The sequence below is a fragment of the Dickeya aquatica genome (assembly GCF_900095885.1).
Lineage (GTDB): Bacteria > Pseudomonadota > Gammaproteobacteria > Enterobacterales > Enterobacteriaceae > Dickeya > Dickeya aquatica.
In genome coordinates this window covers 1,556,882-1,787,567 of sequence record NZ_LT615367.1, presented here as the reverse complement: position 1 = coordinate 1,787,567, position 230,686 = coordinate 1,556,882, and the positions used below count along the sequence as shown (strand labels likewise).

Annotated in this window: 205 protein-coding genes, 7 pseudogenes and 1 riboswitch (2 of these 213 cut by a window edge); of the genes and pseudogenes, 97 read left to right on the top strand and 115 right to left on the bottom strand. The window is 55.7% G+C overall.

What is annotated here, in order from left to right; genetic code table 11:
• On the bottom strand, positions 1-472 hold the 5' portion of the coding sequence (locus DAQ1742_RS07945) for an SRPBCC family protein (protein ID WP_035345855.1). It extends 65 nt beyond the left edge of the window; 472 of the gene's 537 nt are visible here — the first part of the coding sequence; its start codon is at positions 470-472; its stop codon lies beyond the left edge, outside the window.
• Positions 473-670: 198 nt separating this feature from the next.
• On the opposite strand from DAQ1742_RS07945, the gene DAQ1742_RS07940 reads away from it, so the two are divergent.
• Entirely contained in the window at positions 671-1,621 is a 951-nt protein-coding gene (locus DAQ1742_RS07940) for a LysR family transcriptional regulator (RefSeq protein WP_067486677.1), read from the top strand.
• A 46-nt stretch (positions 1,622-1,667) separates the two neighbouring features.
• Here DAQ1742_RS07940 and efeB read toward each other — a convergent pair whose 3' ends face one another.
• The 4 genes from efeB to DAQ1742_RS07920 form a co-directional block, all read right to left on the bottom strand.
• On the bottom strand, positions 1,668-2,990 hold the full coding sequence (efeB, locus tag DAQ1742_RS07935) for an iron uptake transporter deferrochelatase/peroxidase subunit (RefSeq protein WP_067486674.1): 1,323 nt from the start codon (positions 2,988-2,990) through the stop codon (positions 1,668-1,670).
• Positions 2,991-3,002: 12 nt separating this feature from the next.
• Positions 3,003-4,124 carry an iron uptake system protein EfeO gene (efeO, locus tag DAQ1742_RS07930; RefSeq protein ID WP_035342611.1) on the bottom strand — a complete coding sequence of 374 codons (1,122 nt, stop codon included), beginning with the start codon at positions 4,122-4,124 and terminating at the stop codon, positions 3,003-3,005.
• 119 nt (positions 4,125-4,243) lie between these two features.
• A complete protein-coding gene (efeU, locus tag DAQ1742_RS07925; protein WP_035342612.1) occupies positions 4,244-5,089 on the bottom strand; it encodes an iron uptake transporter permease EfeU in 846 nt (281 codons plus the stop codon).
• Between the two features lie 231 nt (positions 5,090-5,320).
• On the bottom strand, positions 5,321-6,889 hold the full coding sequence (locus DAQ1742_RS07920; protein WP_035342614.1) for a sensor domain-containing diguanylate cyclase: 1,569 nt from the start codon (positions 6,887-6,889) through the stop codon (positions 5,321-5,323).
• 203 nt (positions 6,890-7,092) lie between these two features.
• Here DAQ1742_RS07920 and DAQ1742_RS07915 point away from each other — a divergent pair, with 203 nt between their 5' ends.
• The 4 genes from DAQ1742_RS07915 (at position 7,093) to DAQ1742_RS07900 (ending at position 10,561) form a co-directional block, all read left to right on the top strand.
• Positions 7,093-7,350: a hypothetical protein gene (locus DAQ1742_RS07915; RefSeq protein ID WP_035342616.1), complete on the top strand. Its 258-nt coding sequence runs from the start codon at positions 7,093-7,095 to the stop codon at positions 7,348-7,350.
• A gap of 336 nt (positions 7,351-7,686) precedes the next feature.
• Positions 7,687-8,679: an N-acetyltransferase DgcN gene (gene dgcN / locus DAQ1742_RS07910; RefSeq protein ID WP_180706279.1), complete on the top strand. Its 993-nt coding sequence runs from the start codon at positions 7,687-7,689 to the stop codon at positions 8,677-8,679.
• A gap of 11 nt (positions 8,680-8,690) precedes the next feature.
• Complete coding sequence (gene dgcA, locus DAQ1742_RS07905; protein ID WP_035342620.1) at positions 8,691-9,701, top strand: N-acetyl-D-Glu racemase DgcA; 1,011 nt, start codon at positions 8,691-8,693, stop codon at positions 9,699-9,701.
• Complete coding sequence (locus DAQ1742_RS07900) at positions 9,701-10,561, top strand: D-amino-acid transaminase (protein WP_035342622.1); 861 nt, start codon at positions 9,701-9,703, stop codon at positions 10,559-10,561. Before dgcA ends, DAQ1742_RS07900 begins: the two co-directional genes overlap by 1 nt.
• 53 nt (positions 10,562-10,614) lie before the next feature.
• On the opposite strand, the gene DAQ1742_RS07895 is transcribed toward DAQ1742_RS07900, so the two are convergent.
• The 7 genes and pseudogenes from DAQ1742_RS07895 to DAQ1742_RS07865 all read right to left on the bottom strand — a co-directional run bounded on the left by DAQ1742_RS07895 (position 10,615) and on the right by DAQ1742_RS07865 (position 18,953).
• Entirely contained in the window at positions 10,615-11,547 is a 933-nt protein-coding gene (locus DAQ1742_RS07895) for a DKNYY domain-containing protein (RefSeq protein ID WP_035342624.1), read from the bottom strand.
• A 587-nt stretch (positions 11,548-12,134) separates the two neighbouring features.
• Positions 12,135-13,295, bottom strand: coding sequence for a M20 aminoacylase family protein (locus DAQ1742_RS07890; RefSeq protein WP_035342626.1), 1,161 nt, complete (start codon positions 13,293-13,295; stop codon positions 12,135-12,137).
• A gap of 230 nt (positions 13,296-13,525) precedes the next feature.
• A pseudogene (locus DAQ1742_RS20940) lies at positions 13,526-15,234 on the bottom strand (dipeptide ABC transporter ATP-binding protein).
• Positions 15,201-15,500: an ATP-binding cassette domain-containing protein gene (locus tag DAQ1742_RS20695; RefSeq protein ID WP_269472545.1), complete on the bottom strand. Its 300-nt coding sequence runs from the start codon at positions 15,498-15,500 to the stop codon at positions 15,201-15,203. Before DAQ1742_RS20695 ends, DAQ1742_RS20940 begins: the two are co-directional and overlap by 34 nt.
• Complete coding sequence (locus DAQ1742_RS07875) at positions 15,493-16,338, bottom strand: ABC transporter permease (protein WP_035342632.1); 846 nt, start codon at positions 16,336-16,338, stop codon at positions 15,493-15,495. The genes DAQ1742_RS20695 and DAQ1742_RS07875 overlap by 8 nt, the downstream gene beginning before the upstream one ends.
• 5 nt (positions 16,339-16,343) lie before the next feature.
• On the bottom strand, positions 16,344-17,297 hold the full coding sequence (locus DAQ1742_RS07870) for an ABC transporter permease (protein ID WP_035342634.1): 954 nt from the start codon (positions 17,295-17,297) through the stop codon (positions 16,344-16,346).
• A 96-nt stretch (positions 17,298-17,393) separates the two neighbouring features.
• Positions 17,394-18,953, bottom strand: a complete 1,560-nt coding sequence (locus tag DAQ1742_RS07865) for an ABC transporter substrate-binding protein (RefSeq protein ID WP_035342636.1) — start codon at positions 18,951-18,953, stop codon at positions 17,394-17,396.
• Between DAQ1742_RS07865 and DAQ1742_RS07860 the strand changes: the two genes are divergently transcribed.
• Together DAQ1742_RS07860 and DAQ1742_RS07855 are read left to right on the top strand one after the other, a co-directional pair.
• Positions 18,952-19,200 carry a hypothetical protein gene (locus tag DAQ1742_RS07860; RefSeq protein WP_035342639.1) on the top strand — a complete coding sequence of 83 codons (249 nt, stop codon included), beginning with the start codon at positions 18,952-18,954 and terminating at the stop codon, positions 19,198-19,200. The genes DAQ1742_RS07865 and DAQ1742_RS07860 overlap by 2 nt on opposite strands.
• A gap of 152 nt (positions 19,201-19,352) precedes the next feature.
• On the top strand, positions 19,353-19,886 hold the full coding sequence (locus DAQ1742_RS07855; RefSeq protein ID WP_035342642.1) for a hypothetical protein: 534 nt from the start codon (positions 19,353-19,355) through the stop codon (positions 19,884-19,886).
• Positions 19,887-19,924: 38 nt separating this feature from the next.
• Here DAQ1742_RS07855 and DAQ1742_RS07850 read toward each other — a convergent pair whose 3' ends face one another.
• Both DAQ1742_RS07850 and DAQ1742_RS07845 read right to left on the bottom strand, forming a co-directional pair.
• Positions 19,925-20,266, bottom strand: a complete 342-nt coding sequence (locus DAQ1742_RS07850) for a GlpM family protein (RefSeq protein WP_035342644.1) — start codon at positions 20,264-20,266, stop codon at positions 19,925-19,927.
• Between the two features lie 94 nt (positions 20,267-20,360).
• Positions 20,361-21,539: an MFS transporter gene (locus tag DAQ1742_RS07845; RefSeq protein WP_035342646.1), complete on the bottom strand. Its 1,179-nt coding sequence runs from the start codon at positions 21,537-21,539 to the stop codon at positions 20,361-20,363.
• 94 nt (positions 21,540-21,633) lie between these two features.
• On the opposite strand from DAQ1742_RS07845, the gene DAQ1742_RS07840 reads away from it, so the two are divergent.
• Positions 21,634-22,131, top strand: a complete 498-nt coding sequence (locus tag DAQ1742_RS07840) for a MarR family winged helix-turn-helix transcriptional regulator (protein WP_035342649.1) — start codon at positions 21,634-21,636, stop codon at positions 22,129-22,131.
• A gap of 55 nt (positions 22,132-22,186) precedes the next feature.
• Here DAQ1742_RS07840 and ompX read toward each other — a convergent pair whose 3' ends face one another.
• Positions 22,187-22,699 (bottom strand): outer membrane protein OmpX, encoded by a 513-nt coding sequence (ompX, locus tag DAQ1742_RS07835; protein WP_035342652.1) that lies wholly within the window; start codon positions 22,697-22,699, stop codon positions 22,187-22,189.
• A gap of 371 nt (positions 22,700-23,070) precedes the next feature.
• Between ompX and rhtA the strand changes: the two genes are divergently transcribed.
• The 5 genes from rhtA (at position 23,071) to glnQ (ending at position 27,409) form a co-directional block, all read left to right on the top strand.
• Positions 23,071-23,949, top strand: a complete 879-nt coding sequence (rhtA, locus tag DAQ1742_RS07830) for a threonine/homoserine exporter RhtA (protein WP_035342655.1) — start codon at positions 23,071-23,073, stop codon at positions 23,947-23,949.
• A 252-nt stretch (positions 23,950-24,201) separates the two neighbouring features.
• Positions 24,202-24,705 carry a DNA starvation/stationary phase protection protein Dps gene (gene dps / locus DAQ1742_RS07825; RefSeq protein WP_035342658.1) on the top strand — a complete coding sequence of 168 codons (504 nt, stop codon included), beginning with the start codon at positions 24,202-24,204 and terminating at the stop codon, positions 24,703-24,705.
• Between the two features lie 493 nt (positions 24,706-25,198).
• On the top strand, positions 25,199-25,945 hold the full coding sequence (gene glnH, locus DAQ1742_RS07820) for a glutamine ABC transporter substrate-binding protein GlnH (protein ID WP_035342661.1): 747 nt from the start codon (positions 25,199-25,201) through the stop codon (positions 25,943-25,945).
• 85 nt (positions 25,946-26,030) lie between these two features.
• Positions 26,031-26,690, top strand: coding sequence for a glutamine ABC transporter permease GlnP (glnP, locus tag DAQ1742_RS07815; protein WP_067487239.1), 660 nt, complete (start codon positions 26,031-26,033; stop codon positions 26,688-26,690).
• Entirely contained in the window at positions 26,687-27,409 is a 723-nt protein-coding gene (gene glnQ, locus DAQ1742_RS07810) for a glutamine ABC transporter ATP-binding protein GlnQ (protein WP_035342664.1), read from the top strand. The genes glnP and glnQ overlap by 4 nt, the downstream gene beginning before the upstream one ends.
• Before the next feature lie 527 nt (positions 27,410-27,936).
• Here glnQ and DAQ1742_RS07805 read toward each other — a convergent pair.
• A complete protein-coding gene (locus DAQ1742_RS07805) occupies positions 27,937-28,710 on the bottom strand; it encodes an XRE family transcriptional regulator (RefSeq protein ID WP_050570961.1) in 774 nt (257 codons plus the stop codon).
• A gap of 137 nt (positions 28,711-28,847) precedes the next feature.
• Here DAQ1742_RS07805 and DAQ1742_RS07800 point away from each other — a divergent pair, with 137 nt between their 5' ends.
• From DAQ1742_RS07800 to DAQ1742_RS07570, 47 genes are all read left to right on the top strand, one after another.
• Complete coding sequence (locus DAQ1742_RS07800) at positions 28,848-29,114, top strand: helix-turn-helix domain-containing protein (RefSeq protein ID WP_026595082.1); 267 nt, start codon at positions 28,848-28,850, stop codon at positions 29,112-29,114.
• Positions 29,115-29,137: 23 nt separating this feature from the next.
• Entirely contained in the window at positions 29,138-31,171 is a 2,034-nt protein-coding gene (locus DAQ1742_RS07795) for a Mu transposase C-terminal domain-containing protein (protein ID WP_067487251.1), read from the top strand.
• Between the two features lie 15 nt (positions 31,172-31,186).
• The gene (locus tag DAQ1742_RS07790) at positions 31,187-32,080 is read left to right on the top strand and encodes an AAA family ATPase (RefSeq protein ID WP_024108007.1); all 894 of its coding nucleotides are present in this window, start codon (positions 31,187-31,189) and stop codon (positions 32,078-32,080) included.
• Between the two features lie 13 nt (positions 32,081-32,093).
• Positions 32,094-32,327, top strand: coding sequence for a hypothetical protein (locus DAQ1742_RS07785; RefSeq protein ID WP_038906858.1), 234 nt, complete (start codon positions 32,094-32,096; stop codon positions 32,325-32,327).
• A gap of 6 nt (positions 32,328-32,333) precedes the next feature.
• Positions 32,334-32,531: a hypothetical protein gene (locus DAQ1742_RS07780; protein WP_024110372.1), complete on the top strand. Its 198-nt coding sequence runs from the start codon at positions 32,334-32,336 to the stop codon at positions 32,529-32,531.
• Entirely contained in the window at positions 32,521-33,153 is a 633-nt protein-coding gene (locus DAQ1742_RS07775) for a DUF3164 family protein (RefSeq protein WP_038914134.1), read from the top strand. The genes DAQ1742_RS07780 and DAQ1742_RS07775 overlap by 11 nt, the downstream gene beginning before the upstream one ends.
• A 1-nt stretch (position 33,154) precedes the next feature.
• Positions 33,155-33,346: a hypothetical protein gene (locus tag DAQ1742_RS07770; RefSeq protein WP_038906860.1), complete on the top strand. Its 192-nt coding sequence runs from the start codon at positions 33,155-33,157 to the stop codon at positions 33,344-33,346.
• Positions 33,347-33,428: 82 nt separating this feature from the next.
• Positions 33,429-34,136 (top strand): DUF2786 domain-containing protein, encoded by a 708-nt coding sequence (locus DAQ1742_RS07765; RefSeq protein WP_067487254.1) that lies wholly within the window; start codon positions 33,429-33,431, stop codon positions 34,134-34,136.
• The gene (locus DAQ1742_RS07760; RefSeq protein ID WP_067487257.1) at positions 34,136-34,351 is read left to right on the top strand and encodes a hypothetical protein; all 216 of its coding nucleotides are present in this window, start codon (positions 34,136-34,138) and stop codon (positions 34,349-34,351) included. The genes DAQ1742_RS07765 and DAQ1742_RS07760 overlap by 1 nt, the downstream gene beginning before the upstream one ends.
• Positions 34,348-34,818: a hypothetical protein gene (locus DAQ1742_RS07755; RefSeq protein WP_067487260.1), complete on the top strand. Its 471-nt coding sequence runs from the start codon at positions 34,348-34,350 to the stop codon at positions 34,816-34,818. Before DAQ1742_RS07760 ends, DAQ1742_RS07755 begins: the two co-directional genes overlap by 4 nt.
• Before the next feature lie 201 nt (positions 34,819-35,019).
• Positions 35,020-35,205 (top strand): hypothetical protein, encoded by a 186-nt coding sequence (locus DAQ1742_RS07750; RefSeq protein WP_145916210.1) that lies wholly within the window; start codon positions 35,020-35,022, stop codon positions 35,203-35,205.
• Positions 35,192-35,623, top strand: coding sequence for a gp16 family protein (locus DAQ1742_RS07745; protein ID WP_232046611.1), 432 nt, complete (start codon positions 35,192-35,194; stop codon positions 35,621-35,623). Before DAQ1742_RS07750 ends, DAQ1742_RS07745 begins: the two co-directional genes overlap by 14 nt.
• Before the next feature lie 2 nt (positions 35,624-35,625).
• A complete protein-coding gene (locus DAQ1742_RS07740) occupies positions 35,626-36,060 on the top strand; it encodes a Mor transcription activator family protein (RefSeq protein ID WP_067487265.1) in 435 nt (144 codons plus the stop codon).
• 9 nt (positions 36,061-36,069) lie between these two features.
• Positions 36,070-36,597, top strand: a complete 528-nt coding sequence (locus DAQ1742_RS07735; RefSeq protein ID WP_180706278.1) for a hypothetical protein — start codon at positions 36,070-36,072, stop codon at positions 36,595-36,597.
• A gap of 98 nt (positions 36,598-36,695) precedes the next feature.
• The gene (locus DAQ1742_RS07730) at positions 36,696-37,325 is read left to right on the top strand and encodes a glycoside hydrolase family 19 protein (RefSeq protein ID WP_067486448.1); all 630 of its coding nucleotides are present in this window, start codon (positions 36,696-36,698) and stop codon (positions 37,323-37,325) included.
• A complete protein-coding gene (locus DAQ1742_RS07725; protein WP_067486416.1) occupies positions 37,322-37,576 on the top strand; it encodes a DUF2644 domain-containing protein in 255 nt (84 codons plus the stop codon). The genes DAQ1742_RS07730 and DAQ1742_RS07725 overlap by 4 nt, the downstream gene beginning before the upstream one ends.
• Entirely contained in the window at positions 37,573-38,202 is a 630-nt protein-coding gene (locus tag DAQ1742_RS07720) for a hypothetical protein (RefSeq protein ID WP_067486419.1), read from the top strand. Before DAQ1742_RS07725 ends, DAQ1742_RS07720 begins: the two co-directional genes overlap by 4 nt.
• On the top strand, positions 38,199-38,441 hold the full coding sequence (locus DAQ1742_RS07715; RefSeq protein ID WP_024107989.1) for a hypothetical protein: 243 nt from the start codon (positions 38,199-38,201) through the stop codon (positions 38,439-38,441). Before DAQ1742_RS07720 ends, DAQ1742_RS07715 begins: the two co-directional genes overlap by 4 nt.
• Positions 38,438-38,728 carry a hypothetical protein gene (locus DAQ1742_RS07710; RefSeq protein ID WP_024110358.1) on the top strand — a complete coding sequence of 97 codons (291 nt, stop codon included), beginning with the start codon at positions 38,438-38,440 and terminating at the stop codon, positions 38,726-38,728. The genes DAQ1742_RS07715 and DAQ1742_RS07710 overlap by 4 nt, the downstream gene beginning before the upstream one ends.
• Entirely contained in the window at positions 38,728-39,228 is a 501-nt protein-coding gene (locus tag DAQ1742_RS07705) for a DUF1804 family protein (RefSeq protein WP_067486422.1), read from the top strand. The genes DAQ1742_RS07710 and DAQ1742_RS07705 overlap by 1 nt, the downstream gene beginning before the upstream one ends.
• Complete coding sequence (locus DAQ1742_RS07700; RefSeq protein ID WP_067486425.1) at positions 39,221-39,424, top strand: hypothetical protein; 204 nt, start codon at positions 39,221-39,223, stop codon at positions 39,422-39,424. The genes DAQ1742_RS07705 and DAQ1742_RS07700 overlap by 8 nt, the downstream gene beginning before the upstream one ends.
• Complete coding sequence (locus tag DAQ1742_RS07695; RefSeq protein WP_067486428.1) at positions 39,425-39,610, top strand: hypothetical protein; 186 nt, start codon at positions 39,425-39,427, stop codon at positions 39,608-39,610.
• 241 nt (positions 39,611-39,851) lie between these two features.
• Positions 39,852-41,549, top strand: a complete 1,698-nt coding sequence (gene terL / locus DAQ1742_RS07690) for a phage terminase large subunit (protein ID WP_083960936.1) — start codon at positions 39,852-39,854, stop codon at positions 41,547-41,549.
• Positions 41,550-43,127, top strand: a complete 1,578-nt coding sequence (locus DAQ1742_RS07685; protein WP_067486431.1) for a DUF935 domain-containing protein — start codon at positions 41,550-41,552, stop codon at positions 43,125-43,127. It abuts the gene before it with no gap.
• Positions 43,114-44,445, top strand: a complete 1,332-nt coding sequence (locus DAQ1742_RS07680) for a phage head morphogenesis protein (protein ID WP_067486433.1) — start codon at positions 43,114-43,116, stop codon at positions 44,443-44,445. Before DAQ1742_RS07685 ends, DAQ1742_RS07680 begins: the two co-directional genes overlap by 14 nt.
• 125 nt (positions 44,446-44,570) lie before the next feature.
• Positions 44,571-45,122 (top strand): phage virion morphogenesis protein, encoded by a 552-nt coding sequence (locus tag DAQ1742_RS07675; protein ID WP_067486436.1) that lies wholly within the window; start codon positions 44,571-44,573, stop codon positions 45,120-45,122.
• Between the two features lie 206 nt (positions 45,123-45,328).
• Positions 45,329-46,468, top strand: a complete 1,140-nt coding sequence (locus tag DAQ1742_RS07670; RefSeq protein ID WP_035345445.1) for a phage protease — start codon at positions 45,329-45,331, stop codon at positions 46,466-46,468.
• Positions 46,461-46,856 (top strand): hypothetical protein, encoded by a 396-nt coding sequence (locus DAQ1742_RS07665; protein WP_035345447.1) that lies wholly within the window; start codon positions 46,461-46,463, stop codon positions 46,854-46,856. Before DAQ1742_RS07670 ends, DAQ1742_RS07665 begins: the two co-directional genes overlap by 8 nt.
• Positions 46,857-46,873: 17 nt before the next feature.
• Positions 46,874-47,782, top strand: a complete 909-nt coding sequence (locus DAQ1742_RS07660; RefSeq protein ID WP_035345450.1) for a Mu-like prophage major head subunit gpT family protein — start codon at positions 46,874-46,876, stop codon at positions 47,780-47,782.
• Complete coding sequence (locus DAQ1742_RS07655; protein WP_035345452.1) at positions 47,782-48,147, top strand: HI1506-related protein; 366 nt, start codon at positions 47,782-47,784, stop codon at positions 48,145-48,147. The genes DAQ1742_RS07660 and DAQ1742_RS07655 overlap by 1 nt, the downstream gene beginning before the upstream one ends.
• Entirely contained in the window at positions 48,147-48,575 is a 429-nt protein-coding gene (locus tag DAQ1742_RS07650) for a gp436 family protein (protein ID WP_035345455.1), read from the top strand. The genes DAQ1742_RS07655 and DAQ1742_RS07650 overlap by 1 nt, the downstream gene beginning before the upstream one ends.
• 5 nt (positions 48,576-48,580) lie before the next feature.
• Positions 48,581-49,240: a DUF1834 family protein gene (locus DAQ1742_RS07645; RefSeq protein WP_035346450.1), complete on the top strand. Its 660-nt coding sequence runs from the start codon at positions 48,581-48,583 to the stop codon at positions 49,238-49,240.
• Positions 49,221-49,433 (top strand): DUF2635 domain-containing protein, encoded by a 213-nt coding sequence (locus DAQ1742_RS07640; protein ID WP_083960943.1) that lies wholly within the window; start codon positions 49,221-49,223, stop codon positions 49,431-49,433. The genes DAQ1742_RS07645 and DAQ1742_RS07640 overlap by 20 nt, the downstream gene beginning before the upstream one ends.
• Positions 49,426-50,847 carry a phage tail sheath C-terminal domain-containing protein gene (locus tag DAQ1742_RS07635; protein ID WP_067486439.1) on the top strand — a complete coding sequence of 474 codons (1,422 nt, stop codon included), beginning with the start codon at positions 49,426-49,428 and terminating at the stop codon, positions 50,845-50,847. Before DAQ1742_RS07640 ends, DAQ1742_RS07635 begins: the two co-directional genes overlap by 8 nt.
• Positions 50,848-50,863: 16 nt before the next feature.
• Entirely contained in the window at positions 50,864-51,241 is a 378-nt protein-coding gene (locus DAQ1742_RS07630) for a hypothetical protein (RefSeq protein WP_035345461.1), read from the top strand.
• Between the two features lie 2 nt (positions 51,242-51,243).
• Positions 51,244-51,618, top strand: a complete 375-nt coding sequence (locus tag DAQ1742_RS07625; RefSeq protein ID WP_035345463.1) for a hypothetical protein — start codon at positions 51,244-51,246, stop codon at positions 51,616-51,618.
• 5 nt (positions 51,619-51,623) lie between these two features.
• The gene (locus DAQ1742_RS07620; protein ID WP_158513798.1) at positions 51,624-51,767 is read left to right on the top strand and encodes a hypothetical protein; all 144 of its coding nucleotides are present in this window, start codon (positions 51,624-51,626) and stop codon (positions 51,765-51,767) included.
• Positions 51,768-54,083: a phage tail tape measure protein gene (locus DAQ1742_RS07615; protein WP_067486442.1), complete on the top strand. Its 2,316-nt coding sequence runs from the start codon at positions 51,768-51,770 to the stop codon at positions 54,081-54,083.
• Complete coding sequence (locus DAQ1742_RS07610) at positions 54,083-55,447, top strand: DNA circularization protein (protein ID WP_035345470.1); 1,365 nt, start codon at positions 54,083-54,085, stop codon at positions 55,445-55,447. The genes DAQ1742_RS07615 and DAQ1742_RS07610 overlap by 1 nt, the downstream gene beginning before the upstream one ends.
• Positions 55,431-56,654, top strand: coding sequence for a phage baseplate assembly protein (locus DAQ1742_RS07605; RefSeq protein WP_035345473.1), 1,224 nt, complete (start codon positions 55,431-55,433; stop codon positions 56,652-56,654). The genes DAQ1742_RS07610 and DAQ1742_RS07605 overlap by 17 nt, the downstream gene beginning before the upstream one ends.
• On the top strand, positions 56,644-57,204 hold the full coding sequence (locus tag DAQ1742_RS07600; RefSeq protein WP_035345476.1) for a phage baseplate assembly protein V: 561 nt from the start codon (positions 56,644-56,646) through the stop codon (positions 57,202-57,204). The genes DAQ1742_RS07605 and DAQ1742_RS07600 overlap by 11 nt, the downstream gene beginning before the upstream one ends.
• Before the next feature lie 65 nt (positions 57,205-57,269).
• On the top strand, positions 57,270-57,617 hold the full coding sequence (locus tag DAQ1742_RS07595; RefSeq protein WP_035345479.1) for a phage GP46 family protein: 348 nt from the start codon (positions 57,270-57,272) through the stop codon (positions 57,615-57,617).
• Positions 57,618-58,679: a baseplate J/gp47 family protein gene (locus DAQ1742_RS07590; protein WP_035345482.1), complete on the top strand. Its 1,062-nt coding sequence runs from the start codon at positions 57,618-57,620 to the stop codon at positions 58,677-58,679.
• Positions 58,676-59,242, top strand: a complete 567-nt coding sequence (locus DAQ1742_RS07585) for a YmfQ family protein (protein WP_035345485.1) — start codon at positions 58,676-58,678, stop codon at positions 59,240-59,242. Before DAQ1742_RS07590 ends, DAQ1742_RS07585 begins: the two co-directional genes overlap by 4 nt.
• Positions 59,239-59,850, top strand: a complete 612-nt coding sequence (locus DAQ1742_RS20860; protein ID WP_408609437.1) for a phage tail protein — start codon at positions 59,239-59,241, stop codon at positions 59,848-59,850. The genes DAQ1742_RS07585 and DAQ1742_RS20860 overlap by 4 nt, the downstream gene beginning before the upstream one ends.
• A gap of 85 nt (positions 59,851-59,935) precedes the next feature.
• Complete coding sequence (locus DAQ1742_RS07575) at positions 59,936-60,541, top strand: tail fiber assembly protein (RefSeq protein ID WP_180706277.1); 606 nt, start codon at positions 59,936-59,938, stop codon at positions 60,539-60,541.
• Positions 60,542-60,645: 104 nt separating this feature from the next.
• Positions 60,646-61,347 carry a Mom family adenine methylcarbamoylation protein gene (locus DAQ1742_RS07570; protein WP_035346460.1) on the top strand — a complete coding sequence of 234 codons (702 nt, stop codon included), beginning with the start codon at positions 60,646-60,648 and terminating at the stop codon, positions 61,345-61,347.
• A 312-nt stretch (positions 61,348-61,659) separates the two neighbouring features.
• Here the strand turns inward: DAQ1742_RS07570 and DAQ1742_RS07565 are convergent.
• Positions 61,660-62,462, bottom strand: a pseudogene (locus DAQ1742_RS07565) (peptidylprolyl isomerase); the annotation flags it as partial.
• Positions 62,463-62,489: 27 nt separating this feature from the next.
• Between DAQ1742_RS07565 and DAQ1742_RS07560 the strand changes: the two are divergent.
• Positions 62,490-63,350 (top strand): fibronectin type III domain-containing protein, encoded by an 861-nt coding sequence (locus DAQ1742_RS07560; protein WP_232046609.1) that lies wholly within the window; start codon positions 62,490-62,492, stop codon positions 63,348-63,350.
• 61 nt (positions 63,351-63,411) lie between these two features.
• On the opposite strand, the pseudogene DAQ1742_RS07555 reads toward DAQ1742_RS07560, so the two are convergent.
• The 5 genes and pseudogenes from DAQ1742_RS07555 to dinG form a co-directional block, all read right to left on the bottom strand.
• Positions 63,412-64,410 (bottom strand): annotated as a pseudogene (locus DAQ1742_RS07555) (acid phosphatase).
• Positions 64,411-64,525: 115 nt separating this feature from the next.
• Complete coding sequence (locus tag DAQ1742_RS20855) at positions 64,526-64,666, bottom strand: hypothetical protein (RefSeq protein WP_232046607.1); 141 nt, start codon at positions 64,664-64,666, stop codon at positions 64,526-64,528.
• 230 nt (positions 64,667-64,896) lie between these two features.
• A pseudogene (locus DAQ1742_RS07550) lies at positions 64,897-66,771 on the bottom strand (M3 family metallopeptidase).
• 107 nt (positions 66,772-66,878) lie between these two features.
• A complete protein-coding gene (gene ybiB / locus DAQ1742_RS07540; protein WP_180706275.1) occupies positions 66,879-67,850 on the bottom strand; it encodes a DNA-binding protein YbiB in 972 nt (323 codons plus the stop codon).
• A 74-nt stretch (positions 67,851-67,924) separates the two neighbouring features.
• Positions 67,925-70,045: an ATP-dependent DNA helicase DinG gene (gene dinG, locus DAQ1742_RS07535; RefSeq protein WP_180706274.1), complete on the bottom strand. Its 2,121-nt coding sequence runs from the start codon at positions 70,043-70,045 to the stop codon at positions 67,925-67,927.
• 258 nt (positions 70,046-70,303) lie between these two features.
• On the opposite strand from dinG, the gene DAQ1742_RS20515 reads away from it, so the two are divergent.
• Positions 70,304-70,426: a hypothetical protein gene (locus DAQ1742_RS20515; protein WP_371327833.1), complete on the top strand. Its 123-nt coding sequence runs from the start codon at positions 70,304-70,306 to the stop codon at positions 70,424-70,426.
• Between the two features lie 84 nt (positions 70,427-70,510).
• Here the strand turns inward: DAQ1742_RS20515 and bglX are convergent, their stop codons facing one another.
• Positions 70,511-72,844 carry a beta-glucosidase BglX gene (bglX, locus tag DAQ1742_RS07530; protein WP_035342674.1) on the bottom strand — a complete coding sequence of 778 codons (2,334 nt, stop codon included), beginning with the start codon at positions 72,842-72,844 and terminating at the stop codon, positions 70,511-70,513.
• A 297-nt stretch (positions 72,845-73,141) separates the two neighbouring features.
• Entirely contained in the window at positions 73,142-74,479 is a 1,338-nt protein-coding gene (locus tag DAQ1742_RS07525) for an aspartate aminotransferase family protein (protein ID WP_035342676.1), read from the bottom strand.
• A 399-nt stretch (positions 74,480-74,878) separates the two neighbouring features.
• Here DAQ1742_RS07525 and DAQ1742_RS07520 point away from each other — a divergent pair, with 399 nt between their 5' ends.
• On the top strand, positions 74,879-75,655 hold the full coding sequence (locus tag DAQ1742_RS07520) for a DeoR/GlpR family DNA-binding transcription regulator (protein ID WP_035342678.1): 777 nt from the start codon (positions 74,879-74,881) through the stop codon (positions 75,653-75,655).
• Positions 75,656-75,725: 70 nt separating this feature from the next.
• Positions 75,726-76,412, top strand: a complete 687-nt coding sequence (locus DAQ1742_RS07515; RefSeq protein ID WP_035342680.1) for a glutathione S-transferase family protein — start codon at positions 75,726-75,728, stop codon at positions 76,410-76,412.
• Positions 76,413-76,463: 51 nt separating this feature from the next.
• On the opposite strand, the gene pbpG is transcribed toward DAQ1742_RS07515, so the two are convergent.
• From pbpG to DAQ1742_RS07490, 5 genes are all read right to left on the bottom strand, one after another.
• Positions 76,464-77,384 carry a D-alanyl-D-alanine endopeptidase gene (pbpG, locus tag DAQ1742_RS07510; RefSeq protein ID WP_035342682.1) on the bottom strand — a complete coding sequence of 307 codons (921 nt, stop codon included), beginning with the start codon at positions 77,382-77,384 and terminating at the stop codon, positions 76,464-76,466.
• A gap of 181 nt (positions 77,385-77,565) precedes the next feature.
• Positions 77,566-78,105: a class IV adenylate cyclase gene (cyaB, locus tag DAQ1742_RS07505; protein ID WP_035342684.1), complete on the bottom strand. Its 540-nt coding sequence runs from the start codon at positions 78,103-78,105 to the stop codon at positions 77,566-77,568.
• A gap of 633 nt (positions 78,106-78,738) precedes the next feature.
• A complete protein-coding gene (locus DAQ1742_RS07500; protein WP_035342686.1) occupies positions 78,739-79,161 on the bottom strand; it encodes a VOC family protein in 423 nt (140 codons plus the stop codon).
• A gap of 30 nt (positions 79,162-79,191) precedes the next feature.
• On the bottom strand, positions 79,192-80,124 hold the full coding sequence (dusC, locus tag DAQ1742_RS07495) for a tRNA dihydrouridine(16) synthase DusC (RefSeq protein ID WP_035342688.1): 933 nt from the start codon (positions 80,122-80,124) through the stop codon (positions 79,192-79,194).
• A 128-nt stretch (positions 80,125-80,252) separates the two neighbouring features.
• Entirely contained in the window at positions 80,253-81,833 is a 1,581-nt protein-coding gene (locus DAQ1742_RS07490; RefSeq protein ID WP_371327846.1) for an ABC transporter substrate-binding protein, read from the bottom strand.
• A 186-nt stretch (positions 81,834-82,019) separates the two neighbouring features.
• Here DAQ1742_RS07490 and pepT point away from each other — a divergent pair, with 186 nt between their 5' ends.
• Complete coding sequence (pepT, locus tag DAQ1742_RS07485; protein ID WP_180706273.1) at positions 82,020-83,273, top strand: peptidase T; 1,254 nt, start codon at positions 82,020-82,022, stop codon at positions 83,271-83,273.
• On the opposite strand, the gene DAQ1742_RS07480 is transcribed toward pepT, so the two are convergent.
• Complete coding sequence (locus DAQ1742_RS07480) at positions 83,265-84,155, bottom strand: helix-turn-helix domain-containing protein (RefSeq protein WP_035342692.1); 891 nt, start codon at positions 84,153-84,155, stop codon at positions 83,265-83,267. The genes pepT and DAQ1742_RS07480 overlap by 9 nt on opposite strands.
• Before the next feature lie 109 nt (positions 84,156-84,264).
• Here DAQ1742_RS07480 and DAQ1742_RS07475 point away from each other — a divergent pair, with 109 nt between their 5' ends.
• Positions 84,265-85,176 carry a DMT family transporter gene (locus tag DAQ1742_RS07475; RefSeq protein WP_035342694.1) on the top strand — a complete coding sequence of 304 codons (912 nt, stop codon included), beginning with the start codon at positions 84,265-84,267 and terminating at the stop codon, positions 85,174-85,176.
• Between the two features lie 89 nt (positions 85,177-85,265).
• Here the strand turns inward: DAQ1742_RS07475 and rhlE are convergent, their stop codons facing one another.
• Entirely contained in the window at positions 85,266-86,657 is a 1,392-nt protein-coding gene (gene rhlE / locus DAQ1742_RS07470) for an ATP-dependent RNA helicase RhlE (RefSeq protein WP_035342696.1), read from the bottom strand.
• Between the two features lie 351 nt (positions 86,658-87,008).
• Between rhlE and DAQ1742_RS07465 the strand changes: the two genes are divergently transcribed.
• Entirely contained in the window at positions 87,009-87,779 is a 771-nt protein-coding gene (locus DAQ1742_RS07465; protein ID WP_067487138.1) for an endonuclease/exonuclease/phosphatase family protein, read from the top strand.
• Positions 87,776-88,969 (top strand): cardiolipin synthase ClsB, encoded by a 1,194-nt coding sequence (clsB, locus tag DAQ1742_RS07460; protein ID WP_035342700.1) that lies wholly within the window; start codon positions 87,776-87,778, stop codon positions 88,967-88,969. The genes DAQ1742_RS07465 and clsB overlap by 4 nt, the downstream gene beginning before the upstream one ends.
• Positions 88,970-89,152: 183 nt before the next feature.
• On the opposite strand, the gene DAQ1742_RS07455 is transcribed toward clsB, so the two are convergent.
• The 11 genes from DAQ1742_RS07455 to DAQ1742_RS07405 all read right to left on the bottom strand — a co-directional run bounded on the left by DAQ1742_RS07455 (position 89,153) and on the right by DAQ1742_RS07405 (position 98,832).
• The gene (locus DAQ1742_RS07455) at positions 89,153-90,190 is read right to left on the bottom strand and encodes an ABC transporter ATP-binding protein (protein WP_035342701.1); all 1,038 of its coding nucleotides are present in this window, start codon (positions 90,188-90,190) and stop codon (positions 89,153-89,155) included.
• Positions 90,187-91,704, bottom strand: a complete 1,518-nt coding sequence (locus DAQ1742_RS07450) for an ABC transporter permease (protein WP_232046651.1) — start codon at positions 91,702-91,704, stop codon at positions 90,187-90,189. Before DAQ1742_RS07450 ends, DAQ1742_RS07455 begins: the two co-directional genes overlap by 4 nt.
• Before the next feature lie 109 nt (positions 91,705-91,813).
• Positions 91,814-92,830, bottom strand: a complete 1,017-nt coding sequence (locus tag DAQ1742_RS07445; protein WP_035342703.1) for an iron ABC transporter substrate-binding protein — start codon at positions 92,828-92,830, stop codon at positions 91,814-91,816.
• 261 nt (positions 92,831-93,091) lie between these two features.
• Positions 93,092-93,541 (bottom strand): molybdopterin synthase catalytic subunit MoaE, encoded by a 450-nt coding sequence (gene moaE / locus DAQ1742_RS07440; RefSeq protein WP_035342704.1) that lies wholly within the window; start codon positions 93,539-93,541, stop codon positions 93,092-93,094.
• Positions 93,542-93,544: 3 nt separating this feature from the next.
• Positions 93,545-93,790, bottom strand: coding sequence for a molybdopterin synthase sulfur carrier subunit (moaD, locus tag DAQ1742_RS07435; protein WP_035342705.1), 246 nt, complete (start codon positions 93,788-93,790; stop codon positions 93,545-93,547).
• A complete protein-coding gene (moaC, locus tag DAQ1742_RS07430) occupies positions 93,787-94,269 on the bottom strand; it encodes a cyclic pyranopterin monophosphate synthase MoaC (protein ID WP_035342706.1) in 483 nt (160 codons plus the stop codon). The genes moaD and moaC overlap by 4 nt, the downstream gene beginning before the upstream one ends.
• Positions 94,270-94,286: 17 nt before the next feature.
• A complete protein-coding gene (moaB, locus tag DAQ1742_RS07425; protein WP_035342707.1) occupies positions 94,287-94,805 on the bottom strand; it encodes a molybdenum cofactor biosynthesis protein B in 519 nt (172 codons plus the stop codon).
• 70 nt (positions 94,806-94,875) lie between these two features.
• Entirely contained in the window at positions 94,876-95,865 is a 990-nt protein-coding gene (gene moaA / locus DAQ1742_RS07420) for a GTP 3',8-cyclase MoaA (RefSeq protein ID WP_035342708.1), read from the bottom strand.
• A riboswitch (molybdenum cofactor riboswitch) is annotated at positions 95,853-95,997 on the bottom strand. It overlaps the preceding gene by 13 nt.
• 243 nt (positions 95,998-96,240) lie before the next feature.
• Positions 96,241-96,420: a DUF2474 domain-containing protein gene (locus DAQ1742_RS20690; protein WP_035346073.1), complete on the bottom strand. Its 180-nt coding sequence runs from the start codon at positions 96,418-96,420 to the stop codon at positions 96,241-96,243.
• 20 nt (positions 96,421-96,440) lie between these two features.
• Positions 96,441-97,448: a cytochrome d ubiquinol oxidase subunit II gene (cydB, locus tag DAQ1742_RS07410; protein ID WP_035342710.1), complete on the bottom strand. Its 1,008-nt coding sequence runs from the start codon at positions 97,446-97,448 to the stop codon at positions 96,441-96,443.
• A gap of 1 nt (position 97,449) precedes the next feature.
• On the bottom strand, positions 97,450-98,832 hold the full coding sequence (locus DAQ1742_RS07405) for a cytochrome ubiquinol oxidase subunit I (RefSeq protein WP_180706271.1): 1,383 nt from the start codon (positions 98,830-98,832) through the stop codon (positions 97,450-97,452).
• 564 nt (positions 98,833-99,396) lie between these two features.
• On the opposite strand from DAQ1742_RS07405, the gene yvcK reads away from it, so the two are divergent.
• Positions 99,397-100,308 carry a uridine diphosphate-N-acetylglucosamine-binding protein YvcK gene (yvcK, locus tag DAQ1742_RS07400; protein WP_035342714.1) on the top strand — a complete coding sequence of 304 codons (912 nt, stop codon included), beginning with the start codon at positions 99,397-99,399 and terminating at the stop codon, positions 100,306-100,308.
• A gap of 62 nt (positions 100,309-100,370) precedes the next feature.
• Here the strand turns inward: yvcK and DAQ1742_RS07395 are convergent, their stop codons facing one another.
• The 13 genes from DAQ1742_RS07395 to bioB all read right to left on the bottom strand — a co-directional run bounded on the left by DAQ1742_RS07395 (position 100,371) and on the right by bioB (position 121,376).
• Positions 100,371-101,798 (bottom strand): hypothetical protein, encoded by a 1,428-nt coding sequence (locus tag DAQ1742_RS07395; protein ID WP_035342716.1) that lies wholly within the window; start codon positions 101,796-101,798, stop codon positions 100,371-100,373.
• 2 nt (positions 101,799-101,800) lie between these two features.
• Positions 101,801-103,795: a prenyltransferase/squalene oxidase repeat-containing protein gene (locus DAQ1742_RS07390; protein ID WP_232046605.1), complete on the bottom strand. Its 1,995-nt coding sequence runs from the start codon at positions 103,793-103,795 to the stop codon at positions 101,801-101,803.
• A 3-nt stretch (positions 103,796-103,798) separates the two neighbouring features.
• A complete protein-coding gene (locus DAQ1742_RS07385; RefSeq protein ID WP_035342721.1) occupies positions 103,799-105,514 on the bottom strand; it encodes a hypothetical protein in 1,716 nt (571 codons plus the stop codon).
• A 9-nt stretch (positions 105,515-105,523) separates the two neighbouring features.
• On the bottom strand, positions 105,524-107,332 hold the full coding sequence (locus DAQ1742_RS07380) for a hypothetical protein (protein WP_035342723.1): 1,809 nt from the start codon (positions 107,330-107,332) through the stop codon (positions 105,524-105,526).
• 172 nt (positions 107,333-107,504) lie between these two features.
• Positions 107,505-109,652, bottom strand: a complete 2,148-nt coding sequence (locus DAQ1742_RS07375; protein ID WP_035342725.1) for a hypothetical protein — start codon at positions 109,650-109,652, stop codon at positions 107,505-107,507.
• Between the two features lie 39 nt (positions 109,653-109,691).
• Positions 109,692-111,143 (bottom strand): hypothetical protein, encoded by a 1,452-nt coding sequence (locus DAQ1742_RS07370; RefSeq protein ID WP_035342727.1) that lies wholly within the window; start codon positions 111,141-111,143, stop codon positions 109,692-109,694.
• A gap of 14 nt (positions 111,144-111,157) precedes the next feature.
• Positions 111,158-112,906 carry a hypothetical protein gene (locus tag DAQ1742_RS07365; RefSeq protein ID WP_035342729.1) on the bottom strand — a complete coding sequence of 583 codons (1,749 nt, stop codon included), beginning with the start codon at positions 112,904-112,906 and terminating at the stop codon, positions 111,158-111,160.
• 34 nt (positions 112,907-112,940) lie between these two features.
• Entirely contained in the window at positions 112,941-114,569 is a 1,629-nt protein-coding gene (locus DAQ1742_RS07360; protein ID WP_051124215.1) for a Hint domain-containing protein, read from the bottom strand.
• A gap of 432 nt (positions 114,570-115,001) precedes the next feature.
• Positions 115,002-117,014, bottom strand: coding sequence for an excinuclease ABC subunit UvrB (uvrB, locus tag DAQ1742_RS07355; RefSeq protein ID WP_035342733.1), 2,013 nt, complete (start codon positions 117,012-117,014; stop codon positions 115,002-115,004).
• A 670-nt stretch (positions 117,015-117,684) separates the two neighbouring features.
• Positions 117,685-118,365 carry a dethiobiotin synthase gene (gene bioD, locus DAQ1742_RS07350; RefSeq protein WP_035342735.1) on the bottom strand — a complete coding sequence of 227 codons (681 nt, stop codon included), beginning with the start codon at positions 118,363-118,365 and terminating at the stop codon, positions 117,685-117,687.
• Positions 118,358-119,197, bottom strand: coding sequence for a malonyl-ACP O-methyltransferase BioC (gene bioC / locus DAQ1742_RS07345; RefSeq protein WP_083961063.1), 840 nt, complete (start codon positions 119,195-119,197; stop codon positions 118,358-118,360). Before bioC ends, bioD begins: the two co-directional genes overlap by 8 nt.
• Positions 119,184-120,338 (bottom strand): 8-amino-7-oxononanoate synthase, encoded by a 1,155-nt coding sequence (gene bioF / locus DAQ1742_RS07340; protein ID WP_035342737.1) that lies wholly within the window; start codon positions 120,336-120,338, stop codon positions 119,184-119,186. The genes bioC and bioF overlap by 14 nt, the downstream gene beginning before the upstream one ends.
• Complete coding sequence (gene bioB / locus DAQ1742_RS07335) at positions 120,339-121,376, bottom strand: biotin synthase BioB (protein ID WP_035346085.1); 1,038 nt, start codon at positions 121,374-121,376, stop codon at positions 120,339-120,341.
• 89 nt (positions 121,377-121,465) lie between these two features.
• On the opposite strand from bioB, the gene bioA reads away from it, so the two are divergent.
• From bioA to DAQ1742_RS07280, 11 genes are all read left to right on the top strand, one after another.
• Positions 121,466-122,758: an adenosylmethionine--8-amino-7-oxononanoate transaminase gene (gene bioA / locus DAQ1742_RS07330; RefSeq protein WP_035346087.1), complete on the top strand. Its 1,293-nt coding sequence runs from the start codon at positions 121,466-121,468 to the stop codon at positions 122,756-122,758.
• Between the two features lie 251 nt (positions 122,759-123,009).
• Positions 123,010-124,977, top strand: a complete 1,968-nt coding sequence (locus DAQ1742_RS07325) for a glycoside hydrolase family 3 protein (protein ID WP_035342739.1) — start codon at positions 123,010-123,012, stop codon at positions 124,975-124,977.
• Positions 124,978-125,198: 221 nt separating this feature from the next.
• Entirely contained in the window at positions 125,199-125,612 is a 414-nt protein-coding gene (locus tag DAQ1742_RS07320; RefSeq protein ID WP_035342741.1) for a CidA/LrgA family protein, read from the top strand.
• Positions 125,609-126,307, top strand: a complete 699-nt coding sequence (locus DAQ1742_RS07315) for a CidB/LrgB family autolysis modulator (protein ID WP_180706270.1) — start codon at positions 125,609-125,611, stop codon at positions 126,305-126,307. Before DAQ1742_RS07320 ends, DAQ1742_RS07315 begins: the two co-directional genes overlap by 4 nt.
• Before the next feature lie 352 nt (positions 126,308-126,659).
• Positions 126,660-127,559 (top strand): cytidine deaminase, encoded by a 900-nt coding sequence (gene cdd / locus DAQ1742_RS07310; RefSeq protein ID WP_035342743.1) that lies wholly within the window; start codon positions 126,660-126,662, stop codon positions 127,557-127,559.
• Between the two features lie 317 nt (positions 127,560-127,876).
• Positions 127,877-129,574 carry an NAD-dependent malic enzyme gene (locus DAQ1742_RS07305; RefSeq protein ID WP_035342745.1) on the top strand — a complete coding sequence of 566 codons (1,698 nt, stop codon included), beginning with the start codon at positions 127,877-127,879 and terminating at the stop codon, positions 129,572-129,574.
• A 208-nt stretch (positions 129,575-129,782) separates the two neighbouring features.
• Positions 129,783-131,018: a molybdopterin molybdotransferase MoeA gene (gene moeA / locus DAQ1742_RS07300; RefSeq protein ID WP_035342749.1), complete on the top strand. Its 1,236-nt coding sequence runs from the start codon at positions 129,783-129,785 to the stop codon at positions 131,016-131,018.
• Positions 131,018-131,776 carry a molybdopterin-synthase adenylyltransferase MoeB gene (moeB, locus tag DAQ1742_RS07295; RefSeq protein WP_035342751.1) on the top strand — a complete coding sequence of 253 codons (759 nt, stop codon included), beginning with the start codon at positions 131,018-131,020 and terminating at the stop codon, positions 131,774-131,776. Before moeA ends, moeB begins: the two co-directional genes overlap by 1 nt.
• Before the next feature lie 82 nt (positions 131,777-131,858).
• Positions 131,859-132,251, top strand: coding sequence for an acyl-CoA thioesterase (locus tag DAQ1742_RS07290; protein ID WP_035342753.1), 393 nt, complete (start codon positions 131,859-131,861; stop codon positions 132,249-132,251).
• A 100-nt stretch (positions 132,252-132,351) separates the two neighbouring features.
• Positions 132,352-133,401, top strand: coding sequence for a glycosyltransferase family 2 protein (locus DAQ1742_RS07285; RefSeq protein WP_035342756.1), 1,050 nt, complete (start codon positions 132,352-132,354; stop codon positions 133,399-133,401).
• Positions 133,402-133,722: 321 nt separating this feature from the next.
• Complete coding sequence (locus DAQ1742_RS07280; RefSeq protein ID WP_035342758.1) at positions 133,723-134,277, top strand: flavodoxin family protein; 555 nt, start codon at positions 133,723-133,725, stop codon at positions 134,275-134,277.
• A 101-nt stretch (positions 134,278-134,378) separates the two neighbouring features.
• Here the strand turns inward: DAQ1742_RS07280 and DAQ1742_RS07275 are convergent, their stop codons facing one another.
• From DAQ1742_RS07275 to DAQ1742_RS07195, 17 genes are all read right to left on the bottom strand, one after another.
• Positions 134,379-136,490, bottom strand: a complete 2,112-nt coding sequence (locus DAQ1742_RS07275; RefSeq protein WP_180706269.1) for a discoidin domain-containing protein — start codon at positions 136,488-136,490, stop codon at positions 134,379-134,381.
• 81 nt (positions 136,491-136,571) lie between these two features.
• Positions 136,572-136,919, bottom strand: coding sequence for a hypothetical protein (locus tag DAQ1742_RS07270; protein ID WP_035345534.1), 348 nt, complete (start codon positions 136,917-136,919; stop codon positions 136,572-136,574).
• 279 nt (positions 136,920-137,198) lie between these two features.
• A complete protein-coding gene (locus DAQ1742_RS07265) occupies positions 137,199-139,373 on the bottom strand; it encodes a discoidin domain-containing protein (RefSeq protein ID WP_180706268.1) in 2,175 nt (724 codons plus the stop codon).
• 81 nt (positions 139,374-139,454) lie between these two features.
• Complete coding sequence (locus tag DAQ1742_RS07260; protein ID WP_035342764.1) at positions 139,455-139,802, bottom strand: hypothetical protein; 348 nt, start codon at positions 139,800-139,802, stop codon at positions 139,455-139,457.
• A 397-nt stretch (positions 139,803-140,199) separates the two neighbouring features.
• On the bottom strand, positions 140,200-141,582 hold the full coding sequence (pelA, locus tag DAQ1742_RS07255; protein ID WP_051124063.1) for a pectate lyase: 1,383 nt from the start codon (positions 141,580-141,582) through the stop codon (positions 140,200-140,202).
• 83 nt (positions 141,583-141,665) lie between these two features.
• A complete protein-coding gene (locus tag DAQ1742_RS07250) occupies positions 141,666-143,312 on the bottom strand; it encodes a family 43 glycosylhydrolase (RefSeq protein WP_083961156.1) in 1,647 nt (548 codons plus the stop codon).
• A gap of 201 nt (positions 143,313-143,513) precedes the next feature.
• Complete coding sequence (locus DAQ1742_RS07245) at positions 143,514-144,275, bottom strand: ABC transporter ATP-binding protein (protein WP_035342766.1); 762 nt, start codon at positions 144,273-144,275, stop codon at positions 143,514-143,516.
• Positions 144,265-145,086 carry an ATP-binding cassette domain-containing protein gene (locus tag DAQ1742_RS07240; RefSeq protein ID WP_035342768.1) on the bottom strand — a complete coding sequence of 274 codons (822 nt, stop codon included), beginning with the start codon at positions 145,084-145,086 and terminating at the stop codon, positions 144,265-144,267. Before DAQ1742_RS07240 ends, DAQ1742_RS07245 begins: the two co-directional genes overlap by 11 nt.
• Positions 145,064-146,008, bottom strand: a complete 945-nt coding sequence (gene opp1C, locus DAQ1742_RS07235) for a nickel/cobalt ABC transporter permease (RefSeq protein WP_067487143.1) — start codon at positions 146,006-146,008, stop codon at positions 145,064-145,066. Before opp1C ends, DAQ1742_RS07240 begins: the two co-directional genes overlap by 23 nt.
• On the bottom strand, positions 146,005-146,943 hold the full coding sequence (gene opp1B, locus DAQ1742_RS07230) for a nickel/cobalt ABC transporter permease (protein WP_035342770.1): 939 nt from the start codon (positions 146,941-146,943) through the stop codon (positions 146,005-146,007). Before opp1B ends, opp1C begins: the two co-directional genes overlap by 4 nt.
• Positions 146,944-147,012: 69 nt before the next feature.
• Positions 147,013-148,587 (bottom strand): nickel ABC transporter substrate-binding protein, encoded by a 1,575-nt coding sequence (nikA, locus tag DAQ1742_RS07225; RefSeq protein ID WP_035342772.1) that lies wholly within the window; start codon positions 148,585-148,587, stop codon positions 147,013-147,015.
• Between the two features lie 16 nt (positions 148,588-148,603).
• On the bottom strand, positions 148,604-149,383 hold the full coding sequence (locus tag DAQ1742_RS07220; protein WP_083961068.1) for a class I SAM-dependent methyltransferase: 780 nt from the start codon (positions 149,381-149,383) through the stop codon (positions 148,604-148,606).
• A 228-nt stretch (positions 149,384-149,611) separates the two neighbouring features.
• Positions 149,612-150,556: a helix-turn-helix domain-containing protein gene (locus DAQ1742_RS07215; RefSeq protein WP_051124064.1), complete on the bottom strand. Its 945-nt coding sequence runs from the start codon at positions 150,554-150,556 to the stop codon at positions 149,612-149,614.
• A gap of 69 nt (positions 150,557-150,625) precedes the next feature.
• A complete protein-coding gene (locus DAQ1742_RS07210; protein ID WP_035342774.1) occupies positions 150,626-152,170 on the bottom strand; it encodes a DHA2 family efflux MFS transporter permease subunit in 1,545 nt (514 codons plus the stop codon).
• A complete protein-coding gene (locus tag DAQ1742_RS07205; protein ID WP_035342776.1) occupies positions 152,163-153,338 on the bottom strand; it encodes an HlyD family efflux transporter periplasmic adaptor subunit in 1,176 nt (391 codons plus the stop codon). The genes DAQ1742_RS07210 and DAQ1742_RS07205 overlap by 8 nt, the downstream gene beginning before the upstream one ends.
• A gap of 32 nt (positions 153,339-153,370) precedes the next feature.
• Positions 153,371-153,862, bottom strand: coding sequence for a MarR family transcriptional regulator (locus tag DAQ1742_RS07200; protein ID WP_051124065.1), 492 nt, complete (start codon positions 153,860-153,862; stop codon positions 153,371-153,373).
• A 232-nt stretch (positions 153,863-154,094) separates the two neighbouring features.
• Positions 154,095-155,063, bottom strand: a complete 969-nt coding sequence (locus DAQ1742_RS07195) for a chemotaxis protein (protein WP_035342779.1) — start codon at positions 155,061-155,063, stop codon at positions 154,095-154,097.
• Between the two features lie 724 nt (positions 155,064-155,787).
• Here DAQ1742_RS07195 and DAQ1742_RS07190 point away from each other — a divergent pair.
• Complete coding sequence (locus tag DAQ1742_RS07190) at positions 155,788-156,585, top strand: DUF3472 domain-containing protein (RefSeq protein WP_035342781.1); 798 nt, start codon at positions 155,788-155,790, stop codon at positions 156,583-156,585.
• Between the two features lie 162 nt (positions 156,586-156,747).
• Here the strand turns inward: DAQ1742_RS07190 and DAQ1742_RS07185 are convergent, their stop codons facing one another.
• The 6 genes from DAQ1742_RS07185 to DAQ1742_RS07160 form a co-directional block, all read right to left on the bottom strand.
• A complete protein-coding gene (locus tag DAQ1742_RS07185; RefSeq protein ID WP_035342783.1) occupies positions 156,748-158,535 on the bottom strand; it encodes an ABC transporter ATP-binding protein in 1,788 nt (595 codons plus the stop codon).
• Positions 158,536-158,538: 3 nt separating this feature from the next.
• Positions 158,539-159,447 (bottom strand): ABC transporter permease, encoded by a 909-nt coding sequence (locus DAQ1742_RS07180; RefSeq protein ID WP_035342785.1) that lies wholly within the window; start codon positions 159,445-159,447, stop codon positions 158,539-158,541.
• Positions 159,431-160,417, bottom strand: a complete 987-nt coding sequence (locus DAQ1742_RS07175; RefSeq protein ID WP_180706267.1) for an ABC transporter permease — start codon at positions 160,415-160,417, stop codon at positions 159,431-159,433. Before DAQ1742_RS07175 ends, DAQ1742_RS07180 begins: the two co-directional genes overlap by 17 nt.
• A 15-nt stretch (positions 160,418-160,432) precedes the next feature.
• Positions 160,433-161,419, bottom strand: coding sequence for a nucleoside hydrolase (locus DAQ1742_RS07170; RefSeq protein ID WP_051124066.1), 987 nt, complete (start codon positions 161,417-161,419; stop codon positions 160,433-160,435).
• Positions 161,419-162,369 carry a nucleoside hydrolase gene (locus DAQ1742_RS07165; RefSeq protein WP_035346101.1) on the bottom strand — a complete coding sequence of 317 codons (951 nt, stop codon included), beginning with the start codon at positions 162,367-162,369 and terminating at the stop codon, positions 161,419-161,421. The genes DAQ1742_RS07170 and DAQ1742_RS07165 overlap by 1 nt, the downstream gene beginning before the upstream one ends.
• A gap of 337 nt (positions 162,370-162,706) precedes the next feature.
• Entirely contained in the window at positions 162,707-164,245 is a 1,539-nt protein-coding gene (locus tag DAQ1742_RS07160; RefSeq protein ID WP_035342788.1) for an ABC transporter substrate-binding protein, read from the bottom strand.
• 223 nt (positions 164,246-164,468) lie between these two features.
• On the opposite strand from DAQ1742_RS07160, the gene DAQ1742_RS07155 reads away from it, so the two are divergent.
• The gene (locus DAQ1742_RS07155; protein ID WP_035342790.1) at positions 164,469-165,368 is read left to right on the top strand and encodes a LysR family transcriptional regulator; all 900 of its coding nucleotides are present in this window, start codon (positions 164,469-164,471) and stop codon (positions 165,366-165,368) included.
• A 147-nt stretch (positions 165,369-165,515) separates the two neighbouring features.
• Complete coding sequence (locus DAQ1742_RS07150; RefSeq protein WP_051124067.1) at positions 165,516-166,292, top strand: CDP-diacylglycerol diphosphatase; 777 nt, start codon at positions 165,516-165,518, stop codon at positions 166,290-166,292.
• A gap of 62 nt (positions 166,293-166,354) precedes the next feature.
• On the opposite strand, the gene DAQ1742_RS07145 is transcribed toward DAQ1742_RS07150, so the two are convergent.
• A complete protein-coding gene (locus tag DAQ1742_RS07145) occupies positions 166,355-167,449 on the bottom strand; it encodes an ABC transporter substrate-binding protein (RefSeq protein WP_051124068.1) in 1,095 nt (364 codons plus the stop codon).
• Positions 167,450-167,687: 238 nt separating this feature from the next.
• Between DAQ1742_RS07145 and DAQ1742_RS07140 the strand changes: the two genes are divergently transcribed.
• From DAQ1742_RS07140 to DAQ1742_RS07130, 3 genes are read left to right on the top strand one after another with little or no spacing between them, the layout of a single operon-like run.
• A complete protein-coding gene (locus tag DAQ1742_RS07140; RefSeq protein ID WP_035346106.1) occupies positions 167,688-169,280 on the top strand; it encodes an ABC transporter permease in 1,593 nt (530 codons plus the stop codon).
• Positions 169,277-170,110: an ABC transporter ATP-binding protein gene (locus DAQ1742_RS07135; RefSeq protein ID WP_035342792.1), complete on the top strand. Its 834-nt coding sequence runs from the start codon at positions 169,277-169,279 to the stop codon at positions 170,108-170,110. The genes DAQ1742_RS07140 and DAQ1742_RS07135 overlap by 4 nt, the downstream gene beginning before the upstream one ends.
• A 12-nt stretch (positions 170,111-170,122) precedes the next feature.
• The gene (locus DAQ1742_RS07130) at positions 170,123-171,916 is read left to right on the top strand and encodes an aryl-sulfate sulfotransferase (protein ID WP_180706266.1); all 1,794 of its coding nucleotides are present in this window, start codon (positions 170,123-170,125) and stop codon (positions 171,914-171,916) included.
• Between the two features lie 237 nt (positions 171,917-172,153).
• Here DAQ1742_RS07130 and DAQ1742_RS07125 read toward each other — a convergent pair whose 3' ends face one another.
• The 6 genes and pseudogenes from DAQ1742_RS07125 to DAQ1742_RS07100 all read right to left on the bottom strand — a co-directional run bounded on the left by DAQ1742_RS07125 (position 172,154) and on the right by DAQ1742_RS07100 (position 177,306).
• Positions 172,154-172,603 carry a hypothetical protein gene (locus tag DAQ1742_RS07125; RefSeq protein ID WP_035342796.1) on the bottom strand — a complete coding sequence of 150 codons (450 nt, stop codon included), beginning with the start codon at positions 172,601-172,603 and terminating at the stop codon, positions 172,154-172,156.
• A gap of 464 nt (positions 172,604-173,067) precedes the next feature.
• On the bottom strand, positions 173,068-173,520 hold the full coding sequence (locus DAQ1742_RS07120) for a hypothetical protein (RefSeq protein ID WP_035342798.1): 453 nt from the start codon (positions 173,518-173,520) through the stop codon (positions 173,068-173,070).
• Positions 173,521-173,884: 364 nt separating this feature from the next.
• Positions 173,885-174,556, bottom strand: coding sequence for a methionine ABC transporter permease (locus DAQ1742_RS07115; RefSeq protein WP_035342800.1), 672 nt, complete (start codon positions 174,554-174,556; stop codon positions 173,885-173,887).
• A 101-nt stretch (positions 174,557-174,657) separates the two neighbouring features.
• Positions 174,658-175,422, bottom strand: a pseudogene (locus tag DAQ1742_RS07110) (methionine ABC transporter ATP-binding protein); the annotation flags it as partial.
• Positions 175,423-175,424: 2 nt separating this feature from the next.
• Positions 175,425-176,231, bottom strand: a complete 807-nt coding sequence (locus DAQ1742_RS07105; RefSeq protein WP_035342802.1) for a MetQ/NlpA family ABC transporter substrate-binding protein — start codon at positions 176,229-176,231, stop codon at positions 175,425-175,427.
• Between the two features lie 40 nt (positions 176,232-176,271).
• Positions 176,272-177,306 (bottom strand): isopenicillin N synthase family dioxygenase, encoded by a 1,035-nt coding sequence (locus DAQ1742_RS07100; protein WP_051124069.1) that lies wholly within the window; start codon positions 177,304-177,306, stop codon positions 176,272-176,274.
• Between the two features lie 417 nt (positions 177,307-177,723).
• Between DAQ1742_RS07100 and DAQ1742_RS07095 the strand changes: the two genes are divergently transcribed.
• Both DAQ1742_RS07095 and DAQ1742_RS07090 read left to right on the top strand, forming a co-directional pair.
• A complete protein-coding gene (locus DAQ1742_RS07095) occupies positions 177,724-178,509 on the top strand; it encodes a DUF2076 domain-containing protein (RefSeq protein ID WP_035342805.1) in 786 nt (261 codons plus the stop codon).
• A 241-nt stretch (positions 178,510-178,750) separates the two neighbouring features.
• Positions 178,751-179,710, top strand: coding sequence for a LysR family transcriptional regulator (locus tag DAQ1742_RS07090; RefSeq protein WP_035346110.1), 960 nt, complete (start codon positions 178,751-178,753; stop codon positions 179,708-179,710).
• Between the two features lie 19 nt (positions 179,711-179,729).
• Here DAQ1742_RS07090 and DAQ1742_RS07085 read toward each other — a convergent pair whose 3' ends face one another.
• From DAQ1742_RS07085 to DAQ1742_RS07070, 4 genes are all read right to left on the bottom strand, one after another.
• The gene (locus DAQ1742_RS07085; RefSeq protein ID WP_232046603.1) at positions 179,730-180,458 is read right to left on the bottom strand and encodes a DUF6250 domain-containing protein; all 729 of its coding nucleotides are present in this window, start codon (positions 180,456-180,458) and stop codon (positions 179,730-179,732) included.
• Positions 180,459-180,577: 119 nt separating this feature from the next.
• On the bottom strand, positions 180,578-183,346 hold the full coding sequence (locus tag DAQ1742_RS07080) for an exo-rhamnogalacturonan lyase family protein (protein WP_067487149.1): 2,769 nt from the start codon (positions 183,344-183,346) through the stop codon (positions 180,578-180,580).
• Between the two features lie 10 nt (positions 183,347-183,356).
• Positions 183,357-185,627 (bottom strand): TonB-dependent receptor, encoded by a 2,271-nt coding sequence (locus DAQ1742_RS07075; RefSeq protein WP_083961160.1) that lies wholly within the window; start codon positions 185,625-185,627, stop codon positions 183,357-183,359.
• Positions 185,628-185,835: 208 nt separating this feature from the next.
• On the bottom strand, positions 185,836-186,801 hold the full coding sequence (locus DAQ1742_RS07070; RefSeq protein WP_051124223.1) for an ABC transporter substrate-binding protein: 966 nt from the start codon (positions 186,799-186,801) through the stop codon (positions 185,836-185,838).
• 664 nt (positions 186,802-187,465) lie between these two features.
• Here DAQ1742_RS07070 and DAQ1742_RS07065 point away from each other — a divergent pair.
• The 5 genes from DAQ1742_RS07065 to DAQ1742_RS07045 all read left to right on the top strand — a co-directional run bounded on the left by DAQ1742_RS07065 (position 187,466) and on the right by DAQ1742_RS07045 (position 192,779).
• On the top strand, positions 187,466-188,320 hold the full coding sequence (locus DAQ1742_RS07065) for an energy transducer TonB (RefSeq protein ID WP_035342807.1): 855 nt from the start codon (positions 187,466-187,468) through the stop codon (positions 188,318-188,320).
• Positions 188,321-188,328: 8 nt separating this feature from the next.
• The gene (locus tag DAQ1742_RS07060; protein ID WP_035342809.1) at positions 188,329-189,045 is read left to right on the top strand and encodes a MotA/TolQ/ExbB proton channel family protein; all 717 of its coding nucleotides are present in this window, start codon (positions 188,329-188,331) and stop codon (positions 189,043-189,045) included.
• Positions 189,046-189,047: 2 nt separating this feature from the next.
• Positions 189,048-189,449, top strand: a complete 402-nt coding sequence (locus DAQ1742_RS07055) for an ExbD/TolR family protein (RefSeq protein WP_035342811.1) — start codon at positions 189,048-189,050, stop codon at positions 189,447-189,449.
• Between the two features lie 13 nt (positions 189,450-189,462).
• Complete coding sequence (locus DAQ1742_RS07050; RefSeq protein ID WP_035342813.1) at positions 189,463-191,025, top strand: ABC transporter permease; 1,563 nt, start codon at positions 189,463-189,465, stop codon at positions 191,023-191,025.
• Positions 191,026-191,366: 341 nt separating this feature from the next.
• Entirely contained in the window at positions 191,367-192,779 is a 1,413-nt protein-coding gene (locus tag DAQ1742_RS07045; protein WP_035342815.1) for a GGDEF domain-containing protein, read from the top strand.
• A 16-nt stretch (positions 192,780-192,795) separates the two neighbouring features.
• Here DAQ1742_RS07045 and DAQ1742_RS07040 read toward each other — a convergent pair whose 3' ends face one another.
• From DAQ1742_RS07040 to DAQ1742_RS06960, 17 genes and pseudogenes are all read right to left on the bottom strand, one after another.
• Complete coding sequence (locus DAQ1742_RS07040; RefSeq protein WP_180706265.1) at positions 192,796-193,644, bottom strand: GNAT family N-acetyltransferase; 849 nt, start codon at positions 193,642-193,644, stop codon at positions 192,796-192,798.
• Positions 193,645-193,652: 8 nt separating this feature from the next.
• A pseudogene (locus tag DAQ1742_RS07035) lies at positions 193,653-194,983 on the bottom strand (NAD(P)/FAD-dependent oxidoreductase).
• A 250-nt stretch (positions 194,984-195,233) separates the two neighbouring features.
• On the bottom strand, positions 195,234-196,514 hold the full coding sequence (locus tag DAQ1742_RS07030) for an MFS transporter (protein WP_035342821.1): 1,281 nt from the start codon (positions 196,512-196,514) through the stop codon (positions 195,234-195,236).
• A gap of 53 nt (positions 196,515-196,567) precedes the next feature.
• A complete protein-coding gene (locus DAQ1742_RS07025; RefSeq protein ID WP_035342823.1) occupies positions 196,568-198,697 on the bottom strand; it encodes an alpha-galactosidase in 2,130 nt (709 codons plus the stop codon).
• A gap of 138 nt (positions 198,698-198,835) precedes the next feature.
• Positions 198,836-199,858: a LacI family DNA-binding transcriptional regulator gene (locus DAQ1742_RS07020; RefSeq protein ID WP_035342825.1), complete on the bottom strand. Its 1,023-nt coding sequence runs from the start codon at positions 199,856-199,858 to the stop codon at positions 198,836-198,838.
• A gap of 444 nt (positions 199,859-200,302) precedes the next feature.
• Positions 200,303-200,944: a formate dehydrogenase-N subunit gamma gene (gene fdnI, locus DAQ1742_RS07015; RefSeq protein ID WP_035342827.1), complete on the bottom strand. Its 642-nt coding sequence runs from the start codon at positions 200,942-200,944 to the stop codon at positions 200,303-200,305.
• The gene (gene fdxH / locus DAQ1742_RS07010) at positions 200,937-201,845 is read right to left on the bottom strand and encodes a formate dehydrogenase subunit beta (protein ID WP_035342829.1); all 909 of its coding nucleotides are present in this window, start codon (positions 201,843-201,845) and stop codon (positions 200,937-200,939) included. Before fdxH ends, fdnI begins: the two co-directional genes overlap by 8 nt.
• 13 nt (positions 201,846-201,858) lie before the next feature.
• Positions 201,859-204,906, bottom strand: a complete 3,048-nt coding sequence (gene fdnG, locus DAQ1742_RS07005; protein WP_071604085.1) for a formate dehydrogenase-N subunit alpha — start codon at positions 204,904-204,906, stop codon at positions 201,859-201,861.
• Between the two features lie 345 nt (positions 204,907-205,251).
• A complete protein-coding gene (locus tag DAQ1742_RS07000) occupies positions 205,252-207,852 on the bottom strand; it encodes a bifunctional aconitate hydratase 2/2-methylisocitrate dehydratase (protein WP_180706264.1) in 2,601 nt (866 codons plus the stop codon).
• A gap of 119 nt (positions 207,853-207,971) precedes the next feature.
• Positions 207,972-208,850 (bottom strand): triphosphoribosyl-dephospho-CoA synthase CitG, encoded by an 879-nt coding sequence (gene citG / locus DAQ1742_RS06995; RefSeq protein ID WP_035346443.1) that lies wholly within the window; start codon positions 208,848-208,850, stop codon positions 207,972-207,974.
• Between the two features lie 100 nt (positions 208,851-208,950).
• Positions 208,951-210,471, bottom strand: coding sequence for a citrate lyase subunit alpha (gene citF, locus DAQ1742_RS06990; RefSeq protein ID WP_180706318.1), 1,521 nt, complete (start codon positions 210,469-210,471; stop codon positions 208,951-208,953).
• A 26-nt stretch (positions 210,472-210,497) separates the two neighbouring features.
• Positions 210,498-211,388 carry a citrate (pro-3S)-lyase subunit beta gene (citE, locus tag DAQ1742_RS06985; protein ID WP_035342603.1) on the bottom strand — a complete coding sequence of 297 codons (891 nt, stop codon included), beginning with the start codon at positions 211,386-211,388 and terminating at the stop codon, positions 210,498-210,500.
• Positions 211,388-211,678, bottom strand: coding sequence for a citrate lyase acyl carrier protein (citD, locus tag DAQ1742_RS06980; protein WP_035342605.1), 291 nt, complete (start codon positions 211,676-211,678; stop codon positions 211,388-211,390). Before citD ends, citE begins: the two co-directional genes overlap by 1 nt.
• Before the next feature lie 33 nt (positions 211,679-211,711).
• Positions 211,712-212,755: a [citrate (pro-3S)-lyase] ligase gene (gene citC, locus DAQ1742_RS06975; protein ID WP_035342607.1), complete on the bottom strand. Its 1,044-nt coding sequence runs from the start codon at positions 212,753-212,755 to the stop codon at positions 211,712-211,714.
• A 46-nt stretch (positions 212,756-212,801) separates the two neighbouring features.
• Positions 212,802-213,680 carry a fumarylacetoacetate hydrolase family protein gene (locus DAQ1742_RS06970; protein ID WP_067487151.1) on the bottom strand — a complete coding sequence of 293 codons (879 nt, stop codon included), beginning with the start codon at positions 213,678-213,680 and terminating at the stop codon, positions 212,802-212,804.
• Between the two features lie 196 nt (positions 213,681-213,876).
• On the bottom strand, positions 213,877-215,121 hold the full coding sequence (locus DAQ1742_RS06965) for an MFS transporter (RefSeq protein ID WP_180706263.1): 1,245 nt from the start codon (positions 215,119-215,121) through the stop codon (positions 213,877-213,879).
• A gap of 65 nt (positions 215,122-215,186) precedes the next feature.
• Complete coding sequence (locus DAQ1742_RS06960; RefSeq protein WP_071604086.1) at positions 215,187-216,278, bottom strand: 4-oxalomesaconate tautomerase; 1,092 nt, start codon at positions 216,276-216,278, stop codon at positions 215,187-215,189.
• Between the two features lie 160 nt (positions 216,279-216,438).
• Here DAQ1742_RS06960 and DAQ1742_RS06955 point away from each other — a divergent pair, with 160 nt between their 5' ends.
• The 4 genes and pseudogenes from DAQ1742_RS06955 to DAQ1742_RS06945 all read left to right on the top strand — a co-directional run bounded on the left by DAQ1742_RS06955 (position 216,439) and on the right by DAQ1742_RS06945 (position 220,783).
• Positions 216,439-217,365: a LysR family transcriptional regulator gene (locus DAQ1742_RS06955; protein WP_035342838.1), complete on the top strand. Its 927-nt coding sequence runs from the start codon at positions 216,439-216,441 to the stop codon at positions 217,363-217,365.
• A gap of 147 nt (positions 217,366-217,512) precedes the next feature.
• Positions 217,513-218,583 carry an MBL fold metallo-hydrolase gene (locus DAQ1742_RS06950; protein WP_035342840.1) on the top strand — a complete coding sequence of 357 codons (1,071 nt, stop codon included), beginning with the start codon at positions 217,513-217,515 and terminating at the stop codon, positions 218,581-218,583.
• Positions 218,584-219,019: 436 nt separating this feature from the next.
• Positions 219,020-219,097 (top strand): annotated as a pseudogene (locus DAQ1742_RS20505) (hypothetical protein); the annotation flags it as partial.
• Positions 219,098-219,667: 570 nt separating this feature from the next.
• On the top strand, positions 219,668-220,783 hold the full coding sequence (locus tag DAQ1742_RS06945; protein ID WP_067487153.1) for a class I SAM-dependent methyltransferase: 1,116 nt from the start codon (positions 219,668-219,670) through the stop codon (positions 220,781-220,783).
• A 142-nt stretch (positions 220,784-220,925) separates the two neighbouring features.
• On the opposite strand, the gene DAQ1742_RS06940 is transcribed toward DAQ1742_RS06945, so the two are convergent.
• The 9 genes from DAQ1742_RS06940 to DAQ1742_RS06900 all read right to left on the bottom strand — a co-directional run.
• Positions 220,926-221,963 (bottom strand): IS630 family transposase, encoded by a 1,038-nt coding sequence (locus tag DAQ1742_RS06940; RefSeq protein ID WP_180706262.1) that lies wholly within the window; start codon positions 221,961-221,963, stop codon positions 220,926-220,928.
• A 312-nt stretch (positions 221,964-222,275) separates the two neighbouring features.
• Positions 222,276-222,929 (bottom strand): RraA family protein, encoded by a 654-nt coding sequence (locus DAQ1742_RS06935; protein ID WP_232046601.1) that lies wholly within the window; start codon positions 222,927-222,929, stop codon positions 222,276-222,278.
• Positions 222,926-223,729, bottom strand: coding sequence for an ABC transporter ATP-binding protein (locus tag DAQ1742_RS06930; RefSeq protein WP_067487512.1), 804 nt, complete (start codon positions 223,727-223,729; stop codon positions 222,926-222,928). The genes DAQ1742_RS06935 and DAQ1742_RS06930 overlap by 4 nt, the downstream gene beginning before the upstream one ends.
• Positions 223,729-224,802 carry a FecCD family ABC transporter permease gene (locus tag DAQ1742_RS06925; RefSeq protein ID WP_051124071.1) on the bottom strand — a complete coding sequence of 358 codons (1,074 nt, stop codon included), beginning with the start codon at positions 224,800-224,802 and terminating at the stop codon, positions 223,729-223,731. The genes DAQ1742_RS06930 and DAQ1742_RS06925 overlap by 1 nt, the downstream gene beginning before the upstream one ends.
• Positions 224,789-225,718 (bottom strand): FecCD family ABC transporter permease, encoded by a 930-nt coding sequence (locus DAQ1742_RS06920; protein WP_371327847.1) that lies wholly within the window; start codon positions 225,716-225,718, stop codon positions 224,789-224,791. Before DAQ1742_RS06920 ends, DAQ1742_RS06925 begins: the two co-directional genes overlap by 14 nt.
• An 86-nt stretch (positions 225,719-225,804) precedes the next feature.
• The gene (locus DAQ1742_RS06915; RefSeq protein WP_035342845.1) at positions 225,805-226,725 is read right to left on the bottom strand and encodes an ABC transporter substrate-binding protein; all 921 of its coding nucleotides are present in this window, start codon (positions 226,723-226,725) and stop codon (positions 225,805-225,807) included.
• 176 nt (positions 226,726-226,901) lie between these two features.
• On the bottom strand, positions 226,902-228,812 hold the full coding sequence (locus DAQ1742_RS06910; RefSeq protein WP_051124073.1) for an IucA/IucC family protein: 1,911 nt from the start codon (positions 228,810-228,812) through the stop codon (positions 226,902-226,904).
• Positions 228,813-228,816: 4 nt separating this feature from the next.
• Positions 228,817-229,593 (bottom strand): HpcH/HpaI aldolase family protein, encoded by a 777-nt coding sequence (locus DAQ1742_RS06905; RefSeq protein WP_035342847.1) that lies wholly within the window; start codon positions 229,591-229,593, stop codon positions 228,817-228,819.
• A protein-coding gene (locus DAQ1742_RS06900) for an IucA/IucC family protein (protein ID WP_035342848.1) crosses the window boundary here: on the bottom strand, positions 229,587-230,686 show its 3' portion. It continues 775 nt past the right edge of the window; only the last 1,100 of its 1,875 coding nucleotides appear in the window; the start codon falls outside the window, past its right edge; its stop codon occupies positions 229,587-229,589. The genes DAQ1742_RS06905 and DAQ1742_RS06900 overlap by 7 nt, the downstream gene beginning before the upstream one ends.

Sequence of the window (230,686 nt, the reverse complement as noted above, 5' to 3'; positions counted from 1 at the left end):
GGCCGTTAATCATCGGGTTAGGCCGCGTACCGGCCAGCTCACGCGCGGGGGCACCGTGCTGGGTTTCCTGCGTGAGAAGACGCAGACGATGGCCGGGCAACGCCTCAATTAGCCACGCATGGTGCACATCCAGAAGGGTTTCAGCCTCGCCCTCCACCCAGCCATGCCAGGCTAAACGAGCAAGCTGGCCTGGCTGCGGTGGCACGAATTCAACCACCTCAGCTTCAACCACAAAACCAAATGTCGTGAAACAAAACCGCGTCCCTGCCGCCAGCCAGGGCGCGTTGCCGTGATGAAAATGGATGTCGCTGGCATTCGGGTAGTAATCCGGCCACAGTGCGGTATTGACCAGCGCCTGCCAGACCGGCTCAACCGACAACTGCGCCACAATCATTTCGTTAGAGGCAAAATTATCACACCAGCCCGGCAGATACCCTTGCGGCCAGATAATCGCACTGAGCGGCGCACTCACCGCTGCCGGTGTGCCAGCCTCATGATTTTTAAATGCATTGCTTTGTAAGGAATCGTTCAACATTTCAGGTTTCATTCGTTCGCTCATCTCAACGTATTGCCGTAACGGATAGGTCAGCAGCGCTGCTCTGTCAGCACTTGTGTCAGCATAAGCGACATGGTGAAATAGAAAAAATCGTGTTTATTGATTCTTCATATAATGAATATTGATATCAGAAATCTGGATCTCAATTTACTCAAGGCGCTTGATGCCCTGCTGGATGAACGCAGCGTGACTCGCGCAGCCCAGCGGCTCTCGCTGACACAGCCTGCGGTGAGCGCCATGCTGACACGTCTGCGTGACTGTTTTGATGACCCGCTGTTTACCCGCACCCAGCGCGGCATCGTCCCCACGCTGCGGGCACAGGAACTGGCCGCCCCGGTAAAACAGCTTCTGCATGATGCCCGGTCACTGCTGCAACCTCACCGCTTTGACCCGGCCACCGCCTCGCTGACGCTCACGCTGGCCGCGACGGATTACGCCCTGCGCGCCGTGATTGTCCCGCTCATTCGGCAGCTAAGGCAGCAGGCTCCCGGTATCCGGGTTGCGATTGTGCCGCCTGACCCACAGCGGATGCACGAGCAACTGGAGAGCGCAGAGGTGGATATGCTGCTGATGACACCGCACCTCACCATGCCTTTGTTGCACAGCCGCCATTTATTTCGCGAACGCTACGTGTGTGTGATGCGTGCAGACCATCCCGATGCCGGGAAACCGCTGTCTCTGGCACGTTTTTGTGCGCTGGATCATGTGCTGGTGTCTTATCAGGGCAACCCGTTTAGCGGCGTCACCGATGAGGCGCTGGCGCAACGGGGCTATCAGCGCAAGGTGACGTTATCCGTCAGCAGCTTTCTGGTGCTCGCCGACATGCTATATGACAGCGATATGATTGCCGTTGTCCCTGAACGCATGGCAATGACCGAAACGCAACTGGCGATTGTCGAGCCACCTGTCGCTATCCCCGGTTTTACCAAGACACTGTTCTGGCATGAGCGCCCCCATCGCTCGGCAGCCCATCGCTGGGTGCGGGAGGTGCTCTACTCGTTGTTTGATGCGCCGTCAGCGCGTGATGGCGCTGACGGCCGTGAGGACGGTGAAAACACCCGCTAAAAAGTCGCCTCATTAGCATGAGGCAACATAAAACGGGTTATCACCACTACGCGCTTAGCAAAGTGCGGGCCAGCCAGTCATCCGGTGTGTTGACACCCGGCAGCGCAAAGAAATACCCACCGCCAACCGGCTTGATGTACTCCTCCAGCGGCTCGCCGTTAAGCCGTTTTTGTACCGTCAGGAACCCTTTTTCCAGATCGGCCTGATAGCAGACAAACAGCAGCCCCATATCCAGTTGACCGGCGTTTGTTACCCCCAGCGAATAGCTGTAGCCGCGGCGCAACATCAGATTGGCACGGCTTTCCGGCGTGCGCGGGTTTGCCAGGCGGATATGGGCATCCAGCGGGATCACCTGGCCTTGCGGGTCTTGGCTATAATCCGGCTCATCATGCTCATTGACCATGCCCAGCGGCGCACCGCTGTGCTTGTCGCGGCCAAAAATCATTTGCTGCTCTTTAAGCGGCGTGCGATCCCAGAATTCGACGTGAAAACGGATGATGCGCGCGGCCTGATAGCTGCCGCCGTAGGCCCAGGCTGGTTCGCCGGACTGCGGCCCCACCCAGAGGATTTCATCCATCAGCGCGTTATCCGCACTATTCGGATTGGCGGTGCCATCTTTAAAGCCCAGCAAATTAATCGGCGTTTCTTTACCCTGACTGCGCGCGGCATGTGCCGAGATAAACCCTTCACGCTTCCAGCGCACACTGAGCAAATCCGGCGTCTGTTTAATGATATCGCGCAGCGCATGTAACACCGTTTCATGCGTGTTGGCGCAAATTTGCAGCAGCACATCACCGTGACACAGGCTGGCATCCAGCGAGTCATTGGGAAAGCGCGTCATACGCTCAAGTTTACGCGGCTTTTGTGCCTGTAGACCAAAGCGTTCATCAAACAGCGACGCGCCCACCGACACCGTGATAGTCAGGTTATCCGGGTAAATGTCGCGGCCCATGATGCCAGAATCCAGCGGTGGCAGGCGCGGGTCAACCGATTCCACCTGGCCACCCGTGCTCAAAAAAGCAATGCGCTGCGTCAGCAGTTGAAACAACCGCGCCAAATCGGCCTTGCTGCTTGCCAGCACATCAAACGCCACCAGCATCATGGCGGCCTGCTGCGGCGTGGTGATCCCAGCCTGATGCGGCCCGTAAAACGGTTGTTTTTGCCAGCGTTCATCCGGTGATAGGGCGGTCGGGGTATCCTGAGCGGCAGCCGGGCCCGCGCCCAGCGCCAGTGCGCCCCCCATCATGCCAAGGCCCTGTAACAGGCGACGGCGCGAAGGCGAGGCAAGATCGGCGTGTACCGGGCACGCCGAAGGGGCGGCGTTTGACGAAGCATGTGGCCCATCGTGCGGGCCGTGATAACGACTCATGGTTAGCCCGCCTTAGTCCAGCCCCAGCACACCGCGCAACTGCGCCAACTCTTCTGCCAGCACAGTGACCGGCCCTTTGAGCGCCGTGCGATCGGCGTCACTGAGCTTCTCATAAGAGGCAAAGCCCTCTGAGGTTTTATATTTCGCCAGCACCGTATCGACGGTTTTAAAGTTAGCGTCGATTTTTGCCAGCAACGCCGGGTTGGCTTTGGTCAACAGCGGACGCAGCAGGTTGACGATTTTCTGTGCGCCATCAACGTTGGCCTGAAAATCCCACAGATCGGTGCGGCTGTAGCGATCTTCCTCACCGCTGATTTTAGTGGCGGCCACTTCCTCAATCAGCCCGGCTGCACCACCGACCACTTTATTCGGCGGGAAGGTCAGGCTGGCAATGCGCGTTTGCAGCTCTTGCGTATCGGTATAAAGCTGGTCGGCATACTTCGCCATGTCTTTGACGCTGTTATCAGCAAACAGTGCCTTTTCCAGACGATGGAAGCCGGTGAATTTCGGGTCAGCGGCCTTTTGCTCGTAGTCGTCTTCGCGGGCATCAATGCTGCCGTCCAGATCGGAGAACAATTCGGCAATCGGCTCGATGCGCTCATAATGCTGGCGCGTCGGCGCATAGAGTTTCCGGGCTTCATCAAGCTTGCCCGCCTTGATGGCATCGGTGAAACGTTTGGTCTGCGCGACCAACCCGTCAACCTCTTTAGTGACATACACTTTGTATTCGGCAATCGGCCCGACCAGATCCAGCACATTGGTTTGTACCGGCGTGCTGCCAGCCGCTGCCGTGACCACCAGTTTGCCTTTCGGGTTACTCAGCAACCCGCAGGTCATGTCATATTCACCTGGCTCCAGCGTGGCGGTCATTTTCTGGGTGAAACCGGGGGCGATATTTTCACGCTCTTCTACGACCATCACCCCTTTGAGGATCTCCCACTCCAGGTTTTTCTGGCTGGCATTGGTCACCACAAACTGCGTTTTCCCGGCAGGCACCGTCACTTGCATCGGTTCGCACTGCTTGTCGTTGACCGTCACTTTCACCTGCGGGATATCCGCAGCCAGTACGCCAAACGCAGGCAGCGCCAGCAGTGCAACACTCAGGGCCGTGCGACGAAACAATGGTGTAGACATAGAGCTATCCTTTATTAATTGACTGATTAATAGCAGTAATTTGATTTATACCAGCATCATCGGTAGCTGGGTGACGAGGCGTGGCAGGCCAAATGCCTCATCATTATTGACAATGGTGACTAGCGCTGGCGCGGTTGCGGTGCCGTCGCACTAAGTTGTGCCGGGCGCGCAGGCAAAAAGAAGTACAGCAAAGCCGGGATCAGGTATAACCAGTAAACGGCAACTTCACTGACCGTCGGCGCTTCCTGATAGCCAAACATGCCCTCAAGCACCGTTCCCGCCACACTGTGGGTGGATAAAACCGCACTCAAATCAAACGCAACCTGTTGAAATTCGTTCCACAACCCAGCCTCGTGAAAAGCCCGAATGGCTCCGGCGGCAAGCCCGGCGGCGACAAACAAAATAAACAGGCTGCTCCATTTAAAGAAACGCGCCAGTTGCAGCTTCACGCCGCCCCAGTAGATCAGTGCACCCACCACCACTGCACAGGCCAGCCCCAGCAGCGCACCGATGGGCGCGGCAATGCCCACATCCTGCTCAAACGCCGCCAGCAGGAAAAACACCGACTCCAGCCCCTCGCGCGCCACGGCAAAAAACACCATCGCCACCAGCGCCCACCCCTGGCGCTTACCGGCATTGAGCGCGTTATCGACCGCACCTTCCAGATGCAGGCGCACCGAGCGCGACACTTTTCGCATCCAGAACACCATCCAGGTCAGAATGACGACAGCGACCAGCGCCACTACGCCTTCGAACAGTTCCTGCTGTTTTTGCGGAAATTCACCGGTGGTTTCATTGATAATCACCCCCAGACCCAGGCAGAGTGCCAGCGCCAGCCCGACGCCGGCCCACACGGCTCCCATCCACTGCTCACGCTGGGTACGCTTGAGGTAACTGGCTATCAGGCTGACTATCAGCGCCGCCTCCAGCCCCTCACGAAACATAATGAGTAATGGAACAAACATGGCTGCCAACTCCTGTGCTGACCGTAGTACTTTGCAACCCCGCAACATCCGGGTATGTCATCGCCATGCCGTAACACGAACATGACAAAGAATGATAATGGTTCGTATTAATAGATAAACGTCAGGTTTGGTAAAGCGATTTTTTCTAATTAAATATTTCCAGCGCACTGACGTGCAGCCCTGCAACCGGTCAGACTGCAAGGCAACACGATGATGAGTAAAGAGAAAGAGTCACAGGCGCACACAGTTATCACGCCCTTTTTTCTTCGCCAGATAGAGTGCCTGATCGGCCCCTTCTTTCAGCCGTTGCTGGCTACACGGGTTGGCGCTGGAATAGGTATAGACACCGGCACTCATGGTCACGACCTGATGGGCGAGCAACGATGCCTGATGCGCAATCGCACTCTCTCGCACCCGTTCGACCGCCTGAATGCCCAGCGCCTCGCCCTGCTCACCGGACAGGCCCGGCAGAATAATCGCAAACTCTTCCCCGCCATAGCGGGCGGCCAGGCCATCGGGGGGCAGCGGCAGACCGGCCAGTACCATACCGATTTGCACCAGGCAGCCATCACCTTGTACGTGCCCATAGGTGTCGTTGTAGCGTTTGAAAAAATCCACATCCAGCATGATGAGCGTCATCGGTGTGCCCGCTTGCCGGGCCTTATCCAGCGCCAGTTCCAGATAGCGATCAAAACGACGTCGGTTTGCCAGTCTGGTCAGCGGGTCAATCAATGCCAGTTTTTGCAACACCTTGTTTTTATCCGTCACTTCCTGATGCAGGCGGCTGATGTCATCATTACTTCTCACCGTTTGCCGAACCTGCCGCAACACAAAACTGCCGGGAAAACCAATCGCAAACAGCACCAGCACATTAAGCAACATGGCAGGGATATTGTTGGTAAGCCAGCGCTGTTGTATTGCGCTTTTATCAAGACTGGCCGCCACCACCAGCGGGTAACGTTGCAACTTAACATAAGCGAGAATGCGCACCCGTCCATCCAGCGTGGTACGCCAGATGCCGCTACCGCTGCCCCGCTCCAGCCGTGACGGTTCAAACAGCCCACCGCTTGAGAAATCATGATTAATATACTGCTCTAAATGGGGGTAGAGATAAATCGCGTGACCATTGGCGTTCATTAATGACAACACGCCGTTATAGTCCAGATTAAAATAGCTGTAGAAATTGCCAAAATAGTTATGATCGATAGACGCAAGAAAAACGCCTTTGAATTCACCATTCGGGCCATTTACCCGTTTAGCGACCGGAATCACTCGCTTATGGGTAATATTACTGACCGTCACTTTAGCAATATATAGTGAAGAGACATTATTCTGCTTTAAAAAAGAGAAATACTCCCGCCGGGAGGCATTATAAATATAAAGCGGCCCATTGGACGTCGAGGCAATCAGGTTTCCTTTATCATCAAATAAATATAACCCGACCAGTTGCGGCAACACCGCGCGATGGCTATCCAGCACATTTTTTACCCGCGCAGAATCCAGCATACCGGTTTGTGATAACTCTGTTAGCATGTCATCAATCGCCACTTCAATCGGCGCAAAGGTATCCTGTGCCTGACGTGACATGGCTACCGACAGGTTAATGGCATTTTTCTGCGCACCATCCATTGCGCTCTGATAAGAGCCCCAAAACGTCCAGATGCTGCTGACGACAAAGATCAGGCTGCATACTATCAAAAACACCATCATGGTCAGGCCGGGAGAGGCACGGGAGAACGCCGGAGGCAACAAGCGCAGAAAACGACACACACGGGTGAAAACGCGATAATGAATTGGCATGCATGCTCGCAATAACGTACTGATGATAAAACCACAACCAGACTGTCAGTACCCTGTCAGAGAGATAACCGTCTGCATACTTAAAAGCAAAAGCGTCCCGCAGATAACTGACACCCCATCGCTGCCCCACCTTTAACCGGTGGCCGGGTACGATGCCCTAACTATAAACCGCCACCATGCACGCCATCGTCTGTAGGGGAGATATGCCCGACAAATCTGTGACGGACTGCTCAAATCTTGTTTTTTCCGTTACAGCACGGCGACAACGTGGCGAAAAAAACGCACAGGACGCGCCCCATTTTGAGGCATCTGCGCCACTCTCCCTACCCGAAAATCTGGCTTTTCGCCCCCGTTTCCGCGAAAAAATTAACCCTGTCGAAAATATTACCCAGCATCTTCTTAACAAACCCTGCGATAATAACACCGGGCTGATTCTTTTCATTTTCTCAGCACCAAAATAATGCATTCATCGCACCAAAATAGTTAATTATTTTTTAAAAAATACGTTTTTTATAAAAACCCGCACAATAACCTCATTAAAAGAAAAAACAAAATTTAATACCAATTAAAAAGCAAAAATAAACAACAAAAAAGAATAAACAGCAATAAATTCAGCATTATAATCTAATTTATCATCACTATTGACAACATATCACTGATTGATAATATCAAGACAACAGCACCACAAATATCTAGCATGAGAAATAAAAAAGAAAAAAATAAAACCCAGAGACCTGGGATGCAGTTCAATTTCTCACATCATTATTTATTCAAAATTAATATTAATGGAGGCCGTCATGAATATTCAAAAACCTTATTTACTTTTTCTCGGTGATGCACATGACCAATTAGCGGCTAAAGTGGCAATCGGTATTCAGCAATGGCACCCGGAATATTGTGTCGGGCAATATCGAATGGCGGGATGCCAGGCTGATTGTGGCCTGCCGGATATGGATATTCAGGCGGCCGTGGCAGCCGGAGCCCGCACGCTGGTCATTGGAGTGGCAAACCGGGGGGGATTATTTTCTGAGGCCTGGATAGCCGTGCTGCGCCAGGCGCTGGAGTGCGGCATGGATTTGGCCGCCGGGCTGCATAACAAGCTGGCCGATGTGCCCGAAATCCGTGAGCTGGCCGCACGGCTGGAGCGCTCGCTGTTTGATGTGCGCCACCCGACCCAATCATTTCCGGTTGCCAGCGGGCGCAAGCGCAGCGGGAAACGCCTGCTGCCGGTCGGCACCGATTGTTCCTGCGGCAAGATGTATACCGCGCTGGCGATTGAAAAAGCCCTGCTGGAGCGTGGCGGTGATGCAACATTTCGCGCCACCGGGCAAACAGGTATTTTAATCTCAGGTGCGGGGGTCAGTATTGATGCGGTGGTGTCTGACTTTATCGCCGGGGCGGTCGAAACCCTCGCCCCGGATAACGACGCGCAGCACTGGGACGTCATAGAAGGTCAGGGATCGCTGTTTCACCCTTCTTTTGCGGGTGTCACCACCGGTATTATCCACGGCGCACAGCCTGATGCACTGGTGTTGTGCCATGAACCGACGCGCACCCATATGCGTGGCGTTGATTATCCGTTACCTGAGTTGCAAGCCTGTATTGACCTGAATCTGGCGATGGCGCGCCTGACCAATCCACTCGCCCGCTTTGTCGGTGTCTCGATTAACAGCGTACAGATGCCAGAGGAACAGGCGCTGGCCTATATGGCAGCACTGGAACAGCAGCTTGGGCTGCCGGTTGTAGACCCGTTCCGCCAGGGTGTCGGCCGCATTATCGATCAACTGTAACGGGCACCATCATGGCTGAACTGTTCGTTACCCATGAACGCTGGGCGCTAAAAGAAACCTTTACCGTTTCGCGCGGCAGCAAAACCCACGCCGATGTCATCAAAGTGACGGTGCGCGACGGGCGTTATGAAGGGCACGGAGAATGCGTGCCTTACGCCCGCTACGGTGAAAGCCTTGAGGGCGTTGAAGCGCAGCTACTGGCGCTCCAGCCGGCAGTACGCGAAGGGCTTGACCGGCAGGCGCTGCAACATAGCCTGCCAGCCGGTGCGGCACGTAACGCGCTGGACTGCGCCCTGTGGGATTTGGCGTGCCAGCAGTGCGGAAAACCGGTGTGGCAACTGGCTGGCCTGCCTCGCCCGACGCCGCTGGTCAGCGCATTCACCCTATCGCTGGATACCCCGGAGAAGATGGCACAGGCGGCACAACGCCACGCCCATCGTCCGTTGCTGAAACTGAAACTGGCCGATGCCAATGACATCGAGCGGGTGGCGGCCGTGCGCGAGTGTGCCCCTAATGCTGGTCTGATTGTCGATGCCAACGAAGGCTGGACGCCCGATTTATACCTGAAACTGGTGCCGGAACTGTTGCGCCTTGGCGTCAGCATGATTGAACAGCCGCTGCCCGCCAGCGACGATGCTGCACTGGCCGAATTGCCGCACCCGATTGCGCTGTGCGCCGATGAGTCCTGCCACGATTGCCAGTCGCTGCCCGGTCTTTCGCAGCGCTACGAGCGGGTCAACATCAAGCTGGATAAAACCGGCGGCCTGACCGAAGCACTGCGGCTGCGTCAGGCCGCACGGGCGCAGGGACTCGGCATCATGGTGGGCTGCATGGTCAGCACCTCGCTGTCGATGGCCCCGGCAACGCTGGTGGCACAAGGTGCCCAAATTGTCGATCTTGACGGCCCGTTATTACTCACCGATGACCGTATCGGCGGCCTTGTCTGGCGAGACAGCCAACTGTATTTACCTGAAGAGGGTGTATGGGGCCAGCCCCGCCCTTGCTTAACCGGAGTCGCGTAATGTCACGTATTGTTTATGTTAATGGTTGTTACCTGCCTGAAGAGCAGGCCACGGTTTCGGTGTTCGACCGCGGTTTTTTGTTTGCTGACGCGGTGTATGAGGTCACGGCGGTGGTCAATGGCCGACTGGCGGAATTTGATGGTCACATGGCGCGGCTGGCCCGCTCATGCGCCGAGCTGAATTTATCGCTGCCCGTCAGTACAGCGGAATTACGCGACATTCATCTGGCGCTGATTGAAAAAAACCGGCTTGAAGAAGGCGGCATTTATTTGCAGCTCAGCCGCGGCAGCACCGGCGACAGGGATTTTGCCTTCCCGCACAACGCCACACCGACGCTCACGCTTTTTACCCAGTCCCGCCCGATTATCCACCACCCGAATGCTGAAACCGGCATTCGGGTGATAACCTGCCCGGATTTACGCTGGCATCGACGCGATATCAAAACCGTCAGCCTGCTGATGGCCTGTATGGCCAAAGCGTGGGCGCATGAAAAAGGGGCGGATGATGCCTGGCTGGTGGAAAACGGACGGATCACCGAAGGCAGTTCCAGTAACTGCTACATCGTGGATACCAATGGCCATTTAATTACCCGCCCGCTGAGTCACGACATTTTGCACGGCATCACCCGCCGGGCGTTGCTGCAACTGGCAGCAGATAATCACCTGACGGTGGAAGAACGCCCCTTCACGCCACAGGAAGCCCGTTGCGCCAAAGAAGCATTTATCAGCTCGGCAACCACCTTTGTCTGGCCGGTGGTCGAGATTGATGGCACCCCGGTCGGAGACGGTAAACCAGGGCCGATAACGCGCCAGTTGCGTGAGATTTATCTCGCCATGATCCGCCAGCAAACCGCCGCCTGACCGGCGCGACGTCCGGTATCTCTTGGAATACCGGACGTCGTTGCCGTGTTGTATCAGCCTTTATGGCACTGCGGCTGGCCGCTGACTTTGACCGAATCACAGTGCCAGCGGGTTTTGCCATCGCTAATGGTGTAATCATTGCTATCCAGTTTACTGCTCAGATTGGACACACCAAGCCCCTCGAGCAGAACGGTGTCCACGCCCAAAAACCAGACGCGCTGTCCATCCGTTGCCAGCTTCTCACTATCCGCCACCGGTTTAATCGCCGCCGCCTTGACGCCATCCGGTAGCGCAGTACCGATTCTGCCAAACTTATAAAAGCGCACGTTATCCAGCGCAGTATCGAATGTCAGGCAGTGAAAACTGGCGGCATCGACATCCGGGCGCGCTTCTCCCTGATAATGAACCACCCCATCAATCGTTGCCCAGCCATAACATTCGCCAGCCACCGGGGCGTTCTTCTGGTAGGGCACGATGCTGATTTCGTTTGCCACGAAGTAATAATTTTTCTTATCGATGGCCTGATTGCTGGCAATAGCCTTGAAACTGGCCACATCGACGCCATCGAGTATTTCACCATCAGGCAACCAGATGTGATTTTTATCGCGAAAGAAAGGAAACGTCAGCGCCTCAAAGCTCGCCGCGTCTATCGTCTGTTTCATCGGCGCGCAGTCAACGTAAGAACCAACGTTAGTGAGTAAAAAGTGCTCACCGTACAGCTTGGCGCTTTCCGGCTTAAAGCCTTTGGGCAACGGCTGCTGATTGCAGTAATACTGCGACCCCGAAGCTGCCAGCGCCATCGCATCGCCTTTTTGTAATACCTTAAAATTATCTGCGCGAGCCCCTGCCAACACCTGTGGGTCGGCATTGACCGAGGCGCGAAACACCACGCGCCCTTGATCTACCTGATAAGGCGGTTTGACCTCTGCCTGAGAAGATAATGCCGCCATACCCAGCACCACCGCGAGATATCCGTTCCACTTCATCCTATTTGTCCTCGTTATTCCAGCCCCTTGTCGGGGGTTCTGTCTCTCTTTCTGCCACCACGATATCGCCCGTTGTTGACTATTTGTCCTCTCATCAGGCGGTAGGGTGGCTCCCTGATCAGGACGGCCTTATCTCGCCACGGCTATGCCGTGGTGGTCATCAGCTTTTGTACACCATCAGCCTTGATACACTATCAGCCTGCGGGCGATTCTCTGATGCCCGCCGCCCTGACACATCAGGCCCCTACGATACTGTGCCATGCGGCTGTCGTCATGTGTGACGACGCAATATTGCTTGATGGCTAACACATAATCCGCACGCCGCTGCGCTGAGCACGGCACTTGTTGGTGCACGGCCGCAAACCAGCGTCAGGCGAGGGAGAGGCAAACCGGCAAACACGAAAGATTGACGCCGTAAGGCGTAACAGGTGGGAACAACGGGTATCGCAATGATCGCGGGCGTGTCGTACCCGCTGACGGCAGCACGCGGTATCTTAGCACCGCAGTCAGCCACCATTGTTCAGACGGCGGCTGTCCGATGCGTGCACCGGCGTGATGGCTGGCACCGGCCAGCAGGCAGTTCGCCGTCAGGCCAGGGGGCTCAGGCGTTTTTCAACCAGTGCCACCCAAAAGCGGATGCCATAGGCTATCGCGGCATCATTGAAGTCATAATGGGCATTATGTAACGGATGAGACGGTTCATCGCCGTCAACGCCCAGCCAGAAGTACGCCCCGCGGCAGTGTTCCAGCAGGCAGGCAAAATCTTCCGATGCCATCGAAGGGTTCACGCCCCAGCGCACCTGATCAGGCCCTAACGTGGCGACAGCCGTATCCCGTACCCATTGCGCGGCCTGGGCATCATTTTGCGTCACCGGATACCCCGGATGATATTCAATCACGCCAGACACCCCTAACAGTTCAGGGATGCGTTCAACCTGCTGGGCTATCAACGCCCTGACCTGCTCACGCACATCTGCTTGCAGGCAACGTAACGTGCCGCGCAGTACCACTTTTTCAGGGATAGCATTGATGGCCTCACCTCCGGCTATCTGCGTGATGCTGATAACCGCCGATGACTGGGCAGACAAACGCCGCGAAGGAATGGTTTGTAATGACATAATCAGTTGCGCGGCAGCCACAATCGGGTCAGCGCCATTTTCCGGCATCGCCGCATGGCAGCTTTTGCCCGTCAGGGTGATGTCAAAGGCATCCAGCGAGGCCATCATCGCCCCGTCACTGACGGCCAGCGTACCAAGCGGCAACCCCGGCCAGTTATGCAGTGCGTAGATTTCATCCATGGGAAAGCGGCTAAACAGCCCCTCTTCCACCATGCGGCGCGCCCCGCCAAGGTTCTCCTCTGCGGGCTGAAACACAACGCGCAGCGTACCGCGAAAACGGCGGGTTTCACTCAAATAACGGGCTGCCGCCAGTAGCATGGCCGTATGACCATCATGACCACAGGCATGCATCACCCCGCTACGGCATGACTGATGGGGCAGTGCGTTGAGTTCCGTAATCGGCAACGCATCCATATCTGCCCGTAACCCGATAGTCGGCCCCGGCCCATTTTCCAGTGTGCCAACAACACCGGTTTCAGCCAGACCACACTGCACCTGAAAGCCAAAATCACGCAATAAGGAGGCCACCTTCCCGGCCGTTTGATGCTCGTGATAACCCAGCTCCGGGTTAGCGTGTAATTGACGCCGCCACGTCACAGCCTGCGCAAGCAGCGCTGGGGTAATCTCCATCGGTCTTCTCCCATCGGTTTACAACGCGGCGACGATGGCCGATATTCCACATATCCCTGCATCACCGCCACGAAAGCGTCATTTACTCTACCTCCCGCTCCCGATACAGGCAAAGATCCTCTGGCAGGCATTAAAGAAGGTTTTGGCATAAGCCAGCGCTTGACACCCCGGTTTCTGGTTAACCCGCGCAGGGCAGGACGGGCCGACGGCTTGTGCATTCATGAGCGCGGTTACCCGGCTGGCGATTCGGCTGACGTATGCCAGCATGCCACCCGGTGTCGGGCGGTTATTTCCTGTAATGGCGGCGCATCGGTACGGCATACCTCGCTCGCCTGGCTGCAACGGGCATAGAACGGGCAGCCGGTTCCGGTTATGGTCAGCGCCTCTGCATCTGCCACGGGTAGCGGTGCGGAGATCCCGCCGCCGGGTTCAGGTATCGGAATTGACGCCAGCAACATACGGGTATAGGGGTGAGCCGGATGCCGGTAGAGTTGCTCTGCGGGCGCTTCTTCAACCAGTTTCCCGCAATACATCACGCCGATTCGATTCGAGATATGGCGCACCATTGAGAGGTCGTGCGCAATAAACAGATAGGTTAATCCCAGTTCTTGTTGCAGATCCTGCAACAAATTGACCACTTGTGCCTGCACTGACACATCAAGGGCCGAGAGCGGCTCATCACACACCACAAATTTCGGCTCTACCGAGAGGGCACGGGCAATACTGATGCGTTGACGTTGCCCTCCGCTGAATTCATGCGGGAAGCGATGCAAATGCTCACTCCCCAGACCCACGCGATGCAACCATGCCAGGGTGCGCGTCCGCTGCTCCTCACGCGTATAACCGTGGATCTGCATAGGTTCGGCAATCAACTGTGCGACCGTCATTCCGGGATTGAGCGAAGCGTAGGGATCTTGAAAAATGGCCTGCATACGCTTTCGAAACGGCTTGAGCGCTTTTTCCGGCAGTGCACTGATACGCTCACCCTCAAAATAAATGTCCCCCCGGTGAGATCAAACAGCCGCAGCAGGCTGTGCCCAAGGGTTGATTTACCACACCCTGATTCGCCTACCAGTCCATAAGTTTCCCCCGGCCAGATGTCCATGCTGATGCCATCAAGCGCCCGCACCAGCGGTTGTTGCCCTCCCCGGCGCAATGCATAATATTTTTTCAGTGCGCGAATACGCACTAACGGCGATGAGTCAGTCTGCATAATCTGTTTCCCCGGCGTCCACCCGCCAGCATTGTACCCAGTGCTGATTGCCACACCGCTGACGGGGGGGGGCTGCTGTTCACAAATAGCGATGCGCTGCGAACAGCGTGCCGCAAACGGGCAACCGGCGGGCGGTTGCAACAATCCCGGCGGAGCACCTTCTATTGGCGACAAGCGCTGGCGCACGACATCATGACGCGGTAACGACGCCAGAAGCCCTTGAGTGTAGGGGTGTGCGGGTCGAGAGAAAATGTCTTCCACACACCCTTCTTCCATGACCAGACCGCCATACATCACCACGACGCGCGAACAAAGCTGCGCGACCACCCCAAGATCGTGCGTGATCAACATGATGGCGCTACCGGTTTGTTGTTGCAGTTGTTTAAGCAGTCGCAGAATTTGTGCCTGGATCGTGACATCTAATGCCGTGGTCGGTTCATCGGCAATCAACAGCGCCGGATGGCAGCACAGCGCAATCGCTATCATGACCCGCTGGCGCATACCGCCGCTAAATTCATGCGGGTACTGATTGTAACGCTGCGCTGCATTGACAATGCCCACGCGCTCTAACATGGCAATGGCGCGCGATCGGGCCGTTTTTTTATCCAGTTGCTGATGACGCCTCAGGATGTCACGCATCTGCTGCCCTACCGTCAATACCGGGTTAAGCGCGGTCATCGAATCCTGAAAAATCATGGCGATATCATTACCACGTAGCTGGCGCAGCGCCTTGGCAGAATAATGCGCCAGATCCTCACCGCGAAAACGGATTTGCCCCCGACGATGCGACCATGGTTTCCCAACAGTTGCATTACCGATTTGCAGGTCACACTTTTCCCGCAGCCGGATTCACCAACAATACCGACAATCTCTCCCGCATCAACGCTGAAGCTGACGCCGCGTACCGCCTTCACCTCGCCCTGCGGGGTGAAAAAAGACGTGTAGAGGTTGTCGATAACCAGCAACGGGTTGTGCTCGGGTGTTTCACTCATCACGCTGTCCACCAGGTTCAAATGCACGACGAAAAACATCACCCAACACGTTAAAACCGAGTACCGTCAGCAAGATGAGCATACCGGGAAACAGCGCAAGCCAGGTGGCATCACCAATATAAGCCTGGGCATTGTTGAGCATACTTCCCCAGGATGCATTCGGCTGTTGTACCCCAAGCCCAAGGAAACTGAGCGTTGACTCCATCAGAATGGCTGAGGCGATATTCAGCGTCGCGGCCACCATCACCGTGGGCAAGACCCCCGGAATGATGTGACGCAGGATAATGCGCCATGACGATGCGGCGCTGGCGCGCGCATACAGCACATACTCCCGCTCTTTTAGCGACAGCGTTTCCGCCCGCACCAGCCGCGACAGGCTCATCCAGTTCAACGCACTGATGATAAGAATGATGCTGGCAATGCCCGGTTTAAGATAGGCATTGAGTACCAGCAGTAAAAAGAACGCCGGGATAGACATCAGCATATCTACCGCCCGCATCAGTAGCGTATCCAGCCAGCCGCCGAGATAACCACTGATAGTGCCAACCAGCGTTCCCAGCAGGGTTGAAAACAGCATCGCCAGCCCCCCGACCATCAGCGAAATCTGCCCGCCGTAAAGCGCGCGGGTAAAATAATCCCGGCCATACTCATCCGTGCCAAACCAATGCTGGCTATCTGGCGGTAGCATCCTCGATTCTATCGCCATGGCATTGGGGTCCCACGGGCTGGCCCACGCCAGCACTGAGGCGAGACCAAAGATGACCAGTACCCCCAGCGCCAGTTGTGCAGGCCGATTGCGGCGTAACTGTTGCCGCACCTGTTGCCAGCGTCTTCCCATCACCGTTACCTCATCACCTTAATACGGGGATCCGCTACGCGATACAGCACATCCGCCAGCAAATTGCCTATCATCAGCATCAATGCCGACAGCATCACCATCGCCATGATAAGCGGGTAATCCAGCGACGTGATGGCCTGAATACCCAGCAGTCCCATGCCCGGCCAGGAGAACACGCTTTCGGTGACATACGCCCCGACAACCAGCTCGGAAAACGACAGCCCACACAGCGTTATCACCGGTAACATCACGTTCTTCAGCACATGCCGGAACAGGATGTGCGTATACGTTGCGCCATATGCCAGTTGCGTTTGTACGTAGTCAGCGCTGAGTTGAGTGAGGGTGTGAGAACGAACATACCGCATGTAGTGCGACAGGTTATAAAAAGTCAGCGCGATGCACGGCAACACACCATGTCGCACCACATCAAGCCAGGAGTCCGCCACCCCGACGCTACGCATTCCCATTCCCGGCAGCCAGTTGAGCCAGAGCGAAAACACGATGATCAGCAAGATGCCAAACCAGAAAATGGGCACGGAAATACCGAGGTATGCCACGATATTAATCAGATGATCCAGCCAGCGGTGACGAAACACCCCGGCCAGTAACCCCAACGGGATCGCTATCGACACCGCCAGCACCAACGACGCCCCCATCAGCCCAAGCGTTGCAGGCAACCGCTCGGCAATCAGGGTCAGCACCGGGCGGTGAGAAATCAGCGAATACCCCAGGTCGCCCTGCACCACATTTTTCAGCCACAACAGGTATTGAACCGCAAGGGGTTTATCCAGCCCGAGGCTATGGCGCACCCGCTCAATGTCTTCCTGGCTCATCCGCGGCGTAATATACGCCAGCACCGGATCACCCGGAGCCAGCTTGACCAGCAAAAACGACACCAGTGAAATAAAGAAGAGCATCGGCACCAGTTGCCCGAGCCGACGCACGACAAGGTTATTCATACACCTTCGTTATCCATGAACTTTGCAGCTTATCAATGCATTTTTCGCACAGATTCAGCGATTCAGGGCCACCCGTCGCCGGGCAGCCCTCGCGGGTTATTGCTGATAGATTTTTGATAAGTCCTGAAACAGATAGACCGGTTTTGGCTCTGCTTCCTGCGTACCACCAAAACGTTTGTCTACTGCCACCACCGCATTGGTATAAGCAATCGGATACCACACCATGTCACTGGCGACCGTCTGCTGGATAGCCTTATAAATGGCGGCGCGCCGGGCGGTATCCGTCTCGATTGCGCCACTGTCCCACAGCGCATCAAACGCCGGGTTCTTGTAATGTGCGTAGTTATAATCCTCACCACTCATGAAGAGCGATTTGTAACCGTCCGGCTCAGCCCCCATGATGTAGCCACCGAGACTCAACTCATACGCGGTATTGTTCTTGTCGCGCCCTTTTTGCGACATCGCGTTGGCATCCAATGGCAGCAACTCCACATTAATGCCGATATCTTTGAGTTTTTGCTGGATATACAGCCCCATACTTTCCTGAGTCTTGTTGGTATTAATATAGGCCAGACGCAGTTTCAGCCCTTGCGGCTGACCGGACGCCTTAAACAGGGCTTTCGCGTTATCAAGATGATAGGCGTAGGTGGCAACATCCGCAGTTTGATAAAGGGTATCGGGGGTCAGAATCGACGGAGCGGGTTTGGCGTAATCTTCCGAGGTAAACGCCGTCTTTACCAGTTCATCCTTATTGATGGCATAGGCGATAGCCTGACGCAGCGCCTTATTTTTCATGCTATCGACATTCTGGTTGAACACCATGTAAGCCAGACGGCCTTCAGGATAAATAATAAAGTTGAACCGTCCGGTGCTGTTGAGCGGCTTTACATCCTGTGGGTCAATCAGTTTGAGGTTAATTTCGCCATTTTGCATCGCCAGCCGCGCGGCATTGGCATCGCGGGCGAAACGATACGTCACCGCATCCAGCCTGGGCTTGCCGTTCCAGTAATCATCAAAGCGATTCAGGGCATAGTATTGCCCGGAGCGGTATTCACTGAATTTAAACGGCCCGGAGCCGACTGGCGCATCGTTTTTGGCGCTTTTTGATAAATCCGTTTCACTGGCAAACACATGCCGGGGGATCGGGTAAATCTGCACCAGCGAGCCCACAAAAGCGGCGCTGACTTGCGGCAGCGTGAAGGTGACCGTCAGGTCATCCACCTTACTGACCACGACCGGCCGGTTGTTATAGACAAACAGGCTGCGAAAAAAACTGTGCTGTTTTTCATCCAGCAGTGTGTTGAAGGTGAACACCACATCATCCGCGGTGATAGGTTGCCCATCCTGCCATTTCAGGCCGGGTTTGAGCACCAGGGTATATGTCAGGTTATCAGCCGAGGGGGTCAGGCTCTGTGCCAGCCCCCACTCCAGCTTGCCTTCGTTATAGCTATACAACGGCGAATACAGTGCCTGCATAATCGTTAACGTGGTTCTGTCGCTGGCATACAGCGGATTGACGACCAGCGGGTCGCCGCTGGTGATGCCGATGATAAGGTTGCCACCCTCTTTTACTGTCGCCTCTGGCGCGGCCTGAACGCCAAGACTCCATGACAGCATCATTGCTGCCACCCATGCTGACATGCCTGATTTATGCATGACGATTCACTTCCCCTGGAAAGATAAAAGTCCGAATATTGCACCGGGAAGCAAGCCGACCAAAGTACGTAAATTGCATAAAGATAGTGAAAAAAAAGCTACACTGCTCCTCCACACCATTTTGGCTCAACGAGAACTGACTATGCGCTTTGATGACTGGCTGTGGCGGAAAAAATTGATAGGATTGCTGGTCGTGGTGGTGGTCATTGAACTGATCCTGTTGCTGGTTCCGTGGGATCATGGCTAACGCGCCACGCCGGTGGTGAGTCATCACCAATAAATCGTTCTGCGTATGCCGCACCCGACGTAATATGGTAAGCATCAGACCCAGGCAGCGAATCGGCAAGCCGCCCGGACGACAGACGGATAACCACAATAACACTCTTTATGAGGTCTTTAATGAACAGACGACAGACTCCCTGCATAGCGTTTGGTCTGGCGCTATTATCGCTCACGGCCTCTGCCGCCGACGGCTACAAGAACCTGAAGTTTGGTGCACCCGCAGCCACCATTCGCCAGCAGGCGGACTGTGCCCTGCGAGGCCCGGAGGTGATTCTGGGTCAAACGGTCTACATCTGCCCGGATTTCCGCTTTGCCGATAAAAAAACGCAGGCTATTTTCAGTTTTAACAATGACAAGTTCACCCGGCTGGCCATCTCGCTGACCATGCCGGATGTTCCGGCGGTGGTGGAAGGGCTGAAAAATAAATACGGCATGACCGCCGCCTTATCCGCCAGCGATATTGACACGTTCATGAATAAACCCAATAGCCGCGTCATCGCAAAATTCGATAAAGACACCATCACCATGGTGTTTGACAACAGTATCGATAACCAAAAAAGTATCTATCTGGTCTACAACGCGGACAACCGCCTGATGACCGGCCCGGCCGCCACACCAACTGCCAAAGGCATCACTAAAGACGACCTGTAACCCACGCATACCCGGCGCAAGATGCTCTATCGCGCCGGTTATCCGGCATGATAAACGCGCCATATCTTAACCAGCACCGCCGCCGCCCCCGCCCAGCACACCACCGCCAGCAACAAGGCCGCCGACAGGCGCATGAATCCGGTAAAGTAATACAGTGATATCAGATAGATAAGATAGGGGATAACCGCCCATATACCAAACAGAATGGTTGCCCGCAATGCGTCAATACCCCGCTCACTGCCGACGATGTAATGCGCTATCAAGGCAAACGTGGGAAACAGCGGTATCAGCCCGGCAAGATAGTAATTTCGGGTTTTGGCTAAAATACCTATCAGTAACACCACCAGTGCACCCAGCAGCGCTTTTATCAGTAACGCCATGTGCTTTCTCCAAAATGGGTGACGCGCTGGCCTCACCGTTAGCAGGCGGGCAAGCCTGAATGAGCGCCTGCCGGTCTGTTTTCTGTTTGCCCCGCTACGCCGCCGGAACACCGCGCCTGGGCGGTGCAAAGCGCAGCGCCATCAGCATCAGCACCACCACGCCCGCCGCCATGACCAGCCAGGCCTCCGTCAAGCCGCGGGTATGCTGGCGGATAAAACCGGCCAGCAGCGGCATCAGGCTGGCGATAAGATAACCGCCGCCCTGAACAAACCCCATCATCGCGCCCGCATGCTGGGGGTTCTCGACCCGATCGAGTGCGATAATCAGCGAGAGCGGAAACAACGCACCAATACCCAGCCCCAGAGCAACCATCACCGGAACGACTAACGCTTGCGGTGCCAGTATCAACCCAGCCATGCCCAGCAGCAGCAACGCCAGCACTGGCAGCAGCAGATAGCGTCGGTCTGGAAAGTAATTGATAAGCCAGGAAACCAACAGCCCCGCAAAGACTTCGGTTAGCGTTAGCCCGCCCAGCAGCAACCCACTAAGGGACTCGCTCCAGCCAAGCCCGGTGTAATACGGCGGCAGCCACGCCAGCACCAACGTATAAGCGCCCGTGCCAATACCAAAAAACAGCATCAGTGGCCAGTGGCGCACCGGCGATGACACGCTGCCGGGATGAGCCGACACACTGGCAGCAGGGTCATGCAGCGAGAGGGTAATCAACCAGGCGATGGTCGCAAGCGTTGCCAGCAGGCTCCAGATGGCAAGTGCACCATCCCATTCCAGTTGGTCAGCCAGCGGAGAAATGCTGGCCGCCGCCAGCGCGGCACCGGCCATGATAGCGGTAGTATAAAGCCCCATCAGGCGGCTACTTTGCTGGCTAAAACGCCGACGGATAAACGATGGCATCAGCGCCTGGATCAGCGCAATGCCGACACCGGCAAGTGCGGCTGTTATCAGTAAACCTGCGGTATCGGTTAACCAGCCACGCAACAGGCAAGCCAGCGCAATGCCGACAATCCCGAGCCCGATCCCCCGGTGCTCACCCAGTCTGGACTGCAACCAGCCGCCATATAGCGCACAAATTCCCATCGCGAAAACCGGCAACGTCGTCAATAACCCGGCCTGGGTATCGCCCATGCCGGTTGCCGCCTGAATCCTTGTCAGCAGCGGCCCCACCCCCGCAAGAACGGGCCGAAGGTTCAGCCCCAGCAACAAAATCGTTAACACCACAAAAATCGGTGTTCCTGTACGTCTGGCGTATGACATAGCGCTCCTTATCTGCGTTAACGGCTTGTTCAACGGCACTGCCCGATTGTAGAATATCTTCACCAAAAGAATCTTAACGTCAAGATAAATATCCATGACCACTGACCGCGCGGATGAAGCCAATATGCAATGGCAGCGTGAACGACCGGATCTAGACCCATTCCCGATGCAGGTTATCGGGCGTCTGCTTGAGACGGCCATGCGCCTGGAGCGCGATCATCTCAACCCGCTGTTTGCCCGTTTTAGTTTGCGTCCGGGGGAGTTTGATGTGCTGGCCACGCTGTGCCGTAGCGGCAGCCCCTATGCCCTGACGCCAACACAGCTTTACGAAGCCTTGATGATTTCATCGGGCGGCATGACCAACCGCATCGACCGGCTGGAACAGGCACAACTGGTGATACGCCAGCCAAACCCGCAAGACAGGCGCGGCGCGCTGGTGGTGTTGACATCCGATGGGATGGCGCTGATGAACCGATTACTCAACGAGCATATCGACAATGAACGGCAGTTACTGTCAGCCCTGAATATCGACGAACAGCAGCAGCTTAATCAGTTGCTAAAAAAGTTACTGGCGGGCCTGACACCGACATAAAAAAATCCGCCCGAAGGCGGATTTTTTACACCGTCAAGACGTCAACAGACCGTCATTAGAAACGGTAGCCAACGCCAACGTTCCAGCTGCCAACGTCAACGCTGCGGATACGGCTCTGCTCGTAACCCACATCAAAGGCAACGTCATGAACCGGGTTGAACTGCAAGCCGGCACCATAAACAAAGCCTGCGTCGCTCACGCTGTGATTGGCAGAACCGTCGGTTTTATTGACAGTAAATTTGCCTGCGCTCACGCCCACCACGCCGTAGATGCTTGCCCAGTCATTGAAGCGGAAAGACGGGCCTGCGCTGAAACCGTAGTACTGGGTTTTGTTGTAAACGTTGTTAACGGTTTCGCTGTCTTGCAGGTAGGTAAAGGAACCGACCACGCCCAGCTGGTTATCAAACTCATAACGGTATTTCAGGTTGAAACCCGGCAGCTTGCTCTGCACGCCCTGAGCATCGCCCTGAGCATAACCAAGAGAAACGGTGCTATCGCCAGCAACCGCGCTACCTGCGCTGATAGCCAGAACACAGGCTAAAGCAGAAAGACACGCAATTTTTTTCATAATACGCCTCGAAGTATCTTACGAAGGAAAATTAAAGCGAGCCAAATATAACAAAAAATTAGGGCTGATGCTGTCAGGTTATTATTTTTCAATTACGCCAAACATGTAACAATACATTTCAAAATAGAGTTAACATATTGATATTTAAATGAACGTAAAGTTCAAAAAACAATGAAAAAAATAATAAAATAATCACGTCAGATACGGATTTTTCTTAAATTTTTGATTATTTTTCAGGCTGAATTTATATCAAAAAAAAGATTCCCAAATAGAGAGTAAATTAAAGTCAATAAGCGTAAACTAGCTGCCAATAATTTGTTCATTTATTGCCTGCTTTTTTTCAATCGCGGCGTGAAATTTAAGGCCATGTTATGACCTTGATTGCCTCATTAAAAAACACCGTATTACTGCCGGTATTATTGATTGTGATTGCCATGCTCTCTATCCAGTCTGGTGCAGCACTGGCGAAGACAGTGTTTCCCTTGACGGGCGCATCCGGCATGACAGCATTACGTTTAGCGATAGGTACACTGATTTTGCTGCTGGTGTTCAAACCCTGGCGACGCCGCGTGGGCTCCGCGCGCCTGCCGCTGCTGGTCTATGGCATCACCCTTGGCGGCATGAATTATCTGTTTTATCTCGCATTACGTACCGTACCCTTGGGGATCGTCGTGGCGCTGGAATTTACCGGCCCGCTGGCTGTTGCCCTGATCTCTTCACGGCGCGTGCCGGATTTTATCTGGGTGCTGCTGGCCGCCACCGGACTGTGGCTACTGTTACCACTCGGGCAACATGCGGACAACCTCGACCTGGCCGGTGTCGCGTTTGCTGTCGGAGCCGGAGCCTGTTGGGCCGGGTATATTCTGTTCGGTCAAAAAGCCGGAGCCAGCCACGGTGCCAGCACTGTCGCGCTCGGCTCGCTGATAGCCGCACTGGTGTACTGTCCGCTTGGTCTGATGTTTTCAGATATCCGGGTACTGCTGTCGTTCGATGTGTTGCCGATGGGCATTGCCGTCGCGCTGTTGTCTACAGCATTACCGTATTCGCTGGAAATGCTGGCGCTCACTCGCTTGCCCGCGCGTACCTTCAGTACCTTGATGAGTCTCGAACCCGCCATCGCGGCGCTATCCGGTATTGTTTTTCTACACGAGCAACTCTCCGCACTACAATGGCTGGCGCTGGCGTGCATCATCGCCGCTTCACTTGGCATCACGTTAACGGTGAAACAAAAACCGACGCCAGCCGGTTAACTCGCCATCCATCGCTATGCATGACACAGGCTTCAGGCTATCTCTGATATAGACCGAACTGAACAGCCAGCATGAAGGGCTGCGGTTATACTGAACGCAATTAAAAAACGCTACCGCTACCGCGATAGTCAGTCATTCATGAAGCAATACCCGTATATTTGTCATCATTTGCGCTGCCAGGTAATACCTTCACCGGAGAATCACGCGCTAAACAGACGAACACCGGGTCAATGCACTAGCGAGGATAAAAGTATGCGTACAGCAAAACTGGTAAAAGCAGCGTCCCCTGACCTTATTTTCACCCGTAACGATCTGGACGATAACGTGAAAACCTCAACCATCGCCCTGTTAAATCAACTGGTGGTGGATTTTACCGACCTGTCACTGGTAACAAAACAGGCGCACTGGAACTTACGTGGAGCCAATTTTATTGCCATCCATGAAATGCTTGATACGTTTCGCACGGCGCTTATCACCCATCTCGACACCTTTGCCGAGCGCGTGGTGCAGCTAGGCGGTGTCGCCAGCGCCACCATTCAGGTGGTGAATAGCCAAACCTCACTCAAGCCTTACCCGCTTGATATCCACCGCATCGCCGATCATCTGCAAGCCCTGGCTGACCGCTATGCGGTTGTGGCTAACCATGTGCGTAAAGCCATCGCTCAGGCTCAGGATGAAGACACCGCCGATATGCTCACCGCGGCATCACGCGATGTAGACCAATTCCTGTGGTTCCTCGAAGCCCATATCGAATAAACGGTCATTCACCACCGGCGGGTTCACCGCCGGTAATATCCTCACTGACCATGCCCGCCTTGATGTCTCGCCCACACAGCCCATTTTATCGCCATCACACACGGAAAGAGTATGCAGATTAATTGCATGAATACTCACGTTGCTCGCACAAACAGCACGAAACGTACAAAAAATTAGCGCTTGTCAGCAATATTGCCGCCGAAATGTAATCAACGGTTGTGTCCCCTGCACAATTCAGTTATTGATAGCAACGCGTTCCATAGGCATTTGTGATGGATGCACACGAATAATAACAGGTTTGCCGTCCTGTTCTGGCAACGACTCCCCCTGTTTCCCCCACCGCGCTGGCATGGCGGGCAACCATACGCTATGCCGGAAATCCGCCCTGTGACCACACACCGGGCAGACACAGCGTATCCGCTGATACGCAGGCAATAAAACGGTGGGCAACGCGCAGCGGCCCCTAACCACCAACAAGAGGAAGGACGTTTTGATGAAATCACTGTTTAAAGCTTCACTGGCCGCACTGGCGCTGGCCTTTAGCCTGTCGGGTCAGGCGGCGGAAAAATCGCTGATTGTGGCGACAGATACGGCTTTCGTGCCGTTTGAATTTAAACAAGGCGACAAGTACGTCGGGTTTGATATCGACCTGTGGGACGCTATCGCCAAAGAACTGAATCTGACGTATACGCTAAAACCGATGGATTTCAGCGGTATCATCCCGGCATTGCAGACTCGCAATATCGATCTGGCGCTGGCAGGGATCACCATCACTGAAGAGCGTAAGCGCGCAATCGATTTCTCTGACGGTTACTATAACAGCGGCCTGCTGGTGATGGTGCGGGCAGATAATCAGGACATCACCGGTGAGCAGAGCCTGGCGGGCAAAGTGGTGGCAGTGAAAAGCGGCACCGGCTCGGTAGACTACGCCAAAGCCAACATCAAAACCAAAGAACTGCGCCAGTTCCCGAATATCGACAACGCCTATCTGGAGCTGGGCACTGGCCGGGCGGATGCGGTACTGCACGATACGCCGAACATCCTGTACTTCATCAAAACAGCCGGTAACGGCAAGTTCAAAGCCGTCGGTGACTCCATCAAGGCTCAGCAGTACGGTGTTGCGTTCCCGAAAGGGAATGACGAGTTGCGTAACAAGGTGAATGGCGCACTGAAAACCCTGCGTGACAACGGCACCTACGCCACGATTTACAAAAAATGGTTTGGTAGCGAACCGAAATAATAGACTAGACCGTTATGATGGCGTCGCCGGGTAAGCCGGGCGACGCCACGTTATTTGTGGCGTTATTGTTTGCTGGAGAATGTTCATGCAGTTTGACTGGAGTGCCATCTGGCCGTCCGTTCCGCTATTGCTGGAAGGGGCAAAAATGACCCTGCTGATTTCAGTGCTGGGGTTGCTCGGTGGTTTGGTAATTGGTGTTTTAGCCGGGTTCGCGCGTGTTTACGGCGGTGGGCTGTCGAATCGGGTTGCGCTGGTATTCATTGAGATCATTCGCGGCACGCCCATCGTCGTGCAAGTGATGTTTATCTATTTTGCGCTACCGATGTTGCTGACCTCGGTACGCATCGATCCGTTTAGCGCCGCCGTGGTCACTATCATGATCAACTCCGGTGCCTATATTGCCGAGATAACGCGCGGCTCGGTGCTCTCCATCCACAAAGGCTTTACCGAGGCCGGGCTGGCGCTGGGGCTGTCGCGCCGCGCGACGCTGCGCCATGTGATTGCGCCATTGGCACTGCGCCGGATGCTGCCCCCCCTTGGCAACCAATGGATTATCAGCATCAAAGACACATCGCTGTTTATCGTCATTGGTGTGGCCGAGCTGACACGTCAGGGGCAGGAAATCATCGCCGGTAATTTCCGGGCGCTGGAAATCTGGAGTGCGGTAGCCGTTATCTATCTGGTGATAACGCTGGTACTGAGTGCCGTTTTACGCTGGCTGGAAAGAAGACTGAAGATTATATGATTGAATTTAAAAACGTATCTAAACACTACGGCCAAACGCAGGTACTGCACGATATCAACCTGCAAATTCAGCAAGGCGAAGTGGTGGTCATCATCGGGCCATCGGGTTCGGGTAAATCCACCTTGCTGCGTTGCATCAATAAACTCGAAGAGATTACCAGCGGCGAGCTGGTGGTGGATGGCCTGAAAGTCAATGATCCGAAGGTTGATGAGCGTCTGATTCGGCAGGAAGCGGGCATGGTGTTTCAGCAGTTTTACCTGTTCCCCCACCTGACCGCGCTGGAAAACGTGGCTTTCGGCCCGATTCGGGTGCGTGGGGCCAGCAAAGCCGATGCCGAAAAACTGGCGCGTGAGCTGTTGGGAAAAGTGGGGCTGGCAGAGCGCGCGCATCACTACCCGTCTGAGCTCTCCGGCGGGCAGCAGCAGCGTGTTGCCATTGCCCGTGCGCTGGCCGTCAAACCCAAACTGATGCTGTTTGACGAGCCCACCTCCGCGCTTGACCCGGAGTTACGCCACGAAGTGCTCACGGTCATGAAAGACCTGGCCGAAGAAGGCATGACGATGGTTATCGTGACGCACGAAGTCGGTTTTGCGCAGAAAGTGGCCTCACGGCTGATTTTTATTGATAAGGGCCGCATCGCCGAAGATGGCCACCCGGATGCCCTTATCAGCAACCCGCCGAGTGAACGCCTGCGCGAATTTTTGCAGCACGTCTCCTGATTCACCGGTTGCCGGCCACGCTGATTAGCCGTGGCCATCATCAACGTCTGCCTGCCAGGGCAGGCGTTTTTTTATCGGCCAGCCTGACCTCATGCCCACTGTACCTGCCAGTCATCTCGAATACCCGCAACAACGGGTTGGCATTTTTTATAACTTGCTATACGCTGCCGGAATAGTAGGTACGATTTTTTTAATCATCATTTAAATCAGTTAGTTATAAAAACCGCCAGGATATCACCCAATGAACACTCTCGTGACCAGAGTCTGTTTGGATAACAACGGCTCGTCCTGTTACAAAAACGCGCCCGGCCATCGCCCTTCCCGCCACCGTGTGGGGGAGTGATCATTTATGCATAGATTACTAGGAGAGTCTGGAATAGCGGGACGCCTTGAGTGGCGGGGCTTTGCGGGAAATCGTGGGCTTTTGCATAGCCCGGAGAAAAATGGAAAAAACTGGTTATTTCTGCGTTATATTTTGCACAGCTTTGATCGTCGAGTGATCCTGTTTAAGCATCCTTTAAACGCTTTTAAATCGTCCTGCCAAACCACACCACCTTACCGATGATGGCCAAATCATCTGGGAACTCTGCCATATTGATGGTAAACGGCGTAAACAGCGGGTCAGTGCTTGATACCGACAGGATGTTACCGGGCAGACGCTGAACCAGCTTAACCAGCAGGTGGCCATCCATGCGTAGCACGTAAATCCCTTCTTTCGGGTCTGTATCCCCACCATTGACTAGAATCACGTCGCCGTCGTTAAGCAGCCCGGATAGCGATGTACCATCTACACGAATCACGAACAGTTTGTGGTAATCGACGTTCAGATAATTTTCAATCCAGTAACGGCGAAACGCCATTGTGAAACTTGGCTCTTCCTCTTCATTCAATGCGCCGAATCCCGCCGCTGCCCTCACGTTATACCGTGGGATAAACACAAACTCATCTATGTCTACGAGGTTTCCCAGGGAATCCGTAACTTCCGTGTTGCTGACATGCTCTGTTGATTGCCCTGCAATAACATCGGTTTCACCTGTTGATAACCACTGCACGCTTACCCCTCCTGCTTTTGCTAGCGAGATCAGCACCGGCAATGTCGGGAACCCTCCATCCATGAGGCGGTTTAAACCAGATGGTGATATTCCTGCTGCTACAGCGAACGAATTGGCGCTTTTGAATTTCCTCAGTAGCTCCCTCAAACGCTCATGAAAACCTTCGCATCCGAGTTGATTTTTTTGACTCGGATGCTTTGCGTCATTCGCATTCAATCCATCCGAATTCGAGTTATCTTCATGTTTCATAAAATAAAACCCGCCTTACTGTATCTTTAGAGTTGGATGATTAACTTGGATGCTTAAAAATATATTCGCATCCGAGTTGATGATTTTCTTTTTTGCGTATAGTCTTTGTTCATGATTTGAGTAAATGAGCAAAGAAAATGGACAAAAAAAATAGCTTCCCAGTATCGCAAGACTGGCACCGCGCCGACATCGTTGCAGCTCTGCATAAACGAGGTTGGTCGCTGCGGTCGCTATCCAAGTATCACGGATACAAAACACCCACCGCTTTGAATAATGCCTTGGATCGTAAGTGGCCAAAGGGACAAAAGATCATCGCCGCTGCCATTGGCGTAGAGCCACAGGATATTTGGCCCAGCCGTTACGCGGACGATTGTAACCGCACTTTTGTTCATGTACACAGCTGATTCGAGTGAGTGGGAGCATTCTTATGAACCTAAAAACTCACTATAGCGCTGAGGAATTGGCTCAAATGCAGTTGCCTGGATTGCCCAACACATCTCGAAACATTCGCGAAAAAGCTAAACGCGAAGGGTGGGTGGTGCAAAAGCGCAAAGGAATGGGTGGCGGTGTCGAGTACGCTCTGGAATCACTGCCTACTGACGCGATGAATCAGATCCGCGAACGCTACTACAACACCCTGCTGCAACAGCAGCCGGTCAACGCCCCGGCAAAGGCATCAACCACCGCGTCAACCAGTCAGATGCTTGAGCTGGTGCGCCAGTGCCCTGCCATGCTTGAACAGAAAACCGCTGCACTGACGCAGAAACAGCGCGACATCGCCGACGCCAGAATGGTGCTGGTTGTTGAAGTGCTGCGCCTGCAAGACACGGGCCTGTCACGCATTAAGGCCATTCAGTTTATTTGTGACCGGTCACGTTCTTGTGACCTGCCGGAGCACTTGCAGCGCTATGTCACCACCGCAAACGCCCGTAAAGGTCAGCGTGTCGGCGTCAGCGTCCGGGCGCTGAATCAGTGGGTGATTGACTATCTGCGCGCCAAAGACGCATCCGAGCGACTTGTCTTGCTGGCTCCCGGTCATCTTAAGGCCAAGAAGCCGGAGCAATTAGCCTGGTTGCCGATGTTTATGGCGCACTACCGCAACCCGAACGGCCCCTCTGTTGCCGAGGCGTATCAGGATTTTTGCGCAGACTGGCACCGGCAGTATGCCGATCAGCCTGCGATGCGTGATGCCTGCCCGTCTATCTATGCGGTTCATCGCGCACTGAACAAGATGCCGAAAATCGTGCGCCAGCGCGGCCGGGTGACCGGGTCTGCCATGACTGCATTGCAAACCTACGTCAAACGCGACTGGTCTGTGATGCCCGTCAATGGCGTATGGATCGGGGATGGTCACAGCATGAAGATGAAAGTACAGCATCCTGACCACGGCAGACCTTTTACACCTGAATTAACCCTGGTAATCGATGGTCGGACGCGCTATGTGGTCGGCTGGAGTCTGGCATTAGCTGAAAATACGCTGGCCGTTGCCGACGCCCTGCGCCACGGCATCGAGCGCCACGGCGTACCGCTGCTGTACTACTCCGATAACGGGGCCGGTGAAACAGCCAAATTACTGGACGCAGACATTACAGGTATCCTGCCGCGCCTTGGGATTGAACACCCGACAGGTATTCCCGGCAACCCACAGGCGCGCGGAATTATCGAACGTCTTAACAAGGAAATTCCGGCCCGCATTGCCCGCAAGTTCGCAACCTACAACGGTAAAGCGGCAGACAAAGAAACTGTGCGCATTACCAGTCGGGGAGTCGATTCAGCCATCAACGCGCTGAATCAGGGCAAAGAACTGAATCCGGTACAAAAATCGGCCATCGCCAAATTGCCGAGCTGGAACCAGTTGATTGACGCCATTGAAGACGAAATCGACGCCTATAACACCCGGCACCGGCACAGCGAGCTACCGCGCCGCGCCGACGGCCAACACTACACCGCTGCCGAGTATCGCGCCCTGCTGCTGGAAACGGCAGAGATTGACCGGCTGTCCGAAGCTGAATTGCGCGAAATGTTCCGCCCGCAAGTCAGGCGCACCGCGCAGCGTGGGTGGCTGTCTGTCTTCAACAACCAATATTTCGCCGAGGAACTGATCCGGGTGGATGGTGAGGCGGTGCTGGTTGCATTCGATATTCACGACGCCAGCAGCGTCACCGTTCGTCAGTTGGACGGTACGTTCATCTGCACTGCCATCGTCAATGGCAACACACGCGCCGCGTTCCCGGTTGATTACATAGAGAAAGTTCGCAAAGACCGCCACGCCCGCCGCATGGCGCTGGTTAACAAGAAGGCCGATGAGATCAACGCTGAACTCAACCCGGCGTTGCCCGGCCAGTCCTTTGATTTGAGCGGTTTTATCCCTGCGGAACAACCCGAAGAAGAGCCGATTTTCTTCCTCCAGGCTGACCGCGATGCCTATTTCAGAAAAAAACACGCTGGCAACCACCAGTAACTAATGAGGTGAGTCATGAACTTATGTAATGAATTAGCTGACCTGATTGCCCGCAAAGGCTGGTCGCAAACCCAGGTTGCGCGGGCCATCGGTAAGTCACCGGCCGTCGTCAGCCAGTACCTGCAAAACAAATATACCGGTGACGTGAGCGGTATTGATGAACTGGTCGGCAATCTGATTGTGCGCGAGCGCGAAAAAGAGAAAGGTCAGCGCATTACGCCGCGTTATGTCGAGACAGTCACGTCTGCGCGTGGGATGGAAGTGATCCGCATGGCGCATCTGGATGGCGAAATTAATGTCGTATACGGCGATGCAGGCCTTGGCAAAACCATGATGCTGCGCGAATACGGGGCGCGCTACAGCGATGCAATTCTGATTGAAGCTGACCCCGGCTACACCGCCCGCGTGGTGCTTGAAGAACTTTGCACCCGGCTGGGGTTGAGCAAAAGCGGCAATATGCATGACCTGAGTGACGCCTGCATCGCCGCACTGCACGGCTCCGGCCGTCTGATTCTTGTCGATGAAGCAGAGAACCTGCCTTACCGGGCACTGGAAACCCTGCGCCGCATCCATGACAAAAGCGGTGTCGGCATTGTGCTCGCAGGAATGCCACGGCTGATCATCAACCTGAAAGGCAAACGTGGCGAGTATAAGCAGCTTTATTCCCGCGTCGGTCTGGCGCTGTTCCTGGGTGACGTGCTGCCCGAAGAAGACATCAGCACTATCGCCGTCAGTATGCTGCCGGATGCCGAAAGCCCGGACGTTGGCACCGCGTTGTATTCCGCGTGCCGGGGTAATGCGCGCCGGTTATTCAAGCTGGTGCGCGGCGTCAGCCGTCACAGCGCATTGAGCGGTAATGCCGTCAGTGCCAGCGCGGTGCGCAAATTTGCCGAAATGCTGATTAATTAACGAGGTATTTGCTATGTGCAATTTGCCAATTAATAACCCCGAGCTAATGAAACCCATCAATCGACTGCTGCGGGCCGGAATTAATGTCGTGGATTATCACGATAAATTCCGTCGCCCGATTATTGAAGTCGATCGCCCGTTCGCGGCGTGGGAACCGAAAGCAGTTGAAATCACGGAAACAAAAAACGGTGTACAGCGCATCGTGAAAATGACCATCTGGCGCGGCGCGCACATTATCTGGAGATAAACCGATATGGCTAAAGTGGTAATTAGCATCACCCAGGAAGTGAAAGGGTTTGCTGTTGAATGCAAGGTCGAGCCTGAAAAGGGCGACAGCAATATGGCTCAGGTCATCGCCGTTGCTGTTGGTGCCGGTCTTGCGGGTCACGTTAACGAGAAAGTCCGTAACGCAATTGAAAAAGTCAAAAAGGAGAAAAAGCATGTCCACTAAACAATTCACCGAAAAAACAGCTGCGCCCGGCTACTGGGTTGACGCTAAAGGGGTGTTGACGCCGGAACATCTGATTAAGCCGATCGACGTGGCTCGTGATGAACTGGTTGCGGAGCTTGTTGGCCGCGCGCTGGCAGTGAATGCTGCCCTGGCCGAATTTAAGATGACCGGGTTTGCGGATATCGCCGCGTTTGTGGCTCTTTCTGGCGGCGAGTACGGCGTTAATCTCGGCGGTAAGAAAGGCAACGTTACGCTGTACAGCTATGACGGGCGCTACAAGATTCAGCGCGCAATGCAAGACCGCATTGCGTTTGACGAACGCTTGCAGGCGGCTAAGGCGTTGATTGATGAGTGCCTTTCGGATTGGGTGGAAGGCGCACGCCCGGAGATCCACGCCATTATCAACCGCGCATTTCAGACCGAGAAAGAAGGTGAAGTTAATACCGGTGCAGTACTGGCCCTGCGGCGTTTAGAGATTTCGGATGAACGCTGGCAGCGGGCGATGGACGCTATTGGCGAGGCTGTGCAGGTCGTTGGTAGTCGTTCTTACATCCGCGTCTATGAACGAATTGGCGACTCTGACCAGTACCGGCCAATTCCACTTGATATTGCCGGGGTGTGATATGGGTGCAGATGAGTTCAATAAAAAATATGCCGTGGGGCATTCCTTTATGTATTGCCCCAACCCGATATTGCGCGGCGGGAAGATAGTAAAAACGGCTGATATTGCGCGTGATTTTAATTGCGGTGCGATTGTTGAAATTAATCTGGAGCCGTATTTCGTCAAAATCGATACGTTGAAATCAGCGCAGTAATTTAAACCGAAATTAAAACATCTTTAAAAATGGCGTAAACCCGCCGGGGCTGGCTTACGCCTAAATCTGGAGTTTGCTGATTATGAATAATGAAAAGTATCTCAATAAAATTAAAAAACTGCTGAATCTGGCAAAGCGCACCACCAATGCCAATGAAGCGGCTAATGCCATGAGCCAGGCGCAGGCACTAATGCGTCAGCATGGCCTCAACGAGACTGACGTCGAACTGTCGGCTGTGACCGAATTCAACAGCAAAACCGCGCCGTCACACGCGATACGTCCACCGATGTGGATGACCATGCTAACCGAGGTTGTCCGCCGTTCTTTTGGTGTATCCAGCTATTACCAGGATTGTGCCCTCAGCGGCAAGCTGCGCCGTACCGTCGTTTTTTATGGTCCGTCAGAACGTCCGCAGATCGCAGCTTATGCGTTTGATGTTCTGTCGCGGCAATTAACCGCCGCCCGCAATGAGTTCAACGCAAGCCAGCGCAAGAGCCTTAAGCGTGCCACTAAAATCACCCGCGCTGACAATTTCTGTGAGGGCTGGTGTCGGGGTGTTTACTGCGTCGTTAAGGACTTCGCGATGCCGCCAGCGGAAAAGGAACTGATTGATGCTTACACGGCGCGCCTGAAATCGAACGAAGGCATGGAGACAATCGAAAACCGCAAAGCGAAAAAGGCCAGAGGTGCTGATGATTCCATTATCGCTGGATTTGTTGCTGGCAAAGCGGCGCGCCTGAATCATGGTGTTGCCGGTGCCGAACCCGCGCGGATTGGGAGGGATAGCTAATGCCAATCGTCAGCAGTTGCCAATACTGGGACAACGGCGCATACCGCGTCTATTCGCTGAGTGATGGCTCTCGCATCAATGAGCGCCCGGCGCTGCCGGGTAAATCACGTTGGGAATATTTCGATGCACGCGGCTCCCGCATCTACAAGCCCACTATTCAGCGTGAAATGAAACGCGCCGTTGAGAAACATAAAAAACTCTGGAAGGTGTCATGATGAATAAAAATAACCTTTCACGCCCGCGCGCCAATCTGTTCCTGCTCGACGACTTTATTTGTCATAACCCGGATTTGGGCGATGAATGGCTGGGCCTGTTAGCCGATTGCCGCGATGAAATCACAGCGCTGCGTGCGCAGAGTGACAACGTCGATCAGCGGGCGCGCTGTGTTGTGGATACTCATTCGGTCGAATGCCGCCTGACGCGCTTTGAGTCATTCGGCAATACGGCTGGCATCGGCCTGACGCTCAGGCATAACAACGGAAGCACAATGCTTGAGCAACATGTCACGCTGTCAAAAGCCAGTGATGGCCGCTGGCAACCGACTATCGTGCTTGAGAATTTTCCAGGTGCTGAGACACCCGCCGGTGCGTTGTTCCAGTTGTCGGATTGGCTTTTACGCCTGGGGCTGGCATCGCAAATCACGCTTGACGTGGAATCGCGGCTGGAGGCGCTGACAGAATGAGAGATCTATTTATTGATGCGTTTTTGCTGGGTATGACCGTCGGGTTCGTCGCCGGTCTGTTGGTTGCGGACTGGATGTATCGCTATGACATCCAGTTGTTAATGACACTCTAACGATGATGGTCTGGATATGATTAGTAATGTCAGGTTGGAGATAATTGGTTTTGGGTCAGTGCCTGCCAGTGCTGACGAGTCGCGAGAAATGGCGCGTTATATATTAGAACTGCAAAAGCAAGAGCCGGTTGCCTGGATTGTCGGAGAGGCGACGCTGTATAACTCCGACACGGTAGAAGCATATGCCCGGCGCTCCGGTTTGCCCGTTACGCCGCTCTACACTACCCCGCCAGTGGTGACAAATAACGCTGGGGGTGCTGATGATGCCAGCTAAACCACAGACGAACCGGGCGCTTATCGGCGCAGTAAAGGCGGGTCAGGCATACTTAAAATGGGATGATGAAACATACCGCGCTGTACTGGCGCGGTTAACCGGTAAATCATCTGCTACGCAATGCAGTGCGCAGGAACTTGAGGCCGTTAAAGCGTACATGCACACGCAAGGCTACCCGCGCCGCGCAAAAAGTCACGGCCGCAAGCCCAGCGTGCCAGCAAGCAAAAAGGCCGTTCTCAGCAAGATTGAAGCGCTGCTAACCGACGCGGGTCGGCCGTGGGCTTATGCGGAGACTATGGCGCAGCACATGTTTAATGTACGATATGTTGACTGGCTGGATATCCGGCAATTAACGAAGCTCATGCAGGCGTTGATCATCGACGCCAAACGCCGTAAACCCAAACCCAACGGGGACTAATCATGGAACTGGAGCGCGTGGCCGGGCTGCTGCCCGATGTTGTCCTGCAAATTGCAGACTTGATTGGATTTCCGGCTACCGCTCGGCTGATTGAACGGTTCGGTGGAACGACATTCCCGATTGGTAAAGGCGTTCATGCGCTGGGTGCCGCCCGCGCTGAACTGTTGCGCGAAACAATTGGCGCTGAAAACGCGACGCTGTTGTCGAGGGCCTTCGGTGGCGATATTGTTTACCTGCCGCGCTGCGCCGCCGCCCTTCGCGAGCTGCGTAATCAGCGTTTTATGCACGATTTGAACAAAATGACAGAGAGCGGGACATCAATAACGATGGCGATGTCCCGGCTTTGCCCTGACTATGGATTTTCAGACCGTCTGGCGTGGGAACTGGTGCGCGAGAGCAAGAACCCGGTAACACATCAGCAGCAAAGTCTTTTTTGAGGAAATTATATGAAATTTAAAACAATAGCTTTGGTGATTGCATTATCTGCTACGTCATTCGGAGTGGCGGCGGTCGATGGGTATAAAGGTGTGAAGTTTGGGTCTGATTTAAAGACTGTTATTGCAGCGAAGTGGTGTAACCTGAAGAAATACGAAGAGAAAAAAATCAACGGCGTTGAATCTTACTACTGTCAGGATTTCAAATTTTCAGGCTCTAATTCATTGACTATGGTGCTATTTCTTAATGGAAAATTCGAGCGTTTAGCAATTACTCTGAATGATGGCATCAACCCTGTCGTTGCGGCCCTCGAAAGGAAATATGGTCAGCCATCATCGTCATCAACGCCAGATGAAGCAAAGGCAGCGCTGGCAAATGGAGGAACTATCTATATCAGATATGATAATGACACTATTTTTGTTGCTGGGCATCGAGATGCGTCGACGGGTAAAGATTTCAGTCAATTAATTTATACATCTCCGAACTTTGATCAGGCGATGGCAGCACAGCAGGCAAAAAACCTGGGAAATGATCTGTAGCCCATAAACCACTGAACCCCATCCAGTTATAAAAATCCTTCATCAATCAGACACTGACACCACTTTTTACACACAACAAAGCTGGTGTCATGTCTTTAATCACAGTAGAGCAGTTCCAGCGCGCCGCCGGTGTTAAGGCCGAGATTGCCGGGAAATGGCATCAGCACATCGTCGCCGCGCTACAGCACTTCGATATCACTACCCCGCGCCGCATTGCCGCATTCATCGCTCAGACGGGCCACGAATCCGGTGGTTTCACTCGCATTGTCGAGTCGTTCAACTATTCCATTGCCGGTCTTGCCATTTTTTCTCAGCTAACCGCCGGACAGCGTGAAGCGCTGGGCCGCCATGCCGATGAGCGCAGCCTGCCCGCAGAGCGTCAGCGAGCCATCGCTAATCTTGCCTACGGCAACCGCATGGGTAACAAAGCCCCGGATGACGGCTGGAAATTCCGCGGCCGTGGCCTTATCCAACTCACCGGCCTTGATAATTATCTGGCCTGTGGCCGCGCCCTCGGCATTGACCTGATCACCTCCCCGGAACTGCTGGAATCCCCGCAATACGCTGCGCTGTCTGCGGGTTGGTTCTGGTCTGAAAACAAGCTGAATTCGCTGGCTGATATCGGCGACATCGTGAAAATCACCCGCCGTATTAATGCAGGTATGGCCGGGCTGGCTGAGCGTCAGGCGCTGTATAAACAGGCGCTCCGCGCACTGGGGGCCGCATGAAACTCAGCGACCTTGTCACTAATCCGAAATCCGGCCGTCTTTCCACGTCCGACACCATCGTTTTCATCGCGTTCCTGGCGACGACCGGTGTGCTGCTGTTCTGCACGTACACAGGCAATCTCACCGAGTGGCTGTTTATGGCGTATCTCGCCGCCTGGGTAACGCAGTCGCAAGCCTCTAAATATCACGCCATCAAACGTGACCAGACCCAGACCACGCAAACCGGAACAGACAAAGGAGGCCAACAGTGAATACCGCCATTCTCCAGTTCTTGCGCGTTGCCTGGCTACCGCTGGTGTTTATCGTCGCTGCCGCCGGTGTTGCCTACAACGTCGGGGAGACGTCAGGACGCAACGCGGGCGTAGCATCGCAGCGCGATGAAAACCAGCAACTGACCCTAAAAAACGAGCAACTGGCGGCACAAGTGCTGGCCGCCGAACAGGAAAAACGTCAGGCCGCAGAGCTTCAGGTCGCTGCACTGCAACAGGCGCAGGCAGACGCGACGGCGCAGCGCGTCCGTGCGGATGAACTGGCAGTTGAGCTGCTGGACGTGAAAACGGAACTGACGAAAACGACGCAAAAACTGAAAGAGGGGATCGACCGTGCAGTTAAAAATGATTCTAACGCTTTTACCGGCATTGGCCCTGACAGCCTGCGGCTCTACCGCGCCAGTCTTGGCTACGCCGACGACACAGTCGGTATGTCCGACGCCCCCGGCCGAGCTGCTGTACATCCCACCGATGCCGCCCGCCCCGGACGCGGACTCTCCCCCGCAGGGCTTTTGAACCACGCGGCCGACTATGGGGCATGGTGCCTGACCTTGCGCGGGCAACTGGAAAAACTAAACGCCTATTACAAAGGGGGCAAGGACAAATGACCCCGGAATGGGTTTTGGGTGTAGCGATGACGCTGATATCAGCACTATTTGGGCTGGTCGTTCGCGGACTGAGCGATGCGCTGAAATCGCTCCGGGCTGATGTTGAACGCATCAAAACGGACTATCAGCGCCGTGACGACGCCCGGCGCGATCACGAGTCTGTAATGGATACGTTGCGCGATTTGAAGAGCACTATCGATCGGATTGATAACAAACTGGACAGGAAGGCAGATAAATGAAGGCACGACAAAAGCGCCGCGTGCGTCGCGTAGCAACAGTAACGGCTGCTGATTCGGCGGCTCTGAGCAATATCTCGAAACGGCTGGATGCGTTGCAAATCCCGGCCCCGGCTATTGACGGGCTGGCAGATATCTCTGCGCAACTGACCCGGATTGAGCATCGCATGGACACTATCGAATCCGCTGCTGTTCGGCGCGGTGCAATTGCCGGTGGTGTGGCGGGTGGTGTTGCAGGTGGCCTGATTACAACGGCAATTTTGCTAATCAAAGCGAGACTGGGACTCTGATGGCGCACCCGCAGGAAGTCAAAGACAAGCTGCGCCGGGCTTATATTTTCGGCCAGATGTCGCTTGAAATCGCAGCGGCACAGTCTGGCGTCGCGTTCGGCACAGCACGGCGCTGGAAAAAAGACGCGCAAGACGCTGGCGACGACTGGGACAAGCTGCGGGCGGCACATGTCATGGCGGGCGGTGGTCTGGAGGATATCGGCCGTGCGGTATTAACCGGGCTGGTAACGCAGTACCAGACCACGCTGGAAATGCTTAACGGCGCGGCAGATATCCCGCCGCAGGCTCGTGTTGAGCTGCTGGCAAGCCTTGCTGATGCGTTTAACAAAGCGACGTCGGCAAGTAAAAAGATTCTGCCTGAAACAAGCGAGCTGTCTGTTGCGCTTGAGGTTATCCAGTTGCTGTCGACCTTTATCCGGGAAAAACATTCAAAACACCTGGAGGCGTTCGTCAGCATTCTTAATGGGTTCGGTGAAGAAATAGGGAAACGTTATGGCTGACAAAATCATTAGCATCAACCAGCAAAATTCTGTCATGGCCAGCAGCATCACCCGTATCGAAGTGGGTGCTTATGATGATGTGTTTGTTTGGGCTGACGGCGAGAAACTTGTGCTAGATCGTGGCTACAACGAGCGGCCCTATGCTGCGAAACAACGCATCACTGACGAGATTAACGCGGCGTTAAGCGGGGATTAAATGATGATTAAAGAAAATAGATCTTCTGTGAATTTGTCTACTGCTGATGAGCAAAAGGACGGCAGTTGTACGGTTTGGTCTGATGAGATGAAAGTAGTTCTTCATCATCTGGTTGATCAGGGGGATGCCGAGGGTCTGATTGATACCCTCGGTAATAGTCAAAATGCATTAGAGACGAACACCTAATGCTTTGGCTAGACGATGAATCAGACTAGGTGTGTTTTCGTAGTCTGTTACGCCAACAACGGTGCCGCAAGATGAACACTGAATGAACATCATCTTAAACCGGGCGTTGCGAATTTCTTTCTCAACCATTTCAAACTGGTGCTCCTCGCATTTAGGGCATCGAGATACGGCCATTAAGACTCCTTAAAATTTATCGGTGGCTTCGGAAAGATATCAAATAAACCTCATTTTATGTAGGTGAATGGTGGCACGTAAATCCAATAAGCTCACAGCCAAAGATTTTGCCAAAGAGCTGGAAGAACTGGCGGCAACGCTGCGCCGGACGATTGAAGCCGAATGCGTCGGCTTTGATCCGTCTGCGGCAGCAATAGCAGAACGGCGCGCCCGCGTTCTCGACCCCGTTGGCGGCTACGTCTATTTTGTTGAGCACTATTTTCCGCACTACGTTCGACATGCAGACAAGAGCGAACTGCATAAGTACCTGTTCGCTCGTCTGCCGGAGATTGTCGCCAGCACAACCAGCGAGAATGACGCCATCGCTGCGCCGCGTGGCGAGGCGAAATCAACGCTGGTCAGTCAACTATTTAACATCTGGTGCATTGTCTGTGCGATCAAGCATTACCTGGTTATCGTCATGGACTCGATTGACCAGGCGTATCCGATGCTTGAGGCCATAAAAGCCGAGCTGGCTTACAACCCACGGATTGCGATGGATTTCCCCGAAGTGGCGGGCGGCGGGCGCGTCTGGCAGGCCGGAACCATTGTCACGCGCAACGATATCAAAGTGCAGGTCGCGGGCAGCGGTAAAAAACTGCGTGGCCTGCGCCACGGCCCGTACCGCCCCGATTTGGTGGTACTGGATGATATCGAGAACGACGAACAGGTGCGCAGCCCTGAGCAGCGCGACAAGCTGGATAACTGGCTTAAAAAGACCATCCTGCCGCTTGGCGGGGCGGGCGCGAAGTTCGATGTCATCTACATCGGCACCATCCTGCACTACGATTCCGTACTGTCCCGGACGCTGAAAAATCCACTGTGGAAGACGGCGCGATTCAAGGCGATCATCCAGTGGCCGGTCAATATGTCGTTGTGGGATGAATGGGAAGAAATCCTGCGCAATAACGACGATAAGGGCCAGTGGCTGGCGAACGCGTTCTATCAGCAGCATAAGGCCGAAATGGACGAAGGCGCGGTGGTGTCATGGTCGGCCCGGCCTATTCTGGCCCTGATGCTGATCCGCGCCCGCGACGGCCACTCAACATTTGATTCTGAGTACCAGAACGACCCGGTGAGCGGAGAGGATGCACCCTTTGCCAACTGCATTACGTTCTGGGTCAATCGTCTTAATGAGTGGGTCTTCCTCGGCGCATGTGACCCGAGCCTTGGGCGTGCTGGTGGTAAGCGTGACCCGTCCGCCCTGCTTGTGGGTGGGTTTAACCGCCATACCGGCATCCTGGATGTCGTCGAAGCGGCAATCCGTAAGCGCGTTCCCGACAAAATTATCTCGGACATCATCGAATTGCAGCGCATCTACCGCTGTTTGTGCTGGTCTGTTGAAGCTGTGCAGTTCCAGGAATTCTTACGCACGGAACTTGTAAAGCGCAGTGCGGCTACAGGTATCCCGGTTCCCGCGCGTGGCGTGACGCCCAGCAGCGACAAAATTCTGCGCATCGAGTCCTTGCAGCCGCACATAGCGAATGGGCTGATACGCCTGCACCCCAGCCAGTCAACGTTGATTGACCAGTTACGGCACTTCCCGGTGGCTGACCACGACGATGGCCCGGACGCCCTGCACATGCTCTGGGCGCTGGCCGTGTCCGGGTTCGCTGCATTTTCGTTTACTCCCGTCCCTCGCAATAACCCGGATTTTGATGACCGGGACACCGGTTTTCACCGCGCTGGTGCTGCTGGGCATGGTTTTGGTTCAGGAGGTTGGTAAGTGGCAATAGTTGATCAATTCGGTCGCCCGTTTAACAAAGAAGTGCTGGACGGCCCGCAGACCACGAGAACGGCACAGATACAGCGGCACTGGCCGGAGCATCCATCGCGTGGGCTGGATATTCGCCGCCTGCCGCGCATCCTTGAAGCGGCCGAGCGTGGTGATATCGCCGCCCAGGCTGACCTGTTCGAAGACATGATCGAGAAAGACGGACATATCTTCAGCGAGATGGCAAAGCGCAAAAACGCGCTGTTGGGTCTGGACTGGAGTATTGAGCCGCCGGTGAATGCCAGCGAGGCAGAAAAGAGCCAGGCGGCGATGGTGACGGAGTGGATGCTCGGCATCCCGGACATTCATGATTTGATCTTAAATGCGGCGGACGCCATCGGCCACGGATTCTCCGCGCAGGAGATAGAAAAGTGGGATAACGAAGGCGATGTGTGGTTGCCCATTAAGACCGTGCTGCGCCCACACCGCTGGTTTTGCACTAATCCCGAAATTGACGATACCGTGCGGCTGGCTGACGGCACAATGAACGGCGCGGAACTGTGGCCGTTCGGATGGCTTGTCCATGCGCATAACGCCAAGTCTGGCTATATCGCGCAGGCGGGCCTGTATCGGGTTTTGGTCTGGCCGTACCTGTTTAAAAACTTCTCGCTACGCGATTTTGCCGAGTTCCTGGAGATTTACGGACTGCCGCCCAGAATCGGCACGTACATGGCAAGTGCGACTGAGGAGGAGAAAAACAGGCTGCTGCACGCTCTTGTGACTCTCGGTCACGATGCGGCCGGTATCATCCCCGAAGGGACAAACATCAGGTTCGAATCGGCGGCGGACGGGCAGGCAGCGACGTTTATGTCGATGATCGAATGGTGCGAACGCACCGCCTCGAAAGTGATACTGGGCGGTACACTGACAAGCCAGGCTGACGGCAAAACATCAACCAATGCACTCGGCAACGTTCATAACGAAGTGCGGCACGATATCCTGGTGGCCGATGCCCGGCAGTTAGAGGGCTTCTTTAGCAATGTTATATCGATGTTGTTGTCAATTAATGGCTATGCAGTCTCTCGTCGACGTCAGCCCCGCTTTGTGTTTGATACCCGCGACATTGCAGATATCAGCACGTTCTCTGCGGGCATTAAAACGCTGGTCGATGCCGGGTTGAAAAGCATTCCTGTGTCGTGGGTGCATCAGAAAATGGGTATCCCCGTCCCGAAAGATGACGAGCCGGTACTAACGCCTGCCCCAGCAGTGACACCAGCCGCTGCGCTATCGTCTCGCCCGTCGCCGTACCGGTCATTCGCCGCACTTAGCACAACTGCCGTGGATGATATCAGCGACCCGGCACAGATAGCGCTCGATAACGCCCGCTCTACGCCGGAAGCGATTACCGCCGCGATGCATGCGCTGATAGCGCCGCTGGTTGCAGCGTTGCAAAACGGGCAAACCCCGGATGACGCGCTCGACATTATCGCGGCGAGCTATCCAGCGCTTGATGATGCACAGTTGCAACAACTGTTAGCTCAGGCGCTGTTTGTGGCGGACGTGTGGGGACACCTGAATGCCGACAAATAGCGTCGATCTGGCGTATGCCATCGGCCTGAAACCCGAAGAGGCGATCCGTTATTTCGAATCCAAGGGCTACACCATCGGTTTCAACTGGCACGATGTCGAAGCGCGCACTCACGCTACTGCGTTCACTGTCGCAGGTATCCTGAAACAAGATGTGCTGGAAGACATCCGGGGCGGGTTAAATCATGCGCTGGCAAATGGGGAAACGCTGGAGCAGTTCCGGCGTCGCTTAACGCCCGTTCTCGAGCAAAGGGGCTGGTTTGGGCGTGGACTTAAGGCTGATGAAGACGGCGTGCTGGAAGGCAAGAAGCTGACGCCGCGACGCCTCAAGACCATTTTTGAAACCAATATGCAAGCCGCCTATAACGCCGGGCGCTATGAAGAGCAGATGGCAAACGTCGCGTTTCGGCCTTATTTTCAGCGCTTCGCTGTCATTGATACGCATACGCGCCCAAAACATGCGGCGCTTAATGGCTACACGGCGCGGGCCGATGACCCTGTCTGGCGGTTTATGTATCCACCGGACGGCTATCATTGCCGTTGCCGCATTCGCGCCCTGTCTCAGTCGGATGTTGATACACGCAACATCACTATTCAGCACAGTGAGATTATTGAAGTCGAGCAAGCATGGGGGCCGAACGATTCCAGAAAAGTCCCGGCCATTCGCTGGAATGGTGAGCTATACACCGCCGATGCGGGTTTCGGCCACAACCCCGGACAAGGTTATCTTGCGGCACTCGGACAGCGCTTGCTTGAGCGTTCAGCGACTGCTGAGCCGCGTCTGGCCGCGCTTGCGGTACAAGAGACACTGAGCAATAAACCGCTGTTAACGGCGGTTTCAAACGACGTTAGCGAGTTCGTGAGTAACACACTGCTTAACAAACAGTCTCGCGGCCAGTTGCGGCATGTCGGCGCGCTGCCGTCAGCCGTCATCGACAGGCTGGCAGAGAAAGGCGCGGCGGTTGAGTCAGCAGTTATTACGCTGACAGACGAGAACCTGTTGCACGCGGTTCGTGATAGCAAAGAGGCGCAGTTGCCTGCCGAGCTTTGGCGGCGTTTGCCGGAGTTTATGCAGTCACCGAAGGCGATCTTGTATAACACGCAGAAGACCGATGCGGCGTTGACCTATGTGCTGGAGCTGCCAGATGCCGCAGGAAAACTGGTGGTGTTTATTGATCGCGAACTCAAAGCCCGCCCGCCAGGCGGCGGAAAGAAAGAGCGGATAAAAACGAATCTGATACGAACAGGCAAAATGCTGGCGAATGATGAATCACTGAAGAATAAAGGGGTTAACGAGTTGCTGTGGGGAAGTCTGGATTAGCGGCGGGATGAATAGCGCCGGACTCGAACCGGATCATGCTCTGACGGTCATGGCCGTAGCAGCAACCGTTACCCATTGGAAACAACTACTCACTCGCCGCTGATTAATTATACATCAGGATAATCATGAGCAACAGTTACGAGATCAAATACAACATTACCGATTTTGAAAAAGGTCTTGGCGAGCTGATACAGCGCCTGGAACACCGCGAGCCGTTGATGCGTGAGCTGGCGGCGGCGATGCACGATGCTGTCGAAGAGAATTTCGCATCGCAGGGTCGGCCTGCATGGGCGGGATGGAGTCCGCGTTATGCCCAACAGCGCCAGGGCGGGAAAATTTTGCAGAAATCCGGCCGTTTGGCTACAAGCATCAACGAATATTCAGACAATGACACCGCGACTGTCGGCACAAACGTTGCCTATGCCCGCATCCACCAGGAAGGCGGCACAATCAACATCCCCGCCCGCAGTCAGCAGGCCTACTACAGGCAGCACAAGGATGGCAGTATCGGCAACCGGTTCGTCAAAAAATCACGGTCTAACTTTGCGCAGTGGAACACCATCGGTGAATACAAAATTAAGATGCCGGCGCGGCCGTTCCTGCACCTCACCGAGCCAGATGTGGACGGGATGGAAACGACGGCGCAAACCTATTTGCAACGTGTCATTGATGCATAGCGCTGAATGCGTCTGTATGCGGTTATCGCGTTGAATCCACACCATCACAGTATCGCGAGTGCTACAGCGGCGTAAAATCGTTTTTAAACGGGTTTTAAAAACGGTTGCATCCGTTATCATGACCGCATTAACGACCCCACCCCGCATTATCACCCACTGAACCCCATCACATTATTTCTGTTTTCAGGCTGACTTACCTTCTCAGCATGAAAAAGAAACCGCTCATTGCCGCCCTGGCGGTAGAAATCAATAAAGCCTCGTTGGGCACTATTCAGTTGTTCCCCGCTGGCGAGTTCCGCGCCCGTGATGGTCGCCCAGCTGAATGCGATTGCTGGCTAATGAACGCCGAGATTGCCCAGGTGTTGATCGCAGCGGCGGCGGCATCAAAAACGCCGTTTGTGCTGGACTATGAGCATCAAACTCTGAATGCAGCAAAAAACGGTCAGCCCGCCCCGGCTGCTGCGTGGTTCCATGCGCTCGAGTGGCGTGATGGTGAGGGATTGTTTGCTGTCGACGTGCAGTGGACGAAAACCGCAGCAGCGATGATTGATGCTGATGAATACCGCTATATATCCCCTGTTTTCTCCTATGACAAGTCAGGTCGTGTGCGGCAACTGCTGCACGCAGCGCTGACTAACACGCCGGCCCTTGATGACATGGAGGCTGTCATTTTGGCCGCCACCTCGTTGTTGATGGCTGCAACAACCACAAACGAGGACACTATGGACGAACTATTGGAGCGTCTGCGCTGGATGCTGAATTTGCCAATCACAGCAACGGCAGAAGACATTACCGCCGAGTTAAACAAACTCATTGATCAACTGGCCGCCGCGCCAGCCGGAACGGCAGCGGCATCGTTTCAGACGCTGTCTGCCACCCCGTTCAACCTGATTGAAAGACTCACGGCAGATGCCGCAAACGTTGCTGCACTGACCGCGCAGGTTGCCAGTCCCGACCCGGCCAAATGGGTGCCGGTTTCGGTGATGCAGCAATCTGTTGCCGAAGCGCTCGCAACCGCAAACAACAACGTCGCTGTCCTGGCGCAGCAGCAATGCACTGAGCTGATTGCCGCAGCATTGTCCGATGGTCGGTTGCTGCCCGCACAAAAATCCTGGGCGGAATCTCTGGCGGCGTCGTCCCCGGACAGTCTGAAAGACTTCCTGTCAAAAGCACCCAAAATCGCTGCGCTGACGTCTACCCAGACCGGTGGCCTGCCGCCCACTGGCGCACCGAAGAAAGCCCCTACGGCGCAGGACGACGATGTTATCGACCCGGCTATCTGTTCGTTAATGGGTGTTGATCCCGCAGATGTTGTCCAGTTTATCAAGGAGAACCGCAATGAGTGATCGCAACACACCGCACCGCGACGGCGAGCTGTTCGCCGTTCCCGTCGCGGCCAGCACTGAGATTTACGGCGGCCACATCATCGCCGCCAATGCTGCCGGTTATGCCGTTCCGGCCACAGCTAACGCAGCACAGGTCACGCTGGGCGTCAGTGACGGCTGGGTTGATAACAGTACCGGTGCGAATGGGGATGCTGACGCTATCGTGCGCCGTGGCCGCGCCTGGCTGTTTGCCAATTCCTCCGCCGATGCCGTTACCCAGGCGTCAGTCGGGCAAAACTGCTACGTCGTGGACAGCCAGACCGTCGCAAAGACCAGCAACGGCAGTGCTCGACCAGTTGCCGGTAAGGTTCAGGCTATCGCTGATGATGGCGTGTGGGTTCTGATCTGATTTAAAGGAGAAATACTGTGTTAGTGAATGCAGGCAATGTTCGTCAGATTTTTATCAATCTGAAAACCACGTTTCAGAAGGCGTTTAAGCAGGCGTCGTCTGACTGGCAAAAGGTCGCAATGCTTGTGCCATCGACAGGGAAGGAGAACGATTACTCCTGGCTATCCCGCTTCCCAAAAATGCGGGAGTGGATCGGCGACAAGGCGATCAAGTCGCTGGAAGCCTTTAACTACACCATCCGTAACAAGGACTGGGAAGCCACTGTCGAAGTTGACCGCAACGACATCGAAGACGATCAGCTTCTTGGCTACGGTATGCAGGCGCAAGCAGCCGGTCAATCCGCCGCTGAACTGCCTGCGGATATCGTCTTTGCGTTGTTGAGTGATGGATTTACGAATCTGTGCTACGACTCCCAGCCGTTCTTTGATGTTGACCACCCCGTTGCAGGTCGTTCGGTATCCAATAAAAGCACCAAAGCGTTGTCGGCCGCATCGCTGGCGGCTGCGCGGGCCAGTTATGGTGCAGCCCGCACTGCATTGCGTGCAATGAAGGACGATCAGGGGGCATCCCTGCGCATTACCCCCGGCCTGCTGGTTGTTCCCCCTGCGCTGGAAGATGTGGCGAATTATCTGATGACGGCCGACCGCTTCCCGGATAACACGCCCAACACGTACAAAGGAACGGCTGAAGTGCTGGTGGTGCCGGAGCTGAAAACCGATACCGAGTGGTTCCTACTTGATAACGCGCAGTTGATGAAACCGTTGATCTACCAGGAGCGTAAAAAGCCGGAATTTGTTGAGCAGACGGATTACAGCAACGACAACGTCTTCTCTCGCAAGAAATTCCGGTTTGGGGCAGAAGCCCGCGCCAACGGCGGCTACGGCTTCTGGCAAATGGCCTATGGCTCAACGGGAGTAGACGCATAATGCCAATCCAAATTACCGCCCGCGTTGAAGGCTTTCGGCGTTGCGGCATCGCACACAGCGCGAAAACCCGGACTTATCACGATGACGAGTTCACTGCCGAAGAACTGGCGACGCTGGAGGCCGAGCCGCAGTTGATCGTCGTGCGTATCAGTGACGAACGGGAAACCGCCAATGATAGTGCGGCGCTGTCCGCCGCCCAGGTTCGCATTGCTGAACTGGAGGTCGCTGTGCAGGAACGAGACGCCCAGCTGACAGCCGCGCAGGACGCCGTTGCGGCGCTGACGACAGAGCGTGATGCGCTCAAGGCTCAGTTAGCCGCAGCGGCAACGGCAACGGCAACCGATGATGGCAAGGCGAAGAAATAATGTACGCGACCCGCGATGACATGGTGCTGGCATTCGGTGAGCGTGAGTGTGTCTCGCTCACCGACCGGGCTTTCGCCGGTGAAATTGACGATGAGGTACTGACTGGCGCGCTGACCCGCGCCAGTGCTGAAATCGACAGCTATCTCGCCGGGCGCTACCCGGTGCCGTGGACTGACACGCCGCGAATTCTGGTCGGTCGCTGCTGCGATGTTGCCCGGTATTTGCTGTGTGGTTCGGGCCAGATGACAGATGAAATCCGCGCGCGTTACGAGGACGCCATTCGTTACCTTGAGCGCGTTGCAGATGGGCGCATCACGCTCGGTCGTCTGCCGTCAGGTGATGTGGTTCAGCCATCGGGAACCAGCACGACATTCACGTCGGCCGGGCGTCGGTTTGGGCGGGACTCTACTCAGGGAGGTGCATTTTGAACACCATCAAAGATATCGAACTGGCAATCATCGACAGGCTAAAGCGCGGGCTCGGGCGGATTGCGCCGACTGTGTGCTCGTATGGTGGTGAGCTGGATGGAGAACCGGCAGAAATCGCCCGCGCGCTGCCCGCCTGCTGGGTGACGTTTGGCGGTATACAGAGGACTGAAAATGCCAATCTCACTAAACGTAAGTACAGAACACTCGGCCGTTTCGTGGTGATTGTGGGTGAGCGCAGCGTGCGCAGTGAAGAAGCGTCGCGGCATGGCGGTGCGCGTCTTGACGAGGTCGGGACGTACCGCATGGTTACCGCTGTCCGTCGCTTGCTGTCTGGGCAGGATATGGCTGATGCCGGGCTAAGTATTCAGGCGCTGATGCCAGGGCGCGTTAGAACGCTGTTTAACACGAGCCTGAAAGACAACGCGCTGTCGGTTTTTGCGTGTGAGTTCGACACGGCATGGATGGAAGAGGCGCTGGAAAACGGCAAGTACCCGCGGTCTGGTGTCGCACCATTCCACCCGGATGCGATTTTCAGCGGCTATTCCGGACAGGTAAGTGAAGACGACCCGGACTGGCTGAGAACACGCTTTAGCTACGACATTCCACAAACCCCGGCCCGGCCGGATGCAGAGGAAATCATCACTCATGTCACAGATAACAGTTAAAGCGGCACCTGGTGTGCGCGTGCCGCGTGAAGAAAACGCCCGGCGCTATATCGATGATGCGCCAGTGCATGTGGAGCGCACGGCGTATTACTTGCGCCAGATTTCAGCCGGTGACCTGGTGATCGTCCCGGATGAAAAGGCGGTATCCGGGCCGAATGTGAAGACCAAAGCGGAGGCAAACAACGATGGCTAGCCCTAATGTCACGTTTTACGAAATTCCAGGCAGCACACGCAAGCCCGGTCGGTATTTCGAATTCAACACTCGCCTGGCGGTGCGTTCGCTACCTGGCAATCAGCAAACAGTATTGATGCTGGCTCAGATGCTGCCGACTGGCACGCAGCCGCCATTAACGGCTGTCGATGTGTTTTCCTCTGACGAGGCCGAAACCTATTTCGGCGCGGGTTCGATGGCGCATCTGATGGTGGTCAGCGCGCTGACCTGTTACAGCTACCTGCAATTACAGGTCATCGGCATCAGTGATGCGACCGGCGCACAGCCTGCTTCCGGTACGGTCACGGTGACGGGCCCGGCCGCAGGTAACGGCACGATGAGTGTGTGGGTTGGGACAGCCCGCGTCAACGTTGCTGTGTCAACCGGTGACACCGCTGCTGCCATTGCAACTGATATGGTGGCGGCGCTGAATCAACAGGCGGCGCTACCGGTGACGGCTGTGGCGGCCAATGGCGTTATCACGTTCACGGCCAAAAACAAAGGGGCGGCGGGTAACGAAATCGTACTGCGGGCGGCGGCAACTGCGTCGGGCGTCAGTGTTGCAGCAACGGCAATGACCGGCGGCGAAATTAACCCGGACATCGCACCCGCGCTGGCACACGTGTTCTCTGCGGGCCATAGCATCATCGTTTGTCCGTATGCGACGCAGGATGCGCTAACCGAACTGCGTTCGCACCTGGACAACGCATCCGGGCCGCTGGAGCAGCGTGGTGTCATCGGCGTCACTGGCTGGAAAAACTCGCTGTCAACCGGTATCACGCTGACGTCGAGCATTAATGCCGGACGTATCACAGCGGGATGGCACCGCGACTCTGTCTGTACCGTCGCACAAATCGCGGCAGGGTATGCCGCAATGGTGGCGAGCGAGGAAGACCCGGCACGGCCGCTCAACACCCTGGCAATGTCGGCGCTCGACGTGACCGCGCTGGCGTCACGCCCGATGCGCACCGAGCAGGAAAAAGCCTTGTATAACGGCCTGGCTCCTTTCGAGATCGGCCCCGGCGACACGGTGCAGATAGTGCGTGCAATCAGTACCTATACAAAAAGCGCGGCCGGTGTTGACGATGTGGCCCTGCTGGATATCACAACCATTCGCACCCTCGACTATGTGCGCAAGGCTTGCCGTGAGCGCATCACGCTGCGTTTCCCGCGCGACAAGCTGAGTTCCCGCACGCCTGCAAAGGTTCGCAGCGAGTTACTGGATGTGCTCTACAAGCTGGAAGAGCTGGAGATCATCGAGAACGTCGACGCAAACAAAGGCGCGCTGATTGTTGAGCGTGATTCGCAAGACATGAACTGCCTGAATGCTGCCATCCCTGTTGATGTTGTGAATGGGTTGCACGTGTTTGCGGGCCGCATCGACCTGTTGCTGTAACTGACGGAGAAAAACAATGGCTATTGAGGAATACGTCGGGTCAATCGTTCTTGAGATTGACAGCCGTGAGCTGGAATGTACTGACCTGAAGGTCACATCGAAGACGGGACGAAAACTCGTCAAAACGATGAACAAAACCGGGCGTGCGAAGGGCTTCGCTCGGGGTATCGCTGAATATCAGCTGGCGGCAACAGTGGTGATTCCGTTGGATGGTGACCTGGACTGGGAGGGCATGGAGGGTGTGAAAATCACGCAATACCCATTATCCGGCTCAGGCGGCAAACGCACCACGTACATGGACTGTTTTACGACGGATGTCGGCGCGCAGTACTCAACTGACAACGAAGCGAAGCGCGATATCACGTTTCAGTGCTTGAGAGTAGTAGAGGAATAACAATGGCCCAGTTACTGCACGGAATTGAAATCGACGGCCAGTTGCATTTTGAGTTCAGCGCCCGCCTGCCCGTTATCGGCGACACCGTTGATGCTCTGGCTGTGACGCATGACGCACGCGGTACGACAGCCGGCCCTGCCGCCTCGCTGTTCTACCGGGTCGCGGTTACATCCAGCGTGCTGACCCTGCCGGGTGTCGATGCTGAAAAAATCACGCCGGAACTACTGCTTGATCAACTGTCTGACGACGATTTTGATGTGATTGACGCGGAGATTGAAAACATCAAAAAAAAGCGGATGCGCGAGAATCCCAACTTGCCGGATACCGAGCAGCAACCCTCGCCCTCGGCCGATACGGCATCACAGAAGCAAGAATAGCTGCTATGACCCGCCCGGAACTGGATGGGTATCTCAACGCGCTGGCGGTACTGAATGGCGGCAAACCTGCCGCCGATAAGCAACAGTCAGGTGGTAACACTCGCGTTATTAAGTCGATGAGAAAGAAACGCAAGCAACGAGGCAAATAAATGGCGCGCAATCTGCAACTGGCGTTAACGCTGACCGCGAAAGATGCTGGCTCACAAGTGCTACGAAAGGCGATGGCCGACGCGGTGACGGCAACGAAAAATGCTGAACGGGCATCAACTGAACTGGCTACCACACAGCAGAAAGCGAGTACAACGGGCATTCAGGCGTCGCGTGCACTGTCGTCTGAGTTTCAGCGGGTGGCAAATGCCAGGGAAACGCTCGGCATTCGTTCGGAACGGCAGATACAGCGCGAGATACAGCAGACGATGTCGGCTTACAACCGTCTTACACGCAGCGGCATGTTGTCGGCGAATGATCAACGCCGTGCGTTTGCGGCGATGACTGAGCAGTTGACGCGGCTGCGCACTGAGCTGAATGGTACGGCAAGCGCAATGGGTAAGTTTGAGCGACTGCGTAATGCCGGGGCCAGCGCAGCGGCAGTGGCGGGTGGTGTTGCTGCGGCGGCGGCTGTGGTGTCGCAGCCGATAAAAAACGCTCAATCGTATGAGTTTCGTCTGGCGAATATGGCGAACACCGCGTATGCAGACCGGGATATTGCTGGACGCCAGGCCGGTATGGGTGAGCTGGATAATGTGATTCGTGACTCTGTTAAATTTGGGGGCGGAACAAAAGAGGGGGCGGCGGAAACACTCGATACGCTGCTGGCGTCTGGTGCTGTCGAAATGGATTCGGCCAAAGCGATGTTGCCGGTGTTGCAGAAATACTCGACAGCGACAGGGACTGACTCAAAAGATCTGGCGCAGATTGCGATACGGCTAAAGCAGACATTCGGCATATCGGATAAGGACATCGGAAAAGCGCTGAATATGGCTATTTCTGCTGGTCAGGGCGGCGGATTTGAACTAAAAGACATGGCCAAGTGGTTGCCTCAGCAATTGGCGTTAGCCGGGTCTGCGGGGATGAAGGGGCTGGGTGATTTTTCAGTGCTGCTGGGGTTAAACCAGGCGTCTGTGATCACTGCGGGGACAAAAGACGAAGCTGGTAATAACGCAGTGAACCTATTGCAAAAAATTAACAGTCAGGACGCCGCTAATGCAGCAAAGCGAATAAAAATCAACGGTAAGGGAATCGACCTTCCGGGCTCAATTGCGGCTGCGCGCAGTAAAGGCATGAACGCGCTGGATGCATTTGTCGGCATTGTTGATAAGGTTGTCGAAAACAACCCAGAGTACAAAAAACTACAGGAAAAACTGGCTACAGCAAAAGGCGCCGAGCGTCACGAAATAATTGAGTCGATGGCGAAGATTTTAGAGGGATCTGCCGTCGGTTCGATGGTCGCAGATCGTCAGGCATTGATGGCACTAATGGCGTATCGCAGTAACAAGCAGTACGCAAAAGACATCGCGAAAAATGCTAACGCACAGCGTTACTTGCAGGATGGCGAAACGGCGGGCGATAAAAATTTTCAGCTGATACAAGGCACTGGGGTTTTCAAGGCGGAGCAGTTGGGTAATGCGGCGGATCTTGGTCAGATTGATGCTGTCAAACCGCTTGCAGATGTGATCGGGCGCATATCTGGGCTTCTGACCGATTACGCGAACGAATACCCGGCACTGACAACGGCGGTATCCGGTGCGACAGTCGGCGTTAAAGCGTTGGCGGCGGCGGCGGCTGTTTTTGCTGGAATGCGATTGTTGGGGGGTGGAAAAATCCCAGGCATTACCGGCTCTGGTGGTAAAACTGACGGTTTCAATCCGATGGATTTGATTACTGGTGGTAACGCGAGTGGTGCAGTGCCAGTGTATGTAACGAATTGGCAAGATCAAGGGGGGAAAGATGACGGCTTGCTTGATAAAGCCAAGGACCTGCCGGGTCGGATTGGCAAGTATGCGGCATACGGTGCGTTTGCGCTAGCAGTTGCGTCAATCGCGACAATGACAACTCCGGAGGAGGAGGATGAGCTGCAAAATGGCCCGGCAAAATGGGATGAGCTAAAAAATAACTACGGACAGGATACGATTGATGCGGCACGTAAGCGCTATCAGCCTTGGTATCAAGTTGGGCGTGGGTATGCAAAAGAAAACGAAGAATGGATCAAAAAATACCTGGCTGATAATGTCAGCGACGAAAGCGGGAGTTGGTGGAGCAAGCCATCAACAATTGGACAGGGCGCAGGCGGTGTCACGTCGTCTTATCTGATGCAAATCCCTCAGCAGCCGGTTGCCACCCCTCAGCCTCAGCCGCCTATCACTCACATCACAAAAATCGAATTGGATAGCCGCGTACTCGCCGAGGCGGTGAACGAGTACAACGGCACGCAAGCTGTCCGGGGTTCAGTTGGGGGTGGCTACTAATGGCATGGACTGACAATTTGCAGGACGCGAAGTTTCGCGGTATCAGGTTCGATGTCGTAAACGTCAAAGACGGCGAGCAACGCGACATTGCACAAGACGAATACCCGTACATTGACGGCGCAGACGTGCGCGATATGGGGGCAAAGCCACACACTGTTGCTGTGCGCGCGGTTTTTTTTGGTGACGACTATGAGGTCAGGCTGCAGGCGTTTATCGAGGCGCTGCGTAAACGCGGTGCGGCAGAGTTGATACACCCGGTGTTTGGCTCAATGCCTGCCATGCAGGTCACTGATTTTAGCATCGAACACGAAGCCGACAGTATAGATTACTGCACTGTTGATGTGCAGTTTATGCAGTCAACGCCTGGCAATCCGTTTTTTGTCACAAACTATCCGCAATCCAAGGCCGACGAGCTGTTCAGTCGCTCGCAGTCGCTGATTGACAGCACAAGTAAGATGCTGGAGAACGTCACAAAGCCATTGCGCACGGCAAAGGCGATGATGAATAAGGTAAAAGGCCTGGCGAACGGCGCGCTAAACATGATTGCGGTTTTCCGCAGTGATATCTCCGGGTTCGTCAGTAGCGTCACAGATTTTGTCAATTATCCGGCCGCGTTCCTGCGTGATTTGCAGTCAGCATTATCGCTGAAAACCGGGGCGTCAAAATCCAGCCTGCACTCGTCCTATACCGGCTCGTACAGCGGGGCGGATGCGGCGACGGAACAAGCTGCAGCAGCAACAGCGTATACAGCATCCCCTGCAGTTGTGATGTCCGACTGGTCAAATACGCAAACCGCGCTGACCGCCGTTCAGGCCATGCCCACCGACATTATGACAGGCAGCGTTGACGCGGCGGTTGAGATGCCGCCACAACTCACGACGTCGGATATCATTGAGTTAATTGTTGTCGTCACCATTGTTGTTGCAATCGAAGCAGCAGCAGAAGCATCTGCCGTACTTGAGGATGCGGCTATCACCGCAGTATTGACGCCGGATGACGTCGAGAAAATCACCAGCGATACGCGCACGATGATCCAGACAGCAATTGACAGTACGCGCACCGCCTTTGAGCCAGCGATGAACGATATCAGCAGTAGCGAACAACCAACGGGGCTGACATATCAGCCGGTTATCGAGCAGCTAAAAGCCGTCGCGCTGCTGGTACAAGAGATGGCGGCGGCGGTTATTGAATCGAAACCACAACTGATTCAACGCACTGTCGCCGCCCCCGGAAATCTGCACCTGGTGGCGCATCTTTGGTATGGCGACTATACGCGCGCTGACGAGTTGCAACGGCTGAATCCGCAGGTGTGTGACCCTAACGGACTTGTCGCGGGAGACGTGCTCAATGCCTACGCAGAGTGATAACAATACAGTCTCAATTATCGTCAACGGCAAGGCGCACAGCGCGTGGTCGCGCTATCAGATTGACAGTGATTTTCTGGTTCCGGCCGATGCATGGAGCGTTAGCCTGGGGCTACCTGAAGGGGCATTTCCGACGGGCATCACGCGTGGTGCGCCGGTACAAGTGAAAATAGGTGCAGACGTTGTGATGATTGGCCGCATTGATCGCATTCGCCGCGCGGCAAGCAAGCGCGGTTTGACGCTTTCGCTCAGTGGTCGCGATAATATGTCTATATTGGTCGATTGTGCCGCCCCGCTGTTAACATCGCGCCAAATTGGGCTTGAAGAGGTTATCGCTCAGGTGGTTCGCCCGCTCGGCATCACAAAAATCCAGCTGAACGCAGAAAGCTCCATGCGTAATGACAAGATTTCAACAGAACCTGGTGAGCGCGCCTGGGATTTGCTGCATCGGGCGTGCGCCGGGCGCGGGCTGTGGCCGTGGTTTTCCCCGGATGGGACGCTGATGATCGGCGGCCCGGATTACACCGCTCCGCCTGTTGCGACACTGATTTTGCGGCAGGACGGCAAAGGCAATAACGTGATTCAGCTCGACGATGAGAGCAGCGAAGACCGCTCGTTCTCTGAATTGACGGTGTTAGCGCAAGGGCACGCGCACACGACAAAAAAGTCAAAAAAGCTGGCGATTGTCGATGTCGATAACGCATCGACAGCAACCGCGTCTGAGTCTGATGATGAAGACAACGATGATGACGAGCTGGACATGTACACCGGCACTGCTGAAACCGGTATGCACGGCCTGAACGCCAGGGCATATGACCCGTCCGTGACGCATTACCGGCCGCAAATCATCGTCTGCGGGGATGCGGAGAGTCAGGAGCAGATGAACTATCGCGCACGCAAGGCGATGGCTGATGCGCGCCTTGCCGGTTACGACATGACTGCTGTCGTTGCAGGGCATCGCACATCTGACGGCCGGTTGTGGGAGCCGGGTCAGCGCATTCACGTTATCAGTGATGTGCATGGCATCAACGCCGTGTATTTTCTGATGGGTCGTGAGTTCGTCGGTGGCAGGCAGGACGGCGTGCGCACGACGCTGAGACTGAAAGAAGACGGCGTCTGGATACCTGACGCGTTTCCGAAGAAAAAGCGCAAGCGCCACCGCAAACACAAAAACAAGCAGCAACTGGGGATTGTCGATGTGGGATAATGTTGAAGCAAAGATTCGCCGGGCAATGAACAGCGTCAGGCAAGCGTTTAGGGTGCGTTTATCGCGTGTTAACAGCGTGGGGCCGGTGCAGACGTTTCAGGCAAATGGGCTGGCTGGGGAACAGATTCAAGATGCTGAGTTGTTCCAGCATTATGGATTTACGTCAAACCCGCCGCCAGGCACTATGGGGGTTGTGATCCCGCTGGGCGGCAGAACGTCGCATAGCGTCGTTGTCGCCACCGAGTCGGCGTCGTATCGAATCAAAGCGCTTTCGTCGGGAGAGGTTGCGATTTATACCAATGAAGGCGCGGCAATTGCACTAAAAAAGGGGCGCATAATTACGGTTGATTGCGATGAATATCGGGTCAACTGTAAAAAATATATTGTCAATGCGAATGAAGGGGCGGATTTTAATACACCTTTATTAAAGGCAAGTGAAGAAATCGCAGATAAAACATCAACGATGAGTCGCGTCCGCGAAATTTACGACGGACATAACCACCCTGGCGATTCCGGCGGCACAACCGGCACACCAAATCAGTCAATGTGATCCCGGCAATACCCACTGAACCCCGTCACATTACTCTCTTTCACCATGCAGGCCATCATGGCTGCATGGACAATTTATTGAACCCAACAACCGGCGATTACGCTGGCACAGCAACGGCCACATTGGCTAATGCTGTGTATATCCGACTCATGACCCCACATGGGTCATATTGGGCTGTGCCGTCGCTGGGTTCAAAGTTGCATCTGCTGACGCGCGAAAAGAATGTTAGTCGCGTCTATACGCTGGCTCGTCAATACGCTGCCGAAGCGTTGCAGCCGCTTATTGATGACGGTCGTGCGACATCAATCGACGTCGCTACAGAGGCGGGCGATAACGGCTGGCTGATTCTGATTATTGATGTGACCGCGCCCGCCGGGCGTGAACTGTTTAAATATCCGGTAAGGGTGAGTTAAATGGCGTTCGTGACAGATTCGTTTGATGAGACGCGCGCAAAAATCCTGGCGGATATTAAAAATTTATTGCCATCGGCTGACGTGTCTGAGGACTCTGATTTTTATATCCGTGCGTCGTCGGTCGCGAGTGTTATTACAGGATTATATCGTCATCAAGCCTGGATAGTCCGGCAGATTTTTCCTGACACGGCGGATACAGAATATCTCGAATGGCACTGCCGGCTGCGGAATATAACGCGCAAGGCACAAACGACAGCATCAGGATTTATTTCAGGAACAGGTGAACCCGGCGCGACGTCAGCAGTGGGGCGCACGATAAATCGTGGCTCTCTGTCGTATACAACAACGCAGGCTGTAACTGTAGGCGCTGACGGTAAGTTTAGCGTCGCTGCCGTCCCCTCTCTTGCTGGCACGGCAGGCAATACAACAGCGGCAGTTACAGGGACATTTACCAGCACGCCGCCAGGGTTCGATAGTGTTGTCACAATAGGTTTGATGGCAGGCGGCACGGAACGGGAGACGGATGCTGAGATGCTCGCCCGCCTGCTCGATGTGATTCGGCGGCCGCCTGCCGGTGGCAATAAATACGATTACAGACGCTGGGCAATGAGTGTTGACGGCGTTAGCGCGGCATACGTTTATCCGCTGCGGCGGGGGCTGGGAACTGTTGATGTGGTAATCACGTCAGCCAGCGGGCTGCCGAGCGCTGAAATTATTAACAAGGTGCAGGCGTATATCGACGACGTCAGGCCGGTCACAGCAAAAAGCACAATGATATTAGCGCCGACCCCCAAGAATGTTGATATTTCCGTCGCAATTAGCGTCAGTGGCGTAACCGTGCAAGCTGTTACGCAAAATATTCGCGATGCGTTGACGAGTTATTTTAACACGCTGGAGCCGGGCGAATCATTTATTCGAAGTCAGGCTGAGATGCTGATATCGCAAATCGGCGGTGTTGTTGACCGCGCTATAGTCAGCCCGGCCGGTAATATTGCGGCGACAGTAAATAACAATATTGTTGAGTGGCTGCGAGCCGGAAATATCACAGTGGCGATGCTATGAAAGAGTTGCTGTCATTATTGTTACCTCCAGTTTCATATAGCCCCAATGCCGAGCAATTATCCACCGAATTAACTGCGGAAGGCGATGCGCTATCTGCAACAAAGGCACGGGCAAACGACGTATTAGGCGCAGTCACCCCGCTGCGTGCAAACGGGCTGCTTTCGGACTGGGAGCGCGTTCTCGGCATCGCTCCTGCGGTTGGGCTGTCGTATCAGCAGCGCCTGGAAGATGTTCTGATAAAAGTCGCTGAGACGGGTGGCCTAAGCATTCCGTACTTCACGGGGCTTGCTAAGAAAATGGGGTACGACATCACGATTGATGAGCTCATGCCGTTTCGGTGTGGAGTCAGTCGCTGCGGGCAGCGTCTGGCATCGACGAACATCCGATTTGTCTGGCGCGTCAATGTCGGGTCATCCTCGGTCAAAAAATACTATTTCAGAACAGGCATTAGTCGTTGCGGTGAGCGATTAATGTCATCGCGGGACGCTGTTATTGAATCTGTATTTAACGAGCTGAAACCTGCACACACACTGTGCGTTTTTAATTATACGGAGGCCAAATGAAGCCGCTAATTCCTGTCACGACGCAGTCGTCAGACGGTGCGTTTTATGATGAGAATAAAGTTACCGGCGAAGAGGGAACAATTGTAGATGCCGCATACATGAATAGTATGCAAGGCGCTGTTCGCAGCATTCAAAGTGAATTGCTGACACTGCTGGGGTTTGCAGGCATCAATGCAGACGGATCATCGACAACGCAACTGATGATGGCTCTGGACTGGCGTTATGCAAAATTAACCGGCTTGACTCAGAAACTGGATATCGCAGATATCGCAGGCATCCCGCTGCCGTGGCCGCAGGCTAGCGCGCCCGCAGGCTGGCTGAAATGTAATGGACAGGCGTTTGACAAAACGCTCTATCCCAGGCTGGCGGCGCTGTATCAGTCTGGCGTATTGCCAGATTTGCGCGGCGAGTTTATTCGCGGCTGGGATGATGGACGCGGGGTAGATATGGGGCGTGGATTGATGTCAGCGCAGGGCGACGCTATTCAGAACCACGGACATGGCGATATGCGCTACTCGGGGCAGGCGGCGAGCGGCGGGAATTTACCAATCATCGACGGTGGCGGGGCGTTTAGTGGTGGCGGGGATTTGATTGGCGTATATCGATAAGGGCGATCTCTGGCGGCCAGCCGCGCGTATCATCTGAAACCCGCCCCCGCAACGTTGCATTTAACTACATCGTGAGGGCCGCATAATGCAAACCAATGAAATCGCTGTATTAGGCGAAAATGGACTGGCGTCAAACACTGGCTGGCTGACGGTTTATCACGCTGATACGCAAACCGGCGAATATAACGGCAGCAGCGATGAGTACCTGATACCGGGCGTGCCCGCACACAGCTATGCCGATGCGCCACCAGCCGATGTAGCGACCGGGCAGGCAGTGCGGCGCGCTGCCGATGGGTTGCGCTGGGAGGTGGTGGCGGACTTTCGCGGTCAAACGGCGTATGACACCCGCACCCGCCAGCCGCAGGTGATTGACACGCTCGGTGATTTGCCGGAACACCTGACGTTGTTGCCGCCATCCGGTGAGTTTGACCGCTGGCAAGACGATACGTGGGTGACGGATACGGCGGCGCAGCACGCCACAACGGTACTGGCGGCGCAGCGCGACCTTGATGCACGGCGGCAGGCCGCCCGTGAGCGCATCAGCGAGCTGACCTATGCCGAAGAACTGGCGATGGCGACAGAGACGGAAACGCGCTTACTGAAAGAGTGGAAAATCTATCTGGTGCAATTAGGTCGCATTAACACTGCCGCCGCACCGGATATCGACTGGCCGACGGAACCAGCACACTGAACGAGGTCATATGACATTCTGAGCCCGCCACCCATATGATCGTATTTGATAATCAATATTTGAATATTGATCTGTTAAATCGATCGTATTGGTGCCTTATAAAGATGAAGAAGTTTACGTCGCGCGTATTAATCAAGCCAGATATCATAAAATACAACGGCTCTATTGTCGGGTATGGCTCACCGGAACTGCGGGTTGAAACAATCCCAGCCTGGCTGGCTCGAGCCATTGTTGTTAACAAGCATTATTCAGGCAGGTTTGTTAATAATTCATATTTGCATCTTGGGGTATTTTCCGGGCGAGATATCGTTGGCGTATTGCAGTGGGGGTATGCGCTAAACCCAGCAAGCGGCAAACGTGTCGTCGAAGGAACAGGAAACAAAGAGTACATGGAGCTAAATAGAATGTGGCTACATGACTGCATGCCGCGCAATTCAGAATCAAGAGCGATCAGCTACTCTCTAAAAACCATCAAGCTCCTACACCCCGGCGTTCAATGGGTTCAGACATTTGCTGATGAGCGCTGTGGCCGTTCCGGGGTTGTCTATCAGGCATCAAATTTTGAATATATCGGCAGTCACTACTCAACGTTTTATGAGTTAGATGGTGAGTTTTATCACTCTATTGCAATGAATGCGATTAAGCGCGGCGGCACTAGAGGTGAATATCTAAGAGAGAACAAAGAGCGAGCTACAGCGCATCGCTTCCGGCAGTTTCGGTATATCAGGTTTCTAAACAAGCGGGCGAGAAAGAGACTAAACACAAAGTTGTTTAATATCCAGCCATACCCGAAAATCACAAACTAAAAGGCGGCGAAAGGTTTTACATAATGCAAAAGGCGCAATATCTGCGCCTTCGCGCTGTGTAAAATCTATTGCAAATCTATGCGAAAAATTTCGCCACGCTACATAGCGCGTTAGAAATACCGGCCAGACTCATGCCAACAATCAGACATAACGCTTTAATTCCTGATTTTTTCATGCTGTATCCTCCTTGTGTTTGACAGCACGGCTACAATGCCCGAGCCAGCCACAGACGACAAACAGCAAACAGGAAAGTGGAAAAGGCCGCGAAAGCGGCCTTTGGGTGTTACAGCTGGTTGCAAAATTTTGCGAAGCTTATTGCACTTCCTGCGCTGCGCTGCCGTACTTGATCTTTGCCTGAGTACGCAGGCTGCCTAACAACGTATCAAACAGGGCACCCATTGAGGTCTGCTCAAGCTGGTTGCCAAACTGTTTTTTCTGATCGTCGGATAAGGCATGCTTTAATCTCATCAAGCGCAACCAAAACCACATTTACCCTCCTGGTCTCGCGCCACGGCATAAGCAGGTTTATCCTTTTTCGGCTGTGGCATGGAGAACACGGTCTGCCCCAGCGCGTCACTCTGAGTGACGGAAGAAAGCACTTTCGCCGCGCTAAAGCTCAACCGGCAGCCGCCAGACTATCACTCTTACCCTGCTTCAAATCCGCCAGAATTTTCTCTGCATCAACCGTCGCCTGCTGCTCTGCTTTCTGACGTTTCAACGCCTGCAAAACCTGATCGCGAACCTGCTCAATAGGCTGAGTTGTTTGCGGTTTATGCTCTGCAACACGCAAGACAAACGCTCTATCACCGTCAAACGCTAATCACATCGAGTTACTGCCGGGAGTACCGTTGTCACCGACCAGCGAACCGCAAAACAGCCTGTGTGACCGGCTGGAAATTAAGCGCGGCGGGTACATTATCCCGGTTAAACCAGTCAGTCTGTTGCGCTTTCACATTCGCAACCTTCTCTGCAGAAGCCAGTGATTCATTATCATTACTGCCGCTTCGCTAATTTTCTGCTGTAGGGCATAAAATGCGTCTAACGCTTTCTCACGCTTCACTTTTTTCCGCCAGCGCCGATCGCACTTCATCCAGCCCTTTCACCCGCTGAACCTGAACGCTGCTGTCACGTCAGGCTCCGTGGTGCAGCTTGACTGGCTGGATTGCTCAGATAACGAGCGAGGCTTTATTGTGGAATACTCGTATGCCGGTCACTTTGAAGAAGGCGCTGACGGTACGGTAGCGAAAGACTATGCCGCCGGTGAGGCCTACACCAGCGCCGAATCGCTGCCACCGGGCAGCACCTCGATTGAGATTGGCACGCTCGCCCCGGCCACCACTTACGCATTCCGGGTGAAGGCCTACAATCAGGCCGGTGATTCTGCCTACTCCAATGTGGTCAGTGTCACCACGCTGCCCGCACAGGCACCAGACGAGGCCTGGAAAACCCAGGATATCGGCAAACCGGCGCACGCAGGCAAAAGCCATGAAGAGAACGGCGTGCTAACGCTGGAAGCGCAGAATGGTGAGATGTGGAGCGCGGAGGATAACACCTACTTTGTCTACCAGACGCTGAAAGGCGACGGCAGCCTCACCGCCCGCCTGATAGACCTGCGCTACAGCGCACCGGATGCCAAAACCGGCATCATGATGCGCAGCGCCCTGAGCGCCAACAGCGCGTATGTCCTGAGCGGTTACACCGCCGCCGCCGGGGCGATGTCACAGTGGCGTAGCCGCGATGGCAGCGCCACCGGCAGTAAAGGCCGCTTCGCCAAGTCAGACGACGGCAGCCAACCGCTCTGGCTACGCCTGACCCGTGACGGCAACGCCTTTATTTCGCAGGTGTCATACGATGGGGTGAACTGGAGTCTGCTAAATAAGCAGATCAATCAAAACATGCCAGACACGCTCTACGTCGGCCTGACGTTGTCATCGCACTCAGGCAGCGCCCCTCATGGCATCAGTGGTATCGTCAGCTTTGATAACGTCAGCATCAAGCGCTGAAAACGACAGGAGAGGCCCACGCCTCTCCTGTTTTACTGTTTCAGTGTTTCATCATTGAGAATTAATGCCGTTTTTTCCCCTCCAGCACCGCATCATGCAGGTTCAGGCGCTGCCAGAAGTTAGCGTCTGTGCCACCTGACGAGAGCGGGTAGCCGTCGGCAATCGCGGTTTTTGCCATCAACGCGCGGCGCTGGGCGGCGCTTAATTGCGGCAACGGGCCTTCCAGGCACCGTGACCGGTCGGCATGAACTTTCGCCACCGCAGGTTATAGTCATGGTGTAGCGATAGAACGTTTTCATCGCCGGGTCGGTGTACGGGTCATTCTTGCCTTGCGGTTTGGCGCACTCGGCAAGCGTGGTGCCACAGGCTTTTTCCAGTGCGCTGCGCAACTGGGTTTTGGCCTCATTAAACAGCACGCGGTATTTCGGGTCATTGAGGAAATGCGCCACACTGCGCTGTGCCGCCATACGCCGCCGATGACATCCAGCGGATAGTGCACGCCCAGCACCAGCCGGGAATAGCCATACGTTGCGCGCGATCGATTAACGGCACGAAGCGCTCAGGCAGCATTTGCGCCAGCAACAGCGCATCGTTATAGCCGCCATTGGTGTGGCCGCTGGGGAATGACCACCGGATGCGGTGTAGCGCGCATTGTCCATAACAACCGCGGTATCCGCCACCAGATGAATACTGTTCCCTTTCTGGCGGAACGGGCGCGGGTAATCAAAGGTGTTTTTCGCCATCGAGGTGCTGACGTTGGTCGCCTTAATCAATGCAGCCGCTTTACCGATGTCTCCTTTTTGGTAGACATCCAAAAACGCCTTGCCCAGTTTCGGCCCCAGCGCTTCGGCCAGGGCGTAAAGGTAACGGGTATTTTCTGCATCAATCAGCGCCTTCTGGCGCAATGGCAAGGTCGCCTCAAGGTTGATGCGCTCAACCGTTGCCAGATTTTTTTCAGCACCGCATCCGGCAACGCCTTAAACCCTTCAAGCAGTTTCACACTGGCCTGCTGCTGGTCTTTGGCGTTGAAAACATAACCGGTTGATTTCAGCCAGGCCATATCCCCCTGTGGTTCACCCTGATCCGGCGCTTTATCCAGCACCGCGCGGGTCAGTTTAGGCGCATTGCCTTGCAGCGCTTTTTGCAGCAACTGTTGCACCTTTGCTGCATTTCAATCACTGGCGCGCTGTTGCTGGCCTCATGGTGGTTTGCAGCAACTGCACCTGCGGCAACGGAGAGTCGGTCGGGGAAACGGCTTGCACCTGTACCGCCGTCAGTGCGCAGACAACGGCCATAAACACAGAAGAGTAACGCATGATATGTTATGTCACAAAGAAGAAACTGCATCATCCTGTGCGGATGACAGTTAAGTGAAACTTTTTTAATAACAGGCACTTTCACTGCGAGTATTGCCAAACCAGTATAGGCGCAGGCCGCACCGGCGCGAGAGAGCCGTACCGGTTTAGCGATATGAAATGCTGATAAACACCGCAGGATAAATCAGACGGGGTGACGCCACCGTGCGGGTGGCGTCTGGCGATGCGGGTCAGGAACTGGCCGGGTAGCTTGCTTCAATCACCTGCGCAAGCGCTGGCACATGTGCTCATCACCGAGCGCATTATCAGCCAATACCTGGTCGCCATCGACAATGCAAATGCGGGCATCAAGCGGGAAATCGGCCGCTGGCTGCGGGCGCAGCGGGCGGCTTCAATACTCTGCTGCGCATCGTGCCAGGCCTGCCCGACCGTCAAATTACAGGCGCGGGCAAGATAGTCCGGGTTAAACCTTCACCGGTCAGGCTGCGCAGCGTCTCATCATGGGTCAGGCTATTGCCGGGCTGCCAGTAATGGCGCATCAAGTCCGGGCCTATCGCCGGGTTATCCGTCAGGTAGCCATCGCGTTGCAGGAAGAAATGGCGCGTCTGCTCCACCGCCATCATCGCCAGCAAATAACCGTGGTAAGCGCACGCCGGCTCCATTGACAGCAAATGCGAATGGCCATGGTCGGGCGTGGGCTGCCATTAATACCGAGAATGCGCTGCTCAACGGTGCGCGCCAGCTGCAAAATCGCCTCTGGCGTGCGCCCCATCATCCATGCTATAAGCTGCCACTCAAAGTAGGGCACCAGCAGGATATGGCGTTCATCAAAGGCGCGCATCGGCTGACGGCAGGCGATATCGGCCTGAATCAGCGCATCGGGTATCGGCTCGCCCTGCCGGTTGCGGGCATAACGTTTCAGCCAGTCGGCATCCTGCAACAGGCTGTCGCAAAACATTGACTGCGTTTCGGCATACGCCATCGACGTTGGCGGAAACTCCTGGGCAAAACAGGGCCATTCTGGCGAATTTGGCAAAATGCGCCGCATGGCCGCCTTCATGAAACAGCGTATTGATGCCTTTAGCCCCGCTGCCGACCTGATCGGGCCGGGCCAGGCTGGTGAAGTTAATTTGGGCAGGCAGCCATTGGCCATTATGGACAAACGGCGGCACCGGCTGGTGCATAAACCCGTTTTCATATTTGCCGGGGCACCAGCAAGTCGAGCTGCATCTCCGCCCCGCTAAAACTGATGTGCAGGCGTTTGAAGCTCTCGACCCAGCGCGTCAGCGAGTCTGAAAACGGCAAATAGGGGTCAAGCTTTCGCGTCACGTCGCCAGCGCTGGCGTACGCACGTTCCATGCCTGCAACGCCTGCTCGCCTTTATCCGCCGCCAGCTCACGTAACTGCGCAAGTTAGCTTCGCGGGTTTGCGCCTCAAAGCTGTCGAGAATGGCAAACAGTTGCTCCGGCGTCATTCGCTCGGTTTTATTCACCTTGTAGTCAAAAAAATTGCGATAGCCCATACGCCGGGCAAAGCGGTTACGCAGGCTCACCAACTCGGGGAAACCATGCTGAACCAGCCAGCACTCAAGGTCGCGTAATGCCTGATATGAGCTCTGCCGCGCTGCTCATTCGGGTTGGTGGCCTGATTGGTCAGCAACTCGCCCAGCGACGCCGCCACCCGTTCTCCCTGTTCATTGATGTGCGAGGGTTGATAGCGCTTGCGGCGACTAAACAGGTCATTTTCAGCCGCGACCATCTCCTCCATCAACGCCTGCGCCTCGGCATCTTCAATGACATTGCAGTCAAAAAAACGATACAGCCGTTTAAACCGTGTAACAGCTCGCGCTGCTGTTCACCGGGCGGCAGCGCCTCAAGCGTGGCGAGGTGCGCGCGCAGCTCCACCAGCCGCTGCGGGTTGGCAATAAAACGCTTCCAGGCGCTTTCCGCTTCGGCAAAACGCTCGCCGACAGACTCATCGCCGGTGCCCATGTAACGCTGCCAGAACAAGGTTTCTTTATTGCGATGCACATGCAGATAATCGCGGTTCAACGCGTCAAAATAGTCGGCTATCTGCTGCTGTGATGAGAATGTGACATGATTTATCCTTTGCGAAAAACACGCGGGCGTTCAAAACATACCGCCCGCCGTGGCTAACACGGCCTTGTCGCCGTTGACAGCGCCACAACGACAGGCACATACAATAGCGCCACTCACGATACCAGCAGGCGGTTGAGCATGGTATGCGCCTCCTCGAGGCTCTGTGCCTCGCCCGCTGCAACCAGACAACAGGCCAGTTGCAGCCGGATGGCCTGTGGCACGGCCACCTCGCCGGCCAGACAACGGGCCGTCCAGTCTGCGGTTGCCTGCGCCGATTTATCCTGCGCCAGCGTGTCTTGCGCTACCGCGATATCCTGGCGCGGTTGCAGCCGTTGCTGCTGGTGCTGATAAATAAAGTGAATCTCCGGGCAGCGCTGCGCGCTGGCATACACTTCCCCTTCCGAGCCCTGCATCAGCAACGCCCGGCCACCGATATCATGAAAAAATGCGCCAACGCGCCCGATATACTCCGGGTGCGACACGCTGGCAAGGCGCAGCGCTGCCGCGTCATCAAACGGTGTTGCCAGCTTTGCCAGCGTGTGGGCGCTGTTACGCACCCCCATACGCCAGCGTAAATCAAGCTGCCGGGCCATCGGGCGGCACAGCACGTCTATCGGCAAAAAAACCGGCTGATGCTGATCCAGCGCCTGTTGGGCGCTGTCGGCATCTTGCGCGCACGGCACACCAAGCAGCGATAAAATCTCCAGCGTCGTCACCCGGCTCGGGTCCTGGCGCACACCGTGTACGACCACCGGCAGCCCCAGTTTATGCAGCAACAATGCCAGCAGCGGCGTTAAATTCGCCTGCTTGCGCGCCCCGTTGTAGCTTGGGATCACCACCGGTAACGGGCGTTGTGACGGCGGGCGGCAGTGGCAGCGTTTGCTCGCGCATCGCCTGATAAAACCGCGCATTTCCGCCGCTGACTCGCCTTTAATGCGAAAAGCAATGAGCAACCCGCCCAGCTCCAGCTCCGGCACCTGACCATTGAGCATCTGCCCATACAGCTGGTATGCCGTGTCCTGACTCAAATCGCGCGCATGATTTTTGCCGCGACCAACCTCTTTGATGATTCGGGTGTAATCCATGGTGTGCTCTCACGGGTAAGGCAACGGTTAACAGACAACAGCGGCCATCATCATAAGGGCATCATGGTGATTTGTCAGGGAAAAGACGATTCGCCGTCATCCGGCATGGCGCGTTGCTCAATCGGGAATATCGGCAGTGCGGCCAGCAATTGTGCACCATAGCCTTTGGTCAGCAAACGGCGGTCATAAATGACGATTTCGCCAAAGCAGTCGTGGCTGCGAATCAATCGCCCGACCTGCTGGATCAGGTTAAACGAGGCGCTTGGCAGGCTTTGCACCACAAATGGATGGCGTTTGTGGCTTTTCAGCCATTCGCCTTCGGTGAGGATGACCGGGCTGTCTACCGGCGGAAACGCTATCTTGTGGATGTGCACCTGCGAGAGCAGTTCACCCTTGAGATCAAGCCCTTCGGCGAAGGATTGTAACCCCACCAGCACGCTGGTCTGGCCCTGCTCTACCCGCTGGCGGTGCAACTCCACCAGCCGGTAACGCGGTTTATCCCCCTGCACCAGCAACATCAGGCGCAAATCGGGCACCTCACTTAAGAACTGCTGCATCGCCCGCTGGCTGGCAAACAGCACCAACAGGCCTTTATGCACCTCCCGCTGTAGCTCGGCGCGAAAAAAGCGCGCCATTTCGGCAATGTGCTGCGCTTCATCAGCAAGTAGAGGCTCGTAGCGCATCTGCGGGATGACCAGTTTGCCCTGCTCACAGTGATTAAACGGCGAATCGAGGGCGATAAAGGTATCGCCCTCGTCTTCATCCAGCCCGGAAAGCTCTTTTAAACGGGCAAAACTGTTAAGCGAGCGCAGCGTCGCCGATGTCAGCACCACATGCGACAGGTTGCGCCACAATAAACGGTCAAGCTGATCGCACACCCGGATACCGGCGCAATGCAAATAGAGATGTAACTGGTTATCGCGCCGTTCGCGCACCAGCCATTTTGATACCGGCGCATTGGAGGATTTCTCCAGCGCCGCCAGCCGCCATAAGTGGCTTTGCGCCTCCCAATAGCCATTGAGCCGGCTGATGCGCAGCATCGCCTGCTGCAGCTTCGCCATATCATGCTTGCCGGTTTTCTCCGCCAAATCGTTTAGCAGGTACTCCGCCAGCCCGCGCAGGCTGTCGCTCAGTTTGGCCAGGTTGTTGGCAGCATTCGCGCATCTCATCGGGCAACACCCCATCGGGAAGCGGTAATCGGCATCCGGCTGACTGGCAGGCAGAAACAGGCTGCTCAGGCGCTCAAAGGCCTGCAATTGCGCCCGCACCTCGCCGCACTGCTCGCCTAAGCGGTCGGGCTGCATCAACCGCGGCGGCGATTTGGGCGGGAACTGCGCCAGACAAAAACCGACCTGTTGTATCAGGTTATCCATCTGGTATTGCACCGCATTGACGCTGACCTCGCCGGACATCTCCAGCGCATCGCGCGCCACATCCGGCACATGGTGGCCTTCATCGAGCACCAGCAGCATGTTTTTCGCCGCCGGCAGCACCGAATCGCTCTCCATCGCTGCCATCACCAGCGCATGGTTGGTGACCACCACATCGGCGTCTTCGATTTCCCGGCGGGCGAGAAAGAACGGACATTCGCGGTAATAAGGGCAGTTGCGCGCCAGACAGTTGGCTTTATCGGTACTGAGTTGTTGCCAGAGCCCATCGCTAACCGACTCCTGATTGTGATCGCGCAGGCCATCCCAGCCGCCGCTATGCAGTGCCTGCTGTAAACGCTCGCAGGTGCGGCGATCGTCGGCACTTGAGGTCTGCATCTCTTCCATAAACAGCAGCAGCGCGCCCTGCTCCGGGGCATCGCAAGCTAATGCGGCCAGGTTGCGCGGACAAACGTAACGCCTGCGGCCAAAGGCGGCGGTAAAGGTCAAATCAGGAATAAACTGGCGCAGCAACGGCAAGTCTTTATTAAAAATCTGGTCTTGCAGTGCCACGTTCGCGGTGCTGACCACCAGCGTTTTCAGCTCCGCCCGCCCGATAGCAATGCCCGGAATCAGGTAAGACAAGGTTTTGCCCACGCCCGTCGGCGCTTCAATCGCCAGATGGCGTGAGTAGTCTCCCGCCAGCGCTTTGGCGACCTCGGCAATCATCTGGCGCTGCGGCGCGCGGGAGACAAAATCGGGGATTTGCTGTTGCAGCGCTTTATACCACTGGCCTATCTGCTGCTTTAATGCGGGGGTAAGGGTCATGCCATCTCACTGTCAGTCAGTCCGGGCGCTATTGTCACACAGACCGTCGTCGTCGTCAGCCATCACCTTAAGTGACACCGTCACTAAAACCTTGCGCGACCATAAAAATCATAAGCTCACGCCTCAGGCAGCGCAGTGACTTGTATCCGGTATTGAAGACTCTATAATCGCCGCACGTTATCATCGCAACGCCAAGTCCGGCAGGTTGCGCCCTACCCGGCAGGGCATAAAGCCCAGGGTGAATAAAAGGATTATCCGATGAACATCAAAAAAGTGGGGATCAAAAAAGCAGGGATAGTCGGCCTGTTTGCCCTGTGTGCCCTGGGCGGGATTGGCGGGGTCATGCTGGTCGGTTACATCATTATCGTGCATGGCGGCTGACGCACACGCCAAACGCTAACCGGCGGCACCTGGCCGCCGGTTTACTAAAAGGCGCTGACTGATTGCCCGCGCCTTATCTCACCATCACAACAGCGTAAAGCTGCCGGTCTGGACGCGCTGGGAATCCAGCCCAATCATCACATCAAACTTACCGGGTTCGACCACCTGTTGCATCTGGGCGTTATAGAACTTCAGCGCCTCCGGTGTGATGGTAAAGCTCACCGTCTTGCGCTCGCCCGGCTGCAACATCACTTTCTGGAAGCCGCGCAGCTCTTTTATCGGGCGGCTCACCGACGCAACAACGTCATGCAGGTAGAGCTGCACCACGGTTTCACCTGCTCGCTTGCCGGTGTTCGTCACCGTTACCGAGGCCTGCACGCTGCCGTTACGCTTCATGGTCGCCGATGACAACGCCACCGGAGAGACCTCAAACGTGGTGTAACTCAGGCCGTAACCGAACGGATACAGCGGCCCGTTTGCCTCATCAAAATAGTGCGAGGTGTATTTATTCGGCGCATCCGCCGAATAGGGGCGACCGGTCGGTAACGGATTGTAGTACAACGGGATCTGCCCGACTGAGCGCGGGAAGGTCATCGGCAGCTTGCCAGACGGGTTGTAATCGCCAAACAGCACATCGGCAATCGCATTGCCCCCTTCGGTGCCGCTAAACCAGGTTTCCAGAATCGCATTCGCCTGCTGGTCTTCATAGCTTAAATCCAGCGGGCGGCCATTCATCATCACCAGTACCAGCGGCTTGCCGGTGGCCTTTAACGCCGCGATCAGCGCTTTTTGCTCTGGCGGCAGCGTGATTTTGGCCCGGCTGGAGGCTTCATGCGCCATGCCCTGCGACTCACCGACGACCGCAATCACCACGTCAGATTTTTTCGCCACCTCAACCGCTTCGTCGATCATCACCTGCGCCGGGCGCGGGTCTACCACCACGGACTCATCATATTCATTGAGGAATTTGATAAGCCCTGGATGATTGGTCACGTTCGAGCCTTTGGCATAGTAGACACGGGCGTTATAGCCCAGCGCCTTGCGAATGCCTTCGTACACGGTCACAGCCTGTGCCGGACGCCCGGCGGCTGACCAACTGCCAATGATGTCGCGCTTACTGTCAGCCAGCGGGCCAACAACGGCAATCGTGCCCGACTTTTTCAGCGGCAGCACGTTCAGGCGGTTCTTCAGCAACACCAGACTGCGGCGCGCCACATCGCGCGCGTCGTCACGGTGCAGGCGGCTTTCGGCATTGGTGTCCACCGGGTCGGTATTGGCCGCACCGAGGTGACGATACGGGTCTGCAAATAGCCCCATATCGTATTTCATGTTCAGCACCTGACGACAGGCATCATCAATGTCTTTCAGGCTGACCTGACCGCGCTTGACCAGATCCGGCAGATAACGCACAAAATACTCATCGCTCATGCTCATGCCGATGCCGGACTGCACGGCAATGCGCGAGGCATCGCTCGGGTCGGCGGCGACACCGTGTTTGATAAGCTCTTTAATCGCACCGTGATCGCTAATGGTGATGCCTTTAAAGCCCCATTGATCGCGCAGCACGTCTTTGAGCAGCCAGCGGTTCGCCGTCGCCGGGACGCCGTTGATCGAATTGAGCGAGGCCATCACGCCGTAACTGCCCGCATCAATCGCCGCTTTATACGGCGGCATGTAATCCTGAAACATGCGCTGCGGGCTCATGTCCACCGTGTTGTAATCGCGCCCACCTTCGGCGGCACCATACAGCGCGTAGTGCTTGACGCTGGTCATCAGCGAGTGGCGAGCCGTCAGGTCATCACCCTGAAACCCTTTCACCGTGACGCGGGCGATTTCGCTGGTCAGGTAGGTATCTTCACCGAACCCTTCCGATACCCTGCCCCAGCGCGGGTCGCGGGTGATATCCACCATCGGAGCCCAGGTCATGTTCAGACCATCTTCCGTGGCTTCATAGGCAGCAATGCGGGCTGAGGTTTCTACCGCATTCATATCCCAGCTTGAGGCTAAGCCAAGCCCGATAGGGAACACGGTGCGCTGGCCATGTATCACGTCGTACGCAAAAAACAGCGGAATTTTCAGGCGGCTGAGCTGCATGACCTGATCTTGCATCACGCGAATATCCTGGCGGGTGACGGTGTTAAAAATCCCGCCGACCTGACCGTCTTTTATCATCTCGCGGATGGCGTGCTTGGGGTTATCCGGGCCGACGCTAATCAGGCGTAACTGCCCGATTTTTTCGTCCAGCGTCATTTTCTTCATTAAGTCATTAACGAACGCATCACGCTGTGATGATGCCGAGGCGCTCTGCGCGGCGGCATGAGTCGAAGGGGCGACGGACGTGGTGACGGCTGCGGTTTGCGCCCAAAGCGGATTGCAGGCAAAACCAACCGCAATCGCCAGTGATGTAAGGCATTTCATTGGTGGTGGTAAATCCCTGTATGCAGACGCCAGCCAGCAGGCGGCGCTCTGCCTGTAGTGATAAGACAAGGCGGCTAATGTGCCACAAAACCCGTAGCCACAACATCACTATCACGCATTTTCCCGCTGACAGTGTGATGTCAGCGCACCAGAGTGTGAGGTTGCCCTGGCAGCATCGCCGACAGGCGGCGTGTCAACGCCATCGCAAGTGCAATCGCAAGTGCAATCGCAGATGAAAAAATCGGCGCGGTAGCGCGAAAACGTGCGCGACGGGGCCGCCGCGCACAGTTGCCGACGTTAAGCCAGCGCGGTCAGCGCTTTATCGAGCGCGCCGACCAGCCAGTCGATGTCGTGCGCCTGAAAAGCCAGCGTCGGGCGTAACTTCAGCACGTTACCGTGCGGCCCGGCCACCGAGGTCAACACCCGCTGCTCCCGCAGATGCTCAATCACATTCAGCGCCAGCGTTTTATCCGGGGTTTTACTGTCGCGGTCACTCACCAGCTCGAAACCGATAAACAGCCCGGCTCCGCGCACATCGCCCACGCTGGCGTGACGCGCTTTTAAGCCTGACAGCTCATTGAGCAACTGCGCCCCGACGACCTGACTGTGCGTTTGCAACTGCTCCTCACGAATGACATTGAGCACCGCCTGTGCCGCCGCCATCGCCACCGGGTTGCCGCCAAAGGTGTTGAAATAGGGAATTTCATCACTGAAGGCCGCCAGCACTTCCGGGCGCGCCAGCAGCGCAGACACCGGGATGCCGTTGCCCATCGGTTTGCCCATCGTGATGACGTCCGGCACGATACCGTGGCGGGCAAAGCCCCAGAACGCCTCACCGGTGCGGCCAAAGCCCGGCTGGACTTCATCGGCGATAAAAATCCCGCCGTTGGCGTGTACCACGTCTATCGCCGCTTGCAGATAACCGGCCGGGCCCGGCAGCACGCCATCGGAAGAGAAAATCGAGTCGGCCAGGAAACCGGCAAACTTAATGCCATGCGCCGCCATGTCATCAATCTGTTTTTGAATTTCAGCGGCAAACCAGGCCCCCAGATCCGGCGCATCGACGCGATAGCGGTCGGGCGCAGGCACCAGCCGGGTGGTCGCGGCAATCGGCTGGCCACTGCCCAGCGCCGGTGACGCACCGGATGTCAGGTCGCTGGTGCCGTGATACGCCTCACGGGTGACGATAATCCCGGTGCCGCCGCTGTAAGCCCGCGCCACACGAATCGCCAGGTCGTTGGCCTCCGAGCCGGTACACATGTACATTGCTTTGGTGATTTGTGACGGCACCGTCGTCAGCAAATCTTCGGTGTAATTGAGAATGCGCTCATGCAGGTAGCGGGTGTGCGTATTGAGCTGGCCCATCTGCTCATGCACCGCCTCGATGACCGCCGGGTGGCAGTGGCCAATGCTGGCGACATTGTTATACACATCCAGATACTGATTACCGGCCGCATCCCACAGATACTGGCGCTCACCACGCACCAGATGCACCGGGTTGCGGTAAAACAGCCGGTAGGAATCCCCCAGCACCTTGCTGCGTTTGTCCGTGAGTGTGCGGATCTCTTGCGTAAGCGCGGCGGCGTGTTCGGCGCGAAAACTGTTGGTATCCATGATGGTTGAGCGTGTCGCCATAATGACTCCAGATGAAGGTAAAACAGCCCGATACATAATGGCGACGTGATGCTGTTGCCGCCCCCGATGAAATTAGCCTACACCAAAAGCAACAAAATACACAAATACAAAAATAAACACTTTCCGCCATATTTTATTTCCGCCGAAGAGTGCTGACAAAAAGCCAAAATAATCAGATAATAACCAAAAGAAAAGCCGATGGATTTGCGCAATGCGGGCGGCAGGGATATCAGGTCATGCTTGCTGGCTGACACAATACATCTATGCTAAATACACAAAAATACACATCAGTTTGCATCAGTGACGGCACCGGTGAGGCCAGTTGCACCGTGAGTCACGCTGTTGGTACGGCGGTTGACCGCTATAATAAGCCGCCCTTTTTCTGGAGATATCCCGCACATGCTTGAAGAAACCCGTCTGCACCGTATTCGCCAGCTGCTTTCTACCCTGAACCGGGTCAGCACTGAACAGATCATTCAGCATCTGAACGTGTCCCGGGAAACGGTGCGGCGCGATGTGCTAAAACTTGAAGCTCAGGGGGCGCTGCGGCGGGTACACGGCGGCATCGTGGCGACAGCATCTGAGCCGGAGCCGCCGCTGGCGGTGCGCAATGCCGTCAGAGAGCCCGAGAAACGCGCCATTGCCCGCTGTGCCACACAGCAATTGCACGCAGGCCAGACGCTGTTTATCGATGCAGGCAGCACCACCACCTTGCTGGCAGAAGCATTACTGCCCCTTTCAGGCATGACCATCATTACCAACAGCCTGCAGGTGGCGTTAACACTCACCCCGCCGGATACCGACACCCTTCCCGCCCACGAGGTGATTTTGCTGGGTGGCCAGATGAGCCTTGCGCTGCCGGCCACCTGCGGTGCACTGACGGTGACGGAGATTCAGCGCTATCGCGCCGATGTGGCGCTGCTCTCTCCGGTTGGCATCGCCAGCCAGTCGGGTGCCAGCAGTTTTTCACACCATGAGGCCGCCATTGCCGGGGCGATGGCGCGCGGTGCCAGGCAACGCATCATGCTGGCGGATAACAGCAAAATCGGTATCACCAGCCGGGTGATTTATGCCGCGCCCGGCGATATCGACCTGCTGATAACCGACAATCAAAGCGCCGATAACGCCGATTTGCCCGCGCTACAGGCTATCTGCGGCCAGGTTTTGCTGGCATAACCGGGCTGCTGGCCTCCTCCGGCGTTTTCATGTTACACAAGATGGTGTGCATCTCATTGAGGAGGAAACCATGTATCAGCTTTATATCGCCAATAAAAACTACTCATCCTGGTCGCTGCGCCCGTGGGTGTTGCTAAGCACGCTGGATATTGCGTTTGAAGAGGTGCTGACGCCGTTTGCCGCAGGAGCAGAGCAAACGGCGTTTAAAGCGTTTTCACCTACCGCGAAAGTGCCCTGTCTGGTGGACAGTGCGATACGCGTCTGGGATTCGCTGGCGATTGTCGAGTATGTGGCAGAAAGCCACCCTGCGGTCTGGCCGCACGACAAGGCGGCCCGAGCCTGGGCACGCAGTGCGGTGGCGGAAATGCACTCCGGTTTTCATGCGCTGCGCAACCAGTGTGGCATGAGCTGCGGCGTGCGCGTGCGGCTGCATAACCTGAGCCCGGCGCTGGCGCGTGATATCGAACGCATCAATCAATTATGGCAGGACGGGTTAGCGCAGTTTGGCGGGCCGTTTCTGGCGGGAGACACCTTCAGTGCGGTCGATGCGTTTTTTGCCCCGGTGGTATTCCGCGCGCAAACCTACGACTTACCACTGGCAGAGCCCGCAGCAGCGTATGCGCGCCACCTGCTGGCCCTGCCTGCGATGCAGCGCTGGTATCAGGCGGCACTGGCAGAAACCTGGCGCGAACCGGCTCATGAGGAGGAAGTGGCAGCTTGTGGCGTCATCACCGCCGATCTGCGTGCTACCCGTTAATCCCGCCACTGTCACACCGAATCAGGCCGGGCATGCCCCGGCCTTGCCTTATCAAGACTGACGGGAAGAGAGCGCTTTTTGGCGTTTATAGCTCAGTGCCGCTTCAGGCACCGGGCTGATTTTGCCGGTTTCCAGCCAGTTACGCAGGCGGTTAGCATCAGCAAAATGGGTAAATTTGCCAAAGGCATCCAGCACCACCAGCGCCACCGGCCTGCCCTTAATCACCGTGCGCATCACCAGACAGTGCCCGGCCTGATTGGTAAAGCCGGTTTTGGTCAACTGAATGTTCCAGTTCGAGCGATAGATTAAGTGGTTAGTGTTGCGAAACGGCTCACTGTAAGCCGGGTGGGTAAAGATCGCCGTTTTTTCCTGCGTGGTACTCAGTTGACTCAACAGCGGATACTGGCGCGAGGCTATCAGCAATTTGGTTAAATCACGCGCCGTGGAGACATTGCTGGTCGATAACCCGGTCGGCTCAACATAACGGGTATGCGTCATGCCCAGCGCTTTGGCTTTGGCGTTCATGGCGGCAATAAATGCCGCATAGCCACCGCGGTAATGATGAGCCAGGCTCGCCGCTGCACGGTTTTCCGATGACATCAACGCCAGCAGCAGCATGTCATGACGGCTGATCTCACTGCCCAAACGCACGCGCGAATATACCCCTTTCATCTCTTTGGTCTGGCTGATATCCACCGAGATCCGCTCATCCAGCGGCTGGTTGGCATCCAGCACGACCATCGCCGTCATCAGTTTGGTGACGGAAGCAATCGGCACGGCCACATCAGGATTACTGGAATAAAGCACCTCACTGTTGCCTAAATCCACCACCATGGCACTGCCGGAGGCTATCTCCTGATGTGCGGATACCTGCTGTGTGGCCGGCACCTTGGCAAATGCCGGGGCCAGAAGGCTGAACGGTGAGGAAAGCAACATCAGGCCAGCCAGGGAAAACCGAATTTTTTTATTCATTATTCAATAGATTAAATACTGTACGGTTAACGAAAAAGAGACGGCGCATTATAATGCGCCCCAGAATAGTGCGCATCCGACAGCGTGGAAAAGCTTTGTGACAAAGTTTGACAGCCGACCCCATCAGCAGGCACCGCCTGCCCTGCCATGATGTGACAGCCCGCTGCCAGACCCTACCTGCTCAGTAGCCGAGCATTTGCCGGTAAGAACGGGTTTCAATATTGTCCATATTCAACCCTAAGCGTAACCCGCAATCGGTACAACGCTCACCCAGTATATCCAGTTCGGATTCATCTTCAGTCATACAGGAAATTTCCACGAAGTGACCCAGTGACTCAATATAATCCAGCGTAATGTGAAACCGTTCGAGAAAATAGATACTGCGCGTTTTATTGACTTCAAATATTGGCTGAAAGCCCAGCGTGCGCAACATGCTGTCCGTCATATCAAATGACTCGACATTTACCGTCTCACGACGCCGGGTGCTGGGCCCTTTTACAATCCAGAGATTGATCCCCGAGGGTGCCATTCGGCGCAAAAACATACTGATATTTTTTCTGGCCAGCGATTTATCCGCGGCATCGTAATAAATATCATGTTCCCTGTTCTCAAATACAAAAGATTCAGGATGATGGCTGAATAAGTTTTCACGAAATTCGACAATATCCTGAATACGAAATTTTAATTCAACTTCATATTTTCCTCTGAAATTCCGGTGCACGTTTTTTCTCCGTTTATCAGCTTGCCGCCCCCGACAGGGCAATACGTCAGGCCAACGCAACTTGCCAGCGTCTGTTTTTTAATCACCCTTAAGGCGAGCTTTACCCAATACTCCGGCCCGCCGCACGCACAGCATTATTTAGGATGGATATAGAAACGGAGATAGAGATAATCATTCCCGTTTAGCTTTTCATCTGCCACCGTGACATACCATGGGCAATAAAAAAACAGACAATAAAAAAACAGGTTACACACACCGTTATTTCATCGGCCTGTGCTCCAGAAGAACGTGTAATAAAAGACATGGCAGACATGCACCACGCAGGAGAAAAATAACCGATTTAGCAAAACCGCCATATATTCCTCACCCAACAAATTGATTGCGATGGATTTATCCTCGCTATTCTTCATGATGAAGATAACGCATCAAGACTGACTATACCCGTAATAGTCAGTCTTGGGTGCATTATTATCAGCAAAACCATTCGGTTTCGCTAATCATGTATAGATATGAATACGTAATAATTCAATCTGCAAGATGATATTGTGCTGGCAGAATACAGAGATTGTTGTAACACTTTCTTTCATGTCATCGACTGACACCATCACGGTGAGGCGGCGGTTTTAAGGCGCATCATCCCTCTGATATACCTGAAAAAATTTTCATGCCCGCATAAGGTTTGACCCGACACTCGTCCAGGCGCGAGGCCAAATCACCCACATGAACTTCAAGCTGATGACCATCCGGGTCAAGAAAATAGAACGATTCTCCCTCGCTGCGATTATCTTTCCATTGTGTGACGCCCGCCTCACGCAGGCGCTGGCAAAATGGCACAAACGCCCCGGCATCAATACTCAAGGCATAATGGGTATAGCCAGCGCTAATCTCACCTCGCATAGACTCCTGTGACAGGCATAACCACAGCCCAGGTAACGACAGATATGCCCCGTTCGCCCAATGCGCCTGTAGCTCAAACCCCAGTAATTGCTGGTAAAACGCCAGGCTGCGCGATAAATCGCGTACGGAAAGCGTCAGATGATTAAAACCGGATAACATGTTAGCTGACTCCTGCTCCATACCCTGCCGCTACGCGGCATCGATAACCTGTGCTATCTGCGCCGATGTATTGAGTGCGCGAACCTGGCTAAACAGCTCGCTGGCCTCGTCATATTCTTTACGCAAATACCCCAGCCACTGTTTGATGCGCGCCACATGATACAAGCCGGTATCGCCCTGTTTTTCCAGCCGCACGTAGCGCTGCAACAGCGTGACCACATCCACCCACGCCATGCGCGCTTCGCGGTATTTAATCACCCGGCTTAAATTCGGCACATTCAGCGCACCGCGACCTATCATCACCGCATCGCAACCGGTTGCCGCCAGACAAGCCTGCGCACTGGCCCAGTCCCAGATTTCACCGTTGGCAATCACCGGAATGCGCAAACGCGCCCGAATCTCGCCAATTGCCGCCCAGTTAATTTTATCTGCCCGGTAACCATCTGCTTTGGTGCGGCCATGCACCACCAGCTCGCTGGCTCCGGCCTGCTGCACCGCATCGGCAATCTCAAACTGTGCGGCCAGCGAGTCCCAGCCCAGCCGCACCTTCACGGTAACAGGCAAGGCGGCAGGCACCGCCTCTCGCATCGCTTTAGCCGCACGGTAGATTAAGTCCGGGTCTTTTAACAGCGTGGCACCACCGCCGCTGCCATTGACCATTTTCGACGGGCAGCCGCAGTTCAAATCCACTCCCCACGAACCAAGCTCAACCGCGCGCTCGGCATTCTCCGCCAGCCATTGGGGATGTTGCCCGAGCAATTGCACCCGCACCGGCGTGCCTGATGGCGTGCGGCTATCGTGATGCAGTTCCGGGCACAACCGGTAGAACGCCTTCACCGGCAGACGGCTATCCACCACCCGCAAAAACTCGGTAATACACAGATCGTAGTCATTCACCCCGGTGAGCAGTTCGCGCACCAGTGAGTCCAACACGCCCTCCATCGGGGCCAGTAACACTCGCATCACTTACTCACATTCCACAGAAACCGCCAACAGCCGCCTGCGCCACGGTGTGACGCAGGCGGGCAAAGGCGGGCAATATACTGTTGCAGCAAGGCGGTGCGCAATCATTACCGTGCCCGCACGCAGGCTTACTGCTCAAGCTTCACCGGATAGAAAATGTGTTTACCGAACGGGTCTATCTCATAACCTCGCACGGTGTTGCGCACCGGCTCAAAAATGGTCGAATGGGCTATCATCACCGCCGGAGCCTGTTCATGCATCATAAACTGTGCCTGACGGTAGAGTGCCGTGCGCTTTTGCGGGTCCGGCTCGGCGCGGGCATCGGTAATCAACTTATCAAACGGCGGGTAACACCATTTAGCCGAATTAGACCCGCCGTTGGCGGAAGAACAGGTAAACAGCGGGCCGAAGAAGTTGTCCGGATCGCCGGTGGCAGTTGTCCAGCCCATCAATGCCGCCTGATGCTCACCGGCTTTGACCCGCTTGAGGTATTCGCCCCACTCATAACTGACGATATTGGCCTTTACCCCGACCTTCGCCCAGTCGGCCTGAATCATCTCCGCCATGCGCCGGGCATTCGGGTTATAGGGCCGTTGCACCGGCATCGCCCACAAATCGATAGCGGTTCCTTCCGCCAGCCCGGCCTCCTTGAGCAGTGCTTTGGCTTTTTCCGGGTCGTACTCATCGTCCTTCAGGTCAGCGGCGGCGCTCCACACGCCGGGCGGCAGCAGATTTTTCGCCACCGTTCCGGTGCCCTGAAAGACGGCGTCGATGATGGCCGGTTTGTTAATGGCCAGCGTCAGCGCCTGACGCACCTTCAGGTTATCAAAGGGCGCTTTTTGGGTGTTAAACGCCAAAAAACCGATATTCAAACCGGCTTTATGCATCAGTGTCACGTCGGGGTTGTTTTTCATTTCCGCCAGTTCCGCCGGATTCGGAAACGGCATCACCTGACACTCATTTTTGCGCAGTTTGGCATAACGCACCGACGCATCCGGTGTGATGCTAAAGACCAGCCGGTCGATGCTGGCTTTGCCCTGCCAGTAGTCGGCGAAAGCCTGATACAAAATGCGCGCATCTTTTTGATACTGCACCAGCTGGAATGGCCCGGTACCTATCGGCTCCAAATCGACTTTCTCTGGCGTACCGGCCTTGAGCATGTTCCCGGCATATTCCGCTGATAAAATCGAGGCGAAATACCAGGCCAGATCGGCCAGGAAAGGCGATTCAGCATGGCTTAAGGTAAAGCGCACCGTGTAATCATCCACCCGGTCGATAGCGGTAATCAGGCTACGTAACGACAGGCTTTCAAAATTGGCGTATGTCCCACCGGACACGTTGTGGTAGGGATGATTCAGGTCACGCTGGCGCTGAAACGAGAAGATGACGTCATCAGCATTAAAATCACGGCTGGGAGTAAACTGGGCGCTGTGGTGAAATTTCACCCCGCGGCGCAGGTGAAAGGTGTATTGCGTGCCATCCGGGCTGATTTCCCAGCGCTCGGCCAGGCTTGGCACCAGTTCCGTGGTGCCGACGGTAAAATCCACCAGCCGGTTATAGACCGGCACCGCGCTGGCATCGACGCTGGTGCCGGAGGTATAGAGCTGCGGGTTAAAATTTTCCGGCGAACCTTCCGAACAGTACACCAGCGTACTGGCTGATGCCGCCGCACTGGCAGCCAGCATCAGGCTGGCAAGCGCGCTGCGCATCAGGGTGTGTCTTATGGCGTGCTTCATCCCTCTCCTCACTTTTTATTGACTTCTGTGGTCTTCGCTGCGTAAAACGACGTCATTGATTCGGTTTAAAAACAGCTATTTCAGAAATATTTATTTCAGAAACATCGAGTTCAGAAACAATACCGAATATCCCACACGGTTTACTAATAAGGATCTGCTATGAGTCATAACCTGGAGCGCCAGTTGACCGATCGTTTCTCTCGCTATCTGGCAGTCACCAGCCAAAGCGATGCGAGCGCGACCACCTTACCCAGCACGCCGGGACAACAGGCGATGGCGCAATTGCTGGCAGAAGAGCTGCGCACGCTGGGGCTTAGTCAGGTCAGGGTTGATGACCATGCCATCGTCACCGCGCGATTGCCCGGCAACATGCCAGCCGCGCCGCGCATTGGTTTTATCGCCCATATTGATACCGTGGATGTCGGCCTGTCACCGGATATTCATCCGCAAATCTTGCGTTTTACCGGCGAAGACCTGTGCCTGAACCCGGAGCTGGACATCTGGCTGCGCGTGAGCGAGCACCCGGAAATCCTGCCCTATCTTGGCCAGGAGATCCTGTTTAGCGACGGCACCAGCGTGCTGGGGGCGGATAACAAAGCCGCTGTCACCGTGGTGATGACCCTGCTGGAAAATCTGCGCGATACCCCGCTGCACGGCGATATTGTCGTAGCATTCGTGCCGGATGAAGAAATTGGCCTGCGAGGGGCCAAGGCGCTGGATCTGGCGCGTTTCGATGTCGATTTCGCCTATACCATCGACTGCTGCGAGCTGGGCGAAGTGGTGTACGAGAACTTTAACGCCGCCGCTGCGGAAATCCGCTTTACCGGCGTGACGGCGCACCCGATGTCAGCCAAAGGCGTGCTGGTGAACCCGATTCTGATGGCCCATGACTTCATCAGCCAGTTTGACCGCCAGCACACCCCGGAGCACACCGAAGGCCGGCAAGGCTACGTCTGGTTTAACGATATCCATGCCAACGCCAGCGACGCGGTGCTGAAAGCGTCAATCCGTGATTTCGACCTGACCGGTTTTGCCCAGCGGAAACAGCAAATACGCGATGTCGCCGCACAGATTGCCGCCCGCTACCCAACCGGCAACATAACCTGCACCATCACCGATATTTACAGCAATATCAGCAACGCACTGGGCGATGACCGGCGTGCGCTTGAGCTGCTGTTTGCCGCCATGAACACCCTGTCAATTACGCCGAACGTTATCCCGATGCGCGGTGGCACCGATGGCGCGGCGCTGTCAGCCAAGGGATTTTTGACGCCGAATTTTTTCACCGGTGCGCATAATTTCCACTCGCGGTTTGAATTTTTGCCGCTGCCTTCGTTCGTGAAATCGTATCAGGTGGCACACACGCTGTGCCTGCTGGCAGCACAGACGCCAGCGGCCAGCCACTCAGCCTAAGTGCTGGCGGCGCAGTGCCGACGGGGTGATGCCATATTGTGCGCGAAAGCGCTGACTGAAATGGCTCGATGAGCTAAAACCACAGCCCAGCGCTATCTCGGTGATGGAGCGCTGACTGTGGCATAACCAGTGTTTCGCCTGCTCCAGCCGTCGCGCCATCACATACTGATGCGGGCTGACACCCTCACTGTGCTGGAACATCCGCGCGAAATGGAATTCGCTCAACCCGGCCTCTGCCGCCAGCTCGGCCAGCGTCAGCCCGTCGGCCAGATGTGCCTCAATCCGCGTCTTGACCCGTTGCAACACGGCCGGAGCCAACCCGCCCCGGCTGGCCGGGGCCTGCCAGTGCGGCTGGCTGTAGTGGCGCACCATGTGCAACATCACCAGCGTTGAGGTGGAGCTGAGCAGTAGCTGGCTGGCCGGATCTGCCCAGTCGCAACCCAGTAAGAAATGCTGGTACAACGCCTGTAATGGCGGGTCGGCCACGAAAATGCGCTCATCCAGATGCAGGGATGCCGGGCTGCGATCCCAGGTTTGCTCCGCCAGATGCCGCAGGTGGCGGTCAGTACAGTAGAAGTGCATAAACCGCAGGCTGCCGCGAATGTCCCAGGAAGACTGACTCTGTTGCGGCATCAGGCAAAAACGACCCGGCGCGCCGCCGTTAAACCAGCCATCCGGGCGTTTGTGGTAGCTTTCATAGCCCTCTTGCACATACATGCTCAGGGTGTGATGGTGGGTATTTTCCAGCGTGACGCGGTCGTGCGCATTCTGCCAGAGCGCCAGTTGCACCTGATTATCGAGCGTCACCGTCTGCTCCAGCCGGGTTTTGTGATGCTGTAATACCTCAAAGGCATCGTAATGATTGGCGCTCGCTGATTTCATTCCCCCTCCTTCAAAAACCGCAAGATTTTGTTACTCACCGCAACATGCTGACAGTATTGACCATCGCGCACGGCTATAGTCAGGTCAGGATGATATCGGGAGTATAAAAATGAATGCTGTGCTTTATTGTGCCGTGGTGCTGATTTGGGGCACCACCTGGATTGCCATCAGTCTACAGCAAGGCGGCATGGCCGCCGAGGTGTCTATTTTCTGGCGCTTTGCCATCGCCTCATCACTGCTGATGGCATTTTTGATGCTCACAGACCGCCTGCGCCCGTTGAGCACGCGGGCGCACCTCTTGTGCCTGGCGCAAGGCGTGACCGTGTTTGGCCTCAACTTCTGGTGTTTTTATCACGCCGTTGCTTTCATTCCAAGCGGACTGGAGTCGGTGATTTTTTCGATGGCCGTACTGTTTAATGCCCTGAACGGCCGACTGTTTTTCGCCACCCGTTTTAAACGTAACGTGATGCTGGCCGCACCATTAGGGCTCACGGGTATGGTGTTGCTGTTCTGGCAGGACTTGCTGAACCTTGACAGTCATCCGCAGCAGCTCTGGGGCATTGGCTTAAGCCTGCTGGGTACCTACGGCTTTTCGCTCGGCAACATGATAAGCACCCAACACCAGCGTCAGGGGCGCGACATCATGACCACCAACGCCTGGGGCATGTTCTATAGCACGCTGGTGATGGGCCTGATAGCCGCGATACTGGGCTACCGCTTTGCACCAGACCTCTCACTGCGCTACCTCGGCTCGCTGTTTTACCTGTCGCTGTTTGGCTCCGTTATCGGTTTTGGTGCCTATTTCGCGCTGATTGGCCGCATCGGTGCCAGTCAGGCCGCTTATGCCACCTTATTGTTCCCGCTGGTTGCGTTGTCCGTCTCAACGGTTTACGAAGGGTATCAATGGCATGGCAATGCCATTACCGGAATGGTGCTCATTTTGCTCGGCAACGCGGTGATGTTCTATCGCCCGCGCGAGCAACCTGTGCCAGCCGTTTTGCACAGTCAAAAACAGGAATAGGCACATCAAACAGACAGGGAATGAACGGGCAGAAAATCAGCAAGAGGTGGCACACGCCCGCGCAACCGGCGGGCGTGTACCGGCAAAAATCAGGCGCTGGTGGCCGGTTTACGCGGCGGGCGACGGCGGGCAGCCTGACCCTGCGGCCGCTGGCCTGCCGGTTTGGCTGCGCCGTCACGGCGTGGCCCGCTGCGTTCGCCAGATGAACGCGACGCCGTTCCTTCACGCCCGCCTTGCGGGCGCGGGCCCGATGTGCGGGCACCCGGCGCACGTTCACCCTGACGTGTCGCACCACCGCGGCCACCCTGACGACCGTTCTGGATAGGTTCCGCTTTGATGCTCGGGTCTGGTTCATACCCGGCTATTGCAATACGCGGGATCTCACGTTTTAACAGCCGTTCGATATCACGCAGCAATTTGTGCTCATCGACACACACCAGCGACAGCGCCTCACCGGTCGAAGCGGCGCGGCCGGTACGGCCAATACGGTGGACATAATCTTCCGGCACGTTGGGTAATTCATAGTTCACCACATGCGGCAACTGGTCGATATCCAGCCCACGGGCGGCGATATCCGTTGCCACCAGCACCCGAATATCACCGGCTTTAAAATCTGCCAGCGCACGGGTACGCGCCCCCTGACTTTTATTGCCGTGGATCGCCGCAGCGGTAATGCCGTCTTTATTCAACTGCTCGGCCAGGTGGTTCGCACCATGTTTGGTGCGGGTAAACACCAGCACCTGCTGCCAGTTTTGCTGGCCAATCAGGTGTGAAAGCAGTTCGCGTTTGCGTTTTTTATCCACAAAATGCACATGCTGCGTCACCAGCTCTGAAGGGGTGTTACGGCGCACCACTTCCACCGACGCCGGGTTATTGAGCAACGAGCTGGCAAGCGTTTTGATTTCATCAGAGAAGGTGGCGGAAAACATCAGGTTTTGCCGCTTAGCCGGCAGCTTTGACAGCACGCGGCGAATATCGTGAATGAAGCCCATGTCGAGCATTCTGTCGGCTTCATCGAGCACCAGAATCTCCACCCGCGACAAATCCACCGCGTTTTGGTGCTCCAAATCCAGCAGCCGACCCGGCGTGGCGATAAGGATATCGACGCCGCCACGCAGCTTCATCATCTGCGGATTGATGCTGACCCCACCAAACACCACCAGCGAACGCAGCCGGAGATATTTGCTGTAATCCTGCACATTCTCACCAATCTGTGCGGCCAGTTCGCGGGTCGGCGTCAGAATCAGTGCGCGCACCGGGCGGCGGCTTTTGGCCTGCGCGGGTGACTGGCTCAGTAATTGCAAGAGCGGCAAGGTAAATCCGGCGGTTTTACCGGTGCCAGTCTGGGCACTGGCCATCAGGTCACGGCCTTCCAGTACCACCGGAATAGCCTGACGCTGAACAGGGGTAGGCTCACGATAACCTTGCTCGTCTACCGCACGCAAAATATCGGCACTCAGGCCGAGAGATTCAAAAGACATAAAGAGAACAACTCCAGAACCACCCTACCCGACCTTCGTCGGTGCAGTTTTTAGGGTGACAACAGATGGGTTTGGCGCGGCGCTGAGGTTTGCACCTGGCAACGATAAACCCGCATGAATGGGCACAAACTACGGTGCATGACTGCGCGCGATTCTAACAGAAAATCGACTGTTCGAGGAATTTTTATCTATCGTGCCGCGGTTATCCTTAAGATTGTTGGCGAAAAAGCCGGTTTATGATGGATATCAACCCGTTGTATAACATTCTGCCAACAACAGCGGAACCCACACGGCGTTTTTCGCACCACCAGCTACACTGAAAACTGCGTTATCTGGCCACGAGGGAGCGCTATGGATATTGTCTTGTCACCGTCATCGGCGTTTTCGTTCACCGTCCTGACCCTCAATACTCACCGTGGGTTTAGCACACTGAACCGCCGCTTTATCCTGCCGGAACTGCGTGAAGCCGTGCGCGCGGTGCGCGCCGACATTATCTGTTTGCAAGAGGTGCCGGGCCGCCACGCAACCCACCCTTTACAGGTGGAAAACTGGCCGGACACATCCCACTACGAGTTTTTGGCACACACGCTGTGGAATGATGAGGCCTATGGCCGCAACGTCATTTACCCGCAAGGTGAACACGGCAATGCCGTGCTGTCGCGTTTCCCTATTTTCAGCTATCACCATCTTGATACGGAGAATGCCACCGACGACCAGCGCGGCCTGTTGCATTGTATTGTCAAAGTGCCTAATCGGGAGCTCTACCTGCATGTGGTGTGCGTCCATCTCGGGCTTGGTACATCACATCGTCAGCAGCAACTGCAGCTATTGTGTGATTTTATCGACACCTTGCCACCGCAGGCCCCGCTGGTGGTCGCCGGTGATTTTAATGACTGGCAAGGCAAAGCCGGGGCCATACTGCACCAGCGCGCCGGGCTGACGGAGGTGTTCAGCGCCCATTTTGGCAAACCCGCACGCACCTTTCCGGCACGATTCCCGGTGCTTTGCCTCGATCGCATCTATGTGCGTAACGCCTCCCCCCTTATCCCGACACTGTTGCCGCACGAGCCGTGGTTACATTTGTCGGATCATGCCCCGCTGGCGGTAGAGATGCAGCTATGAAGACGGACTGGCGTGATGGCAACCAGATAGAACTGCTGGTCAACGGTGATGAATTCTACCCGAGCGTGTTTAGCGCCATTGCGCAGGCGCACAGCCGGGTGGTACTGGAAACCTTCATCTGGTGTGAGGACAACGTCGGTTATGCGTTGCAATCGGTGTTGATTGCCGCGGCACAGCGCGGTGTCAGTGTTGATGTCACCGCCGACGGCTACGGCTCACATGAATTATCGCCACCGTTTCTGCGCGCGCTGGTTAATGCAGGCGTGCGCGTTCACTTCTATGACCCACGTAAACCGCTGCTCGGGCTGATGCAAACCAATTTGTTTCGACGTCTGCATCGTAAAATCGTGGTGGTAGACGGCGAAACGGCCTGGGTCGGAGGCATCAATTATTGCGACGATCACCGCAGTGATTACGGCCCGCAGGCCAGGCAGGACTATGCCATCAAAATACGCGGCCCGGTGGTGGATGACATCAACCGCTTTGTGCTGGCTGCACTGGCGCATGATGAGGAGCCACACGGCAGCTGGCGACAGCGTTTTCGCCGCCCGGCCCGTAACCCGCACCCCGGTAATGCACAGGCGCTGTTCATCTGGCGTGATAATGGCCAGCACCGGCGTGATATCGAGCGCCACTATGTGCAGATGCTGCGCCGGGCACGGCGCGAGGTGGTGATAGCCAATGCCTATTTTTTCCCCGGCTATCGGCTGTTGCGCGCCATGCGCAATGCCGCCAGACGCGGCGTGCGAGTGCAACTGGTTATTCAGGGGCAACCGGACATCCCGATAGTGTTGGTCGGAGCGCGGTTACTTTATCCGTGGCTGGTGAAGGCCGGGGTGGAAATTTATGAATTTCGCCGCCAGCCGCTACATAGCAAAGTGGCGCTACAAGACGATTACTGGACAACCATCGGCTCCAGTAACCTTGACCCGCTCAGCCTGGCCTTGAATCTGGAAGCCAATCTCGTGATTCATGACCGGGCGTTTAATCAACAACTGCGTGGCCATCTCTGCGAGCTGATGGAACAGCACTCGGTGCGCGTTGAACCGTCAGCCTTGCCTAAACGCACTTACTGGCAGGTGGTAAAAAATGTGCTGGTGTTCCATTTCCTTAAACGCTTTCCATCGATGGTGGGCTGGCTCCCCGCTCATCGCCCAACGCTTACGCGAATAAAATCGCAAGACCCCTGATAACCCCGATATCATTATCCCACTCTTAACTCCCAACAGGGCCATTCGTCCCTGTTGGGGGGGGACACCGCATACCAAGAAAAAAACGCCGTCAGCAACAAGCCACAGGTCAACAACGAGGGACTTTACGCCTCATGGTTTGTTGTCCTGCCTTGTCTGAATGACCGGCCAGGCCGCACCCGCTTAATCCAGCCGGTGCGCCAGCCCGGCCACCTGCACATTAACCAGACTGCCACACACCACGTCTTCCCGACTGATGCTCTTAAGCTCAATCACCTGGCCGCTTTCGCCAAGACGCAGGCGCAGCGTGGAGACAAAACCGGCAAACTCAATACCCACCACCGTTGCCTGAGGTGACGACGATGACGGGCTGGCCTGCGTGATGTGAATTTGCTCCGGGCGCAACATAATGCGTCCGTCACCGTGGAAATGCCTATCATCGACGGCCACCGCCCCCAACACGCAGTGAGCACGCCCGTGTTGCAGTTGGGCAGGCAACACCAGGGTATCGCCCAGAAACGCTGCCGTTTCTTCGTCTACCGGTCGTAAATAGAGCGACTGGGGTGTGCCAACCTGTACCAGTTGCCCCTGACGCATCACCGCGACTTGATCGGCAAATGACAGCGCCTCGGCCTGATCGTGCGTGACCAGAATCGACGCCACGCCTGCCTGCGCCAGCAGGGCCGACACCGCCTGACGCGTTGCGGCGCGCAAGCCGGTATCGAGCGCGGAGAAAGGCTCATCAAGCAGCATCAGCGCCGGGCGCTGTGACAGCGCGCGCGCCAGCGCCACCCGTTGCTGCTGGCCACCGGATAGCTCATGCGGCCAGCGGGCGGCCAGACGCTTATCCAGTGACACCCGCTCCATCAGCTCATCCACCCGCCGCTGTTTTTCAGCCTTACTGCCGCCAAGGCCAAAGGCGATGTTTTGCGCCACGGTAAAATGGGGAAACAGTGCACCATCCTGCGGCACAAAGCCGATACCTCGCTGGTGTGCCGGTATCCACTGATGCTCATCCGCCACCACCTGCCCCTGCAACCGCACCACTCCACGGTCTGGCGCATCAAAACCGGCAATAATGCGCAACAACGTGGTTTTGCCTGACCCTGACGGCCCGACAATCGCGGTTCGGCTGCCGGGCGCGACCTGCAAGGCAATGTTATCGAGCACCGTCGTGGCGTTAAACGCCTTGCTGATGCCAAAAAGTTCAAGCGTATTCATAAACCTGCCGTGCGTTTAGATTGAGAATAGAGCAACCAGGTTAATGGCAACGATAACACCACCATGATCAGTGCATAGGGTGCAGCGGCCATATAATCAATTTCACTGGTCAACGCCCAAAAACCGGTTGCCAGCGTGCGCGTGCCGTTAGGTGCCAGCAGCAGTGTCGCGGTTAATTCATTGGTGATGGCCAAAAACACCAGCGCCGCACCGGCCGCGGCACCCGGGGCCGCCAGGCGCAGCGTAACGCGCCAGAGCGCCTGCATCGGTGAACACCCCAGACTGCGGGCCACGTTCTCAAGCTCGACCGGAGCCTGCGCCACCCCGGCGCGCAGATTCACCAGCGCGCGCGGCATAAACATCAGCACATAGGCCAGCAACAACGTGAACCCGGTCTGGTATAGCGGGCGCAGGGTATGAATGGTAATCGTCACCAGCGCCAGTGCCACCACAATACCGGGCAGCGCACTGGTGATGTAATTGCAGCCTTCCAGCAACCGATAAAGCCGCGAGGGATGCCGTATCGACAGCCAGGCCATCGGGAAGGCGCACAGCGTCACCAGCAGTGCACCTGACACGCCAAGCCACAGTGTTTGGGATAACGCGGGCCACAGATCCGGGTTTTGCCACACCGCTACACCGCCAAGCCACAGCCAGCGTGTCAAGGTTGCCAGCGGTACGCCGAGGGACAGCAGTGTCACCACCGCGGGTAACAGCAGGCTCATCAGCGCCTTACCGGGTGTTAGCACACAAGGTAACTGACTGCGGGCGCTGCCTGCGCCGACGCGGGCATAACGTGCCCGGCCCCGGCTGAGCGACTCGAGCCATAACAGCGCCAGACAGCAAACGACCAGCACACCGGCCAGCATGTTGGCCGCCAGTCCATTAAATGTTGACTGGAATTGCTCAAAAATAGCGGTGGTGAAGGTATCAAAACGGATCATGGCATACAGACCATATTCCGCCAGCAAATGCAGCGCAATCAGTAATGAGCCGCCCCAGACCGCCAGACGTAACTGTGGCAGCACCACCGCGAAAAAACACCCCCAGGGCCGGGTGCCAAGTGAGGTGGCCACATCCTCCAGACCGGGATCAAGACGCCGCAACACGGCGGCTGCCGGCAGATAGATGAACGGGAAATAGGCGATGACCGACACAAACACGCCCGCACTCAGGCCATGCATACCCGGCAGTACGCCTATCCAGGCATAGCTCTGCACAAATGCCGGCACCGCCAGCGGTGCCGTCAGTAACAGTGACCACACCCGACGACCCGGCAACGTGGTGCGCTCGGTCAGCCAGGCAAGGGCCACCCCCAGCAGGGCGCAGAGCGGCAAGGTGATAACCACCAGCAACACGGTATTGAATAACAGCTCCCCCACCCGGGCACGAAACACCAGTGCCTGAATGGTTTGCCAACCGGTATTGAGGGTGATCGCCACCACAAAGCCGAGCGGCAATAACGCCAGTAACGACAGCAGCACGGCGCACAAGGCCAGGCCACTGCTGCTCATGCGGCCCGAGCGACGCCGCAAGCGCACCGGTTGGCTTGCTTCTGCCCGCACCGTTTTCCACTCCATGTCTGCCATCGGTTTTATCGTACTCCCGCCCTGCGTTGCATCATTACAGCAGCCCTGCTTCGGTCATCAGTTCCACCACTTTTTTGCCATTCAGGCTGGCGGCATCCACCGTCGGTGCCTGCAACTCTTTCAGCGGCACCAGTTTCGGGTTAGACGCGGCATTTACGCCCACGGCGTATTCAAACGCCGTGTTGGTGCGCAGCACCTCCTGGCCTTTTTTACCGGTAATCCATTTGATGAACGCCTGCGCCTGCTGTTTGTGCTTGCTGGAAGCCAGTACGCCACCGCCGGAGATGCTGACGAATGCGCCCGGATCCTGCTTTTTGAAGTAATGCAGACGCACGTTCTTGCTGTTTTCACCGGTTTTCGCCCCGTCAACAAACGGGTAGTAGTGGTAGATGACGCCGCTGTCTATCTGACCGGCATTCACCGCTTTCATCACCGTGCTGTTACCTTTGTAAGCGGTGAAGTTAGCCTTCATGGCTTTAAGCCATTCCAGCGTCGCTTTTTCACCCTTAAGCGCCAGCATCGCGCTGACGATGGCCTGGAAATCAGCGCCCGACGGTGATGCTGCCCAACGGCCCTTCCAGTCCGGCTTAGCCAAATCCATCAACGAGGCGGGAAGTTGGGCTTCGGTAAATTTTTCCGGGTTATAGACAAACACGGTCGAGCGCGCGGCAATGCCAATCCAGCGGCCGTGCGACGGGCGATATTGCGGCTCCACCTGTGAGAGGGTGTCTGCATCCAGCGGCGCAAACAGATTGGCATTATCCACCAGCACCATCGACGGCGAGTTCTCTGTCAGGAACACATCGGCCGAAGAGGCATTGCCTTCCTGCACCAACTGATTACCCAGCTCACTGTCACCGCCATTACGCAGCGTGACTTTAATACCGGTGTCCTGCGTGAACCCCTCAACCCAGGACTTCACCAAATTTTCGTGCTGCGCGTTGTAAATGACGATGCCGTCATCTTCTGCCTGCGCGCCAAAGGAAAAACCTAACACCAGAGAAGACGCCAGCAACGTGGCGGGGAACAGAGAAGCAATACGCCGTTTCATACCCTTATCCTTTTTAACTGTATGACAATAAAGCGGTTAGGCGGAATGTTTACCGCGAGCCTATTATCGTTGCACAGAAATGGAAATAAAAATAATTCTTATTAATCGTTTTTTTAACAAATTTTTTTCGTGTTTTTAATAATAGCCTGTTTTGTTGTGTTTTTTTATCTGAAGTGCGATGGGTTATGCCGCTTATCATGTAGCGATGGCAATCAATGCCCCTCGCTACACAATCATCCACGGTTATCTGACAAGCCGCGGCTACCAGCGTGTGGCGGCATGATGGTCGCTGTCGCGGGCATCCACCCAGCGGTCGCCTTGCGGCGTGGCCTCACGCTTCCAGAAAGGCGCGCGGGTTTTGAGGTAATCCATAATGAATTGTGCGGCATCAAAGGCCGCGTGACGGTGTGCACCGCTGACGCCAACAAACACAATTTCATCACCGGGGTAGAGCGCCCCGATGCGATGAATCACGCTGACCCGCGCCAACGACCAGCGCAGCCGGGCCTCTTCGACTATTTGCGCCAGCGCTTTTTCCGTCATGCCTGGGTAATGTTCCAGCGTCAATGCGCTGACGCTGTCACCAAGGTTATGGTTACGCACTTTGCCGGTAAAAGTGACGACCGCCCCTTCGCTATCGCCATCGGCAAGCCAGGCATACTCGTCACCCACGCTGAAAGGCGCTTCACCAACCTGAATACGTGTTTGCATCACTCAGCCCCCGGTTACCGGTGGAAAAAACGCCACTTCATCGCCCTCGGCCAGCGGATGAGTCATCGCCACCAGCGACTGGTTCACCGCCGCCAGTAACTTGCCCTCTTCCAGCGCCAGCGCCCAGCGTTCACCACGCAGGCACAGTGCGGCGCGCAATGCAGCCACATCGGGATATTCCGCCGGCAACGATAAACGCCCGGTGCCGGTCAGCTCGCGTACCTGAGCAAAAAACAGCACGGTTATCATAGTGCCTCCGCGTTAAAATCGCCGGACTTGCCACCGCTTTTCGACAGCAGCCGCACCGGGCCTATTACCATGTCTTTTTGTACCGCTTTACACATGTCGTAAATGGTCAGCGCCGCCACCGACGCCGCCGTCAGCGCTTCCATTTCCACACCGGTTTTGCCGCTCAGGCGGCACCATGACTCGATGCGCACCCGGTTATGTTCGGGCTGGGCCTCCAGCTCCACGGCCACCTTGCTCAGCAGCAGCGGGTGACAAAGCGGGATCAGCTCCCAGGTGCGTTTTGCCGCCTGAATACCGGCAATACGGGCGGTGGCAAACACATCACCTTTATGGTGACGGCCTTCCATTATCATGGCGAGGGTTTCGCCCGACATCACGACAAAGGCTTCGGCACGGGCATCGCGCACCGTTTCAGCCTTACCAGAGACATCGACCATGGCCGCCTCTCCGGCGGCATTAATATGTGTCAGTTGTGCCATAACGCTTTACTTTTCGCTTAAGAACGACGGGTTAAATGAGGATACAGGTTGCACGGTTTGTGCCGGGCATCCAGTTGTTCAACAATGATGCGCTCCCAGGCGGTGCGGCACGCGCGGGTCGAGCCCGGCATGGCGAAAATCGCCGTCTGATTGGCAAGTCCCGCTATCGCGCGCGACTGAATGGTCGCGGTGCCAATCTCTTCATACGACACCATGCGAAACAGCTCGCCGAACCCCTCGATTTCAAGGTCAAACAACGGACGCAGCGCTTGAGGTGCCACATCGCCCGGCGTAAACCCGGTGCCGCCATTAATCAAAATCACCTGTACGTCGTCGCGGGCGACCCAGACACTGACCTGAGCACGCACTTGATAGAGGTTTTCCGGTACGATGGCGCTTGCCACCAGTTGATGACCGGCGAGTTGCGCGGCTTCGCGCAGGTAATCGCCGGAGGTATCCTCATCGGCTCCCCGGCGCGACGAGATAGTCATCACCGCCACCGTTAGCGGAACAAATTCGCTGCTGACCTTGCTCATAAACACTCCTGACAGTCTGTCTTCCTGTCACATCAGGCCCGCTGGCGTGACAGAGAAATCGGGCGTGGCCTTAGCCACCGATAAACGCGAGATTGGGGGTGATGCCGCTGTCGCCTTCATGCAGAAAATGCGCCTGCCGTTTGTGACTCAGCCCACCGGAAATACGCTGCTCCAGCGCCTGCTGTTGGCTGTCATCCGCCAGCAGGTCGCGCAGCGCAATACCCTGCTCACCAAACAGGCAAAGGTGCAAATTCCCGATGGCTGACACCCGCAGACGGTTGCAGCTCTGACAGAAATCTTTCTCATACGGCATGATGAGGCCGACTTCGCCGAGATAATCGGGGTGAGAGAACACCTGCGCCGGGCCATCGCTGCGTGCCCGCGCCTGTTGCTGCCAGCCCTCACGCAGCAACTGTTCGCGGATAACCTGCCCGGAAACATGGTGGCGACGAAATAACTCGCGCCCTTCGCCGGTTTCCATCAGTTCAATAAAGCGCAGTTGGATAGGCCGGTTGCGGATCCAGTCAAGAAAGGCAGGCAGTTGATGATGGTTAATGTCTCGCATTAACACGGTATTGATTTTTACGCGCGCAAAGCCGCAGGCAAACGCGGCATCAATCCCGTCCATCACCTGACGAAATTTATCCTGCCCGGTAATGGCATGAAAGGCGCGCGCATCAAGGCTGTCCACACTGACATTCAGCGCCGTCAGCCCGGCCTCACGCCAGTTTGCCACCTCACGCGCCAGCCGATAGCCATTGGTCGTCACCGCTAACTGGCGAATACCGGGGTTATCACGAATGGTGGCAATGATGTCGGTGAAATCACGGCGCAACGAAGGCTCGCCGCCGGTCAGGCGCACTTTTTCGGTGCCCAGCGCGGCAAACGCCCGGCTGACACGGCGAATCTCATCGCGGGACAAAAAGCGCTGGGAAGCATGGCCGTTTGGCTGATAGCCATTCGGCAGGCAATAGGTACAGCGGAAATTACAGACGTCGGTTATCGACAGGCGCAAATAGTAAAACTTGCGCGCAAACGCATCAGTCAGTTGACTCACCATAAACACCTTTCCAAATACGGGAGATGCGGGCATTTCTACCCTGCACCCTGGTGGCCCGCAGGCCACGGCCAAGGAACCCTATTCGCGTATCAGCGCAAACGTAGGCTCCAGGGCTAGGAGTTTGATTCTCAGGCTACACATGCGGTGCAGCCGGACAACCGTGATAGTGAAGAAGTCTATCGCCAAACCGGATTATCCGTCACTGAAAATGCGGTATATAATTCGATATATAGCGGATTTCATTCACTATTTTCGCGTTCAGCATAACGAAAAGCCAGCCAACTTCCGTGACCTGAATCATGGGATGGCGCATCTCTCCCTGCTCACATCAGTGTCAGACGGGACAGCAGGAGGATGAAAACAGACCGCATAGACTCAATGCGCTTTCAGCCCGGCGGCGGTCATCAGCAGGCGGAACAGCGTCGCAACCACGCCGAGTGCCAGTACACTGGCTCCCCATAGCAGCGCCATCCATAACAACCGCTGCCAGAGCGAGCGAACCGGGTTTTCCGGCCTCGCCGGGTTTGCAACAGGGTGTCTGGCTCTGCCAGGCATAGGAATCGTAAAAAATTTCATCAATGATAGCCCTCATCCGGCTGGACTTTTCCCCGGAATACATAGTAGCTCCAGCCGGTATAGCCAAGGATCACCGGGAGAATCAGCAGCGCACCGACCAGCATAAACCCCTGACCCTGCGCCGGGGCGGCGGCATCCCACAGCGTCAGCGACGGTGGAATGATCATCGGCCACAGGCTGATGCCAAGCCCGGTGAAACCAAGGAAAATAAGCCCCAGCGTTAACAGAAATGGCGAATAATGCGCTTGCCGACGGACACCGCTCATAATACCGATAGCACACGCCAGCACCAGTAACGGAACCGGCGCAAACCAGAACAGATTGGGCGACGAAAACCAGCGTTCCCGCACAGCCGGATGCGCCAGCGGTGTCCACAGGCTAATGACCGCAATCACCACCAGCAGCGCCAGCAACAGTAACGGCGTCAGCGCTGACATGCGGCGGTGCAAATCCTGCCCGGTCTTCATGATAAGCCAGGTGCAGCCCAGCAGAGCGTATGCCACCACCAGCCCAAGACCGCAGAACAGAGTAAAGGGTGTCAGCCACCCCAGGGCCGGGCCGGAGAAATGGCGATCGGTCACCTCAAAGCCATTGAGTACCGCGCCGACTGTTACCCCCTGAAAGAAGGTGGCGACCAGCGAGCCCCACATAAACGCCTTGTCCCAGAATGGGCGGTGCGATGGCGTAGCCTTAAAACGGAACTCAAAGGCCACACCGCGAAAAATCAGCCCCACCAGCATCAGCGTTAGCGGAATGGTCAGCGCATCAACGATCACCGCATAGGCCAGCGGAAACGCACCAAACAGACCGGCTCCACCCAGTACCAGCCAGGTTTCGTTGCCGTCCCACACCGGCGCAACGGTATTCACCATCACATCCCGATCGGCCGCGCGGCGGTTGAAGGCAAACAGCAGCCCAATCCCCAGATCGAACCCATCCATCACGATATACATCAGTGTTGCGAAAATGATGATGGCAAACCAGATGACAGAAAGCTCAATACCCACGTTATTTCTCCTCTTCCTGCGTCTGTTGCACCGCTGGCCCACCGAGAGATGCCAGAGGCTCAACGTCAGCCTGCGGCCCCTGCTTAAGTAACCGCACCAGATAGGCGTACCCCACGCCAAATACCGACAAATACACCGCGATAAACAGCAACAGGCTGATACTCATTTGCAGAGAGCCGTGCGCCGATACCGCATCGCGGGTGCGTTGCAGACCATAAACCACCCACGGCTGGCGGCCGACTTCGGTGGTAAACCAGCCTGCCAGAATGGCAATCAGCCCGGATGGCCCCATCAGCAAGCTAAACCACAGAAATGGCCGCGACTGATAGAGCCGATGGCCCCGGCGCAGCCAACACCCCAGCACCCCCAGCAGGATCATCAGCATTCCCAGCCCGACCATGATGCGAAATGACCAGAACACCACCGCCGAATTGGGCCTATCCTGCGGCGGAAAACTTTTCAACGCCGGGACTTGCTGCTCAAGGCTGTGGGTCAGAATCAGGCTGCCCAGATAAGGGATTTCCAGCGCGTAGCGGGTCGTTTCCTGCGCCATATCCGGCCAGCCAAAAAGAATCAGCGGCGTGGGCTCGCCGGGTGGGTTGTCCCAGTGGCCTTCAATCGCCGCGATTTTAGCGGGCTGGTATTTCAGCGTATTCAGGCCGTGCATGTCCCCGATCAGCGCCTGAAGTGGCGCGACAATCAGCGCCATCCATAACGCCATCGACAACATTTTGCGTATCGCCGTGGTGTCGTTATGACGCAGCAAGTGCCAGGCGGCGCAAGCGCCAACGAAAAAGGCGCTGGCAAGGAACGCCGCCGTTGTCATATGCAACAGCCGATAGGGGAACGAGGGGTTGAAGATAACCGCCAGCCAGTCTACCGGCACCACCACACCCTGCTGAATGTCGTGGCCCTGCGGGGTTTGCATCCAGCTATTGGAAGCCAGTATCCAGAACGTCGAGATAATCGTACCCAGCGCCACCATGCAGGTGGCGAAGAAGTGCAGACCCGGCCCTACCCTATTCCAGCCAAACAGCATCACGCCGAGGAACCCGGCTTCGAGAAAAAACGCGGTCAAGACTTCATACGTCAGCAGCGGGCCGGTAATACTGCCTGCAAAGCTGGAAAATCCGCTCCAGTTCGTACCGAACTGATAGGCCATAACCAGCCCGGACACCACGCCCATACCAAAATTGACCGCAAAAATTTTCGACCAAAAATGATAGAGCGCACGATAGTCGCTATTTTGGGTTTTCAGCCATAACCCTTCCAGCACCGCCAGAAAACTGGCCAGCCCGATGGTGATGGCAGGAAAAATGATGTGGAAAGAGACCGTGAACGCAAACTGGATCCGCGCCAGATGAAATGCATCGAGTCCGAACATGTATTACCTCTGGGCCGTCATCAGCCCTGCTATAAATTGACTTTACTCTGGGAATAAAAGACCTGCGGAAAAAAACGGCGCATTAAAAACGTATGCATGAACTATGTATGCCACTACCGGGATACGGCGTGAGGGATCTTAAAATGACGGCGGAAAAATAGACATAAACAGTCTGGAACGATTACGCTATAACAGTTTGTATTGATTAATTCACTGCCATTATTTCCTGCTATAAACACATTAGATATTTATTTAAAAACAAAAACATAAAAAAACCATAACAGCATTTTTCATTTCACCTTACCGCATGTGAAATGACGATTTCATGGCACCTGCTGTTGATATTCCCGCAACGCTCATCGCGCAATACCAGGCTGTTTTTCCACCAGCGTATTGTGCGGGCATACCGCGCGCTTTACTGCCGCACCCTCATTCATTCTCTTTTATTTCATGCCTGACAGCCGGTTTCAGCGAAATTTATGCATGCTCTGATGCTGCCTGAGCAAAGGATGTGGTATATATCCGCTACTTTTTCGGGTAGCTCGCTGGAAGATAAGGGGAATTATGGGTAATCGCACGTTGGCGCAACTGGATCGTGTCGTGGCATTGGGCGGCGGCCACGGCCTCGGGCGCGTGATGTCATCACTCGCCTTTCTGGGCTCACGGCTGACGGGTATCGTCACCACGACCGACAACGGCGGTTCCACCGGCCGGATTCGCCGTGCCGAAGGCGGTATTGCCTGGGGCGATATGCGCAACTGCCTGAATCAGCTCATTACCACGCCAAGCGTCGCCTCCGCCATGTTCGAGTACCGCTTTAACAGTAATGGCGAGCTCTCCGGCCACAATCTTGGCAACCTGATGCTCAAAGCGATGGATAACCTCAGCGTGCGCCCGCTGGATGCGATTAACCTGATTCGTGACCTGCTCAAAGTCGATGCCCACCTTATCCCGATGTCAGAACAACCGGTTGACCTGCTGGCTATCGACACCCAGGGTCAGGAAGTGTATGGCGAAGTCGAGGTCGATCAACTGGTTGCCCTGCCGCAAGATTTGCTGCTCTACCCGGCCGTTAGCGCCACGCGAGAGGCGCTGGAAGCCATCGCACACGCCGAACTGATCCTGATTGGCCCCGGCAGCTTTCTCACCAGCCTGATGCCGCTCTTGTTGCTTGACGATCTGGCGCAGGCGCTGCATCACGCCCGCGCGCCCGTGGTGTATATCGGCAATCTGGGGCGTGAGCAAAGCCCGATCGCCGCCCGCCTGACGCTGGCGCAGAAGCTACGCTGGCTGGAGGAGAAGATGCATCAGCGGACGATAAACGCCGCTATCGTCTCTCCCTTGATTAACACGCAAGACACCGATGGCCGTCTGATTATTCGACACGATCTGGCCGCGCACGATGTCCCGTACCGGCACGATCGCGCGTTACTGCGTCAGGCGCTGGAGCAGGCGGTTGCCGCGCTCAAGCTGTAATGCCCCACCGCCCGTGTCTCGTCCTCTGTCCCCTCATTCAGGGGACGCATCTGTCCCCTTATTCAGGGAACGTAAATCGTTTCATAAATGGATGACTGGTCATTGATATTTTTCGTCGAGCCATCGGCATAATGAATTTGCAGGCTGTATCGGTAGGTTATCGTGGCAGCGGGATTGAGGATCACCTGAAGCGCCGAGACTTTTACCTGCACTGATTGTTGTAGCACCTCGGCACTCAGCACCCGCGTTTTATTGCCAGCGCTTATCAGAATACGCTCAATCGGTTTCGGCCCGTTTGGATCGAAGCTGCCTTTACGACTGACGAAGGTTAACGTTCGGGTAATATCAACCGGCGCGCTCTGGTCGATAAACAACGCCGGTTGGTTTTTATATTGCGCATCCAGCGTGAGCTGCACCGCCAGCGTATCGGCTGGAAATCCCTCTTGTTTGACCGACAATTCGCCTTTTAACAACATATGCTGGGCGGCGGTAGCAAAAAACGCATCCCAGATTTTACCAAATTGCGCTGAGGGCACAGTAAAACCATCGGCAATACCGCTTTGCAGGTTAATCAGCGCATTCGGCTGCGGTGTTTTTCCTGCCGGGAGCCATAATTGCAGCTCAAGCTGACTGGCACTGGCAAACGGAATTAATGTGCTATTGGGCTGTGCGGCAGAAAACGCCGTGGCAGCGAGACGAATACGTTGCTGATTGACTTTCGGCAATAAGAAATATTCAAAGGTAACATTCACCTGATCCGGCTCGGTTGCCCCTTCCGGTACTGAAAATGAAATGGACAACATCGGTTTGTTATTATTAGCACTGTCGGTTGCCAGCATGAACTTATCGGGCAAATAATAAAAATAATCCCTGCTGCGGTTATCCTGATAATAATTATACCAGACATTATTATAGTCTAGCGGTTTAAGAATTAACTCCAGACGCGCAGGCGGTGGCGCGATACCCTGATAAATATAGGGGTAATAATTTTCAGCAAAATAAAATATTTTCGGGTCAGTGATGGTATTGAGCATATCGTCATCCGTGCGAATCAATACCACCAGCGTGGTTTTTGCATCATAATTCGACAGTGCGCGTAATAATGCATCGCGCTGCTCAAGTCTGGTTAATTTAAGCCGGGCCGTATAGCGCCGGTCGGGCAGTTGAGAGACCGCATCAAAGACCATTTCGCTAAACTGGCCAAACTGACTAAAGCTGAGCACCACATAAGGAATGACCGGAACCGATTGATTAAGTGAGAAATTCACTCTCAAACTCCAGCTGGTGCCATCCGATTCGGTGATAATTTGATAACGCGTTTCTCCTGAAACGATTTCCGTATTAACGGCGGCGGTTAAGTCATCCGGCAGCGCGGCGGCACCTGATTCTAATGCCCGCCCGGTCGCTGATGGTGATGAAATAAACTGTTGCTGCGCATTCTCCAAAATAATTTTATTCAATGCCACTAAATTATTCAGAAAAACATTCATGATTATTTCCTCGTCGTGGTAGTAGCCGAGCGGTGGTTATGACAGACAGAGAGATACCGAAAGCGCGCTAAACTGGATGATGTCCACAAATACAAACCATCATGACGGCGATAAAGCGGAATTTCGGCTGGAATACCGGTAGCTCGCCATTTTTTTAATGGTTCAATCAGCGTGTCCAGGTTTTCCACCCCCAGCGCGCGGGCATATTCCAGCGCCACCCGCCACTCATTAGGATGCGCGTAATAAGGTATTAAGGTATTGAGGCGCGAATAATCATTCTGACTCCAGCGAAACGCATTATGCAGCATCGTCATAATACGGTGGTACGCCGGGATCGTACTCGCCTGCGCACCATAATAGCGGTGCAGTAAAATCAGTGCATTGGTGTTCACGCAGCAATCCAGTTGCCGAATGTCATTCTCTGCTTTCATCCAGGTATGAAACACCTGACAGCTCGCCCACTGATGCTGTGGCGCGGCCAGCCGCGCATCCACGCGTTCGAGCTGGTAGCCATTCATGTGCATCAATGTTTGCCGTACCGTCCCGGCACAAATGCGGCCAAATTTATACAGCAGTTCCGTAATAATTGCGGTGTCATCAATGTCCGGCACTATCGTCTGCTCCCCCATCCACGCGGGGTGGGCATCCGGCGGCCAAAAGCTAAAATGCCCCTCGCTGACCTGACAGCGCATCAAAAAATCGAGCGCCTTGTCGATATAACCGGCCGTTTCAGGTGCGTAGTCAAGCGTTCTTACTACCTGCGCAGTGACAAAGGCATTGTCGTCCTGATACCAGCGCCCGTCAGGGGTTCTGACCATACTGGCAAAAGCCCCGCTGGCCTGTTGCTGTTGCCTGAGCAGGGTGGTCAGCGGTGCACCGGTGCTCTTGGCTGACGGGCGCGGGGCTTTCAGGTTAACTTCGTTAAATACCGATTGTTGCGGGCTGAAGGTGTAACTGATGCCGGTTCTGCCCGCCGCATCCACCGCAAAACCGATAACGTTAAACTGTAGCGGCACCTGACGACGGATGAGGTGATGCAGCAGCGGCGTCCCCTGAGTGTTGCCCGCACCCGCCTGATGGAGCAACGCCTCCATTTTTTCTGCTGCCGGGGCGACGCCCCCCAGAAAACCGGGAGCCAGGGTAAACAGGCTAACACTGTCGGGCTGATGGGTTTGCGATCGCGCTGATGGCCGGTACACCACACTAAAGCCGTAGGTGGTGGCCGGAAATGCCGTTTTTTCCGGCAGCGCTGCCAGCGCCCGCACGAGCAAGGCTTGCAGTGCGGGAAACTGCGTTTCACAGCCAAAATAGCGCATGACCGCCGCGATATCCGCCAGCGTAATTTCTGCGCTATGCCATTGATAGTAATACTCGGTTGGTGCATCAGGCTCGTCGGGATAGTGGCCTAGCATCAATAACGTCAGCCCGGCGTTCGCCAGCGCGTGCCTGTCGCTGGCACAGGCGGCGTGGGGAAACGGCGAGTGACGCAACGCCTCAAATGCGCGCGCGGTCGGCGGCATTTCGGCATAAATCTTGGTGCTGGCGGCATCCGGGCGGTATTTGCGGCCAATCCAGCTACCAAAACGCAGTGGCCGGGCTGCGTCGGCGCACGTTTGTATGTCGGCTAACGCCGCCAGCGCGGTACGCGCCGCCGGTGATAGCGTGTCATCAGGCAACAGGTGCGGATAGAGCGCCTGCAATGCCGATAGCTGGCACGATTGCCGGAACAATGGCACGAACGGATCCAGCGTACACGCGATGGCCTGCGGCCTGAGCGTCGAGGCGGTAAACTCGACCGGACTGCCGTTATAGGCCAGCAGGCTGGTATTAAACGCCGCCGACAGCAGGCCGGAGGCCATGCGATGCTGCACAACCCGCATCACATCCTGGCGCAACGCTTCTGCCTGATGCGGCGCAAACTCGCACAAGGCCGTCACCAGCGCCGCTAACGACGCCGGGACAACCGCAACCGACTCATCGGTCATCGTCGGGTTCATCGATCACGCCGACACAATAATGGCGGCCGGGTTAGGATTCCCCTGCACCGTTCGCGTGTCGCCACCAGCCTCAAAATAGGTCACGCTGTACTCAATCCGCCACGGTTTTTCCGTCGGGCAGCGGTATTTGAAGGTTTGCATCGCACGGTTATCCGCCGTAAACGTGTACTTCTTCGTCTTTTTACGCAGGCTATCGTCCTGGTAATTTATCTCGACGACTATCTGGTTGTAGTTATCCCACACCAGCTTTTTATCCAGCATGATGTTTATCGTGTTGAAGCTCAGGAATGTGCTGGGGTCGAGGTTGATAAGCTGGGAGGCCGTTTGGGTCTGTTGCAGATAACTGGTGCTGCCTTCCCATCCCGAGGTGCTGGCGGTTTTGAAGGCGAATTCGCCTTGCAAATCAAAAAGCTCATTGGCATTGCCGCTGCGCGCGACCGTCTGGCTCCATTGGCTGTCATCGTGTGTGAAGGCCGCCGTCGTGTAGACGCTGTTGTTATAGGCCAGTTTGAATGACGCCGCTTTGATACCGTAATCATCAAAGCCATCCGGCCCCAATACTGTCAGGTCGATTTTCTGGAAGAACGGGTCGTTAACATTGACCTCAATATAATAAGGCGGCGCTTTCGGCGCTTGCAGCAGCTTAGAACCAATGAAGTTTTGCGGCACGGCCGACTGGGTAATGGCGCGCGATGAGGTGTAGTTAACGTTGAGTCGTTTGACCTCTTCGATTCTGACCACTTTCAGCTCCAGCGAGGCACAGGGGAACAGTCCGCCCTTGCCCGCTTCACCGCCGCCGCCTCCTTCACCACCACCCCCTTCTCCGCCCTCGTCACTTTTCCCGCCACCGCTCTCCTGCGCCTTTTTCTGGTTACTGATCAGCGCATCCAGAATGGCATCTCTGGCTGATTTGGATTGTTCGTTGCTTTCAGCATTCGGTTTGATGCTGGCATCAAAGAAGCTTTTCAGCAGTTCCTCTTTAACAAACTGTAGCGCCCACTCTTTCTCCTTCGCCGCCTGCTCATCAGGCAGACTCTCCGTCACCGTGATAACCAGTTTTTGATCTTGCTGAAGTTTTTTAATCACCGCATCAAACCCCAGCCAGAAGCTGGCCGGTGTTTCTACCGGTATGGGAATATTGATGCCGAATTTGGCACCAAATTCCTTATAGATACTGTCAAACTCGGCTTTGACCTCCACTTTCAGCGCCGGTGTAATACCGGTATAGGTCAGGTTATAGGCCACCGCTGCCGGTGCCTGCGCCTGATTAAACGCCGCTTCCAGGATAACCGCCTGTTCAGGGGTCAGTTTGGCGCTGAAAATCGCCGAGTTATTGCCAAACAGACTCGGGCTCTGGGCGCTAATCAATTGCCCATTGCCGTTTTTTACATCCAGCACAAAGAAATCGACCGTACCGCTGTCAAAAGGGACCGGGGCTTTTCTGGCTTGCGGGGCAGCGATTTTCATCTGGCTGAGATAAGTGCGAAACGCGCTGTTGAGCGTGGTTTCATCGAGTGCGGTATTTACCTCGAAATTAAGATAGCCGCCCTGCTGGTTTGACCCGTCGCCGGTGTATTTAATTAGCGAGAACACCGGTTTCCTGTCTTTTTGCGCGATATGGAGATCACCCGGCATATACCAGAACTGGTTTTCATCGGCATCATCGGCAAAAAAGGTAATATTATTGATAGTCGCGGTCTTTTCTCTCAGTAATAACATGACGTCTCCTCAATACAGGTTAGCAATATCAATGCTGTCAGCATCGGTAGAAATGTTTTTGGGATGAACCTGACCTTGTTTATCTACAATAAGAATATCTAAATCCACCGACGTCACTTCAGCATCCGGTTGGTCGGCACTGAATAATGCATCGGCAGGGCTTCCCATCGAAAAAGAGAAGTCCTGTTTCAATGTCTGTGAGGGCGAAGCCAGATAACGTGCCGTCACGATAACTTGATCAATCTCCTCCCAGTTAAATCCGGCCACTATCAATAACTGGCGTTGTTTATATAACCGGGAGAACAGCGTAATATCCTGGCTGGTCGGCTCATGTATTTTCGCCGCAATATGTGCCGCATTGTCCGCCACGCTGTACTCTTTAAACACCTCGAATTGATAACCTTCCGGCTCCGGCAACATCAATTCATATTCACAACTCGGATTATCACGATTGATTAGCAGGCTTTTTGCAATATGATTATCGACATGATTAATCTGGTAACAGACAATTTTAACGAAAATAGCGCTATACCATTGCCAGTCAAAATCTTTTGCTGCGTGAATCATAAAGCGATAGCGGCTATATAACGATTCAACATCAAGATACAGCTCCGTCATTGCGGTGGTCATTTTCGCCGACGTGACGTTGGTGACACCCCCTATCGGGTGGTTAAAATTCAGCGTAAACGAATATTCCACCGGCCAGACCATTCGCTTTGTCACCGGGTCAATCATACTCGGCGCAATAAACTTTTGTGGCCCACTTTTACTGGCTGAAAAAACCAATGACTGTGTTGTTGTGCCGTAGGTCAGGTTTAACACCACGAATTTAATATTCGCATCAAGCTGAGGGGTCAGCAGTTGCGCATTCACGGTGCGACAGGCGAAAAATTCATCCGCCAGCGTGTGATAACTGATGACAGTCTCCGCTGAATAGTGGCTATTGCCAATCAACCCGGTAAATAATGCCTGAGGATAAAAAGAACGCCGGACAACGCTTGTCTGGGCAATACGGGCACTTAATGTGCGTTGCTCAATATCCTCAATGGAAACCTGCTGTAAATAAAAACCAAAGCGCGGCTCAGCTCCGGTATTCACCTTGCCAAATACCGGCGTGAAGAAATTTGCCATCAGAATTTGCGTCAGCTCAAGCCCGGCCTCTTTGACATGACTTTGCGGGTCGATGTCGGTGGATTGAATGGTGACCAGTCGCTGCTCCAGCAAGGTTTCCGAGATATGTTCAATATCGACGGAAAAGATCAGGGCATTAAAACCAACATTCGTTTTCAGATAATCATAAACCCGCTGCCATTGCGCATTCAGCTCAAAAGTTGAGGGGGGCAATTGTTGCAAATAATCGATTTTATAGCTCACCGCTATCGGCACCGCTTGCGGCGTTTTGAGTAATGCGGCAAGCCGTTCAATATCCTGCGCCTGTGTCAGGCTCACCATCATGTAGCAAAACTGGCTATTGCCAAGAGACGTATTATGAATATTCGCGTTCATGATGCCAGGAATACTGAGCGTGGCGGTGCTGGCCATCACCGGCAAAGGCAGCAGTGTGGCATCGGCCGGAATATCCGTATCATGGTGTGCAGCATATTGCGCATCAGTCAGGCTTGTCAGCAATTGAGTTTGCAGTGAAAGAATAGCGTAGTATTGATCGGGCTGCGCATTATTCCTGAATACCTGATATTGCACACAAGGCTGATTATCACGCGTCACTATTTCAGGCGCGGCCGCACAATAATAATAAACATGGCTGCCCAATGATGCATTAATAAAACAGATATCCTGTTTACTATTGTCTTCATCCATAATGGGCTCCTCTGCAAGGATAATGAATCACTCGCTACAATCGAAAAACACACCTGACTGGTGATGTCGTTATTAATAATATGCAGGTGCAGGGGCAATTTTTATCCATTGCCCTGCAACCTGTTATACACGTCAAAGAGCCCGTGTTAGATACGTTAACGTTGGTCTACTCTCAGCATTTTATAATAATCGACCCATTGGTTGGGGTGCCGGAAAGTACCTGCGGCTCCTTATCTCCGCTATAAACCACGATACCGCTGTAACTGATTTCAGGAATATCATCACATCCATCCGGTAACAGGCCGAAACTGAGCGATTTCTTTATTGTACCGCTACCCAATTCTGATTCTTCAAGATTAACAGACTGTGTTTGCTGGAATTTATACGCCTTGTAATTCACTGTCACATCCAGGCTTATCACCAGCACATCTTTTTTCTGCACAATAAAAAATATGGTGTAGGTTTGTGTTTTAGGCAACGCATTAAATATCTGAATTTGGTTCGCCCGCGTCGCACCATAGCCCGGCAATTGTGGGCTGGTTTCAATACCTACCGGAATATACGTAAAGTTGCTACCGTCTTTGGTGTAATAGTCAGCCGAGAAATAGATAGGGTTCACCGGTGCCATGCCGACAGGGTAAATAAAGGGTTGCGGCGGATTGGCAGGAGAAAGCACCTGCGTATCACTCTTCAGTTCAATTTTATTCGCCGGATCGGAATACTGGGTTTTTACCACCACCTGAGTGAATTTTTGCCAGCCTTGCTCATACAGCAGGGCGTCAATTTGCGCATAAACAATACCGCATTGTGCCGTGTTAATACTTTGCACCAGACTGTCTACGACCTCTATTTTACCAGAAAGATAGGGCTTGGCATGCAGGCCGGAGAAATTGACCTGATAACTGTAGCTATAGGTACGGCCCAGTTTTTTATCAATGTACCATTTGTTGGTTTTTTTCGATGAGGCATCTTTCTGGTCAAACACCAGTGTACTGACATTGTTGTCATCATATTTTGCCGTGACCACAATGTTTTCGATATTGTATTTTTTCAAATCCTGAGAAACGTAGAACTCAGGTTGAATATATTGATAGAACGGATCGTTCAGATCGTATTCTTTAAAGTATTGATCGAGATTTTTCTCTCCCACAATCGAGCGAATGGACGGTAATTGCGCTTGCGGGAAAATCATAAACGGCACTATCGAGTTTTCTGTGTATACGCGGGTAAAATCTTGTGTACTCTCGAGGCTTTCCTGAAATTTATCAAATCCACCGGCGTCATTCAGTAAGTCGAGACTCATATCCAGACCGGTCTGGCTGGTTAATATCTGCTCGACCTGTTTTTGCCCCCACTCCGTCAGCGAACTTTTCCAGCTATTGTAATCTTGCTGGCTCATGCCCATTTCGGCGGCACTTAATCCGGTCTGTACATCAATTTTAATCGCACCCGATTCATAATATTTTCGGGTAATATTTTTTTCATCTGCCGACCAGGTATGCCTGCTGATGGTTTGCGTCACCTCTTTGGTTTTTTTGCTGTTGTATGTCACTGTAACCGTTGCCGCATTGAGCGAGGCATCTAACCCCAGCGCAAAACGAATCCCCACGCTGGCATTATTATCGGTGCCTTTTAATACCTGTTCGAATAACGTGGCCCCTTGACCGGTCAACGACAGGCTAAATACGGTGTTGTTATCGCCAAGGCCTGAGGGTGACAACGGTGCTGGCATTTGCCGATAAAACGCTTTGTTGTCATCAAGAATTAATGTGGCCTGTGCAGAGGTGTAACGCGGTGTGAGTAATTTAATGTGCTGCGTGCCATCCGGCATTAAACTTTCCAGGAATTGTGCGTCGCCCGCTTTAGGATCATACAGGCTGACATATTTTTGCGCCTGTTCTTGACTTAGCCCCGTGTTGCTCAGAGCTTTATTCATGGCATCCTGTTTTTCTTTGCTTTCCGGGTCAGCCGTATAGGCAAGATCGGCCTGCACATATTGTACGATCAGTCTGGAGCGTGCGGTTAATTGTGGCTGAATGTCTTTATACAGAATGCCTTTTATCTGATCTTTAATGTCATCTGTCGGTTGTGGCAATTGAATTGTAAACTGGGTATACCCGCCCTGCTGATCTTCACTACGGTATTTGTAGAACATAAAGTTCGGTTTTTTATCCTGTGCAGAAAAAACCGGAATTTCGGGAACAATATAGAACGTATTTTTATCGCTACTGTCACCGTAGCAGGTGTAGGCATATTCGGAAATACCCGGATACGCGCTGGTCTTGATTTTAATTGCCTGTTGTATAGCGGTATTCAACATAGTGTCTTCCTCTTAATCAATAAAAACCATTCACGAAAGTTATTTTATATATTTCAGTTCAATATCAGGCACTATTGATTTCTGCACACCTGAATCATAATTTTTTGATATAAATGCTGATATTTTCCCTTGCCAGCGATATTCAACCCAGCCATTCCATTCCTGAGAGGCGATGTTAATTGGCCATGCGATTTTCCACTGCTGATTAGCAAACGAAAAACTAAACGGCAGTTTTATTTTTTGGTTTTCTGAATAATAGGTGGCCGAGCCGGAAATACTCTTAAATTCAGCTTGCAGTTTTTCCGCATTAAACACCACGGTATACAGGCCAATATCCTGCGGCGACAGCGTGACATTTGCCGCCCACGCAAGCCTGGCGGAGAATTTGCTGTAATCGGCAAACGTCACCGTGACGTTGATGTCATCCACGTCGCCCTCAGCTTCCAGCGTGAGCGCCGGAAAGCTGGGCCACTGCATCGCTTTTTTACGATCGCGCCAGGCCAACTCTATCGACAAAATCCGGTACGTGGCGGCATTGAAACCGAGCGAGACGCGGCAGGTGTGTTTTTCTGTCGGTTTGTCCGGTGTCGGCTCTGGCTCTGGCAACGGCAATGGCGTAAACGAAATCAGGGTTGCCGCCGGTATATCACGCAACAGCACGGCCATGTCGTATGACTGCTCCAGCAGGTACTCTTGAGGATAGCTCTCACTATATGTGACGCGATAACTCAGATCCTGGGGGACGTCTTCGACGGTGGTCACGTTTTTTAGCGTGTTGACTATCATCGGCGTGAGCTGTTTTATCGCCGCGTCGTTGGCCTTCTGCTGTGTCTGCCACGACGGTGCATTCTCGCACTGCAACACCGGCACAATGACGCGCGCCTCTATTTGCTGGTACAGCAGCGCGCTGACCGCTTGCGCGGTACGGGCTTGCTGACGGATAGCCTGCACCAGCACATCATGCCAGTTGGCCTGCAAGCTTACCGTTACCCTGGCGAAGACCGTAAAAGCGGCCTTCGCCAGCAGAAAAGCGCGCCCCGGCGTCCCCTGGATTGCATCGGTTAAGACGACCCCTTGCGCGTGCGTCAGTGCGATTTGCCCATTCTCAAACGCAATCGGTGCAGATGCCCCCTGATTGCCCGGTGCAAAATACAGCCACAGCGCGGTCTTGGTCGGTATCAGCTCAAGCGTGATGGCCTCATCGGAATGCGTTATCGCCGTGTGGATATAGTGCGCGATCGGCGCGGTATCGAGCGGCACCAGCGGTGTAATCAGCGTTACCTTCGCCCCGGCCGGGCTGGTGGTGAGGCGAAACCCGCTAGTGGGTTCACCGCACTCGTCATACACGATAGCTGGCAAGGCGCAACCATAGCTATAACAGGCTGGCGGGAAGGTTTGATCATGAAAGCCCAACGCACGCTCCAGCACAAAAAAATCCGTCAGGTTTTGTGCCGGGTTTAACACATCAGAATCAGCGGAAGTGGTGTTCATATTTCATGCCTTTTTCATGCCTTAATGATGAGGGTTTGATCGCCAGTGACATAATCCGACCATGCGCCAGTGCGGGTGCGATAACGAAATCCGGCGGTATAGATTGACGTCACATTCCATGTATAGGCGTATTGATTGTTCTGCGGCGTGAAGGTGTGCTCGCGTATTGATGCCTCACCTTGTGCCTGAAAGGCCACGATTTCGTAGGGAATATTCGCGGCAAAATGCACGGTTATGGTGGCTTTTTGCGCGCCAAATTGCGGGAAACTGTACGCACCAATGGTGGCTGATTGCGTCACCGGCAGCGCCAGCGCCACACTGGCGCTACCGTCCAGCGCATACGCACTGAGGGTTGCCCAGCCACCGCCTTCCAGCACCGGATAGCTGAAATCAGGCGATGACTGGCTTAACGCCACCCCGGCCACCAGACCGGCGGTGTGATAGGTTCCGCGGATCTGGCTATGACGGGCAAAGCCGGGATCGATGTTCAGCGTCAAAAACGTGCACGGCAGGCTGGTGTAATTGAGTGTCAGCAGGTTGCCAAGGCCGGTTTCCCGCTCGCCGGTTATGGCCACATTGCCCGCATCCGTCGGGTAATTCACACAAACTTGAGCGTAAAAGAGTGGATTATCCGGCAAGCTGTTGTTGATAAATTCAAACACCAGATAGCTTTTGCCCGCGACCAGCGTTTGCGTTTTCTGCTGTGTTTCAGGGTAGAGGTTGCCGGCGGGCAACGTCAGTTGGACGTCAATAAAAACGTTCTCATCCAGCCCCTGGGGAAATGCGTAGAACACCATGATGGCTTTTTTACCTGCCGGTAGCGCAGGCGTCGTCGCTTCATGGATAACCTTCTGCGGCGAGACTTTCGCTATCTGCCGGGCGGCGGCAAACGGGTCTAGCAGAAAACAGAGCGGCCGGTGTGCTAAGGTCAGCGTACTCAGGTCGATAATCAACCGGCCTGGGTACTGTGGCTGCAACAGGGCAACGTAGGGGGTGTTGCTGCTCGCCGGGCCGACATACGGGCGACCCAACGCATTAAACAACCGGTCTGACAGAGCCTGAGCGAACAGTAACCCGCGTTCCGGTGTTTGCAGCGTCAATGCCGGGGTTATCGACATCGGCAAGAAAGCCAGGTTCTCCCACAGATATTGCGTCAGCATCATGTAGGGAAACGCAACATACTGCGCGGCTATCGGCTGAGCCCCGCTGACATGCGCCGCCAGATACTCCACCAGCTCGCGCGGATCGCACTCAACGCGATAGCCCAACTGTGGCGATACGCCATCAATAAAGCCATCCAGCCGGGCATTAAACCCGACCACATCATCCAGTAGCGTTTTTTGCACCAGTTGGGTTGCCGGTGCATCAAGCGAGATAAGAAACTGTATTGCTTGTGCGGCATACCAGCCTGGGTCAAACGCCTGGTCGGTCAGCATCGAGTCCGGGTGCAACGGCGCACTGAAGCTGAGTTTATAGGGCGTCACCGGCAGGCTGTGGATCGCCGCTCCCGGATGCTGCTGGTTAAATGCCGCCAGCGCCGCATCGCGGGCAAATTGCAGCTCGGTGGTGAAATCCAGTGTGCCATAGATTGTGCCGCTGCTTTGGCTGCGAATGATCGTCAGGGAAAATGCCAGCGGATCTTGTGCCAAAATCGCCGCCGAGTCGGGATAGAGGTAATACAACGCCTCCTGCTGCCAGGCCGCTATCAGGCGATGCTGACCATCACTGAACAGGTGCTGAAAATCGGGATAACCCTGATACATAGTCTGCCTCACGCGACTGCGCGACCATTAGCGGCTACGGCTGAATAACGGTTGCGCGTGTCGCCATATAATTGCGGTAGTCCTGCTGCCACTCGGGTGGCAGTTGACCGAGCACATTGACTGGCCGGCGTTTATAGGCCTGTTCATACTGCTGCTGGGCGAGGCTATCGCCCACCAGCAGACCGTTGGCATACATCGTGCCGTGATTGCCACCCAGATCGCGGGCCGGATCATCGGTAGAAAGATGCAGGTTATACACCGCGATAGGCTGGTGCTGTTCGGTAATGGTGATGATAGGGCATTCACCACTGCGCCCAATTAACCGGTCAGCCAGCGTCAGCTCACGGGCCAGCTTCACCCCCGTCGAGGTATAAAACGGATGACCGTAGCTGGTGGTTATCGTCTGCAACGGGTGATCCGGGTGGTTGACCGTGATATCGAGATACTGCGTTTCATGGCCGGTGGTGACGTTTTCAACCCGTAATCTTCGGCCATCTCGTCCATACACCCATTCCCCGGTGCGTATTTCACCCAACGCTTTTTCCGTCGCATCTTGCATCAGGATGCGGGTGTCTTTGCCCAGACAGCCATACACAATCTGCATCGGTTTTATTTTTAGCGTATTTAACATCGGCGGACTGGGTAATACATTGTCCGGGGCATTGGTAATAAAACAGGCCACGCTTTGCCCTGCAATTTGCAAGGTGACTTTAAATACGTAATAGACACGCTCACCTGAGGTGAAATCCGGTGGTGAAAAGTCCAGCCAGTTGAGATCCCAGCTTAATTGGCTGCCGTTAATACGCGTACCCGCGTTAGTGAAAAAATTAAAACTGCCCGAGGGCTTAATCGGGCTTCCCCCCTGACTCTGGCGAATGATATAAATCGAGCTATAGGCATTGACCGGCATACCATTTTGCACATCAATATTACCAAAATAGGTAATACTTCCTTTGATTGGCAAGCTGACATTACCATCATAGTTATGCCAATAATCACAATCCCCATCGTTACGTGTTAAACATATTTTTATCTGTGAGTTGTGATTAATATCCGTCGGCGAGTCGTTGATTATTTTCTTCGGATAACTCTGCGTAGTAACAATTTCTATGCCATAAACTGTTTGTCCCGCTATGGTTTGAGAGAACGTATAAATAATGGTGACAGGATAAGCCGAGTTGATAAGGCTGTCAGGAAAAATGCCGCTGGCCTGAATCAGGCAGTCGGCGGCATCAATATAATGCTTTTTGTATTGTACCGTACCTACCGGATTACCGGCATTATCAAAAATCCCCAGTGTTTGCGTGACGTTGGTCGCCGATACCGGTAATGAACCAATGGCATTGGCAGTGAAATTCTTGCCGTCCGAGGAGTTAAGGCTGGTAATGCTTTGAATTTGAAATGCCGACAGGCTATTTCCCAGCGCCAGCGTGGCCGTAAAATTCTTGTGCAGTTTACTGTTATTCCACTGTTGGCTGAACGCAGGATAAAGCCCCGGTGTAATACCGGCCAGTTTTAATTGAATGTCATAAAACTGAATCAATAGAGGGCTGGCTGATGTAACCTGAACAATACCTTTATTCGCGTACTGACCGATGACGGTTCTGATAATACCATTATCATTCGAACCATTCTGCTCAGACAACAAAGAATCAGCATTCATGATTTTATTTTCCGACAGCATGATGTAATGACACACGCCCGACATTTTATCTGGCGCGAATTATTTTAGGGCTAATCAAATACTGGTCGAACAATCGCTTTTCATGACATTCATTTAATAAATACAGATAAAAATATCTCCACAACTGACGCTAATTAAGCGTAGCAGTAACATAAAAAAACGCCACTTGATAACACACTGATAATTTTCACCTGCCGAAAAGAAAGTACCATGCGCATATTTACCATAGCCTGTTAATTTTATAATTAAGAGATTAATTATAAAAAGGCAATCACGGTGGTTTATCAGTGCAGACAGATAAGCAATGCGGTGCCACACAGGCTGGCCGTAACACACCACCGCCAAGGCGTGCGGTTATCCCTGCCTTTACGGTCATGCCCAGGCGGCCCCACCGTAGCGGTGGGGCGCACCTTACGATAGCGCAATAAACTGCTCACGCAGCGCGTGGATGTCATCGCGCAGGCGCGCGGCCTCCTCAAACTCCAGATTCTGCGCATGTGACAACATCTGGCTTTCCAGTTCGCGGATTTTCTGCTCCAGCGCCTTGGGCGAGAGAGCCTGATACGCAGCGTTATCAGACGCCGCTTTTTTACCCCGCCCTTTGCCTTTACCCGCGCTCGGCTGGCCCAGTTGCAGAATATCGTCAATTTTCTTATTCAAGCCCTGCGGCACAATGCCGTGTTTTTCGTTATGCGCTTGCTGTTTCTCACGCCGCCGCTCGGTTTCACCAATAGCGCGCTCCATCGAGGGCGTTATCTTGTCGCCATACAAAATTGCCCGGCCATTGAGGTTTCGCGCCGCGCGGCCAATGGTCTGAATAAGCGAACGCTCAGAGCGTAAAAAGCCCTCTTTGTCCGCATCCAGAATCGCCACCAGCGACACTTCCGGCATATCCAGTCCTTCACGCAGCAGGTTGATGCCCACCAGCACATCAAATTCACCCAGGCGCAAATCACGAATGATTTCAACCCGTTCAACGGTGTCGATATCCGAATGCAGATAGCGCACCCGCTCGCCGTGCTCTTCAAGATACTCGGTTAAATCCTCGGCCATGCGTTTGGTCAGCGTCGTAACCAGCACCCGCTCATTAACCGCAACCCGCTTGCGAATTTCAGACAGTAAATCATCCACCTGCGTGCCCACCGGGCGCACTTCCACCACCGGGTCGAGCAGGCCGGTCGGGCGCACCACCTGGTCGATGACGTCACCGCCGGACTTCTCCAGCTCATATTTGCCCGGCGTGGCCGACACATAGATGGTTTGCGGAGCCAGCGCCTCGAACTCTTCAAACTTCATCGGCCGGTTATCCAGCGCCGACGGCAAGCGAAAACCGTACTCCACCAGGGTTTCTTTGCGCGCCCGGTCGCCGCGATACATGCCGCCTAACTGCGGGATAGTGACATGCGACTCGTCAATCACCAGCAGGCCATCCGCCGGCAGATAGTCAAACAGGGTCGGCGGCGGCTCACCCGGCCCGCGACCGGATAAAAAGCGCGAATAGTTTTCAATGCCCGAGCAATACCCCAACTCGTTCATCATCTCCAAATCGAAGGTGGTGCGTTGCATCAGCCGCTGCTCTTCAAGCAGTTTGTTATTCGCCAGCAACACCTCGCGGCGCTGCGCCAGCTCGACCTTTATCTCCTCCATCGCCTGCAAAATGCGCTCACGCGGCGTGACATAGTGGGTTTTCGGGTAGATGGTGTAACGCGGCAGTGTTTGTATGATGTGGCCGGTCAACGGGTCAAACAGCGACAAGCGCTCGACTTCCTCGTCAAACAGCTCGACCCGTAGCGCAACCTCGTCAGACTCGGCGGGGAAAATATCTATCACCTCACCGCGCACCCGGAACGTGCCGCGCGAAAAGGCCTGATCGTTACGGGTGTACTGCAACTCGGCGAGCCTGCGCAAGATAGCACGCTGGTCAATCAGCATCCCCTGCGTCAAATGCAACATCATCTTCAGGTACAAGTCCGGGTCGCCAAGACCATAGATGGCAGACACCGACGCCACCACCACCACATCACGCCGCTCCAGCAACGCTTTCGTGGCCGACAGCCGCATCTGCTCGATATGCTCGTTCACCGAGGCGTCTTTTTCGATAAAGGTATCCGAACTCGGGACGTAGGCTTCAGGCTGGTAGTAATCGTAGTAAGAGACGAAATACTCCACCGCATTATCGGGGAAAAAGGCTTTCATTTCGCCGTACAACTGCGCCGCCAGGGTTTTATTCGGAGCCAGCACCATGGTTGGCCGGTTCAGGTCAGCAATCACGTTAGCGATGGTAAACGTCTTGCCCGAGCCGGTAACGCCCAGCAAGGTTTGATGTGCCAGACCATCTTCCAGTCCCTCTTTCAGCCGCCGAATCGCCTCTGGCTGGTCGCCTGCGGGCTGAAAGGCGGAATGCAATTTGAATACTTTACTCATTGAACATTCGACTCACGATGTAAACGGCTGACAGAAAAGTAGCATGAACGTGCGATGACGCCGCGCCGACCATGATACTGGATATAAAAACAGCATCAAGCCATTCTTAACCATTGCGTTCACACGGCGCAGCACATTTTTGACTAGCATAGACTGGCATCGGTATCCAGCAAAAAATCGGATAATTATCCCCAGAAATTCTGTTTCTCAAATTTTCTGCACCGACCCGTCACCCGAGGCACGACGCAGTGCGCCAGTTGCTACAAAAGTGACTTGATTTTAATCATTTAATTGATTTTAAAAGAAATATTAAAAAAGCAGAGATTAGCATCAAACCAGGCAGAAGCCGCGCCAGCTCTCGGTTAGCGCGCGTTTTCTAACTCTAATGCACACGGTTATCCACAGAAATGGTGGATAACTCCCACAAGCGCCCGTGTGCCCTGTCTCCGCGCGCGTTGAAAGGTTTGCCGCGGGCCAGCAGAAAATCCGCCATTCAACAAAATTTACTGCGTTGAGCCACGGTTTATTATAAAAAAAAGACCTGATGACAAGGACGCAGCCTTGAGAAAAACAGCCGGGCGCGCGACCCCGGCCACTATTTTCAAGATGGTTTTCTCTATTAATTTCAAGCAGAAGAAGCGGAAAAACAGCCTCTTCTCGCCTGAATACGTTAACCCTTTAGTAAAGCAACGTTTAAGTAAGCGCCCAAATCCTGCTGCACAGGCTCGGTCAAATACGGGATTTCGCCCAGCATCGGGGCGTCAAGCCGCGCTTGCAGCGTATGCAGGTAAGCCTGATGATGCGGCCCGGGAGCCACCACGTCGTTGGCAATCCACCCGGCCAGTGACAACCCGGCCTGGCGCACCGCCAGCGCCGTCAGCAGCGCATGGTTAATACACCCAAGCTTAATGCCAACCACCAGAATAACCGGCAGGCGCTCTGTCACCACCCAGTCAGCAAAGGTGTGCTGCGAGGAGAGCGGCGTAAACCAGCCGCCCGCCCCTTCCACCAATACCCAGTCAGCATGTGACGCCAGCGCATGCAGGCCCTGGCTTAGGGTGGAAAAATCGATGGGGCGGTTTTCTGCGGCACTGACAATATGCGGCGAGGTCGGTTCCAGAAACGCCAGCGGATTGACCGCCTCATAGGGCAACACCACACGGCTGTTGGCCTGCAACGCCAGTGCATCACTGTTACGAAGCCCGTGTGCGGTCATGTCACAGCCGGAAGCCACCGGCTTATAGCCAGCGGTACGAAAACCGGCGCGGCCGGCGGCCTGTAACAGCGCCACACTGGCGATGGTTTTGCCCACGTCGGTGTCCGTGCCCGTCACAAACCAGCGTTTAGTCACGATAAATCACTCCAAAAACACGTTGATACGTCAACGGATAGCCTTGTGAATGGCGCACATAGCGCGCACCGAGCGCCGCCAGTTGCCGACGGCTCAGGCTGCCCGGCGCTCGCCCGGCACGCAGCCAGCTCGCCCCCACCCCTTTGACCGAGCGCATCAGGCTCAGGACATCGGGGAAATAGCACGTCACCGGTTGCAGCATGACCTGCGCACGATAGCGCTGACAGACGGCCATGATCGCCTGCGCGGGCAAAAAGGGGTTGATCCGCTGTGACCCGTCCACCTGCTGCCAGGCGCAATCAAGCTCGGCCAGAGTGCCCTGCGCCAGCGTACAAAGGCCAATCACGCCACCGGGGCGCGTAACCCGGTAGAGTTCATCAACAGCGCGGGCGAAATCATCGCACCACTGCATCACCATGTTGCTAAAACAGAGATCCATGCAGCCATCCGGCAGAGGTAACTGCTCGATATCGCCGTGCAGATACTCGCAGGCAACACCGCGAGTCTGGGCGATGGCCAGCATCTCGCCGGATAAATCCAGTGCAGTAACACGCTTGCCCTGCTGCTGCCAGCGGGCGCTGAAATACCCGGTGCCACAGCCAGCATCCAGCACGGCCAGCCCCGGATGTTCCCCCATCAATGCCATCACCTGTTCACCGCTTTCGCGTTGCAGCGCCGCAAACTGGTCATACTGTTTTGCGGCCCGGCCAAACGCGCGGGCGATGGCCTGTTTATGGGCTGCCAGCACGGGATGACGCGCCGCTATCGGTGGATGCGACACCTCGGGTTCGCCATACACCGGCGTTGTAGGGAACGGCTCACGCTGCGCCATGCAATACCTCCAGCAACCGGTCGATATCCTCCGGCTGGTGTGCCGCCGTCAGCGTAATACGCAGGCGTGCCGTGCCCGGCGGCACCGTGGGCGGGCGCATGGCATTGACCCAGAGCCCCTGATCACGCAGGCGCTGCGCCAGCTGGGTGGCCCGGCTGTTGTCGCCAACCACCAGTGGCTGAATGGCGCTCGCGGAATCAACCGGCTGCAACGCAATACCGCCGATGCCGTCACGAAACTGCCGGATATGCTGCGCCAGTAACGTGCGCCGAGCCTCACCGTCCTCCCCCTGAATGATCGCCAGCGCCGCACTGAGCGCACAGGCCTGTGCCGGTGGCATCGCCGTGCTGTAGATAAGGTGACGGGCAAACTGTAACAGGTACTCAGCCACTGATTCGCTGCACAGGATGGCAGCCCCGCTGACACCAAACGCTTTGCCGAAGGTGACGACCAGCAACTCCGGCATTACGCCCTGCTGCCAGGCGCTGCCGCGCCCTTGTGCACCGACCACGCCAATGCCGTGCGCATCATCCACCATCAACCAGCCGTGGTGATCACGACAGTGCTGGTGTAGTGCGGCCAGCGGCGCGCTGTCGCCATCCATACTAAAGACACCTTCTGTCACCACCAGCGTCTGGCCGCTGACCGGTTTTTGCAGCAACCGGGCCAGCGACGCCGGCTGATTATGGTGAAAACGGCGCAGACTCGCCGGTGACAGGCTGGCGGCTTCCAGTAGCGAGGCATGACTCAGGCGATCGGCCAGAATACGGTCTTGCTCACCGGCCAGCGCCAGCACTAGCGCCTGGTTAGCGGCAAAACCGGAAATCATCAGCAACGCGCGGTCATAGCCAAGCCACTGCGCCAGTTGCTGCTCCAGCGCGGCGTGGGCTTCGCCATAGCCGGTCACATGCCCTGAACCACCGCTGCCAACGCCATAACGCGCCGCTCCCTGCTGCCAGGCTGCGACAATCGCCGGGTGCTGACTCAGCCCCAGATAGTCATTCGAGGCGAAATTAAGGTAACGATGCGACTCACGCATCAGCCACCGGGTGCTGCCGCCCTGATTGGGCAGGCGCACCCGGTAGGCATCCTCCGCCCGCCGCTGTGCCAGCGCGTCATCAATCCGTTGCTGCCAGCTCATTTACACCGCCGCGTTGTAATAGTGCTCGGTATCGGCATGCAGCAGTTGCTCGGTCAGTTGCTGCTGCTGTTGATTGTCACCGTACTCGGTTTGGGTTTGTTGCGGATTCAGGCCAAGTTTGCGAAATAGCTGCAAATCTTTGTCTTCTTTCGGGTTTGGTGTGGTCAGCAATTTACAGCCGTAGAAAATCGAGTTGGCCCCAGCCATAAAACACATCGCCTGCGTCTGCTCGCTCATCTGCTCACGACCGGCAGACAAACGCACATGCGAGGTCGGCATCATGATGCGCGCCACCGCAATAGTGCGGATAAAATCAAACGCATCCACATCGTCGTTTTCCGCCAGTGGCGTGCCTTTAACTTTGACCAGCATATTGATGGGTACGCTCTCCGGCGGTGTCGGCAGGTTGGCCAGTTGCACCAGCAATCCGGCACGGTCACGCACGGTTTCCCCCAGCCCGACAATGCCGCCGGAGCACACTTTAATCCCGGCACCGCGCACCTTATCGAGCGTATCCAGCCGCTCTTGATAAGTACGGGTAGTGATGATGTTGCCGTAGAATTCCGGCGAGGTATCCAGATTGTGGTTATAAAAATCGAGCCCGGCTGTCGCCAGCCGCTGGGCCTGATCGCCATGCAGCGTGCCCAGCGTCATGCAGGTTTCCATGCCCATCGCCTTGACGCCACGCACCATCTCTTCCAGATACGGCATATCGCGCTCGTGCGGGTTTTTCCAGGCCGCGCCCATGCAAAACCGGGTAGAGCCAGCCGCTTTGGCCTGCCGTGCCGAATCCAGCACCTGCTCGACCTGCATCAGGCGCTCGGTTTCGATGCCGGTGCGATAGCGTGCACTCTGCGGGCAGTATTTACAGTCTTCCGGGCAGGCCCCGGTTTTAATCGACAACAGCGTGCTGACCTGCACCTGACGCGGGTCAAAATGCTGACGGTGCACCTGTTGCGCCTCAAACATCAGCTCCAGAAAAGGCTTATCAAACAGGGCCTGAGCCTGCTCCAGGGTCCAGTTTACGCGTTCAGTCATCATCATTGCTCCGGGTGAAAAAGTCTCGCCAGTGTAATTTATGTGGGTATACTGTCAACCAAATTGAACCCCGTTTGGTTGACAACTTCATGACACAGGATGACCTGAATTTCGATCAACGCCACATCTGGCATCCCTACACCTCAATGACACAGCCGCTGCCCTGCTACCCGGTTGTCGCTGCCAGCGGCTGCCGGTTACAGCTGGCGGATGGCCGTCAACTGGTCGATGGCATGTCATCCTGGTGGGCGGCCATCCACGGCTACAACCACCCGCAGTTAAATCAGGCACTGACCCGTCAACTGGCACAGATGTCCCATGTGATGTTTGGCGGCATCACCCACCCGGCAGCCATTACGCTCTGTCGCCAGCTTGTCGCCATGACGCCTGAAGGGCTGGAATGCGTGTTTCTGGCCGATTCCGGCTCGGTGGCGGTAGAAGTGGCAATGAAAATGGCGCTGCAATACTGGCAGGCCCGTGGCGAGCGCCGCCAGCGCTTTTTAACCCTGCGCCACGGCTATCATGGCGACACGTTCGGCGCAATGTCGGTCTGTGACCCGGATAATTCGATGCACAGCCTGTATCAGGGCTATCTGCCTGCGCATCTGTTTGCCGATGCGCCGCGCGGCGGTTTTCACGATGACTGGCAGGCGCAAGACATCCAGCCACTGCAACGCTTACTGACACAACATGCCAAAGACGTCGCGGCGGTGATCCTCGAACCCATCGTGCAGGGCGCAGGCGGGATGCGCTTTTATCACCCCGACTATTTGCGACAGGTACGCCAGCTCTGTGATGAGCACGGTATTTTGCTGATAGCCGATGAAATCGCCACCGGCTTTGGCCGCACCGGGCGTCTGTTTGCCTGCGAACACGCCGATGTCACGCCAGATATCCTGTGTCTCGGCAAGGCGCTGACCGGCGGCTACATGACGCTGTCCGCCACCCTCACCACCCGCCAGGTGGCCGACACCATCAGCAACGGTGAGGCCGGCTGTTTCATGCACGGCCCGACGTTTATGGGCAACCCGCTGGCCTGTGCCGTTGCCAGCGCCAGCCTGTCATTGCTGGCAGAGCATCACTGGCCAGCCCAGGTGTCCGCCATCGAAACCCAGTTGCGTCAGGCGCTGCTGCCGCTGGCAAGCCAGCCTGTCGTGGCTGCGGTCAGGGTGCTGGGCGCAATCGGCGTCGTCGAACTGCATCGCCCGGTCAATATGGCCAATCTGCAACGGTTTTTTGTTGAACGCGGCGTGTGGATCCGCCCGTTTGGCAAGCTTATTTACCTGATGCCGCCGTTTATCATTAGCCCTGCGGAGCTGACGCAGTTAACCGACGCCATTCGTGAGGCCATCGCGTGTCACGATGCGTCGCTCTTTCAGTGACCCCCCGCGCCGGTTGCCCGTCTGCACAAACGGGCAACCGCCACGCCAATATGTTATTTCTTTGAAGCGTATTCAAAATTCCATGTCATTAACTTGAAGGCCGCCTGAGCGCTGCTCTAGTGTGAATGCGATGTCTTCATCACAACAACCGCCTCTGGAAGGCAGCCTCGCACCGTTACCTCATCCTCCTGCGAAGGCGCGTTGCGCGCATGCTGCCAGCCTGAAACCACACAATAACGAGAACAAGACACATGGAAAAACGCTCTGTGATACGGCGACAGGCACTGCTGCTTGCACTGCCCTTGCTGTTTTCTCCGCTGGCTCACGCCGTACAACAGGCGGTGCTGGAAAGCCGTGAAGCGCCATTGCTTCACAGTGGCAAACTCACCTTTAAAGACCTCAATCGTGATGGGCAACTGAACCCGTATGAAGACTGGCGGCTGCCGGCGGCCCAGCGCGCGGCTGATTTGGTCAGCCGAATGTCGCTGGACGAAAAAGCCGGCGTCATGATGCACGGCTCAGCGCCAACCTCAGGCAGCGTTACCGGAGCCGGTACTCAATATGACCTGAACGCCGCACAAGAGATGATCGCCAAACGCCACGTCAACAGCTTTATTACCCGCCTGACTGGTGATAACCCGGCGCAGATGGCCGAGGAAAACAATAAATTACAACAGTTAGCGGAACAGACCCGGCTGGGTATTCCTATCACCATCAGCACTGACCCGCGCAACTCTTTCCAGTCGCTGGTCGGTGTCAGTGTCTCGGTAGGGAAATTCAGTAAATGGCCAGAAACGTTGGGGTTTGCCGCCATCGGCGATGAGGCGCTGGTCAGGCAGTATGCCAATATTGTGCGGCAGGAATACCGCGCCGTCGGCATTACCGAAGCATTATCACCCCAGGCCGATTTATCCAGCGAACCGCGCTGGCCGAGGATTGACGGCACCTTTGGTGAAGACCCCGACCTCACCAAGCGCATGGTGCGTGGCTATGTGATCGGCATGCAAAATGGCAGTAGCGGCTTAAATAACCAGAGTGTGATTTCCGTTGTAAAACACTGGGTGGGTTACGGCGCGGCCAAAGAGGGCTGGGACAGCCACAACGCCTATGGCAAATACGCCCAGTTCCGTGCCAATACCCTGCAACAGCATATCGACCCGTTTACCGGCGCATTTGAAGCACATGCGGCCGGTATCATGCCAACCTACTCCATTTTGCGTCACGCCAGCTGGCACGGTAAGCCGATTGAGCCGGTCGGCGCTGGCTTTAACCGCTTTTTGCTCACTGACCTGCTGCGCGGTCAGTACGGTTTTGACGGCGTTATTCTCAGTGACTGGCTGATTACCAACGACTGCAAAAACGATTGTCTGACAGGCGTCAAAGCGGGTGAGAAACCCGTTCCGCGCGGTATGCCGTGGGGTGTTGAACGCCTCACACCGGCCGAGCGCTTTGTCAAAGCCGTCAATGCCGGTATCGATCAGTTCGGTGGCGTCACAGACTCAGCCGTGCTGGTCAGCGCCGTACAAGCAGGCCACATCAGTGAAGCGCGGCTGGATGCGTCTGTCATGCGAATCTTAAAACAAAAATTCCAGACCGGCCTGTTCGAGCGCCCGTATGTTGACCCCACGCAGGCGGATGCGCTGGTAGGCAAAGCCGACTGGCAGCAGCGGGCAGACACCGCGCAAGCAAAAGCGCTGGTGTTGTTACAAAACAACAATCTGCTGCCGCTGCGCCAAGGCAGCAAACTGTGGTTGTATGGTATTGATGCCGCCACCGCGCGTGCCGCAGGGTTTAGCGTGGTTGAAACGCCCGAACAGGCGGACGTGGCGTTAATCCGCACCCGCACCCCCTATGAACAACCACACAAAAACTTTTTCTTCGGCAGCCGCCACCATGAAGGCTCTCTGGCATTCCGTGAGGATAACCCTGATTATCAGGCTATCGGGCGGGCCAGTGCCCGCGTGCCGACGCTGGTCACGGTCTATATGGAACGTCCTGCCATTCTGGCCAATGTGACCGGCAAGACCCGTGCATTGATTGCCAACTTTGGCATCAGCGATCGCGTGCTGCTTGACCGGCTCACCTCTGGCGCAGCCTATCAGGCCAGGCTCCCGTTTGAACTGCCCTCTTCCATGCAGGCAGTGCGCCAGCAACAGCCGGATGTGCCCTACGACAGCAAAGCCCCGCTGTTCCCCTTCGGCTATGGCTTACCGCACTAAACTCACCCCCTCCCGGCCCCTGCCGGGAGGGGGTATCAGGCGGTTTTCCCGGCCCATACCGCGTATTGTGGCACGCTGGCTGCACCGCGATGCGGTGTGCCATTGCGTCAACCGAGGCAGGCAAGGGCGCGACTCAATGCCGTGACCCGATTTTGTGACACATAGCACACGACGGTCATTAGCGTTATTATCAAACCCACGGTTTATCAGGACGCTTCTCTATGCCTTATTTCATAACGCTTGGCTGGCAATATGTGCGCGCATTTGCGGTGATTTATCTTTGCCTGCTGGCAGGTAATGCGCTCTCGGCGCTGTTGCCGATTACCATTCCCGGCAGCATCCTCGGCATGCTGATGTTATTTGCACTGCTGGCCTCACAAATTCTGCCCGCGCACTGGGTTAAACCCGGCTGCCATCTGTTTTTGCGCTATATGGCGTTGCTGTTTGTGCCTATCGGCGTTGGGGTGATGAACTATTACGACGTGGTGCGCAGTCAATTTGGCCCTATCGTGGTTTCCTGCCTTATCAGCACTTTTATTGTGATGATTGTGGTCGGCTACACCACCCAGATAATGCACCGCGACGGTAAAGCCTCAAATACCGGCGCGGCAGGCAGCGAGGGGCAAGAGAAATGATGCACTACCTTTGGTGGTCACTGCCGCTGACGCTGGTGGTCTTTTTCTGCGCCCGCCATCTGGCCTTACGGCTGAAAATGCCGCTGCTGAATCCGTTGCTGGTTTCCATGCTGGTTATCATTCCGCTGCTGCTGGTGCTGGAGATTCCTTACGACCACTACTTCCAGGGCAGTTCCATGCTCAATAGCCTGTTGCAACCGGCTGTGGTGGCGCTGGCCTTCCCGCTCTATGAACAGTTGCACCAGATTCGCGCACGCTGGAAATCCATCATCAGCGTCTGTTTTATCGGCAGTGTCACCGCCATTATTTCCGGCACGGTTATTGCGCTATGGTTGGGGGCATCGCGGGAGATTGCCGCCTCGGTCTTGCCGAAATCCGTCACCACACCGATTGCCATGGCGGTCGCCTCATCCATTGGCGGCATTCCCGCCATCAGTGCAATGTGTGTGATTCTGGTGGGCATTCTGGGTGCGGTATTCGGCCATGCGCTGTTTAATCGCCTGAATATTCGCGCCAAGTCTGCCCGCGGGCTGGCGATGGGAACCGCCTCTCACGCCCTGGGCACGGCCCGATGCGCCGAAGTTGATTTTCAGGAAGGGGCGTTCAGTTCACTGGCGCTGGTCATCTGCGGCATCATCACCTCGCTGATTGCACCGTTTCTGTTTCCGGTTATCCTGCGGCTGATGGCTGGATAAGCCTCAACCTGAACACATCAAGGGGCTTTTAGCCCCTTGTGCTATCGTCCCCCTTCGCCCTGGCGCTATATGCCATATCCCCGTGGTCGCCCTTGCTTGCCGCTCAGGGCAAAACCTGCGAAACATCTCGCATTTGTGATTTATTTTTCACTGATTACATTATAAAAGTGATAAAAATCACATTCGTTTAGCGCAAATCCAACCAGACTGCGTGAAAAGAGAGGCAATCGGCCATTGCGCCGGACATGAGTGGCACGGGGATCACCGGCCATCATTGAAAATATTATCGTCTGTTGAAACATCGATGACGGTTTACATTCAGCACCTGAAAAACCAATTAAGAGAGGCCCCCATGCAAGTACGCTTTCATGACGCGTTCACCACGCTGCCTGCCACGCTACAGCATGCGCTGGAACCGATACTGGCGCGTGAGGATTTTGCGGCCATGCTGAGTACGCAAGAGGTGAGCGAGATTCGCGCGCAGTGCGGGCTCGATGCTGATGCACTGGCCTTTGCCCTGTTGCCGCTGGCGGCAGCCTGTGCGCTGACGCCCGTGTCCGGCTTTCACGTTGGTGCCATCGCGCAGGGCACCAGCGGGGCCTTCTACTGGGGGGCCAATATGGAGTTCGCCGGTCAAGTGCTGCAACAGACCGTTCACGCCGAGCAAAGCGCCATCAGCCACGCCTGGTCGCGCCATGAGCCGGCGCTGCGCGCCATCACCGTCAACTATACGCCCTGTGGCCACTGCCGCCAGTTCATGAATGAGCTGAACAGCGCGCCGGGCTTACGCATCTGCCTGCCCGGCAGAGCCGCCGCGCCGCTTGGGCACTACCTGCCTGATGCGTTCGGCCCGCGCGATCTGGCGATAACCACGCTTCTAATGGATGAGATTGACCATCAGTTGACCCTCTCAAGCGATGATACTCTGACGCAACTGGCGCTAAAGGCGGCCAATCGCAGCCACGCACCGTACAGCCACGCTTTCAGCGGCATTGCGCTGCAAACCGCAACGGGCCGGGTCTATAGCGGGTGTTATGCCGAAAATGCCGCGTTCAACCCCAGCCTGCCACCGCTACAGGCGGCGCTGAACCTGGTTAATTTAGCCGGCGAGTCTTTTGATACCATCCAGCACGCGGTGTTAGTGGAAACAGCACATGCCACATTAAGCCAGTGGAGCCTGGCACAACCGCTGCTGGCTTCACTGGGCTGCTCTGCGTTGCGCCGCGAGCAGGCAGACATGTCAGGGAAATAACACCTGATGCGTTTGATTGTGCGCCGTGCTGTGGCGGCATCGGTGCACACTATCAGGCCCCAACACCGCAGGTTAAGCCCCGGCGCTTACGCCACTCGGGGAGGCGCGCGCAAAAATGTCGCCTCAATCACATCGTCTCTACGGGCAATATGTGACTTACTCCACATATTTTTCATATGCAAGTCATCTGTAATTATTTTAATTAACAATCCCTGTACATATTTTCTGGGTACTTTAAGATCGCCCCCATCCTATCGCTTCGCTGGTTCTCTGAGCCAATTTCAGCTACCCATCAGCTACCCAAAGAGTCAAACGTCATGGAATTGGAATACGAAAGTAAACGTCCCCTGTATATCCCCTACGCAGGGCCTATCCTGCTTGAATTCCCTCTGCTGAACAAAGGCAGTGCCTTTAGCGATGCAGAACGCGCCCAGTTTAACCTGCACGGCCTGTTGCCCGAAGCGGTAGAAACTATCGAAGAACAGGCGGAGCGTGCCTGGCGGCAGTATCAGGAATTCAAAAACGATATGGAAAAACATGTGTACCTGCGCAATATTCAGGACACAAATGAAACCCTGTTTTACCGCCTGCTGGAAACCCACCTCAGCGAGGTGATGCCTATTATTTATACGCCGACGGTAGGGGCTGCCTGTGAACACTTCTCCGATATTTACCGCCGCGCCCGTGGTCTGTTCATCTCTTACCCGAACCGTGAACACATTGATGACATGCTGCAAAACGCCACCAAACAAAATGTAAAAGTGATTGTGGTGACAGACGGTGAGCGCATTCTTGGCCTTGGCGATCAGGGCATCGGCGGAATGGGGATTCCAATCGGTAAGCTGTCACTGTATACCGCCTGCGGGGGGATTAGCCCGGCCTATACGCTGCCAGTGGTACTGGACGTCGGCACCAATAACCCGCAGCGCCTGAACGACCCGCTCTACATGGGCTGGCGTCACCCGCGCATCACCGGCGATGAATACTACGCCTTTGTGGATGACTTTATTCAGGCGGTCAAACGCCGCTGGCCAAACGTGTTGTTGCAGTTCGAAGATTTCGCCCAGAGCAACGCCATGCCGTTGTTAAATCGCTACCGCGATGAAATCTGTAGCTTCAATGATGACATTCAAGGCACCGCCGCCGTCGCACTCGGTAGCCTGATTGCCGCCAGCCGTGCCGCGGGCAGCCAGCTACGTGACCAGACTGTTGCCTTCCTCGGCGCAGGCTCTGCTGGCTGTGGTATTGCCGAGCAAATCATTGCCCAAATGAAGTCAGAAGGGCTGAGCGATGAAGAAGCGCGTGCCCGCGTCTTCATGGTAGACCGCTTCGGTCTGCTGACTGACAAACTGCCGAATCTGCTCGACTTCCAGAGCAAGCTGGTGCAGAAAAGCGACAACCTCAGCCATTGGGATATCACCAGCGATGCGATTTCACTGATGGAGGTGATGCGCAATGCTAAACCGACCATCCTGATTGGTGTGTCTGGCCAGCCGGGCCTGTTCACGGAAGAGATTATCCGTGAAATGCACCGCCACTGCCCGCGCCCTATCGTCATGCCGTTGTCAAACCCGACATCGCGTGTAGAAGCCCGCCCGGAAGACATTATTCGCTGGACGGAGGGGGCGGCACTGGTCGCCACAGGCAGCCCGTTCGCGCCGGTACAGTACAAAGATAAGGTTTACCCTATTGCGCAGTGCAATAACTCATATATCTTCCCGGGGATCGGCCTTGGCGTGCTGGCCAGTGGTGCCAAACGGATCACCGACGGCATGTTGATGGCCTCCAGCCGTGCGCTGGCTGATTGCTCTCCGCTGGCTTCTCAGGGCGAAGGCGCACTGCTGCCGGAAGTCAGCGATATTCAGTCGGTTTCCAAGTACATCGCGCTGGAAGTGGCGAAAGCCGCACAGTTGCAAGGTGTAGCGGAGCTGACCTCTGAGGATGCACTGGTTAAAGCGATTGCCCATAACTTCTGGCAGGCGCAGTATCGTACCTACAAACGTACCTCATTCTGATGAAAACGTTTATTGAAACGGGCCTCTCTCGGTGAGGCCGGTTTCACAGCAAACGCGGCCCCGGCCGCGTTTTTCATTGCCGCCTCCCCCCGCCAGTGCCATGACATCGTTTCTTCCGCCCGATAATCTCTGCCATAATATGTGCCTATCGACACATCAATGAGATAGCCTTTCACTGACCTTCGGTGAAACGCGTTGTGGAGCGGTCATGGAGACTTCAGGTTTACTTTCTCTGGAACAGGCGCGGCAAACTATGCTGGCACAGGTTCCTGCTATCACGGTTACAGAAATCGTTCCCATTCATCAGGCAGCAGGCCGCATTACGGCTGACGCCATCGCTTCTGCGCTGGATGTACCGCCGTTTGATAATTCCGCTATGGATGGGTACGCCGTGCGCCATCACGATCTGAATGCCGGCCCCTTACCTGTCGCCGGAAAAGCCTTTGCCGGCGCACCTTATACCGCAGAGTGGCCGGCAGGCAGTTGTATTCGCATCATGACCGGTGCGGCCATTCCGCCGGGAGCCGATGCGGTCGTGATGCAGGAGCACACCGAAACGGATGCTGATGGTCGCATCCGTATTACGCATGCGGTGAAACCGGGGCAAAACATTCGTCGTATCGGCGAAGATATTCGAAAGGATGCGCAGGTACTGCCCGCTGGCACGCGTCTTGGCTGCGCCTCACTGCCCTTGCTTGCCTCGCTTGGCATTGCTCAGGTCAACGTCATACGCCGGCTACGGGTTGCCCTGTTTTCAACCGGGGATGAATTGCAGCCTGTTGGTGAGCCGTTACAGGCCGGACACATTTACGATACCAACCGTTTTGCCGTGCGGCTGATGCTGGAAAAGCTGGGTCACGAGGTGATTGATCTGGGCATTATCCCCGATGATCCGCTCCTGTTACGTCAAACGTTCCAGCGCGCAGATGAAGCGGCTGATGTGGTTATCAGCAGTGGCGGGGTATCCGTTGGTGAAGCCGATTACACCAGGCAGATGCTGGAAGAGTTAGGGAATGTGCATTTCTGGAAACTGGCTATCAAACCCGGCAAACCGTTCGCCTTTGGCAAATTACAACACGCCTGGTTCTGTGGTTTGCCGGGAAATCCTGTCTCGGCTGCCGTCACGTTCTATCAGTTGGTGCAACCCTTACTGGCCCATCTAAGCGGCCACAGCCAGTGGCACTTACCGGCACGCATACGCGTCAAAACCACCAGCGCACTGAAAAAATCTCCTGGCCGGCTGGATTTCCAGCGTGGTGTTCTCGGCCCGAATGCACAAGGTGAGCTGAACGTGCGCACTACCGGTCATCAGGGTTCACATGTCTTTAGCTCCTTTAGTCTGGCGAATTGTTTTATCGTGCTCGAAGCCGAGCGGGGCCACGTCAGTGCCGGCGAATGGGTTGAGGTTGAGCCGTTCAATCCCCTGTTACTGGGTGATGAATAATGCTGACCGAACTGACGGATGAAGAAGCGCTGCGTTATAACCGGCAAATTGTCTTACGTGGGTTCGACTTTGACGGGCAAGAGCGACTGAAAGCCGCCCGTGTACTGATTGTTGGTCTCGGCGGCCTTGGCTGTGCGGCGGCACAATATCTGGCGGCAGCGGGCGTTGGCCACCTGACGCTGCTGGATTTCGACCACGTCTCGCGCTCTAATTTACAGCGCCAGATCCTGCATCGTGATGCGCGCATTGGCATGGCAAAAGTGGCATCAGCCCGCCTGACGCTGCAAGAAATTAACCCACATATCCATCTCGAAACGCTGGAAAAACAGCTGGAGCCGGAGGCATTACAGGTCGTCGTGGCGCAACACCATGTCATTGTGGACTGTACAGACAACGTCACCACGCGGGAGTGGCTGAATCTGGCCTGCTTTCGCGAGAAAATCCCGCTGGTTTCAGGGGCTGCCATTCGCATGGAAGGGCAAATCAGCGTCTTTACCTATCAGCCGGATGCCCCCTGCTATCGCTGTCTCAGCCATTTGTTTGGCGATAGCGCGCTCAGTTGCGTCGAAGCCGGGGTGATGGCTCCGCTGGTCGGGGTTATCGGATCATTGCAGGCGCTGGAAACCATTAAACTGCTGGCACACTATGGTCAGCCGCTGGCAGGGAAACTGTTGCTGTTTGATGCCATGACGCTGCAATTTCGGGAAATGGCATTACCGAAAAACAGCCAATGTGATACCTGCGTGCACTCTGACTGAATACCGGTACGCCGAGCCTGCATCGCACCGGGCAGAATTGGTGTAAAATGCAGGCTCTGATTGTCTGACAGGCCGTTGTATCATGACGCAACCCTCGCTCGAAGAACGCATAGAAAACGCCATCACTCGCGTCGCCAAAGTGGTTTTCCCGACCAATATCAACCACCACTCAACATTATTTGGCGGCACAGCTCTGGCATGGATGGATGAAATCTCGTTTATTACCGCGACCCGTTTTTGCCATAAACCACTGGTGACGGTTTCAACGGAGAAAATTAACTTCACCACTCCAATCCCCTCAGGCACTATTGTCGAGCTGGTCGGCGAGGTCAGCCGCGTTGGCCGAACCAGCCTGACCGTTGATGTGAGCGTCTTTTTAGAGCAGATGTACGCAGAAGGCCGCCAAAAAGTCATTACCGGGCAGTTCAATTTCGTCGCCGTCAATGATGAGGGCCGCCCGGTTCCACTGCTCTGACCGGTATTTCAGGCTGCGTTTTCTCGGCCCCTCCGGTGGGCAATTGTCTTGCGGGGGCCTTTTGAGATAATCGGGCCTCTTTTACCTGCCTGGTGGAAATATGATTTCTGTTTGCATGATAATAAAAAACGAGGCCAGGCATCTTGCCCGTACACTGGCCTCGCTGATGCCCTATTTTGACGATATCGTGATTGTTGACACCGGCTCTGACGATGGCTCTCAGGCCATTGCACGGCAATATACCCACTCCGTACATGATTTTACCTGGGTTAACGATTTTTCAGCGGCCCGTAATGCATCGTTAACGTATGCCCGACATGATTGGGTATTGGTGGTTGATGCCGACGAAGAAATTGAATCTATTGATATAGAAGCATTATATGCATTGATAAAACAGCACCCCAAAGCCATCGGGCGGGTGGAGCGGATTAATTACATTGATGATGAATCAGGCCAAAGTACCATTCGTGAATGTATTAACCGTTTATTTCATAAAAATCTATACCATTACACTGGCATTATTCATGAACAGGTAACACCGCGAAAAAACCATACCCAAATCCAGTCATTCACCACGCCGATAACACTCAATCATGTCGGTTATAAAAAAGAAATTCTGCAACAGACGGATAAGATAACCCGTAATATTACATTGCTGAAACAGGCACTCGAAACTGAACCAGAAGACCCTTACTTACTGTTTCAGCTTGGTAAAAGCTATTATCTAAAACGAGATTACACCGCCGCCATTCAGGCTTTCCAGCATGCATTGCGCTTTGAAACCAATTTTTCATATGAATATATGGAGGACTTGGTTGAAACCTATGGCTATGCCCTGATTAATCAAGGAAGCTATGCCGAAGCCATGAACATCCTTGATTATGAATCTTATTTTTCCTCTACCGATTTTACATTCCTGAAAGCACTGATATTGATGAACAATGGCCAGTTGCAGCTCGCCGTGAATACCTTTTTATTATGTACCTCCTCACCACCGGGCAATAAAGAAGGCGTAAATTCTTATAAAGCCAATTACAATATCGGTGTGATTTTTGAGTGCGCAGGAATGCAGTCACAAGCACTGGAATTCTACCAAAAATGTGGCGATTACCCCCCGGCCCGCGACGGCATAAAACGGGTGACACATTAATTTATATTATACCAGACACCAAAAAGTGGGTTTATTGCCGTCTGCTTCAGTAAACCCTCACATACCACTTCATTAAAAAAACCGCTTTATTTCCCACGCGGTTACATTCAACACGCCGCTCATTTCTTTTTGTTATAAATTAAAACAAAAAGAAATAAAAAATCCTTCTGTATTAAGTATTAAATAGTCACCAGCAAGTAACCAAGGCACTTATTGGTAATTCATTGTTAAAAAAAACCTGTCACGATATTATAACGACATGACCAAACATGGCGTATGCTTCTTAGGCTGTGTTTTTTTGAACCGACGTGAGGAAATACGATGAGCAAGATTGCTGTTATTTATTATTCTGGCTATGGTCACACCCAACGTATTGCTGAAGTAGTCGCTGAAAGTGCGGCCGCGACTCTGATTGCCATTGACAATAATGGTGATATTAGCGAAGCAGACTGGGAAACCCTGAATGCGGCCGACGGTATTATTTTCGGCGCACCGACCTACATGGGCAATGTGCCCTGGCAGTTTAAAAAATTCGCCGATGCCAGCTCCAAAGTTTGGTATTCCCGTGGCTGGCAAGACAAAATTTTTGGTGGCTTCGCCAACAGCGCCAGCCTGAACGGTGATAAGCAAGTCACGCTGATTTACCTGCAAACGCTGGCCGCACAGCATGGTGGTATCTGGGTGAGCCTGGGTCAACTGCCCGCGAATGCTCTGGCGTCCACTCGCAACGACGCCAACAATCTCGGTGGCTCTGCCGGGGCACTCATCCAGTCACCGTCTGACGCCGGTGCCGATGCTATTCCGGCCGGCGATCTGGAAACCGCCCGTTTATACGGTGCCCGTGTTGCCGATATCGCCCGCCGACTGCACGGTTAATCCTGTCAGAATAAAAACATCTGCCCGGAAAACCGGGCAGATAAGACGGGTGACCACCAGACTACGTCACGTATTTCACCTGTTACGTTTTACACGACATATTACGGTTGCTGATAAGCGAATTTATAATTACCTGCGGTCACCGGTTTAAATGTCACCTGATCGGGATACCAGCGGATCTCCACTTCGGTTTCAGTTTGTTTTTTCCAGGCAGAAAATATAGCTGAAAGTAAAACCTTATCTACTAATGCGTTATCCGTAGCACCATTGGGGACAGAGAAACCAAACGCAAAGGAAATATAATCAGGAACTCCCTGTACATCCGCATAAAATAATGCCCATTGCGTATTAGTTAAAGCATTCAACGTTGTTGCTGCCACCCCCTGCATATTTAATTTATCTGCCCCTGCACGATCAATAGTTAATTCACCAATAGAAAAAAACGAACTACCATTCCATGTAAACCATTCATTTCCATCCCGTGATACAGCCATTTTTACTGCACCAGCACCTGTCAACACTGTCGCTGCTGTTACTGTAGACAACGAGTTATATGATTTAATATTTGTCAGGACAGCAGTTTTAGCAACCTGTGGTGTGGGTGATACAATAACATTTAGACTGCCCCCTTGGTTCGAGACCAGTTTTTTCACAATAATATTCTTTATCTTTCCAGACGAGATAAAACCTGCTGCTGAGATATCGGCAACAGATGATGGCAAGGGTACAGGTGTTAGCTCACCATTCATCACGGTATAGTATTTATTATCACTTGCCTGAATTAACACTCGTTGAACATTATTGAGGATTTTCATTTCATAAACTGAACCACCACTCCCGGGAAGGTATAGCCGATAATATCTGTATGTCACCGGTTGAGAAAATGACCTCGTAACAGTCACTCTATTACCGGTTCCAGAATCAAGTGTTGTCCATGTGCTCCCATCACCACTGCCCTGAAAATCCCAAGAGCCAGTTCCCCCAGGCGGTCCTGCCAGCGCCGCATCAAGATAATACCCGCTGGCAGTCGTGCTGGCAGAGAACATCACAATGAGTCCGGATGGACCACTGTTATTCGACCAGTAGGTTGATGTGTTCCCATCAAAGGCTTTCCATGGGTAATTAATCCCATTTGTGCTCGTCGCTGAGACTGTTATTCCGGATGCTGCTGTATTTGATGTTAACACCGGAGTAATCGATGTATAAGCAGATACCTGAATATCGCTAATCTGTACTTCAGGAATAGTCGCCTCGTAAATTCCATTATCATTCACTGTCAGCGTCGTATCGCCCCCTGTATATGGCTTCATTACACCATTAAACACCATACCTTCTGTTGCAACCATGCCGGTGCCATTATCAAAGTTGTTCACAATAACCTGATTCGTCAGTCCGGCTTCCTCCTTCAGCGCAAAGGCATCGAAACTGTAATCCATCGTGCCGGTTGCGCTCAGCGGGAAGGTAAAACTCTGACTGGCCGTCACGCCCACGCGCGTCACCACCGTATACCCGTTACCGCCACCGCTGTTACCACCGCCGCCATTGCCTGTCGCACTGATAACCAGTTGATGATTAATATTATCATAGGCCAGTGATACCCCCTGCCCGGCCGCCAGCGTCGAGACCAGCACCTTGCGCACCGCATCGGTAAAATCGGTAATCTGCGCCGCGGTATGGGTGTGGCTGGCAAGGTCAGATTTGCGCACCACATCGCTCAGGCCAAGATTGGCGACAAACTGCGCTTTATCCGCAATATCTGCACCGTTGAGGGTTTTATCCATCATCCGGCTGACCGCATCGGTCAAATCCGGCAGGGTTTTCACCACCACGCTCTGGCCTGCGCTGTTCATTAACGTGACCTGACCGTGCTCGGTCAGCACCTGTTTCCATTGCGCCAGTTGTGACTGGTAACCCGCCAGGATCGCCGCTATCTGTGCCACATAGGCCGCATGGTCAAAACCATCATCACGACCAAACACCGGAACGGCATAGCGCACGCCACTTTGCGTACAACCGGCATATTCACCGGCCAGCAGCAGCTCGGTGTCAGACACCACTCCGGCAATTTCATGAATTTGAATATGGCCGTCGGTAAAAACCAGTAACATGCCGCCAGCGGCCACGCCATTATTTTTATCTGCAAAGGCGGTGTTATTTCCCAGCACAACTTTGCTGCTATTAAATAAAGATAAACGACCAGTTTGATACCACATCTCTTTATACCTTTTATTTTAGTGAGCACCCTCGAATTTTATCCGCGCGGGCACACTCAATGATGAATGCCGACAGTTTAATTAGCGCGAAATATCGATAGTTAATGTCATGCGAAACTGGTCATATTCGACATCAAAATCGTTATATTCTTCTGCTTTCACAGGCTTCAGCACAGATAATTCACGCGCCACCTGCTCACGTAATTTTCGCGCTGCAAAAATGGTGCTGGCATAGCAATCCGCGCTAACCGTGATATGTTGCGTGGTTAATTGCTGGCTGGCGTCATACTGATTTGCCTGACTCAGGGAAAACAGAATAAACGGGTGTCTCTCGTGATGTTTGTGATAATCACAGCATGGCACGGCATACGCATAAACATGGCCATTGGCTAATTTACCTAATAATGAATAAATATCTTCTTCGGTCATTTTCTCAGCCTTTTCGATAAAAAAAGAACCTTTCAGGGGGAAACCACAAAAGGGATGGTTTAATTAAAGCGTTTCGCTTCGATAACTATCATAGGCATTTAGTAACGCCTTATCACTGACTGATTGTTGTGCCATAACTGAATAACAACCCACAAATAAAAAGAGACGAATCACAAAAATAAATACGGGCCATTTCTGACCCGTTCAAAAAACGAAAAATTAAATAAGTTATTTTTAAACCAAAAATAGTTTAGAAGCAGTGATATATAGAGTTCTTGATTACTGATAAGCGAATTTATAATTACCTGCGGTCACCGGTTTAAATGTCACCTGATCGGGATACCAGCGGATCTCCACTTCGGTTTCAGTTTGTTTTTTCCAGGCAGAAGCATTATTTACATTCAACGTCAGTGAATCAACAATTGCGTTGTCTGATAATGGGTCTGGTACATTCAATGCTAAAGCAAACCCTAACTTATCAGGCTGGCCATTCGTATCTGAAAAGAGCAATGCCCATTGTGCTGCGGTAATTTTAGCCAATGTGGAGTCTGTCATGCCATTTGCGATGAGTTTATTCGCACTGTTACTATCAGCAGAGAGTCCCCCAATAGATACCCAGGCATTCCCATTCCATACGAACCAATCGTTCAGATCGCGAGACACGGCGATAAGAGCCACACCTTTACCCGTCAGGGTTGCAGACAGTTTTGCTGAGTTAATCGATACCCACGATTTAGCACTGGTCAATGATTTCGGCAAAATCATTTGTGCATCAGGAGTGAAAGACACCGCAACATCACCTGCCCCTTCTGCGACAACACTCAATGGGAGTTTATCCGCCAAGGATAACGCGCTAATTTTTCCTGAGTTGATAAAACCAAAGGCAGCAATATCGCCAGGTTGTGAGGGGGCAGCCACCTGAGTGAGCACACCATTCACGCTGGTGTAATAAGTATTGCCAGAACGCAATAAGATTTTTTGCTCGCGCTGCATCAAGCCAAACTCAGTAATAGTCACAAGGCTACTATTCGTGTTCACAGCAGAAACAGAGATACGAAAATTTTTGTAGGTTGCTTTATTGATACTGAATATTTTTTTCTCATTAGGCGTAAAAGTCACACCGGATTGACTGTCTAATGTCACCCAGTTAATCCCATCATCACTGCCTTGAAAAATCCAATCTTTCGGTACACCGCCAGAAGAAAGATCCTGGCGACAGATAATAAAGTAGTAATCAACAGACTTGGCATCATTGAATGCAACCGATAACCACTGGGGAAAACCAGCCTGGGTTGACCAACGCGAATCTTCACCGGTAACACCGCCATCGAATGCCTTCCAGCCATACCAGCGAGGATCATTATTAAATGCGCTGCTTTGTGAAACGGTAATGCCTGTCGCTGAAGTTGAAGAGGTTAATTTCGGCACCAGCGAAACAGGCATCGCACTCACGGTTAATTGACCCACATCGGTAGCAACAAGCGAAGAATACACCGAACCTTGTACTGTCAGCGAGAATTGACCACCGATGTAGGGTTTCAAGGTGCCATCCCAGAGCAGTGACGAAGTTTGGTTATAATTCACTTTACTGGTTGCATCAAACGACTCCAGCATCGCCGTCTGGTTCGTCAGTCCGGCTTCCTCCTTCAGCGCAAAGGCTTCGAAACTGTAATCCATCGTGCCGGTTGTGCTCAGCGGGAAGGTAAAACTCTGACTGGCCGTCACGCCCACACGCGTCACCACCGTATACCCGTTACCACCACCGCTGTTACCACCGCCGCCATTGCCTGTCGCACTGATAACCAGTTGATGATTAATATTATCATAGGCCAGTGATACCCCCTGCCCGGCCGCCAGCGTCGAGACCAGCACCTTGCGCACCGCATCGGTAAAATCGGTAATCTGCGCCGCGGTATGGGTGTGGCTGGCAAGGTCAGATTTGCGCACCACATCGCTCAGGCCAAGATTGGCGACAAACTGCGCTTTATCCGCAATATCTGCACCGTTGAGGGTTTTATCCATCATCCGGCTGACCGCATCGGTCAAATCCGGCAGGGTTTTCACCACCACGCTCTGGCCTGCGCTGTTCATTAACGTGACCTGACCGTGCTCGGTCAGCACCTGTTTCCATTGCGCCAGTTGTGACTGGTAACCCGCCAGGATCGCCGCTATCTGTGCCACATAGGCCGCATGGTCAAAACCATCATCACGACCAAACACCGGAACGGCATAGCGCACGCCACTTTGCGTACAACCGGCATATTCACCGGCCAGCAGAAGCTCGGTGTCAGACACCACTCCGGCAATTTCATGAATCTGAATATGGCCGTCGGTAAAAACCAGTAACATGCCGCCAGCGACCACGCCATTATTTTTATCTGCAAAGGCGGTGTTATTTCCCAGCACAACTTTGCTGCCATTAAATAAAGATAAACGACCGGTTTGATACCACATCTCTTTATACCTTTTATTTTAGTGCGCACCCTCGAATTTTATCTGCGCGGGCACACCCAACGATGAATGCCGACAGTTTAATTAGCGCGAAATATCGATAGTTAATGTCATGCGGAACTGGTCATATTCGACATCAAAATCGTTATATTCTTCTGCTTTCACAGGCTTCAGCACAGATAATTCACGCGCCACCTGCTCACGTAATTTTCGCGCTGCAACAATGGTGCTGGCATAGCAATCCGCGCTAACCGTGATATGTTGCGTGGTTAATTGCTGGCTGGCGTCATACTGATTTGCCTGACTCAGGGAAAACAGAATAAACGGCTGTCTCTCGTGATGTTTGTGATAATCACAGCATGGCACGGCATACGCATAAACATGGCCATTGGCTAATTTACCTAATAATGGATAAATATCTTCTTCGGTCATTTTCTCAGCCTTTTCGATAAAAAAAGAACCTTTCAGGGGGAAGCCACAAAAGGGATGGTTTAATTAAAGCGTTTCGCTTCGATAATTATCATAGGTATTTAGCAACGCCTTATCACTGACTGACGGTTGTGCCAGCGTGGTACAACATAAGAGTTACCGGGTATTCGTAATGCGGCCATTGCCACAGCCACATAAAATAATCACCTTTAATAGCGACAATACATTACGGTGTTTCAGGAAAGGGCGGACGTAATATTGAGATTTAAAACTCATGGAATGGGCCGGTGCACTCACAACCTTTGTTGTCCGCTCTAAATGGAAGGCTGCGCTAAATGTAAGGCTGAAAACGGTGCCAGCCCGACGGGTGGATTGGCACCGTAGACTCATCTGTCACTTATCAGGGACGAGGGTTACTCTGGCTCCAGGTGGCAAAGGTATTCAACACGTTCTGCCCCGTAGAATTGTATTGGGCATACCCTGTCAGGCGCTCGGTAGATACCGAGGTAATAGAGCTGAATACCAGGCCGAATGCGCTGCTGTCATGCGGTTCCGGGCGGTCGCCGAATAGCACCTGAGCGCGTTTGGCGACGTTACTGGCATCCGGCGTATAGGCAGAAAGATCATAGAAACGCGCCCACAGTACGCCATTCGGTGCACTGGAAAGCTTGCCATTCGACCAGGACTGGCCCTTTATCTGGGTGGCGTTAAAGAAATCCGCCGCCGCATACACCGCGCGTCGCACCTGAACGCTGGGCGACGGCAACGACATCAGGAATAGCGTTATCTGAGCGCTTTCCGAGCTACTGAGCGCCGCCATTTCAAATGCACGCGCCGCGGTGGGTAGCTGCGTCAACATATCATGCTGTTGCCCCCAGATAGTCAGCTTCCCACCGATTTTCACCTGATTATTCAGCAACCAGTTAATCCCTTTGGTCGCCTGCTGCTGTGCGCTTACGCGCGTGGCATTATCGAGGAATTTAAAATCGCTGTTGCTGGCGCTGCCTATCTCATTGAGCAACTTCACCACCCGCAGCATCGCATCGTCGTTGAGGGTGATCGCATCGTTGTACCAGCCCGCCAGCGGGTAAACCTGCGGCCAGCCGCCATTCGGGTACTGTGCGGCCAGCAGGTATTTCACCCCACGCACGATGCTGTCCTGAATTTTGGCGACCTCTGCGCCGCTGGCGCGCGCGGCCTGCACTTTCGCCAAATAACGCAGTTCCGTGGTGGTCGCGCCATTATCCACGGTGCCGACATAGCGCCAGCTACCAGACTCGCTGGCATCCACCTCATCAACGATGTAGGACTCGCCCTTGGCACGCACCACGCCAGTACGCGCCATATTCTTGCCCCAGCCGCCGGACGGTATCTGATAACTCATGATCTCCTGCGCGATTTTCAGCGCCTCGTCCGACTGGTAATACGCCGCAGACTGATTGAGCGGCATGGTGCTCAGGTTGCCTTTGGCCGAGCCGCGTGGGGCTGGAAAGCGGGTCATGCCTTTGCGCTCCGCCGCCAGCGCCGCTTTATCGGCACTGCGGGCGCTGGCAGAGGCATTGAGATACGTGGTGAATTGCGTGCGCAGAGACGCATCGCTGATAGAGGCAATCAGCGCGGACGTTAATGGCCGGGCCTGCTCATTGTCGCGCAGGTAATCCACACAACTTTTATTACAGCCTGCGGTGGCCGCCAGCGCCGGGGTCGCCGTCACCATTGCGCCAGACAACCCGGCCAATAAACCAAGACTCAGCAACGATAATCGCGAATAACGGTATGACATAAGACACATCCTCCATGAACATGATAATAAAACCGCCCGGTTGACCGACGCGGGTGACAGCAATCAGGCCTTCGTTTTCGTCATCACGGCAGTGCGCTATAGCGAAAATGAGAAAAACGAACCTGCCCTTCTCCCGCTGCATATATTGCGGGCCTTAATGCCTGAAAGTCGTAGCCGACGTTCTGGTTGTAACCGGACACGTCCATTTGCACGCCGTACTTAGTCCATTTTTCGCCGTCCGGGCTGGTGTACAACGTCAGAATATTGCGCCGGTTGGTCAGCCGGATATAGACATGCGACGTGGTGATATCGGCTATCGCCGCGCCATTGCGCTCAAGCCCATAGCGATGCAACACCGTGCCCTGTGCGTTAAATGCCAGCCCGGCATACAGTCGGTTGCTGTAGAACAGTAACAGCCCGGCTTGCGCTTTCGGCTCGAACGTCATCTCCATCTCAATCTGGTATGACAGATCGCCTGCGTTCATTACCAGCGGCGGCGAATCTTTCGGGCTACGCCCGCGCGCTTGCAGGATAAGGCTGCCATCATCAAAGCGCAGGCGCGATGTCTCATCCGCCCCCGGCATATAGAAACTCCAGACCTTGTCGAACCGTTCAGGACGAAAACTGTCAGACAATGCCAGCCCGTGCGCCACCGCCGTCCCGCCCGTCGGCGCAGGGATAGGCTCGCCCACATCGTATCCCGCCGCTTTAAACCAGCCGTCGGATGTCCATTCGATAGGCTCCAGCAACGTTTGCCGCCCGAGCGTCATAAAGCCGTTTTCATAACCGTGGTAAACCATATACCACTGGCCGTTTGGCCCTTCGACCAGGGTGGCATGGCCGCGTGACCACCATTTCTCTCGCGCATCCTGAGTGCGAATAATCGGGTTGTAGGGCGAATTCTCCCACGGGCCGTTCACTGAACGGGAGCGGGCCACCACCACCATATGTCCGGTTGGCGGGCCTGCGGTGCCCCCTTCAGCCAGCACCATGTAAAAATACTCGCCATGCCGCAACATTTTCGGCCCCTCTTGCGAGAAGCTTTCCACGTCCCACTCCTGTGGATATTGCCAGCCGTTGTAGACCACGCGGGCGATACCGGCCTCGCCCTCGGCCACAGCGGTGCCGTCATCCTTCAGTTGCACCCGCACTCCGCCGGACATAAAAATGTAGCGCTTGCCGTCTTCGCCAACGATGTGGCCGGGGTCACTGGTAGCGCCGTTGCCCCCTTTGGCATCTTTCACCACGATTTCATGGGGCAGGCTCCAGTTGCCGTGACGAATATCATCGGTCGTCGTGACGTAGAATTTCTTGGTTTTGGCACCGGAAACCGGGTCGGTTTTATTGGTAATAAAATAGAGGTAATAGCGCCCCTGATATTTCGTCAGTTCCGGGGCCCAGATGGCATCGACCGGTGTGGTGATAGCCGGGCCCAGCGGTTGCCAGTTAATCAGGTCTTGTGAATGCCAGATGACCAGGCCGGGAATGGCATCAAACGATGAGAAGGTCATGTAGTAGTCACGACCTTCTTGAAGGATTGTCGGGTCTGGATGATCGCCGGATAAAATCGGGTTGAGATAGCAGCCGTTGCCCAAATCCGCTTTACGCTGGTTTTCCATGCCACGGGCCCAGCTCACGGCGGATGCGGGCGCACGGGTGAGCCCTGCGCCGCAGGCTGGCACGGCGCTCGTCACCTGACTGGTGGCGCTGACGCCTGTGTCCTGTGCCATCAACACAACCAACGCGGCAGCCCAGACTGACCGTTTCACACCCTTTCCCTGGTTCATTATTCCCGACCTATCTGCCCTGTTATGACACGAACAACTCAGGCCTTATCCTGCAATAATCTTGCGGGCATTTCTGTGAGCTCACCGTTTTTTTAGCATGACGTGATGCAGATAACGCCCCGCCGCCTCACCCTGTAAGCAGGCTTAGTCAAACACCTGCACTGCATGCAGCAAACGTCTGGCCACCGGGTGTGACAGCGCGCCGAGATGGGCGACATCGGCCTCTTCAACAATAGCCCCCGCATGCAAGAACAAAAACCGGTTACACAAGTACACCGCAGCCTGAATATCGTGGGTAATCAACACGCAAGTGAGCGCAAAGCGCTGCCTGAGCTGCGCCAGCAGATCCAGAATCTGGACTTGTGAGCACACGTCCAGTGCGCTTATCGCTTCATCTAGGATCAACAGTTGGGCCGAGCCCGCAATCGCCCGGCCAATGCACACCCGTTGAATCTGCCCGCCGGATAGCTCATGGGGGTAGCGCGCCGCCAGCTGTGGCGATAACCCTACCGTTATCAGTATCTCGGCCACCTGCCCGGCAAGCTGGCGCGGGCTCAACGACATGCTTAATCGCAGGGGTTCGGCGATGGCCTGCTGCACCGTCATGGTGGGATTAATCGACGTGCGGTAATCCTGAAAAACACCGCTGATGCGCGCGCGGTGCGGTGCTGTGCTCAACACAGGCTCCCCCGCCAGCCAGACTCCACCGCTATCGGGCCGCTCCAGCCCGCCTATCAGGCGGGCAAGGGTACTTTTCCCTGAACCGCTCGCCCCGATAAGCCCCAGGCAGTCGCCGCGCGCCAGTGAAAACGTGACACCGTTGATGACCGTGCGGTAGTCATGGCCAAACAGGCGATGGCAGCGCACCGGATAGCGTTTTTCAAGCTGTCGCACCTCAAGCCACATCCGTCGCTCCGTTGCGCAGGCGCAAAAAAGGCTGGCTTAAGCGCCGCCGCATCGCAACCAAATAGCGGGTGTACTCATGTTGCGGAGACGAGAACACCCGGGTGGTTTCCCCTTGCTCAACAATACGCCCCTCTTTCATCACGATGACGCGCCGGGCCAGCGCCTGCACCAGCGCCAGATCGTGCGACACCACCAGCAACGCACTGCGGCTGGCCTGCAATTGCTGCCGGAGTTGCTGCACTATTTCGTATTGCGTCACACTATCAAGCGAGGCGGTGGGCTCATCGGCAATCATCAGCGCGGGCGCAGATGCAAACGCCAATGCCATCATCACCCGCTGTAACATGCCGCCTGAGAGCTGATGCGGGTAGCTGCGCAATAACGCCGGTGGGTTGTCGAGCCGCCATTGCGTCAGCATCGCTATCGCCCGCTGGTGCCGCACCGCACGGGATAATGTGGTTTGCCAGCGCAAGGTTTCATCCAGTTGCTGGCCAAGGGTGCACAACGGGTCAAAGGCACTCATGGCCTCTTGCATAATAAACGCTATCTGTCGCCCGCGCAGGTCGCGCCATTGTTCCGGCGAGGAAGGGTGTAACGTCCGGGCATTAAACTGAATGTCGCCACGGGCACACAGATTGGGCGGCAACAGGCCAAGCAAGCTGCGGCACAGCAGCGTTTTCCCGCTGCCGCTCTGCCCGACAATGCCGAGACTGTCATGCGCCCCGAGCCGCCATTGTACGCCGCTGACTTTCACCGCCCCGCTGTGGCGGTCAATCACCGACAGGTTGTTAACGCTCAGTAGCGGTTGCATCCACACCTCGCTTCATCGCCGCTTCGCTCGCTGCCGCTCCGCCGTCGCCACTCTCCTCAACCTGTTGATGTAGCGAGGTCTGGCTGGCCGGGTCAAGCCCATCGCGCAACGCATCGCCAACAATATTGAATGCCGCCACCACCACCGCAATAGCCATACCGGCAGGTAACATCTGTTCGGGGTGAACCAGCATCACCTGTTTGGCGTCACTGAGCATGTTGCCCCACTCTGGCTGGGGCGGTTGCGCGCCCAGGCCAAGAAACGATAATCCTGAAATCAGTAACATCACACTACCCACGTCGGCCGATGCCAGAATAGCCAGTTCTGCGGCCACCACGGCGAACAGGTGACGGATAATGATATGCCGCGATGGCGCACCAATCAGGCGGGCGTAATCAACGTAATGGCGATGACGCTGGCGCACGGCCATCGCCCTTATCATGCGCGCATACCAGGCCCATTTAACCACGATGACCGCCAGCAATATCGTGTCCAGCCCTGGCCCCACGATACCGGCCAGCGCCAGAATCATCACCTCTGCCGGAAAGGCCAACAGGGTATCGCAGGCGCGCATCAGCCAGGCATCGGTACGCCCGCCGCAATAACCGGCCACCATCCCTACCAGTACGCCCAGCGATACCGTACCGAACATCGCCAGCAGGCTGTAGAAAACGGTGGTACGCACCCCATACACCAGACGGGAAAACACACAGCGCCCAAGGTTATCGGTGCCCAGTGGATAGTCCAGGCTGATGCCCTGATATTTTTGCCTCACCGCCGTCAACAGCGGGTCATGCCAGGTGATATAAGGCGCAAACAGCCCGGCCAGCATGACTATCACCAGCAGCAGGCCGCACACTAACAGCAGAGGATCGCGCTTTATACGCGGCCACACGCTTTCCACCATGACGCTTGCTCTCATCGCCCGCTCCCCTTTGCGATTCGCGGATCAAGCCAGGCGTGCGCGATGTCCACCAGCAAGTGGCTCACCAGAAACAGCATTGCCATAAAGAGGATATACATTTGGATAACCGGATAATCACGATTGAATATCGCCGAGACGCACAGCCTGCCAATGCCGGGCCAGGCAAAAACACTTTCGATGACCACCGTGCCTGCCATCAATTTCGGCAGGCTCATGGCCATCGCACTCAGCGCCGAGTGCAGTGAGTTCATCAGCACATGGCGCAGGATTATCACCCGCTCCGGCAATCCGCGGGCTCGGGCATACCACACAAAAGGCTGGTTCAGGGCCGCCAGCATGTTGCCCCGGATGAGCCGCACGTACGTGCCGAGGTAGCCACATGCCAGCGTGATGGCGGGCAGCACCACCGCGCTGTGGCTCTCGCGCCCGGCCACCTCAAACCCGGCAAGCCCCACCGCCAGACCCCATATCAACAGTAATCCCAGCCAATAGGCTGGCATGGCCACCGTGATAAACAACACGCAGCGCACCGCTTTATCAAACAGGCGATTTTCTCTGAGCGCACATCCGATGCCCAACGGCAGGGACAGCAGCACAATCAGCACAAACGCCGCGCCAGCCAGCTCCAGCGTGGCGGGTAACGCTTGCACAAACACCGCCAGCACCGGGGCGCGGGTAATAAACGAGCGGCCAAAATCAAGGTGTAACACTTGCCAAAGCCACTGCCCGTAACGTGACCAGAACGGCGCATCCAGCCCGAGCTCGTGCCGGGTCAGCGCTATCGCCTCGGGTGTTGGTGTAATGGCATTACTGCGTAATGCCACTTCAGCCGGGTCGGCCGGGATCAGGTGCATCATGGCAAACACAAGAAAAGACACCGCCACCATAAACGGCAGTAACAGCAGGCAGCGCCTTATCAGGTAACGGTGCATCAGGGCCTCCCGTCAAGCGCGAGGTTAAGGCCAGCGGCACCCGGTGCGACGGCGCTGGCGCACCCTCGATCAGAAAGACATTTTCTCAAAGGGAATTTCATACTGCGACACATTGAACGTCACCCCTTTTAGCGCCGGAGAGTAAATGGCTTTGGTTCTGGAATAGGTTAACGGGATGTAGACGGCTTCGTCCGCCAGCAGGGTAAACAGCTGTGCATACAATGACCGACGCGTTGCCTCGTCCGGTGTCAGCAGGATTTGCGCTATCATGGCATCAATGTCTCGCTTGCCAGGCAGCCCCTTCTGCGCCTGATAGTCGGCATGCGCCGGAATACGAAACGACGAGATATACGAAGCCGGGTCATACGGCGTTCCCCATGACAACGCGTATTGCAGGTCAAAATCACCGGCCTTTTGGCGATCGAGAAAGGCGTGTTTTTCCTCGCCAAGCAGTTGTAAGCGCACACCGATTTTCCTGAAATCATCCTGAATCAATTCGGCAATCTCGCTTTCTGCCGCGTTATCGCGGTTATAAGAGAGCACCAACGTCAACGCCCGCCCCTGTTTTTCCCGTACCGAGCTGCCAGCCGTTAACCGCCAGCCAGCCTCATCAAGCTGTTGGGCGGCTTTAGATAAATCAAAACGCGACACCGGCAGGTCGATGTCACAGTAAGGTACGCTGCGCGCCATCAGGGTGTGTGCCACGCTTTCGGTATGCGCCAGAATACCGCTGGCGATAGCCTCTTTATCCACCGCGTATTGCAAGGCGCGGCGCACCGCCTTTTCACCGGTAATCGGGCGGCTGCTATTGAGCACCAGCGAGCGTGAGGCCACCGGCTCGCTCATCAAGGTTTGATAACGGCCGGACGCCTGAAGGGCGGCGAAACTCTCCATATCAATCATGTCGCCATCCGCGCCGAAGATTAACTGCACCTCGGATTTTTGCAGCGCCATCAACATCGTCTGCCGATCCGGGATAACCCGCCACAAGACGGCAGGGATGGCGGGTTTCGCGCCCCAGTAGTCAGGATTAACGCGAAACAGCGCAAACCGGTCTTTTTGATAGTCAGACAACAGCCACGGCCCGGTTCCGGCATAATGGCTCACGCCCTCTCGGGTATGACCGGCGATAAACGCCTTGGGTGAGATAAAGCGAAACGGCCGGGTCAGCCCAAGCTCCACCAGCGTCGGGTAATAGGGTGACTTCAGCGTTATCTCTACCTGATAAGGCCCGGCCACGGTTACGCGCTCAATCTGGCGCACCAGCTCAAGCCAGGCGTGGCGCGGATAATTCTCCAGCACCGCATCAATATTTTGTTTAACGGCGTCGGCATTAAACGGCTCGCCATCGCTAAAACGCACATTCTGGCGTAAATAAAAACGGTAGTGCCGGCCATCGGGTGAAATCTCCCAGCGCTCGGCCAAAAACGGTTTGACGCCCTCGGGCGTGTTGATAACCAGCGGCTCAAACACCATATTTTGCGCGGCCATTTCACCAGCGTAGAGATGCGGATTAATATCACGAATATCTTTAGTGCTGGCATAGACCAATTTTTCCGGCACCGGTTGTGCGTAAGCATACGCAGTGCCACATAATATCAGCAACAGCGCGAGCACTGGCTGAAAATAACCCTGCTTTTGCATTACGTCAGCTCCCTGATTATTTTTCAGCAACGATCATAAACATCGGTGTGGAGGCATAATTAATTTTTTCTTCGTCATCCCACACCCGCTCAGAAATATCATTCTGGGTTTCAATATGGCGAAAACCACAGGCGCGTAATGCCTGAATATCCCATTGCGGCCGTATTTCTCTGCCAAGCGGCAGCGTTCTGGCAATATTTTCCATCGCAACGGTATCGGTATTGGCATAATGATCGGCAATATTCATCGCGTGCGCCCGCTGCCGGTCACGCCAGTACGCCTCCCGCGCCGTTTGACTAAACAGGTGCGCATACCAGTTCGCATCAAAATTCAGCAGACGCCCGCCAGGTTTCAACACCCGATGCCACGCCTGATAGGCCGCCTGCGGCTGCGATAAATTCCAGGTCACGTTGCGACTGACCAGCAGGTCAAAACTGTTATCCGCAAAGGGTAACGCCTGTACGTCGGCGCAACAAAAGCGCACCGCCACACCGTGGTGCCCGGCATTGCGCCGGGCCTGCGCCAGCATGGCGGGCGTGGCATCAACCGCCGTGACCTCATGCCCCGCCAGCGCCAGCGTTACGGCAAAAAAACCCGGCCCGGTGCCAATATCCAACACGGTCAGCCGCGGATTATCCGGCGCATGTTGCAGTATTAATTGCTGCCATACACGGCGTTTGTCACTGTGTAATTCAGCCATATTGACCTGGTTGTAACCGGCGGCACGGTTGTCCCAGTAATGTGTTACGTCATGGAGGAGAGTCGGGGATTGCGGCATCTTGGTTGCTGTCGCCATAAAGCCATCCTGTGTTTTATGCGGCGAAAAATACCGCCCGTCAGGGGATGACGACAGATAGTACACCGTTGTAAAACCGGCAACAGCACGCAGGTGTGAAGTTTTTAAAAAACTTCACACTTCATTGAGGCAGATCATCATAAATACCTATGGGATTAACGGTTAAACGCGCCATAAATAACACAACCACCACGTCGCAGATAAAAAAACAGGCCATCACCCGATGGCTTATTGCGGTGTAAAAGGAATGTAATAGTCCACCTCAAAAAAATCAGTGGCTATTTTTCCCTGCGCTGTTTTCCGGCAACGAATAATTTCCAGATCGCAGCCCTCGGTTCGAATATAACCTTGCCCTGGTAAAATATGATGATAGAGGGTTTGCAAAAATGCCGCATATTCCTGCTCTGCGCCGGAAAATTTAAAACGCAAATAATGGGCGCTCTCATCGGAACGATGGGGCGAATCATCCAATAACGTACCAGCACCGGTATTCGCCGTCTGCGGCATTACGCGAAAATCATCACTGCCCTGTGTTGCGGCCAGGGTTCCCAGATGATAATTGATCCGAACACAGCGATGAACCCGGTTATCGTCCGGGCAGAACGTGGAAAGGGCGTAAATCACCGCGTGAGTCTCAGGCTGTTTTTCGGCAACGCTCTCCCATAATTTTACCCGCGGCATGTTGCCATTGTTGGCGGTAAAATCATCGACGTTCTGCACATAGGTATACATGCGAGTCTCTGATGGCATTCTCGGGGCGCTCACCACGTCAGGAATGGGCAGCCACTCCAGTACACCGCCCAGCGAAGGTTGCAGGCTGGAAAAATCCCAGGAGGGCAATTTCCGATAATGCCCCGGCGAGATACCAAAATGCTTTTTGAATGTGCGGGTAAACGACTGTTGAGAGTCAAAACAGTAGCGCAGCGCCACATCCTGAATGGTTTGGCTGGTCAGCTTGAGTTCAACCGCCGCTTTACTGAGCCGCCGGTTGCGAATGTAAGTGCCAAGCGATAGCCCGGTTTCCTTTTTGAACAGGCGTTGCAGGTGCCATTTGCTGTAGCCCGACTTACGGGTGACATCGTTAATCATCAACGGGCTATCAAGATTCCCTTCAATCCAGCCAATCAATTCGGCAGTAAACCGCATCATGGACGGCATCACGGATAACATCATGTCAAACCTCCTTCGCGTTTATCAAAAACCGGAAAACCGACAACATAAAAAACCACAATATTGCAACGTTTAGTGCCCGGCAGAGACGCCAGCCGCTTTGGTAAACGGCGGACGGGCAAACCAGATAACCACAATCAGCGCCATGAAGCCCCAGCCAAGCAGGTGGAAATAATCAATGGTGGAGGCCATCCACGCTTGCTGCTGCACCGTTTTATCGAGCTGCGCCAGCGTTGACTGGCTCACGCCACCAAGCTGATTGAGGTAATCCACCGCGGGGGGGTGGTAAGCCGACACACTTTCACTGAGCACCGCATGGTGGTAAATCTCCCGGTGTGACCACATCCAGGTGGTCAGCGAGGAGGCAAAACTGCCGCCCAGCACCCGCAGAAAAGTCGCCAGACCCGAGCCATCGGCCAGCTCTTTACCGTGCAAATTCGACAACAAAATCGAGGTCAGCGGCACGAAGAAAAATGCCACGCCGATCCCCATAAAGAGCTGTACACCAGCGATAGTGAAGAAATCGACCTCCGTGGTGAACTGCGCACGCATCAGGCAAGAAAGCCCCATCACCACAAAAGACAAGGTCGCCAGCAGACGTAAATCAATGCGGTTGCCATAACGGCCAACGATCGGTGTCAACATCATCGGCAGCATGCCCATCGGCGCGGCGGCCATACCGGCCCAGGTTGAGGTGTAGCCCATCCAGGTTTGCAACCACTGCGGCAGAATCACGTTGATGGCGAAAAAGGCGGCGTAACCCAGCATCAGCGACAAGGTGCCGACGGTAAAATTGCGATCGGCAAACAGCCGCAAATTAACGATAGGCTCGGCTTCGCCCAACTCCCATATCACAAACGCCACCAGCGCGACTGCACACACCACCGACAGCGCAATAATCTCCGATGAGGCAAACCAGTCGAGATCGTTACCCTTATCCAGCACGATTTGCAGCGTGCCGACCCCGGCAATCAACAACGCGATACCGATGTAATCAACGCGGGCGCGCTGTGTCGTGTCACGCCAGTCGCGCAATTGCATCGCCACCACCGTGCACGCCACTATCCCTATCGGGACATTGATATAGAAAATCCAGGGCCAGGCGTAGTTATCCGTGATCCAGCCGCCGGTGATAGGGCCGACAATCGGCCCGACCACGGTCACCATCGCCAACAGCGCCAGCGCCATGTTGCGCCGCGACGGGGGAAAGATGGTCAACAACAATGTTTGGCACATCGGGTACATCGGCCCGGCAAAAAAGCCCTGCATCGCCCGAAAGACAATCAGCTCGGTCATGCTGCGTGAGAAACCGCAGAGAAATGAAGCCAGACTAAACAGCATGACGGACACGATAAACAGCCGCCGCTGCCCAATCAGGCGAGACAGCCAGCCGGTTAACGGCAACGAAATGGCGTTGCATACCGCAAATGAGGTAATCACCCAGGTACTTTGGTCTGAACTGACGCCAAGATTACCGGCAATGGTCGGCAGCGAGACGTTGGCGATTGTCGAATCCAGCACCTGCATAAAGGTCGCCAGAGAGAGCGCCAGCGTTGCCAGCCCAAGGTTGGGCGGCGTAAACGCCGCTTTATCATGTACTGCTGCTGCATTAGCCACGATGGTCTGCTACCGGCAGGCTGTTATCGTGCAGGATTTTGGCCACCATCACGTCAGCCTGCCGTAACGGGTCATCATAAACATCGGTACGGTAGCGCGGCTGTGCCACCGGTGAGGGCGGTAACAACTGACCCTGGGTGTCATGCAAATCGACCCGCGCCAGCATCGACAAGCCAATGCGTAACGGATGCGCGTCAATATCGTGAGGTTCAAGGGCGATGCGCACCGGCAGGCGTTGCACTATCTTAATCCAGTTACCACTGGCATTTTGCGCCGGTAACAAGGAAAACGCGCTGCCGGTGCCAATGCCGAGGCTCTGGATAGTGCCGTGGTACTCCACCTTATCGCCGTAGAGGTCAGCCGTCAGCGTGACGGGTTGCCCAAGCCGCATTTGTTGCATCTGGCTCTCTTTGAAGTTGGCATCTACCCACACCTGATCAAGCGGTACAATCGTCATTAAGGTTGCCCCCGCACTCACCCGCATGCCAACCTGTGCGGCGCGTTTCGCCACATAACCGCTTACGGGCGCAACCACCGCACTGCGCGCCCAGTCCAGATATTTGCTGCGCACATCCGCAACCGCACTTTTAATATCCGGGTGCTCGTCTATCACGGTGTTATCGACCAGGGCCTGATTGGTGCGCAATGCCTGCTCGGCAGCCTCCAGTGCGGTGCGGGCCGTGTCTACCGCATCCTGATAGTGCGCCAGATCCTCCGCCGAAAGCGCCCCTTTCACCAGGAGCCCTTTACGACGGTTATAGTCACCTAACGCTTGCTGTAGCGCGACTTGCCTGGCGGCCACCTGCGCCTGATAGTTCTCCACCGTACTGTACAGACCGCGCACCTGCCGTACCGTTTTGGCCAGTTGCGCTTGTGATTGTTGCAAGGCAATCAGCGTGTCACTCGGGCTAAGTTGCACCAGCAACTGCCCTTTTTGTACATAGTCGCCCTCATCGACGCTGACTTGCGTTACGGTGCCGCCCACCTGAGGCGTGAGCGTAATCAAATTACCATTCACATAGGCGTCATCCGTCGTTTCATAAAAACGCAGATAACGCTGGTAATACAGGCTACAGGCCACCCCGGCCAACACTAATACCAGCAGCAGGATGGCAAAATGCCGTTTGCGGCGACTACCGCGCGCAACAGAAGGCGCTGTTGTTTCCATAAACCGGGAACCTTTGAATGAGAAGAAGAAAATCAACCGGGAAAATAACGCGCGATGATGTCATCCGGCAGCATTTTGGTGATCAGTTGAACTAACGTTTTGGCTTCATCAGGCGACAGGCGTGCCATCAGACGGGTGGGTAATACCATCATCCCTTCTTGCTCAAAACGCAGGCAGATAGCCTGCCCTTTTTCCGTCAGTGCCAGCAGAACCTGGCGTTTATCATCAGGATGACGCTGACGCACGAGCAGATCACGCTTTACCATGCGCTCAATCATGCGGCTTAATGCGCCACCATCCATCATGACGTTTTTGCTCACCTCAACCGGGCTGCTGAATCCTTTATGGATGCAGATCAACACCTTAAACTGCGCCGCCGTAATGTCGCTGTCAGCAAAATACTCATTAAGCAGATTATCTTTAAACTGGTTGAGCAGATGGATAAGCAACCCTATCGGATACAGACTTTCATCTGACGTATCCTCATGCTGTAAAGGTTGAGACGCTTTTGTCGAAAGATTCATTTTTTATTGACCAGGCATTAATTGCAAAAGAAATTAATGCCTGGTCAAGTTAATGTCAAGCGCGTTTTTTCACCGGGTGTTAACCGGAACATCACATTTAACTTATCGTATTGAAAAAAAGACAAAAAAAACCGGCTGACGCAAGTCAGCCGGTGGTGGAAGACATCAGGCGGTCAGAACCGCGCTGACCGGGTGTGCAGTCTGATAGCTCGCCCAACGCGGGCGGACCAAATTAACGAATTTTAACCTTATCAACCACGCTGTGGATCGCCGCAGCCAGTTCATTTATCTCAAATTTTGCCACATACGAGTCAGCGCCGACATTACGCACATGGTCTTCATTAGCGGAACCCGACAACGAGGAGTGAATAATCACCGGAATGTGCTTGAGCGACTCATCGCGTTTAATGTTACGCGTCAGTGTAAAACCATCCATCTCCGGCATTTCCAGGTCGGTCAGCACAAAGGAGATCTTGTCCGAAATCGGGCGGCCTTCTGCATGCGCTTCCTGCTGAAGTGCTTTTATCTTGTTCCAGGCTTCCAGGCCGGTGATATGCATCAGGTAAGGAATATTCATCACCTTCAGCCCCGTTTCCAGCATAGAGCGCGCCACTTTGGAATCTTCCGCTACAATCGCCATCGCACCGGGTTTAAGGTGGAAGGTTTTGGCCTCTACATTCTCAATTTTGATTTCGCGCTCGATAGGAATGATGTCGTGCAGGATTTGTTCCACATCCAGCACCAACGCCAGACGGTTGCTCGACGGGTCATTATCCAGTCGGGCAATACTGGTGATATAGGTGTTACTGACGCCCGCTTCAGCGGTATTCACCTGGCTCCATTCCAGACGCACGATGTCATCAACCGACTCCACCGCAAACGCCTGCGTGCTGCGTGCATATTCCGTAACCAGCAGGATATTGCGGTGTGTATGTTCACCACACCCCACCACAGCCGGAAGGTCAATAACCGGAATAATCTGCCCGCGAATATTAATCATCCCAAGCATCGGTGGCTTCATCCCCGCCGCTTTGGTCAACGTCGGCATCGGAACGATTTCACGCAGCTTGAACACATTGATACCGAACAGTTCTGAGGGGCCATTACCGGTAGGCGATCCCAAACGGAACAACAACAGTTCAAACTTGTTGGACGAGGTAAGATTGGTTCTTTCCTCAATCTCTCTTTGAAATTTATCCATTCTGTCCTCAATGCGAATAATTATGAATTGTACGCTAACAAGGCAACGTCAGTGACGCAGGTAAATCAGAGCCATACCTTGTCATCTCACTGTACGCGATCACAGGCCCGCTTCAAATAACTCTTACTTCTTATACTCGGTCGAAAATAAAAATATGTGCCCTATGTCATCTGTCGCATCGTTTTGTTTTAAAAAGCATAGACCAGCGATTATTTCCGCTCCATTTTTCCGCCAGAGTTTTTGACCTGGCGCACCGTTACATCATCACTCTAACAACGGGATATCGCTGTAAAGGTTAAGTCACCGTGTGACCATCGCCATGATGATAAATCACCTGTGTAACAATCACCTTACAGCCCTTCTCACGCCAAAAAACGTTTCATGCCAGCCGAAGTCATGTTTGTGTTTTGTGTATAACAAACAAAGCAAGTATTCATGTTGCTGCTGCTGATAGAGCAACTGTCAATCCTGCTATATGCTTTACGCGTGGCGTAGCCGGATAAATGTTAATGGCAAAAAATACAGCACTTACAAATTCTCTGCGAGAGCGCCGAAATTCTTCCTCTTCATTTACCCTTTGTTTATTTAATTAAAGACAAGCTTTGCATAAGCATAAAAAAATCAATAAGAATATTGAAAATAGGACAATCCTTATTTTACAAAAAAATATCGAAAATAAGATAAGATATATAAAACCGACCAATAACATTAACCCGGAGTACCCATGAAAAGAACGTTACCTGCTGTTACCCTCTCCGCCCTTATGCTTAGCAGTTCCGCCATGGCCAATTTCCCTGACACACAATACGCCGTCCATATCGTTAATTTTACGGGTGAGCTGGCGGATAAAAATGAAGAGGGAAAAGATGACGGATTTAATAAAGTCGTTTACCCCATGAATATTCTTTCCGGCCCTAAAAAAAGAAAAATCTATTACTCACAGGCAGGTTTTTTCCAGAAGTCTGCTTCAAGTGAAGATCTCTATTACACCGGGCTACAGCCACAGGATGATGGCTCGGTCAGGGCATTATTTTCAGTATTTGGCAAGGGGGTAAAGAAGATAGATAAGCATTGCACTAGTGACGCAGACGGCGACCCGGGTGCGAGCTGCGCCGTTATTATTCCTAATTTTCAGCTCAACAGAACCTATTTATTGATAGCTGAACTGGATAAACAATTACCGGATAAAAACATCTGGGTCGGTTTTGTTATTGACACCAGCAATAATAAGAAAACCAGAATTGGTTCCTGGGCCACTCCCGTCGGATGGGGGAAATTATCGGGAAACTCAATCGGGTTCGTTGAGGACTTTATCGGTGTCAATAATTGTGCGGATATTGTCGCCACGCGTGTTGAGTTTAAGCCCATTGAGCACTATCGCAGTGATGGCCGTCTGGTGGACGGGAAAATGAATAAAGCGTATGGCGTCGGCGTCTGTGATGGCAAGGTGCCGTTTTCCAGTAAACAATATCACCCAGGCGGACTGTTTATTGATATTAATGATGGGCTCTCCTGGCCATAACTCCCCCCTTAATATCAGGCAATACCGATTATGATTCGGTAGCGGATTATCATGTACCCACCGACGCGGGTGTTCTATATGACGCGGTGGGTTTTTCCCTACTATCGTGACGCCCGGATTCGATGATGTGCCCCAGGCAGCCTCTTTAATTCACCCCGCTATTCAGGGCAACAGCACCAGATGCCCTTGCGCCACCTGCCGATAACGACGTGGCGACGGTGTAAAATCCACCGGGCGTAACGGGCTATGCAGTTCATCGGCCAGCAACGAGCGATGCCGACGCTTTTTCGGGTCAGGCACCGGCACCGCAGCCAGTAACTTTCGGGTGTAGGGATGCTGCGGGTGATTAAACACCGCCTGACGCGGGCCTATCTCCACAATCTCGCCCTGATACATCACCGCCACGCGATGGCTGATGCGCTCGACCACCGCCATATCGTGCGAAATAAACAGATAGGCCAGCCCGCGTTGCTGTTGTAACTCCAGCATCAGGTTGATGATTTGTGCTTTAACGGTCATATCCAGCGCGGAAACCGCCTCATCGGCAATGATAAGTTGCGGGTTAAGCGCCAGCGCTCTGGCAATGCACAGACGCTGGCGCTGGCCACCGGAGAACTGATGCGGGTAGCGCCCGGCCATCTCCGCACGCAACCCAACCGACTCCAGCAACTGCGCCACCTTCTCCGGAGCCTGCTGTGGTGAGGCCAGCCGGTGAGCAATCATGGGCTCGGCAATCGCCTGGCCCACCGCCAGCCGCGGATTAAGGCTCTCATACGGGTCTTGAAAGATCATCTGTGCCCGCATGCGCAATGCGCCAAGTTCGGCTTTATCCGCCGCCAGCAGGTTTTTTCCACACAGCGACACTTCACCTGACGTCGGCTCCAGCAAGCGTAAAATCGCCCGCCCGGTGGTGGATTTCCCGCAGCCCGATTCCCCCACCAGCGACAGCGTTTCGCCCGGTTGCAGGCTAAATGCGACCGACTCCACGGCATGTATCCGGCCACGGACCCGCTGTAGCCAGCCGCGCCTGACATCAAAACGCTTTACCAGATTACGCACCGCCAGCACCGGCTCACCGGGCGTAACGGTATTTTCAAGTTCGGCTTCAGCGGGAGCATCAGCCAGTAAAAAACGCCGGGGTAGTGGACTGTCGGACATGTCGCCCAGCCGCGCCAGCGCACGAAAGAGTGACTGGCTATAGGGGTGCTCCGGGGCGTGAAACAGTTGTCGGGTTGCCGCCAGTTCGACCCGCTCGCCCTGATGCATCACCAGCGTGCGGTCTGCCATTTCCGCCACTACCCCCATATCATGGGTGATAAACAGCATCGACATGCCCTCTTCTTGCTGCAACGCTTTCAGCAGGCCGAGAATTTGCGCCTGAATGGTCACATCCAGCGCCGTTGTTGGCTCATCGACAATTAGCAGTTTAGGCTGGCAGGCCAGCGCAATCGCAATGACTACCCGCTGGCGCATGCCGCCGGAAAAGCTCATCGGGTATTCATCAAGCCTGGCGCGAGCGGCCGGAATGCGCACTTTTTCCAGTAACCGCACTGCGTGTGCCCGGGCGCTGCGATTGTCCATCCCCCGGTGGCGTTGCAACACCTCGGTTATCTGCTGACCAATCTTCATCACCGGATTCAGGCTGGTCATCGGTTCCTGAAACACCATGCCGATAGCATTCCCGCGGATCTGTTGCATCGCGCGGGCGTTCAAACCGAGGAGATCGATGCCGTTAAAGCACACCCGCCCGCGGGTGTGCACCTCCGGCCCCGCCAGCAGGCGCATAATCGACAACGCCGTCACACTCTTGCCGCAGCCCGACTCCCCCACCAGCGCCAGCGTCTCGCGGGCCGCAATGTCAAACGACAAATCGCGCACCACATCGCACCACTGCCCCTTCACCCGAAAGGCAGTATGCAGGTGCTCGACACTCAGGACCGGCTGACTCACCGCTTAATTCTCCTGTCTGGTATTAAGAACATCCCGCAGGCCATCGCCAATCAGGTTGATAGAAACAATCAGCACCAGCAACATCACGCCGGGAAACAGGCTTATCCAATACTCGCCAGATAACAAATAATCGAACCCGTTGGCAATAAGTAACCCCAGTGATGGCTCGGTAACGGGCAAACCGATACCCAGAAACGACAGCGTCGCTTCCAGCATAATCGCATAGGCAATGCGCATCGCGGCCACCACAATCAATGGCGGCAGGCAGTTGGGGAGCAGGTGAAAAAACACGATACGCGTATCGGAAAATGCCATACCGCGCGCCGCCTCGATATAGCTGCGCTGGCGCTGTTGCAGCGCACTGGCTCGCAGTGTGCGCGCATAATAGGCCCACTGCGTCATCACCAGTGCCAGAATGATTTTCTCCACCCCCTGCCCCAGTACCGCCAGTAAAATCAGCGCAATCAAGATAGGCGGGAAGCTCAGTTGAATATCGACAATGCGCATCAATAGGGTGTCGGTTTTACCGCCCAGCCACGCACTGAGCATCCCCGCCACCATGCCAACGGCCAGCGCCATCAGTGCGCTACTGACTGCCACCATCAGGCTGGTGCGCGTGCCATACAAAATGGCACTGAGCACATCTCGGCCCTGATCGTCACTGCCCAGCCAGTACGTCATCCCTGTCATCCCTGCTGAGCGCGGTGGCAGGCGGTTATCCAGAATATTGAGTTGCGTCAGATCATACGGGTTTTGTAACGCAAGCCAGGGAGCCAGCAGCGAAAATATCACCACCATCAGCAACATCAGCAGCCCCAGTCCCGGTAGCGGTTGACCTGCCAGCCTACGCCACGCGCTCAGCGTACCCGATGGTAAAGCCGCGGTGCGGTGCGCATCATTTGCCACATTCATCGCTCCCCCCCAGCCGAATACGCGGGTCAATCACCGCATAGAGCACATCAACCAGTAAATTGAGCAGACTGAACATCACCACCGTCATCATCAGGTAGGCGAGGATAACAGGCCTGTCCAGCACCGCTATCGAATCGATGATCAGCTTACCCATGCCCGGCCAGGCATAAATCGTCTCCGTGACCACCGCAAAGGCAATCAACGTGCCAAGCTCCATACCAATCACGGTAATCAGCGGGATCAGCGTGTTTTTCAACACATGCACAAACAAAATCCGGGCCTCCGACAGCCCCTTGGCGCGGGCAAAACGCACATAATCCTGTTGCAGGCACTCATGCACGCCCGCTCGCGTCAGCCGAATAATCAGCGAAATTTTAAACAACGCAAGATTCAGCGCAGGCAAGATAAGGTGCTGCCAGCCATCGGCACTGAACAGGCTCAGCGGCACCCCGGCCACCGTCACCGTTTGGCCCCGGCCCGACGCGGGCAGCCAGCCTAGCTTTACACTCACCAGCATAATCATCATCATGCCGAGCCAAAAGCTGGGCAGACTAAAACCCAAAATCGACCCGACCATCACCGATTTGGCCGCCCAGCTATGAGGCCGCAGTCCGGCAAACACACCCAGCGGCACCCCCACCAGCAATGACAGCACAAAAGCGACCAGCGCCAGCTCAAGCGTGGCGGGCAGGCGCTGGATAATCAGGTGCAAGGCCGGTTGATTAAAGATAAACGATTGGCCAAGGTCGCCTTGCAGGGCGTGCAGAACAAAGATGCCATACTGCTGCCACCAGGGCTTGTCTAGCCCAAAGGCGTGGATCACCGCCGCCCTGTCGGCCTCGGTGGCATGGCTGCCCAGCAGCAAATCCACCGGATTACCGACCCAATACAGGCCAACAAACACCAGTATCGACATTACCACCAGTGTTATCAGCGTTTGCACTAAACGGCCGAGCAGAAAGCGCGCCATGCAGTTCCCCTGAAATTAAGGCGTATCCGCCACTCGGCTTGTCGTGCCATCAGTGTGCTGATAATTGCCCAATACCTGTATCAGTAGTGATAAAAACCCAGTCTCATCAACAGATTGCATCACCTGCGCATTCGGTTGTTTATTCAGTTTACCGTAGAAATCCGCCCAGGTGTGCCCGGCGGTTTCACCACCGACCGTCACCCCGATACGCGCCTCCCGGCCAGAGAACAGCGACGGTTGCAGCAACCAGGCAATCGTGGTGGCATCATGAATCGGCCCGCCTTCTCGGCCAAAACGGGCCTTATCGCCCCGGTCAAAGGTGCGCAGCAGGCGGGCTATCGCCTGTCCCGGCTGCCCGGCATTGCAGGCCAGTATGTCGATATCCGGCGTGGTGATCAGTGCCTGAAAGGTCATATCCAGTGGCATGACCACCAGAGGGATACCGCTTTCAAACACGCGTCTGGCCGCATGAGGGTCGGCATAGACATTAAACTCCGCCCAGGGCATGCGATGCCCCAGCGCACTGAACGCGCAACTCATGGTGACTATCTGGCGGATGCCTCGCGTAACGTCCGGGTGCTGAATCAGTGCCAATGCCAGATTGGTCATCGGCCCAATTGCGCAGATCGTTATCGGGTCGTTGGCTTGTGCGGCCTGTCTGGCCGTGCGCACAATAAATTCCACCGCATGCTCTTGCTCTTCTGCCAGTTGACACCCCACCGCGGGCAGCAGGCTGTCATCAAATGCGCCAATATGCGCATATTTGCCATAACGCTGCGGGCCAATCAGCGGCCGCGATGCCCCGGCAAACACCGGCACATCGCGTCGCCCGGCAAGTGCCACCACCCGGCGGGCGTTTGACAACGTATCGCTGAGCGCCACGTTACCGGCCACGACCGTCACCCCCAGGACATCAAGCGCTGGCGAGGCCAGCGCCAGCCACAGGGCGATGGCATCATCGACGCCGGGATCAGTATCAATAATGATGCGCTGACGTATCATCATGTGGCTCCATACATTGAGAGCAACTGCTCAAATAAACGCAGCACCGCTTCGGTATCCACCGTGGTAACCACATCGACATTCGCCGGTAACCCGCTGGCATCATAAAGATCCATCACCGTTTTTCCCATACAGCGTTCGCTATCATGTTCGACAAAAATGCGTGCCGACTCGGTGTGAAACAGATCCGGGCGCAGTACCCAGGCGATGACCAGCGGATCATGCAACGGGCCACCTCGGGAGCCATAACGGCGCAGATCATGACGATCCCACCCGGCCAGTAATTGCCGCAATGGCGAGGCTAATCGCCCGGCATGTGCCGCGAATTGCTCTGCGCGCTCTGGCGTGAGGATCACCTGATGCGTGGCATCCAGGGGCAGTAACGTTATGGGGATATGTTGCGAGAAAACGATATCTGCCGCATGGGGATCGGCCAGAATATTAAACTCTGCCGCCGCCGTGCGATTGCCGGGAACGCGACAGGCTCCCCCCATCGAGACAATACGCGCAATCCCTTCAGCCATCTCAGGTGCGATGCACAAGGCGCTGGCGAGATTGGTCATTGGCCCGAGAGTACACAGCGTAAGCGGTTGCCCCTGTCGGGCCGCCAGCAGGCAGCGGGTGACCAGAAAATCAACCGCATGTTGTTGTTGCGCGGCCAGATGTGGCGCGGGGAAATCGGCTTCACCCAAGCCATGCGGGCCATGAAACTGACCGTGAATGGCTTCTCGTACCATCGGCTGCCAGCAGCCGGAAAAGACTGGAATATCAAGACGCTCGCCCAGTTCGACAATCTGCAACGCATTGCGCAACGTCACGGGCAGCGGTTGATTACCGTTAACCACGGTAATCCCCTGAATTGACAACTCAGGTGCAACAAACGCACAAAGCAGCGCCAGTGCGTCATCAATACCGGGATCGCAATCAATAATAATAGGAATGGCTGTCACTGTGCCTCCAACTACACCTGTTCGCCACCACCACGGCCTGCGCCCCTTGCCATCGCTGGTTTTCAGCGCCAGCAAGACATTCACGCCGCTTATCCCTTTGCTTTACTGCGTACAGCCTCATGCGCAACGCCTCTTGAGGTGAAGCCGCAGTAAAAATCGCAGAGAACACCACATGAGGGCCAGGTTAACATCTGATGCATGGTGTTCACGAAAAGAATGGCAGGCGAAGTGTTCCGCCAAAAAAACTGACGGAACACGGCCTGATGAAAAACCCTGGTGTTAACGAAATAATCGCACTACTTCATTTTTTCCTCACGCCCGGCAAACACCGTGGTGTTTATTGGGAGTGAACAAAATAGGGCAATGTGTAGCCGTCTGTGCGGCCCATATAGCGATAGCTTTTTTTCATTGCCCAGGTGTTGGAGAGAAACAACAGCGGAATCACCCCCTGCTCTTTCATCGCCAATTCGCTTGCCTGCTGTAACAACGCATCTCGCTTGCCTTCATCCAGCGTCGCGCGTGCCTGCCCCAGCAGTTTGTCAAACTCGACGTTAGTGTAACGCCCGCGGTTTCCTTGCCCGGTCTGCGGGCCGAAGGTTTCCAATAGCGGCCCCAGCACGCCTGATGCCTCACCGGTTTCGATGGCCGCGCCGCCCATCACCAGGCTAAATTCCCGCTGGGCTGCCTTGGCGAAATAGACGTTACCGGGCATCGTCACCACATCAGTCTTGATACCGACCTGACTGAACATCTGACCCAGCGCTTGTGCAATCTTGGCATCATTAGGGTAGCGATCGTTCGAGGCATGGAACGTCAGCGTAAACCCGTTCGGATACCCCGCCTGCGTCAGCATCTGCCGGGCCTGCGCCGCATCGTAAGCCGGGGGCGCAATACGTGCCGAATAACCGGGATAGCCCTGCGGCACCAGTTGGGAAGACGACAATCCCTGGCCGTCAAGCAGACGCTGCACCAGCGCATCACGGTTAATCGCCAGTGACATCGCCTGACGCACCGCCTGTTTCTTCAGCGGGTTCTTGCCGTCATCGCCGCGGGCAAAAGGCGAAGTGTCGCGGTCTTGATCCGGGTGCAGATACAAAATCCGGTTGCCCGGCACCGATACCGTCGTAAACGCCTGCTGACTGGCGATATTGGCTCTGTCTGTCGTCGGTACGCTTTCTATCATGTCCACATCGCCTGCCAGCAAGGCAGCAATGCGGGCACTGCTGTTTTTAATCACGCGCAGGGTGACACTGTCCCACTCCGCTTTACCGGCCCAATACCCGTCATTACGGCTCAACACCGCTTTGTCATCCGGGGTATAGGAGACAAACCTGAACGGCCCGGTACCGATAATCTCTTTACCGCTGTTGAGCACCTCACTCGGCTGGTCAACCAAGCGGGCGGGCATGATGGCAATACGGCTCAGGTTATTGAGTAACAATGCCGCCGGCCCCTTGGTTTTCATTTCCACCGTCAGCGGGTCAATCTCACGAATCTCACTGATGTCGGCAACATACGGGGTATAGGCACTGGGACTGTTCTTTGCCGCTAATGCGACACGTTTCACACTGGCCACCACATCACGGGCGCTAAAATCACTGCCGTCATGAAACTTCACACCGGGGCGCAGCTTGAATTGCCAGGTGCTGTCATCTATCGCTTGCCATGACACCGCCAGCGCGGGCGTAATGTGCTGTGTTTCGTTTTGATTGACCAGCCCGTCAAACACATTACGGGCCATCGCGCTGTTCGCGCCACCCACGTAGAACTGCGGGTCCATCGAGGTGGTGAATGAGGCCAATCCGATGGTCAGATCGGCGGCCTGCACCACCGGTGCCAGCGCCATCAACCCAGCAGCAAACAGGGTTCCTTTCATGGTGACTCCTTGGGTTCCATGTGTATAACCAGTTCCATTATCCATTACGTGGTGAACTATCATGCCAGTGCACCGGCGACATGATGGTGTACAGAAATATCATGTTTTCTTCAAAATTATGACAAACTGTAACTCTCCATCCGCAGTCTACGGGTTGGTAAAGTGAATTAAAAATCGTATTTTGTACCGAATTCATAAATAAACATTATGGTTGGTAACATCTATGAGTCGAATCAACTTAAGACAGGTTGAAGCATTCCATAAGGTGATTCTGACCGGCGGTATCACTCAGGCGGCGAATATCATGAACGTCACCCAGCCCGCCGTCAGCCGCTTGATAAAGGATTTCGAGCTCGCCGTTAAACTAAAACTGTTCGACCGTGATGGCCGCGGGCTGGAGCCGCGTGAAGAGGCGCTAAAGCTTTTTCGGGAAATCGAGCGGCTCTATCTGGGGCTGGATAACATCCTGCGGGTGGCTGACGAAATCCGTCATGCCAAAGGCAGCGTGCTGCGCATTGGCGCAGTCTCCGCGCTGGCTAACCTGTGTACCGAGCGCATTTTCCCAACGCTGCTGCGCCAGTATGCTGAGGTATCGCTGTTTATGGATGTGGAGAGCACGCCAGCTATCACCGACATGGTGTTAAGTAATCAGTATGACATCGGTTTTATCAACAGCACCCCGACTATCAAAGGCCTACAGGCTGAGATGCTCGGGACCGCCCATGCCGTTGCCGTGATATCGCCTGACCATCCGCTGGCTGACCGTGAACAGATAACCCTGGACGACCTTAACGTACACCGCGCCATTCTGCCGGGCCGTAAAACGGTGTTGCGGGCGCAACTGGCGCAGGCTATTTCACTGCGGGGCACGGTGTTGCAAAGCCCGATTGAAACCTCGCTGCGCCACTGCTGTATGATGGCATCAACCGGCCTGGGTATCGGTATTGTGGATACCATCACCGCCCAGAGCGGCCATCCCGGATTACTGATAAAGCCGTTTGAACCCAAGCTGGAGATTGCCTATCTGGCTATTTTCCCGCCCCGACATGCCCGCAGCATGTTAATCGAACAGGTCACGCATGAAATGCGCAAATTAATTGCCGAAAAAAATACCGCCGCCTGAGCCATCGCCCCTTCGCAGCGATGGCTGTCATCATGATGCCATCTTGCTGCGCCACGCTGTTTCACGATGCCCGGCTATCAATACGCCGGTGCCGACAATGCGCCGGTGCCGAGCGGCTCAACGCCTACGATTTGAGGTAAACACGCCATGATGCGCGCCCTGCGTCATAAAACCTATTTGTGCGGCTTACTGCTTTGCGTGCTGTTACTGGCGCTCATCCTCGCTATCTGGCGGCCCTTCACCCGCCGTGGCAACGACAATGCTTTATGGATGATCGTCAGCCAGCAGTGTGTGCCTCATCAGCAGCAAAGCGGTGCACCCGCGCCTTGTCTTGACGTTGATATTGCCGGGGGCTATGCCCTGCTCAAAGACCGGCGCGGCCCTTACCATAATTTGCTCATTGCGACCGCGCGGATGAGCGGTATCGAAAGCCCGCACCTGCTGCAAGCCGATACCCCCAACTATTTTGCGGCAGCCTGGCAGTACCGAAACCGCTTATCACATCAACACGGCTCGCCAATTCAGGACGACAACATCGGCCTTGCCATTAACTCATACTATGGGCGCACCCAGAATCAGTTGCATATTCACACCGCCTGCCTCAATCCACAGGTATACCAGATACTGCAAACGCAGGCGGCAACCCTCACCCCTGACTGGCAACCCCTGAATGAACCGCTGGCAGGGCACACCTATCTGGCCATGAAACTGACCGGGAAAACACCGGATAACGTAGCGCCATTCATGTTGCTTAACCAGTATGCGCAGCAACACCATGACACCCTCGACAATTACGGTCTGGCGCTCACCGTGAACGCGCAAGGCGACGTCATCATACTGGCTGTGCGGCGTGACCTGTTTGGCCTGATGAATCTCGGATCAGCAGAAGAAGTGTTGGATCTCAACTGCGTGCTGGCGAAATAATTCGCCGCACGCCGTCAGTCATCGGGCCGCGCAGGCGTCCTCTCGCGCATTATACACCCGCTTCAGGGCTGGGGATGACCGCTGGCATCATACAGCGGCCAATGCGCGGGTGGGGCCAGCGTTGTCAGCGCCTGCTCAACAAAGCGGCTATCTTGCCAGTCGTCAACGGAAAAATCGCTGCGGATAAGCCCGGCTTCATGGGCACGTTGTAGGCTGTCTTGCAGGCTGGTGCGCAAAAACGCATCAATACGTGGTGACGTTTGTATGCTGAGCGAATCCGGCCGGAACTGCTCTTCAAATAGCGCCGCCGGTATCTGGCTCTGCCCGGCCATCAACTGAATATACTCCGGCAAATGCGCCGGGTCGCTTGCCCAGCTTGCCTCGCTCACCAGGGCACTCACCAGTTGCTGGGTGATTTGCGGATAGCGATCGATGAAATCCTGCGTCGCCAGCACCACCGCCTGCGTGGTATTCGCCCAGCCTAAATCACGGCTGGAGGTGATAATGCGGATACCCTGTGCACGTAACGCCAGTAATGACACGCCGCCCCATACCGCATCGATACGGCGAGCGGCCAGCGCCGCTTTTCCTGCCGTCCAGTCGAGGTTGACGACCTGAATATCGCGCACATTGATTCCGGCGCTCTTAAGTACCCGCTCAAATGCCAGTTGGTCGGCAGTCCCTTTATAGACGGCCACCCGCTTCCCGCGCAGATCGTCAATACGCGCGATACCGGACTCCGGTGTCACCGCCAGATAGGAGCTTGAACCACGCGAGCCAAGCAACACGCGTGTCGGCAGGCCGCCCGCCCGGCCAATGATTGCCGCCAAATCGCCCAGATACGCAATATCCAGTTGCCGGTTCGCCAGCGCCTCATTCACCGCCGGCCCGGCACCTTTGAAAAATTGCCAGCGCACCGTCACGCCCTGGGCCTCAAACAGCGGCTCCAGGGTATGGCGAATGTAAGCAAGCCCCAGCGGGCCACCAATAAACGGCTTGCTGCCCGCGCTTTGATCGGGCAGGCCGATGCGGATCTCTGTCGGTTTATCTGCCTGTGCCTGCGCGGCCGGGCCGCCAAATAGGGCCAGCGTCAGCATCAAGGTGCCAAGGCCGTGCCAAAACCAGCCGCTACGGCCACTAACACACTGTTGTTGCATGAGGTTCTCCACACTGTTCTACGGGGGCAATGGCGAGAAGCTAGCGAACGTAGCAGGCTGGCGGTAAATAACATTTCCATGATTTATCAGCTAAAAAAAACATAAACCAGTCACGGTGCCGCGCCGGGAAGCTTATGCGTTTCTTGCACGAGGAATATCTGTTTATTGCATTGGCATCACCACCGGCTTCGGGTTTTTATGTCTTATTGATTTATTTCCACCGACGTTGCAACAAAAAATGAATAAGCCCTGGTTACTACGACCACCGAGACCTTATCGTCTGTTATTCCCCCTGCCGCACCGGATCAGGCAGGCGGTGGTCGTCCTGTTGCTGCCGTTGCTGGTGCTGTCGCTGTGGCAAGTAAGCAGCCGCTTAGGCTGGATGCCACCACAAATTCTGCCTGCACCATCACGGGTGGCAACAACCGCCATCAGCTTATGGCACGGGGAGTTGCTCAGCCAGTGGGCCATCAGTCTGCGTCGGCTGGTAAGCGGGCTGGCAGCCGGTGTCGCCCTTGGCACCCTGCTCGGCGGGCTTATGGGCGCATCGTCACGGGCAGAGCGGCTGCTCTATCCCACGGTTTATGCCCTGGCGCAAATTCCGACACTGGGGTGGATCCCGCTGTTCATGGCGCTGTTCGGCATTGATGACGGCCTGAAGCTGGCGGTGCTCATCAAAGCGGTTCTGGTGCCGGTCACGCTGCACACGCAGCGCGGTATCCGCGATATTCCGCTGCCGCTCCTTGAGGTTGCCGATAGCTTACGCCTGCCGCGTTTCTCTCGCCTGTTCGGGTTGATCTTGCCTGCGGCTCTGCCGGTATGGTTTACCGGTTTAAAACTGGCGCTGTCGCAAGCCTGGGTGTCATTGATTGTGGTGGAACTGCTCGCCTCATCACAGGGTATCGGTTATCTGATGGTCTGGGGTCGTCAGCTGTTTCAGTTAGATATCGTGCTGGTGTGCATTGCCGTCATTGGCCTGACCGGGCTGCTGATGGAGACTGGCATCACCCGGCTGGAACACCGCCTGATAGGCTGGTCACGGTCGGCTATCAGCCGCCTGCAACCCACGCCAGATGGCCGCGCTATCGGGCTGGCGCTGCCGTTATTGCTTCTGGTGTTATGGCAATTCAGTGCCCATCACGGCTGGCTCAATACGCGGTTACTGCCACCGCCTGCCGAGGTGATACACGCCATGTGGCAGGGCTTTCGTGAAGGGGTGTTGCCTGATGCGCTCTGGCACAGTGTGCGGCGCGCACTAACCGGCGGAGCCCTCGGTGCCTGCGCCGGTTTGCTGGCAGGACTGCTGCTGGGGTTAAGCCTGCGTGCCGAATCGCTGTTTACCCCAACCCTGACACTGCTGCGCCAGGTGGCGCTGTTTGCCTGGCTGCCGCTTATCACTGCCTGGGTTGGCAATGATGAACAGGGCAAGGTGACATTTATTGCCCTGGTGGCGTTCTTTCCAATGCTGGTAGCCAGCCATCAGGGCGTGCGCCGACGCGCAAAAGACCTGCACGATGTCGCCCGCGTGTTGCAACTGCCGTGGTACGACCGCCTGCGCGTGCTGACGCTGCCTGATGCCGCGCCAGCACTGTTTACCGGCCTGCGGCTGGCGATGATTTATGCCTGGCTTGGCACCATCGGCGCAGAATATTTCATGTCATCGGGTAGCGGCATTGGCAGCCTGATGATCAATGCCCAGCAATTGCTGGATATGCCTATCATCCTCAGCGGCATGGTGCTGACAGGTATCACCGGTGCACTGATTGACCATATCGGTTTGCGCCTGGAAACCCACCTTACCCGCTGGCGTCACACAGGAGTCACGCCATGACATACCCCACATCCAATCATTCTGCCGCCCCGGTGGTGGTGTTTGAGCAGCTCACTAAACAATTTCGGGTAAGCGGCAATACGCTGACGGTGATTGATGACCTGAGCCTGTCCATTTACCCCGGTGAGCTGGTGGCGATTGTCGGCAGCAGCGGCTGTGGAAAATCGACACTGCTACGCCTGCTGGTCGGGCTGGATAACCACTATCAAGGCCAAATACGGGTCGATGGGCGGCCGGTTTCCGGCATTGGTCGTGAGCGCGGCATTGTGTTTCAGGAGCCCCGGCTCTTCCCGTGGCTCACGGTACGCCAGAACATTGCCCTGGGGCTGGCCAGTGAAAAACTCACTCATGCCGATAAGGCACAGCGCGTCGAGCACTTCCTGCGGCTGGTACATTTGCAGGAGTTTGCTGATGCCTTGCCCGCCGAGCTTTCCGGTGGCATGGCGCAGCGGGTGGCGATTGCCCGGGGTCTGGTGGCCAACCCACGCATTTTGATGCTCGACGAACCCTTTGGCGCACTCGATGCCCTGACCCGTCAGCAAATGCAGCAAGAGTTGCGGCGTATCCACCAGCAGGAAGGCACCACCACGCTGCTGGTGACGCACGATGTGGAAGAGGCCGTCTATCTGGCAGACAGGATCGTGGTACTGGCCCCGCGCCCCGGCAGACTAAAGCACCTCAGCACCGTGGCGCTGCCCCACCCGCGCCTGCGCGAGAGCGACGCGTTTCACCAGCAATGCAGCGAGATTCTGGCCCTGCTGACACAACCGGACACCGCGCACGCCCCCATAAGCCGGGTTATCACCGAACATTCTGCTGTCACTGACTAACTGGAGCAAACCATGGGACACCCCTCCGTCTACCCGACCGGTACAACACTCTATCAGCCAGAAAAAGCCTGGGGCGGTTATACCGTTTTTCAGGCGCTGGAAACCGGTGCGGTGTTAATTGACATGAATGGCACCGCATTACGGCTCTGGGAAGGGCTGCACGGCTTTCCCAACAAGCTGTTACCCGGTGGGTATATTCTCGGCCACAGCGGCCAGCGCGATGCGCGCTACGGCATGCAGGACATGGTTGATGTGGTGCAACTGGACTGGGATGGCAACCGCGTCTGGCAGTTCAATCGCTACGAATATATCCAGGACCCCGACCTGCCGCCGGAGTGGATGGCGCGCGCCCACCACGACTACCAGCGCAGCGGCAACCCGGTTGGTTACTATGCGCCAGGGCTTGAGCCGCAGGCGTTAGGGGCAAACACTTTAATTCTGGCGCACCAGAACCTGCACAATCCTCAAATCAGTGACAAACCCCTGCTTGATGACACCATCATCGAGGTGGACTGGCAGGGCAATATTCTGTGGGAATGGCGGTGCAGCGACCACGTTGATGAGCTGGGTTTTGATGACGCGGCGAAAACCGCGCTCTATAACAACCCGAACATGCGCAGCAGCGGCGGCGGCATGGGTGACTGGATGCACATCAACAGCATGTCAACGCTCGGGCCAAACCGCTGGTTTGACGAAGGCGACTCTCGCTTTCACCCGGACAACATCATCTGGGATGCCAGAGAAGCCAACATCATCGCCATCACAGATAAGCAGAGTGGCAAGATAGTCTGGCGGCTCGGGCCGGATTATCGCACCCCGGAGCTGAAACACATCGGCTGGATAATCGGCCAGCATCACGCCCACATGGTCCCGGCCGGTTTACCGGGCGCGGGCAATATTCTGGTGTTTGATAACGGCGGCTGGGCCGGTTACGGCGCGCCTAACCCCGCCTCGGCGGACGGCGTGAAAAATGCCTGGCGCGATTACTCGCGCATACTGGAAATCAACCCGGTAACGCTGGATGTAGTCTGGCGTTATTCGCCGTATGAGGCCGGGCTGCCCCATCCTACCGATGCATTTCGTTTCTACAGCCCGTACATCAGCAATATTCAACGCCTGCCAAATGGAAATACGCTGATTAACGAAGGGGCAAATGGCCGCCTGTTCGAGGTCACGGTCGATCACGAAATTGTCTGGGAATATATCTCGCCGTTTTGGGGGAAAACCGTCAACACCAATATGCTATACCGTGCCTATCGCGTGCCCTATGACTGGGTGCCACAGCTTGAACGCCCACAGGAAAACGCCGTTGTGCCGCCGGACAACACCCGCTTTCGCCAGCCCGGTGCCGCACAGTCTGGTTTCACCAGCGTGGTTGCCGTTCACGATACCCGGCCCTATAAGCGCGGTGGCGATGCGTTGTGCGTGGCAACGGACAGTGACGAGCTAAAGCGCAGCCCGAAGCTGTTTAGTGTCAGCCGCCAGCGCTTTCATACCCTGTCGCTGGCCGCCGACGAGAGCCTGCCACTGACAGCAAGCGGCCCCTCGCTACTGCTGGTCGGCGCAGAACGCTGCGTGCATTGCAAAAGCCTGTATCGCCAGTTGGAAACCGTGCTCGGTGATGCATCGTTACGTGAATTACCCTGCTATTACCTTGATGCTGACCACCATCTGGCACAAACCGCTGCGCTGGGTGTGCGTTCGCTGCCAACGCTTATCTGGCTGCAAGACGGCAAAGAGAGTGCCAGGCTCACCGGCGCACAGAGCGCCGCGCAATTACGCCAGTGGCTGCCGTTACCGCGCTAATCACGCGAGCCATGCACACATCAGGTGCCGCTGGCGGCGATGGGGGGCGATTGCGGGTGCACCGCACGCGGTAATCCCCCGCAATGTGCCACTGCAATGGCACGACACGGGAAATGAAAACGCCCCGGCCTAACAGCACAGGACGTAAAAGCAGAAGATGGACAGACAAGGAAAAAAGGAAAAAAGAAAGGCATTCAGGTTATCGGCCTGACGGTAACCCGTCAGGCCGCAATGACGTTATGGTGCTTTTCGCTCAGTTTTAGATTCTATGGCTGTTGGCGGTACCACCGACTTCTGGTCAGCTTTTTTCTCAGCATGCCCTTTTTCTTTTTCCACCACAGCAGGCGTTCCCTGTTTATTGGCTTTTTCTTTGGTAACCGCTTTTTCTGTCGCCCCTGCTTTTTCTGTAGGGGCGACATTCAGCGCATCCTTGTTTTTTTCTGATGTCGCTGCTTTTTTATGCGGCTCTGATTTTTTATCAGCAGGCGCATTCTGTTTTACGGGTACCGCGGTGGATGTCGGCGGTACTCCTGGTTGAGTTTTCCCCTCCTGACTTGTGGTGGTATTTGACGTTACAACCGCACTGGCTGACGTATTCGCCGTGGGTTTAGCACTCACTTCAGATGAAGCGGCATGCGCATAAGAAGTTGCCAGAATAACGCCTAAAAACAGAGGTTTCATATTCATTATGAACATCCTTTAACAAGTCATTTGCGATTAACCAAAAGATTTATTTTCAGGTTAATAACTGAAGCCATCACAGCATTGCTTCGGGGGTTATTAAAACAAAATCAAAAATAAAAAGAAGATGGAATAATCCTAGAAATTGCCAATTTAATTTCACCGAAACATCTGAACTTTTTAGCTACGACCTAATAAATCGCGCGCATGCCTCAGATATTATTCCGCCAGTGAGCACTTATTATTCATGTTTGAAAAAATAAACCTGCTAACCATCACCTGATGATGCAATGCAATATAATTTTATTAGCAAGGTAAACTGGCAGGTATCTGAATGGCTGGAATACAAAAAACCGGCTGCCCATCGACCTGTTCTCTGCGTCAGGCAAAGAACAGATGATGATCAGCCGGATTATCAGGTATCCAGGCCTGGCGGCACATCAGCCAGACGTGATTATAGCGAGCGCTTATTACTGGGCTTTTTGTTCAGTTTTTACAGCGGGTGCTGCTGTAGGTTCAGCTTTCTTTTCCGCTTGTGCCGCTGTTTTTTCTTCTGTTACCCCTGTTTTTGTTACCGCTGTTTTTTCTTTGGCATTATTATTTATTTTCTCCGCTTTAACTGCCGCCTTATTTTCTTTTTCCGTCTTGAGTGCTTTTTCCACTACAGCTGTTTTTTCCACTACAGCTGTTTTTTCATCCTGCTTTTTCACCGCCGTGTTTTCATGTTTTTTTACTGTTAATGCAGTGGATGATTGTGGTGCAACCGGATGACTCTTCCCCTCCTCATTATTTGCGGTGCCTTTGGGCGTTACAACTGCGCTGGCAGCACTCTCCACGGCGGGTTTTGCATTCACCTCGGTGGAAGCGGCATGAGCATAAGAAGTTGCCAGAATAACGCCTAAAAAGAGAGGTTTCATATTCATTATGAATGTCCTTTAACAAGTCATTTGCAATTAACCGAAAATAAAATTTATTTTTTGGTTAATAACTGAAGCCGTCATATCATCGCTTCGGGGTTTATTAAATCAAAACCCAAAATAAAAAGAAGATAGAATATTCCTAGAAATTACCACAGGTATCTGAACAGGTTATTTAATGCGCTTTCGATAGCTATTGCGCAGCAATTATTATTGTATTTTTTAGCCATTATTTTCATTAATTATGACGATTGACTTCACTATCGGGGGATAAACCGGCTCACTCACCGTTGTTGTGCACAACCCATCGCGTGAATGGCGGGAAAACTGGGGATAACAGAGGATGGCGGTGCCACCCTCCACACAAGGTTCAACGCCGATAGGCCAACGAACGCACCAGCCGGTCGCCCAGCGACTGCACCAGTTGTACCAGTAATACCAGCACAATGACCGTCCCTATCATCACCTGCTGATTAAAACGCTGATAGCCATAGCGAATAGCCAAATCGCCCAAACCTCCACCGCCAATCACGCCTGCCATCGATGAAAAGCCTATCAGCATGACTACCGTCAGCGTGATGCCCGCCACAATCGACGGCAGCGCCTCAGGTAACAGCGCCTTGCTGACCACATGCCATACATTGCCGCCCATTGAGACTATCGCCTCCACCCTTCCGGCCTCCACCTCAGCCAGTGCGTTTTCCACAATACGGGCAAAAAACGGAAATGCGCCGAGCGTGATGGGCACAACTGCGGCGGTGCTGCCAAGCGTGGTGCCGACAATCAGACGAGTCAGCGGGATAAGCGCTATCAACAACACCACAAACGGCAGCGAACGCCCGATATTAATCACCCCACCCAATACGGCATTTAAGCGCGGCAGCGGCAACACGCCCTGGCGACGGCTGATAAACAGCAACACGCCAACGGGTAAACCAAGCAATAGCGTAAACAGCGCAGCCAGCCCCACCATGTAGAGCGTTTCCAGCGTGGCATTGAACATAATCGAAAATAGCTCGTCCCAGCTCAGGCGACTCTGCATAACCCGGCCTCCTCGGATGCAGTTTTTGCAGCACTGGCGCTGGGTTCGTCCGGCAACGCTAGCGCAGAGAGCGCCAATTCAGCCTGACTCAGCCCCGCCAGTTCCACACCGTGGCGCAACAAAAATGCCCGTTCAGCCGCCAGATCGGGTAACAGCGCCTGACGCAAGCGTGATGTTGGGTTCGCCAACAGTACACGCAGCTCACCGCTTTCGACCACTCGCCCTGCCTCTAACAATGCCGCATGGTCACACAGGGTTTTCACCACCTCCAGCTCATGGGTAATCAGCACCACGGTCAAACCAAGCTGCTGATTAATCTGCTTGAGTAAGGCAAGAATCGACGCGGTGGTTTGCGGGTCAAGCGCGCTGGTGGCTTCATCACACAGCAGGTAACGCGGCCGGGCGGCCAGCGCGCGGGCTATACCCACCCGCTGTTTTTGCCCGCCAGAGAGCTGGGAAGGATAAGCCTGCGCCTTATCACTCAAGCCAACCAACGCCAGCAATTCCGCCACACGCGTCTCACGCTCATGCCGGGCTACCCCGGCAATTTCCAGCGGTACAGCGACATTGTCTTGTACCGTGCGGGCATGTAACAAATTGAAATGCTGGAAAATCATCCCGGTACGCTGCCGATGCTGGCGCAATGCCGCAGCTGACAACGTGGTGATATCACACCCGTCCATCACAATGCGGCCCGACGTGGGACGCTCCAGCAAATTCAGGCAGCGAATAAGCGTGCTTTTGCCCGCGCCGCTGCGCCCGAGAATGCCATATATCGCACCGGTTGGAATGGTGAGCGACACCTCCTCCAGCGCCGCACTGGTACTGTCGGGGTAGCGTTTTGCCAGCCGTTCAATCTGGATCATGGTTATTGTCCTGCGACCGCAATCACCGAGCCTTTATAGCGCTGACGAATAAATTCCGCCGTGGCTTTTGACTCCAAATCTTTCGCCAGTTGCACAATACGCGGGTCTTTTGCCAGTGCCGGCGTGGTGACCAGAATATTGGCATACGGGTTATGGCTGGCGCTCTCAAGGCCGAGTGCATCGCGCGCAGGCTCCAGGCCCGCTTCCAGCGCATAGTTACCGTTAATCACCGCTAAATCGACATCTTCCAGCGAGCGGGGGATCTGTGCGGCTTCAATTTCGGTTATTTTTAATTTTTTCGGGTTCTCGGCAATATCCTTCGGCGTTGCCTGATCTTTCGCCGGGTCGTTATAACCGGCTTTCAGTTTTATCAGCCCTTTGTCCTGTAGCAGGTAGAGCGCACGGCTCAGGTTGGTGACATTATTCGGCACGGCGATGGTGGCGTTTTCTTTCACCTCATTGAGTGATTTGTATTTTTTGGAGTAAACGCCCAGCGGTTCGATATGCACCGTGGCAGCAACGACAAATTTTTTGCCCAGCGCTTTTTCCTGATCGCGCAGATAAGGCACATGCTGAAAATAGTTGGCATCCACATCGCCGCTGGCCAGCAGCTCGTTAGCGTTCACGTTACCGCTAAGCTCCACCACCTTCAGCTTCAGCGATGGGTCGGATTTTTGTATCTGCGCCAGAATTTCTGCGTGCGGTACCGGGTCTGCCGCCACACGCAGTACCTCGGCCGCCTGAGCCGATACCGATAACCCCATGGCTAACGCCATTGCTGTCAGAGCAAAAAAAGTATTTTTTTTCATATTATTATCCCTTGATGATGATTTTTATCGTGACAAATTTTCAGGCACTGACGGCCTGTTGTGCGCTGTGCAGCACATCGCCGTAATAGCGTTTGGCGACCTCTGGATGAGAACGCAAGCGGCCTTTCAGGTAGTTCCAGCCCACTTCACGCAACAGCGGATTGGCCGGGTCGCTGGCCGGGCCGCGCGCTAACTGCGCCAGCTCAGGATCCAGAGGATAGACCGGCACTACGGCATCAAGCCGGGCACCGAGAAAAAACGCCACCGACAGCCGTTCCTGATCCACCGCTGGTGATACCACCCGGTGCACGGTGGCACGTAAGTACCCGTTGGTAGCCAACTCCAGCAACTCGCCGATGTTCACCACAAATGATCCAGCCAGAGGATGGGCATCCACCCAGCGTTCAGGCTCGACTTCTACCTGTAACCCGGACTGTTCATCTTGTAATAACAGGGTCAGAAAACCGGAGTCTTTATGCGCCCCCACACCTTGCTGGCTGTCTGCCACGCTGCGGCCCGGGTAGCGGATAAGCTTGATGTGTTCGTTGGGCTTGTCACCGTACAGCGCATCAAAAGCGGTCACTGGCAGCCCCAGCGTTTGCGCAAATGCGCGCAATAACCGCAACGACAGTTGTGCCAGCGTTTGCTGCCAGCGCAATAGCGTCTCTTTGAGTTCCGGTAGCGCCGCAGGCCAGAGATTCGGCCCCTGCAAGCGCCGCCACGCCGGATCACCGGATAACAACCGCAATGGTGCGCGCTCGGCCCCGATATCGAACTGCTCGCGCCAGTCAGGTTCACTGCGGGTGCGCTCGGCTCCGGCTCGGTTGTAGCCGCGAAAATGGGGGGAGTGGATCATGGCAACCCGTTGCTTTTCTTCATCCGGCAGCGCAAAAAAGGCGCGCGACAACTGCTGCACCCGCTGCTGTAGCGTCGGGTCAACACCGTGGTTTGTCAGGTAAAAAAAGCCGGTTTCACGGGCGGCAATATTCAGTTGGTGCAGAAAATCGGCTCGCTGGGCAGCGCTGCCATCAAGCAGGGAAAAATCGAGAATAGGTAAAGCAGCGGTTTGACTCATCGCGAACTCCATTAGTGCCAGGTATCAGTATCGGGAGATGCAACACAGCGCAACCGCAACAGCACAAAGCAGACATGGCCATTCCTCTATTCACAGTAAAATCAACAAGGTGCAACACATGTCATTTCAGCGCGACACGGCACCCCAACGTAACTGACCTCAACGTAACAACGCTCAGGACGTGGCGTCTTGCGACATTAATCACTATTTTGGCGGGCAGGTGAAATATCAATAACGGCAAAGATAAGACAAAAAGTGCAACACTCTGACCAACTGACAATGCCGTAATTCGTAACACATTCACAAATAGCTTTACTTGACGGTGATGTATTCCCTGTGATGAACACAGTAGGATGGCACCGAAGGTCGAAGGATGTGATAGAACATCCACAACTTTTTATTTCTTGAGGTAATCCTATGCAATCCGAAGAGCAACGCCTTATCGATGGTCTGTTTCAACGGCTGAAGACAACCGAGACCAGCACGGGCCCGCGGGATCTCAAGGCTGAACAACAGATTAACGAACACCTCCGCCAGCAGCCTGCCGCTCCCTATTACATGGCGCAATCGATCATTATTCAGGAAGCCGCGCTCAAACAGATGGATCAACGCCTCAAAGAGCTGGATATGGAAATCAACCGGCTTAGACAGGAAGCGGCGGCCCGTCCGGCACCCAGCAGCGGGGGATTTTTATCCGGTCTGTTTGGCGGCGGACGTCAGAGCACCGCCCAGCCGGTGCAACCGACCGGCAGCTATGGGCAACCCTCAGGCTTCAGCCAGCCCGGCTACAGTAATCAGCCGATGGGGTACACCCCGCCCCCGGCCCAGGGTTACGCTCAGCCGGGTTATGCCCAACCGGCTCCATCACGCGCAGGCAGTTTTATGAGTGGTGCGTTACAAACTGCGGCTGGCGTCGCAGGGGGCGTGGTGCTGGCCGAGATGTTAACCGGCATGTTCAACCACACCAAACCGGAAGAGATAGTCAATATCGTCAACGATACGTCGATCATCAACGACAACCCGTTGCAGGACGTTAATGACAGTTTCCGCGATTTTGGCCGTGATAACCTCGATACATTCAACGGCTCCGATAGCAGTAATACGCCCTGGAGTAACGCCAGCTACACGCCGCAGGAGAATAACGCTGGCAGCGATTTCGGTGATTTCAGCGCTGATGACAGCGACGACGACACCTACGTCTGAGTGATTATTGCCCCTTCCCGCGCTCGGGAAGGGGTTCTGTTCACACACGCCGGACTACAACCGTTATCGCCCCGTCATCACCGCTTTTGGCAACCGCCGCTGCGCCTATGCCTCGTGGCGTACTACCGCGATGTTGTTATAACCTTCAGCAATAAATGCGCCCGATTGGTTATTGGCTGTGTGCGCACTCTGGCTGCTAGCCTGCGCTTATGCTTATCCGCCCTGAATGTTGTATGACCTCATGAATATCGATTTGCGCCAGTTACGCCACTTCATTGCGCTCATAGAGCACCGCAATTTCACGGCAGCGGCTCAGGCGGTGAATATTTCCCAGTCGGCATTCAGCCGCAGTATTCAGTCACTGGAACAGGGCGTGGGGGCCAGGCTGATTGACCGCAACAACCAACTGGAACCGACCAAAAAGGGGCTGTTGGTGCTTGAACATGCGCGCCGCCTCACTCAACATGCCCAGGCACTCGCGCACGATATCGCACAGTTCAGCGAAAAAGAGAGCGGCGAGGTGCATTTCGGTTGCGGCCCGGCTCCGGCAGCCTGGCTGATGCCTCAGGTTATCGGGGCCTTTTCACGTCACTATCCGAGAGTGCGGCTGGTGTTTCGGGTCGATAACTGGCAGGCACTGGGGCAACGGCTGATGACCGAAGAGCTGGCATTTATCGTCGCCGATACCCGCCATTTTGAACTGGATGCCCGCTACAGTGTGCAACCCCTGAGCCAGCATCGCTGGGGGTTTTGCTGCCGCGAGGGGCACCCGCTGGCCGCGCTTGATGAAATCAGCGTCGAGCAATTATTTAGCTACCCGCTGGCGGCCACCGTGCGCCCGCCTAACCTGCGTCAGGCGCTGGTGCGCCTGAGCGGCCAGCAGGATATTCGCCCCAGTATCGAATGTGAGAACGGCTACAGCCTGCTGGATGTGATTCGCCACTCCGATGCCATCGGCACCACCAATCACCACCACGGCCCGACACGCCAGCCGCCCAGCGGTATTCACATGCTGAAAATCACCGGGCTGGATGATGACGCACAGGCGTTTTATACCCACTACGGGATAGTCAGCCGCGCGGACGCTCGCCTGTCATGGCTGGCGCAGCGGCTGATCGGCATGTTTCTGGACGTTGACCGCCACTTACATGCCACCGATACCTCACCTGCCCGCGATCTCTCAGCGCATGAGCCGCGTTAACGCCATTCCCGCATGACCGCTATAACGGCGTCACGCTGAAATCACGAATCACCTGGCGCGAAAACACGGTGCGCAGGCCAAAATAGCCGCTGGCAGGCGGCGCGGCATAATGGGCGCGAAAATAGAGCTGGTCATCAATCAAAAACCGGGTTTCGGTGTTATCCACCTCGATTGTCACCCGGTATGACTGCCCGGTGCGCAAAAGATGATCGGCATCGGTAAACTCCCCCAGCAACAGGCGCTCTCCCTGCCCGTTGTAATAACGAAAGCGGGTGGTTTGGTTCCAGTTGCCGCCCATGCCGACGTAATAGAGCGATAAATTATCGTATTCACTGAGCACACCGTGGCGGGTGAAAAGCTCGGGATTAGCCGGGTCGCGGGCGGCCCAAAACTGATTAAGATCCGAAAGCCGGTCATTCGGTTGCCCCTGAACCACCACTTCACGCACATAGCGAATGCGATAGGTACCGGACAACGGTTGATCGAGCCAGACCGTGAGCCCGGCTGCGCTATCTAGCGTCAGTCCGTCGCCTTTTACCTCAACGGTCGTGCGCGCCGGGGCTTCCTGCTCTACCCGCCAGGTGCGCGGCTGGCCGTCCGGGCGTGCGCCCCATAGCACCACGCGCTGGTGCGCATCCGTACTGATCGCTGCCTCTGGCGCGATAACGCCGGGTGCAACGCTGATGGCACTCGCATCCGTTCGTGATGCCTCCACCACGGCCGGTGGCATGTTCGCTGTGTCGGTCATGAATAATATCCTGATAATACTGTGAAATGTTCAAGATGTGCCCGCCTGGCGTAGCCGCACCGGCGGGGGTAGTGATAAATCGTGGTAAAGAGGTGTCAATAGCGCTAACGCGGCGATGATTAACCGGGCTGCGCTGGCCCGGCCAGCGCCAGCAGCGCTATCGCCGTCAACCCCCATTGCGCTACCGCATTGGTTGACAAGTTCGTCGCCTCGGTGCTGCCGGAGGTACGGTCAATCGAAGAGCCGATATCCGCTTCTTTTATCGGGGATAACACCGCAGGCGGCCTGACCAGCCGCACCCGTTGATTAGGCTCGGCAATCCCGCCATCGCCGCGCTGAAACTCGTGCCAGGCGCGGCGGGCCAGTGCTTTGTCATGCAGCCACCAGGCGGCAAAGGCGGTGAGGCGCGCATGGCCCTGCATCAGATTCGGTTTTTTCACCGGGTGCCCCATCAACGCCGCCAGTGCCAACGGGTCGTTATAGCAGCGGCAGTAATCAAGCCAGGCGCGGGTGAAATCCGGGTCAGGCAGCAGTGGCAGCAGTTCGGCGCAAATCTCCGCCAGCCCGAACACCGCACTTAAGTGGGACACCACCGCCTCTCCGCCCTGAACCGGCGCAAATACGCCGCTATCGGGGTTGATGTCCGCCACGCCAGTGAAAAAGCCATACGGTTGTCGCGCCAGTGACTGCATGCTGTTGAGCAACCGCTCGCGTATCGCCCCATCCTGACGCCGTTCCCAGGCGGTCAGCCAGGCGGCGGCCACCGCCCCCCAGTCAGTGCCAAAATTCAGGCTAATCAATGGGCTGACAGCTGCCTGCTGACCAATTTTGCGCCCCGGCACCACCTGTTCAAGACGGCGCAAGGCTTCGACCTGCTCATCCATCAGCTCGCCGATGCGCTCATCCGCCGTCAGGTAATACAAAAAGCGCCGATTAGCGACCGTCGAGATGCGCAACTGCTTGGCGCTGTCGCCCCAGTGCTGCACGTTATGGCGTGAGCCGAGCGGCTGAAAGCGACCGGCATGGTGAACATCCACTTCGCCAGTGTGTCGGGTCATCGCTTCAGCCATGCGGAACACCTCCGCGCGACCGCTGCGCAAAAAGTAGTACCACAGCCACAAATCGGTGCTCAGCTCCGAATTATCCCAGGCGTAACCGCCCACGTCATAACGCCAGACGTGGCGATCACTGTCATAGGTGTGCATCACATCGCCAAAGTCCCAAAAGCCGTACCACTTACGCTGCTCCACCTCATGGTGGTAGACATCAAAATACCAGCGCAACTGATCATCGAGTTTCTGCTGCGCCGGGTTGCCTGCCACCTGCGGCGACCAACTGGGGCCAAACGCGCCCGCCTGGTGCAGCCAGCGGGTATCGGCCACCAGTAACGGCGGCTGCTGATGGCGCTGCGACAGCGCCAGTAACGCGGCATCATCCGGCGTGGCCGCCAGCACATCCACAAACAGCTCGCTGGTGCGGGCAATGCCTTCGGGCGTGCCAAAGCCCGGTTCGTAATCCTCGTAGGTTATCTCCAGCCCTTCGCGCTGCTGCGCATAGCTCTCCTGCCCCATGCCATCATGATAAAAGCGTAAATCCATCGGTTGTGCGTAGGGCGACCACAGCCACAGCGTGACGGTGGCCTGCGCGGTGTGCGCCTGTTCAATCTCCAGGCACGCAGGGTAGCTCTGCCAAAAATGACGAATACCAAAGGCCACACCGCCCGCGGGCGAACCCAGATAGCCGGTGCCAGAAGCACGCTGGCCGCTGGTGGACAACACCCAGCCGCGCCCGGCGGACGTGCGTTTGTGGATCTGAAAGCCATCCGGGTGATGCTGCGTCAGCCGGTAGCTGCCAAACGCCGGGATAGCACCGAGGCGTTTGCCGACGGCGGCAGGCCACTGTGCTATCGGCGGTGTGGCTTTACCGTCCCGTTGCGCCTGGATCACCGCCGCGCCCGGCGAGCGCCGAAGCCCGCTAACACCGCGCACGGCTTCACGAAAAATACCGCCTTGTGCGCTGGTAAAACGCACATGGCGAGAGTGCAGCTCAGCTTGCTGCGGCACATCAAAGGCCACACCGACACCGCTGATAAACGTGTGCTGCTCATCGCCGTCATAAATCAGGGTATGCACGATGCGAAACGATGCCGAGTGAGCATAAAAATAGAGCCGCACCACAAATGGCAGCCGGGTAACCCCCGTCTGCTGGTGGTGGTGATGGCTGCCGCGCAGCGCGATGACGGCGCGCTGTGGCCCATATTGCTCCACCGTCACCTGCGCCGTCTGGCCCTGAAACGCCGCCAGCGCCTGTGGGGCATCGGGCTCATCGCCGGATTGCACCCGCAACACCAGCCGCCCATCACTGAGCGCCAGCCGCTCTCCCTGCCACAGGGCACGAATGACAACCTCGCCACCGGCTTTGGGTATCAGACAACGCACCTGCCCGGTGTCAACCTGCCAGTCCGGCCCGGCGTCCGTGACCAGCGGCGCGGCAGCAGGTAACGGTGTGGTGCGGACACTGACGGCCACGCCAGCGGCGGGCGCACGCTGGCCACCGACGGCGTGTGCTGACCATTTCAGCGACCCGTCCGGCCAATAGGCGAGCGGCCAGCTTTGCAGCCCCCGCTCCGGCTGACCGCGCTCATGTAGCAAAAACTGGCTGTCCGCCGGTACCTGGCCTTGTGGCCACGGCATCCCCCAGGTCACGCCACCAAAGCTCGCCGGCACCAGCCCGTCCAGCCAGTGCAACGCCACCGGTGCAGGTGCGGCCCCTTGCGCAGTGCCCGGCGCGGCGGCCGCCTGTGGCAACCGGCCAAGCAGTGGGGCCGCCAGCGCCAGCAAGGTGCCGTGCTGAATAAAACGGCGGCGGCTGTTGTCATGTTCTGCCATGCGCGGTTCCTTAAAAGTCATAACCGAATGTCACACCCACGGTACGCGGCTCACCGAGCACGCCATAGGCTGAGCCGTAATCCCCGGCTTTGAGGGTGCGATAGTAGGTTTTATCGAGCGCATTATTCAGCCACAGCGTGGCGCGCCAGGTGTGGTTATTCTGTTTACCGCTGACCCCGGTTGAGAGGTTGAGCACGCCATAGGAGGGAATGCGCGTGAAGTCAGAATCCTCCACCGTGCCAAAGGCCCAGCTCCGCCATGCCCAGCGCCCGGCGACAAACGCCTGTACGTTATCAAACGCCTGCCACTCATAGCGGATACGGGCGTTATAGGTCAGTTGCGGTGAGCTAAATACCCGCTCTCCGCTCAGGTCGCAGGATGCCGGTGGGTTTGCCGCCAGCGTCACCTCGGCCGGGCATTTGGCGTTACGGAAGTCCTGATAGCGCGCATCCAGCAACGTACCGTTAAGGCTCAGGGTCAGCCCGTCAGCCGGGCGCAACGCCAGTTGTGACTCCAGGCCACGCGAACGGAACTTTCCGGCATTGACCAGATAGCTGCTTAATGTTTCTTCATCATAGGCGGTGGTCTGGAAATCGCTGACCTCGCTCCAGAATAACGCCGTGTTCCACTCCAGCCGACGCTGCCACCACTGGGTTTTCACCCCTAGCTCGGCGGCACGGGTTTTCTCAGGCTTGATGTACAAACTGTCGATACCCGCCTGTTTTGCCGCACCCGATGAAATATTCAGCCCACCGGCCTTCTCGGCATACGCCAGCGTCAGATAGGGGGTGATATTGGGTGTGGCATACCAGTTAAGGCTGACGGTGGCCGAAGGCAGGTGATTCGTCTGTGACAGGGCACCGGAGTCAAAGTCGTTTTTGTTGATACGGCGAAACGCGCCGGTTTTCTTTTCGTAGGTTTCGCGCACGCCGGTCGTCAGGTCAAACGTATCGCCCAAATGCCAGGTGCTGCGGGCAAACACGGAATACACCGTATCTTCAAGCTCGCCGAAGCGCTGCACGAATTTACCGGTGTTACTGGTGTTGCCATACCAGCGGGTGACGCGCGCATTATTGTAGTAACGGTCATGGGCGAAGGTGTCGAGGTTCTCGCCCCAGTAATCAACGCCAAAGGAATACTCCGCCACGCCACCTTTGGGGGAATCCACCCAGAAACGCTGCCCCCAGGTGCGGTCGTGCACATCGGCACCGCTGTCATGATAGAGCGGAATGCTCAGGCCGTCGGCGGTGGCTGGCAGAAAGCGGAAATAACGCAGCGATGTCAGTGAATTGAGGGTATAACCGTTGTTCAGTCGCCAGTTGGCTTCCACCGAGCCGCCACCCTGTGCGACGCGGTTTTTGGTTTCATCATCCAGCGCCACCTGACGGCCGCTAACCACCTGTGCCCCGACGGCCGCCGCGCGCGCACGAAATTGATCCACACCGCCCACCGGGTAGCTGTCTACCAGCGATATCACCGGGTAACTGGTCGCGTCGCTGTAATCACCAATGATGCGCAGGCTAAACGTCTCATCCGGCTGGTACAACGCCTGGGCGCGAATGCCATTACTGTTGCTGCCGCCCAACTGGTGGCCGGTTTGCACGTTTTCGACATAACCGCCTTTTTCGGTGTGCGACAGGTTAATGCGCCCGGCCCAGTCTCCACCAAGCGGCCCGGACGCCATCAGCTTCGACTGCACATAACCGCGCTGGCCGAACGACTGCTCCAGCGAGGCTTGCGGGGTGAAGGTCGGTTTACGGCTGCGGATCTCCGCCGCGCCGCCGGTGGTGTTAAAACCATACAGCGTCCCCTGCGGCCCTTTGAGCACACTGAGTGAGTCAATATCCAGCAGGTCGTTGGACAACATGCCAGGACGCGACAGATACACCCCGTCTAAAAATAACCCGACGCTGCTTGGCATACCGATATTGATTTCGCTGCCGCCGCCATCGCCAATACCGCGAATCGTCACCCGGGTGTCGAGCGCATCGGCGGCGGCGATATCCAGCCCCGTGACTGCCTGCGACACATCCTCAAAACGATAGAGCCGGTCTTGCTCAAGCGTTTTGCCCTCCACCACCGAGGCCAGCGTCGTCTGCTGTTGTGCCTTACGGCGCTGGGCGTTGACCTGCACGCGCTTGAGTTGCACGGCCTGCGGCTTCGCGGTGCTGGCGGCGTGATTTTCCGCCTGCGCCGGGGCAACCAAGGGCGCTGCCGCGGCGGTTGGCGTCGGCGGCGTGGCAACGGTCGCGGGGAGCGCTGTCTGGGCCAGGCCTTGCATGGCGAATACCGAGCTAAACAGCACCGGGTATTGCCAGCGCGCCGGGTGTTTAAAAAGCGATTGTGCTAGCAATGATGGTTTAAAAAAAGCACTCGCCAGAAATGATTGTGTATTACGCATATCCACCCCGTTTTGGAATAAAGCCGTACTATTGCCGTGCGCACACGGCAACAAATAAAAACCAACAATAAAAGCAGATGCCCGATAATTAAGGCTGACGTTTTAAGAAGGCGTGATCGAACCAGTCATCAACAGAAAATGGCTGGCGAATTAATTTCGACTCATAAGCCAGTGCGACAGAATTTTTAATGGTGGCGACAAATCCAGAATCCAGCTCGGGAGATAACAGGTGTGAGAGCGGTGCGTCTGCTAAATCTTCACGTAATAATTTTTCAGGATACCCCGACTGCGCCGCCAGCCGCTGAATATATTCATCCCGATTTTCCGGCTGACCGGCCCATTGTGCGGCCTCTTTTTGTACTTTAATTATTCGGGCCAAAATATCCGGATTCTGCCGGGCGAAGGCACCATCAATTAAAATAAACCCGGCCAATTGCCCGGCCCCTTGTAAATCTCGCGTTGAGATGGCGATATCCGCCAGCCCTTTATCGCGCAACGCCAGCGTATTACTGCCGCCCCAGGTGGCATCAATATGACCGGCGGCCAGTGCAGCGCTGGCGGCAGTAAAATCGAGATTAATAATTTTCATGTCGGCTTCCGTGAGCCCACGCGCACGCAGTGCGGCGACAAAAGAGAGCTCGGCCGCGGTTCCGCGAAACAGCGCCACGCGCTTGCCTTTCAGGTCTTCCAGACGGTGGATAGCCGAACCGCGCGCCACCGCCAGATAGTGATTCACTCCACGCGCCGCCGCGCCGATAACCGTTGAATCCAGGCCACGCGAACGGCCGATGATGCTGGCTAAATCCCCCAAATAGGCCATGTCTATCTGATGGTTGGCGAACCCTTCGTTAATCACCGGGCCCGCGCCCTTAATAAATAGCCAGCGAATGCTGATGCCATCGCGGCCAAACTCCCGCTCCAGCCGTTTTTGGCTATAAATCAAGTCAATCAGCCCGCCGCCGCTGGGCTGGCTTCCTGCCCCGATATCCGACACGGCGATACGAATCTCGCTCGCCCCGGCGGCCTGCACCGTTCGCCCCCCGAGTAACACCATCAGCAATATGGCGATTATCACGCTGACAGCCGACAAGTAGCCTCTTTTTATGGCTGTTAACCCTGTTTTTCGTTGTCTCATTATTACTTGCATCAATATTCCCCCGGCATCAAACCTGCGTAAAAATGATGGCCCACTTGTTTTGGGCTTTACCCGGGAAACATTTAACGGTTGGTAAGTCACCTGACTAATATAAAAATGTTTTTTGCATTCCCATTAAATCGCTAAAACAGGAAATATCGCCATCAGGCACACTATGCAGTAAACACAAAAAAACTATGCTGATGATGCATTAGCTTTCTTTGCGCATTCACCATTAGGGTAATTCCGGTGCAATACCGGCGTTTAATTCAGAACATCTTGAAGAAAATATATGGCAAATAGTCAATGTGCGCATATCAATATCCATATATAAGCATTGACACTATTTAATTCTGATTAAAAATCGGCATTACTTTTACTCTTTTTCCCGGTGGTTATTTCTTCGGGTTTACGCCCTGGCGCGTTTTCATCGATGGTGGCCGGATGATTATTTTTACGCCGCTGACGTGGCCATTTTTTATCGCGATGAACACGAACAACGGCCTTTACGGGCCATCTGTTTTTACAGGTAACGCGTAATGCAACCTGCCAGACCCTGTTTTATTTGAGGAGTCACACCATCATGACGCATTCCCTGCTCGCCGCCGAGGCCCGGCCACACTGGCCGACGCCACCCGCGGCCAACGTGCCGCGCCGACAGCGCGCGCTGCACCGCCTCGACACCCAGCCGGAACGCTGGCCCGCCCCGCTGCGCGCACGCCGTATCGACACCGGCCTGATGCTGGCCGTGGCGTTAGCGCTGCATGGTGCGCTGATAGGCGCATTACTGTTGCGCCAGCCGCCTGACCCCATCACTCCGCCACGCCCGCTACCGGTGGTGATTGAATTTGCCGCCAGCGCCCCGGCCGAAGCAGAATCGCAGCCGGTTACGCCGCCTGCCGCCGCGCCAGCACCGCCTGTTGACACGGCCGTGGCCGAAACGCCTGAACCTGCCGATGTGACGCCGGTTACACCGCCGGTGGTGGATACGCTGGCGCAAACACCGCCGCCTGTGCGGCAGGCAAAACCGCCCAAACCGCGCAAAACCGCACCGGACAACCGCCAGCCAGCCGCTCACAGCCCCGCAACCACTACGGCTGCGCCTCTCGCCGCCGCCAGTGCGCCGGTGAGTGCTGCGCCACCCAGCGCTCCACTCACACCGCCATCGGCCAGCGCCGGTTACTTGCGCAACCCCGCACCGGCTTACCCGGATGTGGCGATTAATCGCGGCTGGGAAGGCACGGTATTACTTCATGTACAAGTGCGCCCGGATGGCAAAGTGCAAGCCATCGAGCTTCAGCGCTCCAGCGGCTACCCGGCGCTTGATGACGCCGCCCGTCAGGCGGTGCAGCACTGGTCATTTGTTCCGGCACGCCGGGGCGATAGACCGGAAACGGGCTGGGTTGTCGTACCCATCGATTTCACCCTGAATTCATAAGGACTGCTATGACTTTCGAACATATCTCGCTGCTCTCCCCGGAAGGGGGCGTTATGCTGTTACTGCTGTTTTTTTCCGTAATAAGCTGGTCTATCGGCTTGCTGAAGCTGCTGCAATATCGCCGCCTGCGCCGATATAACCGGCAGTTTCGCCAGCTTTTCTGGCAACAGGACTATTTCAGCCAGCAGGCTTCTGATGCCGGGAACACGGCATTGCCTCACCTCGCCCACCCCGGTGCGCTGGCGAATCTGGCCCGCGCCACCCAGGTGGTGCTGGGGCGACTCAAGGAGCGTATCGCCCCTGCCGCCCAGTGGCAGGATCAGGTGGAGCGCACGCTCCAGCAGCAAATTCAGCGTGAACGGCGCGCGCTGGAAAACGGCCTCGCCCTGCTGGCCAGTATCGGCACCACCTCGCCGTTTATCGGCTTGTTTGGCACGGTATGGGGCATCATGGCGGCACTGCACACCATCGGTCAGTCAGGCTCGGCCAGCCTTGATACCGTAGCAGGCCCGATAGGGAATGCCCTGATTGCCACCGGTATCGGGATTGCCGTGGCGGTTCCTGCGGTGTTGATTTATAACTATTTTTTGCGTCAGCTCAAGCGAGAGGTCGCTGACATGGATGATTTTGCCCACGATATCTACAGCCTGGCGCAAAATCTGATTTTCGCCCCGGAACCGCCCGCCAGCGCCTATCCGGTGACCGCGATTCGCGAGGTGGTGTGACGATGGCCTTTACTTCCCACGATAACGATGACGTCATGAGCGAAATGAACATTACGCCGCTGGTGGATGTGATGCTGGTGCTGCTGGTGGTGTTTATCGTCACCGCCCCGATGCTCACGAACAGCATCCCGATTCATCTGCCCAAAACCGCCGCCGTTGCACCGGCTGATTCGCTGCGCCCGCTGGTGATAAGCCTGGATGCCTCCCGGCAAATCTTCATCGACAAGGAACCGGTTACGCGCGAGGCACTGGCACAGCGCCTTGTGCAGCTCAATGCCACGAATGCGCAACAGCCGGTGCAGGTGCAAGCCGATGAAGCGGTGCGCTACAGCGAGGTAGCGGGGTTACTGGCAAGCCTCGAACAGGCGGGAGTCCACCGCTTGTCGCTGTTAACCCATAAGTAACGGCAAGGACGCCATGCAATCAATACGCTTTAAATCAGCGGCGTGGCCGGTGGCCTCAACCGGACTGATGGTACGCACCTTGCCGCTGTTGATGCCTTTGCTGCTGGCCACACTCTGGGCGCTGACCAGCCACTACGGCTGGATGTCTGCGCTGGTGCTGCCCTCACCGCTCACCGTAATGCACAGCGCTGCCACCTTTGTGCCACAAGAGCTGGCGGCGCAGTTGTGGATTAGCCTGCTGCGGCTGGGCTGTGGGTTACTCGGTGGCATCATGCTCGGTATGGTACTTGGCATGCTGTTTGGCCTGAGCCGGACACTGGAGCGAGCCGGCATGCCGCTGTTTAACGTGCTGGCACAGACGCCGACACTGGCGTGGATCCCACTGTTGATGCTCACGCTCGGTATTGGTGAGGCACTGAAGCTGACGGTGCTGATTAAAGCCGTCAGCGTACCGATGACACTGTGCGTTTGCAGTGGCATCCAGCAGACGCCACGCGCCCTGCATGAGATAGCCCGCACGCTGCAACTGCCCTGGTGGACGCGGCTACGCCGGTTGACCCTGCCGGTGATGCTGCCCCATGTGATGACCGGTGTGCGGCTGGCGTTTTCACAAGGCTGGGTTTCGCTGATGGCGGTGGAGTTGCTGGCCTCCAGCGAAGGGCTGGGTTATCTGCTGGTGCAAAGCCGCCAGCTCTTCATGCTGGATATGGTGCTGGTGTGTATTGTGGTGATTGGCGCGTTTGGCGTGGCCGGAGAACACCTGCTGTGGAAACTGGAACAGCGCTGGATTTTCTGGCCACCACCGGCTCCCGGGCAACGCCACGACACCGCCTCCGCGGCCACGTCCAAATTCATCGGCTGGATACTGCCCGCTTTTTTGTGCCTGTGGTGGCAACTGGCCGGAGCGCAACATGAAAGCACATTTCTGCCCGCGCCCACCGCGGTGCTGGCGGCCCTGTTTACCCCTGAAAATGGCTGGGAAGCGGCACTGGCGACCAGCCTGACGCGCACGCTGGCGGGCTTTATGCTGGGGGCAAGCGCCGGTTGCCTGCTCGGTTGCGTGCTGGGGCGCTACACCGTTGCCGATAGATTACTGACGCCGCTACTCAGCGCGCTGCGCGGCGTGGCGCTGTTTGCCTGGCTGCCGCTGTTAACCGCCTGGTTTGGGCTGTCTGAACGTGCTTGTATCGCGTTTATCACACTGTCAGCATTCTTCCCGCTACTGCTGGCCTGCCAGCAGGGCATGCGCGCCAGACCGGTCGCCCTCGAGGAAACCGCGCGGGTATTGCAACTAGGCTTTTGGCAGCGCCAGCGCTATCTGACGCTGCCTGCCATGTTGCCTGCGCTGTTTGCCGGCCTGCGCTTGTCATTGATGCACGCCTGGGTGGGTGCTATCGGTGCGGATTACTTCATCGCTTCCGGTGACGGGCTCGGCAGCCAGATGATCCGCGCACAGCAACTGTTTCAGTCAGAACGGGTGATTGCCGGAGTGATGCTGATAGCCCTGGTCAGCACGCTGTTTTATCACCTCATGGCGCGGGCAGAACAACACCTCAACCGCTGGCGCTTACGTTAGGCCCCTGTCACAGCCTCTCTCAGGGCGTGCCCTCCACACGCCCATTTTCTTATCAATTACACATCACGGTAATAATTTGTTAGCAACAGAATAAAAACGAAACAGCTTTGAACAGGCTTTTTTCATTCTTTTCGGTTATTTACAGGTATGATGGGCGGGGCATTGATGTCGCCAACTCTGCGATTGAACACAGGCGGCAGCCATCACGGGAAATGACGGTGCCATGACCTGAATGACATGAAATGACCCAAGGCCGTGACATACGTCAGGCTAACCCGCCCATGATGCCATGCGCGCATGGATGTCGGCATTCCTACAGGTAGCAAAAGCGGACTGATGGCATGTATCTGAATTTGGAGCTATTTAAACGCGGCAGAACCAGCCTGAACAGCCTCAATGTGTTCATGATGACGCTGGCAGGCTGTAATATTGGTGCGCACGCCAGAATCTCCAACCTTGATCTTTCGGTATTCTGGCCGGTGAACATCATTATTGCGGTACTGTTCTACCGTTGCCGATATCTTAACACGCCCTGGTTTTATGGCGTTTCCTATGCCGCAATGGTGCTACAAGATGCGCTGTTTTATGGCTGGGGGGTGAATGCCTTTACCATAAACTCGGCCAATATTATTTTTATTTTTGTTCTTAATCAGTTACTTAACTGGCCGAGCTTTACCTCCCGCCGTGAAACGGATATGACCAGTTCACTGTATGTGTTTGTGTCTTGTATGCTGGCCGCTATCGCCTGCGGTGTCGCCGGTGCGCTGGCGCAACAGCCGTGGCCGAATTTTTCACAGCCGTTATTTCGTGGTTATTTTCTCGACTGGTTTAGCGATCAGTTCTATACCTCAGTCCTGTTTTTACCTTTGCTGTTTACGCTGCAAAGCCGTATTGCACTGAAGATACCCACCGTGCAGTGGCTTGATACATTGCCGCTATTGATGCTTATCTTATCGGTGTGTGTCGCGCCGCTGTTTGGCCCGGTCGCCATTCTGGCCTTTCCCCTGCCGGCGTTAACCTGGTGTGCCATCGTTTACCCGCTGTGGCTTATCCGACTTATCACACTGTGCACCGGCGCGACGGAACTTATCCTCTGCGCCGAACACATGCACGCTATCTATAGCGCGCAAGACCCGTACTTCATGCACCACATTACGATTATGCGTATCGGTATTGCGGCGACTATCTTCAGCCCGTTGATGATGGCCACCAACGCCCGTACCATCCGTCAGTTAAATGCCCGCTTGCTGCAACAAGCCAGCCACGACTTTCTCACCAAAACACTGTCACGCTACGGGTTTACTGAGGCGCTCACCGCCCACGGGCACCGTGCGACAGCTTCGCAGCATACGGTGAATATCATGCTGATTGATATTGATTACTTTAAGCGTATCAACGACAACTTCGGTCATGAATGCGGCGATGAAATTTTGCGTCAGGTTGCAGGCGTCATTAAGCAAACGGTTGCCGAGCAAGGGCTGGTCAGCCGCATCGGCGGTGAGGAGTTTGTGGTGGTGTGTTTTGACTACTCGCCCGGTGCATTTTATCAACTGGCCGACAGGCTGCGACAACACATCCAGCAGACGACATTTTTGTTCTACCACCAGGCGGTGCCCGTCACGGTCAGCATCGGCATCGCCCACGCCCCGTCACCGGGTCAGCCGCTGGTGGAAACCGTGCATCAGCTATTCCCGCTGGCGGATAAAAATCTCTATACCGCCAAGCGTGAAGGCCGTAATCGCACGGTGCAATAGCCGGTAAGTCAGGCGATCAGGCCATCGCCTGACTCATCAGCGCCCAGGCCTGCATCCCGTCAGTTGCTGGCTGCCACGGCTCCCCCCGGTACATGATGACCGGCGCATCTACCGCCTGTAGGCCGCATGTCCGCAGAAAAGGCCCCAGCCCGAGCGCATCGGGCGTATCTATCCGCACAAATTCGCCCGCCCGCTCCGCCAGCAGCGCACCAATCAACAGACGGGCATCCGCTGCGCAGCCTGCTATCACCGGGCCAATCACCTCGCCACGGCCAAAGCGACGCAGCGCCGCAAACCCGCTCAGGCTGCCCGCCTGCTCCAGCACACGCAGGCAACGGGCATGGTGCATCAGCTTTTCTATCAGCGCCGGGCGTATCAGCCCGTGGGCTTCGCTATCCCGTGCGGTGAGGGCCGCAACATCGGCTATCTGCGCCGGACGCAGACGCTGCCCTTCGGCCAGCACCGGGAAGGGTAATGCAGGCAACTGCGCACACTGATATTGGTGTATTCTCCCCCTCGTCACAAACCCCAGCCGTGCATAAAGCCCCTGCCCGGCCGCGGTGGCATGCAGCCGTACCTGATAACCTTGCAGCCTCTCAAGCAGGCCGTTCATCAGTAAACGACCGATACCACGCCCCTGATAGCGGGTATCCACCACCACCAGACCAATGGTGGCGCGGTGCGGCCCCCAGCGCCAGCACAGGGCGGTACCCACCACCTCACCCTGCACCTGCGCCAGCTTGCCTTCACCGAGTTGCAGCGCCTCCTGCCAGTCCTCCAGCCGGTGCGGCCAGTGCACCTGCTGTGTCAGTGACCAGCCATAGGCCGCATCAGCATCGGTCATATCACGTATTACGATAGTCATGCGCTCTCCTACATCATGCCGGGCGCACGTAGCCCACTGCCGTCCACCAGCCGCGCATAGCGGAACGGTGTCGGGTCAACGATGGGGGTTCTCCGGTGGCTAAATCCGCCGCCAGCCGCCCGGCACCCGGCCCAATGCCAAACCCATGCGCGCTGTAACCGGTGGACAGAATCAACCCCGGCAGTGATGCAACCGGCGAAATCACCGGAATGGCATCCGGCGTGCTGTCTATCATACCTCCCCACGCCTGCACCACCCGTAACCCTGCCAGCGCCGGGTATTCACGCTGCATCGCCGCCAGCCCTTCACTGACCAGCGCCCTATCGGGGGCCGGGTCAAGGATACGGGTATATTCAAAAGGCGAGCGGCCATCAAACGACCAGCGCGCCTGCACCTCTGGCCCGCACAGAAACGGTTTGAGGCCAGGCCGCCATGACAAATTTTTACGCCGCGCGCGAAACGTGGCATAAAACTGGCGGGCATACAGCAGGCTTTGCCACCCCGGCTCCAGTCGGCCATGCCCGGACACTGCCACGGTATAACTGCCGTCTTGCTGCGGGCGGCAGGCAAAGGCGGCGGTATAAAACGGCAGACGAATCACCTGTTCGACCGGCACAGTGCGAAACGCCGTGCCGATGACATTGCCTATCGGCAGTTTGAGGCCGTGGCGGCGGCAAAACAGTGAACTCCAGACGCCACCGGCACAAATTACCGTCGAGGTGGCGACCCGGCCACGCTCCGTCCACACGCCGCTGATGCGCCCACCGCTGATATCCAGCCCCCGTACCGCACATTGCTGGATGACACAGGCTCCCAGCCGCTGTGCGGCGATAGCCAGCCCGGCACACGCCAGCGCGGGTTCGGCGTGGCCGTCCGTCGGTGACGACACGCCCCCCAGCCACGCGCTGGTACTGCCCGGTGTCATCGCTTTGGCCTGCCCGGCAGTGAGCATATCGCTGCGCACACCGTAGGCTTTCGCCATCTTGCCCCAGCGCGCCCAGGCATCTATCTCAGCCTGATCCCGCGTGGTGTACAGCAGGCCGGAGCGACGAAACCCCAGATCTTCGCCGGTTTCCTGTTGCAGTTCCTCCCAGCGGCGCAAGGCATAAATAATCAGCGGCAGCTCGCGTTCATCACGGTTTTGCTGGCGGCACCAGCCCCAGTTGCGGCTGGATTGCTCGCCCCCCACCAGCCCTTTTTCCAGCAGCAACACGCTGACGCCTTTTTTCGCCAGTTCATAGGCTGCCGCCGTGCCAGCGATACCCGCGCCGATCACCACCACATCCACCTGTGCCGGTAGCGGGTTGCTGTCCTGAACATATCTGATTGGTGCAGGCATGGTGTTCCTCTGTACTCCCTTGAATAAACGATCCCAGGCCGGTGATGACGATATAAACCACCGTATTTTTAAGACATTAGCCAGTATGACAACAGGTTATCGTAATCGACACCGGCCCCAACGTCATCATTCATCGACACGGTTCAGGAGAATTAACCGATGCAGTACCGACAGATACCACATCCGCCGCCAAACGGCAGGTAACTAAGGCGCGGGCCGGTCGGCAACGAACAACCGGCCCGGTGGTTGATCAGGATAATTTAGTCTGATAAGTCGCTTGCGCGGTGCTGCGACCGCCAGAGAGCGTGAAGGCGGAGATGATCGTCACCGTCAAGGCAATCGCGCCGAGGATCAGATAAGTGTGCTGAAAACCGATGCGGTCATACAGGTTTCCCGCCATTGCTGACAGGAAAATCGCCGCCGACTGTTTGGCAAACTGAAAGCCAATCAGGTAGATGGTGGCGGATAGCCGGATGTCAAAGGTGGCGGTGATGTACTTGAATGCGCCGACCAACAGGAACGGCACTTCCAGCGCGTGCAGCATTTTCAGCGCCACCACTTCCACCGCGCTGGTGGCAAACGCCGACCCGACGATGCGCACCGTCATCATCATCCCTGCTACCAGCAGCGTGTTTTTCGCCCCGATGCGATTAATTATCCACGGCGAACAAAACATGATGACCGCATTCGCCAGTTCGCCGAGCGTGGTGGCAAACCCAAACACCTGGTTGCCCTGCTGCGGTGTGGCAAAAAACGATTTAAAGAAGTTGGCAAACTGCTGGTCGAACACGTCGTACACGCAGGCAACCCCGACCACGTAGAGCACGAACATCCACAGTTTGCGATCGCCAAACACCCGGCTGGCCATTTTTAGCGTCACCGGCGGCTGATTGGCACCGAGTGCGTCCATCACCTGTGCCGTCGGGTGCGCTTCGGGGCGGGCTATCAGCAGCAACAGTAGCAGAATCACCGCCGCCCCCGAGCCCATCCAGAACACCAGCGCCGGGTTGACGTTAAACAGAATACCGGCGGTGGAGGCACACAATCCCCAGCCGAGGCAGCCGAACATGCGCGCCTTGCCGTATTCAAAACCGCTCTGGCGGCTGACGCGCTCGATGTAGGCTTCTACCGCGCCGGAACCGGCGGAAAACACCAGCCCGATGTAAACACCACCCGCCACCGCCCCCAGCAGGCTATTGACCTTCAACAGCGGCGCAAACACATACAAAAAGAACGGTGCGAATAAAAACAGCAGAATGGCAATCACCCACAGCAGGTGTTTTTTCAGCCCCAGCCGGTCTGACAAGACGCCCATCAGCGGCTGGAACAGAATGGCGAACAGCGAAATGGCCGAGAACACCACGCCGGTCTGGGTTTTATTCAGGCCAATCACCTCCGCCAGCCACACCGGCAGAAACGGAAAACAGGTCGCCATGATGAAGAAATACAGAAAGAAGAACAGGCCAAAAATCCAGAAATTACGGTTATGTTTATGCGTTGTCACAGGCAGGGTTGGTTGGCGGGTGTCCATATATCTATCCTTAATAAGGTCAGTCGGGGGAGAGGTTGCCCTCTCCCGCTGCATTACAGACGGTGTAATTCCAGTAACAGCGCCGTTTCCGGGTTAAGGATCGGCAGGCGTAAGCCCGCTTTCATCAACCATTCGCCGCTATATTCAGCCGGTGCTGCCATCCAGAGCGGCAACTGGCGCATGGTGCTGCCGCCCTCGATGACCGGTTTCAGGTCTGGGTGGTCCACCACGGTTAAGCGGTAACGGGCTTGCGCGTCCAGCCCGGGGACGCGCAGCACCCCGGCCAGCGCGTAATCCGGCATGGCCAGTTGCGCGACCAGAAACAGCGCCTGTCGGCTATCCTCGCTGACCACCCCCTGCACCTGCGTGGTGGCATCCGGCATGTCGACCCGCCACAGAAGGCCGGTGTGCAATAGCGTGCGGTACTGGCGGTGCAACGCCACATAATGGCGAAAACCGGCCTGTTCCTGCTCGTCGGCACGTACCGGATCCAGCTCGATCCCCATGTGACCAAACAACGCCGTCAGGCCACGAAAAGCAATACTGTGCTGACGTCCGGTAGCGTGGCAGCGGTGATGACCGATGTGTGCGCCCATCACTTCGGGGGGGAAGAAATAACTCATGCCGCGCTGGATAGTCTGCCGCTCCAGCGCGTCGTTATTGTCAGACGCCCAGAAGCGGTGGCTACGCCGCAGCACCTCGTAGTCGATACGCCCGCCGCCCGAGGCACAGGACTCAAACTCCACCTGCGGGAAGCGCTCACCCAATATATCGAGCAGGCGATAGAACGCCCTGGTCTGGCGATCGGCCGCTGCCCGCCCCTGATGGGCCGGTTGCACCAGTTCGCGGTTCATGTCCCACTTCACGTAATCGACAGGGTGTTCACCCAGCAGCCAGCTCAGGCGCGCCAGCAGGTAATCGAACACCTCCGGGTTGGCCAGGTCGAGCGCATACTGATAACGCCCGGTCGGCTGCGCATAGCCGGGCAGCGCCAGCAGCCAGTCCGGGTGGGCGCGATAGAGATCGGAATCCGGGTTAACCATTTCCGGCTCCACCCAGATACCGAACTCCATGCCCAGTGAGCGCACATGGTTTATCACCGGCATCAGCCCTTGCGGGTATTTCTGTGCGTCCACGTACCAGTCGCCGAGGGCGGCACGGTCATGGTCACGCCCGCGAAACCAGCCGTCATCGATAATAAAACGCTCAACGCCCAGCGCAGCGGCCTGCGTCGCCATCTGCATGATGTAGTCCGGGTCGTGGTTAAAATAGATGCCTTCCCAGGTATTGAGATGCACCGGACGGGCGCTGGCGCGCGGAAAGCGGATAATCTCCTGGCGCAAAAAGCGATGAAACTGTTGGCTCATGCCGTTGAGCCCCTGCTCCGAGCAGGCGGCGTACAGCCACGGCGTGGTCAGCGATTCCCCCTGCGCCAGCGCGATTTCACCGGGCAGATACAGCGCTTCCGCCTGCACCAGCCGTCGCCCATCGGTTTTCACTTCTGCGCGCAGCCGATGGTTGCCGCTCCAGCCGAGGTGTACCCCCCACACCCGGCCGTGCTGCTCGGCAAACCCCGGCTCGCCGCTCACCATCGCCGGGAAAGACTCATGCGAGGTGCGCCCACGGCGGTTTTCCTGCACCAGACTGCCGTGCGTGAGCCGCGTGCGGTGCGGCTGAAATTCCCTCACCCAGCGCCCATGAAACGCCATCACCTCCGCCGCCGATTCCGGCAGCGGCAGCGTGAGCGCCAGCCGCTGCACCTGCCAGTCACCGGCATGCAGGTTGGTCAGGCAGTGGCGCAGTTGCAGCACCCCGCTGTCGGCGTGCAGCTTGAATTCGCTCCTCAGGCGCAAACCCGCCTGACGGTCTTCCGCCTCAATGACCAGTTGCTGTGGGTCTGGCTGGTGCACCGCCACGGTGGTCAGCACCGCAAAGGCATCCAGACCGTTGCGATGGCCCTCAATGCCCGGCGAGCCGAACAGCCCGCGTCCGGTTTCCGCCGCCAGCGTCACCGGCACGTCCACGTCCAGCCGGCCATTCGCCACTGGCCGCGACAAACTTTGCGCATCCTGTGGCGAGAATGCCGCCAGATGCGGCCCCCAATAGACAATTTCCGCTGCCGGTTGGCAGCGCACAATCACATCCGTCACCGCACTGGTGAGACGAATCAGCGTCGTTTCCATCCTCATTCTCCTGAATGGTTAATGAGGTTAGTTGTATTCCGAAACGTTTCGGATAAAAACCGAAACGTTTCGGTTTTGTGATCGGGTTAAAAAACGAACGTTGAAAACGCGGACATACGCGTACTGGAAAAAAGCGGGTTATTCTGTTTTTGGCGGCGGGTTATCCGTCTGTCCGGCGCGCAGTTGCGGTTGCCACAGCACCTGTAATGACGAGAGCGTATCGCCCGCCAGCAGCCGAAACACCATGTGGGCGATTTGTTGGCCTACCTGCGCGCGGGTGGCCTGAGTGATGGCCGTCACCGGGATGTCCAGCAGTGAATCTGTGGGCAGGCCGTCATAGACAATCAGCGATACCGCACGTTCACCGTGCAGCCGGGCGCAGTCGCGCAACGCCAGCGCTACGCCTTCCCCTTGCGTGCTGCCATCGGTGACAATCGCGGTCGGCGGCTGTGGCAGCGCCAGCCATTGCAACGTTGCCTGATACCCTTCCCGGCGTGACGGTGCCACCTGGCGCAACAGTTCATCGCGCCGGGTGATACCGGCATCAGCCAGCGCCGCCAGATAACCGGCGCGACGTTGCGCGATAAAGGATTGCGGATGGTGTTCACCCAGAAAAGCAATATGGCGGTGGCCAAGGTCAATCAGGTGGCGGGTAGCCAGCGCGCCGCCGGCCTGATTGTCGAAATCGAACCAGGCATAAGGCTGCGGCAAATCGCTGCGCCCCAGCGCCAGAAACGGAAAGCCGACCGCTTGCAGGTATTGCAGCCGGGGGTCTTGTTGCAGCGTATGCGCAACAAGCAGCGCATCCACCCGGCGGCTTTCAATCATGCGCAAAAACGCGTGGCTGTCGGCTTGCCCGTCGTCGGCGATCAGTAGCAGGTCTATCTCCTGCTTCGCCAGCTCATGGCTGATTTCCGCCACCATCTCCATAAAGGTGGTATTGCTGAGCGGCGCAGGCTGCAACGGAAACACCAGCCCTACCGCGTCAATACGCCCCATTTTCAGCCGCCGGGCAAAGGTATTGGGGCGATAGCCAAGACGCCGGGCTTCCTCTTCCACCCGCTGGCGCGTTTCGGCGGCCACATCATCGTAGCCATTCAGCGCCCGGCTGACGGTGGTAACGGATAATCCCAGTGTTTTTGCAATCTGTTTCAGTGACATGGCGCATCATTCACCCTGAATTCTGTTACGGGCCAGACTATCACAAATCACCGCAAGGTACGGGGGATAACAGCGGGAATCGACGATTCCTGCGCAACAAAGCATCTAAAGCTCAGGGCATTTTTTCTGGCGTCAAAAACTGTGCTGAGGTGGGCGACTTCGCCGGGTGAGCCGCATGGATGCGGCGAAAGCCCGTGCCGTGCCGGGAGCACGTCACGGGCGGCCCGAACAGCGAAGGCGAACGCCGAAGGTACCGCGCAGCGGCACAGTTTAGCCACCAGCCAGAGGTCAAGGAGAGGCGGCGTTGAGCCTCTCCTTGTCGTGCGTGCGATGAAATAGCAAAGAAACTACGCCGTTTATCCAGCACGAAACCCTTCTCCGACCGGACATAAACTCACTGTTCACGAAACAACACAGCGGTTTATCAACTGCCAGCAAGAGGCTTTATTTCTTGTCTTTATTGGCTTTGCTGATCACCGTGCGCGCCCAGCGCGGGTGGTGTTTCAGCGCCCATTTTTCTGAGACTTTGCCTTCAATCATGCCTTTGATAGAGCCGCGCACCCAGAACGCCATGTACATATGGATCAGAATGGCGTGGATAAGCACGATGGCGGCGGTGGCGTGCAGCAAAATGGCGTAGCGCACCACGTCTATCGGGAACAGATGCGCGAAATAGGGCCGCCACATGATGACGCCGGTAATCAGCAACACCAGCGTTAAGCCCATGATGCTCCAGAACATCAGTTTCTGGCCGGGGTTGTATTTACCCACATCGGCCACTTCATGCTCGTTGCCCTTCAGTACCTCGATGATGTTGAGGAACCACGGCAGATCGTGGCGTTTGGGGATGTTGTGGCCGACAAAGCGGATAAACATTGGCACCAGACACACCACAATCAAAATACCGAAGAACGGGTGCATGATGCGGCCCATCTGCGGCGTACCGAAGGTTTGCGTCAGCCATTGCAGCGTCGGGAAAAACAGCGCAATGCCCGACAGCGCCACCAGAAAGAAGCTTATCACCACAATCCAGTGGCAGACACGGTCGGCGAATTTGGTGCGCACAATCATTTTTGGGTTACTCATGCTTATCGTCTCCTTCGTGCGGCTGCCCTTCGTGTGGATGCGCGGTCTCTTCGGTGTTCGGCCCAATGCCGATATAGTGGAACATCAGCCCGGCGAAGGTCGCAACGAAGCCCAATGTCGAAAGCGGCTTGAGAATGCCTTTCCACAGGTTCACCGGCGTCGAGATTTTCGGGTTATCCGGCAGGTTGTGGTACAGCGACGGTTTATCCGCATGGTGCAACACGTACATGACGTGGGTGCCGCCGACGCCTTCAGGGTCATACAAGCCAGCATTGGCGTAACCGCGTTTTTGCAGATGGGCGATACGCCCGGCGGCCACCTGCTTCATGTCGTCCTTGGTGCCGAAATGAATGGCACCGGTCGGGCAGGTTTTCACGCAGGCCGGTTCCTGACCGGTGCTGACGCGATCGACACACAGCGTACATTTGTAGACGCGGTTGTCCTGCTTGTTTAAGCGCGGAATGTTGAACGGGCACCCGGCGATGCAGTAGCCACAGCCGATGCAGTGTTCCGACTGAAAATCAACGATGCCGTTGGCGTACTGAATAATGGCCCCCGCCGACGGGCAGGCTTTCAGGCAGCCCGGTTCGGCGCAGTGCATACAGCCGTCTTTACGAATCAACCACTCCAGACGGTCTGCACTCTCCACTTCGGAAAAGCGCATCACCGTCCAGGATTTGGCGCTCAGATCGGTCGGGTTGTCGTACACCCCCACGTTGTGGCCGACGTCATCACGGATGTCGTTCCACTCGGAACAGGCCGCCTGACAGGCTTTACAGCCGATGCAGGTGGTGACGTCGATAAGCTTGGCGACTTCGCTTTTATCATCCCGAACCTGTGGCGGCGGCGTCAGGCTGCTGGTGGCCGAACGCTGGATAATATCCTGAGATTGCATTGACATAACGTTTTACCCTTTACACCTTTTCCACATTGACCAGAAACGCCTTGTATTCCGGCGTTTGCGAGTTGGCATCGCCGACGCTCGGCGTCAGGGTGTTCGCCAGGAACCCCTTGCGCGTTGTGCCCTCAAACCCCCAGTGACAGGGGATGCCGACGGTCTCAATCGCTTTTCCGGCCACGGTCAGCGTTTTGATGCGCTTCGTCACCACCGCTTTGGCTTTGATGTAACCGCGCTGGCAGGAGACTTTCACCATGTCGCCCGCCTGAATCCCTTTGCTTTTCGCCAGATTCTCGCCGATTTCGACAAACTGCTCCGGCTGGATGATGGCGTTCATGCGCGCATGCTTGGTCCAGTGGCGGAACAGCTCGGTGATGGAATAGGTGGTGGCGACATACGGGAAATCGCTCGCCTTGCCCATGGTTTTGGCATCGCGCGCAAACAGGCGCGCCGCCGGGTTCGACACCACCGCCGGGTGCAGCGGGTTGGTATCAAGCGGGCTTTCTATCGGCTCGTAGTGTTCCGGGAACGGGCCATCGGTCAGTTTGTCGAGCGAGAACAGCCGCGCCACCCCTTCCGGCAGCATGATGAACGGCATGGTGTCTTTGCCCGGCGGCACGGTGGCGGCGAAATCCGGCACGTCAATACCTTTCCATTTCTGGCCAGTCCATTCCAGCAGCTTGCGTTTGCTGTCCCAGGGTTTGCCCTGCAAATCTGCCGAGGCGCGGTTGTACAGGATGCGGCGGTTCTGCGGCCAGCACCAGGCCCAGCCCGGCGTAGCGCCAAGGCCGACGTCGGTGTTGTCGCGGTTGGCCATCTGATTACCCGCTTCAGTCCAGCTCCCGGCGTAAATCCAGCAGAAACTGGCGGTGCTGCCGTCATCGCGCAACTGCGAGAAGTCCGCCAGTTGCTGGCCTTTTTTCAGCAGCAGATTGCCCTTGTCGTCGAATACGTCCGCCAGCGCCATGCCGTTGGCTTCGCGGGCAATTTCTTCCGGCGTCGGGTCTTCCGGGTCTTGATAGTTCCAGTTGATGTTCAGCACCGGTTCCGGGCACACGCCGCCCTCTTCGCGGTACAGCTCACGCAGGCGCGTCATCAGGCGGCCAAGGATTTTCGCGTCGTGCAGCGCTTCAGCCGGTGGCTCGGCCGCCGCCCAGTGCCATTGCAGCCAGCGCCCGGAGTTGGCGATAGAACCGTTCTCTTCGGCAAAGCAGCTCGACGGCAGGCGGAACACTTCGGTCTGGATCTCCGCCGGGTTGACGTCATTAAATTCGCCGTGGTTCTGCCAGAAGGTGGAGGTTTCGGTCGCCAGCGGGTCGATAACCACCATGTATTTCAGTTTCGACAGCGCTGCCGTGGCTTTGTTCTTGTTGGCGAACGCCGCCAGCGGGTTGAAGCCCTGCACGATGTAGCCGTTCATTTTGCCGTCCAGCATCAGCTCGGTCTGGGCCATCACGTCATAGCTGCGATCCCACTTCGGCAGCCAGTCATAGCCCCAGTTGTTGGCGGCCTGCGCGTTATCGCCCCAGAAGCTTTTCATCATGCTGATAAAAAATTTCGGCGTGTTCTTCCAGTAATTGACCTGATCCGCCAGCAGCGCATCCGGTGTTATCTGGCTAAGGTAGGTTTTCAGGTCGCCCTGTTTTTCCGATGGCAGCGGCATGTAGCCCGGCAGGTTGAGACTCAGCAGCCCGAGATCGGTATAGCCCTGAATGTTGGAGTGGCCGCGCAGCGCATTGATGCCGCCACCCGCCATGCCGATGTTGCCGAGCAACAGCTGGATCATCGCCGCCGCGCGGATAATCTGCGCGCCGTTGGTGTGGTGCGTCCAGCCCAGCGCGTACATGAAGGTCGCGGTTTTGTTGGCAACACAGGTTTCCGCCAGCGACTGGCAAATCTCTTCATAGGCTTTCGCCGGTGTGCCGCACAGTGACGTCACCATCTCCGGCGTGTAGCGGGAGACGTGCTTTTTCAGCAGGTTCCACACGCAGCGCGGGTGGCTCAGCGTCATGTCGCGTTTGGCGAAACCGTCTGCGCCCAGCTCATACTGCCAGCTGCTCTTGTCATACTGGTGCGTCTGGCTGTTATAACCGCTGAACAGCCCGTCGTCGAAGCTGAAGTCCTCACGCACGATCAGGCTGGCGCTGGTGTAGGACTTCACATACTCGTGGTGAATCTTATCGTGGGTAATCAAATAGTTGACGATACCGAGCAGGAACGCGGCGTCTGACCCGGCGCGGATCGGCGCATACAAATCGGCGACAGCGGCAGAGCGGTTAAAACGCGGGTCAACCACGATCAGTTTGGCGTCGTTGTGGGTTTTGGCTTCCACCGCCCATTTGAAACCGACCGGGTGCGCTTCCGCAGCGTTGCCGCCCATCACGATGATCACGTTGGCGTTTTTGATGTCCACCCAGTTGTTGGTCATCGCGCCACGGCCAAAGGTCGGTGCCAGCGCGGCAACGGTCGGGCCGTGGCACAGGCGCGCCTGACAGTCGATGGCGACCATGCCCAGCGAACGGGCGAATTTCTGGTCGAGAATGCCGGTTTCATTACTGGCGGCAGAGGAACACAGCATGCCGGTGGTCAGCCAGCGGTTAACCAGCGTGCCTTTGGCGTTGACGCGCTCGAAATTGGCATCACGGTCTTTTTTCATCAGCCGGGCGATGCGCTCGATAGCGTCTTCCCAGCTGATGCGCTGCCATTTGTCCGAACCCGGCGCACGGTATTGCGGGTATTTCAGGCGGCCTTCGCTGTGAATGTAGTCCACCAGCCCGGCCCCTTTCGGGCACAACGAGCCACGGCTGACCGGATGATCCGGGTCGCCTTCAATATGAAAAATGGCGGGTTTGGCGTTTTTTGCCCCGTCGCCCAGGCTGTACATCAACAGCCCGCAGCCAACAGAACAGTAAGTGCAGTTATTGCGTGTTTCTTTTGAGCGCAGCAATTTGTATTGACGCACAGAAGCCATCGCCTCTGTGGGGGCAAACCCTAATACCGCGAGCGTGGTGCCCGCCATTCCCCCGGCGCAGACTTTAAAAAAGCCCCTTCGATTAACCTGCATGCTTTTCCCTATAAATTTTATGTGTCTTTTTTGTTGCGGGAAATCTAACAACACGCCACGAGGAGATTTTGAGCAAAATCAATAATTACAGTTTTAATCGTCTATTCACCCCCTTTATGGGTATTGGCGCTTGAATTTTCGCTATACATCTAAATACACAGCGCTAAGTGTGTTGATTTAATCAACATCTCGTCATGTTGTCTTTTGCCCTGCGGGCGATGATGGGGCGATACGCTCGTCAACGTCGTATCGCCGTTACCCATTTGCGTAACCTGTGGCTACCCAAATTTAACAATTCAGGACGATCGGCGTTGGCCCGTACTCACCCTGTGCGGGCCATTCACATCACACTGACTGTACCGGAATGCGTTTTACTGCCGCCGGGTCAACCGGTGCGGCAAAATCCAAATAGCGGTAAATCGCTGGCGCAGATGACGACAAGATAGCCACCTGCTGCTGATATTCCGCCGCCGTCGGCAAGCGGCCCAGTATCGCCGCGACGGTACTTAATTCAGCCGAAGCGAGATAGACGCGGGCGTCCGTCCCCAGACGATGCGGGAAGTTACGCGTCGAAGTGGACACCACCTGGCTACCCGGCCTGACGCGTGCCTGATTGCCCATGCACAGCGAACACCCCGCCGGTTCAATGCGCACACCGGATTGAATAAACTGGCTGAAATAGCCCTCATCGCTGAGCTGCTGCGCATCCATGCGGGTGGGCGGAGCCAGCCAGAGCCGGGCTTCGGTATCGCCCTGATGTTGCGACATCAGTTTCCCGGCGGCGCGAAAATGGCCGATATGGGTCATGCATGAGCCGATAAACACCTCGTCGATGCGGTTTCCCGCCACCTCCGACAGCGTTTTCACGTCATCCGGGTCATTGGGCACACACAGGATCGGCTCACGGATGGTTGCCAGATCGATCTCGATAACGGCGGCATAGTCGGCGTCGGTGTCGGCTTCCAGCAACTGCGGGTCATCCAGCCACTGCTCCATGCGCTCAATACGCCGCGCCAGCGTCGGCGCATCCTGATAGCCCTCTGCTAGCAGGGTGCGCAGCAATGCCACGTTCGAGCGCAAATAAGTTTCCACTTCCGCCTGTTCGAGCTTAATGGTACAGGCCGCCGCCGAGCGCTCGGCCGAGGCATCCGCCAGTTCAAACGCCTGCTCGACGCTTAACCCCGCCAGACCCTCAATTTCCAGAATGCGACCGGAGAAGATGTTTTTCTTACCCTGCTTGGCGACCGTCAACAGCCCTTGCCGGATAGCAAAATAAGGGATGGCATGGACTAGATCACGCAGCGTAATGCCCGGCTGCATCTGCCCGTTAAAGCGCACCAGCACCGACTCCGGCATGTCCAGCGGCATGATGCCGGTGGCCGCCGCGAACGCCACCAGCCCTGAACCGCCGGGGAACGACAGGCCAATCGGGAAGCGGGTGTGGGAATCGGCACCGGTGCCAACGGTATCCGGCACCAGCATGCGGTTAAGCCAGGAGTGGATGATGCCATCGCCCGGGCGCAGCGACACGCCGTTGCGCCGGGTGATGAAGTCCGGCAGGGTCTTATGCAGATTGACGTCAACCGGTTTCGGGTACGCCGAGGTGTGGCAGAACGACTGCATCACCAGATCGGCGGAGAAGTGCAGGCAGGCCAAACCTTTCAGCTCATCGCGCGTCATGCCGCCGGTGGTATCCTGCGAGCCCACCGTGGTCATGCGCGGCTCGCAATACTGCCCCGGGCGCACACCGGCCACTCCACAGGCTTTACCGACGATTTTCTGCGCCAGCGTGTAGCCGCGTGATGACTCGGCAGGCGCTTTCGGCAGGCGAAATAGCGTGCTTTGCGCAAGGCCCAGCGACTGGCGCGCGCGCGCCGTCAGGCTGCGGCCAATAATCAGCGCAATACGGCCACCGGCGCGCACTTCATCGAGCAGCACCTCGGTTTTCAGGCTAAAACGGGCGAGCAGCGCGTCATCCTCGTGACGACGCACCTCGCCTAAATAGGGATAGACATCAATCACCTCGCCGGTTGACAGCGCGCTGACGTCCATTTCTATCGGCAGCGCCCCGGAGTCTTCCAGCGTGTTAAAGAAAATCGGCGCGATTTTCCCGGCCAGCACCACGCCACCGGCGCGTTTATTCGGCACAAACGGAATATCCTGCCCGATGTGCCACAAAATGGAGTTGGTGGCCGATTTGCGCGATGACCCGGTGCCGACCACATCGCCGACATACACCAGCGGATAGCCCTGCGCTTTCAGGGCCTGCATTTGCGTCATCGGGCCGATAGCCCCCGGTTTATCCGGCGTCACGCCATCGCGCGGCACGCTCAACATACACTGCGCATGCAGCGGAATATCCGGGCGTGACCAGGCTTCCGGTGCCGGTGACAGGTCATCAGTATTGGTTTCCCCCGCCACGTTAAATACCGTCAGCGTGATTTTTTCCGCCAGCGCCGCACGGGCGCTAAACCATTCGGCCTCGGCCCAGGACTGTAATACCCGCTGTGCAGCAACATTCCCCTGCCCGGCTTTCTTTTCAATCTCACCAAAATAATCAAATATCAGCAGCGTATGACTCAGTGCCTTTACCGCTTCCTCGGCCAGCGCATAATTATCCAGCGCATCAATTAATGGCTGAATATTATAGCCACCCTGCATCGTTGCCAATAAACGAATAGCCGCAAGCGGAGAAAGCGCCGCCACCGGTAATATCCCCGCGCACAATTCCCCCAGAAAGTCGGCTTTAATTTTCGCGGCATCATCCACACCGGGAGAAATATGATAAGTGAGTAAATCGAGCCATGCCGGAATATCCGCAGCCGTCTGATTTTCTTTAGCGCCCAGCCGTGTAACCAAGGCCGTAGCCTGTTCGGCAGTTAAAGGTTTAGGCGGAATGCCCATTTCACGTCGTTCAGCCATATGGGCGTAATAATGTTCTAACATGACAGCTCCTTACCATCGCGATAGTAATTAATGCAAATAGACGTTAAGAAAATAAAAATTGATTTGGCTTTAGCGCATTAAAATAATAACCGCCGCTATTTCCGCCGCTGCAACCGGTATTACAGCGCCGGATAACCGGCCAGCAGCCAGGTGAGCGCCAGCAGGTCGGCACTGCCGCCCGGGCTCAGGTTTTGCGCAATCAGTATCCTGTCCATCGCCTCAAGCCCCGCCACCGTCACCCCGGCGGATAACTGCTCCCGCGCCAGACGCTGCACCAGCGACAACCCCGCCAGCCCGCCGCGCGACACCACGTTGGTATCCCGGTTGTGCGCCATCAGCACCACCAGCGTGTGCAGCAGTGCCTCGCGCTCCGCCACACCCCGCGCACGCGCCGCCAGATACGCCGGCAGGCTGTAGCGCCGCACCGTGGCAAAGCCGCTCGCCGCCTCACCCCGCGCCCCCGTCAGCCCGAGCTCGCGGTACAACCGCTCACCCGCCGTCACCGCCAGCGCACCACCGGCCAGCTCCGTTTCCACCAGCCCCGCGCTCATCTGCGCCACGCTTGCACACAGCGATGCGCGGCTCAGGCGCTCGCCGCGTCCTGCCAGCCAGCCCGCCGCGCTGCACACCAGACCAAAGGCAAAAATGCCGCCCTTGTGCGTGTTCACCCCGCCCGTTGCCGCGTGCATCGCCTGCTCCGCCGCCAGCCCCACCGGGCGCACCCGCGCCAGCAGTTGCGCCAGCGGCAGGTGGCGATGCTGCCAGCCTGCGGCGGTAAAGCGTGCAAACCACGGCGACAGCGCCGCAATGCTCGCCTCGAACGTGCCCATGTCCATGTCGCGGTGTGACCCGCTGTTGGCACCATCCACCAGCCCCGGTTTTGGCGTCAGTTGCACCTCGTGCGTCAGCGCCGCCACCACCCGCTGGTGGATGTCCGGCAGCCCGCCCGGTTCATTCACACCGCCGGTCAGCGCCTCAGCGACCGTCAAACCCGCCATCACCGCTGCGCTTGCTCTGGTTTTCATTTCTGGGTTTATCTCTGGTTTTCATCTCTGGTTCTGGGGGTGAAGTCGCATCGTTTCACTCATACGCCTGGGCTCAGTCCTTTACCTGACGCACCACGTCAATCACGCTGCCGTCACGGTAGCGGATCACCCCCACGATGCGCTCGTGGAACTCAATCGCCTTCGGCTCACCCGCCAGCGCCACCGCACGCTGGTACAGCTCGTCAATCGACATCACGCTCAGGCCCGCCGCCGTCAGCCGTGCCGCCACCTCCGGGCGCAGCGGGTTCACCGCTATGCCGTGGTCCGTCACCAGCACGTCTATCGCGCTGCCCGGCGTCACGCACGTCGTCACCTGACGCACCACCGTCGGAATGCGGCTGCGTATCAGCGGCGCCACCACTATCGTCAGGTTCGCCGCCGTCGCCACGTCACAGTGACCGCCCGACGCCCCGCGCATCACCCCGTCCGACCCGGTGATGACATTCACGTTGAACTGCGTGTCGATTTCCAGCGCACTCAATATCACCACGTCCAGCTGGTCGCAGCACGCCGCCTTCGCACTCGGGTTCGCGTACACGTTGGTCGAGATTTCCACGTGCTGCGGGTTCTTCGCCAGCGATGCCGCCGCGTTCGCGTCAAAGCACTGCGTGTCCAGCAGCGTCTCTATCAGCCCCTTCTCGTGCAAATCCACCAGACTCCCGGTGATGCCGCCCAGCGCAAACCGCGCCACCACGCCCTGCTTCTGCATTCGCTCTTCCAGAAAACGCGTGCACGCCGTCGAGGCCGCCCCCGAGCCGGTCTGCATCGAGAAGCCGTGCTTAAAGTACCCCGAGTGCTCGATAACGTCCGCCGCCCGCCGCGCTATCAGCAGCTCGCGCGGGTTGCTGGTCACGCGCGCCGCCCCCACGCTGATTTTCGCCGGGTCGCCCACTTCGTCCACCGGCACCACAAAATCCACCTGGTCCTGCACGATGCTCGCCGGCAGGTTCGGGAACGGCACCAGACTCTCCGTCAGCAGCACCACCGTCTTCGCATACTGCGCGTCCACCATCGCATACCCCAGCGACCCGCAGCGCGATGTCCCCGCCGTGCCGTTGGCATTGCCGAACTCGTCGCTCGCCGGCACCCCGAGAAACGCCACGTCTATCTTCAGTTCCCCGCTTTGCAGCAGGTGCACCCGCCCGCCGTGCGAGTGGATGTGCACCGGCTCCGCCATCAGACCGTGCGATATCGCGTCCGCCAGCCTGCCGCGCATCCCCGAGGTGTAGATACGGGTGATGACGCCGTTGCGGATGTGCTCTATCAGCGGCGCGTTGCAGGTCATCAGCGAGCTCGACGCCAGCGTCAGGTTTTTAAACCCCATCTGCGCCAGCGTCTCCACCACCCGGTTTATCACCTTGTCCCCTTCGCGGAACGCGTGGTGGAACGAAATCGTCATCCCGTCCTGCAGCCCGCTCTTGCGTACCGCCTCTTCCAGGCCGGCACACAGCTTGCGCTCGTGCTTCGCCGTCAGGTCGTCCAGCCACGGCGTGGCGCTGTTCGCCCCCGTAAACGGGCGCAGGTGGTCCAGTCGCGCATACTGCTGTTGCAGTGCTTCTATCATGTTGCTCATCATTCCAGTCCTGTCTGTTCCGCGCCTTACTTGCGCACGCCGGACGCACGCGCCCGCTCGATGACCCGCCGCGCATGGTCGATTATCGGCGCATCTATCATCTTGCCGTTCAGCGATATCACCCCCAGCCCGGCCCGCTCACCCTCCTGCGCCGCCTCGATGACCAGATGGGCGTAGTCCACCTCGTCCTGCGTCGGCGCATAGGCGTTGTGCAGCAGCTCTATCTGGCGCGGGTTAATCAGTGACTTGCCGTTAAAGCCCAGCCGGCGTATCAGGTCCACTTCCTTCAGAAAGCCCGCCTCGTCGCTCACGTTCGAGTACACCACGTCAAATGCGTCAATACCCGCCGCCCGCGCCGCATGCAGCACCGCGCAGCGCGCATAGAACAGCTCCGTGCCGTCGCCGCGCTCGGTCTGCATGTCCATCACGTAGTCGAACGCCGCCAGCGCAATGCCAATCATGCGCTCGGACGAGCGTGCAATCGACACCGCGTTAATCACCCCGACCGCCGACTCGATGGCCGCCATGATGCGCGTCGAGCCCACTTCCCGCCCGCACGCCTTCTCGATACGCACCAGATGGTGCTCCAGCTCGTCCACATCATCGGTGGAGTCGGTCTTCGGCAGGCGTATCACATCCACCCCGCCGCGCACCGCCGCTTCCAGGTCTTTCAGCCCGAACGGCGTGTTCAGCTGGTTGATGCGCACCACGGTTTCAATCTCCCGGTACATCGGGTGTTGCAGCGCGTGGTACACCAGCAGCCGCGCCGTGTCCTTCTCGCGCAGTGACACCGCATCCTCCAGGTCGAACATGATGGAGTCGGGCTGGTAGATGAAGGCGTTGGACAGCATGGCCGCATTCGCCCCCGGCAAAAACAGCATGCTGCGCCGCAGTTTTTTCGGTTCGCTCGCACTCATCACAGCTTCTCCCACGCTATCTCGTCAATACCGGCAGCGCGCAGCACCGCACTCTGCACCCGGGCGCGTATCACACAGTCCAGCGCCCCCTTGTCGTCCACCACCACCGTGCCGGACGTCACGCCCAGCCGGTGCAGCGTCTCGTCCACCACCTGCCGTATCTGCCCGCCAAACTGCTTGATGACCTCGCTGTTGATGACCACGGTCAGCGCACCCTCGGCCGGCGCCACCTTCACCAGCAGGTCGCTGGACTCGAAGGTGCCCGCCAGGGCTTCCTTGATTATATTCATGGTATGGTTACCTGCTTGATACCTAAAAACGCGTTACGCGCAGGCGAGCTCGCCATAGCGCTGTAACTGCACAAATGTGGTGGCCGGCACTCTCTCGCGGATAGCCTCGAACTCCCGCTGCGCCAGCAGCCGCCTCACCTCCGAGGCCGATATCGCCCGCCCCGCCGCTTCCCGCGTGCGCTCGATTTCCACCACCGCCAGCGCCGGGGCCGCCACCCGGCCCGGCTGCTCCAGCCAGTGGTGCATCGCCGCATTGTAGTGGTGTGTCACCGGGCAGAACGGCTCGGTGCCGACAAAACGCCGTGTGATACCCAGCGCCGGGGCGATGTAACGCCGGAAGATAATCAAATCCAGCGCCGCGTGCGCCTCGGTGATGCGCTGCGCCTCCTTGAGAAAATACCCCGGAAAGGTCGCCTTCGATATCAGGTAGTGCGACCCGGCATGCACCGTCAGGTTCGGGATGTGCGACACCCCCTGCTGCACCATCGCCAGCCGCTCACTGAACGGAAAGAACGACGCATCCTCGCGCACCACGAAGATATGCAGCCAGTCGCACGCCGCTGCCGCCTGCTCCGCCAGATAGCGGTGCCCCAGCGTAAACGGGTTGGCGTTCATCACGATACCCCCGATGTGCGCCCCCGGCTTCGCCTGCGCCGCCAGCGTCTGGCAATACTGCCGGATACCTATCGGCGTGTTCTCCATCAGCACCGCCTGGTCCTCGTAACAGGCCAGCGGGTAAAACCCGCAGCCCCGGAACACCGGCACGTTGCAGGGCCGCGTGTAGAGAAACAGGTGGAACAGCCCGCGACCGGCGGCAAACTGCACCACCTCGTTGACTATCGTCACCCCCAGACTCAGCTCGCGGTAGTCCGGGTCAACCGCCACGCACTTGATGGTGCTCGCGCACAGCCCGGCGCACGCCACCACGCGCCCCTGGTGGCGGCCCACCACAAAAAATTCGATATCGTCGTCCAGGCCCAGCTGACAACGCGCCAGCAGCGGCCCGACGTCCGTCAGCACCCGGGGGTGGCGCGCCACCTCGTGGGGGGTAAATGTCACACTCTCATCGGCGTACATGGGGGTATCCTGCTGGTTACGGTAGCTCACCGCCCGACCGGGCGGCTCAGTGGCCGACGGCAACGGCCTGACGCGCCCTGACCGGCCGCGCGGCTTCGCCGATGGTGTTGCGCAGGTGGCCGACATGCGCTATCTCCACCTCGATGCTGTCACCCGGCTGCATGAACAGCGGCGGATTACGCTTCTTGCCCACCCCGCCCGGCGACCCGGTAATGATGACGTCACCGGCACTGAGCGCGGTGAAGGTGCTGATGTACTCAATCAGGTCGGCCACCTTGTGGATCATGCTCGCCGTGGTGTCATCCTGCACCATGCGCCCGTTCAGGTAGGTGCGGATGGCCAGCGCATGCGGGTCGGGGATTTCGTCACGGGTGGTCAGGTACGGCCCGAACGCGCCGGTCTTCTGCCAGTTCTTGCCCGCCGTGAACCAGCTGTGCTGCCAGTCGCGCGCCGAGCCGTCCATGTAGCAGCTGTAACCGGCGACAAATTCGAGCGCCTCGTCACGGGCGATGTTCTGCCCGTCGCGGCCGATGATGACCGCCAGCTCGCCCTCGTAGTCAAACTCGCTGGAGTAGTGCGGCTTGAGCACCGGGGTGCCGTGGCCGGTCTGGGAGTCGGCGAAGCGCACGAACAGGGTCGGGGCCGGGTTCAGCTCGTTGAACTCCTTGCGCTTGTCGGCGTAGTTCATGCCGACGCAGAGGATTTTGGAGGGCGAGACAATCACCGGCAGAAAGGTGACGTCGGCGACGGCGATATCCGGGGTCTCTCCCTGGAAGGCGGCGGCCTCATGGAGCGCCTGACCGGCCAGCAGGGCTTTGAGGTCGGGGTAGCGCCCGCCCAGACGACGGCCCAAATCAATCAGCCCGGCGGAGGTGTAAATACCGTAACTGTTGTTGCCGTGATGGCGATAGCTTGCAAGTTTCATAACAACACCTGATGGTGGTGGAATTCACGATATATACCGGTTAATACCGTATTTCGTATCAACCGGTATTCCTGATGAGATAACCCAGGAATTTCACGTAACGGATATTTCATTTATTGACCGGATGTCAGAATGAATTTTCCACATCGTGAATTAACCTGATTTGCCGTCCACGGACGGCAATATATTTTTATGGTTATTTATTGCTTTGTGCCGCCACTAAATTGATACGCTGAATACCGTTCAGGTACGTCGCCACCAAAATACCACTGACCAGCAATGTAATAATAAATGCCGTCATCCCCAGCCAGCCAGCGGAAGAGAAAATAAGCCCGTTGCAATAACCGACCACTGACCCACCCATATAGTAGAAAAACAGATACAGTGCCGTTGCCTGGCCACGGGCATGGGTGGCATTTTTACTGACCCAGCTTAACCCAATCGAGTGGCAACCGAAGAAGCAACCGGTAAACAGAATCGCACCGATAACAAACGCAGCCAGATTAGCGGTTAACGTCAGCAACATGCCGCCAATCATAATCATAAATAATACGGACAATACTTTCAGCGCACCGTATTTTTGTGATAACCGACCGGCCTGCGGCGCGGTAAAAAAGCTCATGACAAAGCTAAATGAAATCAACCCGGCATTGGCATGAGAGACATTAAACGGCTCACGCGCCAGATGGAAGGCCAGATAGTTATACAGTGAGGTAAATACTCCAAAAATAATGAAGCTCACCACATACATTAACGAGAGCTTTTTGTTTTTAAAGTGCGCCATCGCGCCTTTGGCAATAGAAGAAAAGTTCAGGCTGTCACTGGCGTTAAAGTTTTTCGATGCAGGCAGCAATACGGAAACCAGCAGTGCGGCAAATATCAGCGTACAGGCAAAACCGTAGAAAATAGCATCAATAGACGCATGGCCGATTAACTGGCTGGCAACCACTCGCCCGGACATGCCGCCAATCGAATTACCAAACACGAAATACCCGGTGACCACCCCTGCGACCACCGGTGCGACCTCTTCACTGATATAGGCTGTCGCGGCAGCGGCAATACCGCTTAATGCCAGACCAATCACACCGCGCAGCATCACCAGTAACGCCCAGGATTTTACCAGCGGGCAAATGAGCGTCAGCAAAGCCCCCAGAATCAGTGAAACAACAATCAGCCGTTTGCGGCCATAGCGGTCGGCCAATGTGCCGGTAAATAATAATCCGATAGCCAGCATCGCGGTTTCTGCTGACAAAATAATACTCACCTGACTGACGGGAATATCATAATCCTTCGCCAGTACCGGTAATAACGGCTGAATAAAAAACAGTGATGCCAGCTCCGCCAGACCAGAAAATGCCAGTGCGAAAATAACACGCAGGTATTGAGAAATATTAACCTGCTTGTCCTGGCGATCAGGCGTCAGTGTCTGAATTGCACTCATAATAACCTCACAATATATTTGTAGGGATACAGGGAAATAAAATGAATTACCACATTCTTTATTTTTTAAATGTCTTCAACATCCAGAGCGTATGCAGGAACAAATACATTACCAACAAATAACTTCCTTGCGGTGCGAATCACGGAAGCGCGAATATCTTCATGGCGCTCACCGTTTTTCATTAATGAAACGGCGATTTTTCCACTCGGGTGCTCAATCGTGACCTCGTCTAAAAAAGCGTGGCGGTGTTCTTCGCCCAGCACATCCTGCGCCACGCTGCCTTCTATGACGCAGGCGGTAGAAATACCGATGGAGCCGGTGATCGCCAGCGAACGATGGCAGTTATGCGGCATGAAATAGCGCACCTGAATTGTGCCGCCAGCAACCGGTGGGCTGAGTAATACCGGTTTGGGGATAACCATGTTGCTGACATCGCCAAGCCCCATCGCCTGGCCTGCCTGTCGGCGGAGCTGTTCCAGGCGCTGCATAAAGGCACTGTCTGACTCCAGCGCCTGCGGCGATTCACTGCCGGTTTTATCCAGTGAACGGGCATCAATAAGCACCATCGGCATCGCCATATCAATGCAGGTGACGCTGATGCCATCAAACAGATCGCGCACCTTACCGGTGGGAAACAGTTTGCCGGTTTTACTGCCTGCCGAGTTCAGGAACGTCAGGCCCACCGGGGCGGCACGGCCGGGAACACCATCGATTTCGGTTTCGCCGTCATACTCCACGCGCTGATGCGGCGTGTGAATATCCGCATCAACCAGCGTGCCGGTGTTCAGGTTACGGATCCGCACCCGTGTGGTCGGGTGGCGGGCGTCAACCAGTCCATGCTCAATGGCAAACGGCCCGACGGCGCACAGCATGTTGCCGCAATTGGGCGTGGTATCCACCCGGCGCTCTTTGACCATCACCTGGGCAAACAGGTAATCGACATCGGCATCCGGGTGCGTGGAGCGGCTGACAATCGCCACCTTGCTGGTTTGCGGCGCGCCGCCGCCAATGCCATCAATTTCCAGCTCATGGCCGGAGCCCATCAGCGCCAGCAACACCTCATCGCGCTGCTGGCGGTCTTGCGGCAGGTCGCTGGCGAATATCACCGGCCCTTTCGACGTGCCGCCACGCATCAATACACAGGGGATCTTTACCATCATGTTTTCTCACGACTTGACTACTGTTGATGGCGCAAGCATCCCACAGGCGTATCCATGACTCTAATGTCAAAAAAATAACGATTAATTCGTTTCTTGCATTAATAATTTGCCCGCAACAGATTATCGTGTCAGTCAACCCGTCACGAGGAAAAGAGCGATGCAGCATGAACTTCAGGGCATCAAGGCGTTTGTCAAAATTGCGGATACCGGGTGTTTTACCAAAGCCTCTGAGCTGTTGCATATTTCGCAACCGGCGTTAACCCGGCGTATCAAAAAGCTGGAAGAGAGCCTCGGCGCGACGCTGTTTGAGCGTTCGACGCGCCGGGTCAGCCTGACGGCCGTCGGCAAAAGTTTTCTGCCTAATGCGCGCAACCTGATTGATTTTTATGAAAATGCCATTCTGAATATTCAGGAGATGGCCTCACACCAGACCGGCTTTGTCACGCTGTCGTGCATTCCTACCGCCGCGTTCTATTTTCTGCCTGCGGTAATTCGCAACTATAACGAGCACTACCCGAATATCCGCATCCGCATACTGGAACATAGCGCAAGCGACTGTCTCGATGCCGTGCTCAACGGGGACGCGGATTTTGGTATTAATATGATCAACGTCACACACTTCAATGTGGAGTTCACGCCGCTGGTCAATGAGCCGTTTGTGCTGGCCTGTCGGCGCGATCATCCGCTGGCAAACAAGTCGCTGGTGATGTGGGAAGACCTGGCGGATTACCCGCTGATTGGCGTGCGGCGCTCCAGCGGCAACCGGCTGTTAATCGAGCAGGCGCTGGAAGAGAGCGCCTGGAAACCGAACTGGTTTTATGAAGTGCGCCATTTATCAACCTCGCTGGGTATGGTCGAGGCCGGACTGGGCATTGCCGCGGTGCCAAGCCTTGCCATGCCGCGCGATGAACACCATGTGCTGGTGAGTAAGCCGTTGATTGAACCGGTGGTGCGCCGAACGCTCGGCGTGGTGCAACGTAAAGACTCGCCGCTGAGCCCGGCGGCCGAGCGCTTTAAAGAGATGTTGCTGCACCTGTGGTCAAATGAGAAAAATAGCCCCTGGATAGGCAAATTCAACCTATGAAGACCGGCGGCGCGGCCATCCGGCCGCACAATAGGCGCTGACAGCGTTGTCAGGAACATGTTATTGGTCATCTGCCGTTTTCGTCATATCCATTAACAGCGCGTGTGACCTAAATTCGCCGTATGCTATCGCCTTTCAGGAGGGCCCATGCCGGATAACATGACATCACACTACTCGCCTGACACCGGGCGTTTTTCTAATCCGCCCTCATCCAGCCAGCGCCCGATGCAAGCCACGCGCATGAGCCTGTGGCAAACCCTGTCGCTGTTGTGGCGGCTTGGCTTTCAGCGCCGGGGCCGCGCTCCCGCCCATCGGCTGGTGCAACACACCCCGGATATGGCGGCTTTTTTACGCCCTGACGCTCGCCTGAAATTCATCTGGTTTGGGCACTCGACGCTGCTGCTCAATCTGGATAATACCCGCATCCTGATTGACCCGGTGTTCTCCGCCAGCGCCTCGCCGTTTAGCCTGATGTTCCGCCGTTTTCAGCCGCCGGTGCTGTCAGTCGATGCGCTGCCTGCCATCGATGTGATTCTGCTGTCGCACGATCATTATGATCATCTGGACGCCAAAACGATCCGCGCCTTTCGCCACACCCACACCCGCTTTATCGTGCCGCTCAAGGTGGGCCAACACCTGCGCAAATGGGGCATTGCCGCTAACCGGATTGACGAGCTGGACTGGTGCCAGTCTACCCGCGTGGGCGACCTCACCTTCACCGCTACCCCGTCACACCACTTCTCCGGGCGCAGCCTGGCGGGCCGCAACACCACGCTGTGGGCCTCCTGGGTGATTCAGGGGCAACGGGAGCGCCTCTTCTTTAGCGGCGACTCTGGCTATGGCGAGCATTTCCGCGCCATCGGCGAACGTTTTGGCCCCTTCGACATCGCCTTTATGGAGAACGGTCAATACAACGAGCGCTGGCCGGACTCCCATATGCACCCGGCACAAACCGTGCAGGCCGTGGTGGATGTTCGCGCTCGCCTGTTTATGCCTATCCACTGGGGCATGTTCTCACTCGCGTTTCACGACTGGGCCGACCCGGTGCGTGACAGTAGCCAACTGGCGCGGGAGCAGGCCCTGCCGATAATCATGCCGATGCTGGGGGAAGTGGTGACACTCGGTGAGCCAACGCTGACCCACGCCTGGTGGGAAAGTGGTGTTGATACCGCACCAGCCCGATGCAGCACCAGAGATACGGTGCAGGATATGGAGTAGCTTCTGAGGTGGGAGATGAGTAGTACGCGCCAGTATCACCATTTCCCCTCTCCAATCGGCTGGGATATCAGCAACATCGAAATACAGTGGCTGGCGTTGGGGCATGCTATCCCCTTTGCTGATCAATAGTACGTTTCACATTCTGACGGATGCCTGCATAAATAACCGGTAACTGTCAGATCAGGTCTGAACTAATACACCTGATTTTTTATGAGACCCTTCTTATATAAGAAATAAAGTTATACTCTGGGTCACTTTCAAACTCCGAAATGAATTTAATAGCTTTTTCAGTTACTATCCCTTTAACTCTAAATAGCTGCGAAAAATAGCAAATCACTTAAAGAGAGCTCGGCCCGGATTGTGCTATCTGATCAATCGCTAAACGGACTGAACAATACGGATAATAGTATCCATTCCCTGTGACGAACGACGCCTGATGTAGAAAACCATTCATAAAACGCACGATAAAAATTATACCCGCAGGTTCACAGCCATGTTCATACTACACCGGGGTGTAGCGTGTCAGTATCGCAGTATTAGGGTGTGTCCCTTAACTATTTTTTGTACAGATCAGCATTGTCATAACTGCGCCAAAAAACGCGTTTAAGCAATAAATAACGACTAAAAACGTTTAATTTTTAACCAATATTCGCCTTTCGGAAATGATTCTTGCGGCACTTCTTAGCGCACTGCGAGGTTAAGGGACAGACCCTAGATGCAACCCTTTAGGTTTGATAGTCTGATGGCGACTGAGATTTATTTCCAATCTTAACTTGCGCTAAATGCAACCAGATAAAAATGAAATAAGAATCAAAAAAAATAATAACTAATGTTAATTATTTCACATAGTTATCATATTCAAATATTTTAATGTCTCCACATTAAAAAAAATAATAATATAGTATATACATATAATATGGTTTTATATTTCATAAAAAATAAAATTTAAAGTGTTTTATCCCTTACCAAGAATAATCCAGATCCCCCTTAGCCAATGAAATACAAAGTTTTCCCTCTTTTATCTATAGATTGTGGTAAATTTTCTGTGATATGTTTATTTTTTTATTTTAACAATGAGATCATTATGGAAGATTTCTATTCATGTCCTGCTTGTAATTCCGAATTAAAAATTATTGACAATAAATTTTGTGAGATTAGATCAGCGCTTATTTTTAATAAATTAGAATTTAGACAGTATCTTTGCGAAAAATGCAAACATTCTTGTACTTATCATAACGTTCCTTTAGAGCTAATATATAAAGCAGAAACAGCTCTGGCCACAGACAGGCAATTAGGTGATTTTAGAAAAGAGTTTATAAAAAAGAATCTAAATTTAAGCACTATCGATGGCCTTGCTATTGAAATTGGTGGTGGCCCCGGTGAGCTGGCTGAATACATTCGTTGCGAATGTGGACATGATAAAGGAATAGTTGTAGATTTTGTTGATAGAGTTTCTTTCGAAAACTTGAACTTTGTTCATTCTGATTTAAATGATTGCAAGGATTACTTCGCACAATCCCTTGCAGAATACAACATCAAAAACAAGAGAAATATATTTCTTTTATCACATGTTCTTGAACATATTTTCAATCCTTCTGAATTGTTAAGCATTCTGAAAGAATTTAAGAATAGCTATTTCTTTATTGAGGTACCTAATTTTGGCGTCCCACACAGCAGACTTGATTTAAGATATTCGATTAACTGCCCAGACCATATTCATTACTTCAATTCTCAATCACTTTTATCTATTATTCAAAATGTTGGACTTAATATTATTGCTTTTGAATGCCAAAATAGCCCATTAGTCCCAGCATTACGGGTTTTATGTAATGCGAGTGATTTAATTAATGCTGTTGGAGACTATAAGAAGCATCTTGAATTAGTTAGCGAAGAGATTGTAGATATCATTAATAAATATAGCACCACACATACAGTTTATTTATGGGGATTATCTGCATTTGCAGCCGAGGCCATAAGAAAGGCAAAAGGGAAAGTCAAAGGAATATTTGATACCAAATATGAATTTGATTATTTTCAAGATATTCAAGTGGTTAATGATCCTGTCGGCTATAATTTTGCACATGGTGAAAATCCAATTTTTATTTGTGGTTCTACATTCTCAGTTGTTCAGGAGGCTATGAGAAAGAAACTGGCCACTTTATCTCCTGACTATACTTTACTGACTGTGCCGTATGAATAATTTATTCCTTGTCACAAAAGAGTTCTTGGAATCAATTTGAGAGTTACGTAATTCTGTGTAATTGCCACCATGTTAAAGGTGATCGCTCAGGCGGTCACCGAACTCGATAATAAAACAGCTCATCGCTAAATAGCTTCTCATATTACCGCTCCACTTTAGTCAGGCCAGGTTGGTTGCCGGGAAATGGTGAAGCTGCATTCATAAATTGCGTTACCTGTTTCAGTAACTGCCACAGGTACTGGCACTGATGGTTTCGCGTTATTGTCTCGTGTAACGATAGCCACAGCCGCTCTATCGGATTCAGCCACGGCGAATAGGTCGGCAGAAACAGCAGCCGGAACTTGCTGTTCTCCGCCAGCCAGCGCTCCACTTTGTGGCTTTTATGGATGATGTCGTTATCAACCACCAACGTAATGGTTTTCGCCCGCCGGTATATGCGTCGTAATGCCTCTAACAGTTGGATAAATAAATCAGAGCTCTTGCTGTTGCCACTAACGTAGGAGACTCGGCCCGTCACCGAATGCAGTGCGCCAGCCAGATAATGTTTCTGGTTCTGTCCCGGCGTGGCGATACGTTTCTGCTGCCCTTTGGGCATCCAGTCGGCACCGATTTTCGGGTTCAGGTCGATATCGACTTCATCCTGATAAAACACGGGATTAGCCGCTGAGCCCTGAGCCAGCGCCTGCTCGATGGCAAGCCGCTTTTCATCATAATACGGGTCCCTGATTTTCAGCGTCGGTGCGGCCCTGCGCCAGACCATACCGGCCTGTTTGAGGTATCGGTGCAGGGTGGAGCGGTGAAGCGTCACGTCAAAAAGCCGGTTGACGATGCGGGTCAGTAACTCTGTACTCCAGCGGGAGCGCAGCCAGCCGAAATCCTTCGGTGAACGTTGAACCAGCAAGGGAAGCACACGCTGGATATCGGCGACTGGCCAGCAAGGCGCACGACCGGGCCTGAGGCTCTTGAGTCCTTCAACACCTTGTAAAGTAAACCAGTTTATCCATCTTCCGACGGATGAACGCGCAGCACAGAGCAGTCTGGCGACGTCGGTGACGGTCATTCCCCGATGCAACATCAACATGGCAATGAGTCGTCTGGCATAATTTTTATCGCGTGTTTGTTGGGCTTCTTTGCACATCAGTTGTCGTTCTTCATCAGGGATTGCTGCTATGATCGGCATCGCTCAGTCCGGTTGGTGATTTGGGATATTTGGCGATTGATCAGATCGCTCAATTCGGACTGAGTTCCCTTCAAGTGATCTACTATTTTGCGAAGCTATTTAGTCGCCAATTCTGGATCGGCATACTCCATTTTTTCGAGGCCGACTGTATCGCCAGATAAATCATTTTACGTACCGAATAATCTGTCGGGGCGGGGGCAGTCCAACCCGGAATTTAAACTCCTTGCAAAAGTGACGTTAGAGCGAATTTCATCCATTCGCTAACCTTCATTCTGAAGCCTGCTTCGGCAGGTTTTTTTGTTTACATCGTTATCAGAAAGCCCTCTGTAATTTGTGGCGCAGCGCGTCACGCCGTTCGGCATCGGCCTGCTCCTTGCGTTGCGCGGTGTCGAGCCAATCGTGAGCGGCACTGGGGCTGAGAATAAACACCCCGTCATCGTCGCCTATGGCGATGTCACCGGGGTTTACCGCCACGCCGGATAGCCGGAGCGGTACATTCACCGCCCCTTGCAGGCCAAGGGTGCGGGTGGTGATGGCGCTCACGCCGGTGCAAAACACCGGCAGCCCGAGCGTGCGCAGTGCGCGGGAATCGGTTACGGCACCGGCGACCACCACGCCGGCCAACCCTTTGACGCAGGCCGCCAGCGTGCGCAGCTCGCCCCAGCAGGCGCGCGTCGCCTCTTGCATGGCATCAATCACCAGCACATCGCCGGGCTGGCTCAATAACAGCGCCTCGCGCAGTATGCCGCCATCGGGCGGGCACAGTTTTACCGTCACCACGTTGCCCACCATCTGCACCGGTTGCCACAGCGGTTGAAGGCCGTGCAGGTAGCCGTGGTCGGTGAGGTGCCCAAGCGTAGAGGTGCTGATGTGGCGGTACTGTGCCAGCAGTGTTGCGCTGGCGGGCGGCACCCGTGGCAGAATCAGGCCGGCTGGCGGCGCGTCGGTGTCATGCGGCGACATCATGCCTCCTTGCGCGCTGGTGTTTCACGCCCAAATGGAATGCACAGCGGCGTGTGGAAAAACGGGTCGTTGATGATGCGGCAATCGAGATCAAACACCGTTTTCACCATTGCCTCATTGAGAATGTCAGCCGGTGCGCCTTGTGCGAAGGCGGTGCGGTTATGCACCGCCACCATATGGTCGGCATAGCGGCAGGCCAGATTCAGGTCATGCAGCACCATGATGATGGTTTTGCCGTGCTGGCGATTGAGCGCGCGCAGCAAATCGAGCACGTCAATCTGGTGGGCCAAATCCAAAAACGTGGTCGGTTCATCGAGCAGCACCACCTCGGTATCCTGCGCCAGCGTCATGGCTATCCACACCCGCTGGCGCTGGCCGCCGGAAAGCGCATCCACCGGGCGGTGCGCCAGTGCCTCGGTGCCGGTTTGCACCAGCGCCTGATGCACCATCCGTTCATCTTCCGTTGACCATTGCTGTAGCCAGTTTTGATACGGATAGCGCCCCAGGCTGACCAGTTGCTTGACGGTTATCCCCTCCGGGGCCTGCGGCATCTGTGGCAGGATCGCCAGCTCGCGCGCCACCTGCGCCGTTGGCTTGCGGTGGATATCTTCACCGTTGAGGATAACCGACCCTTGCAGCGGCGTGAGCAGGCGGGCAAACGCTTTAAGCAGCGTACTTTTACCGCAGCCGTTGCTGCCAATCAGTACCGAGACTTTGCCGCGCGGCAGCGCCAGATCCAGCGACTCGATAATGGTCTGCCGGGCATACCCCAGCGTTACCCCTTGACTGCGAATGGCGGTCATCATCCGTTTCCTTCCTGCCGTTGTTGCATCAATAAGTATAAAAAGAACGGTGCGCCCAGCACCGCAACAAAAATACCGGCCGGTAAATCCAGCGGCAAAAACAGCGTGCGGGCGCACAAATCAGCCACGTTAACCAGCGCCGCACCGCATAAAAACGCCATGATGGCCTGTGCGGCAAACCCCGGCGGCACCAGCCGTTTGGCGATGTGTGGCGCAATCAGGCCGACAAACGCCATCGCCCCGCCGCAGGCAATTGCGGCCCCGGCCAGCGCAACACTCAGCGCCAGCAACGCCAGCCGCACCGCTTGCACCCGCACGCCAATGCCCTGCGCCAGTGCGTCATCCAGTTGTTGTACCTGCACCTGACGCGCCAGCAGTATCAGGCACGGCAGCAACAGCACCAGCCACCCCGCCAGCGCGCGCGCATCTTGCCAGCTTGCGCCATACACGCTGCCCGTCAGCCAGACATACGCCGACAGCGTAGTGGTCAGCGGGCTGAAAACCAGCAGAAAAGTGGTTGTCGCCATCAACAGCGCCGAAACGCCCACGCCGGTCAGCACCAGTCGCAACGGCGACACACCGGACTGCCAGGCCAGCGCATACACCGCACAGGCCGCGCCACCGGCACCGGCCATCGCCGCCAGAGGCAGATAATGCGGCCCGAACAGCGATGCGCCAAATGACAAATAGCCCACCGCCGCTGCGCTGGCTCCACTGCTGATGCCAAGAATATCCGGTGAGGCCAGCGGGTTACGCACCATCGCCTGCAACATCAGGCCGGACACAGCCAGCGCACCGCCCACCATCGCCGCCAGCAGGACGCGCGGTAAACGCAACTGCCGGACTATCATGCCAGCGCCCTCCAGCGTACTGCCCTCGTGCGGCGAAGGCCACAGCGCGCGCCACACCTCCCACGGCGCAAGCCATACTTTCCCGATGCCAAGCGAGGTTATCATCAGGGCGAGCAGTACGCCGGTCATCAGCGCAAGGCGATACAGCGTATTCAGGTTGTACTGGCGCGACCACCGCCCCCAGCGCCACACGCGCTCATACGTTCGATTATCCGGCACCATGCCGCCCTCCGCGCCGCAGTTGCATAATAAAAAACGGTGCGCCAAACAGCGCCGTCATCACGCCCACCGGCACCTCCTGCGGCAGGATAACCACGCGCGCCAGAATATCGGCCAGCAACAGCAACGCCGCCCCCAGCAGCGCACAGCCGGGCAACAGCCAGCGGTGGTCGGCGGGCAGCAGCGTGCGGGCGAGGTGCGGCACAATCAGGCCGATAAAGCCGATGCTGCCCGCCATCGCCACCGCGCTGCCCGCCAGCACCACCACCACCAGACTCATCAGCGCCCGCAGGCGCGCGGTGCGCTGGCCCAGCCCGCGCGCAATGGCATCACCGGCATGCAACACATTGATTTGCCCGCTCAGGCACATCGCCGCCAGCAGCGCCAGTACGCCGTATCCCATCAGCGGCAGCACCGCGTTAAGCTCGCGCCCGGCCACCGACCCGGCCAGCCAGAACAACACCGTGTCCAGCCCCTCCTGATTGACCACCAGCAGCGCCTGACTGAACGCCGAGAACAGCGCGGTGATAGCCGCCCCAGCCAGCACAATACGCAGCGGGTTCAGGCTGCCTTTCCCGAGCGTGCCAACCAGCCACACCAGGCCGCCTGCCAGCGCCGCACCGGCAAACGCCGCCCAGAGCCACACCGCCATGCCGAGCGCGGGAAACCAGGACACGCAGACGATGAGCAGGAACATCGCGCCAGCGTTAATGCCAAACAGCCCCGGCGAGGCCAGCGGGTTACGCGTCAAGACCTGCATCAGCAGCCCCGCCACCGCCAGCGCCGCCCCGACCAGCATCGCCATCAGCGTGCGCGCCAGCCGGGTGGATGTCACCAGAATGTGGCTGACATTAAGCGCATCATGCTGCCAGAAGGCCGCAAGCACCTGCCCCGGCGCAATCCACACCGGGCCGGTCATCACGCTCAAGCCCGCCAGCACCAGCACCGCCAGCCCCGCCGTCAGCACCACCGGCCACGGCCTGCGCGCCGCCGTGATGAGCGGGTTCATGATGCCACCTCCCCGCCGATTCCCGTTACCCGATGGATATCATCGAGCATCAGGTTGGCCCCCAGAATACCGCCGGACAAACTCCAGGCGACGCCATCGACCACCCACACCTGCCCGCGCTGCACAGCGCGCAAACGCTGCCACAGCGGATGCTGAATCAGCGACTGATAATGGCGTTGCACCGCCGGGCTGTTGGCGCGTAAAAACACAAAAAACACCTCGGCATCCAGCACCGGAAGGCTCTCCTTGTTGGTGAGTTTGAGTGAGACACCCGGCTGGCTGCGGCTGGTTTCGCTCCAGCCAAACCCCAGTTCGCTCAGTACCGAGCCGGGAAAACTGGGCGGCAGGTAGCTGCGGATATGATCTTCGCGGATATCCAGCACCGCTACCGTCGGCAAAGTCGCGCCGCCAAAGCGCTGGCGTAACTGTGCCTGCAACGTCGCCACCCGCTGCTGCCAGTGTTGCAGGCACTGCCCGGCCTGCACCTGCACGCCCAATGCCTGCCCCATCACCGCCAGCGTGGTTTTAAACTGGTAGATTTCATCCAGCATCACCACCGGCGCAATCTGTGATAACAGCGGCTGCAAACGCTGATGGCGAAAGCGCGACGCAACAATCATCTCCGGTTTTAGCAACACGATATCTTCAAGACTGGGCTGCGTTTCCAGCCCGACATGCGCCACGCCATCAAGCGCCGCGCGCAGGTAGCGATACATCGGTTTTTCCGTCCACGAGTCCACCACACCGACCGGGGTGATACCCAGCGCCACCGCCGTATCCGTCGCCCCCTGAAATAACGTAATCAGCCGTGGTGGCCGGGCCGGAGCCTGAGCCAGCGCCGGTAAGCCTGCTGCCAGCGGCAACAGGCTGAGTGCCGTGCGCAATAAGTTGCGCCGGGAAAGTAAATACGCATTCACGATTCTATGTAATCTGCCTTTTTTATAGTGATGACCAATCCATTACGTTCAGAAAGGAGATCTTGTCTCTTGCTCATGTCGTGCGTGCCATCACCTCGCCAAAGTGAGCCGCTGTTTATCCCGCACGAAATGTCTCTCCGCCCTGACATGAACCCAATAGCAACGCCCTGGGTTCGTTAACACGATTTACCCATGATGGCCTGAAACGGGTTAATCACCTCGCCTTTGCCAAACGGCATACTCCCCGGCCCGCCCGCACGGGCAATCATCGGCGTGATCAGCAGTTTCTGCGGCCAGTTGGGGACATCGAACAGGCGGGTTTTCAGCATGGCGTGCGTGTCGCTACTGAAACCGGTGCGGTCAATCGCGTCGTTGATTTCCATTTGCATCACCTGCCACAGGCGAGCCGCCGACAGCGCATAAGTCTCGGCCAGCGTGTCGATAATCGCCCGCAGGTTGACCTGAATCCCCAGCGTTTGCAGCCAGAACAGCAGGTCATCGAGCCGGTCGTGGTACAGCGTGTTGGCGTGCCCCTGTTTGATGCGATACACCGGGTCTTGCATGCCGTGTTGCTCAAGCGTCGGCACATGAATGCGCAGCGAGTCGTGGTCACGCAGCAATACCCCGTGCGCTTCGCCCGCCTTCCAGACCAGTACCGCGTTCTGGCCGTGAATTTCGCCCAGCATGCCAAGCCGGAACAGACGAAAATTGATGTCAAAAAAGCAGCGGCACAGCTCGGCAAACAGCGTTTCAACGCCGTGTGCGTCCGCCGACAGGCCGCGATACGCCAGCCAGTCGTCAAAGAAATGGCGTCGGCTGACGGGTAACGGCGTACCGAGAGCGGCCATCGGCAGCAGGCGGTAGTCAGGGTTATCGAACAATTCAGCCGGGTAGGTGCGCACCATCGCCGAGAGGTGGCGCGGCGCTTCGTCAAACAAGGTGGCCTGTGGCGGCATAAACGCCCACCATTTGCTCTCATCGCACATGTAGAGCCGCTGCTCTAACAGGGCGTCTTTGGCGCGCGCCTGGCGCAACAGCCTCTCACTCAGGCCACCGTTGATCATTTTCACCGCCGGCAGATAGCGCGATGCGCCCAGCGAGTAGACCGCCATCGGCAATTTGAGGTAGTCGGCGCTGGCAAAGCACGGCGTCATCGAGCGCAATGATGAGGTCGGCAGGTAGCGGGCGGCGCTGAAATCAAGCCGGTGACAATCGCCATGACGGAAAACCTCACCCAGTTGCGGCTCCAGAATATGGTCAAACTGCCACGGATGCACCGGCAGGGCGATATGCGTGTCGGCGATACCACGCGCCACCAGTTCCTGCTGCAACGCCGCCTGCTCTGCCGGTGGCAGCAGATAGCGCGCCGGATACTGAGACGCGGCATCGCTAATGCCATCACCGCATTGCAGGCGCGCTTTCGCCACCGCCACCCAGTTCAGTGCCACCGGGGCGGCAAACTCCGCCACATAACGGCAGTATTCCTGCACATCCAGCCCCTGCTTGGCCTTGGCCGTCGGGTGATAGGGGCGGTCGCGCAGTGACGCCCACTGCTCCATTACCTGGAAGAAATCCGCGTTAGTGCGTGTCATCAGCGCATCGGTATCAATGCGATGCGCCTGCGACAGCGCCGTCTGCCAGACGCTGGTGGTGAGCACATCCAGAAACAACGCCTGCCCTTTGGCATTCTCCTGCCCGCCCTGCTGAGCGGCAAACACCCGATTCATGAAGCTCTCCGGCTCCAGTGCCTGCCAGTCATTACCGCCCTGCTGCCACAGATAGACCGCCGTTTGCGGCACTTTTTCCCAGCGCTGGGTAATTCCGGGGCGCAACAGCAGCACCAGATGGCACTGTTCGCGTTCATCGCAGCACCAGCGCCACAGGCGCGCGTCGCCCGCCGGTTCGCCAAATGGCGTGGTGCAGCCATAGTGCGCCAGCCACTCATCGCCACGGTACAGCGCCAGCGGCTGCGGGCCAAAAAAGTGCTCGGCCAGCAGACAATCCACCAGATCCTGCATCACGCTGGCGCAGGCCAGTTGATAGTGAGAGTGAGAATAAGGGGGGATGTTTATCGCCTGATTTTCCATTGGATCACTTTCCTTCTGTCAATACGGTAGTGGCCAGTCTGGCCTGAAGTGCGCGAAACGCGATGCCACGCTCGTCACCTAATACAAATGCCTGAACCCCACGCGCACGGGCGCGGGCATGATCGTCTTGCTGGCGCGCAATTGCGCAGTAAACGACGTGGTGCGCCTGGGCGGCCTGCCAGATTTCGCCAAGTGCCGCCTGCACTTCATCCGCCGCGGTTTGCCACGGCATACCAAGCGACTGGGAGAGATCGGCTGCGCCTTCGAGGATCATGTCGAGCCCGTCCACGGCAGCAATCGCGCTGGCCTGACGCACGCCCTCGGCACTCTCTATCATCGCCACCAGCATGATTTCCCGGTTCGCCTGCACCACATACTCCGCCAGGCTGTGCTTGCCAAACGCACCGGGGCGGCCGCTGTTTAAGCTGCGCTCACCTTTCGGGTGGTAGAAGCAGGCCCGGATGGCTTCGCGTACCTGCGCCGCCTGCTCCACCCGTGGCAGCACGATGCCCTGCGCGCCGCCATCCAGCAGTCGCAGCAGGGTTTTGGCGTTAAAATCCGCCGCCCGCACCAGCGGCGTCAGGCCGTAGCTTTCCGCCACCCGAATCATGTTTTCCACCGTTTCCGGGTTTATCAGCACATGTTCCATGTCGATAATCACAAAATCGAACCCGGCTTCGGCAATCAGTTCGATGGATACCGGCGAAGGAATCGAGGCTATCAGCCCGTAAACCGGCCGCCCGGTGGCCAGCTTACGTTTGAGTTGGTTGGCCCTTAACATGATGCAGGCCGGAATGGATAAAGCGGGTTCGGCACCGCTTTAAAGCGGCGTTCGCCATCACCGAGCAGGCGACGTTTGGTGAGTTCCTCCACTTCATAGGTCGGGGCAAACACATCAAACAGCGCATAGCGTGAGCGGTGCTGCGGGTGGGCGGCCTGATAGTCCAGTACCACCTCTGCCGTCATTTGCCAGAACTGTGCTTCCGGCAGGGCATAATGCTGGCGCAGGAAAATCGCCATCTCCGCCAGACAGATGAAGAAAAAGGCGTCGCAGGTGAAATCGCGCACCGCGTTGACGTCTTCCGTCAGGATAAAGGAGTTACGGTTGATTTTGGCGTGGCTGGCCGGTAGCGGCACCAGATCCGGGCGCATCGCAGGACGCGCCAGATGATCCGGGCTGTAACGCACGCCGTCGTGAAAATCTTTTAGCGCAATGCGCTCAGGCCAGCCGTCACGCGCGATCAGAATAATATTCTGCCCGTGCGATTCCATGCCAATGCCCTCGGCATACAGCATGTGGATAATCGGCGTCACCGTCACCACCAGCAACTGGCGCGTCCAGGCCTCCAGCCCATACTGCCGCACCCAGTGGTCGATAAACGGCGTTGGCGTACCGCTGTTATCACCGTGCTCAACATGGCTTAAGCCGTTAAACGGCACCGCCTGCTCACCGGCTTGCAGATAGGTGTGAATATTCTCGCGCCAGAGGGCTCCGAACGTGCCATAGGCTTGCGCCATGCGCGTCGGTAACAGCGCCTGAGTGTCGAAGCTGACGCCCGCCACCTCACGCAGGATAACCATCTTCAGGTTACGGGCGGTCTGGTCGGTGTCGATCAGCGCATGTAGCCAGTCAGTAATAATTGGCCCGTTCATCACCGTGTGCCGCGCTAAAATCCGGGTGCTGGAGGTGTTGGTGATACTCAGCGCCAGCTTGACGTAAGGCCGTGACGTATCCGCGACATTCGCCAATGTGCGAATCGACTGCTGCGCCTGATAACTGGCCTGCGACAGGCCAAGGTAAATCAGCTCGCCGCAGGCCAGCTCCGGGTAGAATACCGGGACAATCACCTGCCGCCACTGCCACGGATGCACCG

Bases quoted from the DNA above. Each gene is read 5' to 3' on its own strand.
- dinG (WP_180706274.1), bottom strand. From the start codon at position 70,045: ATGACCCTTACCCCCGCATTAAAGCAGCAGATAGGCCAGTGGTATAAA.
- DAQ1742_RS07390 (WP_232046605.1), bottom strand. From the start codon at position 103,795: ATGAACCCGACGATGACCGATGAGTCGGTTGCGGTTGTCCCGGCGTCG.
- rhtA (WP_035342655.1), top strand. From the start codon at position 23,071: ATGACCTTGATTGCCTCATTAAAAAACACCGTATTACTGCCGGTATTA.
- DAQ1742_RS20515 (WP_371327833.1), top strand. From the start codon at position 70,304: ATGAACATCAAAAAAGTGGGGATCAAAAAAGCAGGGATAGTCGGCCTG.
- DAQ1742_RS06905 (WP_035342847.1), bottom strand. From the start codon at position 229,593: ATGTTAAGGGCCAACCAACTCAAACGTAAGCTGGCCACCGGGCGGCCG.
- nikA (WP_035342772.1), bottom strand. From the start codon at position 148,587: ATGCAAAAGCAGGGTTATTTTCAGCCAGTGCTCGCGCTGTTGCTGATA.
- DAQ1742_RS07365 (WP_035342729.1), bottom strand. From the start codon at position 112,906: ATGTATCAGGGTTATCCCGATTTTCAGCACCTGTTCAGTGATGGTCAG.
- DAQ1742_RS07915 (WP_035342616.1), top strand. From the start codon at position 7,093: ATGCCCGACAAATCTGTGACGGACTGCTCAAATCTTGTTTTTTCCGTT.
- DAQ1742_RS07740 (WP_067487265.1), top strand. From the start codon at position 35,626: ATGGAACTGGAGCGCGTGGCCGGGCTGCTGCCCGATGTTGTCCTGCAA.
- DAQ1742_RS06910 (WP_051124073.1), bottom strand. From the start codon at position 228,812: ATGGAAAATCAGGCGATAAACATCCCCCCTTATTCTCACTCTCACTAT.
- DAQ1742_RS07090 (WP_035346110.1), top strand. From the start codon at position 178,751: ATGAATATCGATTTGCGCCAGTTACGCCACTTCATTGCGCTCATAGAG.
- DAQ1742_RS07635 (WP_067486439.1), top strand. From the start codon at position 49,426: ATGGCTAGCCCTAATGTCACGTTTTACGAAATTCCAGGCAGCACACGC.
- DAQ1742_RS06945 (WP_067487153.1), top strand. From the start codon at position 219,668: ATGGAAGATTTCTATTCATGTCCTGCTTGTAATTCCGAATTAAAAATT.
- dusC (WP_035342688.1), bottom strand. From the start codon at position 80,124: ATGCGAGTGTTACTGGCCCCGATGGAGGGCGTGTTGGACTCACTGGTG.
- DAQ1742_RS07075 (WP_083961160.1), bottom strand. From the start codon at position 185,627: ATGCAAGGCCTGGCCCAGACAGCGCTCCCCGCGACCGTTGCCACGCCG.
- DAQ1742_RS07020 (WP_035342825.1), bottom strand. From the start codon at position 199,858: ATGTCACTGAAACAGATTGCAAAAACACTGGGATTATCCGTTACCACC.
- efeU (WP_035342612.1), bottom strand. From the start codon at position 5,089: ATGTTTGTTCCATTACTCATTATGTTTCGTGAGGGGCTGGAGGCGGCG.
- DAQ1742_RS07250 (WP_083961156.1), bottom strand. From the start codon at position 143,312: ATGGCACAGGACACAGGCGTCAGCGCCACCAGTCAGGTGACGAGCGCC.
- DAQ1742_RS07805 (WP_050570961.1), bottom strand. From the start codon at position 28,710: ATGAAACATGAAGATAACTCGAATTCGGATGGATTGAATGCGAATGAC.
- DAQ1742_RS07050 (WP_035342813.1), top strand. From the start codon at position 189,463: ATGCAATCAATACGCTTTAAATCAGCGGCGTGGCCGGTGGCCTCAACC.
- DAQ1742_RS07385 (WP_035342721.1), bottom strand. From the start codon at position 105,514: ATGTTATTACTGAGAGAAAAGACCGCGACTATCAATAATATTACCTTT.
- DAQ1742_RS06970 (WP_067487151.1), bottom strand. From the start codon at position 213,680: ATGAAACTTGCAAGCTATCGCCATCACGGCAACAACAGTTACGGTATT.
- citE (WP_035342603.1), bottom strand. From the start codon at position 211,388: ATGAGTGCGAGCGAACCGAAAAAACTGCGGCGCAGCATGCTGTTTTTG.
- bioC (WP_083961063.1), bottom strand. From the start codon at position 119,197: ATGGCGCAGCGTGAGCCGTTCCCTACAACGCCGGTGTATGGCGAACCC.
- uvrB (WP_035342733.1), bottom strand. From the start codon at position 117,014: ATGAGTAAAGTATTCAAATTGCATTCCGCCTTTCAGCCCGCAGGCGAC.
- DAQ1742_RS07575 (WP_180706277.1), top strand. From the start codon at position 59,936: ATGCAAACCAATGAAATCGCTGTATTAGGCGAAAATGGACTGGCGTCA.
- DAQ1742_RS07855 (WP_035342642.1), top strand. From the start codon at position 19,353: ATGAACAGACGACAGACTCCCTGCATAGCGTTTGGTCTGGCGCTATTA.
- DAQ1742_RS07750 (WP_145916210.1), top strand. From the start codon at position 35,020: ATGGCGCGTTATATATTAGAACTGCAAAAGCAAGAGCCGGTTGCCTGG.
- DAQ1742_RS07240 (WP_035342768.1), bottom strand. From the start codon at position 145,086: ATGCAACCGCTACTGAGCGTTAACAACCTGTCGGTGATTGACCGCCAC.
- DAQ1742_RS07315 (WP_180706270.1), top strand. From the start codon at position 125,609: ATGATGCACTACCTTTGGTGGTCACTGCCGCTGACGCTGGTGGTCTTT.
- citD (WP_035342605.1), bottom strand. From the start codon at position 211,678: ATGAATATAATCAAGGAAGCCCTGGCGGGCACCTTCGAGTCCAGCGAC.
- DAQ1742_RS07590 (WP_035345482.1), top strand. From the start codon at position 57,618: ATGGCGTTCGTGACAGATTCGTTTGATGAGACGCGCGCAAAAATCCTG.
- DAQ1742_RS07870 (WP_035342634.1), bottom strand. From the start codon at position 17,297: ATGAATAACCTTGTCGTGCGTCGGCTCGGGCAACTGGTGCCGATGCTC.
- cdd (WP_035342743.1), top strand. From the start codon at position 126,660: ATGCAAGTACGCTTTCATGACGCGTTCACCACGCTGCCTGCCACGCTA.
- DAQ1742_RS06960 (WP_071604086.1), bottom strand. From the start codon at position 216,278: ATGGTAAAGATCCCCTGTGTATTGATGCGTGGCGGCACGTCGAAAGGG.
- DAQ1742_RS07080 (WP_067487149.1), bottom strand. From the start codon at position 183,346: ATGGCAGAACATGACAACAGCCGCCGCCGTTTTATTCAGCACGGCACC.
- DAQ1742_RS20860 (WP_408609437.1), top strand. From the start codon at position 59,239: ATGAAGCCGCTAATTCCTGTCACGACGCAGTCGTCAGACGGTGCGTTT.
- DAQ1742_RS07625 (WP_035345463.1), top strand. From the start codon at position 51,244: ATGGCCCAGTTACTGCACGGAATTGAAATCGACGGCCAGTTGCATTTT.
- DAQ1742_RS07025 (WP_035342823.1), bottom strand. From the start codon at position 198,697: ATGGAAACGACGCTGATTCGTCTCACCAGTGCGGTGACGGATGTGATT.
- DAQ1742_RS07065 (WP_035342807.1), top strand. From the start codon at position 187,466: ATGACGCATTCCCTGCTCGCCGCCGAGGCCCGGCCACACTGGCCGACG.
- ybiB (WP_180706275.1), bottom strand. From the start codon at position 67,850: ATGGATTACACCCGAATCATCAAAGAGGTTGGTCGCGGCAAAAATCAT.
- DAQ1742_RS07395 (WP_035342716.1), bottom strand. From the start codon at position 101,798: ATGAATGTTTTTCTGAATAATTTAGTGGCATTGAATAAAATTATTTTG.
- DAQ1742_RS07245 (WP_035342766.1), bottom strand. From the start codon at position 144,275: ATGTGGCTTGAGGTGCGACAGCTTGAAAAACGCTATCCGGTGCGCTGC.
- efeB (WP_067486674.1), bottom strand. From the start codon at position 2,990: ATGAGTCGTTATCACGGCCCGCACGATGGGCCACATGCTTCGTCAAAC.
- DAQ1742_RS07585 (WP_035345485.1), top strand. From the start codon at position 58,676: ATGAAAGAGTTGCTGTCATTATTGTTACCTCCAGTTTCATATAGCCCC.
- DAQ1742_RS07070 (WP_051124223.1), bottom strand. From the start codon at position 186,801: ATGGTGTTACTCGGGGGGCGAACGGTGCAGGCCGCCGGGGCGAGCGAG.
- terL (WP_083960936.1), top strand. From the start codon at position 39,852: ATGGTGGCACGTAAATCCAATAAGCTCACAGCCAAAGATTTTGCCAAA.
- DAQ1742_RS07120 (WP_035342798.1), bottom strand. From the start codon at position 173,520: ATGAATATGAAACCTCTCTTTTTAGGCGTTATTCTGGCAACTTCTTAT.
- DAQ1742_RS07725 (WP_067486416.1), top strand. From the start codon at position 37,322: ATGAAACTCAGCGACCTTGTCACTAATCCGAAATCCGGCCGTCTTTCC.
- DAQ1742_RS07455 (WP_035342701.1), bottom strand. From the start codon at position 90,190: ATGAATACGCTTGAACTTTTTGGCATCAGCAAGGCGTTTAACGCCACG.
- DAQ1742_RS07380 (WP_035342723.1), bottom strand. From the start codon at position 107,332: ATGGATGAAGACAATAGTAAACAGGATATCTGTTTTATTAATGCATCA.
- DAQ1742_RS07130 (WP_180706266.1), top strand. From the start codon at position 170,123: ATGGGACACCCCTCCGTCTACCCGACCGGTACAACACTCTATCAGCCA.
- pelA (WP_051124063.1), bottom strand. From the start codon at position 141,582: ATGTCATACCGTTATTCGCGATTATCGTTGCTGAGTCTTGGTTTATTG.
- DAQ1742_RS07875 (WP_035342632.1), bottom strand. From the start codon at position 16,338: ATGGGAAGACGCTGGCAACAGGTGCGGCAACAGTTACGCCGCAATCGG.
- DAQ1742_RS06940 (WP_180706262.1), bottom strand. From the start codon at position 221,963: ATGCCGATCATAGCAGCAATCCCTGATGAAGAACGACAACTGATGTGC.
- DAQ1742_RS07405 (WP_180706271.1), bottom strand. From the start codon at position 98,832: ATGTTCGGACTCGATGCATTTCATCTGGCGCGGATCCAGTTTGCGTTC.
- fdnI (WP_035342827.1), bottom strand. From the start codon at position 200,944: ATGAGTAACCCAAAAATGATTGTGCGCACCAAATTCGCCGACCGTGTC.
- yvcK (WP_035342714.1), top strand. From the start codon at position 99,397: ATGGGTAATCGCACGTTGGCGCAACTGGATCGTGTCGTGGCATTGGGC.
- DAQ1742_RS07765 (WP_067487254.1), top strand. From the start codon at position 33,429: ATGAATAATGAAAAGTATCTCAATAAAATTAAAAAACTGCTGAATCTG.
- DAQ1742_RS07630 (WP_035345461.1), top strand. From the start codon at position 50,864: ATGGCTATTGAGGAATACGTCGGGTCAATCGTTCTTGAGATTGACAGC.
- DAQ1742_RS07700 (WP_067486425.1), top strand. From the start codon at position 39,221: ATGGCTGACAAAATCATTAGCATCAACCAGCAAAATTCTGTCATGGCC.
- clsB (WP_035342700.1), top strand. From the start codon at position 87,776: ATGAAGACGGACTGGCGTGATGGCAACCAGATAGAACTGCTGGTCAAC.
- efeO (WP_035342611.1), bottom strand. From the start codon at position 4,124: ATGTCTACACCATTGTTTCGTCGCACGGCCCTGAGTGTTGCACTGCTG.
- DAQ1742_RS07710 (WP_024110358.1), top strand. From the start codon at position 38,438: ATGAAGGCACGACAAAAGCGCCGCGTGCGTCGCGTAGCAACAGTAACG.
- DAQ1742_RS07695 (WP_067486428.1), top strand. From the start codon at position 39,425: ATGATGATTAAAGAAAATAGATCTTCTGTGAATTTGTCTACTGCTGAT.
- DAQ1742_RS07680 (WP_067486433.1), top strand. From the start codon at position 43,114: ATGCCGACAAATAGCGTCGATCTGGCGTATGCCATCGGCCTGAAACCC.
- DAQ1742_RS20695 (WP_269472545.1), bottom strand. From the start codon at position 15,500: ATGAGTGAAACACCCGAGCACAACCCGTTGCTGGTTATCGACAACCTC.
- DAQ1742_RS07145 (WP_051124068.1), bottom strand. From the start codon at position 167,449: ATGCAACAACAGTGTGTTAGTGGCCGTAGCGGCTGGTTTTGGCACGGC.
- DAQ1742_RS07675 (WP_067486436.1), top strand. From the start codon at position 44,571: ATGAGCAACAGTTACGAGATCAAATACAACATTACCGATTTTGAAAAA.
- DAQ1742_RS07260 (WP_035342764.1), bottom strand. From the start codon at position 139,802: ATGACCGAAGAAGATATTTATCCATTATTAGGTAAATTAGCCAATGGC.
- DAQ1742_RS07735 (WP_180706278.1), top strand. From the start codon at position 36,070: ATGAAATTTAAAACAATAGCTTTGGTGATTGCATTATCTGCTACGTCA.
- DAQ1742_RS06920 (WP_371327847.1), bottom strand. From the start codon at position 225,718: ATGACCGGCCCGGTGTGGATTGCGCCGGGGCAGGTGCTTGCGGCCTTC.
- DAQ1742_RS06935 (WP_232046601.1), bottom strand. From the start codon at position 222,929: ATGATGTCGCCGCATGACACCGACGCGCCGCCAGCCGGCCTGATTCTG.
- DAQ1742_RS07655 (WP_035345452.1), top strand. From the start codon at position 47,782: ATGCCAATCCAAATTACCGCCCGCGTTGAAGGCTTTCGGCGTTGCGGC.
- bglX (WP_035342674.1), bottom strand. From the start codon at position 72,844: ATGAAATGCCTTACATCACTGGCGATTGCGGTTGGTTTTGCCTGCAAT.
- DAQ1742_RS07920 (WP_035342614.1), bottom strand. From the start codon at position 6,889: ATGCCAATTCATTATCGCGTTTTCACCCGTGTGTGTCGTTTTCTGCGC.
- DAQ1742_RS07445 (WP_035342703.1), bottom strand. From the start codon at position 92,830: ATGAAACGGCGTATTGCTTCTCTGTTCCCCGCCACGTTGCTGGCGTCT.
- DAQ1742_RS07190 (WP_035342781.1), top strand. From the start codon at position 155,788: ATGAAAAGAACGTTACCTGCTGTTACCCTCTCCGCCCTTATGCTTAGC.
- pbpG (WP_035342682.1), bottom strand. From the start codon at position 77,384: ATGAATAAAAAAATTCGGTTTTCCCTGGCTGGCCTGATGTTGCTTTCC.
- DAQ1742_RS07135 (WP_035342792.1), top strand. From the start codon at position 169,277: ATGACATACCCCACATCCAATCATTCTGCCGCCCCGGTGGTGGTGTTT.
- DAQ1742_RS07795 (WP_067487251.1), top strand. From the start codon at position 29,138: ATGAACCTAAAAACTCACTATAGCGCTGAGGAATTGGCTCAAATGCAG.
- DAQ1742_RS07840 (WP_035342649.1), top strand. From the start codon at position 21,634: ATGACCACTGACCGCGCGGATGAAGCCAATATGCAATGGCAGCGTGAA.
- DAQ1742_RS07155 (WP_035342790.1), top strand. From the start codon at position 164,469: ATGAGTCGAATCAACTTAAGACAGGTTGAAGCATTCCATAAGGTGATT.
- moaC (WP_035342706.1), bottom strand. From the start codon at position 94,269: ATGGCACAACTGACACATATTAATGCCGCCGGAGAGGCGGCCATGGTC.
- DAQ1742_RS07610 (WP_035345470.1), top strand. From the start codon at position 54,083: ATGGCATGGACTGACAATTTGCAGGACGCGAAGTTTCGCGGTATCAGG.
- DAQ1742_RS07170 (WP_051124066.1), bottom strand. From the start codon at position 161,419: ATGATACGTCAGCGCATCATTATTGATACTGATCCCGGCGTCGATGAT.
- DAQ1742_RS07290 (WP_035342753.1), top strand. From the start codon at position 131,859: ATGACGCAACCCTCGCTCGAAGAACGCATAGAAAACGCCATCACTCGC.
- DAQ1742_RS07180 (WP_035342785.1), bottom strand. From the start codon at position 159,447: ATGAATGTGGCAAATGATGCGCACCGCACCGCGGCTTTACCATCGGGT.
- DAQ1742_RS07220 (WP_083961068.1), bottom strand. From the start codon at position 149,383: ATGGCGACAGCAACCAAGATGCCGCAATCCCCGACTCTCCTCCATGAC.
- DAQ1742_RS07600 (WP_035345476.1), top strand. From the start codon at position 56,644: ATGTGGGATAATGTTGAAGCAAAGATTCGCCGGGCAATGAACAGCGTC.
- DAQ1742_RS06930 (WP_067487512.1), bottom strand. From the start codon at position 223,729: ATGACCGCCATTCGCAGTCAAGGGGTAACGCTGGGGTATGCCCGGCAG.
- DAQ1742_RS07595 (WP_035345479.1), top strand. From the start codon at position 57,270: ATGGACAATTTATTGAACCCAACAACCGGCGATTACGCTGGCACAGCA.
- DAQ1742_RS06950 (WP_035342840.1), top strand. From the start codon at position 217,513: ATGCCGGATAACATGACATCACACTACTCGCCTGACACCGGGCGTTTT.
- bioB (WP_035346085.1), bottom strand. From the start codon at position 121,376: ATGACTGAACGCGTAAACTGGACCCTGGAGCAGGCTCAGGCCCTGTTT.
- DAQ1742_RS07845 (WP_035342646.1), bottom strand. From the start codon at position 21,539: ATGTCATACGCCAGACGTACAGGAACACCGATTTTTGTGGTGTTAACG.
- DAQ1742_RS07755 (WP_067487260.1), top strand. From the start codon at position 34,348: ATGATGAATAAAAATAACCTTTCACGCCCGCGCGCCAATCTGTTCCTG.
- DAQ1742_RS07000 (WP_180706264.1), bottom strand. From the start codon at position 207,852: ATGTTAGAACATTATTACGCCCATATGGCTGAACGACGTGAAATGGGC.
- DAQ1742_RS07640 (WP_083960943.1), top strand. From the start codon at position 49,221: ATGTCACAGATAACAGTTAAAGCGGCACCTGGTGTGCGCGTGCCGCGT.
- opp1B (WP_035342770.1), bottom strand. From the start codon at position 146,943: ATGCACCGTTACCTGATAAGGCGCTGCCTGCTGTTACTGCCGTTTATG.
- DAQ1742_RS07525 (WP_035342676.1), bottom strand. From the start codon at position 74,479: ATGGCGACACGCTCAACCATCATGGATACCAACAGTTTTCGCGCCGAA.
- DAQ1742_RS07785 (WP_038906858.1), top strand. From the start codon at position 32,094: ATGTGCAATTTGCCAATTAATAACCCCGAGCTAATGAAACCCATCAAT.
- DAQ1742_RS07515 (WP_035342680.1), top strand. From the start codon at position 75,726: ATGTATCAGCTTTATATCGCCAATAAAAACTACTCATCCTGGTCGCTG.
- DAQ1742_RS07285 (WP_035342756.1), top strand. From the start codon at position 132,352: ATGATTTCTGTTTGCATGATAATAAAAAACGAGGCCAGGCATCTTGCC.
- opp1C (WP_067487143.1), bottom strand. From the start codon at position 146,008: ATGAGAGCAAGCGTCATGGTGGAAAGCGTGTGGCCGCGTATAAAGCGC.
- DAQ1742_RS07780 (WP_024110372.1), top strand. From the start codon at position 32,334: ATGGCTAAAGTGGTAATTAGCATCACCCAGGAAGTGAAAGGGTTTGCT.
- DAQ1742_RS07030 (WP_035342821.1), bottom strand. From the start codon at position 196,514: ATGGACACCCGCCAACCAACCCTGCCTGTGACAACGCATAAACATAAC.
- pepT (WP_180706273.1), top strand. From the start codon at position 82,020: ATGAGTCATAACCTGGAGCGCCAGTTGACCGATCGTTTCTCTCGCTAT.
- DAQ1742_RS07205 (WP_035342776.1), bottom strand. From the start codon at position 153,338: ATGGAAACAACAGCGCCTTCTGTTGCGCGCGGTAGTCGCCGCAAACGG.
- moaE (WP_035342704.1), bottom strand. From the start codon at position 93,541: ATGCAAACACGTATTCAGGTTGGTGAAGCGCCTTTCAGCGTGGGTGAC.
- moaA (WP_035342708.1), bottom strand. From the start codon at position 95,865: ATGGTGAGTCAACTGACTGATGCGTTTGCGCGCAAGTTTTACTATTTG.
- DAQ1742_RS07085 (WP_232046603.1), bottom strand. From the start codon at position 180,458: ATGACCGACACAGCGAACATGCCACCGGCCGTGGTGGAGGCATCACGA.
- DAQ1742_RS20690 (WP_035346073.1), bottom strand. From the start codon at position 96,420: ATGCCTGGCAGAGCCAGACACCCTGTTGCAAACCCGGCGAGGCCGGAA.
- DAQ1742_RS07125 (WP_035342796.1), bottom strand. From the start codon at position 172,603: ATGAATATGAAACCTCTGTTTTTAGGCGTTATTCTGGCAACTTCTTAT.
- dps (WP_035342658.1), top strand. From the start codon at position 24,202: ATGCGTACAGCAAAACTGGTAAAAGCAGCGTCCCCTGACCTTATTTTC.
- DAQ1742_RS07150 (WP_051124067.1), top strand. From the start codon at position 165,516: ATGATGCGCGCCCTGCGTCATAAAACCTATTTGTGCGGCTTACTGCTT.
- DAQ1742_RS07095 (WP_035342805.1), top strand. From the start codon at position 177,724: ATGCAATCCGAAGAGCAACGCCTTATCGATGGTCTGTTTCAACGGCTG.
- DAQ1742_RS07195 (WP_035342779.1), bottom strand. From the start codon at position 155,063: ATGGATAAATTTCAAAGAGAGATTGAGGAAAGAACCAATCTTACCTCG.
- DAQ1742_RS07745 (WP_232046611.1), top strand. From the start codon at position 35,192: ATGATGCCAGCTAAACCACAGACGAACCGGGCGCTTATCGGCGCAGTA.
- DAQ1742_RS07665 (WP_035345447.1), top strand. From the start codon at position 46,461: ATGAGTGATCGCAACACACCGCACCGCGACGGCGAGCTGTTCGCCGTT.
- moaB (WP_035342707.1), bottom strand. From the start codon at position 94,805: ATGAGCAAGGTCAGCAGCGAATTTGTTCCGCTAACGGTGGCGGTGATG.
- DAQ1742_RS07370 (WP_035342727.1), bottom strand. From the start codon at position 111,143: ATGAACACCACTTCCGCTGATTCTGATGTGTTAAACCCGGCACAAAAC.
- DAQ1742_RS07620 (WP_158513798.1), top strand. From the start codon at position 51,624: ATGACCCGCCCGGAACTGGATGGGTATCTCAACGCGCTGGCGGTACTG.
- DAQ1742_RS07305 (WP_035342745.1), top strand. From the start codon at position 127,877: ATGGAATTGGAATACGAAAGTAAACGTCCCCTGTATATCCCCTACGCA.
- DAQ1742_RS07115 (WP_035342800.1), bottom strand. From the start codon at position 174,556: ATGCAGAGTCGCCTGAGCTGGGACGAGCTATTTTCGATTATGTTCAAT.
- DAQ1742_RS07055 (WP_035342811.1), top strand. From the start codon at position 189,048: ATGGCCTTTACTTCCCACGATAACGATGACGTCATGAGCGAAATGAAC.
- DAQ1742_RS06925 (WP_051124071.1), bottom strand. From the start codon at position 224,802: ATGGTGCCGGATAATCGAACGTATGAGCGCGTGTGGCGCTGGGGGCGG.
- DAQ1742_RS07270 (WP_035345534.1), bottom strand. From the start codon at position 136,919: ATGACCGAAGAAGATATTTATTCATTATTAGGTAAATTAGCCAATGGC.
- DAQ1742_RS07790 (WP_024108007.1), top strand. From the start codon at position 31,187: ATGAACTTATGTAATGAATTAGCTGACCTGATTGCCCGCAAAGGCTGG.
- DAQ1742_RS07715 (WP_024107989.1), top strand. From the start codon at position 38,199: ATGACCCCGGAATGGGTTTTGGGTGTAGCGATGACGCTGATATCAGCA.
- citF (WP_180706318.1), bottom strand. From the start codon at position 210,471: ATGAGCAACATGATAGAAGCACTGCAACAGCAGTATGCGCGACTGGAC.
- dgcA (WP_035342620.1), top strand. From the start codon at position 8,691: ATGGCTGAACTGTTCGTTACCCATGAACGCTGGGCGCTAAAAGAAACC.
- DAQ1742_RS07100 (WP_051124069.1), bottom strand. From the start codon at position 177,306: ATGAGTCAAACCGCTGCTTTACCTATTCTCGATTTTTCCCTGCTTGAT.
- DAQ1742_RS07105 (WP_035342802.1), bottom strand. From the start codon at position 176,231: ATGAAAAAAAATACTTTTTTTGCTCTGACAGCAATGGCGTTAGCCATG.
- DAQ1742_RS07140 (WP_035346106.1), top strand. From the start codon at position 167,688: ATGAATAAGCCCTGGTTACTACGACCACCGAGACCTTATCGTCTGTTA.
- DAQ1742_RS07275 (WP_180706269.1), bottom strand. From the start codon at position 136,490: ATGTGGTATCAAACTGGTCGTTTATCTTTATTTAATAGCAGCAAAGTT.
- DAQ1742_RS07265 (WP_180706268.1), bottom strand. From the start codon at position 139,373: ATGTGGTATCAAACCGGTCGTTTATCTTTATTTAATGGCAGCAAAGTT.
- DAQ1742_RS07900 (WP_035342622.1), top strand. From the start codon at position 9,701: ATGTCACGTATTGTTTATGTTAATGGTTGTTACCTGCCTGAAGAGCAG.
- DAQ1742_RS07325 (WP_035342739.1), top strand. From the start codon at position 123,010: ATGGAAAAACGCTCTGTGATACGGCGACAGGCACTGCTGCTTGCACTG.
- DAQ1742_RS07670 (WP_035345445.1), top strand. From the start codon at position 45,329: ATGAAAAAGAAACCGCTCATTGCCGCCCTGGCGGTAGAAATCAATAAA.
- dgcN (WP_180706279.1), top strand. From the start codon at position 7,687: ATGAATATTCAAAAACCTTATTTACTTTTTCTCGGTGATGCACATGAC.
- DAQ1742_RS07570 (WP_035346460.1), top strand. From the start codon at position 60,646: ATGAAGAAGTTTACGTCGCGCGTATTAATCAAGCCAGATATCATAAAA.
- moaD (WP_035342705.1), bottom strand. From the start codon at position 93,790: ATGATAACCGTGCTGTTTTTTGCTCAGGTACGCGAGCTGACCGGCACC.
- DAQ1742_RS07280 (WP_035342758.1), top strand. From the start codon at position 133,723: ATGAGCAAGATTGCTGTTATTTATTATTCTGGCTATGGTCACACCCAA.
- DAQ1742_RS07215 (WP_051124064.1), bottom strand. From the start codon at position 150,556: ATGATGTTATCCGTGATGCCGTCCATGATGCGGTTTACTGCCGAATTG.
- DAQ1742_RS07160 (WP_035342788.1), bottom strand. From the start codon at position 164,245: ATGAAAGGAACCCTGTTTGCTGCTGGGTTGATGGCGCTGGCACCGGTG.
- DAQ1742_RS07500 (WP_035342686.1), bottom strand. From the start codon at position 79,161: ATGTTATCCGGTTTTAATCATCTGACGCTTTCCGTACGCGATTTATCG.
- glnH (WP_035342661.1), top strand. From the start codon at position 25,199: ATGAAATCACTGTTTAAAGCTTCACTGGCCGCACTGGCGCTGGCCTTT.
- DAQ1742_RS07705 (WP_067486422.1), top strand. From the start codon at position 38,728: ATGGCGCACCCGCAGGAAGTCAAAGACAAGCTGCGCCGGGCTTATATT.
- DAQ1742_RS07890 (WP_035342626.1), bottom strand. From the start codon at position 13,295: ATGGAGATTACCCCAGCGCTGCTTGCGCAGGCTGTGACGTGGCGGCGT.
- DAQ1742_RS20855 (WP_232046607.1), bottom strand. From the start codon at position 64,666: ATGCGTTACTCTTCTGTGTTTATGGCCGTTGTCTGCGCACTGACGGCG.
- rhlE (WP_035342696.1), bottom strand. From the start codon at position 86,657: ATGTCTTTTGAATCTCTCGGCCTGAGTGCCGATATTTTGCGTGCGGTA.
- DAQ1742_RS07615 (WP_067486442.1), top strand. From the start codon at position 51,768: ATGGCGCGCAATCTGCAACTGGCGTTAACGCTGACCGCGAAAGATGCT.
- citC (WP_035342607.1), bottom strand. From the start codon at position 212,755: ATGTACGCCGATGAGAGTGTGACATTTACCCCCCACGAGGTGGCGCGC.
- DAQ1742_RS07040 (WP_180706265.1), bottom strand. From the start codon at position 193,644: ATGACTATCGTAATACGTGATATGACCGATGCTGATGCGGCCTATGGC.
- DAQ1742_RS07475 (WP_035342694.1), top strand. From the start codon at position 84,265: ATGAATGCTGTGCTTTATTGTGCCGTGGTGCTGATTTGGGGCACCACC.
- DAQ1742_RS07605 (WP_035345473.1), top strand. From the start codon at position 55,431: ATGCCTACGCAGAGTGATAACAATACAGTCTCAATTATCGTCAACGGC.
- DAQ1742_RS06955 (WP_035342838.1), top strand. From the start codon at position 216,439: ATGCAGCATGAACTTCAGGGCATCAAGGCGTTTGTCAAAATTGCGGAT.
- DAQ1742_RS07850 (WP_035342644.1), bottom strand. From the start codon at position 20,266: ATGGCGTTACTGATAAAAGCGCTGCTGGGTGCACTGGTGGTGTTACTG.
- DAQ1742_RS07775 (WP_038914134.1), top strand. From the start codon at position 32,521: ATGTCCACTAAACAATTCACCGAAAAAACAGCTGCGCCCGGCTACTGG.
- DAQ1742_RS07800 (WP_026595082.1), top strand. From the start codon at position 28,848: ATGGACAAAAAAAATAGCTTCCCAGTATCGCAAGACTGGCACCGCGCC.
- DAQ1742_RS07770 (WP_038906860.1), top strand. From the start codon at position 33,155: ATGGGTGCAGATGAGTTCAATAAAAAATATGCCGTGGGGCATTCCTTT.
- DAQ1742_RS07865 (WP_035342636.1), bottom strand. From the start codon at position 18,953: ATGCATAAATCAGGCATGTCAGCATGGGTGGCAGCAATGATGCTGTCA.
- DAQ1742_RS07940 (WP_067486677.1), top strand. From the start codon at position 671: ATGAATATTGATATCAGAAATCTGGATCTCAATTTACTCAAGGCGCTT.
- moeB (WP_035342751.1), top strand. From the start codon at position 131,018: ATGCTGACCGAACTGACGGATGAAGAAGCGCTGCGTTATAACCGGCAA.
- DAQ1742_RS07860 (WP_035342639.1), top strand. From the start codon at position 18,952: ATGACGATTCACTTCCCCTGGAAAGATAAAAGTCCGAATATTGCACCG.
- bioA (WP_035346087.1), top strand. From the start codon at position 121,466: ATGACACAGGATGACCTGAATTTCGATCAACGCCACATCTGGCATCCC.
- moeA (WP_035342749.1), top strand. From the start codon at position 129,783: ATGGAGACTTCAGGTTTACTTTCTCTGGAACAGGCGCGGCAAACTATG.
- DAQ1742_RS07360 (WP_051124215.1), bottom strand. From the start codon at position 114,569: ATGAATGCTGATTCTTTGTTGTCTGAGCAGAATGGTTCGAATGATAAT.
- DAQ1742_RS07060 (WP_035342809.1), top strand. From the start codon at position 188,329: ATGACTTTCGAACATATCTCGCTGCTCTCCCCGGAAGGGGGCGTTATG.
- DAQ1742_RS07895 (WP_035342624.1), bottom strand. From the start codon at position 11,547: ATGAAGTGGAACGGATATCTCGCGGTGGTGCTGGGTATGGCGGCATTA.
- DAQ1742_RS07490 (WP_371327846.1), bottom strand. From the start codon at position 81,833: ATGCGCAGCGCGCTTGCCAGCCTGATGCTGGCTGCCAGTGCGGCGGCA.
- fdxH (WP_035342829.1), bottom strand. From the start codon at position 201,845: ATGTCAATGCAATCTCAGGATATTATCCAGCGTTCGGCCACCAGCAGC.
- DAQ1742_RS07520 (WP_035342678.1), top strand. From the start codon at position 74,879: ATGCTTGAAGAAACCCGTCTGCACCGTATTCGCCAGCTGCTTTCTACC.
- DAQ1742_RS07045 (WP_035342815.1), top strand. From the start codon at position 191,367: ATGTATCTGAATTTGGAGCTATTTAAACGCGGCAGAACCAGCCTGAAC.
- DAQ1742_RS07200 (WP_051124065.1), bottom strand. From the start codon at position 153,862: ATGAATCTTTCGACAAAAGCGTCTCAACCTTTACAGCATGAGGATACG.
- bioF (WP_035342737.1), bottom strand. From the start codon at position 120,338: ATGAGCTGGCAGCAACGGATTGATGACGCGCTGGCACAGCGGCGGGCG.
- DAQ1742_RS07375 (WP_035342725.1), bottom strand. From the start codon at position 109,652: ATGTTGAATACCGCTATACAACAGGCAATTAAAATCAAGACCAGCGCG.
- glnP (WP_067487239.1), top strand. From the start codon at position 26,031: ATGCAGTTTGACTGGAGTGCCATCTGGCCGTCCGTTCCGCTATTGCTG.
- DAQ1742_RS07320 (WP_035342741.1), top strand. From the start codon at position 125,199: ATGCCTTATTTCATAACGCTTGGCTGGCAATATGTGCGCGCATTTGCG.
- DAQ1742_RS07650 (WP_035345455.1), top strand. From the start codon at position 48,147: ATGTACGCGACCCGCGATGACATGGTGCTGGCATTCGGTGAGCGTGAG.
- DAQ1742_RS07450 (WP_232046651.1), bottom strand. From the start codon at position 91,704: ATGAGCAGCAGTGGCCTGGCCTTGTGCGCCGTGCTGCTGTCGTTACTG.
- citG (WP_035346443.1), bottom strand. From the start codon at position 208,850: ATGGCGGGTTTGACGGTCGCTGAGGCGCTGACCGGCGGTGTGAATGAA.
- DAQ1742_RS06965 (WP_180706263.1), bottom strand. From the start codon at position 215,121: ATGAGTGCAATTCAGACACTGACGCCTGATCGCCAGGACAAGCAGGTT.
- DAQ1742_RS07480 (WP_035342692.1), bottom strand. From the start codon at position 84,155: ATGAAATCAGCGAGCGCCAATCATTACGATGCCTTTGAGGTATTACAG.
- DAQ1742_RS07175 (WP_180706267.1), bottom strand. From the start codon at position 160,417: ATGGCGCGCTTTCTGCTCGGCCGTTTAGTGCAAACGCTGATAACACTG.
- DAQ1742_RS07760 (WP_067487257.1), top strand. From the start codon at position 34,136: ATGCCAATCGTCAGCAGTTGCCAATACTGGGACAACGGCGCATACCGC.
- fdnG (WP_071604085.1), bottom strand. From the start codon at position 204,906: ATGCAGGTTAATCGAAGGGGCTTTTTTAAAGTCTGCGCCGGGGGAATG.
- glnQ (WP_035342664.1), top strand. From the start codon at position 26,687: ATGATTGAATTTAAAAACGTATCTAAACACTACGGCCAAACGCAGGTA.
- ompX (WP_035342652.1), bottom strand. From the start codon at position 22,699: ATGAAAAAAATTGCGTGTCTTTCTGCTTTAGCCTGTGTTCTGGCTATC.
- DAQ1742_RS07465 (WP_067487138.1), top strand. From the start codon at position 87,009: ATGGATATTGTCTTGTCACCGTCATCGGCGTTTTCGTTCACCGTCCTG.